The organism is Paenibacillus sp. CMM36 (genome assembly GCF_053570945.1).
Window position 1 is genome coordinate 633,416 of record NZ_JBSEDY010000001.1, and the last position, 196,241, is coordinate 829,656.

Annotated in this window: 183 protein-coding genes, 4 tRNA genes, 1 other RNA gene, 5 pseudogenes and 1 other annotated feature (1 of these 194 cut by a window edge); of the genes and pseudogenes, 138 read left to right on the top strand and 55 right to left on the bottom strand. The window is 44.7% G+C overall.

The window, feature by feature from the left end:
* The 3 genes in view from ACWA2B_RS03145 to ACWA2B_RS03155 are tightly spaced (at most 11 nt apart) and all read left to right on the top strand, a layout consistent with a single transcriptional unit that may run on beyond the window.
* Positions 1–783, top strand: partial view of an MntP/YtaF family protein gene (locus tag ACWA2B_RS03145; RefSeq protein ID WP_029516631.1) — the 3' portion only. Its footprint begins 9 nt before the window's first position; the window shows 783 of its 792 coding nt (coding positions 10–792); the start codon falls outside the window, past its left edge; its stop codon occupies positions 781–783.
* Between the two features lie 11 nt (positions 784–794).
* The gene (gene coaE / locus ACWA2B_RS03150) at positions 795–1,391 is read left to right on the top strand and encodes a dephospho-CoA kinase (protein WP_039269909.1); all 597 of its coding nucleotides are present in this window, start codon (positions 795–797) and stop codon (positions 1,389–1,391) included.
* Positions 1,388–1,951, top strand: a complete 564-nt coding sequence (locus ACWA2B_RS03155; protein ID WP_029516633.1) for a lytic transglycosylase domain-containing protein — start codon at positions 1,388–1,390, stop codon at positions 1,949–1,951. Before coaE ends, ACWA2B_RS03155 begins: the two co-directional genes overlap by 4 nt.
* 116 nt (positions 1,952–2,067) lie before the next feature.
* Here the strand turns inward: ACWA2B_RS03155 and ACWA2B_RS03160 are convergent, their stop codons facing one another.
* Positions 2,068–2,292 carry an alpha/beta-type small acid-soluble spore protein gene (locus tag ACWA2B_RS03160; RefSeq protein WP_025685069.1) on the bottom strand — a complete coding sequence of 75 codons (225 nt, stop codon included), beginning with the start codon at positions 2,290–2,292 and terminating at the stop codon, positions 2,068–2,070.
* 105 nt (positions 2,293–2,397) lie between these two features.
* Here ACWA2B_RS03160 and nrdR point away from each other — a divergent pair, with 105 nt between their 5' ends.
* The 3 genes from nrdR to ACWA2B_RS03175 all read left to right on the top strand — a co-directional run bounded on the left by nrdR (position 2,398) and on the right by ACWA2B_RS03175 (position 3,155).
* Positions 2,398–2,865 (top strand): transcriptional regulator NrdR, encoded by a 468-nt coding sequence (gene nrdR, locus ACWA2B_RS03165; RefSeq protein ID WP_013309614.1) that lies wholly within the window; start codon positions 2,398–2,400, stop codon positions 2,863–2,865.
* 129 nt (positions 2,866–2,994) lie between these two features.
* Positions 2,995–3,070, top strand: a tRNA-Ala gene (locus ACWA2B_RS03170).
* A 12-nt stretch (positions 3,071–3,082) separates the two neighbouring features.
* Positions 3,083–3,155 (top strand) — tRNA-Lys (locus ACWA2B_RS03175).
* Between the two features lie 157 nt (positions 3,156–3,312).
* Here the strand turns inward: ACWA2B_RS03175 and ACWA2B_RS03180 are convergent.
* From ACWA2B_RS03180 to ACWA2B_RS03190, 3 genes are read right to left on the bottom strand one after another with little or no spacing between them, the layout of a single operon-like run.
* Positions 3,313–4,317, bottom strand: coding sequence for an alpha/beta hydrolase family protein (locus ACWA2B_RS03180; protein ID WP_318626763.1), 1,005 nt, complete (start codon positions 4,315–4,317; stop codon positions 3,313–3,315).
* On the bottom strand, positions 4,314–4,964 hold the full coding sequence (locus ACWA2B_RS03185; RefSeq protein WP_449291685.1) for a GNAT family N-acetyltransferase: 651 nt from the start codon (positions 4,962–4,964) through the stop codon (positions 4,314–4,316). Before ACWA2B_RS03185 ends, ACWA2B_RS03180 begins: the two co-directional genes overlap by 4 nt.
* Before the next feature lie 16 nt (positions 4,965–4,980).
* Positions 4,981–5,736 (bottom strand): helix-turn-helix domain-containing protein, encoded by a 756-nt coding sequence (locus ACWA2B_RS03190; RefSeq protein ID WP_069011193.1) that lies wholly within the window; start codon positions 5,734–5,736, stop codon positions 4,981–4,983.
* Between the two features lie 228 nt (positions 5,737–5,964).
* Between ACWA2B_RS03190 and ACWA2B_RS03195 the strand changes: the two genes are divergently transcribed.
* The 4 genes from ACWA2B_RS03195 to ACWA2B_RS03210 all read left to right on the top strand — a co-directional run bounded on the left by ACWA2B_RS03195 (position 5,965) and on the right by ACWA2B_RS03210 (position 8,199).
* Complete coding sequence (locus tag ACWA2B_RS03195) at positions 5,965–6,843, top strand: radical SAM/SPASM domain-containing protein (protein WP_049816948.1); 879 nt, start codon at positions 5,965–5,967, stop codon at positions 6,841–6,843.
* A 234-nt stretch (positions 6,844–7,077) separates the two neighbouring features.
* The gene (locus ACWA2B_RS03200; RefSeq protein WP_449291686.1) at positions 7,078–7,257 is read left to right on the top strand and encodes a hypothetical protein; all 180 of its coding nucleotides are present in this window, start codon (positions 7,078–7,080) and stop codon (positions 7,255–7,257) included.
* Positions 7,258–7,289: 32 nt separating this feature from the next.
* Positions 7,290–7,628, top strand: a complete 339-nt coding sequence (locus tag ACWA2B_RS03205) for a hypothetical protein (protein WP_449291687.1) — start codon at positions 7,290–7,292, stop codon at positions 7,626–7,628.
* Positions 7,629–7,647: 19 nt separating this feature from the next.
* Positions 7,648–8,199, top strand: a complete 552-nt coding sequence (locus ACWA2B_RS03210) for an ABC transporter substrate-binding protein (protein WP_449291688.1) — start codon at positions 7,648–7,650, stop codon at positions 8,197–8,199.
* Positions 8,200–8,326: 127 nt separating this feature from the next.
* Here ACWA2B_RS03210 and ACWA2B_RS03215 read toward each other — a convergent pair whose 3' ends face one another.
* The 4 genes from ACWA2B_RS03215 to ACWA2B_RS03230 form a co-directional block, all read right to left on the bottom strand.
* Positions 8,327–9,463: a hypothetical protein gene (locus tag ACWA2B_RS03215; RefSeq protein WP_069012187.1), complete on the bottom strand. Its 1,137-nt coding sequence runs from the start codon at positions 9,461–9,463 to the stop codon at positions 8,327–8,329.
* Between the two features lie 111 nt (positions 9,464–9,574).
* Positions 9,575–9,964 carry a DUF4183 domain-containing protein gene (locus ACWA2B_RS03220; protein ID WP_238437662.1) on the bottom strand — a complete coding sequence of 130 codons (390 nt, stop codon included), beginning with the start codon at positions 9,962–9,964 and terminating at the stop codon, positions 9,575–9,577.
* An 88-nt stretch (positions 9,965–10,052) separates the two neighbouring features.
* Positions 10,053–10,865: a DNA alkylation repair protein gene (locus tag ACWA2B_RS03225; protein WP_449291689.1), complete on the bottom strand. Its 813-nt coding sequence runs from the start codon at positions 10,863–10,865 to the stop codon at positions 10,053–10,055.
* A 76-nt stretch (positions 10,866–10,941) separates the two neighbouring features.
* A complete protein-coding gene (locus tag ACWA2B_RS03230) occupies positions 10,942–11,616 on the bottom strand; it encodes a Crp/Fnr family transcriptional regulator (protein ID WP_029516642.1) in 675 nt (224 codons plus the stop codon).
* Between the two features lie 206 nt (positions 11,617–11,822).
* On the opposite strand from ACWA2B_RS03230, the gene ACWA2B_RS03235 reads away from it, so the two are divergent.
* From ACWA2B_RS03235 to ACWA2B_RS03250, 4 genes are all read left to right on the top strand, one after another.
* Complete coding sequence (locus tag ACWA2B_RS03235; protein WP_029516643.1) at positions 11,823–12,905, top strand: ankyrin repeat domain-containing protein; 1,083 nt, start codon at positions 11,823–11,825, stop codon at positions 12,903–12,905.
* Between the two features lie 407 nt (positions 12,906–13,312).
* Positions 13,313–14,059, top strand: coding sequence for a DeoR/GlpR family DNA-binding transcription regulator (locus ACWA2B_RS03240; RefSeq protein WP_029516644.1), 747 nt, complete (start codon positions 13,313–13,315; stop codon positions 14,057–14,059).
* Positions 14,060–14,061: 2 nt separating this feature from the next.
* A complete protein-coding gene (gene pfkB / locus ACWA2B_RS03245; RefSeq protein WP_029516645.1) occupies positions 14,062–14,973 on the top strand; it encodes a 1-phosphofructokinase in 912 nt (303 codons plus the stop codon).
* 67 nt (positions 14,974–15,040) lie between these two features.
* Positions 15,041–16,969: a PTS fructose transporter subunit IIABC gene (locus ACWA2B_RS03250; RefSeq protein ID WP_029516646.1), complete on the top strand. Its 1,929-nt coding sequence runs from the start codon at positions 15,041–15,043 to the stop codon at positions 16,967–16,969.
* Positions 16,970–17,122: 153 nt separating this feature from the next.
* On the opposite strand, the gene ACWA2B_RS03255 is transcribed toward ACWA2B_RS03250, so the two are convergent.
* Entirely contained in the window at positions 17,123–17,998 is an 876-nt protein-coding gene (locus tag ACWA2B_RS03255; RefSeq protein ID WP_069012183.1) for a LysR family transcriptional regulator, read from the bottom strand.
* Between the two features lie 111 nt (positions 17,999–18,109).
* Here ACWA2B_RS03255 and ACWA2B_RS03260 point away from each other — a divergent pair, with 111 nt between their 5' ends.
* From ACWA2B_RS03260 to ACWA2B_RS03295, 8 genes are all read left to right on the top strand, one after another.
* A complete protein-coding gene (locus ACWA2B_RS03260; RefSeq protein WP_165145314.1) occupies positions 18,110–18,496 on the top strand; it encodes a tautomerase family protein in 387 nt (128 codons plus the stop codon).
* Positions 18,493–18,828 (top strand): carboxymuconolactone decarboxylase family protein, encoded by a 336-nt coding sequence (locus tag ACWA2B_RS03265; RefSeq protein WP_069012182.1) that lies wholly within the window; start codon positions 18,493–18,495, stop codon positions 18,826–18,828. Before ACWA2B_RS03260 ends, ACWA2B_RS03265 begins: the two co-directional genes overlap by 4 nt.
* Positions 18,829–19,072: 244 nt before the next feature.
* Positions 19,073–19,930: a BglG family transcription antiterminator LicT gene (gene licT, locus ACWA2B_RS03270; RefSeq protein WP_307349353.1), complete on the top strand. Its 858-nt coding sequence runs from the start codon at positions 19,073–19,075 to the stop codon at positions 19,928–19,930.
* 184 nt (positions 19,931–20,114) lie between these two features.
* On the top strand, positions 20,115–21,995 hold the full coding sequence (locus ACWA2B_RS03275; protein ID WP_449291690.1) for a beta-glucoside-specific PTS transporter subunit IIABC: 1,881 nt from the start codon (positions 20,115–20,117) through the stop codon (positions 21,993–21,995).
* Positions 21,996–22,071: 76 nt separating this feature from the next.
* Complete coding sequence (locus ACWA2B_RS03280) at positions 22,072–23,481, top strand: glycoside hydrolase family 1 protein (RefSeq protein ID WP_342428609.1); 1,410 nt, start codon at positions 22,072–22,074, stop codon at positions 23,479–23,481.
* A gap of 148 nt (positions 23,482–23,629) precedes the next feature.
* Positions 23,630–24,532: a LysR family transcriptional regulator gene (locus tag ACWA2B_RS03285; protein WP_307349360.1), complete on the top strand. Its 903-nt coding sequence runs from the start codon at positions 23,630–23,632 to the stop codon at positions 24,530–24,532.
* A 123-nt stretch (positions 24,533–24,655) separates the two neighbouring features.
* Complete coding sequence (locus ACWA2B_RS03290) at positions 24,656–25,795, top strand: 5-methyltetrahydropteroyltriglutamate--homocysteine S-methyltransferase (RefSeq protein ID WP_029516654.1); 1,140 nt, start codon at positions 24,656–24,658, stop codon at positions 25,793–25,795.
* Between the two features lie 301 nt (positions 25,796–26,096).
* Positions 26,097–26,546, top strand: a complete 450-nt coding sequence (locus ACWA2B_RS03295) for a DUF1036 domain-containing protein (RefSeq protein ID WP_449291691.1) — start codon at positions 26,097–26,099, stop codon at positions 26,544–26,546.
* A gap of 241 nt (positions 26,547–26,787) precedes the next feature.
* On the opposite strand, the gene ACWA2B_RS03300 is transcribed toward ACWA2B_RS03295, so the two are convergent.
* Positions 26,788–27,126 (bottom strand): helix-turn-helix domain-containing protein, encoded by a 339-nt coding sequence (locus ACWA2B_RS03300; protein WP_449291692.1) that lies wholly within the window; start codon positions 27,124–27,126, stop codon positions 26,788–26,790.
* A gap of 716 nt (positions 27,127–27,842) precedes the next feature.
* On the opposite strand from ACWA2B_RS03300, the gene ACWA2B_RS03305 reads away from it, so the two are divergent.
* Positions 27,843–27,941: a hypothetical protein gene (locus ACWA2B_RS03305; protein ID WP_014599622.1), complete on the top strand. Its 99-nt coding sequence runs from the start codon at positions 27,843–27,845 to the stop codon at positions 27,939–27,941.
* A gap of 222 nt (positions 27,942–28,163) precedes the next feature.
* Entirely contained in the window at positions 28,164–28,610 is a 447-nt protein-coding gene (locus ACWA2B_RS03310) for a DUF6386 family protein (protein WP_430023921.1), read from the top strand.
* A gap of 138 nt (positions 28,611–28,748) precedes the next feature.
* Here ACWA2B_RS03310 and ACWA2B_RS03315 read toward each other — a convergent pair whose 3' ends face one another.
* Positions 28,749–29,879 (bottom strand): phosphodiester glycosidase family protein, encoded by a 1,131-nt coding sequence (locus ACWA2B_RS03315; protein ID WP_449291693.1) that lies wholly within the window; start codon positions 29,877–29,879, stop codon positions 28,749–28,751.
* 133 nt (positions 29,880–30,012) lie between these two features.
* Between ACWA2B_RS03315 and ACWA2B_RS03320 the strand changes: the two genes are divergently transcribed.
* The 7 genes from ACWA2B_RS03320 to nspC all read left to right on the top strand — a co-directional run bounded on the left by ACWA2B_RS03320 (position 30,013) and on the right by nspC (position 37,778).
* On the top strand, positions 30,013–30,486 hold the full coding sequence (locus ACWA2B_RS03320) for a DUF7716 domain-containing protein (protein WP_029516659.1): 474 nt from the start codon (positions 30,013–30,015) through the stop codon (positions 30,484–30,486).
* A 50-nt stretch (positions 30,487–30,536) separates the two neighbouring features.
* Positions 30,537–31,850, top strand: a complete 1,314-nt coding sequence (locus tag ACWA2B_RS03325) for a WD40 repeat domain-containing protein (protein ID WP_029516660.1) — start codon at positions 30,537–30,539, stop codon at positions 31,848–31,850.
* A 154-nt stretch (positions 31,851–32,004) separates the two neighbouring features.
* Positions 32,005–32,628 (top strand): SMI1/KNR4 family protein, encoded by a 624-nt coding sequence (locus ACWA2B_RS03330; protein WP_029516661.1) that lies wholly within the window; start codon positions 32,005–32,007, stop codon positions 32,626–32,628.
* Positions 32,629–32,808: 180 nt separating this feature from the next.
* Positions 32,809–34,689, top strand: coding sequence for a molecular chaperone HtpG (htpG, locus tag ACWA2B_RS03335; protein ID WP_029516662.1), 1,881 nt, complete (start codon positions 32,809–32,811; stop codon positions 34,687–34,689).
* Between the two features lie 157 nt (positions 34,690–34,846).
* Positions 34,847–35,116, top strand: a complete 270-nt coding sequence (locus tag ACWA2B_RS03340; protein WP_449291694.1) for a bacteriocin immunity protein — start codon at positions 34,847–34,849, stop codon at positions 35,114–35,116.
* A gap of 314 nt (positions 35,117–35,430) precedes the next feature.
* Positions 35,431–36,630: a saccharopine dehydrogenase C-terminal domain-containing protein gene (locus ACWA2B_RS03345; RefSeq protein ID WP_449291695.1), complete on the top strand. Its 1,200-nt coding sequence runs from the start codon at positions 35,431–35,433 to the stop codon at positions 36,628–36,630.
* Positions 36,631–36,638: 8 nt separating this feature from the next.
* A complete protein-coding gene (gene nspC, locus ACWA2B_RS03350; protein WP_029516665.1) occupies positions 36,639–37,778 on the top strand; it encodes a carboxynorspermidine decarboxylase in 1,140 nt (379 codons plus the stop codon).
* A 194-nt stretch (positions 37,779–37,972) separates the two neighbouring features.
* Here nspC and ACWA2B_RS03355 read toward each other — a convergent pair whose 3' ends face one another.
* Positions 37,973–38,476 carry a hypothetical protein gene (locus tag ACWA2B_RS03355; protein ID WP_341039181.1) on the bottom strand — a complete coding sequence of 168 codons (504 nt, stop codon included), beginning with the start codon at positions 38,474–38,476 and terminating at the stop codon, positions 37,973–37,975.
* Positions 38,477–38,787: 311 nt separating this feature from the next.
* Between ACWA2B_RS03355 and ACWA2B_RS03360 the strand changes: the two genes are divergently transcribed.
* Both ACWA2B_RS03360 and ACWA2B_RS03365 read left to right on the top strand, forming a co-directional pair.
* On the top strand, positions 38,788–39,303 hold the full coding sequence (locus ACWA2B_RS03360; protein ID WP_341039182.1) for a hypothetical protein: 516 nt from the start codon (positions 38,788–38,790) through the stop codon (positions 39,301–39,303).
* A gap of 70 nt (positions 39,304–39,373) precedes the next feature.
* On the top strand, positions 39,374–39,892 hold the full coding sequence (locus ACWA2B_RS03365) for a GNAT family N-acetyltransferase (protein ID WP_342446122.1): 519 nt from the start codon (positions 39,374–39,376) through the stop codon (positions 39,890–39,892).
* A 14-nt stretch (positions 39,893–39,906) separates the two neighbouring features.
* Here ACWA2B_RS03365 and ACWA2B_RS03370 read toward each other — a convergent pair whose 3' ends face one another.
* A complete protein-coding gene (locus ACWA2B_RS03370; protein WP_449291696.1) occupies positions 39,907–40,347 on the bottom strand; it encodes an N-acetyltransferase in 441 nt (146 codons plus the stop codon).
* Between the two features lie 376 nt (positions 40,348–40,723).
* Here ACWA2B_RS03370 and ACWA2B_RS03375 point away from each other — a divergent pair.
* Positions 40,724–40,808, top strand: a tRNA-Leu gene (locus ACWA2B_RS03375).
* Positions 40,809–40,901: 93 nt separating this feature from the next.
* Here ACWA2B_RS03375 and ACWA2B_RS03380 read toward each other — a convergent pair.
* Positions 40,902–41,432, bottom strand: a complete 531-nt coding sequence (locus ACWA2B_RS03380; RefSeq protein WP_029516670.1) for an NAD(P)H-dependent oxidoreductase — start codon at positions 41,430–41,432, stop codon at positions 40,902–40,904.
* Between the two features lie 197 nt (positions 41,433–41,629).
* Here ACWA2B_RS03380 and ACWA2B_RS03385 point away from each other — a divergent pair, with 197 nt between their 5' ends.
* Together ACWA2B_RS03385 and fabV are read left to right on the top strand one after the other, a co-directional pair.
* Positions 41,630–41,986: a winged helix-turn-helix transcriptional regulator gene (locus ACWA2B_RS03385; protein ID WP_029516671.1), complete on the top strand. Its 357-nt coding sequence runs from the start codon at positions 41,630–41,632 to the stop codon at positions 41,984–41,986.
* Between the two features lie 169 nt (positions 41,987–42,155).
* Positions 42,156–43,337, top strand: coding sequence for an enoyl-ACP reductase FabV (gene fabV / locus ACWA2B_RS03390; RefSeq protein ID WP_029516672.1), 1,182 nt, complete (start codon positions 42,156–42,158; stop codon positions 43,335–43,337).
* A gap of 114 nt (positions 43,338–43,451) precedes the next feature.
* On the opposite strand, the gene ACWA2B_RS03395 is transcribed toward fabV, so the two are convergent.
* Complete coding sequence (locus ACWA2B_RS03395) at positions 43,452–43,655, bottom strand: hypothetical protein (RefSeq protein WP_029516673.1); 204 nt, start codon at positions 43,653–43,655, stop codon at positions 43,452–43,454.
* Between the two features lie 167 nt (positions 43,656–43,822).
* Here ACWA2B_RS03395 and ACWA2B_RS03400 point away from each other — a divergent pair, with 167 nt between their 5' ends.
* The 3 genes and pseudogenes from ACWA2B_RS03400 to ACWA2B_RS03410 all read left to right on the top strand — a co-directional run.
* On the top strand, positions 43,823–44,974 hold the full coding sequence (locus ACWA2B_RS03400; protein WP_341039188.1) for a sn-glycerol-1-phosphate dehydrogenase: 1,152 nt from the start codon (positions 43,823–43,825) through the stop codon (positions 44,972–44,974).
* Positions 44,975–45,171: 197 nt separating this feature from the next.
* On the top strand, positions 45,172–46,278 hold the full coding sequence (locus ACWA2B_RS03405; RefSeq protein ID WP_029516675.1) for a GntR family transcriptional regulator: 1,107 nt from the start codon (positions 45,172–45,174) through the stop codon (positions 46,276–46,278).
* A gap of 267 nt (positions 46,279–46,545) precedes the next feature.
* Positions 46,546–46,928: pseudogene (locus tag ACWA2B_RS03410) on the top strand (ribulokinase); the annotation flags it as partial.
* Positions 46,929–47,134: 206 nt separating this feature from the next.
* Here ACWA2B_RS03410 and ACWA2B_RS03415 read toward each other — a convergent pair.
* Complete coding sequence (locus ACWA2B_RS03415) at positions 47,135–47,719, bottom strand: helix-turn-helix domain-containing protein (RefSeq protein WP_007429779.1); 585 nt, start codon at positions 47,717–47,719, stop codon at positions 47,135–47,137.
* Positions 47,720–48,014: 295 nt separating this feature from the next.
* Between ACWA2B_RS03415 and ACWA2B_RS03420 the strand changes: the two genes are divergently transcribed.
* The 17 genes from ACWA2B_RS03420 to ACWA2B_RS03500 all read left to right on the top strand — a co-directional run bounded on the left by ACWA2B_RS03420 (position 48,015) and on the right by ACWA2B_RS03500 (position 67,867).
* Positions 48,015–51,254 carry a hypothetical protein gene (locus ACWA2B_RS03420; RefSeq protein ID WP_449291697.1) on the top strand — a complete coding sequence of 1,080 codons (3,240 nt, stop codon included), beginning with the start codon at positions 48,015–48,017 and terminating at the stop codon, positions 51,252–51,254.
* A 71-nt stretch (positions 51,255–51,325) separates the two neighbouring features.
* Positions 51,326–56,347: an RHS repeat-associated core domain-containing protein gene (locus ACWA2B_RS03425; protein WP_449291698.1), complete on the top strand. Its 5,022-nt coding sequence runs from the start codon at positions 51,326–51,328 to the stop codon at positions 56,345–56,347.
* A gap of 14 nt (positions 56,348–56,361) precedes the next feature.
* Positions 56,362–57,018 (top strand): hypothetical protein, encoded by a 657-nt coding sequence (locus ACWA2B_RS03430; RefSeq protein ID WP_449291699.1) that lies wholly within the window; start codon positions 56,362–56,364, stop codon positions 57,016–57,018.
* A gap of 266 nt (positions 57,019–57,284) precedes the next feature.
* Positions 57,285–59,543, top strand: coding sequence for a polymorphic toxin-type HINT domain-containing protein (locus tag ACWA2B_RS03435; RefSeq protein ID WP_449291700.1), 2,259 nt, complete (start codon positions 57,285–57,287; stop codon positions 59,541–59,543).
* A gap of 28 nt (positions 59,544–59,571) precedes the next feature.
* Positions 59,572–59,901, top strand: a complete 330-nt coding sequence (locus ACWA2B_RS03440) for a hypothetical protein (protein ID WP_318626743.1) — start codon at positions 59,572–59,574, stop codon at positions 59,899–59,901.
* Positions 59,902–60,378: 477 nt separating this feature from the next.
* Positions 60,379–61,515 carry a polysaccharide deacetylase gene (locus ACWA2B_RS03445; protein ID WP_039269971.1) on the top strand — a complete coding sequence of 379 codons (1,137 nt, stop codon included), beginning with the start codon at positions 60,379–60,381 and terminating at the stop codon, positions 61,513–61,515.
* Positions 61,516–61,723: 208 nt separating this feature from the next.
* Positions 61,724–62,149: a phage holin family protein gene (locus ACWA2B_RS03450; protein WP_029516680.1), complete on the top strand. Its 426-nt coding sequence runs from the start codon at positions 61,724–61,726 to the stop codon at positions 62,147–62,149.
* A gap of 80 nt (positions 62,150–62,229) precedes the next feature.
* On the top strand, positions 62,230–62,517 hold the full coding sequence (locus ACWA2B_RS03455; protein WP_013309679.1) for a Dabb family protein: 288 nt from the start codon (positions 62,230–62,232) through the stop codon (positions 62,515–62,517).
* A gap of 23 nt (positions 62,518–62,540) precedes the next feature.
* Complete coding sequence (locus ACWA2B_RS03460; protein WP_069011066.1) at positions 62,541–62,981, top strand: DUF86 domain-containing protein; 441 nt, start codon at positions 62,541–62,543, stop codon at positions 62,979–62,981.
* Positions 62,982–62,989: 8 nt separating this feature from the next.
* Positions 62,990–63,637 carry a helix-turn-helix transcriptional regulator gene (locus tag ACWA2B_RS03465; RefSeq protein ID WP_029516682.1) on the top strand — a complete coding sequence of 216 codons (648 nt, stop codon included), beginning with the start codon at positions 62,990–62,992 and terminating at the stop codon, positions 63,635–63,637.
* Positions 63,638–63,733: 96 nt separating this feature from the next.
* The gene (locus ACWA2B_RS03470) at positions 63,734–64,057 is read left to right on the top strand and encodes a YtxH domain-containing protein (protein WP_069011067.1); all 324 of its coding nucleotides are present in this window, start codon (positions 63,734–63,736) and stop codon (positions 64,055–64,057) included.
* Positions 64,058–64,265: 208 nt separating this feature from the next.
* Complete coding sequence (gene racE / locus ACWA2B_RS03475; RefSeq protein ID WP_069011068.1) at positions 64,266–65,075, top strand: glutamate racemase; 810 nt, start codon at positions 64,266–64,268, stop codon at positions 65,073–65,075.
* 117 nt (positions 65,076–65,192) lie between these two features.
* Positions 65,193–66,413: a M14 family metallopeptidase gene (locus ACWA2B_RS03480; RefSeq protein ID WP_039269978.1), complete on the top strand. Its 1,221-nt coding sequence runs from the start codon at positions 65,193–65,195 to the stop codon at positions 66,411–66,413.
* A 136-nt stretch (positions 66,414–66,549) separates the two neighbouring features.
* Positions 66,550–66,816 (top strand): hypothetical protein, encoded by a 267-nt coding sequence (locus tag ACWA2B_RS03485; RefSeq protein ID WP_449291701.1) that lies wholly within the window; start codon positions 66,550–66,552, stop codon positions 66,814–66,816.
* 140 nt (positions 66,817–66,956) lie between these two features.
* Complete coding sequence (locus tag ACWA2B_RS03490) at positions 66,957–67,259, top strand: iron-sulfur cluster assembly accessory protein (protein ID WP_274484827.1); 303 nt, start codon at positions 66,957–66,959, stop codon at positions 67,257–67,259.
* A gap of 23 nt (positions 67,260–67,282) precedes the next feature.
* Positions 67,283–67,504, top strand: a complete 222-nt coding sequence (locus ACWA2B_RS03495) for a DUF1450 domain-containing protein (RefSeq protein WP_007429791.1) — start codon at positions 67,283–67,285, stop codon at positions 67,502–67,504.
* A 93-nt stretch (positions 67,505–67,597) separates the two neighbouring features.
* The gene (locus tag ACWA2B_RS03500; RefSeq protein ID WP_023987992.1) at positions 67,598–67,867 is read left to right on the top strand and encodes a hypothetical protein; all 270 of its coding nucleotides are present in this window, start codon (positions 67,598–67,600) and stop codon (positions 67,865–67,867) included.
* Between the two features lie 199 nt (positions 67,868–68,066).
* On the opposite strand, the gene ACWA2B_RS03505 is transcribed toward ACWA2B_RS03500, so the two are convergent.
* Positions 68,067–70,049, bottom strand: coding sequence for an LTA synthase family protein (locus ACWA2B_RS03505; protein WP_449291702.1), 1,983 nt, complete (start codon positions 70,047–70,049; stop codon positions 68,067–68,069).
* Between the two features lie 188 nt (positions 70,050–70,237).
* Positions 70,238–71,398, bottom strand: coding sequence for a THUMP domain-containing class I SAM-dependent RNA methyltransferase (locus ACWA2B_RS03510; protein WP_023987994.1), 1,161 nt, complete (start codon positions 71,396–71,398; stop codon positions 70,238–70,240).
* Between the two features lie 157 nt (positions 71,399–71,555).
* On the opposite strand from ACWA2B_RS03510, the gene ACWA2B_RS03515 reads away from it, so the two are divergent.
* Positions 71,556–72,200, top strand: a complete 645-nt coding sequence (locus ACWA2B_RS03515; protein ID WP_340884995.1) for an O-methyltransferase — start codon at positions 71,556–71,558, stop codon at positions 72,198–72,200.
* A gap of 112 nt (positions 72,201–72,312) precedes the next feature.
* On the opposite strand, the gene ACWA2B_RS03520 is transcribed toward ACWA2B_RS03515, so the two are convergent.
* The gene (locus ACWA2B_RS03520) at positions 72,313–73,533 is read right to left on the bottom strand and encodes an MFS transporter (RefSeq protein WP_029516688.1); all 1,221 of its coding nucleotides are present in this window, start codon (positions 73,531–73,533) and stop codon (positions 72,313–72,315) included.
* Positions 73,534–73,768: 235 nt separating this feature from the next.
* Here ACWA2B_RS03520 and hemE point away from each other — a divergent pair, with 235 nt between their 5' ends.
* From hemE to ACWA2B_RS03565, 9 genes are all read left to right on the top strand, one after another.
* A complete protein-coding gene (gene hemE / locus ACWA2B_RS03525; protein ID WP_029516689.1) occupies positions 73,769–74,815 on the top strand; it encodes a uroporphyrinogen decarboxylase in 1,047 nt (348 codons plus the stop codon).
* 31 nt (positions 74,816–74,846) lie between these two features.
* Entirely contained in the window at positions 74,847–75,788 is a 942-nt protein-coding gene (hemH, locus tag ACWA2B_RS03530) for a ferrochelatase (RefSeq protein WP_029516690.1), read from the top strand.
* A 7-nt stretch (positions 75,789–75,795) separates the two neighbouring features.
* Entirely contained in the window at positions 75,796–77,241 is a 1,446-nt protein-coding gene (gene hemG / locus ACWA2B_RS03535; RefSeq protein ID WP_449291703.1) for a protoporphyrinogen oxidase, read from the top strand.
* A 137-nt stretch (positions 77,242–77,378) separates the two neighbouring features.
* Entirely contained in the window at positions 77,379–78,860 is a 1,482-nt protein-coding gene (locus ACWA2B_RS03540) for a CapA family protein (RefSeq protein WP_029516692.1), read from the top strand.
* An 81-nt stretch (positions 78,861–78,941) separates the two neighbouring features.
* Positions 78,942–79,712: a glycerophosphodiester phosphodiesterase gene (locus ACWA2B_RS03545; RefSeq protein WP_029516693.1), complete on the top strand. Its 771-nt coding sequence runs from the start codon at positions 78,942–78,944 to the stop codon at positions 79,710–79,712.
* A 38-nt stretch (positions 79,713–79,750) separates the two neighbouring features.
* Positions 79,751–80,374, top strand: a complete 624-nt coding sequence (locus ACWA2B_RS03550) for a fumarylacetoacetate hydrolase family protein (protein WP_029516694.1) — start codon at positions 79,751–79,753, stop codon at positions 80,372–80,374.
* A gap of 168 nt (positions 80,375–80,542) precedes the next feature.
* Complete coding sequence (locus ACWA2B_RS03555) at positions 80,543–81,349, top strand: DUF92 domain-containing protein (RefSeq protein WP_069011076.1); 807 nt, start codon at positions 80,543–80,545, stop codon at positions 81,347–81,349.
* An 82-nt stretch (positions 81,350–81,431) separates the two neighbouring features.
* Complete coding sequence (locus ACWA2B_RS03560) at positions 81,432–82,010, top strand: TetR/AcrR family transcriptional regulator (protein ID WP_029516696.1); 579 nt, start codon at positions 81,432–81,434, stop codon at positions 82,008–82,010.
* Positions 82,011–82,131: 121 nt separating this feature from the next.
* Entirely contained in the window at positions 82,132–84,081 is a 1,950-nt protein-coding gene (locus tag ACWA2B_RS03565; protein WP_318626739.1) for an ABC-F family ATP-binding cassette domain-containing protein, read from the top strand.
* Between the two features lie 151 nt (positions 84,082–84,232).
* Here the strand turns inward: ACWA2B_RS03565 and ACWA2B_RS03570 are convergent, their stop codons facing one another.
* From ACWA2B_RS03570 to ACWA2B_RS03590, 5 genes are all read right to left on the bottom strand, one after another.
* Positions 84,233–85,270: a M42 family metallopeptidase gene (locus tag ACWA2B_RS03570; protein WP_342446142.1), complete on the bottom strand. Its 1,038-nt coding sequence runs from the start codon at positions 85,268–85,270 to the stop codon at positions 84,233–84,235.
* A 13-nt stretch (positions 85,271–85,283) separates the two neighbouring features.
* Positions 85,284–85,706, bottom strand: a complete 423-nt coding sequence (locus ACWA2B_RS03575; RefSeq protein ID WP_029516699.1) for a LapA family protein — start codon at positions 85,704–85,706, stop codon at positions 85,284–85,286.
* A gap of 56 nt (positions 85,707–85,762) precedes the next feature.
* Positions 85,763–87,559, bottom strand: coding sequence for an oligoendopeptidase F (gene pepF / locus ACWA2B_RS03580; protein WP_029516700.1), 1,797 nt, complete (start codon positions 87,557–87,559; stop codon positions 85,763–85,765).
* Positions 87,560–87,758: 199 nt separating this feature from the next.
* Complete coding sequence (locus ACWA2B_RS03585; RefSeq protein ID WP_029516701.1) at positions 87,759–87,947, bottom strand: hypothetical protein; 189 nt, start codon at positions 87,945–87,947, stop codon at positions 87,759–87,761.
* A gap of 7 nt (positions 87,948–87,954) precedes the next feature.
* Positions 87,955–88,188: a hypothetical protein gene (locus ACWA2B_RS03590; protein WP_013309704.1), complete on the bottom strand. Its 234-nt coding sequence runs from the start codon at positions 88,186–88,188 to the stop codon at positions 87,955–87,957.
* A 173-nt stretch (positions 88,189–88,361) separates the two neighbouring features.
* On the opposite strand from ACWA2B_RS03590, the gene ACWA2B_RS03595 reads away from it, so the two are divergent.
* The 5 genes from ACWA2B_RS03595 (at position 88,362) to ACWA2B_RS03615 (ending at position 92,777) form a co-directional block, all read left to right on the top strand.
* Complete coding sequence (locus ACWA2B_RS03595) at positions 88,362–88,559, top strand: cold shock domain-containing protein (RefSeq protein WP_013309706.1); 198 nt, start codon at positions 88,362–88,364, stop codon at positions 88,557–88,559.
* Positions 88,560–88,767: 208 nt separating this feature from the next.
* Complete coding sequence (locus ACWA2B_RS03600) at positions 88,768–90,186, top strand: MATE family efflux transporter (RefSeq protein ID WP_342425925.1); 1,419 nt, start codon at positions 88,768–88,770, stop codon at positions 90,184–90,186.
* Between the two features lie 189 nt (positions 90,187–90,375).
* Positions 90,376–91,455, top strand: coding sequence for a tetraprenyl-beta-curcumene synthase family protein (locus tag ACWA2B_RS03605; protein ID WP_039269998.1), 1,080 nt, complete (start codon positions 90,376–90,378; stop codon positions 91,453–91,455).
* 23 nt (positions 91,456–91,478) lie between these two features.
* Positions 91,479–92,450, top strand: coding sequence for a 6-phosphofructokinase (gene pfkA, locus ACWA2B_RS03610; protein ID WP_039269999.1), 972 nt, complete (start codon positions 91,479–91,481; stop codon positions 92,448–92,450).
* Positions 92,451–92,567: 117 nt separating this feature from the next.
* Positions 92,568–92,777 carry a DUF3906 family protein gene (locus tag ACWA2B_RS03615; RefSeq protein ID WP_013309710.1) on the top strand — a complete coding sequence of 70 codons (210 nt, stop codon included), beginning with the start codon at positions 92,568–92,570 and terminating at the stop codon, positions 92,775–92,777.
* Here ACWA2B_RS03615 and ACWA2B_RS03620 read toward each other — a convergent pair.
* From ACWA2B_RS03620 to ACWA2B_RS03635, 4 genes and pseudogenes are all read right to left on the bottom strand, one after another.
* Positions 92,774–94,143: pseudogene (locus ACWA2B_RS03620) on the bottom strand (MATE family efflux transporter). The gene ACWA2B_RS03615 and the pseudogene ACWA2B_RS03620 overlap by 4 nt on opposite strands.
* 197 nt (positions 94,144–94,340) lie before the next feature.
* The gene (locus tag ACWA2B_RS03625; protein ID WP_449291704.1) at positions 94,341–95,519 is read right to left on the bottom strand and encodes a putative glycoside hydrolase; all 1,179 of its coding nucleotides are present in this window, start codon (positions 95,517–95,519) and stop codon (positions 94,341–94,343) included.
* A gap of 216 nt (positions 95,520–95,735) precedes the next feature.
* A complete protein-coding gene (locus tag ACWA2B_RS03630; RefSeq protein WP_080658605.1) occupies positions 95,736–95,924 on the bottom strand; it encodes a hypothetical protein in 189 nt (62 codons plus the stop codon).
* A 172-nt stretch (positions 95,925–96,096) separates the two neighbouring features.
* Entirely contained in the window at positions 96,097–96,918 is an 822-nt protein-coding gene (locus ACWA2B_RS03635) for a YitT family protein (protein WP_029516708.1), read from the bottom strand.
* A gap of 325 nt (positions 96,919–97,243) precedes the next feature.
* Here ACWA2B_RS03635 and ACWA2B_RS03640 point away from each other — a divergent pair, with 325 nt between their 5' ends.
* From ACWA2B_RS03640 to ACWA2B_RS03655, 4 genes and pseudogenes are all read left to right on the top strand, one after another.
* Positions 97,244–98,833 carry a DEAD/DEAH box helicase gene (locus tag ACWA2B_RS03640; protein ID WP_029516709.1) on the top strand — a complete coding sequence of 530 codons (1,590 nt, stop codon included), beginning with the start codon at positions 97,244–97,246 and terminating at the stop codon, positions 98,831–98,833.
* A 223-nt stretch (positions 98,834–99,056) separates the two neighbouring features.
* Entirely contained in the window at positions 99,057–99,818 is a 762-nt protein-coding gene (locus ACWA2B_RS03645) for a YesL family protein (RefSeq protein ID WP_029516710.1), read from the top strand.
* 58 nt (positions 99,819–99,876) lie between these two features.
* Positions 99,877–100,071, top strand: a non-coding RNA gene (gene ssrS, locus ACWA2B_RS03650) — 6S RNA.
* 210 nt (positions 100,072–100,281) lie between these two features.
* Positions 100,282–100,675, top strand: a pseudogene (locus tag ACWA2B_RS03655) (DUF1499 domain-containing protein).
* Between the two features lie 92 nt (positions 100,676–100,767).
* On the opposite strand, the gene tpx reads toward ACWA2B_RS03655, so the two are convergent.
* A complete protein-coding gene (gene tpx, locus ACWA2B_RS03660; protein ID WP_029516711.1) occupies positions 100,768–101,286 on the bottom strand; it encodes a thiol peroxidase in 519 nt (172 codons plus the stop codon).
* 119 nt (positions 101,287–101,405) lie between these two features.
* On the opposite strand from tpx, the gene ACWA2B_RS03665 reads away from it, so the two are divergent.
* Together ACWA2B_RS03665 and ACWA2B_RS03670 are read left to right on the top strand one after the other, a co-directional pair.
* The gene (locus ACWA2B_RS03665) at positions 101,406–102,029 is read left to right on the top strand and encodes a rhomboid family intramembrane serine protease (protein WP_069011083.1); all 624 of its coding nucleotides are present in this window, start codon (positions 101,406–101,408) and stop codon (positions 102,027–102,029) included.
* A 97-nt stretch (positions 102,030–102,126) separates the two neighbouring features.
* Positions 102,127–103,065: a LysR family transcriptional regulator gene (locus ACWA2B_RS03670; protein WP_023988022.1), complete on the top strand. Its 939-nt coding sequence runs from the start codon at positions 102,127–102,129 to the stop codon at positions 103,063–103,065.
* Positions 103,066–103,153: 88 nt separating this feature from the next.
* Here the strand turns inward: ACWA2B_RS03670 and ACWA2B_RS03675 are convergent, their stop codons facing one another.
* Positions 103,154–103,825 (bottom strand): zinc metallopeptidase, encoded by a 672-nt coding sequence (locus ACWA2B_RS03675; RefSeq protein WP_023988023.1) that lies wholly within the window; start codon positions 103,823–103,825, stop codon positions 103,154–103,156.
* Between the two features lie 42 nt (positions 103,826–103,867).
* Positions 103,868–104,299, bottom strand: a complete 432-nt coding sequence (locus ACWA2B_RS03680; RefSeq protein WP_049816952.1) for a MerR family transcriptional regulator — start codon at positions 104,297–104,299, stop codon at positions 103,868–103,870.
* Between the two features lie 295 nt (positions 104,300–104,594).
* Between ACWA2B_RS03680 and ACWA2B_RS03685 the strand changes: the two genes are divergently transcribed.
* The 4 genes from ACWA2B_RS03685 to ACWA2B_RS03700 all read left to right on the top strand — a co-directional run bounded on the left by ACWA2B_RS03685 (position 104,595) and on the right by ACWA2B_RS03700 (position 108,684).
* Entirely contained in the window at positions 104,595–105,998 is a 1,404-nt protein-coding gene (locus tag ACWA2B_RS03685) for an ammonium transporter (RefSeq protein WP_029516714.1), read from the top strand.
* A gap of 48 nt (positions 105,999–106,046) precedes the next feature.
* Positions 106,047–107,129, top strand: a complete 1,083-nt coding sequence (locus ACWA2B_RS03690; RefSeq protein ID WP_029516715.1) for a DUF294 nucleotidyltransferase-like domain-containing protein — start codon at positions 106,047–106,049, stop codon at positions 107,127–107,129.
* Positions 107,126–107,863, top strand: coding sequence for an exonuclease domain-containing protein (locus ACWA2B_RS03695; protein WP_029516716.1), 738 nt, complete (start codon positions 107,126–107,128; stop codon positions 107,861–107,863). Before ACWA2B_RS03690 ends, ACWA2B_RS03695 begins: the two co-directional genes overlap by 4 nt.
* Positions 107,864–108,039: 176 nt before the next feature.
* Positions 108,040–108,684 (top strand): TlpA family protein disulfide reductase, encoded by a 645-nt coding sequence (locus ACWA2B_RS03700; RefSeq protein WP_165147794.1) that lies wholly within the window; start codon positions 108,040–108,042, stop codon positions 108,682–108,684.
* Between the two features lie 39 nt (positions 108,685–108,723).
* Here ACWA2B_RS03700 and cimA read toward each other — a convergent pair whose 3' ends face one another.
* A complete protein-coding gene (gene cimA / locus ACWA2B_RS03705; protein WP_340931888.1) occupies positions 108,724–110,340 on the bottom strand; it encodes a citramalate synthase in 1,617 nt (538 codons plus the stop codon).
* A gap of 292 nt (positions 110,341–110,632) precedes the next feature.
* Between cimA and ACWA2B_RS03710 the strand changes: the two genes are divergently transcribed.
* From ACWA2B_RS03710 to ACWA2B_RS03720, 3 genes are all read left to right on the top strand, one after another.
* Entirely contained in the window at positions 110,633–111,913 is a 1,281-nt protein-coding gene (locus tag ACWA2B_RS03710; RefSeq protein ID WP_449291705.1) for a DNA polymerase IV, read from the top strand.
* 161 nt (positions 111,914–112,074) lie between these two features.
* The gene (locus tag ACWA2B_RS03715; protein ID WP_013309730.1) at positions 112,075–112,317 is read left to right on the top strand and encodes a ferredoxin; all 243 of its coding nucleotides are present in this window, start codon (positions 112,075–112,077) and stop codon (positions 112,315–112,317) included.
* Positions 112,318–112,584: 267 nt separating this feature from the next.
* The gene (locus ACWA2B_RS03720) at positions 112,585–114,009 is read left to right on the top strand and encodes a L,D-transpeptidase (RefSeq protein WP_449291706.1); all 1,425 of its coding nucleotides are present in this window, start codon (positions 112,585–112,587) and stop codon (positions 114,007–114,009) included.
* A gap of 27 nt (positions 114,010–114,036) precedes the next feature.
* On the opposite strand, the gene ACWA2B_RS03725 is transcribed toward ACWA2B_RS03720, so the two are convergent.
* Positions 114,037–114,183 (bottom strand): hypothetical protein, encoded by a 147-nt coding sequence (locus ACWA2B_RS03725; RefSeq protein WP_023988033.1) that lies wholly within the window; start codon positions 114,181–114,183, stop codon positions 114,037–114,039.
* A gap of 217 nt (positions 114,184–114,400) precedes the next feature.
* On the opposite strand from ACWA2B_RS03725, the gene ACWA2B_RS03730 reads away from it, so the two are divergent.
* The 3 genes from ACWA2B_RS03730 to ACWA2B_RS03740 are packed head-to-tail and all read left to right on the top strand — an operon-like array spanning position 114,401 to position 116,912.
* A complete protein-coding gene (locus ACWA2B_RS03730) occupies positions 114,401–115,495 on the top strand; it encodes a quinone-dependent dihydroorotate dehydrogenase (RefSeq protein WP_029516721.1) in 1,095 nt (364 codons plus the stop codon).
* Positions 115,496–115,529: 34 nt separating this feature from the next.
* A complete protein-coding gene (locus ACWA2B_RS03735; RefSeq protein ID WP_023988035.1) occupies positions 115,530–116,342 on the top strand; it encodes a GTP pyrophosphokinase in 813 nt (270 codons plus the stop codon).
* Entirely contained in the window at positions 116,343–116,912 is a 570-nt protein-coding gene (locus ACWA2B_RS03740; protein WP_449291707.1) for a DUF309 domain-containing protein, read from the top strand. It abuts the gene before it with no gap.
* Positions 116,913–116,997: 85 nt separating this feature from the next.
* Here the strand turns inward: ACWA2B_RS03740 and ACWA2B_RS03745 are convergent, their stop codons facing one another.
* On the bottom strand, positions 116,998–117,525 hold the full coding sequence (locus ACWA2B_RS03745; protein ID WP_039270024.1) for a thioredoxin family protein: 528 nt from the start codon (positions 117,523–117,525) through the stop codon (positions 116,998–117,000).
* 163 nt (positions 117,526–117,688) lie between these two features.
* On the opposite strand from ACWA2B_RS03745, the gene ACWA2B_RS03750 reads away from it, so the two are divergent.
* Both ACWA2B_RS03750 and ACWA2B_RS03755 read left to right on the top strand, forming a co-directional pair.
* Positions 117,689–119,353: an RsmB/NOP family class I SAM-dependent RNA methyltransferase gene (locus tag ACWA2B_RS03750; protein ID WP_449291725.1), complete on the top strand. Its 1,665-nt coding sequence runs from the start codon at positions 117,689–117,691 to the stop codon at positions 119,351–119,353.
* Entirely contained in the window at positions 119,350–120,135 is a 786-nt protein-coding gene (locus ACWA2B_RS03755) for a pseudouridine synthase (RefSeq protein ID WP_341039202.1), read from the top strand. Before ACWA2B_RS03750 ends, ACWA2B_RS03755 begins: the two co-directional genes overlap by 4 nt.
* Positions 120,136–120,260: 125 nt before the next feature.
* On the opposite strand, the gene ACWA2B_RS03760 is transcribed toward ACWA2B_RS03755, so the two are convergent.
* Complete coding sequence (locus ACWA2B_RS03760; protein WP_165147782.1) at positions 120,261–121,442, bottom strand: GGDEF domain-containing protein; 1,182 nt, start codon at positions 121,440–121,442, stop codon at positions 120,261–120,263.
* A 205-nt stretch (positions 121,443–121,647) separates the two neighbouring features.
* On the opposite strand from ACWA2B_RS03760, the gene ACWA2B_RS03765 reads away from it, so the two are divergent.
* Complete coding sequence (locus ACWA2B_RS03765) at positions 121,648–122,772, top strand: glycosyltransferase family 4 protein (RefSeq protein ID WP_029516727.1); 1,125 nt, start codon at positions 121,648–121,650, stop codon at positions 122,770–122,772.
* On the opposite strand, the gene ACWA2B_RS03770 is transcribed toward ACWA2B_RS03765, so the two are convergent.
* Positions 122,769–123,875 (bottom strand): YkvI family membrane protein, encoded by a 1,107-nt coding sequence (locus tag ACWA2B_RS03770; RefSeq protein ID WP_165147779.1) that lies wholly within the window; start codon positions 123,873–123,875, stop codon positions 122,769–122,771. The genes ACWA2B_RS03765 and ACWA2B_RS03770 overlap by 4 nt on opposite strands.
* A gap of 140 nt (positions 123,876–124,015) precedes the next feature.
* Between ACWA2B_RS03770 and ACWA2B_RS03775 the strand changes: the two genes are divergently transcribed.
* From ACWA2B_RS03775 to ACWA2B_RS03795, 5 genes are all read left to right on the top strand, one after another.
* Positions 124,016–124,621, top strand: a complete 606-nt coding sequence (locus ACWA2B_RS03775) for a DedA family protein (protein ID WP_039270030.1) — start codon at positions 124,016–124,018, stop codon at positions 124,619–124,621.
* Positions 124,622–124,705: 84 nt separating this feature from the next.
* Positions 124,706–125,278: a xanthine phosphoribosyltransferase gene (locus ACWA2B_RS03780; protein WP_039270032.1), complete on the top strand. Its 573-nt coding sequence runs from the start codon at positions 124,706–124,708 to the stop codon at positions 125,276–125,278.
* 101 nt (positions 125,279–125,379) lie between these two features.
* Positions 125,380–125,724 (top strand): hypothetical protein, encoded by a 345-nt coding sequence (locus ACWA2B_RS03785; protein ID WP_007429850.1) that lies wholly within the window; start codon positions 125,380–125,382, stop codon positions 125,722–125,724.
* A gap of 141 nt (positions 125,725–125,865) precedes the next feature.
* A complete protein-coding gene (locus tag ACWA2B_RS03790; RefSeq protein WP_165147776.1) occupies positions 125,866–126,087 on the top strand; it encodes a hypothetical protein in 222 nt (73 codons plus the stop codon).
* Positions 126,088–126,204: 117 nt separating this feature from the next.
* Positions 126,205–126,534, top strand: a complete 330-nt coding sequence (locus tag ACWA2B_RS03795; RefSeq protein WP_013309744.1) for a carboxymuconolactone decarboxylase family protein — start codon at positions 126,205–126,207, stop codon at positions 126,532–126,534.
* 141 nt (positions 126,535–126,675) lie between these two features.
* Here ACWA2B_RS03795 and ACWA2B_RS03800 read toward each other — a convergent pair whose 3' ends face one another.
* Entirely contained in the window at positions 126,676–127,212 is a 537-nt protein-coding gene (locus ACWA2B_RS03800; protein ID WP_165147773.1) for a hypothetical protein, read from the bottom strand.
* Between the two features lie 222 nt (positions 127,213–127,434).
* Here ACWA2B_RS03800 and ACWA2B_RS03805 point away from each other — a divergent pair.
* The 3 genes from ACWA2B_RS03805 to ACWA2B_RS03815 all read left to right on the top strand — a co-directional run bounded on the left by ACWA2B_RS03805 (position 127,435) and on the right by ACWA2B_RS03815 (position 129,269).
* A tRNA-Leu gene (locus tag ACWA2B_RS03805) sits at positions 127,435–127,519 on the top strand.
* Between the two features lie 177 nt (positions 127,520–127,696).
* Positions 127,697–128,209, top strand: coding sequence for a peptide-methionine (S)-S-oxide reductase MsrA (msrA, locus tag ACWA2B_RS03810; RefSeq protein ID WP_039270036.1), 513 nt, complete (start codon positions 127,697–127,699; stop codon positions 128,207–128,209).
* Positions 128,210–128,333: 124 nt separating this feature from the next.
* Entirely contained in the window at positions 128,334–129,269 is a 936-nt protein-coding gene (locus ACWA2B_RS03815; RefSeq protein ID WP_340885017.1) for a divergent polysaccharide deacetylase family protein, read from the top strand.
* On the opposite strand, the gene ACWA2B_RS03820 is transcribed toward ACWA2B_RS03815, so the two are convergent.
* Complete coding sequence (locus ACWA2B_RS03820) at positions 129,244–130,005, bottom strand: N-acetylmuramoyl-L-alanine amidase (protein WP_069011345.1); 762 nt, start codon at positions 130,003–130,005, stop codon at positions 129,244–129,246. The genes ACWA2B_RS03815 and ACWA2B_RS03820 overlap by 26 nt on opposite strands.
* A 208-nt stretch (positions 130,006–130,213) precedes the next feature.
* Between ACWA2B_RS03820 and ACWA2B_RS03825 the strand changes: the two genes are divergently transcribed.
* Entirely contained in the window at positions 130,214–130,405 is a 192-nt protein-coding gene (locus ACWA2B_RS03825) for a YqzE family protein (protein ID WP_029516735.1), read from the top strand.
* 99 nt (positions 130,406–130,504) lie between these two features.
* On the opposite strand, the gene ACWA2B_RS03830 is transcribed toward ACWA2B_RS03825, so the two are convergent.
* From ACWA2B_RS03830 to ACWA2B_RS03845, 4 genes and pseudogenes are all read right to left on the bottom strand, one after another.
* Positions 130,505–131,761 carry a hypothetical protein gene (locus tag ACWA2B_RS03830; RefSeq protein WP_449291708.1) on the bottom strand — a complete coding sequence of 419 codons (1,257 nt, stop codon included), beginning with the start codon at positions 131,759–131,761 and terminating at the stop codon, positions 130,505–130,507.
* Between the two features lie 58 nt (positions 131,762–131,819).
* Positions 131,820–132,771 (bottom strand): annotated as a pseudogene (locus ACWA2B_RS03835) (YqhG family protein).
* A 1-nt stretch (position 132,772) separates the two neighbouring features.
* Positions 132,773–134,587 carry a DEAD/DEAH box helicase gene (locus ACWA2B_RS03840; protein ID WP_069011346.1) on the bottom strand — a complete coding sequence of 605 codons (1,815 nt, stop codon included), beginning with the start codon at positions 134,585–134,587 and terminating at the stop codon, positions 132,773–132,775.
* 136 nt (positions 134,588–134,723) lie between these two features.
* Positions 134,724–135,563, bottom strand: coding sequence for a helix-turn-helix transcriptional regulator (locus tag ACWA2B_RS03845; protein ID WP_023988057.1), 840 nt, complete (start codon positions 135,561–135,563; stop codon positions 134,724–134,726).
* A gap of 163 nt (positions 135,564–135,726) precedes the next feature.
* On the opposite strand from ACWA2B_RS03845, the gene fabF reads away from it, so the two are divergent.
* The 3 genes from fabF to ACWA2B_RS03860 all read left to right on the top strand — a co-directional run bounded on the left by fabF (position 135,727) and on the right by ACWA2B_RS03860 (position 139,060).
* Entirely contained in the window at positions 135,727–136,965 is a 1,239-nt protein-coding gene (gene fabF / locus ACWA2B_RS03850) for a beta-ketoacyl-ACP synthase II (protein WP_029516739.1), read from the top strand.
* 293 nt (positions 136,966–137,258) lie between these two features.
* Positions 137,259–138,212 carry a helix-turn-helix transcriptional regulator gene (locus tag ACWA2B_RS03855; RefSeq protein WP_029516740.1) on the top strand — a complete coding sequence of 318 codons (954 nt, stop codon included), beginning with the start codon at positions 137,259–137,261 and terminating at the stop codon, positions 138,210–138,212.
* A 107-nt stretch (positions 138,213–138,319) separates the two neighbouring features.
* Complete coding sequence (locus tag ACWA2B_RS03860; protein WP_029516741.1) at positions 138,320–139,060, top strand: zinc ribbon domain-containing protein; 741 nt, start codon at positions 138,320–138,322, stop codon at positions 139,058–139,060.
* Positions 139,061–139,146: 86 nt separating this feature from the next.
* On the opposite strand, the gene ACWA2B_RS03865 is transcribed toward ACWA2B_RS03860, so the two are convergent.
* Positions 139,147–140,382 carry an MFS transporter gene (locus tag ACWA2B_RS03865; protein ID WP_449291709.1) on the bottom strand — a complete coding sequence of 412 codons (1,236 nt, stop codon included), beginning with the start codon at positions 140,380–140,382 and terminating at the stop codon, positions 139,147–139,149.
* A gap of 195 nt (positions 140,383–140,577) precedes the next feature.
* Between ACWA2B_RS03865 and ACWA2B_RS03870 the strand changes: the two genes are divergently transcribed.
* Genes ACWA2B_RS03870 through ACWA2B_RS03885 form a run of 4 tightly spaced genes read left to right on the top strand, consistent with a single transcriptional unit; the run spans position 140,578 to position 142,784 of the window.
* The gene (locus tag ACWA2B_RS03870; RefSeq protein ID WP_318626711.1) at positions 140,578–141,165 is read left to right on the top strand and encodes a TetR/AcrR family transcriptional regulator; all 588 of its coding nucleotides are present in this window, start codon (positions 140,578–140,580) and stop codon (positions 141,163–141,165) included.
* 22 nt (positions 141,166–141,187) lie between these two features.
* On the top strand, positions 141,188–141,580 hold the full coding sequence (locus tag ACWA2B_RS03875; RefSeq protein WP_029516744.1) for a hypothetical protein: 393 nt from the start codon (positions 141,188–141,190) through the stop codon (positions 141,578–141,580).
* A gap of 32 nt (positions 141,581–141,612) precedes the next feature.
* Positions 141,613–142,203 carry an O-acetyl-ADP-ribose deacetylase gene (locus ACWA2B_RS03880; protein ID WP_449291710.1) on the top strand — a complete coding sequence of 197 codons (591 nt, stop codon included), beginning with the start codon at positions 141,613–141,615 and terminating at the stop codon, positions 142,201–142,203.
* Positions 142,204–142,223: 20 nt separating this feature from the next.
* A complete protein-coding gene (locus tag ACWA2B_RS03885) occupies positions 142,224–142,784 on the top strand; it encodes a GrpB family protein (protein ID WP_029516746.1) in 561 nt (186 codons plus the stop codon).
* Positions 142,785–142,961: 177 nt separating this feature from the next.
* Here the strand turns inward: ACWA2B_RS03885 and ACWA2B_RS03890 are convergent, their stop codons facing one another.
* Positions 142,962–144,146 carry an aminotransferase class I/II-fold pyridoxal phosphate-dependent enzyme gene (locus ACWA2B_RS03890; RefSeq protein WP_029516747.1) on the bottom strand — a complete coding sequence of 395 codons (1,185 nt, stop codon included), beginning with the start codon at positions 144,144–144,146 and terminating at the stop codon, positions 142,962–142,964.
* A gap of 43 nt (positions 144,147–144,189) precedes the next feature.
* Positions 144,190–144,428, bottom strand: a binding site (T-box leader).
* Between the two features lie 189 nt (positions 144,429–144,617).
* On the opposite strand from ACWA2B_RS03890, the gene ACWA2B_RS03895 reads away from it, so the two are divergent.
* Together ACWA2B_RS03895 and ACWA2B_RS03900 are read left to right on the top strand one after the other, a co-directional pair.
* Positions 144,618–145,226, top strand: coding sequence for a DUF1349 domain-containing protein (locus ACWA2B_RS03895; protein ID WP_029516748.1), 609 nt, complete (start codon positions 144,618–144,620; stop codon positions 145,224–145,226).
* Positions 145,227–145,321: 95 nt separating this feature from the next.
* Positions 145,322–146,032, top strand: coding sequence for a DUF1361 domain-containing protein (locus tag ACWA2B_RS03900; RefSeq protein WP_069011353.1), 711 nt, complete (start codon positions 145,322–145,324; stop codon positions 146,030–146,032).
* Between the two features lie 56 nt (positions 146,033–146,088).
* Here the strand turns inward: ACWA2B_RS03900 and ACWA2B_RS03905 are convergent, their stop codons facing one another.
* Positions 146,089–147,018, bottom strand: coding sequence for an ArsR/SmtB family transcription factor (locus ACWA2B_RS03905; protein ID WP_029516749.1), 930 nt, complete (start codon positions 147,016–147,018; stop codon positions 146,089–146,091).
* A 509-nt stretch (positions 147,019–147,527) separates the two neighbouring features.
* On the opposite strand from ACWA2B_RS03905, the gene ACWA2B_RS03910 reads away from it, so the two are divergent.
* The 11 genes from ACWA2B_RS03910 (at position 147,528) to ACWA2B_RS03960 (ending at position 159,637) form a co-directional block, all read left to right on the top strand.
* Positions 147,528–148,871 (top strand): ABC transporter substrate-binding protein, encoded by a 1,344-nt coding sequence (locus tag ACWA2B_RS03910; RefSeq protein ID WP_029516750.1) that lies wholly within the window; start codon positions 147,528–147,530, stop codon positions 148,869–148,871.
* A gap of 93 nt (positions 148,872–148,964) precedes the next feature.
* Positions 148,965–149,855 carry a carbohydrate ABC transporter permease gene (locus ACWA2B_RS03915; protein WP_013309768.1) on the top strand — a complete coding sequence of 297 codons (891 nt, stop codon included), beginning with the start codon at positions 148,965–148,967 and terminating at the stop codon, positions 149,853–149,855.
* Positions 149,856–149,882: 27 nt separating this feature from the next.
* Complete coding sequence (locus tag ACWA2B_RS03920) at positions 149,883–150,725, top strand: carbohydrate ABC transporter permease (protein ID WP_029516751.1); 843 nt, start codon at positions 149,883–149,885, stop codon at positions 150,723–150,725.
* An 80-nt stretch (positions 150,726–150,805) separates the two neighbouring features.
* Positions 150,806–152,191 (top strand): arabinan endo-1,5-alpha-L-arabinosidase, encoded by a 1,386-nt coding sequence (locus ACWA2B_RS03925; RefSeq protein WP_340957560.1) that lies wholly within the window; start codon positions 150,806–150,808, stop codon positions 152,189–152,191.
* Between the two features lie 40 nt (positions 152,192–152,231).
* Positions 152,232–153,203, top strand: a complete 972-nt coding sequence (locus tag ACWA2B_RS03930) for a glycoside hydrolase family 43 protein (RefSeq protein WP_029516753.1) — start codon at positions 152,232–152,234, stop codon at positions 153,201–153,203.
* A 235-nt stretch (positions 153,204–153,438) separates the two neighbouring features.
* A complete protein-coding gene (locus ACWA2B_RS03935; RefSeq protein ID WP_029516754.1) occupies positions 153,439–153,783 on the top strand; it encodes a DUF3024 domain-containing protein in 345 nt (114 codons plus the stop codon).
* Between the two features lie 328 nt (positions 153,784–154,111).
* The gene (locus tag ACWA2B_RS03940) at positions 154,112–156,220 is read left to right on the top strand and encodes a class I SAM-dependent methyltransferase (RefSeq protein WP_430023969.1); all 2,109 of its coding nucleotides are present in this window, start codon (positions 154,112–154,114) and stop codon (positions 156,218–156,220) included.
* A gap of 208 nt (positions 156,221–156,428) precedes the next feature.
* Positions 156,429–157,079, top strand: a complete 651-nt coding sequence (locus tag ACWA2B_RS03945) for a hypothetical protein (protein ID WP_430023971.1) — start codon at positions 156,429–156,431, stop codon at positions 157,077–157,079.
* 91 nt (positions 157,080–157,170) lie between these two features.
* The gene (locus ACWA2B_RS03950; protein ID WP_449291711.1) at positions 157,171–157,596 is read left to right on the top strand and encodes a VOC family protein; all 426 of its coding nucleotides are present in this window, start codon (positions 157,171–157,173) and stop codon (positions 157,594–157,596) included.
* Between the two features lie 162 nt (positions 157,597–157,758).
* A complete protein-coding gene (locus tag ACWA2B_RS03955) occupies positions 157,759–158,232 on the top strand; it encodes a MarR family transcriptional regulator (RefSeq protein ID WP_341071953.1) in 474 nt (157 codons plus the stop codon).
* Positions 158,233–158,386: 154 nt separating this feature from the next.
* Entirely contained in the window at positions 158,387–159,637 is a 1,251-nt protein-coding gene (locus ACWA2B_RS03960) for an MFS transporter (protein WP_069011356.1), read from the top strand.
* Positions 159,638–159,733: 96 nt separating this feature from the next.
* On the opposite strand, the gene nrdF is transcribed toward ACWA2B_RS03960, so the two are convergent.
* The 3 genes from nrdF to nrdI all read right to left on the bottom strand — a co-directional run bounded on the left by nrdF (position 159,734) and on the right by nrdI (position 163,348).
* Positions 159,734–160,699 (bottom strand): class 1b ribonucleoside-diphosphate reductase subunit beta, encoded by a 966-nt coding sequence (gene nrdF / locus ACWA2B_RS03965; RefSeq protein WP_029516760.1) that lies wholly within the window; start codon positions 160,697–160,699, stop codon positions 159,734–159,736.
* Between the two features lie 218 nt (positions 160,700–160,917).
* Positions 160,918–163,002 carry a class 1b ribonucleoside-diphosphate reductase subunit alpha gene (gene nrdE / locus ACWA2B_RS03970; protein WP_165147728.1) on the bottom strand — a complete coding sequence of 695 codons (2,085 nt, stop codon included), beginning with the start codon at positions 163,000–163,002 and terminating at the stop codon, positions 160,918–160,920.
* Positions 162,989–163,348 (bottom strand): class Ib ribonucleoside-diphosphate reductase assembly flavoprotein NrdI, encoded by a 360-nt coding sequence (gene nrdI / locus ACWA2B_RS03975; RefSeq protein WP_016819181.1) that lies wholly within the window; start codon positions 163,346–163,348, stop codon positions 162,989–162,991. Before nrdI ends, nrdE begins: the two co-directional genes overlap by 14 nt.
* 407 nt (positions 163,349–163,755) lie before the next feature.
* On the opposite strand from nrdI, the gene ACWA2B_RS03980 reads away from it, so the two are divergent.
* From ACWA2B_RS03980 to ACWA2B_RS03990, 3 genes are read left to right on the top strand one after another with little or no spacing between them, the layout of a single operon-like run.
* Positions 163,756–164,118 (top strand): DUF2500 domain-containing protein, encoded by a 363-nt coding sequence (locus ACWA2B_RS03980; protein ID WP_069011357.1) that lies wholly within the window; start codon positions 163,756–163,758, stop codon positions 164,116–164,118.
* 39 nt (positions 164,119–164,157) lie between these two features.
* The gene (locus ACWA2B_RS03985) at positions 164,158–164,718 is read left to right on the top strand and encodes a GNAT family N-acetyltransferase (RefSeq protein ID WP_029516763.1); all 561 of its coding nucleotides are present in this window, start codon (positions 164,158–164,160) and stop codon (positions 164,716–164,718) included.
* 2 nt (positions 164,719–164,720) lie between these two features.
* Entirely contained in the window at positions 164,721–165,914 is a 1,194-nt protein-coding gene (locus ACWA2B_RS03990; RefSeq protein ID WP_340885042.1) for an MFS transporter, read from the top strand.
* A 101-nt stretch (positions 165,915–166,015) separates the two neighbouring features.
* Here the strand turns inward: ACWA2B_RS03990 and ACWA2B_RS03995 are convergent, their stop codons facing one another.
* Positions 166,016–167,707 carry an ABC transporter substrate-binding protein gene (locus ACWA2B_RS03995; RefSeq protein ID WP_039270082.1) on the bottom strand — a complete coding sequence of 564 codons (1,692 nt, stop codon included), beginning with the start codon at positions 167,705–167,707 and terminating at the stop codon, positions 166,016–166,018.
* Positions 167,708–167,987: 280 nt separating this feature from the next.
* Here ACWA2B_RS03995 and ACWA2B_RS04000 point away from each other — a divergent pair, with 280 nt between their 5' ends.
* The 6 genes and pseudogenes from ACWA2B_RS04000 to ACWA2B_RS04025 all read left to right on the top strand — a co-directional run bounded on the left by ACWA2B_RS04000 (position 167,988) and on the right by ACWA2B_RS04025 (position 174,291).
* Positions 167,988–169,055, top strand: coding sequence for a LacI family DNA-binding transcriptional regulator (locus ACWA2B_RS04000; protein WP_039270191.1), 1,068 nt, complete (start codon positions 167,988–167,990; stop codon positions 169,053–169,055).
* Between the two features lie 206 nt (positions 169,056–169,261).
* Positions 169,262–171,814, top strand: coding sequence for a beta-mannosidase (locus ACWA2B_RS04005; RefSeq protein ID WP_449291712.1), 2,553 nt, complete (start codon positions 169,262–169,264; stop codon positions 171,812–171,814).
* A 200-nt stretch (positions 171,815–172,014) separates the two neighbouring features.
* Positions 172,015–172,312: pseudogene (locus tag ACWA2B_RS04010) on the top strand (sugar phosphate isomerase/epimerase); the annotation flags it as partial.
* 313 nt (positions 172,313–172,625) lie between these two features.
* Positions 172,626–173,366 (top strand): DUF1361 domain-containing protein, encoded by a 741-nt coding sequence (locus ACWA2B_RS04015; RefSeq protein WP_029516768.1) that lies wholly within the window; start codon positions 172,626–172,628, stop codon positions 173,364–173,366.
* A 63-nt stretch (positions 173,367–173,429) separates the two neighbouring features.
* The gene (locus tag ACWA2B_RS04020; protein ID WP_341071958.1) at positions 173,430–173,633 is read left to right on the top strand and encodes a YwbE family protein; all 204 of its coding nucleotides are present in this window, start codon (positions 173,430–173,432) and stop codon (positions 173,631–173,633) included.
* Between the two features lie 25 nt (positions 173,634–173,658).
* Positions 173,659–174,291, top strand: coding sequence for a DUF2238 domain-containing protein (locus tag ACWA2B_RS04025; protein ID WP_025721732.1), 633 nt, complete (start codon positions 173,659–173,661; stop codon positions 174,289–174,291).
* Between the two features lie 135 nt (positions 174,292–174,426).
* On the opposite strand, the gene ACWA2B_RS04030 is transcribed toward ACWA2B_RS04025, so the two are convergent.
* Both ACWA2B_RS04030 and ACWA2B_RS04035 read right to left on the bottom strand, forming a co-directional pair.
* On the bottom strand, positions 174,427–175,596 hold the full coding sequence (locus tag ACWA2B_RS04030; protein WP_069011362.1) for a glycosyltransferase family 4 protein: 1,170 nt from the start codon (positions 175,594–175,596) through the stop codon (positions 174,427–174,429).
* Positions 175,597–175,689: 93 nt separating this feature from the next.
* Positions 175,690–176,994, bottom strand: coding sequence for an MFS transporter (locus ACWA2B_RS04035; RefSeq protein ID WP_449291726.1), 1,305 nt, complete (start codon positions 176,992–176,994; stop codon positions 175,690–175,692).
* Positions 176,995–177,198: 204 nt separating this feature from the next.
* Between ACWA2B_RS04035 and ACWA2B_RS04040 the strand changes: the two genes are divergently transcribed.
* From ACWA2B_RS04040 to ACWA2B_RS04060, 5 genes are all read left to right on the top strand, one after another.
* A complete protein-coding gene (locus ACWA2B_RS04040) occupies positions 177,199–178,230 on the top strand; it encodes an FUSC family protein (protein ID WP_175405266.1) in 1,032 nt (343 codons plus the stop codon).
* Between the two features lie 357 nt (positions 178,231–178,587).
* Positions 178,588–180,966: an RNA polymerase recycling motor HelD gene (gene helD, locus ACWA2B_RS04045; RefSeq protein ID WP_449291713.1), complete on the top strand. Its 2,379-nt coding sequence runs from the start codon at positions 178,588–178,590 to the stop codon at positions 180,964–180,966.
* A 153-nt stretch (positions 180,967–181,119) separates the two neighbouring features.
* Entirely contained in the window at positions 181,120–182,961 is a 1,842-nt protein-coding gene (locus ACWA2B_RS04050) for an adenine deaminase (protein WP_209947989.1), read from the top strand.
* 126 nt (positions 182,962–183,087) lie between these two features.
* Complete coding sequence (locus ACWA2B_RS04055; RefSeq protein WP_029516774.1) at positions 183,088–183,669, top strand: Crp/Fnr family transcriptional regulator; 582 nt, start codon at positions 183,088–183,090, stop codon at positions 183,667–183,669.
* 83 nt (positions 183,670–183,752) lie between these two features.
* Positions 183,753–184,094, top strand: coding sequence for a darcynin family protein (locus ACWA2B_RS04060; RefSeq protein ID WP_029516775.1), 342 nt, complete (start codon positions 183,753–183,755; stop codon positions 184,092–184,094).
* Between the two features lie 141 nt (positions 184,095–184,235).
* Here ACWA2B_RS04060 and ACWA2B_RS04065 read toward each other — a convergent pair whose 3' ends face one another.
* Positions 184,236–185,084 carry a copper amine oxidase N-terminal domain-containing protein gene (locus tag ACWA2B_RS04065; protein WP_069011366.1) on the bottom strand — a complete coding sequence of 283 codons (849 nt, stop codon included), beginning with the start codon at positions 185,082–185,084 and terminating at the stop codon, positions 184,236–184,238.
* Positions 185,085–185,328: 244 nt separating this feature from the next.
* Here ACWA2B_RS04065 and ACWA2B_RS04070 point away from each other — a divergent pair, with 244 nt between their 5' ends.
* The 3 genes from ACWA2B_RS04070 to ACWA2B_RS04080 are packed head-to-tail and all read left to right on the top strand — an operon-like array spanning position 185,329 to position 188,341.
* Complete coding sequence (locus tag ACWA2B_RS04070; protein ID WP_449291714.1) at positions 185,329–185,799, top strand: ABC transporter substrate-binding protein; 471 nt, start codon at positions 185,329–185,331, stop codon at positions 185,797–185,799.
* A gap of 40 nt (positions 185,800–185,839) precedes the next feature.
* Entirely contained in the window at positions 185,840–186,604 is a 765-nt protein-coding gene (locus ACWA2B_RS04075) for an extracellular solute-binding protein (protein WP_449291715.1), read from the top strand.
* A 33-nt stretch (positions 186,605–186,637) separates the two neighbouring features.
* Positions 186,638–188,341 (top strand): methyl-accepting chemotaxis protein, encoded by a 1,704-nt coding sequence (locus tag ACWA2B_RS04080; RefSeq protein ID WP_029516778.1) that lies wholly within the window; start codon positions 186,638–186,640, stop codon positions 188,339–188,341.
* Between the two features lie 94 nt (positions 188,342–188,435).
* Here ACWA2B_RS04080 and ACWA2B_RS04085 read toward each other — a convergent pair whose 3' ends face one another.
* Entirely contained in the window at positions 188,436–189,710 is a 1,275-nt protein-coding gene (locus ACWA2B_RS04085; RefSeq protein WP_069011367.1) for an oligosaccharide MFS transporter, read from the bottom strand.
* Between the two features lie 517 nt (positions 189,711–190,227).
* Between ACWA2B_RS04085 and brnQ the strand changes: the two genes are divergently transcribed.
* Positions 190,228–191,586 carry a branched-chain amino acid transport system II carrier protein gene (brnQ, locus tag ACWA2B_RS04090; protein WP_069011368.1) on the top strand — a complete coding sequence of 453 codons (1,359 nt, stop codon included), beginning with the start codon at positions 190,228–190,230 and terminating at the stop codon, positions 191,584–191,586.
* Between the two features lie 15 nt (positions 191,587–191,601).
* Here brnQ and ACWA2B_RS04095 read toward each other — a convergent pair whose 3' ends face one another.
* Positions 191,602–192,522 (bottom strand): AraC family transcriptional regulator, encoded by a 921-nt coding sequence (locus ACWA2B_RS04095; RefSeq protein WP_029516781.1) that lies wholly within the window; start codon positions 192,520–192,522, stop codon positions 191,602–191,604.
* A 180-nt stretch (positions 192,523–192,702) separates the two neighbouring features.
* On the opposite strand from ACWA2B_RS04095, the gene yicI reads away from it, so the two are divergent.
* Positions 192,703–195,027, top strand: coding sequence for an alpha-xylosidase (gene yicI, locus ACWA2B_RS04100; protein WP_069011369.1), 2,325 nt, complete (start codon positions 192,703–192,705; stop codon positions 195,025–195,027).
* Between the two features lie 144 nt (positions 195,028–195,171).
* Here the strand turns inward: yicI and ACWA2B_RS04105 are convergent, their stop codons facing one another.
* Positions 195,172–196,125 carry a serine hydrolase domain-containing protein gene (locus ACWA2B_RS04105; protein ID WP_069011370.1) on the bottom strand — a complete coding sequence of 318 codons (954 nt, stop codon included), beginning with the start codon at positions 196,123–196,125 and terminating at the stop codon, positions 195,172–195,174.
* Positions 196,126–196,241 lie beyond the last annotated feature (116 nt).

The window sequence follows — 196,241 nt, forward strand, 5'->3', positions numbered from 1 at the left end:
CATTGGGGAGCCCTGCTGTTACTGGCATTTGCGCTAAGTTTGGACAGTTTCGGAGTCGGTGTTACATATGGTCTGCGCAAAATGAAAATTCCACTGTTGTCGATTGCTATCATCTCCGTATGTTCAGGTTTGGTGATCGGCATATCCATGCAATTGGGCGCATTACTATCTCGTGTCCTGTCTCCTGTATATACGACCGTTTTCGGTGCTGTCATCCTGATCTGTATTGGCTGTTACTCTTTGATTCAAGCTCTGCACCGCAAAGAGGATTTGCCAGAGGATTCAGTGGAGCCCTCTCGGGGTCTGCTTCTTACAAAACAGACTGATCCAGCGAGCAGATCTGTTCTTGGGGAGAAGGAGGGTATGGAGAATGCTGATACCGAGTCTTTCCCCAGCTCAAGAAAAGATCTGTCGGCAGAAGCTTCTGTGGAGCAGCAGGAACGAACAGTATTTTCTCTGGAGTTTCGCAAATGGGGGCTTGTTATTCGGATTCTTCGAAGCCCGTCTGCTGCGGATATGGACCGTTCCGGCAGTATATCTGCTACCGAAGCGGTTTGGCTGGGTATTGCATTATCGGTCGATGCGTTCGGAGCGGGACTCGGGGCAGCTATGCTTGGTTTTCAGCCACTGTCTACTGCGCTGGCTATTACGTTATTCAGTGGAACATTTTTGATTGCAGGGATGAAGGCAGGCTTTTTTCTATCAGCATTTCGATTTATGAAGGCGCTGGGTGTATTGCCGGCATTATTACTGATTATGATGGGCATATTGAAGCTGTTATGAGGTGAAAGAGCATGAATATCGGATTAACCGGAGGTATTGCTACCGGAAAAAGCACCGTGTCGGCTCTTTTGGTCGCCAAAGGTGCGCTGCTGATCGACGCAGATGCCATTGCCCGGGAAGTGATGCTTCCGGGGCATCCGGTGTTGGCGGCGGTCATACAGCATTTTGGACAAGCTATAGTGAACAGTGACGGAACTCTGCATCGCAAAAAGCTGGGAGAGATTGTATTCGGAGACCCTGCCCAGCGGCAGGCACTTAACGATATTACACATCCTGCTATTCGTGAGGAAATGCGTATGCGCATGGAAGCATTCGAACGGGAACAGCCGAACAAGCTTGTTTTGGCAGATATTCCGTTACTGTACGAGTCGGGGCTTGAGAGCTTGTACGAGGAAATTATGGTTGTGTACGTACCACGTGATATTCAGCTCCAGCGTCTGGTGCTCAGAGACGGTCTGACGGAGGAGCAAGCTGGACTTCGGCTGTCCGCACAAATGGATATTGAGCAAAAGAAAAGCTTAGCCGATATCGTTATTGATAATAGCGGAACACAGACTGAGACGAAGCGACAAATTGATCAATTTTGGCAGCGGAAGGGACTTGCATGAATATTTTGCGAAAGAAAAGAGTCCTGCTCATTTTGTTTGTCGGGTTTGTCCTGATTCTATTCCTTAATTCAAATTGGATGTCTTGGTTCTATCCAATTCAATATAAGGATGAGATTCGGCAGTATTCACAGACGTATGAAGTAGACCCATTTTTGGTGGCGTCTATTATCCGTGTAGAAACCAATTTTAAAACCAGTAAGCAGTCACATAAGGGGGCGCTAGGGCTGATGCAGATTATGCCGAATACGGCAAATTGGATTATGGACAGCGCCCAGATTCAAAAGGTTCCGCTGGACAGTGTCAAGCACGAGCCTGGCACCAATATTGAGCTGGGAACCTGGTATTTGCATAACCTATCCATAAAGTTTCAGGATAATCCTGTAGCAATCGTAGCTGCTTACAATGCAGGGCCGGGTAAAGTTCAAGAGTGGCTGGATAAGGGAGTGTGGGATGGAAAAGAAGAGTCCATCAAGCAAATCCCTTTTGGTGAAACACGACATTATGTACAGCGGGTCATTTATTACTACAGGCAATACACGAAAATTTATAATGATTTTTAAATCCAAGTTAATGACATGATGAGCTTTTCGCTTTAAAATGAAAAAAGCGTTGGACAGGCTGTTTTTACCAGCCCATCCAGACACTTTTTCTTGTTATTTTTGCATTATTACCGCGATTATTGGTATTGACCTGCCAATTGTTGTTCGGCGATCGTTACGAGGCGTTTTGTGATGTAGCCCCCGATCGAACCGTTCTCATAGGAAGTCATATTACCTTGGTATCCATCTTGAGGAATGCTGATACCCAACTCTTGAGCGATTTCAAATTTCATTTGCTCCAGAGCGCCGGAGGATCTGCTGACTACCAGATTGTTGGAGTTGCCATTGTTTCCTTGTGCCATTGTTGTTCACCTCCTCGCGATATGGTAAACATATTATGATCTGTTTTGACAAAATTATTACTAAAAGTCTTCGGGAATTTATTGGAAAAAGAAAGTGGTGAGATTATGAAATGTCCGTATTGTGCCTACAATGGCACGAAAGTGCTGGATTCGCGACCTGCGAATGATAACAAGTCCATCCGTCGCCGCCGTGAATGTGAGCAGTGTGCCAGGCGTTTTACCACCTTTGAAATGGTGGAGGAAACCCCTCTCATGGTCATCAAAAAAGACGGCAGCCGTGAAGAGTTTAGTCGTGATAAAATGCTGCGCGGTCTCATTCGAGCCTGCGAGAAGCGTCCAGTATCCGTCGAGCAACTGGATATGATCGTATCCCAGGTGGAGAATGCTATCCGCAACACAGCAGCCACAGAAGTGGATAGCCAGCAGATTGGTGAGCTGGTCATGGAACAGCTCTACCCAGTGGATGAAGTCGCCTACGTACGTTTTGCGTCCGTCTATCGTCAGTTTAAAGACATCAATATGTTTATGAAGGAACTGAAAACACTGTTATCTAAAGATACAGCCAGCGACTGATCGCTGACTGTATCTTTTCTGGGCCATGAAGGGAGAAAATTATATTTTTTTATAAAAGTATTGACACAGGGTTAAATATTTTATATGATATAGAAGTCGCTTGAAACGTTGATAAAACTTGCTTATGATGGGGCCTTAGCTCAGCTGGGAGAGCGCATCGCTGGCAGCGATGAGGTCAGGGGTTCGATCCCCCTAGGCTCCACCAAACTTTTATTATGGACTCTTAGCTCAGTTGGTAGAGCAGTTGACTCTTAATCAATTGGTCCAGGGTTCGAGTCCCTGAGAGTCCATCCTTTTAGAAAAACGGCAGAGATGCCGTTTTTTTGTTGTTTATAGATCTATTCCCAGTCTAACCGAGAACAGTTATGAGTTGAATGAGCGCGTAACTGAATGCACAGAAAACAGATCCTAGCATATTCAAAAGAAGTTTGGAAAAAACATCATTGTTTAACGCTCACTTACATAATTGGCAAGGATTTCGAGATACTCGTCATTCACCAATTTTCTTGGGGCGAATACGGCTGTTAAAAAAGTTAGAGATTTTGAACGCGCGATTTTTTCATCCATCATGGAGTGGTCGGCTTCAGGTAAATGAATCACGGACAGTAGCTCTGCGGGGATTTTCTGGTGATAGACTCGCTCGGTATCCTTTACATCAACATTAATATCTTTTCCAGCCAGAACCAAGAGTACAGGAGAATGGAAGTGACTTAATTCTTCGGTGGAATCAGACAGAAAATTTTTGCGTATAAAGCTCCATCTTTCTTTGGAAATCATATCGTCAGGATCGGCTATGCTTAGATATTCTTCATAAGAAGCCTGTCTTTTCAGTAACTGTAGAATCTCTTGATCGTAGTTCAATGTCTTTTGAATTTCTTGCGGAGTAACTCCTTCTCGCTCCAGTTCTTTTCTGGTATTAAATTGTCCTTGGGAAATCCAGTTCACGGCAGGCGATACAAGGATGCTGAATGCAATATCATGCTCCTCTTTAACGATCTTCGGAATGACCCATCCTGCTTGACTGGCTCCCCATAGGCCGATTTTTTGCTTATCAATCATAGGTAAGCTTCTTGCCCAGTCTATTGCATATCGGATCTCCTGTGCGCGGTCCTCCATGCTTTGGGCGAGCCAATTGCCAGGAGCGCTGTTAATACCGGGCTTATTCAGTGACAAGGAGGCATAACCCTTGGAAGCGAACTTTTCCCACAGTGGTTTGTATCCATCATCATAGGTGTCATTAATAGGACCATCCCCATGGACAAAAATAACCAATCCAATTTTTCCCGAGTAGTTTTTAGGCAAAGTTAATGTACCTGTTAACAGCCCTTTAGGTGTCGTGATTTGTATTTTTTCTTCTGTCATCTTGTAGGAATTTTGATATAGAACAATGAGTACCAAGGCAACAGCCAGAGCTGCCGCAATACCAAAAGTAAGCTTGAGTGTTTTTTTCAATGATGCTCTCTCCTCGAATGCAGGTTCTCTTGCCAACTCATCAGATGCCATACAGGCTCCTTGAACCAAAAATGCCGTAACCCATTATATTTGGATTGTTTTACTTCAAACGCCAGTTGGTGATACAAACGGATAGCCCCTTGGTTCTTATGCGCTACGTGAAGCGTCAATGCATGAAAACCAGATTCAACCGAAAATTGCTGTGCGAAAGCTACAAGATGGCGTCCTATTCCCTGATTACGATGACTTGAACGAATCGCCAAATGATCAATGTAACACTCATTTGCAGCAGGGGTATACTCTAGCGCATGCATACCTGCCAAAAATTTAAATACATTGAAACAACCAAACTGCTTTAGGAGCGGAGTCAAAGAAATGGGGTTTGTTTCAGGAAGTGAAGAGTAGGAGGGTTTCCATTTAAGGGAAAGAACACCGATAACTTCTTCGTTTTCTTTGGCTACAAATTGTTTCATAGATGTAGAATAAGGATTTTGAACCCAAACCTGCATTAACAACTGCTGTGTAGCTTGATCCTCTAGTGTAACAAGAGATTGGAATTGTGCTTTAAACGATTCGACTAAAAGACTGCAAACAGCTTCATGGTCTTGTTTCTGGTATGCAACAATGTCAAAAGATTTTGCACTCATGTAACACCTCCAAGATTTATTCTACTTTGACTTGAATTTCATATTGTAGCTTGTTGTTGTCGAACATCGAAAGATAAGATTTTTCTACTAGAATGATCTTGCTTTGGCAGTTATATTGGTGATGAGCTACATATCGTTCCATTTGTTTGATCTCATAATCAATCTCAGGTTCTTCAATGACGGAAAGATGCTTATAAAGATAGTTGCCTTCTTCCAGAATATAGTCAGCCACATCCGCCGTTTCATAACACAGCTTCAACTGTCCAGCATCAGGCAAGTAATGCATGTCATTTTCAAATAATCGAGGTGGGGCAGGGCGGTGTTCAAATAGGTTTCCGGCAGTGAACTCTTGACCATTCTCTAATGCAAACCATAGCTTTAAATGACGGGGACCTAATCGTTTGACTTGATACTCATCGCCCTGCTGGGTCCGATTATTATATTCTTCTAACACTTTGTGAATAAACTGTTCATGCATCTTTAAGTTAGCTATTTCAGCTTGTACTTTTTGCAACGAATGCTCTAAAAGCTGGTTATAATCATCGGCAGCATAGGAAGTCATACATTCTTGAATCTGACCGACAGGGACATTTAATTTACGTAGTAATAAAATATGCGATAGCTGATAAATCTCATGAAGCCCGTACATCCGATATTGATTTTCTTCAGTATGTGATGGATAGAGGATTCCCTTTTCTTCAAAATATCGCAGTTGATGTACAGATACATTCATAAGCTGAGCAAGCTGGCTGATCGTAATGTGTTCTTTCAATGAGAGGACTCCTTACTGATATTTGAATAACTCCACTATAAACCTTAGGTCAGACCTAGGGTCAATAGAAAATATCAAACAAATCTTGGATAGGCGTAGGTGTCGAGCATTTGATGCCCACACCAAGGGGGAGACTGGAGAGTTTACCTGTCGGTAATAACCCGTTATAATCATAAGATTAGTGAGCATAAACAAGATGCTCAGGATGAAGGTTAGAATGGGGAAATCATGTTGAAAACTTTTAAAAAGGTATACATTGAGATAACGAGCATTTGCAATCTCGCATGCAGCTTTTGTCCTCAAACACAGCGTGTCAAAAAATTTATTGATCCGGAAGTTTTTCGAAATGTGCTTGATCAGGTCAAACCACATACAGATTATATCTATTTGCATGTAAAAGGAGAGCCGTTGCTCCATCCGAAAATTGATCTTTTACTGGAAAGTGCTCATGAGAAAGGCTTAAAGGTCAATATTACCACTAATGGTACCTTGCTGCCGAAGACCGAACATAAGCTGCTTGGGCAACCAGCGCTGCGTCAGATGAACTTCTCTCTCCATAGTTTTGACGGACATGAAGGCTCCGTGGATCGAGAAGGATATTTGGGTAATATCTTCACGTTTGTAAGAGAAGCGGTGAAACACAATGTCATTATTTCGTTCCGTCTCTGGAACTTGACTGAAGATAATTTGACTAATGTGCAGCGTCAGCGCAACCGGGAAACACTTGAACGACTGGAGCAAGAGTTTGGACTGGACTATCGGATTGAGGAAAAGGTGATACCGGGTAGTGGGGTCAAAATTGCACCAAACGTTTATTTGAATCAGGACCACGAATTTGAATGGCCGAGCCTCAGTGCCCCGGAAGATGACGGAAAAGGCTTTTGCCATGCACTCCGTAGCCAAGCAGCGATATTGGTGGATGGAACGGTGGTCCCTTGCTGTCTGGATGGAGAAGGTGTCATTAATTTAGGTAACGTGCATGAGCAATCTTTTTCCGACATTGTGGAAGGGGAGCGTGCAAATCGTCTGTACTTCGGGTTCTCCAAAAGAGAAGCGGTAGAAGAGTTATGCCGAAAATGCGGGTACCGCAAACGATTTGGAACATAGTCATACAGGTAGAGCTTTAATCGACAGTAGAATGAATCGCAAGAAAGATAGCCCTTTTGCAGGGCTTTTTTACTTATATTTTGATATATACATAATTAATGGTTTTAAACTGTTCAGAGGAAGTTGGATATATTCGATTGCTTGTGAGAATGATTATCAATTATAATAAATTTAATTCTGATAGGACGGAATAAGAATTGAAGGAACGGTTTGGATGGGGGCTGAGCGGTAGTAATGAAGTTGAACGATCACATTTTGCTGTGGAATCATGTTTTTATACAGGTGGTGGATGTTCGTCATAGGAAGATCGAAAAAGGAGAGGAGCTTCGAGCCTATCGACTTCCTGCCAGTGCGTTCTTATATGCCGTGCGTGGAAGCGCACGGGTACGGTTGGATACAGTATTCACAGGATAGAGCGTTTCCATGTACTGCATGGCGGAAAAGGAATGTGCCTGAGTATCCTGGCGGAGGATGTGCTTGAATATTACATCATTTTGTACAGGGCGACGTTGGCCCTGCCTGATCGCAAAGAGATAGCACAATTGCTGGAAAAGGAAAATCCCTTTCAGAATCAGTATGCTTTCGCACCACATTACCCGCTGTCCCTGTACGAGAAAGTGAAGCTGTTGGAGCAAGAATGGCGTGGAGCTTCTGGACTTGGCAAACTGCATGTTAAAGCCTTGTTTCATCAATTTGTATACGAGTTGTTGCAGCAGTTGTATTGGCAGGGCATCGAACCTCTTAAGCCCGACCTTGTATCGCAGGCTCATGCACGGAAGAGTTAAAATAACGGCCATGATGATTATGCTGTGTTTATCATTGATGCTGGGAGCTTGCTCGGCTCCGACGAATACAAATGGAAGTTCGCAAACGAAGGCTAATCATACAGCGACAACATCCAACAGCGATGGACAAGCGGCAGTTCAAGCACTGGATAAATTCCGTAGAATCAGTGAAATCTTTGGCAAGCAGAAAGAAGCCGAGCAGTGGATTACTGAATACGAGAAGAAAGCTGCAGAGGCCAGAACGAAAATTCAAGGTATCGTTAAGGACGGAGAGACGGTTTCAATTGTACAAGTCGCCAATAAATCGATATATGTTTTGGCAGCGAAAGGCGGCAATTACGGAAGTCCGACCATTTATCAGATGCTAAAGCTGCCACCTACCAAGAAGGCATTGAATATGAAAGAAGGATTTGAAAATATTTCACTTGAGGTTTTACCCGAGTATATGGGAGATCACATCTTTGTATACGGTTCAGAAGATGAAGGGGCTAATCAGATTCTGCATAGTGAGCTATGGAAAGGCCTTCAGCTGGATACCATAGTTAATCTCTTATTAGCCCACAAAAAATAAAAGGATGTACAAGTAACATCTCCTATCTAAACAAGGGGAAGCTTTTAGAATTTCAAGCTGTGATAGTCATATAGACAAAATCCGCTTAACACAAAGATTCCTAAGTGTTTGGCGGATTTTATCATGTCTATATTTCTTCTTCTCTGTATGTTTTGGTGTATCTTTGAAATTCAGATTTTTGATTATCGTAATAATCAGCTCTCGTCCAAAAAATAATTTGAGAGAATGAGTCGGAATGTTCCAAATAAGTGATTAGATATACAATTTTTACTTTATCACTCTCTACCCATACTTCGTATTGCAAGCCTTGATTCCCGTTTATATTGACCTTTACTGGTCCTGTCGAAATAATCCCTTTTCCAGACCTTTTGAGTACTAATTGAGCTGAAAACTCAGCGTAATCTTTTAATGTGATCATTGAGGATTTCTCATACGGCAGTTCAGATTTCCAATCCTTGATGATCGTCATGTATGCATCGTTTTTTTCATACCAAGCTTGAATTAGCGCATCTGGATTAAGAATTAAACCAGTCTTCCATATATAAGGGAGACGAATTTGTTGCGTGGCATCTTCACTTTTAAATGTTTTCAAAATAGTTGTTGAGCGAAGGTCTGGCTTAACTTGTGAGTCGCTTAAGACTTTCAAGGAGCTGGCTATAGTTGCAAATTCGTGATGTTGTTCTACTGCAGAGCCTCCCCTTGAATAGATTAATACTTGAAGATAGTGCTGCTTACTCTCTAACATGGCACTGAAGTAATAGACCTGTTGGCCATTGTATTTCCCGCTATAATCGGCTGTTCTCGCGGTTGTGGAATCAATCTGGATTGGGGTAGTATCCACAGCCTTAAAGTTTTCTAGGCCCAATGCGGAGATTTCTTCACGTTGCTGTACGAATTCGTCGAGCGTCATATTATTTGCAAAAGCTGACTTGGGGACACGGAAAACCAGACCTACATTCTTTTTTTCTTTGTCACAAACACTAAGCACCGAATCCAGTTGTCCCTGTTTAAATTTACGCCAGCCAGCGGGAATGGTAAGAGCCACAAGATCCTTATCCGAGGTAACGGTATGAGGCAGCGACTCTGTGACGGGTAGAACAGGCTGACTTTCTTTGTCTACAACTGTTGTACTATGAGTCGCATTGTCTACATCAGAATTTGTTTGGACTGCAGTTGCAGCATTTTTTGAGGTGCAGCTGGTAAGCATGAGCACTGCGATCAGTGCAATAACATAAAATCGGAAATGCGCAAAATTGAATTTCATGGAAATAACTCCCTCTGTTTCATATTTACAAAGGAAATTTTACCCTTTTATAAAATTATAAAAAAGAGGCGTTTGTCCTGTTTTACGTAGCTCAGTCGCTTATGGTAGTCGTTACTGAACATTGTTGACAGAGGTTGAGGAGGCACTAGAGTTGAAATTAATAACTTCAACGACTACTGTCGCGCCAACAATCAGGCCTGTATTTATAATTAGGTTTGTAGCAGAAAGCGTTGTTAAGCCGCCTCGCTGCAACGTCCCATTTACAAATACATTGTAGTATCCGCTACTGGTCGGAACAACAAGACTGTTTGTCGCGACTGAAGTACCACTATCATTCATGAAATATTGTGCTGGGATAGTGGTCACTCCACCAAATATATTACCAAGCACGACAATAGCTGTGTAACGATTAACCACTGGAGTGACATTGATACTTGTTGTGATAGCAATGTTTCCAGATACGATACTGTCTGCTTCCAGATAGATTCGAATAATAGACATAGGAATTCCTCATTCCCAATACTCCAGATAAATATCATAGTTTATGTGAATATTCTAGATATGGATTGGATGGGGAGGAGTCTTATAATTATTTCTCTTTGTTCAAGCTTCTTTGGGCACGGGTTACTATTCGCTTCGTTTCTTTAGTATCCGAAGCCATCAGCCATGCATTACAAACTTGAAGAACCCATTCCGGGTTGGTTTTGCTGGCATCATTCAACCAATTGCCAACGGAGTCCTGGACATATTTGACCGGATCGGACTGAACAGCCTTCAAGAGAGGAAGAGCCAACTCGGGATGTTCTTTTAGTTCAGGGATGTGCTTGGCCCAAACGCCTTGTGGCCGGGTTAATTCAATGGCAAAACGACGTATGTTAGCATCCTCATCTCGCACCCAACTGTCTAACAGGGCAAGCCCTTCAAGCAGTTGCAAGGATATGGATTCTCTCACGGCCATCCAGGCTATTTCACGTACTCCGAAATGGGAATCCGCTGCAAAGGGGCGAATGCCAGCCAATTTTTCCTCTACACTTAAACAGGGATCAACCCCGATGATGTAGGCAGCCCAGCAGCGAATGCTGTCTGAAAGATGCGAGGCCATCGCATCAAAGATGCGAATACGTTCTTCTATCGCTTGTTGCTCAAACACATGAAGCCACGCTCGCGCGATTGCGGGTATCATTTTCATGATCTTCTTTTCCTTCAGCTCATTCAATTCGGTCAGGAAGACATCGAATGATTGCTGCAAGTCAAATTCATCAAGAGTATTTTGCAATAGTACAACATGATCGACAGCCAGCCATTCGGTGAGATTCGCCGTCTGAAGCCGCCCTTGCTGTAGCAGCTGAAGCACATCACTAGGAATATCTGCCCCTTTGCGAGCACCTTTTCGTTGTAACATTTCATCCACTCCATATCGTAAATTGTCTGATAGGTATACGATACTTTTTTGGGGTGGAGTATAGATGTAATGTAGTTTACAACTTCACTAACTTTTCGCGATGGATGTAAACCGTCTTAAAGCCGGTTTTAATGACCTTTTCTTTGACAAGCTCCTGAAGAGCAGCTGTTACAGCCTCACGGGTGGCCCCGACCAGATTCGCAATTTCTTGATGAGAGAGAGGGAAATTGATTTTGCAATACTCATCACGGCTTTGGAGGGCGAACTGATCGGACAATTTCAGAAGAATATACAAAATTTTATCCTGTAAATTTCCCAAAGCTAAATGCTGGGCCAGACTGCTCATTCCTGAAATTCGGTCACTTAACACCTTGATCATGTTCATCATGAACCTGGGATGTTCTATTAAAAAATGCTCGAATCGGTCTTTGTCCATACGGCAGATATCGCATTCTTCTATCGTTTCTATATACATCTCCCTTGTTCCTAGTGAAATCATATCCATTTCACCAAATACATTTCCCTCGCGGAGGATATCCAAAGTAAATTGCTTCCCGTCAGCATTTAGCTTATATAGACGTACTTTGCCCTTTTTCACAAAATAAAGTCCCTCGGAAAAGGTCTCTGGAGTTTGTATAAAGTTTTTTTTCGGTATAGTCGTAATGGAGGTCATTTGATCCATTTCAATTAAATCTTCTAATGAGAGACTATGAAGCAAATTAAATTGGGACAAATATTGAATGCTATTCATATGTTCTCCTTTTCGGTTGCACAGGGTATACAGAATCATAATACAATTATAGCTTCTATAAGGTATTTTGACCTCTATTACTCACTTGTTTGCGATAGAGTGAATAATGAATTTTGGGGAATCTGTTGGATTTATATAAAAGAGAGGTTGGTATAAAATAGATATACATGATTAATAGTAGATACATAAAGAGTGAGGTAATAACCATGATTAAATTAAAAGATGTAGGCAATTTCAAGGTTCTTCCTGAGATAGCGATGCATATCGTTCAAGGCAATATATCCGCTTTACGCCAGGCGCTGACCGAAGGCTGGGATATAGAACAAGGGATCGTACTCAGCAAATATACGACATTAAGTCCACTGGATATTACACTCATAACTGGGCAAATGGAAGTCTTGAAGCTACTGGTCGATGAGGGGGTTCAACTTAATGTAAAGGATAATCCCGCATTCCTGACGGCTGTTCGCTATGGTACCGAAGAGGTTGTCCGTTATGTGGTCGCCCATGGCGCCAAGCAGGACGGTAAAAATCATGTCAAATCTGGTGCTTATGAGCAAGCCTACTACGGTAACAAAAGTAATATGCTGCTTATCCATGAGCTGGGCCTCGATATGAAGCAGCATGCTGGAGCAACACTCCGCAACGCAGTTAGTGAGCATGACTTGAAAACAGTAGCTTTACTATTGGAACATGGCGTAGATATTAATTTCAATGCCCCTAATATGGTATATCCATATAAAGCCACGCCTTTGACAGTGGCGGCGCGCAACAACGATTTTTCGATGGTGAAGTATTTGGTTCAACTAGGCGCTGATGTGACGCTGGCAGAAAAAGATGGAGAACGGGCATATACAATTGCACTAAGTAATAAAAACGTAGAAATGGCTGAGTATTTAAAGTCTGTAGAGCCTCCGGCATTTCATAATCTGGAAAATAAACGACATGCTTTGAAAAGCTACAAGCTTCCGAAGGATTTAATAGCCTTTCTGACAGGGAATCAACTCCGTGTGAACCTGCCAGAAAATGATCTTGATATTCAATTTGTTGAGTTCTTTTCAATTATCGATACGGTTGAGATGAAGGTAGGTCGGCAAAAGCTGTTGCGTCTGTCTCTAAACGTAGATAATTACTCGGATATTATATTGGTGTGGAATCCAAAGCAGAAGTGCCTGGGTTATTATGACGAGGAGCATCAGGAATATGCGGATGTGTGCAGCTTTGCTGAGTTTCTTGCACAGCCGGAAGATTATCTGGAGAAGATTATTGAGGGTGAATATGTATCATAACAAGGTGAGCCATGAATGCGGTATGCACGCAGTCATGGCTCTTGTTATTTTAAAATACAGCGCTAGTGTACACAGGTGCCTAATGCTCATCAGGAATGGTTACGTATGAGCTGAATGAGGTTTCAGGGAAATTGGGACGAATTGTGCGCATAATGGTAAAATAGTACTGATGGAAGCTTTAGAACGTTTTTGAACGTTTACTGCTGAATTCCTATGTAAGAAGAATGAATTTACATAAAAGTAGATGAATTTTCTTTAAAATGTAAACGCAATCATGTCGATTAGAGCGGGAATTCACCATTTTGTAAAAAAATGAAGTTGGAATGAATTTTTTTGAATCTTTTTGGAGAAAAATGATTGTTTTTTATTAGGTTTGTGGTACGATATAAACAGTTGGGGGAATGAAGATGCTGACGGAAGAAAGATACAAGTTAATAATACAGCGCTTACAAGAACGTGGTGTTGTAAAGTTGCAGGAATTGGCTGATCTGTTGGGAGCTTCTGAATCAACAATTCGGCGCGATTTGATAGATCTTGAGGGCCGTCAGTTGCTAAAACGGATTCATGGTGGGGCAACCTTACTGAATCAGAAAAGTCAGGAACCTGGCATGGAAGAAAAAACATTCAAAAACGTTCAACAAAAAAACGCAGTCGCCCGCATGGCAGCCAAAGAAATTTTGGATGGCGAATGTATTTATCTGGATGCGGGAACAACAACGATGGCGATGATTCCTTACATTGAAGCTAAAGACGTGACGGTCGTGACGAATGGTCTATCCCACGTAGAAGCACTGGTAAGTAAAAGAATCAGAAGCTATCTACTGGGAGGGATGATGAAAATTCATACCAAAGCCGTAATTGGCAGTATTGCCCTACAAAATTTAGACAATTTTCGATTCGACAAGTGCTTTTTAGGAACGAACGGGGTGGATATGGAAATGGGGTATACAACTCCTGATCCTGAAGAGGCGCTAATCAAGCGGCGAGCCCATCAGTTGTCAGGCAAAACGTATGTGTTGGCCGATTCCAGCAAAATTGGAGAAGTAACCTTCGCCAAACTGTTCGAGCTCAAGGAAGCTATACTTATTACCGAATCGATGCCAGAACGCTCACGCCGATCCATCGCTCAGAAAACTAAGATAATCGAGGGATAACAATGATATATACAGTAACGCTGAACCCTTCCATTGATTATATCGTGGAAGTTGACGATTTGAAGCTTGGTGATTTGAACCGGATGAAACGTGATTTGAAATTGCCAGGTGGTAAAGGAATTAATGTATCACGTGTACTAAACCAGCTGGGAGCAGATAGCACGGCGATCGGCTTTCTAGGAGGATTCACAGGCAGGTTTATCGACGATACATTGCGGGAAGAATCCATTAAAACTGATTTTGTAATGATCGAAGATGACACACGGATTAACATTAAACTCAAGCATGGCGATGAAACGGAAATTAACGGTTTGGGACCTGTGATTCGTGAGCAAGAGGCCGATGCGTTGGTGCAAAAGCTGGCCGCACTCCAGAAAAATGACATTGTCGTCTTGTCGGGAAGTATCCCGCCGTCACTTGGAGGAGACTTCTATGATCGGCTGATTAGCGTATGCCAGCAAACTGGGGCTGAATTCGTCATCGACACCACAGGTGAGGCGCTGATGAAGGCACTGGTTCATAAACCGCTGCTCATCAAGCCAAATCACCACGAGTTGGCTGAGTTGTTTGGCGTAACTATTCACTCAAAGGAGGAGATCGTCACTTACGGTCGTAAGCTGCTGGAAGCAGGTGCAAAAAATGTACTGATTTCCATGGCAGGAGAAGGGGCTTTGTTCATTACGGCAGATGAAGTGTATCACGCAAATGTACCAGCAGGAACGGTTAAAAATTCTGTAGGCGCAGGTGATTCAATGATTGCTGGATTCGTGGGTACGCTGGCTCTTCATGGCGATCCGATCGAAGCATTCCGTGCAGGAGTGGCATCCGGAAGCGCAACTGCGTTTTCCGATGATCTGGCTACTAGAGAGAAAATTGAACAATTACGGCCGCAAGTCACGATTTCAAAACGGTAATCCGGCTGCATCATGAGCTTATTATGCGTGTATCGACACGCTGACCGAACTTAGGAGAGTGTGAAAAATGAGAATAACAGACCTGATGATTAAAGAAACGATGATCATGGACCTGCAGGCGACGACAAAGGACGAGGCGATTGAGGAGCTCATCGCTAGTCTCGAAGCAAGTGGACGTATTAATGACCGTGCCTTGTTTAAAGAAATGATTTACAAACGTGAAGCAGAGTCCAGCACTGGAATCGGCGGCGGCATTGCGATGCCGCATGCCAAGACCAAAGCTGTGAATGAAGCGACTGTCGTTTTCGCCAAAAGCAGTAAAGGCGTAGAATTCGAATCGTTGGACGGTGAGCCGGCAAAAGTGTTCTTTATGATTGCGGCTCCAGAGGGAGCAGCAAATACGCATCTTCGCACATTGGCAGCCCTTTCCCGGCTCTTAATTGATACCGATTTTATCGGGAACCTTATGAAAACGCAAACACCGGATGAAGTATCTGTGTTGTTTGATACCAAGCAGGCGGAAGAAGAAGCTGCCAAAAAAGCAAAAGAGGCTAAGAAAGAGGCAGCCAAAGCGCAGCAAACGCCAGACGTTATCGTTGGCAATCCGAATTCTGACGAGTTTGTGGTTGCAGTGACCGCTTGTCCTACAGGCATTGCACACACGTTTATGGCTGAAGATGCTCTTATTAAGAAAGCGAAAGAAATGGGTGTAAATATCCGTGTAGAGACGAATGGCTCGGAAGGCGCACAAAACGTACTGACAGCGGATGAAATTCGTCGTGCCAAAGGAGTAATCGTCGCAGCTGACAAGAAGGTTGAAATGGCCAGATTTGACGGTAAACCTGTATTACAAAGACCGGTAAGTGACGGTATTCGTAAATCTGAGGAACTGATCCGCAAAGCGCTGAACGGCGATGCGCCAATTTATCGTAGTGAAGGTAAAGGCAGCGCTGAAGAGTCGAAAGCGGAGAAGAGCAGCGTAGGCAGCAAAATCTACAAGGATTTAATGAACGGTATTTCTCATATGCTACCATTCGTTGTAGGCGGGGGGATCTTGCTAGCCATTTCCTTCTTGATTGAACAGGTAGCGGGAGAAGATAATGTATTCTTCCAACTGTTACAAACGATTGGCGGCGGAACAGGTGCGTTCCACTTCCTGATTCCGATACTGGCCGGATTTATCGCGATGAGTATTGGAGACCGCCCGGCACTGATGCCAGGTATGGTTGGGGGTCTGATGGCTGTAAACTCCAATGCAGGTTTCCTTGGCGGTCTGGCAGCAGGTTTTCTGGCTGGTTATGTGGTGATCTTCCTGCGTAAAGCTTTTGCAGGTCTACCAAAAACGCTGGATGGTTTAAAACCAATCTTGTTATACCCGGTATTCGGACTCCTAATTACAGGCGCGATTATGTTCTACCTGTTTGATCCAATTTTCGGTGGTATTAATACGTGGCTTGTCAACGTTCTGAACAATTTAGGAACAGGTAATGCAGTTATTTTGGGTCTGATCCTGGGCGGAATGATGTCGATTGACATGGGTGGACCTTTCAACAAGGCAGCTTACGCATTTTCGATCGGTGTCTTTACTTCCAGTGGTAACACGAACGGAGCTATGATGGCGGCTGTTATGGCGGGCGGCATGGTACCTCCGCTGGCAATCGCATTAGCTTCGACGTTCTTCAAAAATAAGTTTACTGAGCAAGAGCGCAAGTCTGGCTTGACGAACTATGTACTTGGATTGTCCTTCATTACGGAAGGAGCCATTCCATTCGCAGCTGCTGATCCTCTGCGTGTCTTAACCTCTTGTATTGTAGGTTCAGCGATTGCTGGTGGTCTGACGCAGTTCTGGCAAATCAATCTTCCAGCTCCACATGGCGGAATTTTTGTAGCAGCTCTTGCCAATCATGCTTTGCTGTTCTTGCTTGCAGTGGTGATTGGTTCCGTAATTTCCGCGCTCATTCTGGGACTGTGGAAAAAACCGCTTGAAGCGAAATAACAGGTATGACAACAAGAGTATAAAAATAAAGAGAGGGCCACATTTTCTTAGGCCTTCAAAATAGTAAAGCCGCTAAACACCAGGTTTCTGAGTGTTTAGCGGCTTTTTCTTTATGCAAAGATGATATAACTTATTAGTAGTCTTGCATAGATGCTATAGCCTGCAAAGCTCCTTAACCAGCTGTATAAATAGCTTTCGGGCCGAAGACATATACTGCTGGTGATGGTTGTTTTGTAATAGTCCAACGGCAATATTAGGGTCTGTTAACTGGAGGGGGACGGTGACCAGTTCCTCCGGCAAAGGCATTGACGATAGAACCACTCCAACTGAAGGAATCGTTTTTACGAACGTGGGGATCGACGAGATTTGACTGACAGTATAAAAAAACGGCATCGACGGGAAGTGTGAAAGCTCTTTCTCCAGTCGTATATGGTACAAGCAGTTCTTACCTCCAACGATAAGCGGATACGCGTACAGATCTTCGAGCTGAAGCTCACTTTTTGCCGCGAAGGGATGATTACGGGACACAATAAAGGCGATGTGTTCGTGATATATGGATTCAAAGTGTAAGGAAGGAATGGAGTGAGGTTCCCCAGAGATAGCAAAATCCAGCTTACCATCCACCAAAGCATGTGCGAGTGCATCCGTGTTTCCAACTGTAAAATGACACGTAATATTCGGTTTATGCTCTCGAAACTGCTGCAGAGCCAAGGGGAGTAAGGTAGCCGCTACCGTTTCAAGCACACCGATATGGAGCGTGCCGATCTCCTCCTTTTTCAGCGACTTCGCCTGGTCCATTACAAAATTCCAATGCTGAATAAGTCCGTCTATCTCCTCGGCATATAGTTTGCCCGGGGACGTTAACTCCGCATCCCAACCCCTTTTAAAAAGTTGAAATCCCAGCTCTTTTTCAAGCCTCTGGATTTGGTTCGTGACTGTAGACTGAGCGTAGTTTAATTTAACAGCAGCTTTTGAAAACGTTCCTTCTTCGATTATGGTACGAAATGTAGTTAATTCTTTCAGATCCACGCTTGCTCATCTCCATCGATGAAATTGAATATATTTATGATTATTTTCAATTATACAGATGAAGGGTAGAGGAGTACAATCATCTTATCCCAACGGATAGGAGAGATGAACATGCCATTTGTACGAGTTGGCTACATGGAGCAACAATACACAGAGCAAGAGCTGCCTGACATTAGCCGCTGTATCATGAATGCTTTGATCGAACATTTTCAGGTCCCGCCCAAGGATTACTTTCAGGTTTTTCATGCTCATAAGCAAAGCGAGTTTTATTATAGTCCCGATTATTTGAATGTATCCAGAACAGACAAGCTGCTGTACATCCAAATTACGATGGGATCGGGTAGAACTACGGAACAAAAAAAGGATTTTTACCAAAGATTAGCCGAACTCATCTCTATTGAATGTAAAGTCCGACCGGAGGATGTTTTTGTGACACTGGTAGAGACTGAATTAGAGGATTGGTCCTTTGGCAATGGACTTGCCCAGATGATTGTATGAAGCATAAATTAATCAAATCGAGTGTTCGGGAAACGATAGGTGATTTTGCACCCGCTTTTGTAACCTATACGGAGGATGTTCTTTTTGGAGATGTATGGAGAAGAAGTGAGTTGTCTCTTAGGGAACGGAGTTTTATTACAGTTGCCGCTCTGGTGGCGGGTGAGCATGTGAATCAACTTCCTTATCATCTGAACCTGGCCAAGGAAAACGGGATTTCGGAGGAAGAACTGGTTGAAGTCATTACACAGCTTGCCTTTTATGTAGGATGGCCCCGGGCAGCCTCAGCCATTCAGGTTGCCAAAGAGGTGTTTTGCAAAGAGCAAGAAAGTTAAGCATGAACCTAAAAAACTGCTAAGCACAAAGGATTCCGAGTGTTTGGCGGTTTTTTGGCATGATTGTATTGTTATTCTGCATTGAAAGCGGTATAGTAAGAGTAATTGAATGAGGGGTGAAGTGCCCTTCGGGATTGTTACTGGTGAGCAGGCGATACCCAAATAATGACTAATTGATTTAGTCGTTATTTGGTTTTTTTGTTATTACAAACTTTGTCATTACATCAATGAGGTGAGCAGATAAATGATCATCCGGCAAATTTTTAACAACAATGTTATCCGAGTCGAAAATCAGGTGGGTCATGAATTTGTTGTCATAGGGAATGGTCTAGGCTTTAAAAAGAAAAATGGCCAGAGGGTCGATGAAGACAAAATAGAAAAAACCTTTGTATTAAAGTCCGATAAAATTCCACAAAAATTAATAGATCTTATTGGGGAAACATCTGTAGAGTATTTAAAGGTGGCGGATGAAATTGTAGGCAGCGCAAAAAAGGAAATGGGAGATATTTTTAGTGACAATATCTATATTTCTCTGATTGACCATATTCAATTTGCCATCTCTCGATACAGAAAATCCGTAGGACTTAAAAATTCACTGTTATGGCAAATTAAAAAGTTTTACAAAAAAGAATTTATGATCGGCATGAATGCATTGGACATCATCCATGCTCAATTTGGCATCCAAATGGATGAGCATGAAGCAAGCTTTATTGCTATGCATTTTGTAAATGCAAGACAAGACGGTCAGGGAATGAAACAAACGGTTGAGATTACCGAGATTATTGATGACATATTCAACATTGTAACCGATTACTACGAGATTACACTGGATGAAACTTCGTTCAATTATTCCCGGTTTATTACTCATTTGCAGTACTTTGCCCAACGATTGCTGAGCAATGAACAAGAACAACTAGCTTCAGGGGATAATTTCTTGTATGACCAAGTCAAAGATAAATACGAGAGGGCTTTTCAATGCACCCAATTAATCAATCAATATTTGGAGTTAAAGCATGAAAGTGCTATGTCAATTGACGAAAAAGTGTATTTGACGATTCATATACAGCGTGTAACCTCCAGAAATGATATAGCTAGTTCTTAGAAAAAAAAGCTTGCAAACGATTTCTAAGTGATTTATAGTAGGCTCACAACTTAAATATAAGGATTGTTACTGGTTAAGCAGGCGATACCTAAATGAATGGCAGTGATCATTTTCTTTGATCATACAGGCCTTTCGTTTAGGTATTTTTTTGTTTTCAGGCAATCTGCCCAAGAGGAGAATGAACATGGACCATAAGAAAATGGGCGAAGACATCGTACGTCTCGTTGGAGGAGAAGAAAATATTAATGGGCTTGTCCATTGTGCTACACGACTCCGATTTGACCTGAAGGATTCACGAAAAGCCGAAAGAGAAGCGCTTGAGAAGCACGAGGGAATCATTACAGTTGTTGAAAGCGGAGGACAATTCCAAGTTGTTATTGGCAGCCATGTTGCCTATGTATATGCAGAGATCATGAAAAGCAGGGATTTTGGATCGAACTCCCCTGCGGCCAGTGAATCCAGTGGAAAAAAAACATCGGTCATAACTACAATCTTTGAAGTCATTTCCGGTAGTTTCTCCCCATTGATTCCAGCGATGGCGGGCTCGGGAATGATAAAAGCACTCCTAACGGTTTTGACCTTACTGGGATGGATGTCTGCAACAAGTGATACCTATCTGATCCTGTCTGCTGCTGGGAATGCTGTATTTTACTTTTTGCCGATTTTACTAGGGATTACGCTCGGTATAAAGCTGAAGGCGAATCCTTATGTAGCTGGTGTGATCGGTGCGGCTCTCATGGAACCCAACTTTACGGGGCTGATGGACAAGGGCTCTGATGTATCGTTTTTAGGAATACCGGTGGTCATGATGAACTACTCCGCCAGTGTTTTCCCGATTTTTATATCCATTAGCATCTATGCGTTGGTAGATAAGTTTTTGAAGAAGATCATTCTTAAGGATTTACAATTGTTTTTAGTTCCGATGTTGGCTTTAATGATTATGGTTCCGCTATCTGCGATGGCTTTCGGACCTTTCGGTACAGGGGTAGGAGATTGGATTTCTTCAGGTGTGACATGGTTAATCGGTGTAAGTGGCATTTTGTCAGGGATTGTTCTTGGCGGTTTTATGACCTTTATGGTCGTCTTCGGACTTCACTGGGGTTTTACACCCATCACGATTCAAAATATCGGTGTTGGCGGGGATCCGATTGAGGCGATGGCTGCAGCAGCAGTATTTGCTCAAATTGGGGTAGCATTTGGTATCTTCCTAAAGGCGAGAAAAGATAAAACACTTAGGACTCTTGCCGGTTCTACGAGTATTACAGGATTGCTGGCGGGTGTGACAGAGCCGATTGTGTATGGTCTGGTGCTTCGCTATAAACGTGTCATTCCGATTGTCATTATCGCAGGGGCTATAGGCGGTGCCATCAATGGACATTTTGGGGTAAAAATGACGGCTTATGTTTTTCACAACATTTTTGCGATTCCAGTGTATACGCCAACCTTGGTTTACGTGATTGCCATTGCCTGCTCATTCGCGGCAGCAACCGTACTAACCCTTATTTTTGGGTATGAAAGCAAGGTGAAGGAGGAGACCCCAGAAACAGTTGAATCCGTGAAAACAGCAGAACCAGAACCTGTTATTACAGCAACCAAGGCCATTGATATCAAGAAAGAAACGATATACAGCCCGATCACAGGTAAGACTACACCACTGAGCCAAGTGAATGATTCTGCATTTTCTACAGGGGCCATGGGAAAAGGATTAGCTATTGAACCGTCTGTCGGTGAGGTTGTAGCCCCAATAGATGGAGTCGTAACCTCGCTGTTCCCCACAGGACATGCCATAGGATTGACTTCCAGTGCAGGTACAGAGATATTAATTCATATCGGAATTAACACCGTTGCGCTGAAAGGGAAGCATTTTAATCCAGTGATTAAAGAGGGCGACAGCGTGAAACAGGGCGATTTGTTAATCCAATTTGACAGGGAGCAGATTATTGAAGCAGGATACGAAATCGTAACGCCTGTCATCGTCACACTCACGAAGCATAAAGTGGACGTATTTGAGACAAATCAGGAGCAGATTCAAAAGAATGAAGTATTGTTAACTTTGGTTGTGTAATACTGGCAAGCATCATCATCACATACATGAATTGCGAACATCAGAAGGATATAACTATAACTGGAGGGACTATATCATGAAACATAATCAATTGAAGGCATTTCCTGAAAATTTTTTCTGGGGAGGTTCCACTTCCGCTTATCAAGTAGAGGGTGCATGGGACGAAGATGGAAAAGGACCCTCTGTCATTGACATGGCTAATCACGTCGAAGGAGTCACTGATTTTAAGGTAACCAGTGATCATTACCATATGTTCAAAGAAGACGTAGCTCTGATGGCTGAAATGGGATTTAAAGCATATCGTTTCTCGATTGCTTGGACACGTATTTATCCCCTGGGCGCAGGTGAAGTGAATCAGAAGGGAATCGCGTTTTACAGCTCATTAATTGACGAACTAATTAAATACGGGATTGAACCGATTGTTACTATGTATCATTTTGATCTGCCTTATGCTCTTGAACAACAAGGCGGTTGGTCGAAGAGGGAGACGATTGATGCCTTCGAGCAGTATGCCAAAACATTGTTCGAAAACTTTGGGGACAGGGTTAAATACTGGCTAACCATTAATGAGCAGAACATGCTGATTCTCCATCCCGGTTCTATTGGCACATTGGATACAAGCCTGGAAAATCCGCAAAAGGTACTGTACCAACAAAATCATCATATGTTAGTCGCGCAGGCGAAAGCGATGGTATTGTGCCATGAAATGCTACCTGACGCGAAAATTGGACCAGCGCCGAATATCGGGGTTATCTATCCAGCCAGTTCCAAGCCGGAAGATACACTGGCGGCTGATAACTATGCAGCCATTCGCAACTGGCTCTATCTGGATATGGCTGTATTTGGCCGTTACAATCACATTGCCTGGAGCTATTTGATCGAGAAAGGCTATGAGCCTGTCATTGAAGAAGGAGATATGGACATTTTAGCGAAGGGGAACCCGGACTTTATCGCATTTAATTATTATACCTCTCAAACGGTAGGAGAAAGTTTAGATGACGGAAATGATTTTTCACATACAGGAGATCAGCATGAAATTGTGGGTGAACCCGGAGCGTACCGAGGTTCCGTCAACCCCAACCTGCAAACGACGGAGTTTGGTTGGGAGATTGATCCGGTTGGTTTTAGAACCACATTACGCCAAATTTATTCTCGCTACCACTTGCCTTTAATCGTGACGGAGAACGGCTTGGGCGCTTTTGACAAGCTTGAAGAAGGGGATGTAGTGAAAGATCCTTATCGTATTGACTTTTTCAAGAAACATATCGAGCAAATCCAATTGGCTATTACAGACGGTGTAGACGTATTCGGCTTCTGTCCGTGGTCTGCAATTGATCTTGTTAGTACCCATCAGGGCTCCAGCAAGCGTTACGGATTTATTTATGTGGATCGTGAGGAGTTTGATCTCAAGGATCTGCGTCGTATTCGTAAACAAAGCTTCTATTGGTATCAAAAGCTAATCGCCACAAACGGTGAAACTCGTTAATTTAAGCAGCAGTGCAAAGCACCTCCTTGAAATGGATGTTACCATTTTGAGGGGGTGTTTATTCATGTGAGCAACAACTATCCCTTTTCCAGAAGTGTGGTTATGTATTATATAATAGAAGAAACACAAACGGAAAGGACATAATGCATTGACCTTACAACAATTAAAATATGTCATTGAGGTTGCCAATCGTGGCTCCATGAATGAGGCGGCGAAGCGGTTGTTCATTTCCCAGCCCAGTCTGTCGAACGCGATTCGTGATCTGGAGGAAGAAATTCATATCACCATTTTTGAGCGTACCAATAAAGGGATTTCTTTGTCCAAGGAAGGCGTGGAATTCCTCGGTTATGCACGTCAGGTCGTTGAGCAGGCGGAGCTACTGGAAAGTCGCTATCTGGATGCCAAGCCTTCACCACAGCATTTTGCTGTGTCCACACAGCATTACGCTTTTGCTGTAAATGCATTCGTGAATCTGGTGAATCAATATGGCCAAGAAGAATATGAATTGGCTTTGCGAGAGACCAAAACCCATGAAATCATACAGGATGTCAAAAGCTTGCGCAGTGAGATCGGAATTCTGTATCTTAACGAATTTAACGCCAAGGTCATTAACAAGCTGCTAAAAGATGCAAATCTGCAATTTAACAGCCTGTTTACGGCCAAGCCGCATATTTTTATCAGTGCCAATAATCCACTATCCCGACAGTCTATCGTGACTATTGACCAGCTTTATCCGTATCCGTATCTGTCCTTTGAGCAAGGGGAGTATAATTCCTTTCACTTTTCCGAGGAGATTCTCAGTACGTTATCGCATCCCAAAAGCATTCGCGTCCATGACCGGGCGACCCTTTTTAATCTGCTCATTGGCTTGAACGGCTATACCATTTCTACCGGAGTGATCAGTGCGGATCTGAACGGTAACGACATTATTTCCGTCCCTCTGGAATGTGATGAGTCTATTAATGTGGGATGGATTTGCCATAAAAACGCTGCGCTCTCCAAGCTGGCCACTGTCTATGTAGAAGCACTGCATGAGGCGATAGGGGAATAAAAGGTTGGGTATAGCCTTAGGCTATAACTAGCTATAGTTTATTGGAGTTACCTTATAACTGAAAATGTATGTTATCTTTCTTACAAGAACTTCACTATAGAAGCGAAAAAGGAGATAACCCTAATGAGCAGCATCCTTGATAATGCATCCCAACGTAAAGTGACCCCTTTTAGACATGATATGGTTGGCAGCTTTTTGCGCCCGCAAGCGATTAAAGACGCCAGAATTCAATTTCAAAATAATGAAATCTCTGCGGACGAGCTGAGAAAGATTGAAGATAACGAAATTATCAAGCTAGTGGAAAAGCAAAAATCCGTAGGACTTCAAGCCGTGACGGACGGTGAATTCAGACGCTCCTGGTGGCATCTTGATTTTATGTGGGGTCTGGACGGTGTGGAAAAGGTACAGCTTTTGAACGGCTACCAATTCCAAGGTGTGGAAACAAGAGCGGAAACTGCACGCTTGTCCGGTAAAATCGGACATTCCCGTCATCCTTTCATTGAAGATTTCAAATTCCTGAAGCAAGTAGCAGGTGAGGATGCGATCGCACGCCAAACGATCCCGGCACCTGCACAGTTCCTGGCCGAGCTATTGCGCGGAGAGAATAAAGAAACAACCGATACGTATTACAGCAATCTGGATGAACTGGTGACGGATATCGCCAAAGCCTACAAATCCGTGATTCAAGCGTTGTACAATGAGGGTTGCCGCAGCTTGCAACTGGATGATTGCACATGGGGTATGCTCTGTGATAAAAACTATTGGGAAGCTAGACAGCATGCGGGTGAAAATGTGGAAGATACCAAAAAGCTGTTCGCCCGTGTGAATCAGGAAACGGTGAAGGATCTTCCAGCCGATTTGGTCGTTACGACCCATGTATGCCGTGGTAACTACCATTCCACCTGGGCATCTTCTGGCGGCTATGAGCCTGTAGCCGAAACCCTGTTCGGCATCGACAACATCGACGGCTACTATCTCGAATTCGATACCGACCGTGCAGGCGATTTCACACCGCTTAAGCATTTGAAAGATCAAAAGCAGGTCGTACTGGGTCTCGTTTCCTCCAAAACGGGTGAACTGGAAGACAAGCAGACGGTCATTAATCGCATTAAGGAAGCGACTCAATTCGTCGACATCAACCACATCTGCCTCAGCCCACAATGCGGCTTTGCTTCGACAGAAGAGGGCAATATTCTGACAGAAGAGCAGCAGTGGAAAAAGCTTGCTTTCATTAAAGAGATTGCGGACGAGATTTGGAAGTAAGGTTTGGTTTAGGATATTTAAAAGGTTCTATTAGTTAAAGATATTTTATTGAAAAACACGTCATATATGGACGTGTTTTTTGATCTTTACAAGATTAGGTGGGGGTTTTCTTTTGATTGAATTCTATAACATTAACAACATGGTCATATGGTTTCGCCAAACTGATGGCGGGAAACTCTAAAAAGCATAATCTCTGAGTATCCTAAAAAAGGCTAAGACTCTTTTATGTTTGTCCACTTCCTATTTACAACTCTTGCATACAATGGATTGTAGAATGGTATTAAGAGGGAGTGACAAAAAAATGAGTCTTTATTTTCGAAACAGCACCAATTCTACCGTACAGGTAGCCATTTTCTATCACGCGAGTAGGTGTGGGTTTGTCTTTGTGGGACAAACTGGTATATTGTCTACCTGGTACCGTTTGGCGCCTGGTCAAACGAGGGAAGTTGTTACTGGCAACGTAGGGGATAGAACAATATATTATTACGCTGAGAGCGTATCAAGAAATCTTGTGTGGTCAGGTAGTTTCCCCATACATGTTCCTAATTATAACTTCAGTGGATGTTGGATCTGGAATATTAATGGTAATCTATGCAATAATTGCAGAAGAGTTGGTTTTAAAACACTTAACATCCAACGCGGTTTCGTGAACTTCACAGTCAACCTTATTACAAATAGTGCTCAAAGAAAAGCGAAGCTAAAAAATGTTCGTATGGTATTGCCCACAAAAAAGGGTAAAAAGAAAATTTAAATTGAATGACCGCAAGAAACTACCTAGAAGCCAATAATTTCATAATGGCGGGAAATCCTTTGCAATTTCGTATTCGATTCGGTTCGCGCTTTTATATAAGAAACTTGAAATTAAGATAATACTGGATATATATATGTTATTTTAATGTTCGATAGGGTATTGAACTTACGTAAAACAATAGTGCAATAGGAACTGCCTTGTTAACTAAAGGTGGCTCCTTTATTTTTGCTAAAAAATCCTTTTATTTTGTAATCTCCCGTATCACATTCCTCGCCAAGCGTACTTTCTCTGGACTCGATTTTTGGAGTATTTTTACGATTTCTTGTATATCAGTTTCATGTTTTGTAACCTTAATATCCTCATTTACATAAGCAAAAAGCTGAATCAAATTAACATCCAGTGCATTAGCAATTTTAGCTATATTTATTAAAGATACGTTTTTTTCTCCACGCTCAATCTGCTCTATGTATGAAAAATGGAATCCACCTTTTTCCCCAAGCGACTCCTGAGACAATCCTTTTTCTTTTCGCAAAGCACGTATTCTGGCACCCACTAATTTAAGAACTTCTTTATCTTCCATCGTCTACACCTCACTATTCTAAAAGTGTAGACAAGATATCCAAACGAAAACATTGAATAATGAATATAATAAATAATAATAATATCTATAAGTATTATTTTGGAGTATAATAAGACTAATATTGAAATTCTCTGGAGGAATAGATATGAAAGAAGCCCTTCTACCTTTATTCCAAGTCCCCCTCAACCGTCCAGACCCTCACAACACCTACATAATTCAATAACCGATTTCCACACTCTATCTCAATACCACATGAAACTAGCCCAAATCCTGTACAAGCACAATCAAGTCCAATGCTGCATTATCCTATGTGACTGGGCGTTAACTTCCATGTTAAAAGCTCTATATATGAAAGAAAACAACAGCCTTTTTCCTCCCGGATTCCTGTCTATGACTGACCTGCTGCACTTATTACATACCGAAACCACCCTGGATTAGATGTTGTCGTATTTATAGGTACCACTCAATTTCTTTCATCCCAGTTAGAAACCCCGCTCCTTCAAATGATGAGGCACAAGGATGTGAGCAGGCTGTTGCGCAGAACTAACGATATTCTCTGCCAGTTGTCATCCAGAGTCATTAGCGATCTATCTCAAATGTATCAGTCCATTTTTTGAGTAGCCCTTCTATGGCAATAAACTTGCCGATTCGCCCTGTCGTTATCCACTTTTCTACATACGATAATAGTAAGCTTTAATGCAAGGAGGGATTCAGACATGGGTGAAGTAGGTTACGGTGGAGCATGGACATCCACAGGAGCGATTTTGGTATTGTTCATTTTGTTGGTAATTATTACTAAGTCTTTTCTGATCTAACAGCAGGTTAGCATCGCTTAAATCACAAATCGGCCTTCTTTCACGACATCGTGAGGGAGGGCTTTTTATGCAGAATGGGTGTTAGTCCAACATGTTGTCTGGCCCTGCAAGCATTGTTATACTTTACATACAGGGAGATTTTCCCTCAAGTATATGGCAATACGGATAGCGTATGACGTGGAAAAACAGAAATTAGCTGACCAAAATCAGGAGGATCACATGATGAATACGGCAAGCAGTCCATTTCAATTTACAACAGATACGGCGACTCTTTGCCTATTTGATACGCAAGCTCTTAAGCATCGTTTGGACGATGATCCGGATTGGTGGTCCATTGAAGAGGACGAGCTGGGCGAGTTGAACAAAGGAAATGTAGCTTTTTTGAATCTGGGAGCGGACGGGACCTATGAGGTTGTGATGACAGATCATATTGACAAGCCTACTGTGCGGCTGTTTTTGAAGGTTCCCTCAGGCAACCTGTTTATTGGAGCAGGGGAGGAAGCCACAAGTGGTGGACTGGAGCCTGAGTGTGCATGGGGAGGGACGTTCCTATCTGTGCAACCGGGACTTTATGAATGCATGGCAAGCAGAGAAGACAACCGTATTTACCTTTCTATAAAAAAAGGAAGCGAAGGCAGCAATAGCTTTACAGGTCTGATTCGACTGTAGATTGCAGAATCAATACGTGACGGCCATACATGCCGCCTGAACAGGTGGAAGCAGGAACAACCGAAGCCAGGGGAAATGGAAAAAGGCTATCCCCACAGCTTACAGATCCGTGAAGACAGCCCTTTATCATTCTATTGGCTATTGATACTTTACAATAATGGCATTGCTGATTTGGCGGCCGGGTGTGGTGAGGTAGGAGCCGTTGTAATACAGCCCGCTGGAAGCACCGCCATCCAGATTCATGGCCTGATAAGCGCCGGCCTGCTTCATCATTTGGGCGAGCTGCGGTATAGTCGCTCCGTTGGTGGTCAGGAGGATCAGCTTATGATCCCGACTCATTCCGAGTGCGCTGCGGGCGCCGCCGCCTGTTAATATTTTAGGGTCCTTGAAGCCTTCGGCTTTGACATTTAGGGAAACCTGACCGTTCGTAACCAGACGAGGTCCAGCTTGAAGAGCACCTTCGACGCTGCCTTGACTTAAGCGTTGTTCAAAGGCAGAACCTGACACCAGCTCGGATAAATGGTTAGCATCGTAGGTGAAGACCGTCCGTTGGTCGCCGGAGCTCTTTTTCAACATCTTTCCATGGCTGACCAGGTAGCCGTAAGACGTTTTGTAGGAGCTTTTGGTATAGGCGTCAAAGAATGTACCGTTTATGGCTACAACCGCTTGATTACGTTTGGCGAGACTGCTTAAGTCTTCCACTTTACCAATGGTATCGCCTGCTAGAGCCACGTCTAGGCTTACCTTGGGATGGAGCATAGAGACGGTGACCACCTTAGCGGAAAAGGTACGAGACCCGACCTTGAAGCTTTTATGAGCCGTTGTAATGGGGGGAGTATTTCCGGGTAGCTTACCAGTAAGTATCGGAAGCGTGACGGACGTTGTACCCTGCTTAATGCTTACAGCTGAGGTTTCCTTTTGCCATGAGACTTGCAGGTTTAGATATTGGCTGATGAACTGCAAGGGTACATAGGTCGAACCATTATCGGTAAAAGGAGCATTTTGCAAACGGACCGTCTGATCATTCACTTTGGCGGTAGATTGTCCGGTGAATAATGTGATCCGGGTATTGCCTTGCGCGATTTCTATTTTTTTGTCCGCGGCAGTCATGTTGAGTGTGATCCCTTCATAGCTGTTCAGGAGACGGAGCGGGATGAAGGAGTGGTTACTTTGATCCACATAGACCAGCATAGGTGCTGGGGCAGCAGCGTAGATCGGGGTTACAAGTAATAGCAAGGACAGGATAACAAGTGCGGTGATTCTTTTCATGAATAGATCAATCTCCTTATGTAGTCTTGACACTTTACGAGGTGCTTGTAGTTATATCGGATTTTGTGAGTTGTAAATGTATGTTATACGAATGTTGAGTGTTTAACTGATATAGGAAGCGGGGTGGCTGGGGATGAGCAGGTATGAGACGAGACTTGAGGATTACCGTCGCAGAGAGCGCCCGTCTTATCGTGTGTTTGAAGGATTGCAGGAATTGGTGCATAGCGTGGGGCAACTGCATAATAACTGGTTATATGTGAATGTAGATCAATGGGATCAGGACCCTGTTCACACACCGATTTATTATTGGGATGAGCATTGGCTAGAGGAATGTGCAGAGGAGGGTACAGCCGTAACCAACGAACATGACGAGTCTATTCCCAAGTGGGTGCCAGATCGTCAGGTTCAAACCTGGTTTGAGTTGGCGACCTTCGAAAGTATTGTGGAAGTCCTTAAGGCTGCTGGACAGCCAGTGACGCTTCAGATGGTGATTATAGCGGTAAAATACTATGACAAGCACGATGCCTATCTGGACTATGAAGAGGTGAAGGCAGTGACAGACCTGTGGTCTGTGCTGACAAAGGTGAGAAACCACCTAGCAGAATGAACAAGCCTGTAGATCAAACGGGGCATACATACACTGGATGGGGGAAGCGAATGAGTTGGTTGGATCATGAAATGGCAGCAAAGTGGCGACAGGAAGGAAAAAGGTATGCTGCAGATGTGAATGAATTTGTCAGAATCGGTATGGAAAGCCAGTGGCAGCAGGAGCAGCCAGAGCCAAAGCAAGACGAACGCTCCAAACTGGCTGAAGATATTTTTCGTATGATTCAGGACGCAAATCAGGCAGAGGAAACAGAGCAGTTACGTCGGGAAATTCCGGCTGCATCCTGGCCGCTTACAGCAGCGTTTGAGGAGGCTTTGCAAGCCGTTAGGCCGATAGCTTTTATGAATGGAGGCAATGAAGTCATTCTACATGCGGGCAATCCTCGGGAATGTGGAATGATCTATGTGGCGGGAAAAGATAGAATCTTGCAAATCCCCGGACTGCATCGAGTAGGCTGTTCGCCAGACGGGACTTATTTTGCGTTGGTGGATGGACAGGGGATTCGTATTGTTCGTCAACCGGACTTAAATCTGCAAGGAGAAGAGACAGCACATTTTCAGTGGAAGGATATACAAGGACGCTTAAAAGCATCCATTCCTGATTTGGAGTGCTTGGGAGATGAAGAGCATCCAGAGGATATATTAGATGAAGTGATTCCGTTTGGCGATGGACAGCGAGTTCTGCTGGTATGCGGTTACGGCGTTTATTTGTTGGCTGGTGATCAGGTGGATTTGATCCATCCCAAGACGTCTGAACGAAGAGAACTAGAGCTGGAAGACACGATTGTGGATATGGCCCATGGAGCTGTGTCGAGGGATGGACGCTGGATCGCTTACGGTAGCCAGATGAGTGAGCATATGCTTATGGATCTGTCCGATAAGACGGTGCATACATTGGAGCCAAATTCTAGTTATCCGCATTATGCTGTATTTTCCAAAGATGATTTGAATGTCTGGTACAATGCCTGTCATTTCTACAACGGCGCCACCATTCAAGTGTCGATTGCTGAGGTGGATCAGGGTCTTGCTCAGAATAAGGAAGAGTGGCCGATGATAAATGAAGAAATGCGAGTATACGCTGCAACAGCACTGACGCAAGGATCTATTTTGGGTGATGCCTACGGTTATCTCCGTCTGATTGACAGGGAGGGGCGTGAACTTTGGCGCTATTTTGTCGGCAGTACGATATCCGGGCTGGCAGTTACACCCGATGAAGGCATGTTGGCGGTTGGAACGTATGGTGGTATGCTTCATTTGATTGATTTGCAGAGCAGCACGAAGGACGAATATAGCATTGGCACCGCTCTAATTCACGAGACAGAACGTTGGATGATCTGGCGTAACTATGAGCCGTTGCGCTGGTAATACTAATATTCCGCAAATGGTGATAAAAGCAAGTTCTGATAAGCTGAACTTAAAAGTGCAGTAACACATGAATACAATGCTATTTTCATATAGAGAGCATTTGGCATAAACCCATGATGCAAAATGCGAATAGAGAGGAAAGAGGTGTGAGGACATGGACAAGAAAGCGGATATTCGTACATCTATGAAGGAACTATTTGCACAGATGGATGAAGCCTTTTTTATGGATGTGGAAGAAAATGTACCGATTGAAATGCGTGATGGGAATGTCGACGAGGAGGGATGGATCAAGTGGAAGCCTCTCCCTTCACAGATTACTGAACAGGAAATTCGGGAGATGGAGGAAAAATACCATTTTGAGCTGCCGCCCCTGCTAAGGAGTTTTATCATGTCCTACCATTATGTATCTTTACAATTCGATAATGAGTCCATTCCGGGAGTGTACTGGAGCGATTGTACGTTTGTTGAGTTCCCGCGTCTGCCTGTAGGTCAAGGCTTAAAGGCATTTTATGATTTGCTCGATCAATGGTCACCTCTGCTGTCAGCAGGCTACATTCCTTTTGCAATAGCAGAGGACGACCAAGGTCCCGTTTGTTTAAATGTAGGCAGCAGACATAAGGACGGCGATTATCCTATTGTTTGGTTCTTTCATGAGGACCTACAGCATTTGGATGAGGATGAGCTGCGGATCAGGAGTAATCTGCTTCCCCATGTACAAGGGCTGTTTCCCTCCTCTGTCGAAATGTTTAACGTGATGTTTAAACACATTAGACACTAGCGATTTCCTAAAATGTAATTTTACTGCTCAGCCAACCGAGATATTGACATAAAAAATGAGGAATGTTATAAAAAAGGTAGGCTAGCACTCGAAAGATGGGAGTGCTAACAAAGTAGAATCGTTTGCATAGCTCATATCTGCTGGCCTTACATAGGTTTACATCTGAAAGGAGATATCCGAATGGAGAAAAAACAGTTTCAGGCTGAGTCCAAGCGTCTGCTCGAAATGATGATTAACTCGATTTACACGCAAAAGGAAATTTTTCTAAGAGAGCTGATCTCCAATGCAAGTGATGCGATTGACAAAATTTATTATAAAGCATTGACGGATGATCAACTGGTCTTTGACAAAGAAAATTATTATATCAAAGTAACTGCCAATAAGGATAATAGAACGCTAACCCTGCGTGATACCGGGATTGGTATGACTAAGGAAGAACTAGAAAATAACCTGGGTGTTATTGCTAAAAGCGGCTCACTGGCATTCAAAAATGAAAATGAATCCAAGGATGGTCATGACATCATCGGTCAATTCGGCGTCGGCTTCTATTCAGCTTTCATGGTAGCAGATGTGGTTACAGTGACTACCAAGGCTTTGGGAAGCGATACTGCATATAAATGGGAATCCACAGGTGCGGACGGGTATACCATTGAGGCAGCTGAGAAGGACGAGGTCGGAACCGAGATTGTTCTGAAAATCAAAGCAAACACCGAAGATGAGTCCTACGACGAATATTTGGACGAGTATCGTTTAAAAGCACTGATTAAAAAATACTCCGACTTTATCCGCTATCCGATTAAAATGGATATTACAGGCAAGCGGTTGAAAGAGGGAAGCGACAACGAGTTTGAGGATTACGAGGAAGAACAGCGTATCAACAGCATGGTTCCGATCTGGAGAAAAAACAAAAGCGAGCTGACCGACGAGGATTATCAAAATTTCTATGCGGAAAAACGCTATGGCTACGACAAGCCGCTCCAGCATATCCATGTCAGCGCGGACGGCGCGGTAGTGTACCAAGCTATTCTGTTTATTCCTGAGAATATCCCGTTTGATTTCTACTCCAAGGAATATGAAAAAGGGCTGGAGTTGTATGCCAACGGTGTGCTGATTATGGAAAAATCCCCTGATCTGCTGCCGGATTATTTTAGCTTTGTCAAAGGTATGGTTGACTCCGAAAGCCTGTCACTCAACATTTCCAGAGAAATGCTGCAGCATGACCGTCAGCTGAAGCTGATTGCCAAAAATATCGAAAGCAAAATCAAAGGCCAATTGCTGACCTTGCTCAAAAATGATCGGGAGAAATATGATCAATTCTACAAATCATTTGGCAGACAATTGAAATTTGGTGTCTACAACGATTACGGCAGACATAAAGAAACTCTGCAGGATCTGCTCATGTTCTACTCTTCTACAGAGAAAAAGCAGGTTACTTTGGACGAATACGTATCACGTATGCCAGAAGATCAAAAGTATATCTATTATGCTTCCGGCGAGTCCAACGAGCGTATTGAAAAACTGCCGCAAACCGAAATGGTGGCCGACAAAGGCTACGAAATTCTGTACTTCACTGATGATATTGATGAGTTCGCTATTAAAATGCTCTTAAGCTACAAAGAGAAAGAATTCAAATCTGTATCAAGCGGTGATCTGGGCATTGAGCCTGACGAAACCGAGAAAGAAACAGAAGCAGAACAAAACGACAACAAAGAGCTGTTCGAGTACATGAAGGGCTTGCTGGAAGGCAAGGTATCCAGTGTTAAAGCCTCTAAGCGCTTGAAGACACATCCGGTATGTCTATCCGCAGACGGCGAAGTGACGATTGAGATGGAAAAAATCTTGAACGCCATGCCTAATAACGCTGATGTCAAAGCGAATAAAGTGCTGGAAATTAACGTAAACCATGCGGTGTTCAACTCTTTGAAAGAAGCTTTTGCCGAGGATAAGGAGAAAGTAAACCTCTATACGGCATTACTGTATAATCAGGCTTTGCTGATCGAAGGCTTGCCGCTGCAAGATCCGGTTGAATTCACGAACGATATTTGCAAAATCATGGTTTAACAAGCTTTATTACTATATAGAGCCGTTCCCGTACTGGGAGCGGCTTTATTTATCATAAACGTTTCCTAAAGCTTCATGATAGACCATATAGCGCTTACAGAAGAAGGGATGGGCCCACACATTGCCGATCATACTCAATACAAAGGAGGGCAATTATATGAGTCTGGATCAAGCCAACCAGGAACTCCAAAATTTAGACCGTTTAGAACGAAGTGAGCTTATACAGTTAGTAGAAAAAATCATCAGAGATGAGGGAACAGAAGAGGAAATCGACAGTATGTTGACCATAGTGATGCAAAATACGCCTCATCCGGGGATCAGTAATTTGATCTACTGGGATGATCGTGATTTGAGTGCGGCAGAGATCGTAGATGAGGCATTACGCTATCAGCCCATCATTTTACCACCCCATGAATCTTCTCCATAGGATGTGGAGGGGTGGTCTTTTGTTTAGAAATAAGATAGTATTAATTCTTTAGGGCTATGAGCATTATATTCAAAAAAACTTCCGTTAAACGTGTGCTGACTTCCCTGGGGTGTATGGGGTAATAGTTGTTTTCTGTTCACTTTACGGAGTTTTATGCCTAATTTTGGGTTTTGTAAAGTTTTTGTGACATGCTCCTGTGAATTTTGACACAGCAAATTATCGTTTTTCTTGATTATTTGGTGGGATGTCTTTATAATCATTTTGTTTGCAAGAATGATTAGCGATTAGCGTATGGAATAAGGAGGTTATTTATTTTGGGAAAAGCATTGATTATTGGCGCCGGTGGCGTGGCCAGCGTTGTGGTGCATAAATGTTGCCAAAACCCAGATGTATTTGAAGAAATTTGTATCGCAAGCAGAACTGTTGAGAAATGCGATGCGCTTAAAGAGAAGCTGGGTGGAGGTCGTACGAAGATTCAAACGGCTCAGCTTGATGCTGACAACACCGACATGGTCATTGACTTGATTCGAAGCTTTCAACCGGATGTAGTTATCAATGTGGCTCTCCCTTATCAGGATTTGACGATAATGGATGCTTGCCTTGAGACAGGTGTTCATTACGTTGATACGGCGAACTATGAACCGCCGGATACGCCGAAGTTTGAATACAGCTGGCAATGGGCCTACAAAGAAAGATTCGAAAAAGCAGGAATTACAGCTCTGCTGGGCAGCGGTTTTGATCCAGGCGTGACTGGAGTATTTACGGCTTATGCTCAAAAGCACTACTTTGATGAAATTCATACGATTGATATTGTGGATGCGAATGCAGGGGACCACGGATATCCTTTTGCAACTAATTTTAATCCGGAAATCAATATTCGTGAAATTACGGCGAAGGGCCGTTACTTTGAAAACGGAGAATGGATTGAAACTGAGCCACTTTCTGAGAAAAAGGTATACGACCTTCCTGAAATTGGACCGAAAAATATATATCTTTTGTACCATGAAGAACTGGAATCTCTTGCAGTGAATATTAAAGGCGTGAAAAAAATCCGCTTCTGGATGACGTTCTCGGACAATTATCTGAATCATTTGAATGTACTTCAAAACGTAGGCTTGACTTCGATCGAGCCTATTGATTACGAAGGACAACAAATCATTCCACTGCAATTCCTGAAGGCTATTTTGCCAGATCCGGCTTCTCTGGGTCCAAGAACAAAAGGCAAAACAAACATTGGTTGCATCATCCAAGGTGTGAAAGATGGAAAACCAAAAACGTATTATGTTTACAATGTTTGTGATCATGAGGAATGTTATGCAGAGGTTGGCTCCCAAGCCATTTCTTACACCACTGGTGTTCCTGCCATGATCGGCGCCATGCTTATCATCAAAGGTCTCTGGAAAAAACCAGGCGTTTACAACGTTGAGGAATTTGATCCAGATCCATTTATGGAAGCCCTAAATAAACACGGATTGCCATGGCAAGAGAACTTTACGCCAACGTTGCTTGATTGAGGTCTGCGATGAATATTGATATTACAGGACTTCCATCACCTTGTTATCTTGTTGACGAAAGACTTCTTGTCAAAAACCTTGAGGTTTTAAATTCCGTTCAAGAACGGACAGGCTGCAGTATTTTGCTCGCTCTTAAGGGATTTTCGATGTTTTCGACCTTTCCTCTGGTTGGCAAATACCTAAAAGGGGTAACCTCCAGTTCGTTGTTCGAGGCTAGACTTGGTCGCGAAAAAATGGACAAGGAAGTTCACGTATACGCACCTGCTTATGTTGACAGTGAATTTGATGAGCTATTGGAGTATGTTGACCATATTGTTTTCAACTCCTTTGATCAACTGAAACGCTACAAAAGCAGAGTGCAAGGCGTAACTTCCAAAAAAATCGACATCGGCATTCGGGTGAATCCGGAATATTCGGAAATCGAAACGCCGTTGTATGATCCTTGCTACAACAACTCCAGAATGGGTGTGACTCTGGCTAACTTTAGACCTGAGGATCTGGATGGCGTGGACGGTATTCATTTTCATACGATGTGTGAACAGAATTCAGATACGCTAGAGCGCACCATTAAAGTCGTGGATGAGAAATTCGGGCCATACATTAAGAACATGAAATGGCTCAATTTCGGCGGCGGTCACCATATTACCAGAGAAGACTATGATCTGGACACGCTGGTACGCTGTATTCAATATTTTCAGGATAAATATGGTGTGCAGGTTTATCTGGAGCCGGGCGAAGCTATTGCTTTGAATACTGGATATCTGGTGGCTACTGTATTGGATACGATGAAGAACGGAATGGATATTGCCATTCTGGATACTTCGGCTGAATGTCATATGCCTGATGTGCTGGCTATGCCTTACCGCCCGAATATCATTGATGCAGGCAAACCTGGTGAGTATGCACATACTTATAGACTTGGTGGGCTTACGTGCTTGGCCGGAGATGTAATTGGTGACTATTCCTTTAAAGAGCCATTGAAGCCGGGAGACAAGCTTGTATTCTGCGACATGGCCCATTACACCATGGTCAAAAACCACATGTTCAACGGAGTCAACCTGCCAGCCATCGCCAGCTACAACGACGAAGAAGGCATTAAGGTAATCCGTCAGTTTTCCTACGAGGACTTTAGTTCTCGTTTGTCGTAAGAAATAGATGTGATCTAAATGACTGTACCGAAGAATGAATGAACTACAAAAGCTCGCCCCTTGAGAAAGGGGTGAGGCTTTTTGGTGTAGTTAGGATTTTTTAGTTTTTATATGTGCCTGTTGCATGTATCCAATACGACAACGGGCATTAAATAATGATTCACTACTTGAAAAGTTACATAAATTTAATTAGTCTACCTTACAGCTTCAGAAGAGACTTTATAGTCAAATATATGTCCTCCAGGTTGAAGTCCTGGAAAAACCTCGACGGCTAGGTAGTATTCTTTACCTTTTTCAAGTTCTACATCTAAAGAATATTGACCATCTCTTGAACGTTTCATTTTACTACCAGTATTATCGTAAACAGTCATCTGCAACCAGGAATCTGAATATCTGTCTCCCTGAATTGTAAAATGAGCTTTTTGTGATTCAAAAGCCTTGATTTTATATACATCGTAGGCTTCCCAGACTCCAGGCACTCCCTCTGCACCAAGTCTTCCGATAACAGCATCACCTATAAAATAGTAGTTAGCCTGTTCAAAACTATCATTTGGTTCCTGTTCATGATATTCAAGTGCAGAGGTGAGAGTTGATTCCTTTGCGGCTGGTACGGAATTTGTTTCTTCCGCTAATGCGACACCAGCAGAAGTACTTAGCATAAGTGCAAAACCTAATGAAGCCAACAACGCTTTTTTCATGAATAAGAGCCCTCTCTTTTTTGGGATTTATATTCATTTATATGAATATATTAGTAACTGTTTCTGAGTTAATTGTATATCAATCACCAGGAAATTGGAATAATAAAAAGGAATATTTATCAATAAAATAAATATAATAGAATATTTTGTTACAGAATTTCATTTTGCATGTTCACAAGTTTGTCCCAGGAGTTCCGTTTAAAGGTCACATTTCTTGGAGGAAAATATATATGGTATACTCTTTAGATTAGGAACAAACTTGGACATGACTTGGGAAATAAATTGTAACGATAGGCAGAGGTGAATTGCACATGTTCGACCCGACCGTTTTTGATAATTTAAAAGTGGCTATAGAAAATGCTGTTTACGATCTGGATAATTTGGATTCACGTATTGACATTACACAGCGGATCGACAGATTGGAAATGTCTGTGATGTCACGTGAATTTGCTGTCCAATTCAGACTGAGAGAACACCCGAGTGTGACAGCAGAGGTTCAACTAAAGGCGGATTTAAACAACTTGGCTGCGGAAATTTTGGAAATCAAAGATCAAATTCCGGGATGTGTCTTGTTGTTGAGTTTTTACATGGAAATTCGTGATATTGAGTCACAATGCAGCCGGATTGAAAATATACTGACCGAAATTTGGAAGCCCGATCTTCGACCGGTACAAACGCTTAGTCAGATTTACGGAGAGAGGACATCTACATACCAAAACAGGATTGAACTCCGATTTTCCAGACAAATTAACGAAGATCAGATGGAAGACATTCCAGAGCTGTTGGAACACATATTGCTGACGCTTATGGAATTAAACAAGGTCTAAAGGGTTAGGACCGTAATGTAAATAACATTAGTAGACCAACAAGTTAACGTTAGAGGAGTTGAAAGTATAAATGAATGAACTTGAATTCTCTCAAGTATATGCGATTATGGAGGCTTCTTTTCCTGAAACGGAATGCAGGACATTCGAGTCACAGAGGGCTCTTCTTCATCATCCGTGTTATCGTTTACTTACCAAAAAAGACGAACAAGGGCAAACAATAGCTTTTTTGGCGGGCTGGGAGTTTACAGATTTTCGGTTTGTAGAGCATATTGCCGTAGATTCGGCTATACGGGGTGGCGGGTTAGGTAAAGAGCTTATGAGCAAGTTTATTTTACAGTCCGGTAAACCGGTAGTGCTGGAAGTTGAGCCACCAGTGGATGAATGGACTCAGAGAAGAATTGGTTTTTATGAACGTTTGGGGTTTCATCTGAACCATTTTGACTATGTACAGCCCCCTTTAAGAAAAGGACAGGCTGATCTGCGGCTTCAAATTATGAGCTATCCAGGTGCGTTGGCTGAACAGGATTTTGCTCCGTGTAAAGAGATTTTATATACCGAGGTCTATGGGTTAAATAAGAAGACTATATAGCTAAAGGTACTTCATTATCGTTCATGTTTTGTCCATACCATTACCAATTCTTTCTCGTCAGTTTCGGCATCCACAGATTCTGCTTGAACGGTAAATCCATTTTTAGTATAAAAGTTAAATGCTTTCGTGTTTGACTGATACACCTTTAATTGAATTTCGTCATGCTGCTTTTTCACCCAATCTAATAGTAGCTTGCCATAGCCCTTTCTTTGAGAATCAACACGTATAAATAGAGCCGCCAAGTATCCATCCAACATGGAAACGAAGCCGCCAATGCTATGATCATCTTGTATGATAACGTAGTTTTGAGCGAGAGGAAGGTACCTGTTTTCCATCTCGGTAACTTGGGATGTCCAATACTGCGGAGCAATAAAATGATGGGCTTCTATGGAAGCATCTAGCCAGATGGCTGCCAACTCGTTGAGCTCTTCCACATTTGCGGGTCTAATCGACATCGTGTCACCTCTTCACAGTACAGTATGTAATCTTATAGATGATGTTGAAATAAAAAAGACCGTCCGAGGACGGTCTTTTTACCCGTGGCGCTTAATTAAAGCTTTGATCCGTATCCCGCGCCTCCGTCAACTCTGTAAATTAGAGAATAACGGACCGGGTAAGGGATACGCTCAACATGTGATTATTGATGTTGACGCACCTCCTTTCCTGATGAATTCATTTTACCATATTTGGTTTGTGATATCCAGTGATTTTCTTATATTTACGGGAATGATTCATAGAAAATATAAGATAAAAATAGCTTGATTTTATGTTCTATGGAAGATATAATCTAAATTACCGTGATTGAAAAACATCGGTGTGAATACATAATATGCGGTCGTGGCGGAATTGGCAGACGCGCACGGTTCAGGTCCGTGTGGGCTAACCCCCCGTGGAGGTTCGAGTCCTCTCGACCGCATCATTGCCTAACATTTACAGGTTCTTGGATTGGCTGGATGCCACCAAGAGCCTGTTTTTATATGGTTAAGATGCGTGTACTATTATAACTATTTTATTTATACTGAAATATATATTTAATATAATCCTTTGCACTCTGATTAATGTCTTCGTCACTTGCTTGAAACGAGGCTCCAAAGACAGCGAAATAGGGTAATGTTATGGCGCCAACATGTACTGCGCTTGCTTTAAAAGGTGCTATAACTTCATCAACAGTGAAAGAAACGGAACCAGTAGGTAAGTAATTTTCTTTTTTATCGCCAATGGACATGGCTATCCCTAGCTTCTTTCCTTTTAACTTATCACCTTGTGAACCATAAGCCCATCCGTGAGTAAAAACATCATCGAACCACTTTTTTAATAAAGGTGGGTAACTATACCAATATAAAGGGAATTGAAATATGATATTACTATGTGTTTCAAGTAACTTTTGCTCTCTCAAAACATCAATGCTCCAGTTTGGATACTCTTTATAAATCTCATGAATAGTAATTTCATTGGTATACTGAAGTAATTCTTGTTTCCATCTTTGATTTACTCTGGAATCTTCAATATTCGGATGTGCTAAAATCACGAGAGTTTTCATCATAAATCACCTTTCTTACATAGCATCATTTGTTTTTTGTTGGTACGTCTTATTATTCTGTACGCTATAAAAAAAGTAAATACACACAATAAAGTAATATAGTTACTAGAAAGTGTGCATGGTACTTAGAGTAAATATATGGGATTATAGAATTAATCAGATCAACTTAGTTATTTTAGCGTTGAAGAGGTGGTCGTATGAAACAATATAATTTAGGCATAGAAGCAACACTTGAGATCATCGGAGGTAAGTGGAAATCCTTAATCATATGCTTACTAATGTCTGGTAGAAAGAGGACAAGTGAATTACAGCGCAGTATTCCAGGCGTTTCTCAAAAGGTTCTTATACAGCAGCTCCGTGAACTTGAGAAGGATGGCATCATTGGCAGACATGTGTATAATCAGATGCCTCCAAAAGTGGAGTATTATATAACGGAATATGGTATAACAGCAAATGAAATAATTGATTTAATGTGTTCTTGGGGAAGAGCTAATATCAAAATAAGACAACAGCAAGGAGAAGATGTGATGTTGTTAGAATATGATTCAAAATGAATAGTGGAGTAAAAAAGCGTTATAGACTACGATGTTTGCGGCGGTTTTCTTCGGCTGCCTTCAAGTGCTATGTTATATGTTGAGCCACAAGCTGATTTGCTATATAGTAATGACTGGACAACCATTCCATCCATATTAAATGAATGCCAAAGTAGGGGGACCATTTACAATGATTATTAAACCGAAAATTCGTGGTTTCATATGTACGACTGCACATCCTGCAGGATGTGCGGCTCATGTTAATCGTCAGATCAACTACATCAAAGACAGTACATCAATACAAGGAGCTAAAAAGGTACTTGTGATCGGAGCATCTACTGGATATGGGCTGGCTTCTCGTATTGCTGCGAGCTTTGGGCTGGGAGCGGATACCGTAGGGGTATCCTATGAACGTCCCGCATCAGAGGGGCGCACGGCTTCAGCAGGCTGGTATAATACAGTAGCCTTTGAAAGAGCGGCCAGAGCAGCTGGCTACATAGCAGAAAGCATTAATGGAGATGCTTTTTCTCATGAAATTAAGCAGGAGACATTGAAGCTGGTAAAGGAAAAGCTGGGCAAGGTAGACCTGATTGTGTATAGTGTCGCTTCACCGCGACGGACACATCCCGATACGGGTGAAACTTTTAATTCCGTTCTCAAGCCTATCGGACAGTCTTTTTCTAATAAAACAGTGAATACGAATACAGGTGTCGTATCAGAAATTACGCTGGAACCGGCTACGCAGGAGGAAATTGAGAACACCATCACGGTAATGGGTGGCGAAGATTGGTCCTTGTGGCTAAAAGCGTTGGAAGAAGCTGATCTGCTGGCTGAAGGGGTAACCACACTGGCTTACTCGTATATTGGTCCCGAAATTACGGAGGCTATCTATCGTAAAGGAACCATTGGCCAAGCTAAAAATGATTTGGAAGCTACAGCACATACTCTAACAAAGCAACTGGAACGTTATCATGGAAAAGCCTACGTTTCTGTGAATAAAGCTTTGGTTACACAATCCAGTTCGGCTATTCCAGTCGTACCATTGTATATTTCTTTGCTGTTTAAGGTCATGAAGGAAAAGGGACTGCACGAGGGATGTATTGAGCAGGCACAACGTCTGTTCGAGACGCTATACAGTGGGTCCACGGTGGAAACGGATGAAGAAGGACGCATCCGTCTGGATAACTGGGAAATGAGAGACGATGTACAGCAGGCTGTCAAAGCAGCTTGGTCCGAAATTACTACAGAAAATGTATCTGAATTGGGCGATCTCGAACAATACCGTCTGGATTTCCTCCAATTATTTGGATTCGGGTTTGATGAAATTGATTATGAATTAGATGTTAACCCAGAGGTAGACACGACTTCATAAGTGAATATGTGTAAAATAAAAACGGGTACTCTCAAGCGATGCAATTGGCTTAAGAGGCCCGTTTTTTTATGTATTCTAGCAAAATACAAGTTGCACTCGTTTCACTAACAGCATTTATCGAGAATTAGACGTGGAAAGCGACTTACGGTGCAGCAAGCGAAAAACGGCAATGGTAATGATAATCCCCGCAATGCCAAAGATTGCAACAGAAGTCAGGGCCCGGTAAGCTTGCCAGCCGAACAAAAATGTAATACCACTGCCAAACGTTGTACCTGCCAGTAACCCAAGTGCGCAGGCAATATCCGTTCCAAATTTCATAAACATGTTCCTTTCAAATGTATAAATTAAAAAATAACTTGTACTTTTTCTCTGGACTTAGACACACACTTGTGCGTACAATTAAATAGTAATCGTTTTCAAACGGAATCTATTAATCATTATGTATCATTCTTGTGCAAATTATTCCTTTTCAGGAGGCTGATGAAATGAATATGAATGAACAGATCAAGCTGTGGAATGAAGAGGCGCAGGCTAGTAACGCTGATCATCCTCACCGAAAGGTTGAATTGTTTATCGAGGTACGAGATGGAGCATTGGAGGCTGTTGTTCCTTATTTGAACCAACAGGATTATCGTCATGTAACTCTGGTAGAAGATGAGCATACTTCGGTTGCGGCAGGAAAAAGAGTGGCTGAGCTGATCCGTGAGGCAGGTTTGACAGTTGATGTAGTCCGTTTACCTCCGAATGCTGTAGGGGATGTCATCGCTGATGAAACCTACATTATGAAGGTGCTGCTGGGTGTGGCGGATAAGAGTCAGGCTGTACTTGCTGTAGGTTCTGGCACGATTCATGATCTGGTTCGCTTCGTATGTTATAAAATGAATCGTCCCTTCTTGTCAGTACCGACGGCTGCTTCGGTGGATGGTTTTACCTCCGCAGGCGCACCACTGATTGTGGACGGTAGCAAGCAGACATTCCAAGCAGTTCCGCCAGAGGCGATCTTTGCTGATTTGTCCGTGCTGGCAAATGCGCCACAGACGATGACTGCCGCAGGTTTTGGCGATATGCTTGGTAAGTTCACCTCACTAGCGGACTGGCATGTTTCCAGAGATTTGGGAAACGAGCCGTATTCGCCTGTGGCTAATCGCATTACCGAGGAGGCTTTGCGTGCCTGTGTAGAGCATGTCGATGAGATTGCGGCAGGCAGCAAGGCTGGTGTCGAGGTATTGATGAATGCGCTGATTGCATCCGGTATTTCGATGCTGATGATAGATCATTCCCGTCCAGCGTCAGGGGGAGAGCACCATATTTCCCATCGAATTGAAATGGATTTTATTGCAGAGGGACGCAAGCAAGTTTTGCATGGTGCTAAAGTAGGCGTAGCATCCGCATTGCTGTCTGACCTGTACAGGGATTTAGCATCCAGTCAAGATGTAGAGGCTTTTAAGGTGTATCAGGCTTTGCCTACGTCGGAGCAGATGCGTGCATGGCTGGCTCAGGTCGGAGGCCCATCTACCATTGCCGAGCTAGGAGTTACGGAGGAACAGCTCGCTCGTGCATTGCGCACGGCTCATACCTTGCGTGATCGCTATACTGGGCTCAAGTATATGAACGAACATCAATTGCTTCGTTCGTAATGTGCAACATCTACGTAAATTGTCCTTAGATATTCAGCCAATCTTGTGTGGCAAGGAAGGGATAAGCGAATGGGTTTACACCTCCGGCAGCAATACGAGGATATCCTGCTCCTGTGACATTTGTATGTACAAATGAACGGTATGCTATAATCGTGGAATATAAACAGGTACACGATATTGCGAGTACGGAGGAAATTATGGCGCCAAAATATATACAAGTTAAACAGGAAATTTTGTCCTGGATTCATTCATCCAGACTTGAGCCGCAAAGTCAGCTTCCATCTGAGCATGAAATGTCTGAACGTTTTGCCGTTAGTCGGCAAACGGTGCGTCAGGCGCTGGGTGAACTGGTGCAGGAAGGATGGCTGTTTCGAATGCAGGGCAAGGGAACCTTTGTCGCGACACGTGACAGTAAACAGCCCGAAGATCCAAAGATTATTGGAGTCATTACAACCTATATTTCGGATTATATTTTCCCATCCATTGTACAGGGAATTGAATCCAAATTGAGTCGCCAGGGCTACAAGATGCTGCTGTCAAGTACAGGTAATGACCCTGAGCAAGAAAGTCAGTGCCTGGAAATGCTGTTAAGTCAACCGCTGAGCGGAATTATTATTGAACCGACCAAAAGTGGAGAGCGTAACCCCAATCTGAACTATTATTTAACCGTGGAAAATCGCCAAATCCCTTATTTGATGATCAATGCGCGTTATGAGGAAATGGATGCGCCATGTCTGCGAGTAGATGATGAAAAGGGTGGTTTTTTGGCGGCCGAGCATCTGATTAAGCTGGGACATCGACGCTTGGCTGGATTTTTCAAAACCGATGATATGCAGGGGATTCTTCGTATGAAGGGATTTGTGGCCGCTCACCGCAAATACGGAGTGACATTACACCCGAACGCAGTAACAACTTACCGGACAGAAGAAAAAAATGAGATTCCGCTACAACGTGCGTCGAGGCTGCTGGCGATGGAGGCGGGAGAGCGTCCTACTGGATGGGTGACCTATAATGATGAGTTGGCTGTTCGACTCCTGGACATTGTACGTTCGGCGGGTCTGAATATACCCAATGATCTATCGCTGGTTGGGTTTGATGATTCGTTTTTGGCGACAGCAACAGAAATCAAGCTAACGACAATTCGGCATCCAAAGGAAGAATTGGGGCTACGTGCTGCCGATACCATGCTGTCGATGATTGAAGAGAAGGGGTACCATGAAGAAGATCGTCAGTTAATTCTACCGCCTGAGCTCATCGTTCGTGAATCTACAGGGCCTGTCCAGGTCATGCCTGGAGAACACTAGGCTGGGAGATCAGTCACTTTTATTACTTAACATGTAAGGACAGGTTAGTAAGTATACAGCTGTAACGCTTCATATTTGATGGGCATGGTTCTCGCCATACCGAACAGTCTGTTTTCTGGATTGCAGAAATAGACTGTTATTGTTATATCTTTTCTGAAAATAAGTACATAAATCTATCGAAAAAACATAAAAAGGTTAGCTAAGTTGTACGTACAAGTATATAATGAAAGCAGAACCAAGAATAAAGGGTCAATGCAATCGGTCTGTAACCGTTCTCTGTTGGTCGACACTAACCTGACAGGGCTTATTGTCGGGTATACGTTGCTGACGTAACCGGACGGGAATTTATTTAAGGTTGCAGCTTCCACCCAAACTCCTGCGCTGGGTGCGGCCATGTTCGCAGCAGTGGCTGCGGGAGCTTAAACTGGAGGTTACAATGATATCGTCGAAGCAGCGCGTCATATGGCCGTGTACGGGACGAGAACTTCAAACCGATCCCTGAGAACGCGGCCGTGTATGATAAGCTGTACGAGGAATACTGCCGTCTTCACGACTACTTTGGACGTGGAGGCAACCCGGTGATGAAAAAGCTAAAGTCCATTAAGGAAGAAGCTGGACGTTCAACTGAAGCGGTAAGCATTCATTCTTAAGATACTGATAAAATATAAGCAAGAAATATTTAAATGCTCTGTTATCTAAAAAGCACAGTACACCGAGGAATCGGTAGACTGTGCTTTTTGCATTTTATATTCTGTGAAATTACATGATGTGAAAGTCTCAGCGAATGAAAGATGGTAATGCGTTCCTTTCAAAGACTTTCATGAAAATTACAATCATTTCTCTTTTACGGACATTTTTACTTTTTCAGCATGGCATCAGCAAACAAAATGGATTTTGGAATACGGAAAAACTGTTCCGCCTGATCCTGGAAAGTTTGCGAAGGAACGGTACCCTGATGCAACCATTTCCGAAATGTACCGGGGTGAACTCCAATCCAATGACTCACATCGGTCACCGAAATATCATGTACCATGCATAGACCCGCCAAAATCCGATTTTTAACCGGAGAACGAGTCACAGTCCGTTTCATAAAACGGGACGGCGCTGGTTGACAGATGAGTGGTGAACGCCGGACAACCTCTTCATTAAATAGGATATGGTGCGGATAACCAAGTGTATTACATGTCTTTTCCAGATTAGTGTTGCCGGGAATGCGACCTTCATATACCCACGCACTGACACTACGGGAGGAAATGGAAAGCTCCTCGGCAAGTTGGGACAGTTTAATGTCATTAGCCATCAAAACGGCAAGCAAAACGCGATTGCGTACTTGACAGCGTGTTGGTTTACGAAAACGTTTGACACGCACGCCTTTTCCCAAATATTTGCGATTGATCAGAGACCACGCCTGAATGGAATGTTTATCTTGTTGTTTAGGCATATACCCTCCGATTTTTTTAAACACATACTACTATACCCGAAGGGGGGTTTGCAAGTGGCTCCTCTCCTGATTTTCTTTTAATCCCATGGGCTTAACCGGTTTATGGAAAATAAGGTCCATTTGGCCTATAAAAATGGAAGTTTAAGGTGCCGACATATTAAAATGTGACATTTTTAATGGAAATGGAGGTAACATGTTCTTCTCTTACAATTATAAGGATGTACAGAGATAAAAGTGGGTCCTTGCAGCCCGACATGGATTTTTTTGACGAGAAAAAAGGAGGTTATACAGCTAGATGATTTGTAAAAAGGTAATGGTATGGTTTCTGACGGCACTTTTAGCAACAAACACTTTGCTGTGCTTGCCTAGTGTGGCAGGAGCGGAAAAACAAGATTTAAGGGACGGAGTACAACTGGATCAGGCAGGTTTGGTACAGGAGGAGCAGGAGCTTTCTGATGAAACAGTTTCTTTCAATCCGCCTACCTCTGCAACAAACAGCGTTTATAACGCACTCATGATGAGTTTGGCAGCGGTGGAGTATACGTCAATTGTTATCGAACCTGGGGAAACCTATGAATTCGAGAATACAGATACGATCAGTAAGTCCATATATAGCAACGCTTCTCAATCAAAAGGCATTTTGTACGATAGTGTAAGTTACAAAGAGGACGGAGACATCAGCACTGTCCATATGGACTATGGCATAAGCCCCATTGGTGTTCCTGGGGGAGGCACAGCGTTTATTACGAATACAGGAACAGCAGCATTAACCGTAAAAGTAACGGACGTCTTCACCTACAGTACATCGGAGGACCCGGCACTAGAGCGAGTTACGGTCTCTAAAAATGAAAGCTATCGGATTGTGAATGAAGGATGGACTGCCCGTTCGATTCAGCATGATGGGTCAAATGCAGACAATCGCCGTTTTGATTACGCAAAATACAAGGCAGACGGAACTTTATCCGCATCTGATCTTAATAGCATTGCTCATCCCTCTTTGGGTGATGGCGAGGAACTGATTATTACAGGTTCCACTGCCAATGCGGTTACCTTCGGATTTCCATACGGTAAATACAGTATAGAAAGCACCGGCGAGCCGGCTTATGCGCGGGTTACCCTAAATCAGGGAGAAAGCTACCAATTTATCAATGTGGGAACCCGATTGGATACGGTGGAAAGTGACGGTACATCTAAAGATAAACTTGACTATGTTGTTTATCTGGCAAACGGAACAGAGGCTTCACGCGGCAGTGGCACTACGGCGAAGCCGCAGATTGCTGTGGACAGATACGCGGTAATTACCCAGGTCACTGCAAACCCGGTGACATATGGGGCTCCATATCGCAATTTTATTGCCCGTCCAGTGGGTGGAGATGCAATCAGCCGTGTGGAGCTTGAGGTAGGCAAGAGCTACATTTTCCACAACAATGGTACGCTGGTGAATCCGATCTACAATAACTCCAAAAAGGTAGGAAGCTTGTTCGACTATGCTATTTACAAGCCGGATGGAACGGTAAATTCCTCTGGTTTTAACAGCCAGTCTGGTCCCATGATCCCGCCTTCGGGATATGCCATTGTGACTGTGATCGGTCCGAATCCTATTATCTTTGATTATACAGATGATTTTTCCTGGGAAACGAGTAGCCATCCTGCTTTCTTGCGGGTAACACTTTCGAAAGGTGAAAGTTATGCTTTTACCAATATTAGTGATCATTTGAGGAATCTGCACAGCACAGCCAAAACTGTTAAAGGAAAATTTGATGTGGTCCTGTATAAAGCAGATGATACAGAGCAATCCAGGCGCAATACCGGGAACTCAACCTTTTTGGTTGGTGCAGGTAAAAAGGCTAGTGTGACGGTAACCAGTGACACGCCAATCACGTTTGGGGGTATCTATCGGAGCTTTAAGGCCAGCGAAGATGATAATGGTATCGGGCAAACGACGCTGGAGCCGGGAGATTCGTATGAGTTTCGTAATCATGATAGTCAATCGAATTCATTGCGGCATGACAAAAGCAGTGGCAATGCACACTTTGATGCTGCAAGTTATAAAGTGCTTCGATTACTGACATCAGATCATTTCAACAATACAGTGGACCCAGAGATTGTCGCTGGCGGTAAAGCCATTGTCACCAATGTATCCGATCGGCCAATTACCTTTACCTATAGCAATAAGGTGGAGGCTTTGCTTAGCGGGCAGGCTGCCTTCCATCGAATTACACTAAAACGCGGTGAAGGCCGGAAATTTATAAATGTAAGCACTTTGGACAAGGCCCTAGACGTCATTTCAGTCAGCGGTATGAAGTGGAATTACATGAATTACAAGGCAGACGGGACGGTATACAGTCAGGCCAGTGATACGACTCAATTGCCGTTGGTACAGGCTGGAGGTTATGCCATTGTAACGACGGTCTCGGATGTACCCGTGACTTATGGAGCTGTGTTAGGAATATTCGACGTTGAGGATGCTCAGGTGCCGACAGGCAATCAGGTTACCATCAAGCAGGGAGAAAGCTATGTATTCCATAATGTTGGCTCACAGGCTTCCTCATTAACCACAGATGCTTCAAACGAAAGCCGTCTCTATGACTATGCCATGTATGGAGAAGGTAGCGGTGTGAATTCCAAGGTGGATAGGGCAGGTATGGATGCTTCTCTACCTGAAATCTCACTTGGAGCAGGAGGTACGCTTGTTGTAACCGTCACTTCGCCGCAAGCTGTAACCATTCATTTCAACAATGACATTAAAGCAGATCCAAGCACAGAACCAGCATTATTAAAAACGTCTTTGTCTGGCGGCAAGCAGGAAGTATGGATCAATCGCGGGAGCCAGGAAGCACCTGTTTTGACGAATGCGAAAGCAACGGGTGGAACATATCAGTTCACTGTTGCAGATCGTGCTGGAAAAGTGATTAGAGAACATAAAGAGGCGACAGATACTCAACAGCAAGTGCCAGCTAACGCAAATATTCATCTTTCCGTAGCTGCAACTACTCCTGCTGTTAACTTTGGAGCGCCTTATCGTGTGTTTGCTGTAAAAAATAACGATGACAGCAAGCTGGACGAGCTAATTGAGCTTATAGATAAGGAAGCTGACTTTACGGTAGGCCAACAAGGGAAATATCGGTTTACACCCAAAGAAGACGGGATTTACCGTTTTGCGGTGAAGGAGAAATCCAACTTTGCTGCGCAGCAGCCAATTCTAGCCTTGTTTACGGACCCTGATTTTAGTAGTCAGCTTGTCTCCTCAACTGAGCAAGCACAAATATATGGTTGGGATTACACGGTCTTAGAGTATGAGATGAAGGCAGGTCAAACGGTTTATGTGAAGCTGTCAGAAATTAATAGCGGTGCATTACAAACTGTAATTAAGGCAGCCCATATGGCGCTTGGCAAAGATACTTCATACGAATACGGCAAAGGAAACCGACTGAATAAAGTTATTTTATTCACCGGTGATCAAATTCAATTGGATTATGATTTAAACGGAAACGTCATTAAACGGACAAAAAAGGTATTTCCTTTTACAGATTAAAAGGATGTCTTGGCTTCGGAAAAATATAACAGATCATTAGATGTATAGGCATTATTAATAGGGGTGAGCGAGTGTTTAAACGTTATATTTGTAGTCTACTATGTGTGCTGATGTTGCTGGGTCCATGGAGCACATGGGCATATGGAGAAGAAGGACACGGAGAGGCAGCAGCTTCTCAATCTTCTTCGTCTTCTACTCCGCAGATTATTACCAGAGCATGGCTTGCACAGCAAACAGGTAAGGATCAGGCTTGGGTCAATGCACAGTTATCCAAAGGCTATACCTTATATGATATTTATAAAGCATGGCAAAAAGATGGTGGAGAAAATTCATTACCAGAACAAAGTCCAAGCTTGTGGGTACAGCAGAATGAACTGACATTGGGCATAAATGCAAAGGTGGAGCCTTCCGATGAGTCGGCTGCGCTGAAGGAGGGTGAAAAGCCCGCTCAGGCTACCCAGGATGAAAAGGCAACTCAACATCCACTTGATAAGGAAGAGGGTAAAGAGCCGGCTCCAGACACGACTGAGATGGTTATCCCATCTATACCCCGAGTAAATGATTCCGTATATGCTCCGACTCCAGGAGAAAGCGGACTGATCGGGCAGGATTTATTTAAACAAAGTTTGTTGCAGGTATCAGCTACAACAGATGTGTATGCTCCTTTTGATCAGGCGGCGCTTGCACAAAGCAGGTTGAGTGATGATACGTCTCGTTATGGAATGGACTATGGTGACAACAGTGTGTCCACCGCTTCAGGACAGCTCGTTGTTCAAAATACGGATTTGGTACTGCCCGGGTCATTGCCCTTTGCATTGACTCGTGTGTATAACAGTTCATTGGCAAATAATCAGATTGGTGTGCAGCAAAATGAAGGGTTGTATACAAACACAAGTGCCATCCGCGAGGAAGAAGCAGCTTCTGGTCTGGGGAGAGGCTGGAAATGGGATCTTCCTCATATGCAGAAACAGGATGGTAAACGGTATTTGTATATTCCGGGAACAGGCTCCTATGAACTGAGAGATGATTTGCAGCTAGAAGGATATGCGTACAAAGATCTGAAGATCAGTACAGATCAAAGCGCAAGTGTGCAGGGAGTAAGCAGTGCATACAAAATAGCAGTGCTGAATGGAAATGACTATTATATCGATCAGGACGGTTATTTGATTTTAATCCAGGATGCGTATAAGAATCGGGTGGAGTTTGATTATACAAGTTCTGGTGGAGTAAAGCTTATTCGATCGATTCGAAACAGTGATGGCAAAGAGCTTGACTTCACTTACAATGCCGGGCAAATTGTTGTTAAAGAGCAGGGCACGGACCATCAGTACACCTATCGCCAAAGTGGCGAGGGAAGCAGCAAGGTGCTGTCAGAAGTATTGGATTCTCTTTCCCGAAGCACAAGCTATGCGTACACATTTATGGATGCTCCTTTTAATGTAGTCGTAAATGGTGAAGGAAAGACTGGAGCTCTACAATCCAATGAAACCGCGCTCCTTACACGAATTGTACGACCTACTTCATCGATTACAGACATTCGGTATGAAGCCTATAACAAGCAGATAGGCGTATACGGTACACAAGGCGTGTTTAAGGTGGCTTCACGCGCTGATATGTACAGTACAACTGCCGGCGATCGTTTTTTAAATAAACTTGATTTCGCGTATTCCGGAGAAGATCTAGCAAGTTATGGCAAAAATGCTGAGTGGACGGTGGTTGCTAAAGGGACGCGTACAACAGAAACCTTCCATTTTGGTAAAGTCTTTAGAGGTGATAATACACCAGACAAGCTTGTTCTTAACCGCTATGATCAAGAGGGTGATTCTACCGGCTATCATATAAACTACATATATAATGATGCCATGGACTGGAATTTGCCTGTGCAAATGCAAGAGTCGTATACGGAGGGAGGTTCTTCGTCAGAACCTGTAACCACCTCCTATGACTACAATGAATATGGTCTTCCACTAAAAGTATCCCAAAGTACTGGATTGGAGACTGTTCATACGTATAAAACCTCTAGTGAGCCTTTTTTCTGGATTCAACCTACCCAGACGGTTACTAAAATAAGTGAAGGAAAAACTGGAACGACAGTTCGAACTTATAAAGCAGAGGGTACATTGTATGAACTGAAAAACTATGAAGGTACAGAGCAAGGGAAGCTTTTATCAGATACCTATACTTTTTACAATGCAAAAGGGAATGTAAGTGGTCAGAAAGTTCTTATTGATGACAGAAACTATACGGATGTTTCGATTGATTATAAATCTCCCTATGGTTCTCAGCTCCCAACAAGACAGCTTTTGCCTAAAGGTGTTGAGTATACGTATGATTATTATCCGACTGGGGAAATCAAGTCCCAAACAGATGCCAAGCGCAAAACAGAGTCCTACGTATATGACGCTTTGGGACGTGTAACGAAGGTTACTTATCCGGATGGAACTCAGACGGTTGTGGTGTATAAGGATGATACGAACGATGTCACCGTCACCGGACCAGATGGAGTAAGTGCTGAAAGAATGTATAATCCATTCGGACAGATGCTCCAGCAGCAGGTGGGTGATGCGATTTACGGATATGGTTATGATGATCATGGAGATATGGTAGAAAGCACGGATGCTGAACAAGCAACCACTCGCTATGCCTATGATGCCTTTGGACGACCTGTGAAGACGACCTATGCGGATGGAACCACAGATACCGTGACTTATAACGCAGTGGATCGTACTGTTACTCAGACGGATGCGTCCGGTTATCGTGTGCGTGAAGTATCAGATGCTTTAGGTCGTGTGACTTCCACACAAGAAGCTAAAAATGGATCATTTCAGCCGCTGGAATCGTTAGCTTATAATTATGCGGGTATGGTCACTAGCCGTACAGACGGTAATGGTCAACGCACGCTCTATGATTACGATGCTTTGGGACAAATGACCTCGGTCACTGATCCATCCGGACAGCAGGTCAGCTATGTGTATGATCTAGCCGGAAATTTGAAGACCGTTCAGTTTCCTGATGGGCAAAAGAATGTGTATTCATACGATGAGCTGGGTAGACGTACGTTACTTGAGAAATCAAGCGGAGGAACTACGTTAAATATTTACGATACAGATGGAAACATCACCCGTATGTTGACAGGAAAATCGGAGGCCATTACCTTTCAATATAACGCTGACGGATTAGTTACCGAAGCGGCGGGTCCCGATTTTAAAACCAATTACACCTATGACAGCGCAGGACGAAGAAAAAGCATGACTGATGGTCAGGGAACGACCTCCTATGCCTATGATCCATCAGATGGAGCCTTGACTGGGCTGAAGTACCCTGATGGTACGCACATCAGCTATGAATACAACAAGCAGTCTCGTACAGGCTATGTGCTAACAGATGCTGCTGGCACGTCTATGCACGTTCAATCCAAGCTGGACAGTGTGGGCCGAGTTACTCAAATGGACATTAGCGCTGGGGCCGGTGCGGCAAATGTACAGAGTTTGGGAGAAGCGAGTGCTGCTGCGGGCGGATCATTGGATCGAATGACGTTCGATTATGCTCCTAATGGTTTGCTGAAAAGCCAGTCTTCGAGCAGAGGGCTGAGTACGCGATTCAGCTACAACGGACTGGATTTATCCGGGGTTACGGTGGAGCACGGTGGTACGTCGCTACATCAATTTGGGTATGAACGGGATGGGAATAAAAACATCATCGGACGTACACAAAACGGAACAACAGACCAGTTTGGATATGACCCGTCAAACCGTATTGCCAGCGAAGCCGCTGGTGAAAAGAATAAGACCTATGTCTACGATCCGAATGGAAACCGAAGTGCTGAAGGCAGTGGCAAAGTGTTCGGCATGAAAAATGCTGAATATACGTATGATTCTGCCAGCCGTCTGACAAAGGTGACCGGTGAAGGCAAAGAGGTAGGGTACAGCTATAACGGAGACGGTCTACTGTACGAGCGTACAGAGGGCGGCAAAACGACTCGGTATTACTATGACGAAGAAGCGAAGCTGATTGCAGAAGCCGAGGTCCAAGGTGAAACAGCCAAGATCACTTACGCTTACGTGTATGACTTGTCCGGTCAACTGTGGGCCAGACAGGACAAGGCAAGCGGGCAGTTGCAATATTATCAGCTCAACGGTCACGGTGATGTGGTAGGTCTAAGTGATAGTTCGGGCAAGGAACTGAATAGCTACAGCTACGATATTTGGGGTGGACCGGAGAAGGTCAAAGAGACCGTTCCGAACGTGTTGCGTTATGCTGGTGAGTATTGGGACGATACGACCGGGCTACAGTACCTGCGGGCTCGCTGGTATGATCCAGGCACAGCCCGTTTTATGGGCGAGGATACGTATCAGGGAGAGATCAGCAATCCGCAAAGCTTGAACTGGTATGCGTATGCAGCTAATAATCCGCTATTCTATGTGGATCCGAGTGGACATTTTTTTGAAACCAGAGATTATCAAGAGCTTAGAATATTACTAAATGAAGCCAGACTTAAATCGAGTTCCAGCAAGAAGAATCAGAATTATCAGGTATACAAGGATTTCATACGAAAACGCTACGATTTTGTGTCCATTTATGGAGGAGCAAACCAGTACAATTACTTATACGATCTGTTAACGGGAACCAGTGCATATAAGAATAGTTCTGGCAAATCTGATTGGGCTAAAGATCAGTTGTTAAGTGCATACCAAAAGTGGACAGATGCCGAAGTCCTTGGTATGGCCGCGATGGGTATGATTGGTAATTCTGGCGGAAAGTCTGCTGGCCGAGTAAGAACGGTAGGCTTTACAAAAATCAGCTTTAAGACAGATTTGTTTAAGCGATATGAGAGCCATGTATTCTCAGCCGATCATATTAAAGATGGGATAATGAAATTAGGGAAAGATAGACAATCAATATTCAGCAGTATAACTGAAAAAATTGGTTCAGTAGATTCCTCTAAGTTTAAACAAGGTTCGAACCAAATGCATACTAAAATTAACGGATATGATGTAACGATAAGGTTTTACGTTAATGAAAATGGTACAGTAATTAACGTGAATACCTTTACGGGAACTGCTGATAGGGTAATCGGGAACCTCATTAAATAAATTGGAGTGACAAAATGAAAGATATAAAATTGCAAGATACTATATCTAAATTAGTTGCTAATCGTGATTTTCTTGAGGAAGCAGAAAGGTTGATGCTAGATTATTTGAAAGTACATCCGGATGATGTTGATGGCTGGGCTAGATTGGTCATTTTGGAGACACTTTCTCCGATTGAAGATTATGAACGAGCTACTAGGTATCTCAACGATGCTTTATCCTTTCACAAAGATAATTTGTTGTTTTTTGTTTTAATATTGTTCTTTTCCGAGTGGTATTTAGGTGGCTTAGATGAAAAGCTGATAGGGAAAGCACTTGAACTAAAAAGTACAGTGAATTGTGAAGTCTCCTCCATGTTGTCCTATATTCTTGCTTGGCATTATAAGAGTATGGACATTTGTAAATTTGATTCATTTTTAAATGAGTCTATACAAGAGTGTCCGAAACATGTTACTAACTTTACAAATTTGGGGATGCATTATCTAGGAAAGGGAGATAAAAAATTAGGGGAAGAATTGATTCGTAAGGGGTTATCAAACGTTGAATTAATTTATATAGATTCGAATGTTGATTATGATCCACTCGATATAGTTCGCTTTGTTAATGAAAGGATAACTGGAGTATTTATGACTGAAGATACGTATCACTCTCTTAATAAATTGATACAAACCTAAATGTGAAAGGCCTAAAAAGGGAAAGGGTAAATTCCTAAGAGTGTCGCCTGCAAGTTCTTTCCTTCTCTATACAAGATTTAAACATTTAGCCACAATGCGATATAGTTTTGTATTGTGGCTTTTATTGTAACTCATCTATAATTTTGAAATAAATCAGAACGATCACTCTTTCAGCATATTGTAGACGGGTTGGTTACCAAAGCAGCGGAACCAGTTTTAAAAACAAACAAATTATACCTAATGACAGCGCAGGACGAAGAAAAAGCATGACTGATGGTCAGGGAACGACCTCCTATGCCTATGATCCATCAGATGGAGCCTTGACTGGGCTGAAGTACCCTGATGGTACGCACATCAGCTATGAATACAACAAGCAGTCTCGTACAGGCTATGTGCTAACAGATGCTGCTGGCACGTCTATGCACGTTCAATCCAAGCTGGACAGTGTGGGCCGAGTTACTCAAATGGACATTAGCGCTGGGGCCGGTGCGGCAAATGTACAGAGTTTGGGAGAAGCGAGTGCTGCTGCGGGCGGATCATTGGATCGAATGACGTTCGATTATGCTCCTAATGGTTTGCTGAAAAGCCAGTCTTCGAGCAGAGGGCTGAGTACGCGATTCAGCTACAACGGACTGGATTTATCCGGGGTTACGGTGGAGCACGGTGGTACGTCGCTACATCAATTTGGGTATGAACGGGATGGGAATAAAAACATCATCGGACGTACACAAAACGGAACAACAGACCAGTTTGGATATGACCCGTCAAACCGTATTGCCAGCGAAGCCGCTGGTGAAAAGAATAAGACCTATGTCTACGATCCGAATGGAAACCGAAGTGCTGAAGGCAGTGGCAAAGTGTTCGGCATGAAAAATGCTGAATATACGTATGATTCTGCCAGCCGTCTGACAAAGGTGACCGGTGAAGGCAAAGAGGTAGGGTACAGCTATAACGGAGACGGTCTACTGTACGAGCGTACAGAGGGCGGCAAAACGACTCGGTATTACTATGACGAAGAAGCGAAGCTGATTGCAGAAGCCGAGGTCCAAGGTGAAACAGCCAAGATCACTTACGCTTACGTGTATGACTTGTCCGGTCAACTGTGGGCCAGACAGGACAAGGCAAGCGGGCAGTTGCAATATTATCAGCTCAACGGTCACGGTGATGTGGTAGGTCTAAGTGATAGTTCGGGCAAGGAACTGAATAGCTACAGCTACGATATTTGGGGTGGACCGGAGAAGGTCAAAGAGACCGTTCCGAACGTGTTGCGTTATGCTGGTGAGTATTGGGACGATACGACCGGGCTACAGTACCTGCGGGCTCGCTGGTACGATCCAGGCACAGCCCGTTTTATGGGCGAGGATACGTATCAGGGAGAGATCAGCAATCCTCAAAGCTTGAACTGGTATACGTATGTAGCCAATAATCCACTAATCTATGTGGACCCAAGCGGACATTATTTTGAGACCATTGATTATCAAGAGCTTAGAATATTACTAAATGAAGCTAGGCTTAAATCGAGTTCCAGCAAAAATCGGGATTATCAGGTATACAAGGATTTCATACGAAAAAGATATGATTTTGTGTCCATTTTTGGAGGAGCAAACCAGTACAATTACTTATACGATCTATTAACGGGAACCAGTGATTATAAGAATAGTTCTGGCAAGTCTGATTGGGCTAAAGATCAGTTGTTAAGTGCATACCAAAAGTGGACAGATGCCGAAGTCCTTGGCATAGCTGCGATGGGGATGATCGGTGATTTTGGCGGAAAGTCTGTTGGTAGAGGGAAGTATAGCGGTAAAATAAAATCAGGGAAATGTAATTGTTTTACAGCGGGTACGAAGGTTCAAACAGACGAAGGGGAGAAGAATATCGAAGACATTGAGGTCGGAGATAAGGTTCTCGCCAAAGATGAGAATAATCCTGATGGGGAGTTGGCTTACAAGGAAGTAACAGCTTTATTCCGCAACCAACGTGATGATATTATTAAATTGAATGTTGGAGAGCAAGTCATTGAGACGACCAATAATCATCCATTCTATGTTGAAGGAAAAGGTTGGGTACTTGCAGATGAACTTCGAGTGGGCGATAAACTCCAAAAAGCTGACGGAAGCAATCTAACGATTGACAAGGTAGAGTTTGTCGAACAAGATGAACTTGTTACAGTTTATAATTTTGCCGTTGCTGACTACCATACGTATTATGTAACCGATTTAGGAATTTGGGTACACAATACTAATACGGGTGATTGTATTATTAAAACAGGTGACAAGACACCTGGAGGTCATTCATTTAGTGAACATGGTGCAGAACGTGCAAATGAGAGAGGGTTTTCATCTCAAACGATTGACAACATAATAAACAACAATAAAAAGAATAGGAAAAGTAAGGTTGATGACCTAGGGCGGAAAACATGGGAATATACAGATGCTCGGGGCAATAAGGTTGTAACCAACGAAAGTGGAGGAATTATTTCTGTCCATTCTCCTGCTTCGGGGGGCGTTTATATTCCTAAACCTTAATAATTATAGTTGGAGTTGATAAGAAGAGATGAATAAGGATGTATTATTAGAATTATCAAAGAATCTAAATACTGAATATGAGATAGGGATTTGGTCAGAGACAACGGACTTCTTTGAAAGACAGGATAATATCGCAGATTTTTCTGTTAAATATGATGATGGTCAGTATAATATTGTGATTAAACTAAAAGAGTTTAACTTAAATGCGGCAAAAACCATATTCGCCTCATTAGTACGATTTATAGAGTATAAATCGACATTCTATGTGAGGGAAGATAAAAAAGATTCATTCGTATACTACCTGCTCTCTTCAACTGATAGCAAAAAAGCTTTCTTGTTTTATGTAGTTATTCAATAAGTTTGAGACCTTGAGGGCGGCAATCCTCAGGGTCTTTCTTTATATCTATCAATACCTAGTACCTTGTAAACGGGTTAAATGATACTCCTCTATGACATTCCATAGTTTATTAGATACCTAGAATATTTAGTCAGATACCAGAGTTCTATCCCCAAGTACCTTACCTTCATATTTCTTCAGGTAGTCTCTAGTTCTATCAAAATTTATTCACAACTTTGTAACTTATTTGGTAAGATGGATTGCGAGATTGTTTTCAAATTGTTTTACTATATTTACCTACTATAGTCTGGTAATCTATTAGTATATATAGGGGGAACGAAAAGACGTCCGGTTCAGTCGGTTTATATGCGTTTATGTTCTATATGTTGAGTGAATGTCTATATTGCCATGTCTATATCGTCATGTCTGTATAACTTCATAGACAAGCTAGAGATAGCTCCCGCACATTATAAAATACAGCACAGGATGGTGTAATGAATGAAGCTTTTAAAAGTAAAATGGATGGCTGTATGCTTGATGGCAATCTGTTGTTTGGGTTTGCTGGGTATACATACGAATACAGCGAGTGCACAAGCGAAGGCGCCTTTGCTTGGGGTCAATGATGTGTTGCTAGATTCGAATACGGTTAAGCCCGTAATGGAAAATGATAAGTTGTATGTACCCATCGTTACATTAGGGCAAAAGATGGGTATTTCTACTTCTGCCAATGGAAATGCATTGGTGCTGACTGGACATAATCGCAGCTTTACGCTGGATTTGAACAAGGGGGATGTGTTCGAGCGTGGAGGACGCACGATGGTGCCAATTCGCACTTTGACCGATGCATTCGGCTTCACTATTACGGTTCCTACAAGTAATCTGTATCGAATTCAGAATGCAAACGCTAGTTTGTCTGATGCTCAGTTTTTGAATACATTCGCGGCAGAAATTAAACAGTATGCAGCTGTCGAACCGGGCAAAGCCAGCAATACAGGCAACAAGGGAACTGCCTCATCATCCAGCCGTACGATTTATTTGAGCTTCGATGATGGTCCTACAGCGCATACGTCGCAGCTGCTGGATATTTTAGATAAATATAATGCGAAGGCTACGTTCTTCATGCTGGGACCTGAAATTCGCCAACATAGCGCAGTGATGAAGAGAATGGTAGACGCAGGGCATGGTTTGGGCCTCCATGGGATGACACACCAGGTGAAAAAGATCTATGCATCCCCGGCAGCAGCATTGGCAGAGATGAATCAGGATAACGACATTTTATTTAAGGCCACAGGGAAACGCACTTCTTTGATTCGTACACCTTATGGCAGCAAACCGTATTTGAAGAAAGCATATCGTGATCAATTGACGGGTGCAGGCTATCATATTTGGGACTGGAACATCGATTCGAATGATTGGCGTTATACTAAAAATCCGCAGCATTTTGTACAGACAGTCCTCAGTGATATTAAGAGACTGAAAAAGCAAGGCAGAACACCAGTCGTTCTTATGCATGATAAGCCATCTACGATCAAGGTGCTTCCACAAATCATGGCGGCCTTGCAGAAAGAAGGATATTCGTTCGAGCCGTTGAATGATAACCTGACTCCGCTTAATTTTTGGAATGATCATCGTTAATTGAATAGCATGAAAGAAAAGGCACCTTTTCAACCATTTGTATAGTGGTTTGGAAGGTGTCTTTTTGTTGTATTTGCTCGAAAATGTGAAGTTTGCAGCATGGTTTATATGAATCTATGAATTCATGTCTATGCACAGGTCATATGACTTTACGGGTTATCATGTCGCTGCATATATTACAGTAACCGCCTCGAGAGGAGGAGCAGGTATGAATATTAATCCGAGTATGTTTAGTATGATTTGCGCTACCGCAGGAGCCTTTATTACGTTTGCATTTGGCGGCTGGAATCAGCTAATGGTGCTATTCACGGTTGCAATGGCTGTCGATTATGTGACTGGAGTCGCCGCAGCAATTAAGACTGGGCAAGGTTTAAGCAGTAAAGCCGGCTTTTGGGGGTTGGCGAGAAAGGCTTTAATGCTAATGGTAATTTCTTTGGCGCATCATGTGGACCTCCTGATGGGTACCGAAATCATGAAAGGGGCGGCAACGTATTTTTATTTATCCAATGAATTGATCTCTATTACGGAAAACTGTTCACGAATGGGTCTACCGCTCCCACCGAAGCTCAAGAATTTTTTTGCCCTATTAAAGGACAAGGAGTCTGATGGTAAAAATGGTGGAAAAGATCGCTAGAATTACAAAGTTTCTTTCCGTATGTGGGGCGTTATGATAAAATTTTCAAGAGAACATTTTAAGATAAGGAGCCTATACGCATGATTAAACATATTGTTTTGTTCAAATTGAAAGACCGCTCCCCCGAAAGCATTGAGCACACAGCATCCATTTTGCGCAGCATGAACGGCAAAATCAAAGAGCTGCTGTCACTCGAAGTAGGTACGGATGTGATTCGTTCGGAACGTTCTTATGATATTTCCCTTACCGCTGTTGTCGAAACACTGGAGGATTTGCAAACGTATCAGGTACACCCTGTGCACCAGGAAATTATTGTACACATGAATGAAGTGAAGGATGTATCTATCGCAGTTGATTATGAAATCTAAAGCGGTACTGGAGGTGCAGGACCTTGTATTATGTCAACCGGGAACAAATTGAGCTTCGACTAGGGGCTGTTCCCGACATTGTCGCCGGACTTCGCCAGACTTCTGCTTCCTGGAACGGCGATCTGTTGCAGGGGCTAGTGCAGGAGCGCTGTCTTCATCTGGCCATTGAGACGGTAACGGACGTAGGAAGCTATATCATCGACGGATTTATTATGCGTGACGCCAGTAGCTATGAGGATATTATCGGTATCATTCATGAGGAAGGTGTACTGGATGATACCGTATTTCATTCGCTAGTAGAGCTGGTAGGCTTACGTAAACCCTTAGTGCAGGAGTATTTCCATTGGGACCGGACAAGCCTTCACCCGCTTACAACAAAGCTGCCTGGGTTGCTGGAGCTTTTTGCATCTAACGTGCATGATTATTTAAATAAGGAATTGGGTCCCCAGCCCGAGGGAGTGTAAAGGCAAAAGTGACGGATAAGTATATCGTACCCGAAATGCCCACTAGGCGCATGATCATGACACTATTGAAAACCCAGGGACCTGTGGGCGTCGGAAGCTTGGCAGCTCAATTAGGCATTACCGAAATGGGAGTGCGTAGGCATCTCAAATTGATGGAGCAGGATGGCCTGATCGTGGCTACAATCGTGAGACAGGCTATGGGACGCCCGACGTTTTTGTACAGCCTGAGCGAGCAGGGAAGCGAGCAGTTTCCACGTAATTATGATCATTTGTTACTGGAACTGTTAGAGGAACTCGATGAAGAACAGGGAATGGAAGCTGTTTACTCGCTGTTTGATGGTAGAAAACGTAAAATGATGAAGCGATACGCCCCTCATATAGAGGGGGAGACTACACTGGCTTCACGTGTGGAAAAGCTTTCGGGCATCCAGAATGCTTCCGGATATATGGCAGAGTGGCGCGAGGAAGAGGATGGTAGCTACTCTATTGTGGAATACAATTGTCCTATCTCTCAAATTGCAGGCCGTTACCGCAAGGCTTGTGAATGCGAGCAGCAAATGTTTGAGGAGCTACTTGATGCCGAGGTTGTTCGTGAGGATTGTTTGGCAGATGGGGGCCGTTGTTGCCTGTATCGTATCCGCTCTAAAAAAAAGTGAAACTTTTCAGGCTTGTTTTCTGTGTCATGACAAGCTCCCCATGCTTATAATGCACTAACAGATGGGCATTCGCCCGGGCACAAGGGAGAGATGATGATGAAGGAGAACTGCAAAAGTTTTATCCGAGGCGCGTTGGCAGGCAGCATTGTTGGTTCGGTTGCTGCTTTATTATTTGCCCCTAAGTCAGGTCGTGAGCTGCGTCAGAATATTACAGATCAGGCGCGCAACGTAAGTGATAAGGGACAGGAGCTAGCGGGGAAAATTTCAGACACTTCAATTGAGTATACTGACAAAATTAAGGAGACAGCCTCAGCCGTCATTCATGAAATTGGGCAATGGCGTAAAAAGAGTGAAATGATTCCTGAGGTTAGTATTTCATCAGCGACTGCTCAAGAAGATACGGAAAAAGATGCGCTGTAACGGTCTGTAAAAAATAGGTGAAACACTGAATACAGTTTGAATTCGTGGCTTCTCCCGTTGGGATGGAGCCTTTTTATTGATCACTTCCTCGTTTTAGGGTAATCTTTTGGGGTACCTTTTACACTGATACGACATAAGGTATGTAGCAACGGATAGCTTTCCGAGATGAAATAACTCATATTTGAACAAAAAAGGAAGCGGTGTGTACGTGCAGCAAGCGATTGCAATATTGGATTCCGGTGTAGGAGGTTTGACGGTTGTTAAAGAAGTCATGCGTCAGCTTCCACGGGAAAAAATCATTTATTTTGGAGACACTGCGCGCACTCCGTATGGCCCCCGACCATCGGAAGAGGTTAAAAAATTTACAGAGCAAATGGTTGACTTTCTGATTCAATTTGATCCGAAAGTCATTATTATTGCTTGTAACACGGCTACTGCCGCGGCATTGGACTATATAAGCCAAAAGGTATCCATTCCGGTGATCGGAGTTATTCACCCCGGGGCTCGTGCTGCGATTAGCGCGACTGCTACCGGGCATGTCGGGGTGATTGGGACTGTCGGTACGATTCGAAGCGGAGCGTATACAGCTGCGCTCAAGCAATTGTCTCCTTACGTAGACGTGGTGAGCCATGCGTGTCCTGCGCTTGTTCCATTGGTGGAGCAAGGGTTATTTCGCTCTAAGACGACATCGCAGGTTGTGGAGGAGACATTGAGACCTATTCAAACGTATCCGATTGATTGTCTGATTCTTGGTTGTACGCATTATCCTTTTTTGAAGGAAACGATTCAAGAAGTCATGGGGCCTGCAGTAAAGCTCATTAGCTCGGCAGATGAAACGGCGCGTGAGACGAGTACCATTTTGTATAACAAAGACAAGTTGGAAGCTGGGGACGAAACGCCGGTACATCAGCTTTTTTGTTCCGGCGATCCTGAATTGTTCCAGCGCATTGCCGCACAGTGGCTCGGGGAGCAAATTCGCCAAACGCCTGTCGTCTGGCAAGTCACCAATTTGGATTAACGAGACAGCCGACTTTTTGTCATTGGACAAAAGAAGTCGGCTGTTTTGCTTTTCGCTACATCAAGACACGCCGCGTTTGCATAACATGCAGTAAGGCAGATGGAAGGGGCGTAGAAGATGAGGGAATATATCGTTCAAAAAGGAGATACATTGCACCGGGTCGCCTCGGCTTTTAAACTATCGGCGGATACTTTAATCGTAGATAATCCGTGGGCCGCCACGCAACCCTATCTGATTAGTGGTCAAGTGTTATATATTCGTCCGTCTACGGATCGTAAATACGTTATTCAGCCTGGTGAGTATGCAAGACAGATTGCCAAGCAGTTTGGTGTGGAGCTTAATGAGTTACGGCTAGCCAACCCCGGACTTGCGGAGCATGATTTTATGGAAGGAAAAACTATTGTTATTCCTGAAGACCATCAGGATCAGATTGTACGATTACGTGGAGAGTATGGATATGAAGATTTAAAGGAAGACCTAGCGGCCTTGGCCCGCAGATATCCGTTTATTGAAGTTGGCAGCATTGGAACCAGTGTCATGGGGAAGGATATTCCTTATGTACGTATTGGGCAGGGAACGCGTAAAATTCACGCCAATGCTTCAGTTCATGCTAATGAATGGCTGACGACGCCTTGTTTGCTGCGTTTTATAGAGCAATATGCACAAGGGATCGGTGGGACTGAAGAACATGTAGGGGCCACTCAATGGGTGTATGGAGGTTCTCCGCGGGATTTGCTGGAGCATACATCCTTATGGGTGGTTCCGATGGTCAACCCGGATGGGGTAGAGCTGGTGCAACAAGGTATACTCCCAACTCATCCGTTGTATCATGACCTCAAAAAGTGGAATGAAGGACGTGCTGATTATCGCGGTTGGAAGGCGAATATTCGTGGTGTCGACCTCAACGATCAATTTCCGGCATATTGGGAAGAAGAGGTGCGCAGACGCGGTAAAACAGGTCCGTCTCGACGAGACTATGCAGGGCCTGCACCTTTGTCTGAACCGGAGTCTAAGGCGCTTGCCGATCTAACGGAGCGCGAACAGTTCGACATGGTGTTATCCATACACAGTCAGGGACAGGAGATCTATTGGAATTATCGGGATCTAGAGCCTAAGGAGAGCCGAGATTGGGCCTTACGGCTAGCTGCCGCAACAGGTTACCGGGCGGTAAAGCTGGGTGGTAGCGATGCAGGGTACAAGGATTGGTTTATACAGCGGTTTGGTAAACCAGGGTTTACCGTTGAAGTCGGTCTAGGTGTAAATCCGCTGCCCATGCGTGATTACGATGATATTGCAGCAGAAGTGGGCATGTTAATGGCAACAGTGCTGTCATGGTAAAAAATTCGGCCTACTGAAACGTATCGAACCATTTGCGCGTATTAGGAGGAACACGTTTTTTATAAGTGTTCCTCTTTACATGTCCCTTCAATGGGGTATATATACTTAGGAGCATTGGAAATGGAGTGAACAACCTATGAAGTGGAAAAGATTACTATCTCTCCGTCAATGGTCACATGTATTTCGTCGTATGCCCCGATTTATTACTTCATCAAGGGTTCCGCTGGGGGAAAAATTACTCTTTGCGGTGCCTGTGTTGCTCTATTGGGTATTACCTGATGTCATGCCATTTATGCCCATCGACGATATTGGTGTGACGCTATTGCTTATGAATTGGTTTGTCACCCGTGCCGAACGAAAATATCCAGATGTGCTTGAAAAGCAGCATGTACGTGTTCGGTAGATAAGCTTATGAATTTCGTGATTGCGATTTTTCACGATTTTCTTTACAATAGGAATATTGCCTTTTGCTATGCTGAACATAATTGTGATTTATCCAATAAACCACATTTCATTTAATGAATATGAAGGAGATGAAGTTTGATGAACTGCAAAATTACTCGTAACGCAGCTAAAGTATTGAAACTTGAACTGGATAAGGAAGAGAACCAAGGGAAGAGCCTGCGCGTTGTTATTACTCATGCTCATGGAGATCATGCTCATTACGGGCTGGATTTGGACACGCCTAAAGAAACAGATACTGTCGTATCTACAGATAAAGGCATTGACGTAATTTTGGAAAACGACCAGCCGCTGCTGGATGGTGTAAAAATTGATTACTTGTACTTCCCCGAAGAAGGATTTGTCATTACTAACCCTTCCCAAGGTAATCACGGCGACCACTAAGCCGGAGCTCGGAGGGATGACAGATGGCCAATGATATTCGCGTATGTGATGAATGCAATCATATCCGCTTGAAAACGATCTTGCCCAAGTTGCAAAAGATGGCACCAGATGCCGAGATCAAAATCGGCTGCAAATCGTATTGCGGTCCTTGTGGGAAACGGGCGTTTGTGTATGTGAACGGACGTTATGTGAGTGCGGCCACAGAGGATGAAGTATTGGAGAAGGCTGCGCGCTTTATCAAATAGTTCCAGACGCAGCATTCGCAATTTTTGAATAGTTCCCCTTCTTCTGATCCATGCTAATGGATGTAGACCACTGCCCAGAAGGAGGAGTGACTCATGGCCCAATATGATTCCAATCTCGACAATCACAGTGTTGAGGCTCAAACACAAAACTCGGTGGACAGGCTCCACAATGCCGTCTCTCAGGCATTGTCACATCCAGCTGAGCAACTGATTGAACAGGCGGAGCAGTCTCGCACTCATGCTGAACATGCCATACAGCAGGCGAAGGATAGCCTTGGTGACGACTCAGTAGAAGTTGCGGAGGATATGCTTGGTGAAGAGGTACAACGGCTTGAACAGGCCAAAAAAACGTTGCGTTCCTAAGCATTTGTGACTGGTAACAACGAGCGCAGTCGAGTGACAATCCATAAAAAAGCACGATCCACAGCACTTACAAGCCGATGGATCGTGCTTTTTTGTTATATACAGAGTAGTTATGCGGCGACATCGTTAAAGGGGTTTGGGAAGATGCTATATCAGCAACCTCCCACATAAAGTCTATTAGATACAGATACAGAAGGAGTTACTTCTTTGTTTGTGGTTCCCATTCGCGAATAAGATCGTATGTGATAACCTGATTGGATATGTTCAACCGATTGAGAGCTTCGGTATATCCCGGTCCGCAGGCGTTTACGTCTGTAGGCTGGCCTGTACTCAGGTTGTAACAGGTCCCTTTGGAGAATGTACCGTCCTCAGATGGAATGTAGTACACTCGTCCATCCGTGAAAGCACCAGTACGTAGCACAACCATACGAGGCTTCCCGCTAAACAGATCGTTTCCCATAAAATGATATGGTTTTGTAGAAATCCCAAGTAGGTGCATTACGGAAGGAGTCAGATCCAACTGACCTGCCGGTTCTGTATACGTGCCCGCCTGACTTCCGTCAGGAAGATGCACAAGCAATGGCACCTGATTCATGATTTTCTGCATGTCCAGATCCGTAAGTGGCTTGCCTAAAAATTTCTCATACAGTGCTTTGTCTTTAATAGAATTATCATGATCCCCATAAAACATCAGGATCGTATCATCCCACAGTCCGTCTTTCTTCATCTGATCTACCAATTCGCCTAGTGCTTCATCTACATAATGGACAGATTTTAGATAGTCTCCGAACATGGTACCTTCAAACTCGCCAACGTCTAAATCTACCGCGTCAGGTGACAGGTTGTACGGATGATGGCTCGAGATACCGACCATATAGGCATAGAACGGCTGCTTAACTTCGGTAGTGAGATCATTGAGCGTTTGACGGAAAAAGGATTTGTCTCCCAGGGACCAGCCCAATGGCTCATCAATTTTAAAATCTTTTTTACTGTAGAACTTGTCATAGTTCATTGCCTTATACATAGTGTAGCGGTTCCAGAAGCTGCTGTCATACACGTGAAACGCATTGGGACTATATCCAGTATCCTTCAAAATGGAAGGTAGCGTATCGAATTTATGGTCCGCATAACGGATAAATACAGAGCCTGTAGGGAGCGGATGCAGCGAAGCATGTGTAGAGAAGTCCGCGTCCGAAGTACGGCCCTGCGCAGTCTGGTGAAAATAATTGTTGAAATACATGCTTTCCTTCGTCAGTTTGTCAAAGTTAGGCGTAATCGCTGCACCGTTGATCTGTTTGCCGATAAAAAAGTTCATGAACGCTTCAGCTTGAATGACCATCACGTTTTTGCCCTTATACTTGCCAGATAGATCATTTTTTACCTGAAGCAACTTTTGGTGCTGATTAAACCATTCCTTATCCTTATCGGATTCCGCTTGAGCCAATGTAGGCTGAGGACCAAGGTGATCCTGACCATAGCGGTAGATGTCATATCCATGAAATCCGATCAACCCTGTTACATTGTACAAGGCCATCGACCACCAGTTGCCGACAAATATGCCAGTTGCCCACGTGGAGGTATAATATTTGATCGGCCCAAATGTTAATACATAGCCAATCAGGAAGGCCAATGCTCCTTTAGAGAAGCGAAGCAGGAACCTCTTTGTGTAGGAGCTTCGGGATGCTTTTAAATAAGTATCATTCGTGGTAAATCGACGTCGTAAGGAAGCCACAAATATGACATACGGAATGAATAGAATCCAGTCTGCAAAAAAGAGAATGTCCCCCCAGTACATAAGGGATGCGATACTTCCGCCCAGAGAATCAACTTGTCCAGCTTGAAGTAAGACGGGAATCGTAATGAAATCCTGGAAATACCGATAATAAACCATGTCGGAATAAATGAGCGCGGTGAGCAACATATCGAGCACCACAAGAGCAATCAAACGTCCGCGACGTGGCAGCCATAAGGTCCAGAAGCTCACAAGTAAAAGCGAACCAATAGCGATGACATAATCCAGCGGATTCATGTCAATATTTTGGGCATGCAAGTTATAGTGAATCAGTACGAGCTTGCCGATCATAAGCACAAAAAACAGACCTAGTCCAAAATATCGAGACAGCAGCATTCTGCTGAACGTGTTACCAGTGCGACTTGCACTGGACGTGCGAATAACCAACACTTTACCCCCTCTGGCAGAAATGTTCGGCTAGTATAAATTACATATTAACGTAATGTTAAAACCGAAATGCCTTTAATTATTATAGCGCTCATCTCGCGCATTTCAATGATTAAGTAAAGAAAATACAGCACAAATCAGGCCAGAACAACGAACGGAGAGTTCGTTTCCTGGCCTAGGCTTCATCTTATTTAAGGCTGCAACGGCGAAGTATCTTTGCGGCGCGGAGGCAGAGGGCCTAGATACTGATAGTATTGGCATTCGATCCGGCCGTTAAACAACTTCCGGCGCTTGTCTGCTTTACGGCCCCAATAATGCTCAAATTGCTTGGTGGAGCTGATGGCAAAGAAGGACCAAGTCTTCATTTCGGCTGCCGTGCGTGCGAGTGAACGGATCAGCTTTTCCACCTCGGATTGCTCGCTCAGTCTCTCGCCATAAGGTGGGTTTGTAATCATCACACCATACTGTCCTTCGAGTCTGACTTTGGTTACAGGCATCACCTTAAGAGGGATGTCTTTAGCAAAACCTGCTGCTTTTACAGCTGCCTCAGCAACTTGTATGGCATTTGGGTCGATATCGCTACCTGCAATCTCAAAAGGAATGTCGTCGCGGGTCAAATCCATCGCCTCGTCGCGAGCCTGATCCCATAATTCTCTGCCAATGACAGGCCAGTCTTCCGAGTTAAAGGTACGTCTCAGGCCTGGCGCAATGTTCCAGGCTTGCATAGCAGCTTCGACCAACAAAGTACCGGAACCGCAGCATGGGTCATAGAATGGTCGGTCAGGGCTCCAGCGACTAAGCTGAATAAGAGCAGAAGCCATCGTTTCTTTGAGAGGCGCCTCTGTAACGAGCTTACGGTAGCCGCGTTTGTGCAGTCCTGGACCGGTCGTATCAAGTGTCAGCAACGCACGATCATTCAATAGAATGACCTCAATGACGTAACGAGGGCCATCTTCAGCAAACCAATCTGTGTGGTAGGTTTCCTTGAGCTTCTCTACAATCGCCTTTTTGACGATTCCCTGACTGGCTGGTACGCTACTAAGCTGTGATTTATGCGAACGTCCCTCTACGGGAAATTCACCATCTACAGGAATCCAATCCTGCCAAGGCAATGCTTTGGTACCCTCGAACAGCTCATCGAAGGTTGTTGCAGCAAATTCACCCATTTTAATAAGTACGCGGTCTGATGTGCGAAGCCACAGGTTACACCGGCATATATCCATATAATCTCCGGTAAAAACGACGCGGCCGTTTTCGACGGTTAGATCTTCGTACCCGAGTTCTCTGAGTTCTCGGGCCACGACGGCCTCAAGTCCCATTGGCGCAGTCGCAATTAGTTGCAGTTGAGTCATTAAACGTATTCACTCCGTCCCCATAATCATGTAAGCTTGGTTCAATCCCTATAGTATAGGTCATTGTACTCGAAGAGACAAATCATTAAGGTAAAAAATTTACGAAGGACACCACGTCCTACCTGCGTTATGATTAAGTAATAAGGAGAGATGAACCGTGGAAATTACACCCAATATGACGCCTGAACAATATGTAGACCAGCTGGTACAAGAGGATGAAGCACTTCGCAGTATTAGGGAGGCTATCGTTAAAGAAGGTATGCCGGAAGTATCCGTTGCCCATCCTTATGGAAAACTGTTGACCTTTCTAATTGAAGTATCTGGCGCACAGCATGTACTGGAAATCGGCGTATTAGGCGGCTACAGTGGATTATGTCTGGCCCGTGGGCTGGGAGAAAAGGGCCGTATTGTGTCACTGGAGCTGAAAGAAGCGTACGCAGCGCTGGCACATCGACATATGGAAAACAATGGATACGGTGACCGTGTCGAATATCGTATTGGACCCGCAGCGGACAGCTTGAAAGAACTTCAGGAAGAGGGAAGAACTTTCGATTTTTTCTTCATTGATGCAGATAAGGAAAATTACCCAGTATATCTGGAATATGCGATTGCTCTGGCGAATCCAGGTGCCATTATTGCGGGAGACAACTGTTTCCTTCGCGGACGGACGCTGAATACGGATAAGAACGGCCCTGCCGTTCAGGCCGTGAGACGTTTTAACGAAACGATAGCAACAGATCCGCGGCTGGTCAGCACGCTTTTGCCAGCTTACGATGGATTGGCGCTAGCTCGAGTTAAATAGCGTTCATTCCCCATGTATAGCTATCTATACAAAAAAGAACCTCCTTGTCCACTATAGCGTGGGCAAGGAGGTTCTTGTCTGTTAAGGTGGGCTTGTCTTACCTGAAGGTTTCTTACCTGAAATCAGGCGTAGCCTTACGATCAAAAAGCTTCATGCGTACCCAGAATATGTTGACGATTAACAGGACACCTGACATGATAAACAGTCCTTCGATGCCGATAAACCCGGATAGCACCCCGCCAATGACAGCACCCAGCATATTCCCAAGCGCGAGCGAGCTGGTATTGAAGCCGAAAGAACGACTTTCCATTCCTTCCGGTGTATACGTGCGAATCAGCGCATTTACGCTTGGTAGCAGACCGCCCATAAATACACCCATGAAAAAACGGATAATGACAAGTTGCCACACTTCATTGACAAAAGCCTGCGGAATGAGCATAACCGCCGTTCCGAGCAGTGCAATGGTCAAGATCTTGTGCGCTCCTATCTTGTCACTCAATCTTCCAAGGAGCGGTGCAGCAATCATATTGGATACGCCTGTTATAGCTGTAACGAACCCGGCAATCAGCGCAATTCCTTCTGCCGACCCATACAGTTTTTGCACATATAACGGCAGCAGAGATACCGTACTGATCATGGCAAATTGGAGCAGAAACGTTACGGTGAACAAAGCCGGAAGCTGGGGCGTATGGCTTAGCTCCTTTAATCCGGCAAGAACCGAAATTTGCGGTGTGCGTGCGGCTTCCGCTTTACTGAAATTTTCTTTAACCAGAAACATTGCAATGAGTGAGGCTATAAAAATCAGAGCGCCTGTAATATAAAAAATCGGTCTGAATCCGACCCAATCAGCCAAAAATCCGCCTAGCAGAGGACCGAGAATCGTGCCGGCCATCTGACCGGATTGCATAATCCCCATAGCGAATCCGGTTCGCTCTTTGGGAGTGGTACCCGATACTAGGGAAATCGATGCCGGATTGAAACCCGAAATCGTACCGTTCAGCAGGCGAAGCGCCAGCAGTTGCCACGGATGGGTGACCAAACCCATACATCCGATGACCAAAGCCATACCAAAGCCTGAGCGAAGCAGCATGACTTTACGTCCATATCGGTCAGCCAGCTTGCCCCACAAAGGCTGGAACATAAATGAGGTCAAAAAGTTAGCGGCAAAAATAACTCCAGCCCATAGACCAATATCGTGCTCTCCCTTCACATGAAGGTCCTGAGCCAGATACAGGGCGAGGAACGGAGTAATCATCGTAATACCCGCATTGACCAGAAACTGACCGAACCAAAGCACAATGAGATTGATTTTCCACGTCTCCCACGTTTTCAATGTGCTTTCACTTCCTTTCTGCCCATTCTCATCCTGTTGTAAATCCTACGTATCAACGCATAACTTCTCCGGAGCTTTAAAAAAAGCCATTTCTCTAGTATAGCACACTTCATTGAAACTTTATCCAAATGTCATGGGTTTGTCATGGTTTGTTCGAGAGCTACGGTTGTTACGACTCTTGAAAAAGGGCATAATTAAAATATAGTATTTATGATTCGAACTGGAGGCTGAAGTCATGACCTACAATGATACTTTTATCCGCGCTTGCCGCAAGCAAGCTGTGGATCATATTCCCGTATGGTACATGCGGCAGGCCGGAAGGTATGACCCTGAGTATCGCAAAATTAAAGAAAAATACACGTTGCTTGAGATATGCCGCCAGCCCGAGTTGGCCGCAGAAGTGACTTTAATGCCCGTGCGCAAGCTCGGGGTGGACGCTGCAATTTTATATTCTGATATTATGAATCCGGTGGCCTCGCTAGGGGTTGATTTTGATATTGTCAAAAATATTGGACCGGTTATTGATAATCCGATCCGGTCAGCTGCAGACGTAGACAAGTTGCGTCCAATTGATGTGGAACGCGATTTGGGTCATATTTTGGAAACGATCCGCATTTTGGACCGTGAACTGAACGTGCCATTGATTACGTTCGCTGGAGCGCCTTTTACCATTGCAAGCTATTTAATAGAAGGAAGACCCTCCAAAGGATATATTCGCACCAAAGCGATGATGTATGGAGAGCCTGAGTTGTGGCATCGCCTGATGGATAAGCTAGGGGACATGGTTATTACATACGTGCGAGCTCATATCGCTAATGGCGGTAAGGCTTTTCAATTGTTTGATAGTTGGGTAGGTGCGCTCTCGCCCTATGATTTTCAAACTTTTGTGCTGCCGACTATCACACGTATTTTTCATGAATTATCTGATCTGGATGTACCTAAAATTTATTTTCCGGGCGTAAGCTCTGGTGAATTGCTCCCACACTTGAATGGGTTAAAAGCCGATGTGATTGGACTGGACTGGCGGGTAAGTATACCTGAAGGACGTCGTCGCTTGGGCAACGGTTTTGGTGTACAGGGAAATCTGGATCCTTATGTGCTTACTGCGCCAATCGATGTTATCAAGCAGTATGCGAAAACCATTGTAGATGAAGGTATCTTGGAGCCGGGTTACATTTTCAATCTCGGTCACGGTTTATTTCCTGAAGCCTCGCTAGATAAGCTAAGAGAGCTTACTGATTATGTACATGAGTATTCCCACTCGATTTTGTCAAAGAATTAAACCATTAGAAATGTTAAGAGGTGATCTGCTAATGAAAACCAAAGTGGGTGTACTGGTTATGTCCTACGGGACGCCAGAAAGTCTGGATCAGGTGGAAGCCTACTATACACATATCCGTCGCGGTAATGCTCCCTCGCCGGAGCAGCTAAAGGAATTAAAGGATCGTTATGAAGCTATTGTGGGCGGTGTGTTTCCGCTGCGTCAGAATACGGATCGGCAGGTTCAAAACCTGCAGGAAACCCTAAATCGGGAAAATCGCAACCCGGACATTGAATTTGCCTGTTATCAGGGACTCAAACATGCGAAACCGTTTATTGAGGACGGTGTGGAAGCCATGGTGCAAGATGGCATTCGTGCTGCGGTGGGTGTCGTGCTGGCTCCGCATTATTCCGTTATGAGTGTAGGCACTTATATTAAGCGCGCACAGGCTAAGGCACAGGAACTGGATCTGGCCATATCATTTGTGGAGAGCTATTATCTTCATCCAAAGTTGATTAAGACGCTAACTGAGCGTGTGAACGCCAAGCTGGCGCTTTTTGAAGAAGCTGGAGCCAAGCGGGATGAGGTTCGTGTTCTATTTAGTGCGCACAGCTTGCCTGAGCGGATTTTGGCTATGGGTGATCCTTATGTAGAGCAATTAATGGCTACTTCGCAGGCTGTTGCGGACAAGGCGGGGATTACCAACTGGCAGTTTACGTGGCAAAGCGCCGGTCGTACAGCAGAACCATGGCTGGGGCCAGACATTTTGGATACCATGCACAGTCTTAAAGAGGAGCAAGTGGAGTATGTGCTGGCTGCACCAGTTGGCTTTGTTTCTGATCACTTAGAGGTGTTATACGATCTGGATATTGAAGCACAGGCTTTGGCGAAGGAATTGGATATGCGTTTTCAGCGTATTGATTCACTCAACAGTGATCCACTGTATATGGAGACGCTTAGTGATGTCATCATAGACCAATGGAAAAAGGGATGAGGACATAATGGAGCAAAGGTTACGTAATATTGTAATTGTAGGCGGAGGCTTGACCGGGCTTAGCACTGCTTTTTATACACGAAAAATGTACAAAGAAGCTGGCTACACACCTCGAATTACGCTGGTGGAGAAAGCATCCGTGCTGGGCGGAAAAATTGAAACACTGCATAAAGATGGTTTTGTGATTGAAAAGGGGCCAGATTCCTTTCTGGCCCGTAAAACGGCCATGATAGACCTGGCAAAAGAGCTGGAGTTGGATCATGAACTGGTGAGCACGAATCCTGAGGCTAAAAAGACATACATTTTGCATGAAGGACAGCTTTATCCGATGCCCCCTGGACTGGTGCTGGGGATTCCAACGGAGCTGAAACCCTTTTTGCGCAGCGGCTTGATCTCTTTAGGCGGGAAAATGCGGGCTATGATGGATTTTGTCATTCCGCCTCGCCGTGTACCGGGAGATGAGGCGTTGGGTGATTTTATTGAACGCCGACTTGGCAAAGAAGTGCTAGAAAATGTAACCGAACCACTACTGGCAGGGATTTATGCTGCCAACATGAAGACACTAAGTTTGCAAGCGACCTTCCCACAATTTGCTGAGGTAGAGAAGCAATACGGAAGTCTCATTCACGGAATGATGACAGGTCGAAAACCAGCTGAAACACATACGGGTACGAAAAAAAGCGCCTTTTTGACCTTCCGTCAAGGCTTGCAAAGTTTGGTGCATGCGTTACTGAATGATTTGTATGACTGTGATTTACGCACCGGTATTGCTGTTACAAAATTCACAAAGACACCGCCAAGTGAAGGCAGCCCATATCGCGTTATGCTGGACAATGGAGAGATGCTGGAGGCGGATGATATTTTTGTAACGACTCCCAACTTTGCTGCTGCGCCGCTATTGCGAGATCATGTCAATGTGGCTGCACTGGAAGCTGTTAATTACGTCTCCGTAGCAAACGTGGTCCTAGCCTTCGATAAAACAGATATTGAGAACGTCTTTGACGGTTCTGGTTTTCTGGTTCCTCGTAAAGAAGGACGCAGCGTGACCGCTTGTACATGGACGTCTGCCAAGTGGCTTCATACCAGCCCAGATGATAAGGTGCTGTTGCGCTGTTATGTAGGGCGAGCAGGAGCTGAAGACACTGTAGAGTTACCGGATGATGAGTTGATTGGACTGGTACGTAAGGATCTGAAAGAGATGATGGGAGTTACAGCGACTCCGTTGTTCACGGAAATTACACGTCTTCGCAATTCCATGCCGCAATATCCGGTAGGGCACCCGCAGGCTATAGCTGATTTGCGTGAAGAGTTACGCACTGAGATGCCGGGAGTGTATGTGTTGGGCGCTGGCTATGATGCAATTGGCTTACCGGATTGCATCCGTCAGGCTAAGGAATGGGCCTCCAATGCCGTCCAAACGACACAACAGGAAGCAGTCAAGGTACAGGTGTAAATGTTCGATAATGAACCCTTCGCGATCCAGGCGAGGGGTTCTATTTATATTGAAATTTGATATATAATGGAGAAGGTGTAAAGTTTGCCAGCTAATAAAGAAGTTATGCAAATGCAATAGCATAGAAGGAGTGAAGAATGTACCCTCCCAGATCACAGCGAAATGAAGGTCGCAAAAAAGCAAGAAAACCAAAAATAGGCAAGGCTTGGATCATTACAAATCTGGTCCTACTGCTTATGATTGTAGGTCTTTTCGGTTATTATTACATATTTGAACACGACAACAGTGGCTCTCTTGCGGAAAATGCCGGGTATTCGCAAACGGAGAAGAAAATCCAAACAGGATCTGCTAGTGCAGATCGGTCTACTTCCTCGGTCAGTGAAAATGTTACAGCCTTGTCAAATAAACAGCTGGATGAAGGCCCCCATGCAGAAAATAAATTTGTCGACGATGAAACAAAGCAATCTGCTGCTTCAGACACAAGCAATCGTCCCGCGACAACGTCTGAAACAAATGCTCCCGAAGGCAGTTCCACAGGAGCAAAATTGTCCTCGGGGAAAGACGGGCAAGCACAGAACGATACGTCCAATAAGGATATATACGACGGTAATCCATCCACCGATAAGGGAGGAACGGAGGATATAAAGAAATCCAAAACAGACGGTGCAGACTCTCCGACAGTCACGCTTCACTTTGTAGGGGATGTGCAGTTTTCCGGTAAAGTTGAGCAGCGTTTGGAGCAGAATGGGTTTGATTTTCCGTATCAATATCTCGGAAACTTGTTTCATAAAGACGATTTGACGATTGCCAATCTGGAAACGCCCGTGACAACGAATGGTGTGGGTGCGTTAAATAAAACGTATGTGTATAAATCTTCGCCCAAAGCGTTAACTGCGTTGGCTGCGGCAGGGATAGACGCTGTCAATTTGGCCAACAATCACATTTTGGATCAGGGCACAGGCGGATTACTGGATACACTGAAATACCTGGATGAAAAGGGTATAGCCCATGCTGGAGCCGGACGTAATGCAAAAGAAGCATATGCACCGCATTATTTTGAACGTAAAGGGATCAAAATTGCCTTGTTGGGGACTACACGTGTTATGCCTGAAGCCAACTGGAATGCGGGCGCCAAACAGCCCGGTGTAGCAGGAGCCTATGATTCGACCGCTATCGTAAAGTCTATCCGTGAGGCACGAATGCAGGCCGATCTGGTGATTGTCATTACCCATTGGGGGAAGGAGCGCGCAACTGCACTTGAGCCCCATCAAACCGAGTTATCGCACGCTTTTATTGATGCTGGAGCTGATCTTGTCATTGGCGGTCATCCACATGTGCTTCAAGGGATGGAGCAATATAAAGGTAAATGGATTGCATACAGCACAGGCAATTTTATTTTTTCTAAATCAACGGTGCCAGCCACTTGGGATACAGCGATATTTCAGGCAACCTGTACCCGTAAAGGGGCTTGCGAGATGAAGCTGACTCCTTATCGGGCGGAGCTGGGTCAGCCGATCCCATTGAAGGATACGGAGGCCAGCAAAATTTTGCAGAGAGTGGCGGCACTGTCACCGGGAAATGTCTCGATTGGGACGGATGGTACAGTAAGTGCTCAATAGAATTTCGAAAGAAATTGTTAATATAGGAATTGACGGAATGAGCGTATGAGGGACTCCTTTGTGGATGGAGGTCATAACAAGATGAATAATTTGTGTGTGGCTCACCGCGGTTTTTCGGGGATTGCTCCTGAGAACACGATGGCAGCCTTTCAGCTTGCGTTGGAGCAACCATTTGTACACTGGATTGAGCTGGATGTACAGCTGTCAAAGGACGGTGTTCCGGTGGTAATTCATGATTTTACACTGGAGCGAACGACGAATGGTACAGGGAGAGTAAAGGATTCGGACTGGAAAGCATTGCAACAACTTGATGCTGGTAGCTGGAAAAGTGCAGAATACCGTGGAGAAATAATCCCCTCCCTCGCACAGGTGCTGGATTTATGTCGTGGCCGCGTATCGCTCAATATTGAGCTTAAAACAGCGGGAGATATGTATCCAGGACTGGAGAAAGCCGTACTCCGTGAAATTGCGATGAGAGGGATGGAGGGAGAGGTGGTATTAACCTCTTTTGAGCGTGCTGCATTACGCCGGGCTAAGGAGCTGTGTCCTGAGATCCGTACCGGATTGATTATTGACGCGCGTCCAGATGACTTGGCAAAGCAACTGGAACAGCTACAATGCACTTTTTTATCTATAGGCTATCCGCGTTTGGATCGAAACTTGATGAAAGATCTCACTGGACGCGGTATTACTGTCATGGCGTGGACGGTGGATGACCGCCGTATAATGCGGAAATTGGCCTCATTGCATCCTGAATTGATGATTTGCACCAATTGGCCGGATCGCTGGGAACGGGTTTTTTTGCTTTCCAAGCATCGGATGTGGCACTATATACGTAAACTTATACGTTAATAATTGGACTACATACGCGGGAAGGGTGAAGGGTCGTAATGAACGTGGAAATTCGTAATGTTTATTGTGTTGGGCGCAATTATAAACTGCATGCGGAGGAGCTGGGTAATGAGGTTCCCGCAGAACCAATGATTTTTTTGAAGCCGTCTCATGCGGTTGTGCCGCTGGATGGCGCCACGCTGGAGCTTCCGCAGGGGCAGGGAGATATTCATTTTGAGACTGAGCTGGTTGTAGCTGTAGGACGTAAATACGAACCGGGCATGTCCGCAGATACGTGTCTGAACGCATTTGCATTCGGCATCGATTTTACCCTGCGTGATGTACAAAGTGTTCTCAAGAAAAAAGGCCATCCATGGACCGCCGCCAAAGGCTTTAAATCGTCTGCTCCCGTGACACCATTCCTGCCTTTAGAACAATTGGACATGCTGGAGCTGCAGGATTTTTCCTTGCTCAAAAATGGACAGGAAGTGCAGCGTGGACATGTCAAAAATATGATTTTTTCTATCCAGCACATCGTTGAATATATAGCTACTCATTATGGACTGGGCGAGGGAGATATTATTTTTACAGGTACTCCAGCAGGAGTAGGGCCTACAGCAAGCGGGGATCGCTTTGAGCTTTTCTGGGGGAGTGAGCGTCAGGGAAGCTTCACCATCGCATAAATTTGTGAACGGAATCCACAGAAGAGGATTAAAAAAGGGAATGTTTTGAAGGCCGTGTCCTGTGCCAAAGCATGGGACACGGCTTTTATATAAGCGTGGAGCGTTGTACAATAATATACAGAACGAATAAAGAAAAACGGAGATTCATTTCAAAAGCGGGGGTATATCATGGACTGGATCATCGGATTGCTTTGTGCTGCTGTGGTGGCGGGAGCTGCATTTTATAAAAAATCCTTAACCTTATCTGGCTTTGCTGCGGCTGTACTGATGGGAACCGTATATTATGGGGCGGGTAACCTGTTCTGGTTCGGCACATTGCTCTTGTTCTTTATCACGTCAACCCTCCTGTCGAGGTTCAAAAAGGAGCGCAAGGCTGAGCTGGAAAAGTCGTATGCCAAAACCGGCAACCGGGATGCAGGCCAAGTATGGGCTAATGGGGGATTAGGTATGCTGTTATGCCTGGGTTATGCGATATGGCCCCATGTTACGTGGCAGCTGGCTTTTGTTGGTGTCATGGCTACGGTCACTTCCGATACGTGGGCAACGGAATTTGGCAGTCTGAGTCGTAAGCCACCCCGTTCAGTGCTTAACGGGAAGGTGCTGGCACCTGGAACCTCAGGAGGAGTATCTGTATTGGGAACGGCTGCGGCCTTGGCTGGGGGTCTACTGATTGGCATAGGTGCATGGGGCTTTGGACACGCCATAGGAACGCAGAGTTTGCCGTTATGGCTGTGGGCACTGGTTGGAGGTATATCCGGTAGTGCTGGAGCCTTTGCTGATTCCTATCTTGGTGCTACGGTGCAAATGATGCGTTCCTGCACGGTTTGTGGACGGGAAGTAGAAGTAGACTCACATTGTGGACAAACGACGGTCTATGTACGAGGCTGGCGTTGGATGAGTAATGATCGGGTGAATAGCATTAGTTCTATTTTCGGAGGATTGGTCGCTCTTGCAGGTATTTTTCTTATACTCTGAACACGGAGCTGGGGATCGTTACAAGGGAATAATTATTATAAGAATTGACGGTGTTTCGATCCTTGTATAAGGAGGTGCTAAGATGGGCGATATACACGGAGATAAATATGAAGCCATTTTGGACGCCGCTTACACAGTCTTTGGCACCAAAGGCTTTTATGAAAGCAAAATTTCCGAGATTGCAGAACAAGCGGGAGTTGCCAAAGGCACAGTATACTTGTACTTTAAAAGCAAAGAGCAGCTATTTACAGCAGTCACACGTAGAGATTGCGAGCAATACCTAGCCGAAATGCAAGGCGCATTAATCAATCGTACTTTGGGAGAAGGTCTGCTGCGGATGGCAAATTTGCATCTGCACTACTATTTCAAGCGCAAGCAGCATACGAAATTATTTTTTATGACCCCCAACAGTGACCCCGATCTAATGGAGTTTATGCGGGGATTTATTCAGGACTATACTGATTTGGTCAAAAATAAACTGGCGTCAGAGGGTGTACAGCAGTCCGAGTTTCATGCGAAGGCATTCATTGGGATGTTGGAGCGCCTAAAAATGGATATTTTATTAAATAAAGATTTCCGAGAATGTGACGTAGATCAGACGGCTGAACTAGCAGCGAACTTATTTATGCATGGCTGTAAAGCCGGAATACAAAAATCCTGACATCTTATTGCTAAGAAACCGTACTGAATTCATTCAGATAACGGTTTTTTTAATCATTGGCTGTGTCTGTGTTAAAATAAACAGGATGCATCACAAAATTGGGGAAGAGTAGGGAATCCGTATGAATATTATGACCGTTGAACATATAACGAAAAGCTATGGCGAGAAAATGTTGTTTGAGGATGCTTCCTTTGGTATGGATGAACGTGACAAAATAGGAGTCGTTGGTGTAAATGGCACCGGTAAATCAACATTTTTACGCGTGATTTCCGGCTTAGAGCCGCCGGATGATGGCAATATTGCAGTGAACAACGATGTGCGAATTCAGTATCTAGCACAAAATCCGGAGTTTGATCCTGAAATGAAGGTACTCCAGCATATTTTTCATGGCAGTCAGCCTGAGATGAAAGCGGTCCGTGAATACACAGAAACCATGGAGTTGTTGGAATTAAATCCGGGTAGCGAGGAGCTTCAAAAACGTCTATTGCGAGCAAGTCAGCAAATGGATACGTTCCAGGCATGGCAGCTGGAGAGTGAGGCCAAAAATATACTTACCCGACTGGGGATCACCCAGTTTGAGTCTCGTATGGGCGTTCTATCCGGTGGGCAACGTAAGCGGGTGGCTTTGGCGGCGGCTTTGATCCAACCCTGCGAGCTGCTCATTCTGGACGAGCCCACAAACCATATTGATAATGAGTCCGTTGAATGGTTGGAGCAGTATTTGCAAAAAAGACGTGGTGCGTTGTTAATGATCACGCATGATCGCTATTTTCTGGATAGAGTTGCAAATGTCATGCTGGAGCTCGATCATGGTCGCCTTTTCCGTTATGAGGCTAACTATACCCGTTTTCTGGAGCTGAAGGCAGAACGCGAGGAGCGGGAAGCGTCTACGGAACAAAAAAGGAAGAACCTGCTGCGTAATGAGCTGGCTTGGATCCGCCGTGGAGCAAAGGCTCGTTCCACCAAGCAGAAAGCGCGTATTGACCGATATGAGCAGCTTAGGGATCAGCAACCGGAAGCTCGTTCTGGATCTGTAGATATGTCCGTCGCCTCCACACGTCTGGGTAAAAAAATATTGGAGATCGAGCATCTTTCCAAATCGGTAGATTCTCGTAAGCTAATACAGGATTTGAGCTACATTGCGGTTCCTGGTGATCGTGTTGGTATCCTAGGTCCTAACGGTAGTGGGAAATCCACTTTGCTCCAAATGATTGCCCAGCATATAGAACCGGACTCCGGCAACGTTGTGCTGGGACCGACGGTGAAGCTTGGCTATTTTACTCAGGAACATCAGGAAATGAACGAATCTTTACGTGTTATTGAATATATTAAGGAAGAAGCCGAAGTGATTCGTACAGCAGACGGTTCGACGATTACAGCTGCACAAATGCTGGAGCGTTTCCTGTTCGCACCAAGCGCGCAATGGACGGTTATTTCCAGGCTGTCCGGGGGTGAAAAACGGCGCTTGTATCTGCTTCGTGTTCTGATGTCGGCACCGAATGTGCTATTGCTGGATGAACCAACAAATGATCTGGATATTCAAACCCTTTCCGTTTTGGAAGACTATCTGGATGAATTCCCGGGCGTGGTGTTTATTGTTTCTCATGATCGCTATTTCCTGGATCGAACAGTGGACAAAATACTGGCGTTTGAAGGGGATGGACAGGTACGTGTACATGTGGGCGACTATAGCGAGTATGCAGAATGGATTAGTAAAAATGCTCAATCTTCTGTGAATACGTCTGTCTCGACGAGTACGGATTCCTCGAATCGCTCTTCCACGCCTAAGTCTGCGGGTCCTTCCGAGTCAGTCAAGGAGACAAGTAAAACCAAGCTTAAATTCACCTTTAAGGAACAGCGGGAATATGAGCAAATTGATGAGCTGATTGAACAAGCCGAACAGAAGTTGGCCGACATTCAGCGGCAGATGGAAGAGTCTTTTAGTGATTCAGCACGACTACAGGAGCTCATGGCTGAGCAAGCGAAGGCAGAACAGCATTTGGAGCACCAAATGGAACGCTGGACCTACCTTAATGAGCTGGCCGAGCAGATTGAACAAAGTAAATCTTAAGCAATGATAAAGCCACATTAATAGCATTCTGCCAGAGCTATTTCTTCATGTTGCTCAGACTAAAAAAGCAAGTATCCGAAAAACCGGAAGACTTGCTTTTTTATTTACTGATCTATTCGACGATGTAACAGGCTGATTGTCGTTATTCGAATTAAACTGTCACATAAGCTGCAAGCAGATGGGCAGTGTTCACCACGGCCTGCTTGTGCGTGCGCTCCATTGCATGGGAGGCGTGTACACCAGGGCCGATCAACGCAGCACGGATGTTGTTACCTGCTCTTAGTGCAGCCGAAGCGTCCGAACCGTAGTGTGGATAAATATCTACCGCATACGGAATATTCAGCTCTTTGGCCAGCTCAATTAGACGGGTTGTCATAGTATAGTCGTAAGGCCCGGAGGAATCTTTGGCACAGATAGAAACATCCGTTTCCTTGCAGCTCAGATCTTCACCCATACAGCCCATATCGACAGCTATCATCTCACTGATTCCTTCAGGTATGTAAGCCGCTCCGTGCCCCACTTCCTCGTAGTTAGAAATGAGCAATTTAACGGTATGTCGAGGCTTCCAGTTTCCATGTACAGCAGATTCCAGTAAACCAAACAGTGCAGCTACACTAGCTTTATCATCCAGATGGCGTGACTTGATAAATCCACTGGGTGTTACGACTGGACGCGCATCGAACGAAATAAAATCGCCCACTGCAATACCGAGCTGAAGCACGTCTTCTTTTGACTCGACAAGCTCGTCAATCCGTACCTCCATATGGCTCTCCTTGCGCTCAAAGCTCCGTGCATCATCATAGACGTGCACAGATGGATGGCTGGACAGAATAGTGCCTGTATACGTTTGTCCGCTTCTGGTATGAATAAGGCAGTATTCATTCTCAATACTGTTCATCATGAAGCCGCCGACGGATGTCAGACGTAGGGTGCCTTGTGCTGTAATGGAACGCACCATTGCGCCCAATGTATCCACATGTGCGCTCAGCGCCACCGTATGGTCCGTTTCCTGACCTTCCAGAGTCAAGATGGCACCGCCTTTTGCATTCCATTCGATTTGTACCCCGAGGCTTTCCGCTTCTTGACGAATCAGCTCCATCACATGGTGTGTATATCCACTGGGACTGGGTGTGTTCAGTAGCTGATTTAAAAAGTTCATCATATAATTCTCATTTAATTGAATCGTCATTTGTTGCTCCTCCTCATTTGGACAACCGATCAGAGTTAGAGGACGGTTGCTCTATATCTTGGTCGGATGTAGACCCTGTGCTGGAAGAACCAGTCGTGTCATAGATCACATCCGCGTTTGCTTCTACCGTGGATGTGTGCTCTTCTTGTAGTGTATGAAGCTGAGTCGTCAGACGTTTAATCTCCCTCTGAAGCCTATATTGGCGGAAAATACCGAAAGAACCGACAATAAGTCCACCTAGAAGAGTGCAACCGAGAATAAGCAGAATCAAAGGAATGCTGACCATACTGAATAGAAGGTTCACTTGAACCGAATTCACATTAATAACAGCAAATACAGCTGTTAACAAAGCAATAACAAGAGCTGCGATCAAAGACCATTGTGTTTTCAAAATGCCACCTCCTCCCGTTACATTATAAAATCCCTTGCCCGCCATGGACAAGGGATTTATCCGTGCATCATTTCAATGCTGGATTTTAAGTGCGCACGGTTTTACTTTCCTTCAGTTAGCTTTTCCATTTCTGTGATGACTTCTTCGAATACGCTCATCGCTTCGCGAATCGGCTGCGGAGAGGACATGTCAACGCCAGCTTTTTTCAAAATATTGATTGAATAATCACTGCCACCGCTCTTCAAGAAGCCCAAGTAACGGTCAACGGCTGGCTGGCCTTCTTCCAGAATCTGTTTCGAGAAACTGGTTGCTGCCGAGAAGCCAGTAGCATATTTGTAGACATAAAAACTGTTATAAAAATGGGGGATTCGTGCCCATTCCATTTCAATGTCTTTATCTACCTTCATGCCTGGTCCGTGGTATTTCACATTCAGATCATAGTAAATCTCTGATAAAAGCTGCGGTGTGAGGGATTCCCCCTGTTCAGCGCGTTCATGTACAATTTTCTCAAATTCCGCAAACATGGTTTGACGGAATACCGTTGTGCGGAATTGATCTGCATAATAGGTGAGAAGGTACATTTTCTCTTTTGGATCGGTTGATTTGTTCAGCAGGTAGTCCATTAGCAACGCTTCATTGGTTGTGGATGCCACTTCAGCCAGGAAAATGGTGTACTGTGCATCTCTATACTTCAATGCGTTGTCTGAATAGTACGAATGCAACGCATGCCCCATTTCATGAGCAAGTGTGAACATGCTGTTCAGGTTATTTTTATGATTCAGCAACACATAGGGGTGGGTACCATAAGCTCCCCAACTGTATGCACCCGTACGTTTGTTTTCATTCTCGTATACGTCGATCCAGCGCTCATCATAGCCTTTTTGCAACGAAGCCAGATAGTCCGCGCCCAGTGGCTTAAGGCCTTCCTTTGTTTGCTTTTTGGCGTCTTCATACGTAATGTCCATCTTGTATTCGTCCACAAGTGGAGCGAACAAATCATACATATGGAGCTCATCCACACCTAACAACTTCTTACGCAACTTCATGTAACGATGGAGCAGGGGCAAGCTTTCATGAATGGTGTCAATGAGATTCGTATACACTTCCTTCGGAATATTGTCACCGTATAGTGACATTTCCAGTACAGAAGGGTATTTGCGAACACGAGAATAAAAAATATTTTTGTTCACATTGGCACTTAGTGTAGAAGCAATTGTATTTTTATTTTTGGCATACGTGTCATACACCGCTTTAAAAGCACGTTCGCGTACTTCGCGGTGTGGACTTTCGAGGAATTGAATGTAGCTGCCATGAGTCAGCTCAACCTCTTTGCCGTTCTCATCCTTAATTTTTGGAAACTTCAGATCAGCATTGTTGAGCATGCCGAAAATCGTTTGCGGGGCTTGAGCCAGATTGCCAACCTGAGCGAGCAGCGCTTCTTCTGTCTTGCCCAAAATATGTGCTTTTTCCCGCTTCATTTCTTGAAGGGTGAACCGATAATCTGCAAGCTTCGGATCTTCAATGAAGGCATCGAGCTGATGATCTGGCAGTGCCAAAATTTCAGGTGTCACAAAAGAAAGAGACTCGCTAACCTCAACGCCTAATTTTTTGGCTTTTTGCGAAAGACCCTGGTATGTAGGTTCAGCTGTATCCTCATCATGATGCAGATGTGCGTACACATATACACGCTCGGTTTTCAGCGACAATTCATCTTCCAATTTAAAGCAGTTGCCAATCGATTCTGCTGAATTGAGCTTGCCTTGGAATTGTTCAGCCTTTTTGGCTAGTTGTTTGACTTCTTCGTATTCTTGATCCCATGCTTTGCGGTTGGGAAACAGATCTTCCAATTTCCATGTATTTTCCACTGGCGCATCAGCGCGTTTTACAATTTCACTCATGGAGAGCCTCCTCTGATCGAACGTAATGTGGGGTAGGGCTGCGGCAGTAAGGGACGGATGCCAAAACGAAGAAACCGCCACGCTTACCGTAAGCAGCAGGGCAAGAGGTTTTACAGGATGCATGTAACGGCAGATCCTCCTTATACCATGGCTTGTTATACCATAGTATGACCTCTTACGCCCGAAAGTATAATTTTCCTTACTGTGGGTTGGAACCTATATTTAATAAGCTGTATACAATGAGATAAAAGGCAAAGCAAACCATGATTACAGCAGTGAGGGCCATCCACTTTTTGAGAGGAGTCGGTATCGTATCACGCTTCATGATCAGCACTCCGCCCAGCGTGAAGGCCAGAATAATGAAGATGAGATAGCTGTTGGACACCATGAATAGGCTAGACCTGTTTGAAAGCGTTCATGATCCGCTGCCATTCTTCCTCATTATCTTGAAAGGACTGCTTGGGAAACCGATTTTGAGCCCAATGCATCAGCGCCGGGCGGCTTAAAAACGTGTGGGCTTCCTCGCCCCAATCATCGGATATTTCCCGTAGAACGATGTAACGGCCCTGCACCTCGACAGTCATCATGTTCCAATTGTCTTTTTTGTATATTTCGTGTTTTTTCATCATATGCATGTCTCCGATTTTATAGATGTTTTGGTTCATGATACCGCAGTTTCCGCCGCAAAAGCAAATCATTCCAGCCCAAAAAACCCGGAAAAACATCAATTGCATTGTGAAAAAGCATGAAGTATAATATGGATATTCGCCATAGATGGCGGTATTTTTAGGAGGTTGTTCACTTGAAAGGTACAGTTAAATGGTTTAACGCAGAAAAAGGTTATGGCTTCATTCAAATGGATGGTGGCGAGGACGTATTCGTACATTTCTCCGCAATCCAAGGCGACGGCTTTAAAACTTTGGAAGAAGGTCAAGCGGTTGAATTCGAAATTACTGAAGGTAACCGTGGACCCCAAGCAGCTAACGTAATCAAACTGTAAGTGTAACTGAATTGTAAGAATGGTTCCGTTTCTACGGATGTCTTATATATTACGGTTAAACTATGAATTGAGAGCGCAGTTCCTTTATTTTAAGGGACTGCGCTTTTTTGCGTAAATACGTTTATGATATGAGAAGATTGAGCAGGAATAGGGTATTATACGTAATAAAACTAGGCAGAAGACATTATAGATTGAAGGAGCTGAGAAAATGAGTGCAGCAGAGGCTAGTCGTAAGCCTTCCCTGATTGAAGGTCCTATTGCCAAAACGCTGTTTATGTTCTCTTTGCCGATGCTGTTCGGCAACATTCTGCAATCCCTGAATGGAACGATTAATTCGATCTGGGTTGGGAAATTTCTGGGAGAGGCCGCCTTGACTGCCGCTTCCAACGGAAATATTATAATGTTTTTTCTTATCAGTTCCATTTTTGGTGTCACTATGGCTGCCACTATTATGATTGGACAAAATATCGGAGCAGGAGACGTAGCTGAAACCAAGCGTGTAGTAGGTACAAGTGCAGTCTTTTTTCTGGTGCTCGCTTTTGCTATAGGTATTATCGGATTTTTGAGTGCGCCTTGGATACTTCATGTACTCAATACCCCTGCTGAATCGGTAGATATGGCGATCACGTATACGCGTATTATTTTCGCAGGCATGCCCTTTTTGTACGGCTATAATTACATCATGACTGTAATGAGAGGGGCTGGAGATTCCAAAACACCATTTTATTTTCTGATCGTTTCCGTCGTACTGGATGTACTACTCAACCCGCTGTTCATATTCGGATGGGGACCGATTCCTGCTATGGGCATTGGAGGTTCCGCTACTGCTACCCTGATTGCTCAAGGGATCAGCTTTGTGTTGATTCTCATTTATCTATATCGTGTAAAATATTTTTTGCGCATTACATCTTCAGAGCTTCACTTACTTAGATTTGATTGGAAGATTATTTGGACCCTAATCCGTAAGGGAGTGCCGATGGGGTTGCAAATGATTGCTGTCTCTACCAGCGCGATTGCTTTAATGAATCTGATTAACGGCTACGGGACAGTTGCAGCTGCAGCTTATACAGCAGCCAATAATTTGTCCAGCTATGTACAGATGCCGGCAATGGCGTTAGGTGCAGCTGTATCTTCCTTTGCCGCTCAAAATATCGGAGCCGGACGTTGGGATCGAGTGCGCACGACAACCTGGATTGGGATTGTGTATAATTTTGTATTGACTGGTGGAGCTGTGGTATTAATTTACGTGTTTAACCGTCAGGCCTTGCTCATGTTTCTTCCTTCTACAGGGGGTGCATTGGAATTGGGAATGCGGATTAATATGATCACCTTGTGGTCTTTTGTTATATTCGGTGTTACCAATGTCATTACAGGGGTTGTTCGATCAACGGGTTCCGTAATGATACCGCTTTTAATTACCATTATTTCATTATGGGGCATTCGTATACCTTTGGCCTATGCATTTGTTGATGAGTATGGTCTAGATGCTGTATGGTGGAGCTTTCCTGTTGGTTTTGCTATCTCTGCCGTAGCAGTCATTTTCTATTATGCTTTCGGGAAATGGAAGCAGGCAAGTATGGAAGAGGGAATCCAAGGCGTGAAGCCAGCAGAGGACAAGGATAGGTAGGCCCTTTATACTATTTTCGACTAATAAAACATTACAGGTATAAAGTCTTTTAATGAGAATAGCTCATTTTTCTTGAATTTTAAAGAAAAAAGTGAGGTTGTTCATTTGTGCTAAAAGGACGATCATATTATAATGGATATGGTTTGGATAGGTATAATTACGTAGACAACAATGTGGAGGCACCGTCATTTGAGTTATGTTGAGCAAGGACGTTATCAAGTACCGAGAGGCCCCATAGGTCTAATGAGCCGAATGTACAAGCACATTCTCCCTGAAACGAAACAAGAATTGAGTAACTGGAAGAGCAAGGCCGAACAAATTCCGGACCCTGAACTGCGAAGCCAGGCGCTTGCGAGCATAGCGGATAAGACATTTCACTGCGTGGGTGGAGCGGTTTATGCCGCAGCTAATATGTCTGCCCGGCAGACGTTAATTCCGCTGATCGTAGCGTATCAGACCATTAGTGATTATCTGGACAACCTGTGTGATCGCAGTACATCCATGGACCCGGATGATTTTAGGCTGTTGCATCAGGCTATGCTGGATGCGATTAATCCGACGGCTAGGCCAGTGAATTATTATGAGTTGCGTCGTGAGCAGGAGGATGGCGGTTATTTGACTGGGCTGGTGACAACCTGTCAGTCTTGTGTAAGCAGGCTTCCGGGCTATGAGGCGGCAATGCCTTACGTTCAGGATTTGGCGCGATTATACACGGATTTGCAAGTATACAAGCATATTAAACCCGAGCTGCGGGAACAAGCGCTTTTGGACTGGTGGTCGCTTCATAAAGACCGTACACCAGAGTTGCGCTGGAATGAGTTTGCTGCGGCTACCGGTTCAACTCTGGGGGTCTTTATGCTGTTTCTTGCTGCCAGCGACCAGCATCTGACAGATGCGGGGGCTGCCTCAATACATGCATCGTATTTTCCACATGTGTGCAGTCTTCATATTTTGCTGGATTATCTAATCGATCAAGACGAAGACCGGAAGGGCGGAGATCTTAACTTTTGCAATTATTATGAAGATACCGACATGATGCTAAACCGGATCGCCTACGTTGTGAATCGGGCGCGGGCTGATATTGCAGATGTCCCTGCCAGCTCCTTTCACCGGATGATTATCGAGGGATTGCTGGCTTTATATTTATCCGACCCTAAAGTTAGCGAGCAGCAAGACGTTCGCGCTGTTTCGAGACGTTTAATGAAAAATAGTCCGCTCATGCGTTTGTTTTTCTTATTAAACAGTCGATGGATAAGAAGGCTTATATGATTATTTTGAGGAGGTCATAAACCATGACAGCAGTTAAGAAAATTGCAGTATTAACAAGTGGTGGAGATTCACAAGGGATGAACGCGGCAGTTCGCGCCGTCGTACGTAGCGGATTGTATTTCGGACTGGAAGTATTCGGGATTCAACGTGGTTATCAAGGCCTTTTGAACGACGATATTTTTCCAATGGATCTGAGAAGCGTCGGAGATATTATCCAACGTGGGGGTACTGTACTTCAATCTGCAAGATGCCTGGAATTTACGACTGAAGAAGGGCAGAAAAAAGGCGCGCAAATTTTGCGTGACCGTGGGATTGACGGCGTAGTCGTGATTGGTGGAGACGGTTCCTACCAAGGAGCTAACAAACTGACCAAGCAAGGCATTAAAACCATGTGTCTTCCGGGTACGATTGACAATGACATTTCCTTCACGGACTACACGATTGGTTTTGATACAGCGGTTAGTATCGTAGTGGACGCAATCAACAAGCTGCGTGATACAATGTCATCTCATGAACGTTCTTCCATTGTTGAAGTTATGGGACGTCATTGTGGTGATATTGCTTTGCATGCGGGTCTGGCTTCTGGCGCAGAAACAATTTTGGTGCCTGAGGTAGAATTTGACCTGAACGAAGTATCTGATCGTATGAAACAAAATTTCAAGCATGGCAAGCGCCACAGTATTATTATCGTTGCGGAAGGCGTAGGCAAAGGTGAAGATGTAGCAAAGGTAATCCAAGAAAACTGTCCGGATTATGAGCCTCGTGTTACAGTGCTTGGACACATCCAACGTGGAGGCACACCAACCGCGTTTGACCGCAACCTGGCGAGCCGTTTGGGTGACTTTGCTGTTCGCCAATTGATCGAGGGCATATCTGATAAGGCTTGCGGAACGATCGACGGTAAGTTGGTAGCCACAGATATTGACAAGGTTGTAAATACTAAAAAAGATTTCAACATGGAGCTTTATGAGCTTGCTTTGCGTTTGTCGCAATAATAAGAGCCTTCTACGTACAGTAGATCGGTTCTGATATTGGAAAAGATCAAAATTATGCGGATGACCCGAGTCATCCGCTATTTTTTAGCTTTGAGTCCTATCAGGAGGTAGTCATACATGTACCTATTCAAAATCGAAGTGGATAGTTCGGAAGGAGCGCTGACTGTCATTCTCGCTGCTGAAAATGAAGAACAGGCATTTGAAGAGATTGAACAACATGTGGAGAGACACTTTCTATATCCTCCCAAGCTGAACGAAGTGGCTATTGTGGAGAAAAAACGAATAACATTAGGCGCAGCATATGTAATCGAGACACGCAAAGGCTAAATAACCTCTGCGTGTTGTTTTTTTTCGGAGAAACGACGTTGTACTTTCACCAGACGCCAGAGAAGTAAAATAGCACCTACTGCCAACCCTGTAATCAAACCGATCCAGTAGCCGTAGGGCCCCAATGAAGTCCAGCGTGCCAGTATATATCCTACAGGAAGCCCAATGACCCAATAGGAGAGGAATGTGAGCAAAAAGGCTGGATTGACGTCTTTATACCCGCGTAGCGCTCCTTGTGTAGGTGTAGCGACAGCATCAGATATCTGAAAGAAAATCGCATAGATTAGAAAATGCTGTGCCAATTGAATGACCTGCAGATCGGTGGAGTAAAGTCGAGCAACCTGTTCACCCCAGATAAGCAGTACAATAGCTGTAATCAGTGATAGACCTACTGCGCTGCTGATGCCCATTACACTATAAGCTTTGGCATCCCGCGGCCGAGTAGCTCCTGTTTCATAGCCAACCAGAATCGTAAGTGCCATGCAAATGCTGAGTGGAATCATATATAACGTAGATGCAAAGTTCATCGCGGCCTGATGTGCGGCTATGGTAGCTGTATTATAGCTACTCATGAAGAGAGTGACGGCTGAAAGACGGCAGTCTCAAAAAATATTGCAAATCCAATCGGTACTCCAATCTTGATGAGCTCTTTCAAAGCACTAGCAGCAATCCCGTATATTTTGCTGAAGATTCGGTATTTTGCAAATATTTTTCCCCGATGCGCAGTGATACCAGCGACCAGCATAATGATCCAGTAGGTGGTTGCCGTTGCCACCCCGGAGCCTACACCTCCCAGACGCGGAAAACCCCAGTTCCCATAAATAAGTAGATAGTTCAACAAGACATTGATGGGTAACGACATGAGCGTGATTAACATCGTAAAGCGGGTTTGTCCCAATGCATCCATAAAGCTTCGGAGCACCGTGTAGGCAAATAGAGGAACAATACCGAAGGCCATCGCACAAAGATAGTACAGGGCCACATTATGAACTCTCCATTCCAGATTCATACCATTTAGAATAGGCTTGACCAAAATGATGCCAGCAATCAAAACGACCATGGATAGGGCAAGAGAGAGCCAAAGTGCTTGAATGACATAGTAGGAGACTTTATCTTTGCGCTGTGCTCCCACTAATTGAGATACAATAGGTGTGATAGCCATAAGTATTCCGTTAAGGCCTGTTTGTACAGGAATCCACAGACTTACTCCGATGGCTACTCCAGCCAGATCGGCAGGGGAAAAGTGTCCCGACATATTCGTATCGAAAAAAGTCATGGCAGATAGTGCAAGCTGGGTAATCAGGATAGGGAGCAAAATGTATAAAAGCTGCTTCCATTTCTGCCCCGTTGTTGAAGTCAATTGCATTTTTGTTTTCCTCATTTACTAGGGATTGAATATTCGTATGTATCATAACATGTAAGTATTTATTGTAAGGGATACCGCCACATTTGAACAGTAATAAAAAAGACTGCACCCGTTCGCCAAACAACGGGACAGCCTTCGAAAAAATTATATAATTTCTAAATTTCGTATTAGATAACGAGAAGTCCGGAGGAATAAAACTATTTGTAAGTTACTCCGCTTGAATAGCGGTTTGTGGCATTCCAGAGTAAATATTCATCCACTTTCATATCCTTAAGCGCTCGAATTTGGTCCTCTACTTGAGTTTTTCCATACTTAGCATAATGTCCGCTTCCTAACCAACTTGCAGTAAAATCCTGGATCCAAGGACGAATAATTGGCTTTAGCTTGCCCGTCGGATCTAGCTTTTTGTGTGTATCGGCCATGGAGCCTTTAATCGTCTGGTAGGGATTCTTATCAGGGTCTTTTACACCGAACCAGCCTGTGGTGTAGTGGCTTGGATAAACCATGGGTGAAATGACATCCACATTTTCAGAAATTTTAGTGAAATCCTGTCCGATTCCCTCCGCAGCAGGGACAGATGCAGCATATCCGAAAATATCTACGGATACTCGTACACCTAATGGAGCAAGCTCTCTGCGGGCATATTGTACGAATTCAGCGACTGCATCCGAGCGGGATTGATCTGATTTGGTATATTTCAGCTTGTCTGCTCTTTTCTCAAAGCCTTCGGGGAAACGTACATAGTCAAATTGAATTTCCTTAAAACCAAGTTTGGCTGCTTCCTTAGCGATGGCTATATTATAATCCCATACTTCTTTATTATAGGGATTGACGAACCCGTCTCCCTTACCGTTTTTCCAGACAGAGCCGTCAGGATTACGGAAAGACATCTCGGGATTTTTGTTGGCCAGTACCGTATCTTTAAATACGACAATACGAGCAATCGGGTAAACATTATGCTTTTTCAATCGGTCCATCAAACCGGAAATATCCCGAATGAATTTTTGCGGCTTGCCCAATTTGAGCAGCTCGGGATTGGACGTTGGATAAGTGATATAGCCTGCATCGTCTTTAATATCAATAACCATGGAATTGAGCTCTGTCTTATCAAGCAGTTCAAGCAGCTGGGTCATACGCGAACCGCCTGCGCTATAAGCTGTGACATAGATGCCCTTGATAGCAGGAGTCGTCGGTTGTGGGTCAATTTTAACCGGAGGATTGGAGGCATCCAACTTCATCTTATTGTGCTGAGCCGTAATCATGGCGCTGCTAATTGTTGTTGCCACGGTATCTTTTACATTTGGAGCGATGGCTGACGGGTCCCCGTTTCCGCCTATCCCCATCGCCAATAGCATAATTGCCCAAATCATATTCATTTCCTAACTCTCTCCCTTATGGATGTCGCTTACCTGATTATACGTAAAGTTATGTATCGAAAAACAACACGCTTGTAACCAATACTGGAATCATCAGGCACAGTCTTACATGATTAACCCAACTTATGTTCATTGAATCCATAAAAATGCATAAATAATGCCGCTCTCTTCGCAGTTGTAGATGCAACCGGAAGAAGCGGCACTTGGTAAAGAAATTTATTGAAGATAATTATTGTCTTGATGCTCGCAAATACTGTACTGAATAATTTCTAGCGCATCCGTTGGCTTGAGTATGGACATCCCGTCCCGAAGCACAATCATCGAGTTCAGCTCATCCTTTTTGAGAGAAGGGAGCATTTCCGGATACCATCTTAAGACAATGTCGGACAGTTTTACCGTTTCCATTTCCACAAAAATCACCCTTTCCTGCTCGGAATCATTCCAAAAGAATCATTCAATACGATTCGGAAAAGCAAAGTGCCTGTGAAATAGCAGGTAAAGCTGGTCTTTATATACTATGGGAACAGCGCACATATAGTGTACCACAGAAACTGTATTTTGACACTTGGGTTTGTGCTTATCTTCGGCGAAATGAACCCATCACCCCAACCGTTTCCACAATATTGACAAAAGCAGAAGGGTCCACTTCTTTAATGATCCGTTTTAATTCAACTAGCTCGTAGCGTGTCGTGACAGTCATCAGCATGTCTTTTTCAGTATGTGAAAATGCGCCTTCAATTTTTATTTTGCTAACACCGCGTGGTGTGGTTAACATCCGCTCCAGTAGCTTGTCGGTGTGTTCTGTAATAATGTAGACGGTAATCTTCGTGTGACTGACATAGATTTGATCTAACACTTTGCCAGTCACAAAAATAGATAGCATCGACGCAAGTGCAATATTCCAATCATCGTTCAAATATCCTGCTGCAAGAATGACCAGTCCATTCATGCCAACAAGTACAGTTCCTACGGGGAAGTCACGATAACGAGTGACGATGGAACCGATAATGTCAAAACCGCCCGTAGACCCCCCTACCCGAAAGGAAATTCCTGCTCCAACGCCGATCATCACTCCTCCAAAAACGGAGGCTAGCAGGGGGTCCGACACGACAGATCGCACCGGCACCAAGGCCAAAATCCATGTTGTAACGACAACGGATAAAATGCTCAGGCTAATAAAACGCTTGCCTAAAATAAACCAGCCTGTAATAAGCATCGGGATATTGATAATAAAATACATCGCGCTGATATCAAATTTTGTGAAGTAGCCGATTAACATGGAAAGCCCAGCTACTCCTCCGCTCAGCAAGTGGTGTGGCACGAGAAACAGATTAAAACCGCATGCAATGGCAGCGGCTCCAAGAATGACAGTTAAGCAGTTTAACACCATTTTTAACAACTTATTTTCACCTCATTTAAATTATACGGGAAGCAACTTGCTGGTATTCATGAATTGTTCTGTGCTATAATGCGATGTGGATATTCTTGAGTAGGGACCTATGTCCAGAGAAACACTTAAAATTTAAACTGTTTTAAAAAGGATAAATTCGTTTAAGATGTATCGGATAGGTTCCCCAAATTCATTACAGAAAGTTGCAGTTATAGGTCTAAATAAACTGTCACTGTATTGGGGAAAACTTATACAATAATATCGCTACTTAAGAATACAGACAACATTGTGGATTGTCCACCACATCCACCATTAAGAAGGAGTTTGAATAAATTTGACGACATTTGCAGAATTTGATCTTGAACCGAAAGTAATTCAGGCGATTACAGAACTGGGTTTTGAAGAAGCAACACCAATTCAATCGCAATCCATCCCGATTGCACTACAAGGCAGAGACATGATTGGCCAAGCCCAAACAGGTACTGGTAAAACTGCTGCGTTTGGTATTCCGCTGATCAACAAAATTTCTAGAAGCGACGAAAAAATCAGAGCTCTGATCATGGCACCAACACGTGAGCTTGCTATCCAGGTAGCTGAAGAAATCGAAAAACTCTCCCGTTTCAAAGGTCTTCGTACTTTGCCAATCTATGGTGGACAAGATATCGTACGCCAGATTCGCGCTTTGAAAAAGAAACCTCAAATTATTATTGGTACGCCAGGACGCTTGCTTGACCATATTAATCGTAAAACCATCAAGCTGGAAGATGTAAACACAGTTGTTTTGGATGAAGCAGATGAAATGTTGGATATGGGTTTTATGGAAGATATTCAATCCATTCTGAAGCAAGTTCCAGACGAGCGTCAAACGATGCTTTTCTCGGCTACAATGCCTCCTAATATTAAAAGATTGGCTGAACAATTCCTCAAAAATCCTGAGCATGTTTCAGTTATTCCTAAACAAGTTAGTGCTCCACTGATTGATCAGGCCTATATCGAAGTTCCTGAGCGTCAAAAATTCGAAGCATTGAGCCGTTTGATCGACATGGAATCCCCAGAACTTGCTATCGTATTTGGTCGTACCAAGCGTCGGGTAGACGAGCTGGCTGAAGCTCTGCAAAAACGCGGATATTCTGCAGACGGTTTGCATGGTGACTTGTCTCAAAACCAACGTGATGCTGTAATGCGTAAATTCCGTGACGGAAGCATCGATGTGCTCGTAGCGACTGATGTAGCTGCCCGTGGCTTGGACGTTTCCGGTGTAACTCACGTTGTGAACTTTGACCTTCCGCAAGATCCAGAAAGCTATGTTCACCGTATTGGACGTACTGGACGTGCAGGTAAAGAAGGGGAAGCTTGGTCTTTCGTAACGCCTCGTGAAATTGACCATTTGCACTTTATCGAACGTGTAACTCGTCACCGCATTCCACGCAAGCCGCTTCCAACGTTGGCTGAAGCTCTGGAAGGCAAACAACGTATCATTGCTGAACGTCTCCTAGAGGCTGTAGAAAGCGGCGAGCTGAACGAGTACAAAGGTTTGGCTATTCAAATGCTGGAGCAATATGATTCTGTGCAACTTCTCTCCGCAGCTCTGAAACTAATGACTGGTGAGAAGAGAGAAGCATCGATTGAGCTGACTCCAGAAGATCCGATCCGTGCAAAACGTCGTAAACCAGACGTGCGTTCTGGCGGTCGCAAGCCTTCCAACTACAGCGGTCGCAGCAACGGTGGTTACAATTCCAACCGTTCCGGTGGTAGCGGCGGTAGTGGCAGCAAAGGTGGATATGGCGGTTACAACCGTGGCAAAGAAGGCGGTGGCTACAACCGTGATTCCGGAAGCCGGTACAGTGGAGATCGCAAACCACGCCCGAGCAGCAATGGGGAAACTCGTCGTCCTGCAAGACGTGAAGATTCCTCTTCCGAATAAGAAATGAAATAATGAAAAGTCGAAGCAGATGAAGCTTCGGCTTTTTTGTTATGATTGAATCAGTATGTATGAACCTTTTAGCAATCTGCTTTAATGAGGCACTTATTGATTTCACTGGCGCATTAGGGCTGAAATACGGTATGATATAGCCAAGAGCCGGAATTTATAGGCATAGCAACATGAGTCTTGGAACTGCCAAGGCTTGCGGAGGGAGAGACTGACATTGGAGTTTAAAGGAGCTATGGGTGGTATTTACCGCCTGACCGAGTGGATTACCCGACTGGCGGCTACAAATTTGTTATGGGTGTTATGTTCGTCGCCTTTTGTGTTCTGCCTCATACTGAAACTACTTGTAATGAATCAGAATTTGGCTAATGAATCTTTACAAATGAATTGGGCGATGGCTGTTTTGGCACCGCTTACTTTATTTCCAGCCACATCGGCTATGTTCACAGTGGTTCGCAAATGGGTAATGGGGGATACCGATACAGGCGTGTTTCGTACCTTTTTTAAAGGGTACAAAGAGAACTATAAGCAGAGTCTAATCGGGGGTATCTTTTACACGTTACTGTTTGTCATCATGTATGTGGATTATACCGTATATATGACACAACTCAGCAACTTGCAAATCGTGGGCGTAATTATGCTCATTCTTATCATTATTTTGCTTGTGTCTATGTTTAACTTCTTTTCGATGGTGGCTCATTATCATATGTCTACCGGACAAATTATCAAAAATGCGGTTTTACTGACGCTGATTCGACCATTCCGTGTATTTTCTACCATGCTCGGTAGCGCCGTTGTTATATTTATCGGAGTCAAATATCCTGTGCTTTTCTTATTCTTCATCGGTAGTGTAGTTGCCTGGTTCGCTTTCTTTAATTTTTATGGAACATTCCTTAAAATGCAGGATCAAATGGAAAAGATGAAGCAGAAAGATGAAGATACGGCAAGCATTGAAGACAAGAAAAGTGATAACCTCTAAAAATAAAACATATTTCTCCTAGCATTTACTTTCTGAGTGAGAAGCGCTATAATAAGGTCATATCCTGCGATGCACGTTACGGTCATTTGTTGTTTTGAACCAATGACAATGTCTAGGGAGATCTATACGGATGAATAGCTGAAAAGCCCTGTCAATTCCTGACAAGGGGACTTCAAAAGTTTATTCTGCGGTCACCCACCTGCTAAAGCAGGTTCAGAAGACGCTATGGTCGGACGGCATCGGCGGGTACTCCAAAGATAATGAATACACTCTGTTTATGCTTCTTGCAGAAACAGGGTGTTTTTTGTATGCAACAATGTTAAACTAAGACATGAGGTACTAAGGTCGCATACCACAGGTATGGTCGGTTAACTTTTTGTTGTTTAACGTTTTATAAAGCGCTTGCAGCAAAAAAACCGATGTGCTGCATTATGGCAACGATTATCGTGAAGGAGGAAATGTCTTGTCGTTGAAGAGGACTCTGGTAGGGATTGTGCGCAGCCAAGAAGGTACAAGCGACCGGGTCAAGGACCCCCAAATGAAGACACGCTATTATAACTTATCGAGAGACAAGGCTTGGGAAGAAGTATCATCTATTCTAAAAAAAAATTCCTGGCTACAAGGTTCTTCATGAGGTAGCATCCGTAGGTGAAATTACGTTAGAGAAGCGAACGGCGTTCGGTAGAACCGTCGACATTACCGTTTCCATATTGTCTGTCTCACCAGTTCGGAGTGCGGTGGATATTTATTCTGCTTCACGCGGATCGCTAGGGGACTTGGGCGCGAATTACCGCATCATTTTGCAACTGTTCGCTGTGATTGACAAGAAGCTGTCTGCTCATAAGGTTGTGCAGTGATTGTAGATGTGTGAGCAGTGATGTGGCAGACAAACGTCAAAAAAAGCGAGGAAGGCAACCCTTCACTCGCTTTTTTAATATGCAGTCTTGATTTAGACGAGTTTTTTCACTGCTGCAATCGCTTGGTCATAGTCAGGGTGTTCGGACATTTCGCTCAAGTATTCTACGTAAGCAATTTTGTCATTTTGATCAATCACAAAAATAGCTCTATGATCCAAATGGAATTCCTTGATGAACACACCATAAGCTTCGCCAAAGGAATGATCCTTATAGTCGGACAGTGTCAATACGCGGTCAATACCGGCAGCACCGCACCAACGAGCTTGAGCGAAAGGCAGATCGACGCTGACAGTCAGCACCACGACTTGATCCCCAAGGGAATCAGCTTCCTGGTTAAAACGTCGAGTCTGTGCGTCACACACACCTGTATCCAAAGAAGGAACAACACTGATCAGTTTGACTTTGCCTGCAAAGTCTTGGAGCGTAGCTGCTTCTAACAGGTTTTTCTGTAATTTGAAATCAGGTGCCTGATCTCCAACCTTCAGTTCAGGACCTAAGAGTGTCAAAGCATTGCCTTTAAAAGTAGCAGCTCCTGTACGTTCTTGTGCCATATGTAATAGCCTCCTTGGTTTTTAGCATTGGTTATCGTTGCCGAAATCTATTATAATCTTTTATAAAAGACATTGTCCAATTTGAATAAGGTGGAGACACCCATGAAGGAAGGATTGCCTTGATTTTTTTACGTTATGAGAACTGGAAAAGTTATTTGCGGTTTTACCCAGTAACCTGTCTGATTTTGCTCATCAATATTGTGATGTTTGTTGTACTCACCGTACAGGGTGGATCGGAAAATAGTTTGACGCTGATCCGATATGGAGCTTTGATTAATGAGGCGCCATTCACCGATCAACTGTGGCGATATGTATCAGCCATGTTTTTACATGCAGGGTTTGATCATCTTCTGTTCAATTCCTTTGCCATACTCGTCTTCGCTCCTCCGCTGGAGCGTTTGCTGGGGTCCTTCCGCTATGTGCTATTGTATCTGGTCACGGGTATTGTAGGGAACATACTGTCCATTGCCCATTACAACATGGTGGCGGAAACGACAGTCTCTGTAGGAGCCTCAGGAGCGATTTATGGCATCTATGGGGCGTTTCTGTACGTTGCCTTGTTCCAACGTTCCTTGATGGATGATGCTTCGCGCAAAACGCTGTACACGCTGCTTGGGTTTGGTATTCTGTTTTCTTTTGCTGTAGCGAACATTAATTGGACCGCTCACTTTGGGGGATTACTCAGTGGATTTTTCATGTATGGATTATTGATTAGATTGACTGGCCAGCGCAAACGCCACTAAAGACAGTTTTACCGTAAGTTAGCAGGGAAGAAAGAGGATGATGTTCGATTGACGTCTTCTTCCGGATGTTGAAAAACAGATTGGAGCGAATATCGGAGTGGAATTACGACAGTTACAATACTTCATGAAGGTAGCGCAAAAAGAACATGTCACTCAGGCAGCCGAGGAGCTACATGTGGCGCAATCTGCGGTAAGTCGGCAAATTCATCAGCTTGAAGAGGAGCTGGGAGTTAATCTTTTTATGCAAAAGGGTCGCAATTTGCAGCTTACGCCAGTGGGACAGCTATTTTGCAAACGGGTTGAGACGATAATAAAAGATCTAGAGCGAGCTGTTTTGGAGGTTCATGAGTTTTTGGATCCTGAGGGGGGCGAAATCCGCATCGGTTTTCCGCACAGTTTGGGGATTCATCTTATTCCTACGGTAGTGGCTGAATTCCGAAAGCGGTATCCCAATGTTAAATTTAGATTTAAACAGGGGATGTATCCGAGTTTAATTCGTGATGTGTTAGCGGGTGAGGTGGACTTGGCTTTTGTATCTCCTTTTCCCGATCGTCATGATCATGTGGAGGGGGATGTGGTGCTGACCGAGGAGTTGTTTGCTGTTCTCCCGCCCAATCATCCTTTAGCCACGGCCAAACATATCACGCTGAGTCAGCTTAAGGGAGAAAAATTTATTCTGTTCAGAGATGGATATTCGTTACGTCCGATTGTCTGGCAGGCTTGTCTGGAGGCAGGATTTACGCCGGATATCGCTTTTGAAGGTGAAGAGACAGATACGATACGCGGATTAGTTGCGGCTGGCATGGGAGTCAGTCTTTTGCCTGAAATGGCGTTGTTTCAGACCAACCCGCTTCAACCTGCAAGAGTGTCAATTGTTGATCCAGAGGTCACGAGAACTATAGGCTTGATTCATCGTAGAGATGATAAACTGCCATTAGTTGCAAAGTCATTCCGAACTTTCTTGTTGCAATATTTTGGTCTTAAAGGTAGTGCAGCTACTCCGAACGGAAGTGCAAAAGCGGATTTAGGACAGTGAGTATAGCTGATTGGTTTTAGATAAAGAAAAAAGGTTGTTCTCTACCGTTAACTTGGTAGAGGAACAACCTTTTTTGCAACACAAGCAATTAATCCCGGCTGTTGAAGATACCGATTAAGCGGATTAGTTCCAGCAAGGAAACAAGAGCTGCAGCCACATAAGTTAATGCAGCAGCATTTAATACTTTGGCTATACCCCGTTCTTCATCACTACGGATAAACCCTTCCGAAACCATAATTTCTCGGGCCCGGTTGGAAGCATTAAATTCAACCGGTAATGTAATTAATTGAAAAGCAACAGTAGCCGAGAAAAAGATAATACCCAAGCCAATCAGGTTCGTGTAGCTGAATAAGAAACCGGCAATCAGCAGAAACGGTGCAATCCCAGAAGCGAAGTTTACGATCGGAAAGATCCGGTGACGGAGTGCCAGCATGGGATAATGCTCTTTATGCTGAATGGCATGACCAACCTCGTGACAAGCTACGGCAACTGCTGAAATGGATTTTTCATAATAAACGGGCTCGGACAGCCGTACGACTCTTTGCATTGGATCATAATGGTCAGATAACGCACCAGGTACTGGTTCAATAGGCACATCATGCAAACCATTGCGATCTAGCATATGCCGAGCTGCATCATAACCGGTCAACCCATTTTCATTTGGGACATCAGACCATTTATTAAAAGTACCTTTTACACGGAATTGCGCCCATAAGGATAATCCGAACGCAAGAATAATCAATATATACATACCCATCATAAAGCAACCCTCCAATATTGTTCATCATACTAGCCAGGGTATCTACATCATAGAACTATGCTCCAGCAGATACTTCAGAGCTTCGATACAAGCGGCGCTTTGTGGTAGTAGACCAGTAAGCAACTTGCGCGCTTGAACGGGCTTGAGCTGCCCCAAGAGAGGCTGTAGTTCATTGACTTCGCGTTCTAGACGCTGCATGTGCATCTCCAGACTCGTTAGTTTGTCAGTGACGTGCTCTTCCCCCGCAACCGAGTTCCATTTAATCAGTGTCTGTCTGATTTCCTCTAGGCTATACTTCTCTTGTTTCATTTGGTTAATACGTTCAAGCCTGTTTAAGGTTTCATCATTATAGAGCCGATAATTTTTCAATGATCGTTCTTCAGGTGTGATCAAACCAAGCTTTGTGTAATAATCAATAGTTCGTTCGCTGACACCAGCCGTCTTGGCTAGCTCACCAATTCGATACAGCTTCATATCCCCATCTGTCTTCACCTCGCGCTCTTCGTTCAACCTTCAATATTAGCATTTGCAAACGGAGTGTTTATAAAGAATATTTTACATGATTCCCAACCATACAGTCAAACGTTATGCTTTTTTTGAACAGAAACAAGCTACTTTTATAGTTAGTAAATATGACATGTAGTGTTTGGAACCATATTTTTTTAACATAATAAAAAAAAATCTTGTCAACTTTCATGTATTCTGATTATAATGACAATAAGAATTTCACGAAATGTAAAGAAACTTAACATTCGAGGGAGTGGGCTTCATGAGAAAAAAGTGGTTAGTTGTATTATTGGCCATGCTGACAGTATTAGCTTTTCCGGTAGGTGCGTTTGCTGCTGACGGTCCGACAAATATTCAACTTCAAGCCGGGCTAAACACGGCCTTTACGTTCTTGGCATTTATACTTGTATTTTTTATGCAAGCGGGATTTGCATTGCTGGAGGCAGGCTCGACTCGAATGAAGAATGCGGGTCATGTCGCTGGTAAAACGATTCTCACCACGGGTGTTGCGGCTTTGTCCTTCTGGGCACTTGGATTTGGATTCGGCTTTGGTAATGATGGCGGAAACGGATTTATGGGACTGACGGGTTTCTTCATGAGTGGTACGGATGCGGCTGCATCGTTTGATGCTCTCTCAGGTCTGGATGTTCCGATTACAATTATGTTTTTGTTCCACTTTGCTTTCGCTGCGGTATCACTTTCTATCGCATGTGGGGGGATGGCAGAGCGTGCAAAATTAAGTGTATACATTATTTTCGGTATTTTGTTCTCCATCGTGATTTATCCGGTTGTAGCTCACTGGGTGTGGGGCGGTGGATGGCTTGGTAAGTTGGGGATGCAGGATTATGCCGGTTCGACGGTAGTCCATTTGACAGGCGCTACGGCAGCACTCGTCGCTACCCTGCTGCTCAAACCGCGTCTGGGCAAGTTTAATAAAGATGGCAAGCCGAACATTATCCCTGGTCATAACCAGGTGTACTCTATCTTGGGTGTTATTATTCTCTGGTTTGGTTGGTTTGGGTTTAACCCGGGTAGTGCTGTATCAGCTATGAACGACGGATTCTTTGGATATGTGGCCTTGACTACCAATATTGCTGCTGCGGCAGGTGGGGTTTTCGCTTTGCTCGTATCCTGGATGGTATATGGAAAAGCAGATATTCCTGCTATGCTAAACGGTGTGCTGGCGGCTTTGGTTGCTATTACTGGTTCTTGTGCCTTTGTAGCACCTTGGGCGGCATTGGTCATTGGTGCAGTTGCAGGGATCGTTACTTTCTTCACAGCGCAATGGTTCGAGCGTGCAAGAGTAGACGACCCGGTATATGCTTTCTCCGTGCACGGTGTTGCAGGGATGTGGGGCGCAGTGTCCACAGGGTTCTTCGCTACTCCTGAGCTTGTAAAAATAACTGGTGTAGGTCAAGCGGGTCTGTTCTATGGTGGTGGATTTACCCAATTAGGAGTACAGCTGCTTGGACTGATTGGCACTTTGGCTTTCGTGTTTGTCATTTCCTTCATTATTCTGGGTGCGATGAAAGCGATTATGGGTATTCGCGTTACAGAAGAGGAAGAAACAATGGGATTGGATATCAGTGAACACGGTACGTACGGCTATCCTGAGCAAATGAAGTTGGTTGCTGAGGCTGAAAAGCGTTCTGGAATTGTGAACTAATATGTAAAATATAAAGAACCAGTATGGATGAGCGGAGGAGATGGAAGTATGGAACTGCAAAATATGGCCCCTTGGGTGAGTTCCGCCGAAGCGATTGATCATGCAGATACACCTGAATCGCTAAGGCGGGCCAGGGTCGACTCTCAAAAATGGTTGCTGGCTTCTCAAGCCTCCGCTCCGTTATCAGACTGGTTACAAACGGCGAATGAAATGCATGACCGCATCGCGGCCAGAGCTGTACAAATGTGCGAAAAAGGGATGGTTGAGGATGGCTTCGGCCCTCCTCCCGTCCCTTACGCATTTATAGCCTTCGGAAGCATGGGGCGCTCGGAATCAACGCTGTGGAGTGACCAGGATAACGGTATGATTATCAGTGACACGATATCTGCCGACAAAGAATTATATTTTAGAGAGTTTGGTCGCAAAGTGTCTGCGATGTTAGAGTATTTGGGATATCCCAAATGTGAGGGGAAAGTAATGTGCTCGGAGCCGTTGTGGCGTCAAACATTATCTGAATGGCAAAAACAGCTAACAAAATGGTCGGACGATTTTGCTTGGGAGCCGATCCGTTATCTGATTATCTCGTCTGATATGAGGCATATCGCTGGAGATGAACGACTATCTGCAAACTGGAAACGAAGTTTTTATGAGTTGTTCCGAATACATCCTGATTTACCCTCGGCGGTACTTAGGAACACGGTGAGGCATAAAGCGACACTTAACATTTTAGGTCAGGTTGTTACCGAGCGCTTCGGTGAGCATGCGGGCGATTTTGATGTGAAATACGGGTTGTACATTCCGCTGGTGAACGCAGTCCGTTTTTTGGCGTTGCAACATGGTGTAGAGGAAACCTCCACCTTCAAAAGGCTCAGTCGTCTCGCATCACTGGAAGCGGCACCGTTGCCTTTACTCGATGCTTGCGAGCGTGCCTTTCGGATTGCGCTTCAGCTACGAATGGCTACACCAGTGAAGGAGAATGATGGATTGCTGGTCAGCAATGGCTACCTGGCTGTAAAGCCGCTGAAACAAGGTAAAGGCTGGCATGAGTTGCGCGAGGCGCTTTCGACGGTACGACGGTTGCATCGTGCGTTGCAAAGGCAGTTGCGATTTATGGAAGGGAGAAGGTCATGAAGGAACCAGCGCAGGGAAGTGGCTTCTGGAGCGCTCTCCGCAGAGGAGGAGTGCCGTCTGCGATCGCATCTGTAATGGGGGCTCCTACGGCTCAACAGATGGCGTTTATTCGCTCCTTAACCCGGGAACAACGGCGCTCTGAAGTATTGCGGACCCCGCTGGATCGTTTGGAGACGGTAGTTTTTGATCTGGAGACAACGGGATTTTCAGCACAGCATGGAGATGAGATTTTATCGTTCGGGGCGATTCGGGTTGTCGGGGACATGATTATGGAAAAAGAGCAGTTTTATACGCTTGTTAATCCACGGACTGTGATTCCTGAGTACATTACTGAACTAACTGGGATTACCCGGGAAATGACGGATGAAGCTCCACCACTTATGAATGGACTGCACGACTTTATGTCCTTTGTAGGTGGGCGAGTACTTGTAGCACATGCTAGCGCTCATGATAAGGCCTTTTTGAATGCTGCGTTATGGAAAACATCTAAAGTTCAATTGACTCATCGTGTTCTGGATACGATGATGCTTGCCAAATGGCTTGAGCCACAGCAACATCAAACCTACAGTTTGGATGAATTGTTGACCTATCAATCCATTCCGATTGAAGGGCGGCACCATGCGTTAGAGGATGCGAAAATGACGGCTAAGCTGTGGGTTGCTTATGTTCAGGAAATGTTGAAGCGTAATGTGACCAATTTGGCAGATGTCTACGCGCATTTAAGTCATGCCTGATTCAGTACAAGGCATAGCATTCATATACACATCAAAACAGCAAGTTCGCGATTTCGTCGTTTTGCTGTTTTTTTTTTTTGCGTCTTGTTCAGATTTAGAAGGTTAGAGCTGGGAACAGTATGGGCATCCTATGGAGAAGGTAAGGGCCATTCAGATGAAAGACAGGTGATAAGACTGTGAAAAAAATTCTTTTCATCAGAGCGATGATTATACTGGTTGTGGTTGGGGCTTCATGGGGAGTTATTGCAAACACAACTTATGCAGCAAACCTGTCCATGGAAAATGCACTATTAAAAGAGGAATACGGTAGAGAAAGACTTGAAGCTGAGAAAGAGGTAGAGGCTGAAACAGATGCGGTAGAGGTAATGAAAAAGATAAAGCCTGGTCAACGGCTTCCTTCTATGATTTTAAAGGGGTTAAACGGCAAGACCTACGATGTAGGGGCCCCGCGCAATAAGGCTTTGGTTATTAGCTTTTGGGCTTCATGGTGCGATCCGTGCCGATTAGAAGCGCCTATGCTGAATGAGTTGTATAGTAAGTACAAAGATGATGTAGATGTGTATGGTATCAATGTAACTCGTTATGATCGATTGGAGGATGTACAGAAGTTTTCCCGCTCTTTGGATCTCCAGTTTCCCATTTTACTTGATGAGCAAGGAGTATTGTTTGAACGAGTTGGAGGGGTGGCTTTTCCGACTCATGTAATGGTTGATCCTTATGGACAGGTCAGCGAAATCATCATCGGCATGCTCAGTGAGCAGGAGTTGGAACGCAAAATTGAAACTCTTCAAAAAAAGAAGGTGTCTTTGGGATCCGAGTAGACCGCCAAAGGCACCTTATAAGCTCATGCGAGCAACTGATTAATGATTAACTAATCCATGATGAGTAAGCTCTGACTGATCGTTTGTTGGAGTTGGTGCTTCCAACAATGCGTAACGGAAGCTGTCCAAGAGAGCTTCCCAGCTGGCTTCAATTACATTTTCGGATACGCCTACGTTACTCCAGACGTCCTCGTAATTTTTAGACTCAATGAGCACACGTACCTTGGCGGCGGTGGCATCCTTTTCGTCAAGCACACGTACCTTGTAGTCGGCCAAATGCATGTCCCGCAAAGCAGGGAAATATTGAGAAAGAGCCTTGCGGAGTGCGTTATCGAGCGCGTTGACAGGACCGTTGCCTTCAGCTGCAGTATAGACACTCGTCCCTGCGACATTCAGTTTCAAGAATGCCTCGGATACGACCGGGCGACCGGCTGTTTTCTCTACCAGCACTTTGAAGGACTCAAAAGAGAACATTTCCTTCACTTCACCACCTGCTTCACGAATGAGCAGTTCCAGCGAAGCATCCGCGCCTTCAAATTGGTATCCCTGATGCTCCAGTTCCTTGATGCGGCTAATTACGCCACGTGCCTCATCACTGGATGGGTCAAGGGTGATGCCCAGCTCTTGCGCTTTGGATACCACGTTGCTTTGCCCGGCCAGTTCGGAGACCAAGACCCGCTGCTTGTTCCCCACAAGTTCAGGAGCGATGTGCTCATAAGTTCGTGAGTCGCGCAGAATGGCTGACACATGAATGCCCCCCTTATGGGCAAAAGCTGCATTGCCAACATAAGGCTGGTTCACAGGCATATTGACGTTGGCGACTTCACTCACAAAGCGGGCTGTATTGTGGAGTTGACTTAACTTCTCAGTATCTAGACAGTCATAACCCAGCTTGAGCTGCAAATTAGGAATGACGGAGCACAGGTTAGCGTTACCGCACCGTTCACCGTATCCGTTGATAGTACCCTGGACCTGCCTTGCGCCTGCTTGTACAGCACTTAGAGAGTTCGCTACTGCCAATTCGCAGTCATTGTGTGTATGAATACCCAACTGTGACCTCGTTATCTGGCTTTGCAGCATAGTAACAATATCCTGAATCTCATGCGGCAGGGTACCGCCGTTTGTATCGCACATCACGAGCCAATCCGCGCCTGCTTCTTCAGCTTTTTTCATAACGGCCATTGCATACTCGGGATTGTTTTTATATCCGTCAAAAAAATGTTCGGCATCAAAAATAACCTCCATGCCCCCTTGCTTTAAAAAGGCGATGGAGTCATAAATCATAGACAGATTTTCCTCCAGTGTCGTCTGTAAGGCAGTGTGTACATGAAAATCCCATGATTTACCCACAAGTGTAGCAGCCTGAGCGCCGGATTCCAGAATTCGTTGCAGATTGACATCCTGTGCTGCGATGCTATCTTTGCGGCGCGTGCTGCCGAAGGCGACAATCTTTGCCTGAAGGCCCAGTTCTTGTACCCGTTTGAAAAATTCGATATCCTTGCTGTTGCTTCCGGGAATCCCGCCTTCAATATAATGAACACCGAGATCATCGAGTTTTTTGGCGATTTTCAATTTGTCATCAGCAGACAAGCTAATTCCTTCTCCTTGAGTGCCGTCTCGCAGCGTTGTGTCAAAGATAGAAATAGCGGTGGACATGAGGGACTCCTCCTTTGCGGATTGCTCAGATTGGTGATATTCTGCTTTTTTAAGCACATTAATTTAGTTGTTTAACGCTTAAAAACAGGAAAGCGTTAGTTTGTCGTGTTCGTATGTTAGTCGATTATATCAACTTATGACTTCAATTGTAATATATAATTATCATTTTTAGCCGCAAAACCTTTATTTTTTATGTAAAATAGAAATGGTACTTAAGGGTATCTCAAGTGTAAAATCAAAACACATATTCCCGCGATGACGGGTGAATTTACAGTTAAAAGAAGGGTTGAGCATGAAAGATGTCAGTGCTTATTATCCGGTTGGCGGGCGAGTTATTCTGCATGTGGATATGAACGCATTTTATTGTTCCGTTCATGCCGCGGAGGAGCCGGAGAAATATGAGGGACTACCTACCGCGGTGGCAGGCAGTAGTGAGTTGCGCAAAGGTGTAATTGTAACCTGCTCTTATGAAGCCCGACGATGGGGCATTTCAACAGGAATGGTCGTTCAGCAGGCTCGTCGGATCTGTCCACAGCTCATCGTAATACAGCCTGATTTTCACTTGTATCGTCGTTATTCCAAAGCATTTATGAGCATTGCATATTCGTATACGCCTATGCTGGAAGCAACTTCAATTGATGAGTGTTATCTGGATATTTCTGGATCCAAACAGTTTGGAACACCTATGGAAATTGCTGAGGAAATCCAGCGCAGAGTAGAAGACGAACTAGGCCTGCCCTGTTCCATTGGAGTTGCTCCCAACAAGTTGCTGGCCAAAATGGCCTCTGATCTGAAAAAACCGCGCGGGATTTCTGTTCTACGTTTGCGTGATGTACCCAACATTTTGTGGAACCTACCTTGTGGTCAATTGTTTGGTGTGGGCCGCAAAACGGCAGATAAGCTTCTACAAATGAACATTCGCACCATTGGGCAACTGGCTAAGGCTGATGAACATATGCTGGTTGGGGTATTTGGTGTGACGGGTTCGTGGTTAAAATTGGCTGCTAACGGGATTAATCATTCTCCAGTCAGCACTGAGCGGGAGCCAAACAAGTCTATCGGCCACACGACCACCTTACCTATGGATGTGGTCAAACTGGAAGAAGCCCAACGGGTACTTCTTAACATTAGTGATCAGGTAGCCCGGCGGCTTCGACGACACGGTATGCTGGCAGGAGGTATACAATTGACGATTCGGACGCCGGATATGAAGACCTTTACGCGTTCTCAAGTCAGGAGCACTCCTACGGAAAGTGCAGAGGACATATATAAGGAAGCTTGTGCGTTATATCGTCGCCATTGGGGAGAAGATAAGCCTGTGCGCTTGCTGGGGATTACGCTACAGCAGCTTATTCCAAAGGAGGAAGCGGCCGTTCAAATGGATCTATTTGAATACCAGGATCAGCCCAAGAAAGAAAGCTTATTGAAGACGATGGATGCGCTGCGCGACAAGTTTGGTGAAAATGCAATTTTGACCGCTGGGATGCTGGGAGATGATCCTTCGGTACTTCTTCGCAACTCCAAGTTGCGCGGAACTTCGCTGCAAAAAGACAATCTACCAACTCCGGAGTGAACTATTGGATAGATTATTGCAAGCCTCACAAGCTTACGTTATAAGCATTTTTTGCATGAAGGATAAAGGAAAATAATTTGTAATAATATTGGGTTTGTATTAATATGTGAATAGAATGCAAAAGCTGGTTTGTTTGATTGTATAGGAGGAAGAGAAAAGTTATGGCTAAATACACTTGGGTAGAAAAAGATACATGCATTGCATGCGGAGCCTGTGGCGCTACAGCACCAGACATTTATGATTATGATGATGAAGGTTTGGCTGAAGTGATCTTTGAAGGGGATGCCAACCAAGGCATCAAGGCGATCTCAGAAGACCTGTTTGATGATATGCAGGATGCTTGTGACGGTTGCCCTACGGATTCCATTAAAGTAGCAGACGAGCCGTTCAATAAAGAAGGTTAAGCGTAGGCTTCTTTGATAGGCACAGCACCGACAGTTCCCTTCGCCGTATAACGGTGAAAGTAAGCTGTTGGTGCTGTTTTTTAGGTTATAGAATGGTTCAGCGAAGGCTGAACCATTCTATAACCGCAAGAAAAACTTCTGCCAAGCGCGGTCTGGCTTCTGTGAAAGTACGTCGATAGACGTTTTTCTTATGTGCTGTCCATCAAGTCTATTTTTACCGATATACATAATAGGAAGTATGCAAGATTACACGATCAGGAGGATCCGATGAACCATTCGCCTCATCTTAAATCGTATGTGAAAAAACACCCTGATAATAAAATGGCCTGGTATTTACTCGGCAAAGAGTATGAGAGCAGCGGTCAGGAGGGCAAAGCAAATTATTGCTTTAATCGCGCAGGAGAAGTGTTCGAAGCCTTCGAGCATAAACAGATTCCGGCAGACGTATGGATGGAATATCAGGATAAACTGGTTCAGATGTCCAAGGAGAAGGAGCGAAGAACGGCTCGAACACGTCACCTGTTAACTGCGTTAATGGTACTACTGCTCATATGGGTTCCTTCAGCTAATTCACCGAGACCTTCAAATGAGAATACATTTGATCCATCCGGAACTGAGCAGGCAGCAATTGATAATATTGAAGTTACGAAAGTGGCCACTGCTGACCCGAAGGAGATGGCCCAGATCGGTGTGGTTGGTGGTGTGTTTACGGCCCAAGCTCGAAAAGGGAGTGGTGCTGGAACGGGGCTTACTGATATGTTGGCTAAGACTAGCCGACTGCCGTCCAAGACTACGGTGTTGGGCATGGAGCAAGGGGGCTCGTGGCTGCTCTGGAGAGAGGGCATGAAACCATTACTTAGTGTACAGAACAAAGGAAACGGTGGATTAGCTGTTCAGTCTTACGACGCAGCTGCCTGTGCTTGTAAGCCGTCAGACAGTGAAAATCTTCGCAAAGCAGGTCTAAAATGGGCTGCTGGACAGGAGGAATTAGCTGTGCTGAATAGCTCCATGCGTGCTTTTCGCTCACAGCATCAACGTCTTCCCCAGAGTCTTGATGAACTGACTCGAGACTTTCCTGCTAACACGATGTATGGTACGACAGACGGGATGAAGAAGGCTTTTACACCTATGCGTAATTTACTTGCTTCACCAGGAAAGGGAACAGGGAAGGCAGTAGATTTAGACGCAGACTTGTCGGCCGAAAGCAGTCCATTACTGGCATCGTCATTGCACGGAAGGCCTTTTCTGGGGCAACCGCTGCGAATTGTGGTGGACAAATCCAAGCATAGGCTTGCCCTGGTAAGTGGCAATGTACTTATTCGAAATTATCCTATCGGTTTGGGTGGAGAAAGAACACCAGAAGGGAAATTTGTGATTACCGATAAAGTAGTAAATCCGAACGGCAAATCCAACGGTGAGTTTGGCAGCCGTGGAATGCAACTGTCTGCAACGAATTATGCCATTCATGGCACGAACGAGCCGGACAGCATTGGCAAAAATGAGTCTTTGGGTTGCGTCCGAATGGGTAAAGAGGATGTGGAGGAATTGTTTGCACTCGTACCTTCGGGTACGGAGGTAGTCATTGGTAACGGCGGATTGCCTGATCAAGTGCTTGTGCCTGGTTCTCGATTTACAAGTGAGCCGCAGCATGACCAGACGAATCCCCGCAAAACCTATCACTGGCTAAATTAAAATTTTGATGCTATTGCTACTTGGTGTTTAACGATTTCCTGCTTGTGCTAAAACAATGACCAGAATAATTACAATGATGAGGAGAACAAAGCTGACGGCGGTCCATACAATCGCTTTCTTGTTCACCTCATCCTTTTTCTTTTGCAGACTGGGCGGCTTGCGCTTGGTCTTCATATCAGCAATCCCTCTTTTCTAACGAGCTAAGGTCTTGTCTTACTATGTCCATTGTAAATGGTTTGATTATACATTTTCAATGACATCTCCATGACAACTGAATTGTTCTGATGTTGCACCTCGCAAATTACTTTCTTTTTGGTATGGAAAAAGCTAAACTATTTTGTAGAGATGTTTTTTAGGATTGTGCAAGGGCATAGAACGGAGTGGATGAATCGTGTTGTATCGAAGGATTGCGAAACCTGTTTTTTTTAAAATGAGTCCAGAGACGGCCCATCATGTAGTCATTGACGGTTTAAAACATGCGGGCTCACTTCCTGGTGGAGCAGCGACACTGCGAGGAATGTACGGAGTCAAGGAGACGGAGGATCTTGCCGTTGATCTGTTTGGCATTCATTTTCCCAACCCGATTGGACTGGCTGCAGGACTGGATAAAAATGCAGAAGCGGTTACTGGTTTTTCTTCCATCGGGTTTGGATTTATGGAAGTAGGAACGGTGACACCTGTGGGACAGCCCGGTAACGATCGGCCACGTTTGTTCCGACTGCCTCCCGATGAGGCATTAGTCAATCGGATGGGCTTTAACAATCTGGGTGCTGAGAGCATGGCCAAGCGTCTGGCTGCACTCAAACATCGACCTGTTCCGGTCGCAGTTAATATCGGCAAAAATAAAATCACGCCCAATGAGGATGCTCATAAGGACTATGAAAAGTGTATTTCCGCACTGTATCCGTATGCGGACTTCTTTGTAGTGAATATTAGCTCGCCGAATACGCCGGATTTACGAAAGCTCCAGCATGGTGATGAACTGAAGTCGTTATTGGAAGCGGTTCGGGCAGAGATGGGAGTCCAGGCGAAAAAGTATGGCAATGCCAAGTCTGTACTGGTTAAAATTGCGCCAGATGTATCGGATGAGGAATTGGAATATATGACAGATGCGATTGCTGCCAGTGGAGTAGACGGCATTATTGCGACCAATACAACGATATCCAGAGCTGGTTTAACGCACCGAAATGCGAGTGAAACAGGAGGGCTGAGTGGTAAGCCGCTGCGTGACCGTTCCACAGAGGTCATCGGACGGGTGTATCGCCAGACGGAAGGTAAGCTTCCTATTATCGGATCAGGCGGTATATTCACGAGCCGTGATGCCTATGACAAAATTAAAGCAGGCGCAAGTCTGATTGAAATTTATACAGCATTGATCTACGAAGGGCCGGAAGTAAATAGAGCTATACATGCTGGCCTGCGTGAGCTGCTTCGAAAGGACGGCTTTAGACACATTACCGAGGCAGTTGGTGCAGATCACAGATAAAAAAGTGTTGTCGGAAGAGACAGGAGGTACGGGGATGGACGGAAGAGACTGGGGAACATTTTTACTGCCATATGATCAGGCGGTGGAAGAGCTTAAGGTCAAGTTCAAAACAATGCGTGCGGAGCTGAAAAAGCGCGAGGAATACGCTCCTATCGAATTCGTAACCGGACGGGTTAAAAAAATATCAAGCATCCTCGATAAGGCGAAGAGATTACAGGTTCCTTCTGATCAGCTGGAGACGGGAATCGAGGATATTGCAGGTATTCGCATTATGTGTCAATTTGTAGAGGATATTCGGCGGGTGGCCGAATATATCAGAAGACGTAAGGATTTGACCGTACTGTATGAAAAGGACTATATCACCAATTATAAAGACAGTGGCTATCGCAGCTTTCATATGATTGTGGAGTATCCGGTTCAGACAGCAGTCGGGCTGAAAATCGTGCTGGCAGAAATTCAAATCCGTACTTTGGCTATGAATTTTTGGGCAACCATAGAGCATTCTCTTAGCTATAAGTATCGTGAAAGCTTGCCTGATAATATGCGTACACGGTTGAAAAAGGCAGCTGAGGCAGCCTTTGTATTGGATAATGAGATGTCTTCCATGCGTCTTGAAATATTGGAAGCGCAGAAAAAATTCGAGGATGAAGCCAATATCGTTTCCAAAGTGCTAACAGGCATGCATCGGCTGTATTTCTACCATAAGATCAGTGAAACGATTGATGCGCAGCGCAGATTCAATGAACTGTGGGAACGGCACGACATGGAAGGAATCAAGCTGCTTCACGATGAGGTCAAGGAGATGCTAGAAGCCTCTACCAAGGAAGAAGACAGGGATGAGTATTAAATGGCACACCTTTCCTACGAACCGCTATACGTGACTTATTTGGTATACTTCAATCGTGATCGGGATTACTTTGAATGTCATGAGGTACTGGAAGAGCTGTGGCTTAAGCTGGACCGTGACCCTGTATATAAAGGTTTGCTGCAAGTTGCTGTAGGGCTGTATCATTTTCGGAATGGTAACTATCGTGGTGGACATATGATGCTGGATAGTGCGGTCCACCGGTTGGAGCATGCTCCTTCGCAGGCGCTGGGCATTAATATGGTGAAGCTGGTGGAAGAGGCGCGCATTTGCGCTCGTCAGCTTGCTGAAGCTGTTATGACCGGCACGGAAGAGCTTCAGCAAGAACCGCCGGTTTATCGGGATATGACGATTGAAATCGTCGAGCCCGAGTTGCGCCGGGCCGTGGAGAAGGCATCGTCGTCTATTCCGGTCAACATTCCGCAGCAAAGAGGTCCTCGGCGTGGGGAAAAGCATGAGCAGCGTCAGCAGGCGCTGGAAGCTTCTATTAGGCGAAGACAGGCCGCTGGCGGCTCAGGTTCTGTCTCAGCGGAAACGAAGGATGCACCTTGAGTTTGAAGCGCATGATAAGCAAGCAGCCCGATCCGTTTCATGAGGATCGGGCTGCTTTATCGTTTTCAGGTGTGTGAAGGTTTGCCTAGGAGGTTACGTTCTTTTTATATTTCTCAAAGAAGGCTTTGAAATCGTCGAGTGTGTATCCATTGTCCGAAGGATTTTCCTTCAACCCGCCTACCATACGTTCCTTTTCCACGCCTTTTTCGTAATAAATGAGCGTAGGGGTATACTCAATCTTATACTTGTCCCAGCCATCCTCATACTCACGCAGGTTAAATTCGTGCATCGTGATGTTCTCCTGCTTGCTCAAAGGCAAGAGCTTGGGAGTAGTGGCGCGGCAATGCACACAGTCGGAGGCGAAATGATAGACGAAAAAGTTTTCCTTTTTGTCAATTTTGCTCTGTAAATCTTCCGGCTTAATAATTTGCTGATAGTTTGGGTCATTCAGCAGCTCTTGAGTAGCAGGATTTAACGAGGCTGTGGAAACGCCATACAGCTTGTTTTTAGTGCCTGAATTTAAAGCGAGCAGCACACCAATCAAAATGACCAGCACAACAAAAAAGCCGATGACAGGTATAAGCTTTTTTTTGTTGGATTTTTGTGCGTTCAATGCAATCTCTCCTATCAAAATTCAAAATATGCAGCTATGAATCTTATTATTATACAACATTACATCTTGTAGTGAAAGTTTGTAAATCACACGGATATTGCGGGATAACAGGTTGAATATGGTACAATAAAAATTATTTTAAAAGGACAGGATGATTACGATTATGGGTGTACAGCTCCCCACAGCATTTGTAAAGCGCATGGAACAATTGCTCGGCGAAGAATTTGAAGCATTTATGACTGCCTATGACCACACGCCCCATGCCGGGATTCGCGTCAATACATTAAAAATTCCGGTAGAGAACTTTAAGAAACGTTCTCCGTTCGAACTGCGGCCGATTCCGTGGTGTGCCACGGGTTTTTATATTCCGCACGGTACAAAGCCGGGATTACACCCTTACTACCATGCGGGGCTGTACTATGTACAGGAACCGAGTGCAATGTCTCCGGTTGAGCTGCTCAATGTAGCTCAGGACGAAGCTGTATTGGACTTATGTGCTGCACCGGGCGGGAAATCGACCCAAATAGCTGCCAAACTACAAGGAAGCGGCGTATTGGTGACAAATGATATTAGCGCGGACCGAACCAAAGCGTTGGCTAAAAATGTGGAATTGTACGGTGTGCGTAATGCCGTGGTACTGAATGAAAGCCCGGATCGAATCGCCGATGCCTTTCCACATTTTTTTGACAAGATACTAATTGATGCACCTTGCTCGGGAGAAGGTATGTTCCGCAAGGATGAGGACATGGCAAAACAATGGGAAACGCATTCGGTAGATAAATGTATAGTCATGCAACGGGACATTTTGCGTGTAGCGGCCTCAATGCTGAGCGCAGGAGGGAGAATTGTCTATTCGACCTGCACCTTTGCGCCAGAAGAAAATGAAGGAATGATCGCAGAATTTCTGGAGGCTCACTCCGATTTTGACGTAGTCCCTGTTTCATCAGAAGCAGGCTTTGCACCAGGCCACCCGGAATGGATGAGTGAAGAGGTCGCGTCAGCATACCCCGAGCTGCGGGGAACAGCACGCCTTTGGCCGCATCTCGTAGAGGGAGAAGGCCATTTTATCGCTGTATTGCAGCATCAGGGGGGGCATGCCGCTGCGATAGAAGATCACACTGAATCGGAGGATTTGACTCCATTTGAGGACAAAGATGATAGGGCATTGAACATAGATGAAGCGTATCCACGGAAGAAGCCGTTTTTGTCCGTCAGGGGAGCGCAGACGCCAAGCCGTCAAGGAAGACATGGAACTGGTGAGCCTAAACGAAGTGGAAGAGGAATGGACGGGAAATCCCGTGAAGGAAGGTCCGCGCGCGGCTTGGGTGGCATTAAGTCCCGATCTGGCAAAGAGAATGTAAAATCCGCTGTACGCTCCCCACAGGATGTGCTGGAATCCTATCACCAATTTGTGAAGGAGCAGCTGGAAGTGTCTTTTACAGGCTATACGGTGGTTTATGGAGATCGCATTTATCAGTCGCCACTGGCATCACATCGTTTGGACGGCCTTAAAGTGGTGCGACCAGGCTGGTTTATGGGTACTGACAAGAATGGTCGCTTTGTGCCTTCACACCCGCTGGCGGTGGCATTATGCTCTTCAGAGGCGGTTAGAAGCATCAATCTCTCCAGTTCAGATGCTGAGGCCATCCGGTATTTAAAAGGGGAGACCTTGTCCATCCCCGTTGAGAGAATGGCACTGCGGAACGAAGTCCAGCCCAAAGGCCATACTCTCGTGTGCATTGATGGTTATTCGGCTGGGTGGGGCAAATGGCAGGATGGCATGCTCAAAAATGAATACCCTACAGGCTGGAGGTGGACATCGGTATGAGTGGAAAAGGGAGACAAACGCAACGTTTGGATAAAGTTTTAACCCATATGGGATATGGCACCCGTAGTGATATCAAGCGACAGGTGAAGCAAGGGATAATCACGGTAAACGGGAAGACCACCAAGGATAGCGGCTTACAGGTTCATCCATACCAGGATCAGATTGAAGTGAACGGGGAACGTGTTATTTTTCGGGAGTATATTTATATCATGCTGCACAAGCCACCGGGTGTCATCTCTGCAACTGAAGATACAAGGGAGCGGACGGTACTGGATTTACTGAGTGCGGAGGAACGACATTTTGAGCCTTTTCCAGTAGGACGTTTAGATAAAGATACAGAAGGACTATTGTTATTGACCAACGACGGTAAGCTAGCGCACGAACTACTTTCTCCACGGCGGCATGTCCCTAAAACGTATGAAGCTACCGTGTCGGGTCATGTCACGGAGGAGGATATTCATCAATTTACAGCAGGAGTGGAACTGGATGATGGGTATGTTACCCTTCCCGCGCAGTTGACCATTCTTCGCCACGAACATCCGTACCAGGCAGATGATGAAGAAGTCATTTCCTATATTTCGCTTGTCATCCATGAGGGTAAATTTCATCAAGTGAAGCGTATGTTCGAGGCGGTTGGTAAAAAGGTGACCTATTTGAAAAGAACGGCCATGGGACCATTGAAGCTGGATGAACAGCTTCCACTGGGCAGCTATCGAGAGCTGACTAGTGAAGAACTGGCATGGATCGGCCGGGATATAGCATCTACAACGTCAGAAGTTTGATGGGCAGATTAAATATAAATGACGCACAGGCTCTTATAAGATTCCTGTGCGTCATTTTAAGGTATAGACAACCAGACAGAGAATTATTCAAACTCAACTTTTAACAACGAATCGCAGTTTACAATTTATTGTGCGCGTGCTGCCCGACTTTTTTTCACTTCGGCTGCTTTATAAGCTGTAACCTTGTTTTTACCTGTAGTTTTGGATATGTACATCGCTTGATCGGCCTGTTTGACCAGTTCATCCGGGTTCATTTCCTTCTTCACTGTACTGTGTCCGACACTGATTGTGACAATGCTTTCCTCCGCGACCCGCTCGCGGATACGTTCTGCGACATGTCCAACCTTGGCCCGTCGATCCACAACCATTGCGACCAGTTCCTCGCCACCGTATCGTCCGGTCAGTCCGATTTCATCCAGTTCATCCTCCATAATCTGTGCCACCTGTTTGAGTACTTCATCCGCACGAGCATGGCCCTGCGTATCATTCAACTTTTTGAAATTGTCAATATCGCAAAAAATGACCGACACGCGGATTCCTTGATCCATATATCGCCGTAGTCGTCCTGAAAAATATTTACGGTTATATAGCCCGGTCAGACCATCGGTGATGGAAGAACGGTAAATCCTTTGGAGCAGCTCCACAATCCGTTCAAACAGGATGAGGAATAACGTAGTGTAGTACAGCAATGGTAAAAATGACATATATAGGACTGTGTTTGACCTGCCAGCTTCTTCAGGGATGTCATTTCCCAGCCACAAATAGCCGAGCCAGAGCAAATACATGAATAAGCCCGCTACATACTTCTTTGGCTGTCCGATTCGTGGGGTGATAAACACAAGGCTTAGTATAAGTACCAGTACTCGATAAAATAGAGTGAACCCAACCAGTTTCGCTGCGCTGATCCAAGCGGGCAACAAACCTGCTGTCCAGGCAGTAACCGGCAATATCAATAACGCACCCAGCAGTAGCAAGGTCCATGTCTGCACACGTTTTAGCTTCCGGTATAGTTGAAATACGGCGGCATTGATGAGTACGAAGGCAGACGCCTCCAGTACATTTTTCCACACGATTCCTTGGAGTTGCATCTTGCCTCCGCCTGCTGAATAGAGATTCATGGCTTCATATGTCATAATAATAATAGCGGCAACTGAAAAAAGGATATAGGCTTTTTTTCGTTGTCTGCTATATATGATCACGCACATCAGTGCCATCATGAGTATAATATACAAACCGCAGGCTGCACTTACGGCCTCGGCCAGAGATGGGAAACCCAAGGTTCCCGATAAGGACAACAACGTCAACATCACCGACTCCATTTGCAAAAATAGTCAATCTATTGAACGGATGATATCGTTCCGATACAATAGACAGGATTTATCCCATTTAAAATGTTATAATTTTCTTTTGTGACTAACATTTATTCTCAATATATCATCTTTCAGAAAATCCGGAAACCTATACATACATCTGTGATCCGGGCAGTTTAATGCTTGAAAGGGGAAGCACGTCATGAAATTGCTACAGGCTCTCTTTTTCCCACCCGAGCAACCGGGAGGTGTTTCATCCATGATTCCATATCTGCAAGAGCGATTTACATCCCCCCGTTGGGAAATGGAGCTATTTTCAATCCCTAAACGGATTCGTAACAAGGGTAGGGACGAAGTAATTTTTGATACCTTTGACTGGACGAGATATGAACAATATCCAATCGTTCAAAAATATATTCAGACGTACCGTGACTATTTGTGGTGGACCCGGCTTCGTATTCAGAAGCCCTATGACCTCATTCATGCTCATCACCCCATTGCCGGGATTGCTATGAAAACTGTTTTTCCTGACATCCCGCTTGTACAGACGATTCACTCTTCCTATGAGAAGGAGTTAATCCTAAACGGGAAAATAGAGGAGAACGGGCCTGAACACCAATTCTTGGTATCACTGTACGGGGAAATGGAGCAGAAGGCGGATCGCCTGATAGCGGTATCTCATTCTTTTCAGCATTATTTAACTCCTTACGTTCAGAATCCGCAAGACATTGCAGTCATTCCGAATGGATATGATGAGAAGCGCTTCAAGCCCATTCCACACGAAAATGAAGTGACACAGCTCATAACCGTTTGCCGCCTTGTTCCGGCGAAAGGATTGGATATTTTATTGCGGGCCTGTGCTGAACTTAAAAAAAGAAATATGGAATTTGTGCTTCATATTATTGGAGATGGCCCGGTTCGCCCTGAGCTGGAAGAGATGGCGCGAGAGCTTGATATATACCATGAGACGATTTTTTATGGATATACCCTTCATCCAGAAGAGTTTATGCCTTTCTTTGATGTATTTGTTTTGCCTTCTCGAGCGGAGGCCTTTGGTTCGGTATTTGCGGAAGCAGCGTTGAGTTGTCTGGCATTGGTAGGCACAGAAGTGGGAGGAATACCGGAGCAGATTGAGGATGGGGTCAATGGTCTGCTCGTGCCACCCGACCATCCGAAGGCACTAGCAGACGCATTAGAAAAGGTCATCGCTGATCCTGCCTATCGTTATGAGTTGGCTAGATCTGCCTGCGATAAGGCTAAATCAAGCTATTCTTTGAGTCGAGCGGTTAACGAGTTGAAGAAAATGTATTTGAAATTTCCACACTAACCATGACGAGTATCACCTGATTTGGGATCAGAATGCCGAAGGCTGGAGTGAGGACGTGAGGAACGGAAAGGTCTCCCGCGTCCTGCCATGATCAGTTTACTAACCCACATCAGACTGAGCATCCCGAAAATAGGATAAAGAACAGATAACAGTGAGCTAAAGCCGAACTGACTGATTAAAAAACAGGTGAGCATAATGAATAGTGTGATGAGCTTGGGCGAAATTTGGACATGTTGACGAATTTGCAGACTGACTCCGTAAATGTCGGCCACAAAGGTACTGAAGATTTCCATGAAAATGAGTAGAATGTATATGATTTCGACGAAGGCACCCAGACGATAAGCAATGCTTCCCATAGGGATTTCAAATTGCTGAATACCCGGCATATGTGCTGACATGGCAAAGTGTGCAGCCATCAGCATAAACCCGACACCAACTCCGCCCAAAACTCCGCCCCAGCGGATGGTTCTTCGGGAAAAGGTTTGGCTGCCAAGTGGTACAAGCACGGCTTGGGCCATAGTTAGGTTGAAGGACGTGTACAGCAGTGGAGAGAGCAAGGTTCGAAATGTACTGTGATCTGTCGTATTCGTAATAAAACTCTGAGGATTGGGCATAGAGAGCGTGCTGTGAACGAGCAGAAGAGACATGATGATCATCAGTGGGACAACCACGGTGTTCATGTGCAAGATGGCTTTAATGCCTTTACTTAGCAGCAAATAAGTACCAATCAGTGTAATAAGCAGTCCGGTTTGGTAATGCAGGTGAAGGTGCTCTACAAAAACAGAGCCGGCTCCTGCCAACATGACGCTGTTTACGCCGATCAGCACGATGAGCGTGAACCAGCTAATCCATTTCCCGGCATTGGCGCCAAAAAGATGTTTGTTCAGGTCCTCGTAGGATTTGGCTGAAATATCATGAGCGATCAGCATCATTTTCGTACCCAACCATACAAATATGATTGTGGATAGCATAATAGTGAGTGTAGCCCAACGACCATACTGCGTAAAAAATTGCAGAATTTCTTGTCCGGTAGCAAATCCGGCACCGACGATTGTACCGATGTATGTAAAAGCAATCTGAAAAACATGAATATTACGTTTCATCCCCAGTCCCTCCTTGCCTGCTTGAATAACGCTGCAGCGAGCATATAATACAAACTATGTTCAACTGAAATAGGACATGACTGGATGAGACTGAAAATAATTAAAGTGAATTAATGAATAGCTTGACGGGAGCGTAATTTATGGGTCAAATCCTTGCATGGATACTGGAATACGGATATTTGGCAATGTTCGGCTTGCTTGCACTTGGAGTAGCGGGTATGCCGATACCCGACGAAGTGCTAATGATTGCCTTCGGCGGGCTCGTGTCTCAAGGGCACTACAACTTCATTGCTGCACTGGCAGTCACATTTTTCGGTAGTATGACGGGTATGATGCTTAGCTACACACTGGGGCGTCTGCTGGGCAAACCACTATTGCATCGATACGGAAAATGGGTGAGGCTTACGCCTTCCAGGATTGCCTCTTCTGAAAATTGGTTTGGGCGCTATGGTACCTGGGGAATTCTGTTCGGATATTTTGTCCCCGGCTTGAGACATGTATCCTCATATCTGGCAGGCACAACCCGTCTAGGCGTTTTTCGCTATATCTGTTATGCATCAGCAGGAGCTTTGCTGTGGTGCGGTACATTTTTGGGGATTGGACATGCGGTGGGCATGCATTGGGAGCAGGTGGCGAAGCTAATGGAGAAGGTGACGCATCGGGTAGGGCTGGTCGTTATTCTTTTAATCGTTGTGGGAGGAATCACCGTATGGTTCTGGAATAAGCGTAAAAAAAATGTCACATGACCTGAAGGAAAGTAGCTATAGCTTGAAAGCGGCGGGTGAAGTATGGTACTTTTACCGCATAGGAATGCCGTGGGAGGTCATGTAATGGAAGTATTAAAGGAACGAATTATAAATGAAGGCGTGATTGCATCAGATCAGGTACTGAAGCTGGATGGTTTGCTTAATCACCAAGTTGATCCAGAATTGACAATGGCAATGGGACGAGAGTTCGCAGCACGTTTCCGGGAAGAGAAGATTACCAGAGTAGTGACCGTGGAATCCTCAGGTATTGCCATCGGGTTTGCGACAGCTTTGGAATTGGGTGTCCCGTTGGTATTCGCTCGTCGTAAAAAGACCCTACTAGCTGATCCAGACGCGCTGTGTGAACGCGTACCTTCGTTTACTAAAGGTATTGTTACGGATATTATGCTGTCTCGTCAATTTATTCACGAAGATGATCGTGTTCTTTTCATTGATGATATTATCGCTAATGGTGATGCGGCGCGAGGCATGGTTAAAATCATTCAACGCTCCGGAGCTGAGTTGGTTGGATTCGGTGTCGCGGTGGAAAAAAGCTTTCAGGCCGGAGCGAGAACCATCCGTGAGCAGGGTATTCGTGTAGAGTCATTGGTCAAAATTTCGTCGTTAGCGGACGGTAAGATTGAGTTTGCTGAATAGTAACAATTCAAAACTCCTGTTCCTGATTTCTAATAATAACCTTTGCATGAGCTTCAATTTCGCTTATAATATAGTTAAGGTTTTGGAGAGGAGGCAGCAACATGGGGAAAGAACAATTGACCGAACAGTTTTTTCTGGAAAAACTGGCAGCGGCTAAAGTACACTTTGAGCGTGCCTTGGATTGTAAGCATACGGAATTTGATGATTTGTATCCCTATATGATTGAACATCCTCAGTTTTTTTGGTATAAACGCTATGTGGCCTGGTCTGAGTTGTTGACGTTGGTTAACCTATGCGAAGAATTGTCCTTCTCTTGGAAAGAAGAATTTACTGCTCACCAAGTGGAGTATGTAGATCAGCGAGTGTTGTCTGCACAAGTGCTGGACTTCTGGTACGAGAAGAACGATACAAAAGAACATGATCACAGTGTAAATCAGTCGGGATAATTTGTCGCTCTGTTGGCAATCCATATAAGTAGTAAGTGAGAAGAGACCTAAATGATTCATTTAGGTCTCTTTTCAAACTTTTTCATGCATAGAATCATGGTCGCTGTGTTATTAAAAAAAGTGTATAAGGAGGGGACAAGGATGATTATGGACGAAGAATTGGATGCTTATCGACTCTCCGGTGAAAAGGTGCGTGTCGTACGCGATGGATTGGAGACCAACGATGTTGTTGGCATTGTACTGGCATGGGATGATGAACAGGTGCTTATTCGGCGCCAGAATCGACGTGTGGTCAAATTGGATCGCAGCTATACATATCAGCCGTTCAGCGAGCCACGTCACAATCCGATAGATCTGAATTAGGAATGGGTTCCAAATGGGTGTTGGATAAAAATAACTGGGTGATTCATTAGGCATACAGAAACTCTAAATCGGACACAGTAATGAAGGGAAATCCAACAGAGAGGACGTGCTGTGTCAATGACGGTTATGGACGAAAAAGTACATGCATATAAGGATCAAATCAGCCATTTGGAAGATCAGTTGCCCGAGGTAGTTCATGCATATCATCGCTTTACCGGAGAGTGCTTTCAAGCCGGCAGCTTAGATGAGAAAACCAAGCAACTGATTGCACTAGGCATTGGCTTATTTGCCAACAATGAAGTATGCACGTTTTATCACGTAGACGAGGCGCGGTCCAAAGGAGCTAGTGATCAGGAAATTATGGAGACCATTGCTGTAGCCGCAGCGGTAGGTGGAGGACATGCTCTAAGTCAAGGGGTTACGCGTGTACAGAAGGCGTTGCAATAAAGCGAATCATTAATAGATATGCTTATGCTTCATCTTAGCGGTTATAGATCGATTTGGAGATATGATGGATATGGAAAGGAGCTTCCGAGCACAGTTGGTGTCTGCGGAAGCTTTTTTTTTTGCGTGTTTATTGTGCGGGGATTATGCTCTTCTGCTTGCGGCAACAGCAGCAGGGCGAGACGTTTTACGCTTATAAGCCAAAGAGGATGTAACCAAACTTCGATCAACGATGCGTAGGGGGTTGGAAGTTGAATTGTTTGGTAATTCGGGGCGATGTTTCTCTAGTAAAGGAAGGGCAGCTGTATGGGGCATAGAGGTTGAGAGCCCCAGATATGCTCGCATCCGCTCATACATTTCTTTGCGGAATGCTGGCATTGCCATACTGAACTGCTCTTTATTGCCTTTACTTATATAGGTGGCGTGAACGCCGGAGTGGTTTTGTTGTATGTCCAGAACATGAATGTGATATTTATTAAATTCATGTTTTACTTCAGACAGTAGGATTCCGGTACGATCTACACCTGCGTTAACCATTTCGACATAAAGATCAGGGGTTTTCAGCATACCGCTTTCTTCAAGAATTAGGCTGTCCCGCTCAAATACTTTTTGAATAAAGGTAAGGAGCAGATAACTTTTCACAAGAGACCATTCATGCTGAGTAGTATCTAAAGGGGTCATTACCATTCACCGCCTTAGGAAAATGTGATGATAATTCATAAACGATTGAAGAAAAGGAACATTCATTCCCGAGAACCTATGTTCTTATTTTAGTTTATTATTCCTTTTTTATCAAGAGGAAATTAACGAACATAAAAGGTTTGACATCTTGATATATGCATGGTATGATCTATCTTGTCGCTAAGAAAGATTGATCTTTCGAGGATAAACGATAATTTATATGCGGTCGTGGCGGAATTGGCAGACGCGCACGGTTCAGGTCCGTGTGGGCTAACCCCCCGTGGAGGTTCGAGTCCTCTCGACCGCATCCATTAGAAAAGGTCTATAGAATTGCTCTCGTAGCAGTTTTAGAGACCTTTTTCTTATATTTCTGGGGATTTGCTCATAGTTTAAGCTGAACACGTTTCTTGTCTTCACGCAAACTATGGATTTCCAGATATGATAGAAAATTTTATGATGAAGTTATTGAAAGGTTGGATGTAAGATGGAGAAAGCAACTTTTGCAGGTGGGTGCTTCTGGTGTATGGTGACTCCGTTTGAAGAGCAGCCGGGCATTCATGGCATTGTGTCAGGATACACTGGAGGAACGATTCCCAATCCCACCTATGAGCAGGTTAAAACAGGAACTACAGGTCACTACGAGGTGGTGCAGATTACGTTTGAGCCTGAGCTGTTTCCTTATGAAAAGCTGCTCGAATTATATTGGCCACAAACAGACCCTACCGACGGGGAAGGTCAATTTCAGGACCGGGGCACACAGTATAAACCCGCAATTTTTTATCATACAGAGCAGCAACGTGAGCTTGCGCAACAGTCCAAGGAGCAGTTGGCACAAAGTGGACGCTTTGATAAGCCAATTGCAACGGAGATCCTTCCGGCTTCGATTTTTTATCCAGCAGAGGATTATCATCAGGATTACCACAAGAAAAACGTGAAGCACTATAAGGAAGATCGGGCTCAATCGGGCCGTGATGAATTTATTGATAAGAACTGGTAAGCGGCTTTAACATACGTTTTTACGCACGATAAGGCAGATTAGGGAGTATTCCATGGTCTGCCTTATACATATTTAGACGAGGTTACTCACACAATGAAGGGACAGAGAAGGAGGCTGACCCGCAATGAGTACACGACGGAAGCTGCACATGAGAAATATAATAAAAAAGGCTTTAAAGGCATCTCGCGGTCGGAAAGAGCCAGCTTATGTACCTGTATTCCATTCAAGCTCCAAAATGCGAAGAACCGTAGTACTCTGTATTTCGGTATGCATGTTATTCATGGTCTGTAGTACTGGTGTTGCAGAAGCAATAGACAAACAGGACGAGTCGCAAAGGATGGTTGCTGTCATTATTGACGATCTGGGAAACAATATGAAAGGGACTGAGCGAATTTTAAATTTACCCGTTAAGATTACCGTTGCTGTGATGCCTTTCCTGCCTACAACCAAACAGGACGCTATGGAAGCGCACAAGCGTGGTCATGACGTCATTGTTCATCTTCCAATGGAGCCAAGACAGGGAAAGCCCGAATGGCTCGGACCCGGAGCAATTAAGGCTAATATGACGGATGATGAAGTACGCGCTAAGGTGACAGCAGCAATTAAGGATGTTCCTTATGCGATAGGGATGAACAACCACATGGGTTCCAAGATTACTTCAGATAAGCGCATTATGTCCATAGTTCTTGATGTTTGTAAGGAGCATGGACTATTTTTTGTCGATAGCCGTACTAATTATTGGTCAGTGGTGCCTGAGCTTGCCGCTAAAAAGGGAATGCCTCCGGTACGCAATAATGTTTTTCTGGATGATGTTCATACCCTCGCCCATGTGAATCGGCAACTTACAAAAGTGGTTGAATGGCTGGATGAGCACAACACCTGCGTAACAATTGGGCATGTCGGCGTGTCGGGCATGTACACGTCCTCCGCTCTTCATTCGTCGGTTCCCAAGCTAAAGGAGCAGGCCAAATTTGTGGGTATTAGCGATTTGGTGCGAGCTGTATGGGGATGGACGGGAGACCCAGCCACCAACACTACCAGGCCGTCAGATGCGCAATAATGCCTTCGGCAATAGCTCCTGCAATGCTTTTTTGACCACGATCCTCGGAAAGCATAGCTCTGTCCTGTTCGTTACTTATAAATCCGGTTTCCACAATGACAGCAGGGTGCTGGATTTTATTCAAAAGATAAAAGGGTTTTCCGTACACTGTTTTTCTATTCATGCAAAATAAGCGGTTTAATGAATGCTGAATTCGTTCAGCTAACAGATAGCTGCTGCCTTCATCCTGATACAGCACAATGGGTCCCCGTTTTTCGGCACGTTTGGTCCAATTGACATGCAGGCTTACAACCAAAGCGGTGGGCAGTTGTTCTGTTAGGCTTTTACGTTGGGCGAGGTCTTTAAGATGCCGGGATTTGGACTGTAGCCAACGGTTGTCGTCACTCAGTGCGTAATCCTTGTCCCGATTCAGAACAGCAGGATATCCCTGGGATCGTAAAATCAAGTACAGCTTTTGAGCAATGGCGAGATTGATGTCTTTTTCCAAAATTCCTTTGTGACTTGTTCCACCATCCACACCACCATGGCCTACATCAATCAGGACAACGGGCTTGGCAAAAGCGTGATAGGACGAATGTACGTTGGGCGGAACATCTGTATACTTGTTCGGTTCGTTACTTTTATCGTCGGGCTGAGCAGCTATATAGGTAAATGGGGCAAATACAGCACTGCAAAGGATGCATAGACTCAATCCCAGCCTTGTCAGCCCTATCTTGTTTAACTTTTTATTCCGCACGTTCTATTCCTCCAGTGGACGAATTAATTATTTACTGATTGAAGATAGTATGTTCCATTTAAGGGAAACCATGCATAGTTATTCCCACAGGGGTTAGACCTTTTGGAAAATGAGCAAGCTAGTTGTATCTGCACCTAACGTGTAAATCCGATATTTCCAAGCAACGTAAATGGAAAGGATGGGCGCAGATTGAAGGAGGTCATGGAGGATGGCGAAGAGTGACGAACTGGTGACGTATATTACGCAGCGGATTGTTCGCTATATGGAAACGCCGCGTGATGTTCGGCGCAGTCAAAAACAAGCCAGAGAGCCGTGGGGGAGCAAATGGTTTGGCATGTTGCCTCTCGCTCTGAAAATGTGGATGAAATCCACACGCAGAGGGCGAAGGGAGCGACATTAAGCTCGCCAAAGAGACCACAAGAGGCATAGGGTATGCCATTTTGAGGTCTCTTTTTATGTTGTAGAGATCATTCCGAATCATTATCATGTTTCTTTATAACTAGGAGTCCAAACGATAAAATTCGCCAGCTGACAATAACTGTTTTAGTGGTACAAATCGGGAAAGTCCTTGATGGTAGGTTAACGCATATAAATTGGATTGGGACGGATGATCTGGGGATATCCAGGACTGATACCCACTAATGGATAAGGGACCCCCAAAGGCAAAATTGATACCTGTGGCAGAAAATATAATACGCGGCGAAATACTCAGTGTATCCATAAATTGGCCTGTGTTACGGACGGAAAGCATTTGCTTGGGTTGAAGCCACCCCAGGTCGTCATAGGGATCGAAAGGAGCAGACGAGACCGTAACCGCCTGCGCCTGTGTTTTCAAAAAGGGAACAGATGAAGAGAATGCGCTGTTCTGAAGCTTATGTTTCCAACTCCCATCTGCCACTTCTACAGGTAACGGATCGCCAGTCACAGCATCAATACATATTTCGCTGCCTGTAGAGGAACGGACCAGCCAGTAGGCTAGTAGCGGTTCCTCATACATAGGTGTGATTTGCAGCTTGTCGATAGATGAAAGATCAGTATCTGTGAACGACACTAGGGATTGACGAAGTACATCCATACTATAAGGCCCACCTGGCCCATTCCCGTATTCGTTGAGTTGATATAAGCCTTTTGAGTCTGATCCGATAATCAGATAGCCGATATATTCTCCCGCACGGTTTACTTGAACAAGCCAACTATGGGTTCCAGGTCCGAGCGGATGATAGCTAAGCTCAGCATCTTTCCACGAGGCAAAAGGGGGCTGCGACGATAGGGATTGCACTGTGTTGTTCGCAGCCTCTTTTACGTCTGCGGGCACGCCTTGCTCCTCAGTAGGAAAACTTGCAGAAACGTCACCCGGGGAAGAGGTAACCGGACTCGTGGAGTTCAATGGAGGAACCCACAAGCTTTCGTTGTAGAGAGACACCGAGTTTAAATTGTTGCTTTGTGCGACTGAGGGAGCCGCATGAATGGAAGCGAACGGACAGACTGCGGACAGGCCGATCAGAACTGCTGCGATCATACCTATGCTATAGTGCCCGGAATGACTTTTATTCAATGGTATCCACCTTTCTGTCGGCTTGATTGCCCGACGGAGGCATTCTTTTCTATCCAGCATACAGCCTGTCCCATAAAAAGACTGCTGCACCTTGTCGGCATAAATGTCATATCCAGGTTCGCTTTTTGCTGTCGATACATAGGAGACATGTTTAACCAAACTTGTGGTTACAGCAGCGGAAACTGATGTAGGCTGAAGCAAGATGTTACAAGCTGACGATATCTCTGCAACTTTCCTGCGAAGGAGCGAGAGATATCGGTTACCGCAGATGAAATATCCCGCAGTTAATGGCGGATACGAGTACCTTTGGCTCATATTGCCATACCATTTCTTTACGGCGGGCTTGATGCTGCTCGGATATGGCTTCTTTTTTTTTCCTCTTCCTCTTTCTGCTCCTTGATTAGATCTTCGTAATAGTGGTCAATGACCTCCAATTCCTCGCGCAATCGTTCCTTCGCCTGCTCAGCCCAACCATAATCTTGCTGACGGAGTTGTTCAGTGAGGTAGCTTTCAAGCGAGGTGGAAGCTTCCGGGACAGATAGCTTGGCAGGCTGTACATGCATATTGCCCGCCAGCAGCGGGCTGAGCTGCCGGGTTTCGAGCATGGCGCCAAAATCGGTTACAATGGTGCCGCTTTTGAGCGAAATACCTAGCCAATGAAGTTCCTCACGCTTCAAATCGCAAGCGAATTCAATTTTATAGCAGATGCTGAGCCAAGCTTCATAGACTACGGGAGAGCGGGCAGACAACTGACGGGCATCAGGCTGCTCAAACAAATAAACATATTTTCCTCCATCCCGTGCGGCTTCAAAAATTTGGTGCAGCCGACGGCTTCCATATCGAAGCTCCTCCTGCAAAATACGTCCAGGTCCCAATTGTGGTAACGTCGGTACATGACCGAAGTAACGCCCCATGACCTGATCTTGTGCTGCGTTGCCTGATGCTGGAGTTGGGGGTGTATGGTCCGCTAAACGTTCCTGTTCTGTGCGATAGGCTTCCCCATCAAAGATGAAGGTGAAGGACATCGTCTGCGCTGGAACGCCAGTACGCTCCACGTATCCCCAATAGTAGGGCCGGTTTGTTAAGGCTTTATCCGCTTCTGGAGAAAGCTTGACGGTTACATGGTGGGGTGACCTCTCAATGACACTGCATCCGGTAGCTTCCAGATAGGTGTGGACAAAACGCTGGACTTGCTGTGCATCCATGGTCAAACTAGCGACCTCCCTTCACACTGCGTCGAGCTTTACCCGGAGGAACCGTATTGCCTGCTAAGCCTAATAAGTTCTCGGTGTTTGGCTGGTCTGTGCGCAGTTGTTCCATTTCCTGTTTGATGGAATCCAGCGAGTGGCCCAGTTTTTGCATTTTTTTGCGAATTTCATCATCGCTACTGGATTCAAGCATGATTTTATACAAACTTTTTTCAATGGATTCTTTCTTCTCAAACTTCTCCAGAATAACGTCCAATCCGCCAATGACCATCTCAAACATATTTATTTTTTCATGCAGCAGATGTAGGATATGCTCCTCAATCGTTCCGGTTGTGGACAAGTTGAAAATATTAACATCATGCGTCTGTCCAAGTCGATGCACCCGTCCGATCCGCTGCTCCACGCGCATGGGGTTCCACGGTAAATCGAAGTTAATCATATGGTGACAAAATTGCAGGTTAATGCCTTCACCACCCGCTTCGGTGGCAATCATGACCTGAATGCGCCCACGGAACAGATCCATCATCCAATCCTTGCGTCCACGGTTCATACCGCCTCGGTAAGGAACAGCAGATAGGCCACGGTCACGGAAATAGTTCAGCAAATACTCCTGTGTGGCTCTGTATTCTGTAAAAATGATCACCTTTTCGTTCATCTGACGGATAAGCTCGAGCGCCTTTTCTGCTTTGGAATTGGCCTTGATCGCTTTAATGTGTGCAACCAAATCCCAGACACGATCGCGTAGGGGAGAGTCTGGAGCCATTTTTTTAGACAAATTGACCAGCGTCACGAACACAGCGTCCCGGCTGCTGCACACTTCCCGTTGAAGGGTAACGAGAGACAGCATGCTACTTAAATTTCCGCCATTCGCCTGGTATTGCTCTTTGACAAAAGAGGTTACCCCATCGTACAGCGCTTGCTCTTCCGGCGAAAGTTCCAAGTGAATATTGGAAACATTTCGTTTGGTGAATTGAACTGGGCCTTCTCCGCGACGATTGCGGATCATGACTTTAGACAGCTCATCCTTGAGCTGATCTTCATTTTTGGGCAGACGTTTATCTACAACAAAGTTGGCTGAAAAATCGCCATGTCTTCCCAATTGACCGGGCTTGAGCAGTGTAATCAGGTTAAACAGCTCAGACAGATCGTTTTGTACAGGTGTCGCTGTCAGGAGCAAACAATATTTTTTACGCAGCTTCATAATGAACTGGTAGTTGGATGTCTTTTTATTTTTCAGCTTATGGGCCTCGTCTATAATGAGCAGGTCATAATCGGTATCTAGCAGGATGTTACTATGGGGCTCTCGCTTGGCAGTATCCATAGAGGCCACGACAACCTCGGAAGACCAAGAATACGCTTTTTTCTGGGCGACAGCGGGAATACCGAATTTGCTGTTCAGCTCACGCACCCATTGTAGGACCAGGGATGCGGGTACAAGAATAAGCACTTTGGAAGCCAGCCCGCGAACCAGATATTCCTTTAGGATCATTCCAGCTTCGATCGTTTTGCCCAGGCCGACTTCATCGGCAAGAATGGCACGTCCGGACATTTGAAACAGTACCTTCCGAGCGGTATCCAGCTGATGGGGTAGTGGAGTGAGGTCTTGCAAATGCTGTAGACATTGAAGCTCATCGAAGTTCGGCACCAGTTTGACTTTTTCTGCCTCAATGGCCAGCTGATACAGATTCCAATCTCCCCAAGGGCCACCTTTGCGTAGGCGTTGGTCCAGCTCATCCTGCCAGCTTCGATCAAATTGCACCGGAACAGGCAGTGGCGCTTGATTGTGTATGTGCGGGGAACTTGTCGATTTGGCTTTCATGATGATTCCCTCCCTCCTGGTAGTAGCACAGTTGAAGCTCTTGGTTCTGTCACATACGTGGCATCTATTTTTGCACAGATCGTAGATGTAGTATGGACGGAAAATGATATCTTCATAACAGGAGGGATGAAATCCTTTAGCTGCCTTCCATTAACTTTTGGAGTTTGCTTTCCGTTGAGGTTTGCGCATTGGGGGTGTAGATACTGCAACGGAGATCAACACTGCCTTGTACCTGAAGAGAAGTTAGGTCAAATAGCATTTTGCCAGCCTTCGCATGACGAAATTCAATGAGCACCTCCGGTGCAGAGCTTACTTCGCTCTGATTCCAAAGCTCGTTAAACTCCGGGTAGGCCTGGCTCATATTTTGTATAAATTGTGCATACCAGGGATCTGTCACGTATTGCCCGTAATAAGCGCGGAAAATAGCAAGGAACCCCTTTACAAAGTGTTCCCAATTCACAGCTAGACTTTTAAACTCCTTTTTGGTGAATAGCAGTTCAATCATATTGCGTTGCTCATGTGGTAGCTCGGCAAAATCCATAAAAACATGAGCAGCAGCGGCGTTCCAGCCGACAATATGACAGCGCCGATCTGAAATAATAGCAGGGCAGTAGTGTAGCTCTTGTACGATCTTTTGCAGAGAGGGGGAAATGACGGCTTGCTCTGCAGGAGCAGGAAGGCTGTGAGACCCAGCCTCGATCGCCAAATCATACAAATATTTGCGCTCGTCTGTGTTCAACTGCAATGCGGCAGCAATAGCATCCAACACAGAGGCGGACACCTTAATATCTCGTCCTTGCTCCAGCCAGGTATACCAGGTCGTACTGACACCAGCCAGCTGAGCGACTTCTTCTCTGCGCAAGCCTGGTGTTCTGCGACGTGATCCTTGGGGGAGACCGACCATATGTGGGTGTAGGCGGGCTCTTTTTGTTTTTAGAAAAACAGATAGTGCTTCCAGACGTGCTTCCGTTTTCATAGGTATTTTCTCTCCATTCAATGGGTATATCCGAAGTGAGCCAATAAGGCGTGTACTATAGTAGTGTTCATTATACCAGGATAAACAAACACTTGTAATAGGATAAGACGAGGGTAAAATGAGGATTATAAGTAAGTCACCGAGCAGGAGGAATGAATAGCTTATGCAAAGAGTAGTGATAACAGGTATGGGTGTCGTTTCCCCACTGGGTAATGAAGTGGACACGTTGTGGAAGAATTTGCTGGAAGGCAATTCAGGTATACGTAAAATTGATACATTCGATGTGTCCGATTTGAAAGCACAAATTGCTGGACTGGTACAGGATTTTGATGCAGAAAAGCAATGGGGACGTAAAGATGCTAGACGAATGGATCGGTTTACTCAGTTTGCATTATATGCGGCAGAGCAAGCGCTCAAGGATTCCGGTCTGGAACTGGATCACACCGATTTGGAGCGTGTCGGTGTTTATGTGGGATCGGGAGTCGGCGGTTTGGATACGTTGGTGGACAATGTAGATGTACTGCTACAGCGTGGACCGGGCAGAGTTAGCCCGACGCTGGTACCCATGATGATCTCAAATATGGCTGCTGCTCAAATTAGTATCGCGTTTGGAGCGATGGGACCTACGCTTTCCCCCGTGACGGCTTGCTCTATTGGGAATACAGCAATTGGAGAGGCGTTTCGGACGATTCGTACAGGAGATGCGGATGTCATTTTTGCCGGTGGAGCTGAAGCAGCGGTGTCCCGATTGGCCTTGGCAAGTTTCGCTAATGCAACAGCCTTGTCCACACGTAACGAGGAGCCTTCGATAGCAAGCCGGCCGTTTGATCAAGATCGTGACGGTTTTGTCATGAGCGAAGGAGCAGGCATCCTAGTACTGGAGTCGCTGGAGCACGCTACCCGGAGGGGAGCGGAAATCTATGGTGAGGTCATCGGTTATGGAGCGAGTTCGGATGCTTATCACATGGTTGCACCGCATCCCGAAGGAACCGGAGCTTACTTGGCGATGAAAGCGGCCCTTCGTTCGGCTCACATCTCCCCGGAAGAAGTGGACGTGATCAGTGCCCACGCAACGAGTACAGCTGTAGGGGATACCGCTGAAACTTTGGCAATCCACAAACTGTTTGGCGACTATGCCTATCAGATTCCGGTTACTGCGAATAAGTCCATGCTGGGTCATATGCTGGGAGCTGCGGGCGGGGTCGAAGCGATTGCGCTTGTGCAAAGCCTACGGGAGGGCATCATTCCACCAACGATGCACCTGGACAATCCGGACCCGGCTTGCGATCTGGATTATGTGCCTCACGAAGCGCGCAAGGCTCTACTAAATATTGGGCTATCTAATTCTTTCGGCTTCGGTGGTCATAATGCGGTCATTGTGCTGAAGCGCTACGAATCATAATTTGTAAGGAGTTATTGAAACCTCAGGCATTCTATTCGGCTGGATAGAGTACCTGAGGTTATTTTAATTGAAGAATAACAGAGTCATTTTAGATCCGGATTTTGCAAAATTCGATACTAGTGGCTCTGAAGTGCAAGATATAGACGAACTAAACCATTTCGATCTATATCTTGTTTATTGAAAGTCGCTCAATGGATTTTTGCTAAATCCCAAGATAAGAGATAGAGTAAGATGAAGGAATACGATGAGGAGTTCATGGCTTATTTTTATTAATGGTGAAAGGTTTTGAAAAAATGAAAATTGACCGATTGCTTTCTATCGTCATTTTGCTACTAAAGAAAAATAGAATACAAGCGAAGGAACTGGCTGATTTATATGAGGTTTCGATCCGGACGATCTATAGAGATATTGAAGCGATTAGTATGGCAGGTATTCCGGTGGTGACTTATCAGGGAGCCAATGGGGGGATCGGCTTGATGGAAGGATACCGCCTGGATCGCAGTATGTTGACGGATCATGATGTCAAGGACATTGTAATGGGGCTGCAGAGTTTGTCCTCGTCGTTGGGCGGCCCGAATGTGTCGCGGTTACTTCATAAATTTGAAAGTATTATACCAGAGTCTGGGAAAGAGCAATTTAGTGTCCATACCACACAGTTTATCGTCGATCATTCGGGATGGGGAAATCGGGCTGCGCAGGAAGGCAAATTGATAAAGGTAAAAGAAGCAATGAGCCAAGCGCGCACTGTCGCCTTTACCTATCGAAATGCGGGGGGAGCCATTACAGAACGGAATGTTGAACCGCATACGCTCGTTCTGAAAGGACAACAATGGTTTGTATATGCATATTGTCCCGATAGGGAGCAGTTTCGTCTATTCAAGCTTTCCCGCATGAGTGACCTTGTGGTTACAGAGACCGTTTTTGCTCGCAGGGATCTTTCTTATGAAGTGTTGCCGTGGAATGAGGGGCGGATGGAGGTATCCAGGGCCGTACAACCATTTACGCTACAATTTAACCGTAACTCAAGGCATCTGGCGGAGGACTGGTTTGGCGTAGAAGCATTGACCGAGCAGGAGGAAGGGATCTATACGGTCTCGGTCCCGTTTCCTGAGGATGCATGGGCGTACGGATTTATTTTAAGCCTGGGACCGGATGTGGTTGTCAAAGAACCAGCCCATTTGCGGGATAAGATTCATAAGATGGCGCTGCGTATTGCGTCTAATTACGAAGAAGTTCGGGAATCATAAAGGAATTCTTAGATTAAAGTAAAACAAACCTGACCCATAGTTGTCAGGTTTGTTTCGTTATACTGGTGGCATACCTGATATCAGATAGCGAAAGGGGATTTACGAGGATGGATAAAGCTTGTCAAAGTTGTGGGATGCCGCTGGAGCATGAGGACCAATATGGAACGGATGCACAACATCATAAAACGGATGAGTATTGCAAGTATTGTTACAAGGAAGGCGAATTTGTACAGCCTGAATTGACTATGGAGGGGATGATTCAGCAGTGTGTGCCTATCCTGGTAGAAGAGGGGATGCAGGCAGAAGAAGCGACTTCGATGCTGCGTAATTACCTACCGCATTTGAAAAGGTGGAGGTCTTTAGAGGATACAGAGCTTCAACTTGATGGACCCATTCGGGAGGAATACCGAGGTGAAATCCATTTAATTGGACTAAAAGCACGTACAAATAATCAGAAGGAACAAACATCTCACGGGATCATTCCAAACATGTGGGAACGTTTTTGGAGCGAGGGTGTGCCAGGTCGGATCAGGGGGCATGAAGGATCTGCTTCCGTCTATGGTTGCTATACTGACTATGAAAATGGAGCTTTGGGCGAGTATACATTCTTTATCGGGAAGGAAGCGGCTGTTGATTTCCAAACTCCTGACGATCTTGAAGAACTTGTTATTCCGGCTGCACGCTACGCCATTTTTCAGACAACTCAGGAACCCTCTTCTATCTTCCGTGTATGGCAGACGATCTGGGAGTGGGCTGCCACGGGACAAGGGGAGCGGACATACACAGGTGATTTTGAAGTGTATGGCAGTCCTGATGAACCTGTTTTGATTTATATCGCAATCAAGTGATGATTTTGTCGTGACAGAAGAGAACCACCCGGTCATTGTCGTGGACCCGGCGGTTTTTTCTGATTCAATCCATAGCATTCTCCCCATCAAGTTGAACGTCGGGTCACAGCCCAAAAGATGAGAGCCAGAGCACTGACACCAGCTCCTAATAGACACACCCCGTTCCATCCGGCATAGATGTACATATGAGTGGAAGCAATAGCCCCGGTGGCGCTACCGATGGAATAAAATATCATGTAGCCTGCGGTAAGTCGGCTCCGTGCCTCAGGGCGAACATTGAAAATCAAGCTTTGGTTGGTGACATGTACAGCCTGTACGGCCAAATCCAAAAGTATTACGCCAAGAACTAAAGCGAACAAAGAATGCTCGGTGTAGCGGATAGGTAACCAGGACAGCAGCAATACAACGAGTGCGATACCTGTCGTCCGTTGTCCCAAGCCTTGATCAGCAAGACGCCCTGCTCGTGCTGCTGCTAATGCTCCGGCGACTCCAGCCAGGCCAAAGGCTCCGATGGCTGTATGTGAAAGAGATAGAGGCGGGGCACTGAGAGGTAACACAAGCGAAGTCCACAATATGCTGAATGCCATAAAAATGAGCAATGCAAGGACAGCGCGAATGCGTAGAATTCGTTCTTGCACGAACAACAAGATAACCGATCGGAGCAGCTGCGGATAGGAAAGTGTCGCACTCGTGGGTTCGTTCTTTGGCAACACCCGCAACAGAGCTACAGCCATAAACAGCGTAAGTATAGCAGAAACAAGGTAAACTGAACGCCAGCCTGCCAGATCAGTTAATACACCGGCCACGGTTCGTGCAAGCAGAATGCCAATAACGACTCCACTGGTCACCAGACCTACGACCTTACCCCGTTCAGTCGGATTAGCCAAGGTAGAGGCGAAAGCCACGAGTGTTTGAGTAACTACAGCCAGCAGTCCAACCATTGCCATTCCCATAAGCAGTATTGTACGAGTAGGAGCAAAGCTAACCACGCTTAATGCCAGCACGGACAGTAGCATTTGCCCAGCGATCAGCCGCCGTCGATTCAAAAGATCGCCAAGCGGAACGAGCAGCAATAAACCCAATGCATAACAAATTTGCGTGACGGTAATGACCATGCCTACCGATGAGTGCGTAATGCCAAATTCATTTGCCAGCGCATCCAGCAGTGGCTGTGCATAGTAAATGTTAGCGACAGCCAGCCCGCAGGCTATGGCAAATAGGAGTGCCACAGATCGGGACAGGGAGGGAATGGGGGCTGTTTCGGTAGCATTTGCTACCGTTTGATGAGGGAAGAGTACCGCTTTTTCTTCTGACGTCTTCATTTTCACATACCACATCGCTTTCTGTAAGTTACATACCGTTAAGTATAATATACCGATTGGTATGTAATTAATTTAGGTCAATATAACTCGTGCATATATGTTATGTCAAGAGTTTATCCTGTACATATTTGACAGTTCCTTTTCGTAATCATACAATCTTAATATACTGAACGATACGAAAAGAAGGAGCTGCTTATGGTTCGACCACGGGAATTTGATGAAGATCAAGCGTTGGATGCAGCGATGCAAATTTTTTGGGAAAAAGGATTCGAGGCTACCTCTTTAAGCGATTTAACCTTCAAAATGGGAATTCAGCGTCCTAGCATTTACGCTGCTTTTGGAGACAAGAAGCAATTATTCGAAGCCGCGCTGCGCAAATATACGCAATCTCATGCAGCTTGTGTAAGGGCTAAGCTGCAAAATAGTTCATCTGTAAAAGAAGCATTTTACAATTTTTTTGGAGGAGTGGTGGCAGAAGAGTACGAGGAGGGACCCAATAAGGGATGCTTTTGCATCAACACGATGGTAGAATTAGCCCCTCATGATGAAAAATTCGAAATTTTAACTAGAGAACATCAAATGTATCTTTCTGCTGTCTTTCAGGAGACCCTCGAACGTGGTGTTCAATCTGGGGAGCTTGAGGCGACTATGGATGCACGGGCTTTGGCGCATATGTTGGTCTCTTTGTTAATCGGGATTACCGTGATGATGAAATCACGCCCAGAGCGTTCTTTTGTGGATCATGCGGTTGCGACCGCACTTATGTTGCTGGATGGTAAATAGAGATGAAGGGAGGGTAGCGTGGATGCCACAGATAAAGGCCGTTCAAACCCCGATTGGAGTATTGTATGGACGAGATGCGATCTATTTGGACCATGTGCATATGAATTATTCGAAGAAGGAGCTGATTTTAAAGGGAGAGATTAATGGGGGGCTGGCAACGGAAGCAGCAGATGATTTTGTGCCCTATGAACTGATATTTACAGAAGTCTACTACTTCAACATGATTGAATTGGACGTCGCTTTGCACATGTCTGAACGGGAATATACGCAGGGCAGCAGCTTTGATGAGCTTATAGATACGCCGTTATTAGCTACAGTAGCAAGCGCACGGGGGAAAAATCTAAAGCACTATATGTTGAAAACCTATGACGATATAGTAGAAATTGCCTGTAGAGACTATAAGATGACTATATAAACGAGTTGATTTTTAGAAGAGGGAGAGGATCAATGGATACCCAAATTGAACTATTAAACGTGACAATACGTGTGATGCAAGGGGATATTACCCGTTGTAAGGCGGATATTATTGTCAATGCAGCCAATACAAGCTTGCTGGGTGGCGGTGGCGTAGACGGCGCGATTCATAGGGCTGGCGGTCCGGCTATCTTAGAAGATTGTGTAAGTATCAGAAACAAGCAGGGTGGATGTCCCGTAGGAGAGGCAGTTTATACCACAGCTGGCAAGCTGGATGCCCAATATGTTATTCATACCGTCGGCCCTGTGTGGAATGGTGGCGACCATCGGGAAGAGGAGCTATTGGCGAAATGCTACCATAATGCACTCCAATTAGCTTTAGAACTGAATGCACGAAGCATTGCCTTTCCGAATATCAGCACAGGCATCTACCGTTTCCCGAAAGAAAAGGCGGCGGATATTGCTATACAGGAAGTGACACGTTTTGTACGTGAACATTCGGCTTTGAATGAGATTATTTTTGTTTGTTTTGATGCGGAAAATGCTCAGTTATACAGCCGTAAGTTACAAGATGGTGTTAAGGATATTCAAAAAGATACAGTTGAAGAGAGAATACATGAATAGAAATTAGGGGGGGATCATGAATGCATGAGGAGCAAAACCAGGAACATTGGCCGGTGTGGGCTACGGAGCCTGTAAAAATAGTGAATCCTGATCCTGCCTGGTCAGAGCAGGGCCTAAAGATCATTCACCAGTTGCGGGAGTTATTACTGCCGTTTAAGGTGACGGAAATCGAACATATAGGAAGCACGGCAATTCCCAATCTTTCCGCTAAGCCCATTATTGACATAATGGCAAAATTAGAATCTTGGGATCAACTGGAACAGATCGTGTCTACTTTACAACCAGCAGGCTGGAACTATGTTCCGCCTGAATTGGACGGTCGGGAATGGAGAAGATTTTTGGTTAAAGTGGAACAGGATCAAAGAAAGGGACATCTGCATCTCATACTGAAATCTGATGAGCATTGGGATCGGCAGCTATTGTTTCGGAACCGACTTCGTGAACAGCCTGAGCTGATTCAGCAATATGATGTATTAAAAAGGCGGCTGGCGATGGAAAATCAGCATGATCGTGAAGCGTACACGGATGCCAAGACTGATTTTGTGCAAAACGTTCTGAATATCGGACATCCTAAAGACTAGGACGACCGGACATTCCGGGTACTTTCCGACCAAGCGCTGAAGTCTCCGACATTTGTTATTGCCGTGTAGGGGAATGGCCGGAAGGCTTGCCAGCACACCAGAAAAAGCTTATTCAGAAGCTGTTACAGTAGGGTTCATCCAGTACTCATGTTCATTTCAAGATAGGAAAAATCGCATTTACAGGCGCTTCAAAAATGCGCTAATGCGCTCCAAAGCCATTTCCAACTGATCTCGCGATGATGCATACGAGCAGCGGATAAAGCCCTCGCCGCCTGAGCCAAATGCGGAACCGGGTACAGTAATGACTCCTTCTTCTTCCAGCAACCGCTTGGCAAACTGCTCTGAGTTTAACCCTGTGTGCATAATGGAGGGAAAAGCATAGAAGGCACCGTTTGGTTCGTGACATGGCAGTCCTGTCTGACATAGGCCTTCAACGAACCATTTTCTACGCAGATTGTAGGACTCCATCATACGATCTTTTTCCTCCAGCCCGTTACGCAGGGATTCAATAGCGGCAATTTGCCCGATAATAGGAGCGCACATGGCGGTATATTGATGAATCTTCAGCATAGCTGAAATCAACTCTCTGGGGCCACACACATAGCCGACCCTCCAGCCTGTCATCGCAAATGCTTTGGAAAAGCCGCTGATGAGCAGGGTGCGCTCTTTCATTCCTGGCAGAGCAGCGAAGCTTACATGCTTCTGTCCATAGGTCAGTTCAGCATAAATTTCGTCTGATATGACGACAAGATTATGCTCCTCAACCAGGCGGGCAATCGGTAGCCAATCCTCATAGGTCATCACCCCACCCGTTGGATTATTCGGGTAACAGAGAATAAGCACTTTGGATCGTGGAGTCAGCTTGGCTTGAAGTGCCTCAGCTGTCAGCTTGAACTGCTGATTCGCAGAGGTTTCAACCGTTACGGTATGTCCTCCGTTCAGAAACGTGATGGGCGAATACGAAATATAACATGGAGCCGGAATGAGTATTTCATCGTGTGTTGAGATGAGGGCGCGTAGTGCCAAATCTAGGGCTTCACTGCTGCCAATGGTAACCATGATTTCATCTGTCGGGTTGTAGGATGTGTTGAAGTTGCTCTCCAGATACCCGGCAATCTCCTCACGAAGCTCAGGAAGACCGGCATTTGGTGTGTATGATGTTTTGCCATTTTCCAGTGCTGTGATACAGGCCTTTCTGACATGTTGAGGGGTTACAAAGTCGGGTTCACCGACACCAAGCGATACAATATCTTTTCTGCCTGTACTATATTCGAAAAACTTACGGATGCCTGAAGGCGGCATTTCCCGTACAGCTGGAGTCAAAAAATCGGTTATAGATACTACTGTCGATACATTTGTCATGATGATTTCCTCCTTTTTGAAAAACAAAAAAACCCGCCCCTGTAAAAGGGACGAGTTTATACCCGTGTTACCACCCTAGTTTCATTCCATAGGAAATGACACTCTGTTCACGTATCCATCAATACGTGTTCCGGTTAACGCTGGAAAGGCGGCAGAGCTTACTTCAGGTTCAGCCCGCTTCTCAGAGATGGCGTTCGGCTACCCTCGGAATGTTGGCTTTCACCTGCCCCAACTCTCTGCAAATCCGCTGTATAGCTTACTCGTTCTCGTCATTGAAATTTGTTACCGTATCAAGTTAGGTGTAATTATAAGCACAACATTTCAGGATGGCAAGTCTTTTTTTCATAAACTCTAAAGACATATCATCATTATTGACGACTGGAAAATAACGTATATAGTGGTATCAAGGGGATTGTGCCCCAGATTTCAATGTGTTATATGACTATATTGCCAGAGAGGAATGGTATCCATATGAACGTATTTGAACGCTTTAGCGGTGAAGTTTTGCCGGCGGATTGGAGCTGGATCAATGAGCCGACAGAATGGAGATTTGATGATACCAAGTCTTTGCAAATTTTTGCACCTTCACAGGCAGATTTCTTTAGGGATCCGTCCGGCGCAGCGACTAAATCGTCCGCACCTTTTTTGCATACAACGCTTCAAGGTGATTTTACAATATGGACGAGGGTTCGTGTTGATATGAAGCAGCCTTATGATTCAGGATGTTTGATGATAATGGCGGATGATACCCGCTGGGCTAAGCTGTGTTTTGAATATTTCGAAAGCATTCCATCTATTCTTAGTGTGGTCACTCGGGATACATCTGATGATTGTATCTCTGGGGCGATGGACGTGTCCAATCCGTATTTACGAGTGGCACGAGCTGGAAATTGCTTTGCATTTCATTATTCATCAGATGGTCAGCATTGGAAGCTGGCGAGATATTTTGGGATGAATGTTCCTAACCAGCTAAAAGTCGGAGTTGTTGCTCAATCTCCCGTGGGGGAGGGCTGTGCTGTTACCTTTGATGCCTTGACGATAACAAACCATGTATCTGAGGACATACGAAACGTGGAGTAAACAGACAAAGACCCTCTTTCTTAATATGAAAGCGTTATAAAATTAGGATTAGAAAAGACGTATATACGCAACTCAGGCAGGAGGTAGATGGAAACTTGCTGTTAAGAAGGAAGGGTTACAAGCTGCCCAGTTTGTTGGGAGTGCTGCTTGTAGCTACGTTGGGCTGTTTCGGGCTCATTATGTATTTACAGTCCACAAGCGGAACGAGGATGTATCAATTTCTGTACTGGGATATATTCCTGGCCTGGGTTCCGGTCTTTATCACTCTCGGCATGATGGCTTTATCCAGACTGCGAAGTACAAAAGTGAGGAGTATTCTTTTATTTTTCTCTTTAATTGTATGGTTGTTTTTTCTGCCGAATGCTCTCTATTTGGTGACTGAGTTACTTCATGCGTTTCGTTTTTACGATGTGAATCCTGATACACGTTTTTGGTTGAACACCCAATTTTGGTTAATCTTATTTACGTCTTTTTCAGCAGCAGGGCTTGGCCTTTTTCTTACATCCCTTTGTGTGTTGGTGATCCATCATATGCTGAGGAGGATTTGTTCAAAGGGGCTCGCATGGGCTGTAGTTTTGGTGTTGTTGTGGCTGGACAGCATAGGCGTATATATAGGCAGATTTGCTCGCTGGAATAGCTGGGATGTGTTGTTGCAGCCACTGGTGCTCCTTACGGATATTTGGAGCTGGGGAGTATATGCTGGACCTAGGCTTCATTTGCTGTCCTTTTGCTGGCTGGTGTTTGGGATAGCAGTCATTTTTTATTTATTGATCTATATCTCTTTAAGTGAGGATCAGGATGTTTAGGCCGAGGACATGTATTCCATGAATACAGGCTTCGGCCTATTTTTACATGTGGCGAGTCAGGAGTTGGCGTTGTCCTCCCCATGCACATCGTAAAGCACGCGCACAAGCAGATCCTGACTGAAATTCCCGAATCTTTTGCCAAAAATAGTGAGTCCTCCTTTGTTTTCTGATTCATCGGTTACAGATAAACGGAGTGTAATGTCGCTTTTATAATTAAGGTTAATATCATCTATTGTGACCTCGGAAATGCGGCACCCATCAATGAAGCTGCCTTGTTGATTGATGCGAATTAATTTGAGCATACCATATTGATTCAGATGCGGTGGCCACCAATCTGGATTGAGAACCCCCGGCACTTCTCCAAAATCTCCGGCGCTGGTCCAGTGCCCAATAGGGATACCGTTAATGTGAAAACAAATATCGGAGGGATATTCCTCACAATAGCAGGGTGCTTCTGAGCCCAGTTCTGCGGAGAATTGAATTTCTTTAAAGGATTGATTCGCTTTCAGATAGTTGGGGATACGGTATTCCAAAAAGCCCTCAGCCATCCAGATCATTTCCGACTCCAGCCGCCCGGGATCTGCAAAATAGCGTGGATCATCAAAATCGCCGATAATGCTGTCTCGGGTCACCAATCCACAAGTGGGGGACGCTTGATAGTTACTATAATGACCTACGCGAATCTCAACCTCATACACATTTTTTTGTTCTCTACTGCGCAAATCTACCATCAGTTTATCCTTGTTCAAATAGCACATTTTTCGGGTGCCGTGCTTGCCGCTCACGGTATTGATCTCCACAAGGCCGCATTCTTCCAATTTTCGAATATGCATTGTAATGGTACCGTTGCTCAAATTAAGTTTGTTAGCAATGTCATTCATACTTTGTCCCTGGTAGGCAAGTAACTCGAGAATTTGAATGCGGATTTCTGAACCCAGTGCTTTAAAAATATCTAATCCTGACATTAAGTCCTTAATATAAATCATAGCTATAGACCATCCTTATCTATAAAAATTGTGATGTAAGCGCTTATATATTTACTTTGATTTATGTTAAAATAAAATCAAAAAGAAGTAAACTGCTTTTTTGTAAATTTTTTTTTACTAAATAAAGAGGGGAGCAAATTAAACTCCGAATTAAGAATTACTTCAAAAATAAATCGTATTTAAGCTTTATCACTGATTATTTCGATAAAAGTTAACTTAAATACGATTTAATTTTGCTTTCCATGTTACTCTAATCTATGTTTTATAATTATTTAAAAAGATTGAAAAATACATTGACGAACCGAGGAAAGGCATGCTATATTTTGTTTGTAAACGAATTCATTATTGATAAAGTAAAATGTTAATTATATGGTACATGAGAGGGATGATAATCACAGCGGCAATCAACAACGGGTTGTGTACCGCACAGTTAAAGATTAGGCCGAGTGGTATAAAGTTATTTTAACACTAAATGTATGCGGTTTCATTTAAATTTAGGAGGGGTCGCGTTGATAAAGAAAAAAGGTTTTGCAATAACAATGGTTGTTCTGTTGTTAATGGTGGCTGCACTGGCTGGTTGTAGTGGGGGAAGTTCCAGTAGTGATGGAAGTAAGGAACTGACATTCATGTTCCGTGGTGGCACAGATGAACAAAAGGCTTATAAGGAAGTAATCAAGAAATTTGAAGAGGAACATCCTGGCGTAAAAGTTAAAATGGTCGTGACGGCAGCGGATCAATATGCTACAAAGCTAAGAGCTGCGATCACAGGAAATAATCTTCCAGATATCTTTTACTTTGCCCCTGGAGATGTGAAAGCTTATGTAAACAGTGGGGTATTGAAGAATCTCACTCCTTACATTGAGAAGAACAAGGATATTAAACTGGATAACATCTGGAAATACGGTATAGATTTGTATCGCTATGACGGTAAAATGGCCGGTCAAGGAGATATTTACGGTATGCCGAAGGACTTAGGTCCATTCGCACTTGGCTACAACAAAACGATGTTCGAAAAAGCGGGCGTTCCATTGCCTGACAAAGACAAACCGTATACATGGGATGAATTTATCAAGGTTAGCCAAGAGTTGACCAAAGATACCAATGGTGACGGCAAGCCAGATCAATACGGTACAGGTTTTAACGTTCAGTGGGCATTGCAAGCCTTTGTATGGAGTAATGGGGCTGATTGGCTGGATGAGAGCAAAACGAAAGTAACGATTGATGATCCGAAATTTGCGGAAGCTCTTCAGTACTTTGCTGACATGCAAAACAAATATAAAATCACACCTGGTATTGAACAATCACAAACATTGGACACATACCAACGTTGGATGAAGGGCGAAATGGCATTCTTCCCGGTTGGTCCTTGGGATATGAGTACATTTGAAAAACTGCCATTCGAATATGATTTACTGCCGTTCCCAGCCGGATCGACTGGCAAATCAGCAACATGGATCGGTTCTCTGGGTATCGGCGTTTCCTCTAAAACAAAATACCCGGATGAAGCTGTTGAACTGGTTAACTATCTGACGACTTCTAAAGAAGGAATGAAGCAGCTCGTAGATGCCAAGGTACAAATTCCGAATCTGCTGGACATGGCTGATGAATGGTCCAAAGATACGAAAACCAAGCCTAACAATAAACAAGAATTTATTGATATCGTAAATGACTATGGACGCTCATTACCAGGCAACTATACGTATAATGCAGAATGGTACGATATTTTCTTCACAGATATTCAACCTGTGCTGGATGGTAAAATTACGGCGGCAGATTATGTGAAACAAGAACAACCGAAGATGCAGAAACTGCTGGATAAAGCGGTGGAGCAAGAGAAAAAATCACAGAAATAATGCGTAAATAGAGGAAAAAAGGATGATGTTAGTGGCTGAATATCATGCTGCTAACATCATCTTCATTCCAAATTAGAAACAGAGGTGAGCCCTGTGATAACCAAATCTAATCTCTACCGCAAAGAGAAGGTATATGGATACTTATTTATTCTTCCACCTATTCTCGGTCTGCTAATCTTTACGTTATTCCCGTTTGTCTATTCATTATACGGCTCTTTTACAGACTGGGACGGATTGGGACAAATGAACTTTATTGGTCTCGACAATTTTAAAGATTTATTTAGCGATGAGCTCTTTTATAAATCGATGTACAATACTCTTTTCTTAATGCTAGGTATTCCAATCGGTCTTGTACTAGCTTTACTGCTGGCACTAGGTTTGAATCGCAAGATTCCAGGTACGACAACATTTCGTGTGATTTACTATATCCCGGTTATTTCTTCGTTGGCTGCCGTTTCTATTATGTGGAACTGGGCATACAACGGGGACTATGGTTTGGTGAACCAATTCCTCGAAATATTCGGTATTAAGGGTCCTAACTGGCTAATGGATAAGGATACGGTCAAACCGGCCTTGATCCTCATGACCGTCTGGAAGGGTCTCGGATATACGATGCTGCTATATTTGGCAGCCCTGCAAAGCGTATCTCGCTCTTATTATGAAGCAGCAGAGCTAGATGGAGCTAGCGGATTCCAAATGTTCCGCAATATTACATGGCCAATGGTGAAACCAGTAACTTTTTTCCTGGTCGTAACTAATATCATTGGTGGTTCGCAAATCTTTACTGAAATGAACATTATGACACCTACAGGGGGTCCGGAATACTCATCCGCCTCAATCGTCTTTTATATTTGGGATAAGGCATTTAAAAACCTGCAAATGGGATATGCCTCCGCGATGGCTATGATTCTCGGCATCTTCATTTTTATCGTAACTTTGATTCAATTCAAAATGAATGAAAAATCGTCCTTTGATGGGGATTGATTTTCGCGGAAAGGAGTGAGTCTGATTATGTCCCATAGTCAAAAAACGAAAGTTACCAATATCATTATCTTTATTGCACTAGCGATTGGAGCGATTGTGATGATCGCGCCGCTGCTTTGGATGCTGTCCACTTCAGTGAAAGAAAAGCAGGATGTCTTTGCTCTTCCACCAGTATGGATACCAGAGGTGTTCCAGTTTGGCAAGTATAAGGAAATTTGGGAAGCAGGGCCTTTGTTAAGCGGAATCAAGAACAGCGTGATTGTAGCTGTAAGTGTTACCGTTGTAGGTACCTTTACATCCAGTGTGGCGGCTTTTGCATTTGCTAAGCTGAGATTTCCCCATAAAAACAAACTGTTTTTGGCACTCATCGCATCTATGATGATTCCATACCCAACGGTTATGATTCCACAGTTTATGATGTTTTCCAAACTTGGCTGGGTTGATACACTTTTGCCTCTGATCGTTCCGGGTTTGTTCGGAAATGTAGTTATGATCTTTTTCCTGCGGCAGTACTTGCTTAGTGTACCGGATGCCATTATCGAAGCTGCGAAAATTGACGGAAGTTCTTATTTCCGACTCTATTCGTCGATAACGTTCCCGCTCATTAAGCCAGCAGTTGCGGCACAGCTTATTTTATGGTTCATGGGGATTTGGAACGATTATTTGGCACCGATTATTTACTTGAACTCACCAGAAACGCAGACACTGCAACTGGTTATCGCGAATTTTAATGCGACTTACGCCATTCAGACGGACTATCCGCTTATAATGGCAGCATCAATAATAGCCTTGTTACCTGTACTGATTATATTCTTGATCTTCCAGAAACAAATTATTGAATCGGTTGCTATTTCGGGTGTCAAAGGTTAATTGACACTTGGAGGGTACGCATGAATGATGTAAGGCAGTTACAATATGTAATGGGTAAAGGAAGGAGGAGAATAACAGTTATGGTTATGCTGCTCATGCTGGGTCTATCTGGCTGTGGGGATAACACTCCGGACCCTGTGTATCCGCAGGCTCCGCCTCCCGATCACTTGTATGATCAAAGTACGATTAACGATGAACAGCGCTGGACCATTAACAATGCACATGACCCGGCGATTATCAAAACGGATCAAGGCTATTATGTCTACTCAACGGATGTAAAGACAGGTGGAGAATTGAGACCTGGTGTTATGGTACGCAAATCGACTGATCTGATTCATTGGAATTGGGTGCAGTATGCACTCCCCGGCATTCCAAAGGAAGCAGAATCGTGGTCATCGGCAACCAATCTGTGGGCACCGGACATCATCAAGATGGGTGATACCTATCGGATGTATTACTCTGCTTCTACCTTTGGCAGCACACGGTCTGCGATCGGATTGCAGACATCCAGCTCCCCGGAAGGCCCTTGGAAGGATGAGGGGCTGGTCGTTAAAACGGAAGAGCATGACAAGCTGAATGCGATTGATGCCAATCCGGTGCTGGATGCAGAGGGTAATCCATGGATGGTATACGGCTCTTTTTTCGGCGGTATTTATATTACACCGCTTGATCCCCAGACTGGAAAGCTCAAAGAATCTGGCTATGGTAAAAATATCGCTGCCAGAGATCGGGCAACTGAGGACGGTGCTGTAGAAGGACCATACATTGTGTACAATCCAATGTTCCGTAAATACTACTTGTTCGTCTCGTATGATTCTTTGTTTGAGGACTACAATGTTCGCGTTGCCCGTTCAGATTCTATCACAGGCCCTTATGTGGACATGAATGGACATGATATGGCAGATACCAGCTATTTGCCTCAATACGAGATTGGAAACAAGGTATTGGGCGGTTATCGGTTCAGCGAAGGAGAAGGCTGGGTTGCGCCAGGTCACAATTCTGTCCTGAAGGACGGTGCGGATTATTATATTGTACATCATGCGCGAGGAGAAACGGACAAGAGCTGGCCGTACCTGCATGTACGCAGAATATTGTGGACGGCAGAGGGCTGGCCGGTCGTCTCTCCAGAGCGCTATGCCGGCGAAAAGGAGCAGGATATACCCAAAAGGCTATTATCCGGCAACTGGGAGCGCATCGTGATAAAGCAGGAAGTAGACGGCCAAGTGGAAGCTGAACCGCTCCGTCTGAAAGATGGAGGGCGGGCAACCAGCGGTTCTCTTGAAGGTCACTGGAGCTTTGATGGCAAGCGTACTCTAACAATAGATTGGAGCAATACATCCGAAGGAACTAAGGAAGAATTGTTATTGCTTCCTTCATGGGACTGGGAGCTTGGTCGCCATACTTTAATTTTCACGGGTATGAATGAAAAGGGAATTTCCATTTGGGGAAAGCGTATCAGCGATTAATTGTATGAACTACATACTACACATAGAGGAGAGAATAACCATGAATCAAACTGTACCCTTTAATAATCCGGTCATTGAGCAACGGGCAGACCCTTGGATTTACAAGCATAGTGACGGATACTATTATTTCACCGGATCTGTACCAGAGTATGACCGCATTGAGGTTCGACGAGCAAGTACTATTCAAGGCTTGAGTACAGCAGAGCCTGTCGCAGTGTGGCACAAATATGAAACGGGCCCGTTAAGTGCGAACATTTGGGCACCGGAAATTCACTATATAAACGACAAATGGTACATTTATTTTGCAGCAGCTCGTACAACAGAAACGAAGGAAGGCCTGTTCGACCACCGGATGTTCGTGCTTGAAAATGATTCAGCTAATCCTCTGGAAGGGGAATGGGTGGAAAAAGGACAGATCAAAACCCGTTGGGAGACGTTCGCTCTCGATGCGACAACCTTCCAGCATAATGGAGTTTTGTATTATGTGTGGGCTCAGAAGGACCCTGACATCGTCGGTAATTCCAATCTGTATATTTCCGAAATGAGCAATCCATGGACGTTGCGGGGTGAGCAGGTGATGATCTCCACTCCTGAATATGATTGGGAAATCATCGGTTTTAAGGTGAATGAAGGAGCAGCGGTTCTGAAACGGAACGGGCGGATCTTTATCAGTTATTCAGCTAGCGCCACAGACCACAATTATTGCATGGGTCTGTTGACGGCAGATGAGAATGCGGATTTACTTGATCCGAAATCATGGACGAAATCACCTCAGCCGGTATTCTGCACCCATGAGGAAACAGGACAATTCGGGCCAGGTCATAACAGTTTTACGGTTGCTGCTGATGGTAGCGATGTAATCGTATATCACGCCCGGAATTACAAGGAAATTACAGGCGACCCGCTGTATGATCCGAATCGTCATACACGTGTGCAGCCGTTCTACTGGAAAGAAGATGGAACACCTGATTTTGGTATTCCAGTACCAGATGGCGTTTCTGTTGATAAATAAGCGAAATTTATTATAGATGGTTGACGTGTTGCACAGTGGCACTTTAACTTTCTAGAAATCATAGGGGATTATGATTCGGCTGCGTATAACAAGAGTAATGAGATATCTTCTGAGCCTTCAGGCTGGAGGATATCTTTTTGATTTTGGGACGGCATGAAGGACTCTTTTCAAAAACTTCGATTTCTGCTATATTTAAATCGTAATATTTACGAATTGATCAAGGAGTGGAAATCTCGTGAACGAACGGATTGATCCGTTTACCGTTAAAAAGGTTGAATACCTGCTGAATGGCTATATTGCGCTAAAGGTGCCAGGCTACGTGCGTTCTGACGTGCGGCTCATTTATCAAATAGAGGATAACTGTTTGATCTTGACGGAGGAAAGGCCTTCTAATGAAACTGAGTTGTGGGATCGCACGGACATTGTCCAATTTCGCTGGGAAGAAAATCATTGGCATGTATATGCCCGGCAAGAGGCTGAAAGCTGGCAGCGTGTAAAAGAGATTGCACCTAATCCGTGCTTTGAAGAACAGCTCGAACAGGTAGAAATAGATCATGCAGGTATTTTTTGGACAGGTTAACGAAGTACAGAATGATAAGTTCGGAAGATGGAGGTAGTGGGAGTCGTGTCGTTAAACTGTATATGGAAATAAACAGGCTGACCGTAATTCCTTATATGGAAGTTACGGTCATTTGTTTTGTCTGAAGTGGCACTGTCTAGTGCACTTGAGGGTTATGTGTGCGTTTGGAAAGTATGTCAAGCGGTTGATTGATACAAATGTTTAATATTTTCCACGAGGTGGAAGTTACAAATGTATGGTAAAGTGTAGTATATACAAGGTTTTAATCCAAATGTCTTATTCAAAGTCTCCTGTGCATACCGAATCCGAATCACACGAGGTGAGAAAAATGTTGCAATCGTTAAAAGCCATTGCTAATTACAGGAAAGAAAATGATCTGGCCTGGGATACACCGACTTGGTTAAAGCTGCTTGTTTCGGCTGAGGAGCGTATTGTAAATTTGGAACGCATTCGATCTATAGGTGAGTTAAAGGATGCCAATCCTGTACTGGATTACGTGGAGCGTACGTTGCTTATTTTGGACGGACTTCCATTGTCATTCTGGGTTAAAGAGCTACTGGAGGATGTATTGGTATGGTCTGAGACAGCCAAAGGAGGCACAGTCCGCGAACGGCTACGCTGGCAGCATGAGGGTATTAATTTATTTGTACATAATATCGGATCCTCCCAACTGTATGTCAGACAGGCCCAAGCGGAGTCCCCTGCTTACCCGCGCAATAGCATGACCCGAATTCTGATTGAGACGCATGGATTGATCGGGCAATATATACGGGGGGAAATTCCTTTTGCTGAAAATCGACTGCTGCTTGAAATTACTCGTAAGGGCTGGCTAAGCCCTGAGGAACTGGAGCTTGTTTTACGGGCCCTGAACGAGTGTATTATCGCCGGGGTGGAACCTGCATTATGGGATCAAGTACGCAGTGAAGTGGAGCAGCTGATCGGCTGGATTGCATGGGATAACGCACCTGTAGTCTGGAGTGTAAAGGAGCGACTGGAAAGATTACGGTCGGTTTCCATTCATGAAGGGGAGCCGTTCGAGCAGGCTTACACAGAACTAGAGCGGGAGTTGAATGTAGAGAAGGCGCTGGCTCCGTTGGAGAATCGGACACTTTGGTATGTAGAATCAGCTTTGCAGGATTTTTCACTTCAAGAACTGGTAAAGGTATTTTTACTCACATTAAGGGATGGCACAGGGCAGGAACAGCCTGCGACCGTTCGCCATATCAGTTTCGAATCGCTCATGAATACGATGTATTATGACTATCGTGGTGTCAAGAAAATTAACGTATATAAAAAACGAATGATAGAAAAATATTTAAGTGCACTGTCTTGGCAGGACATTTCAAAAGGAAAACGGAAGCATAATCCTCATTTGAGTGTGATCGTGGAGCATAAAGAGGAGCTGCCGAGTACTGTATTTTTTAATTTTGTATTTTCATCTGCGGCTGAGAAACTGATTGACTTTTGTATTGAGGCAGAAAAAACGCCTCTGTATGACAAAGCAGTCCTGCTGCTGTTCGATCTGTTCGGATTACGGCGCGATGCGTATGATCGCTTTCACAATGAGGAAACGTACCTTACAGATATGAACCAGACCGTAGATTACAAAAGGGTCATTTTAGATTATGTGACTGGAACCCGCATACTGGATATTGGACCCGGCGGGGGCGTACTGCTGGATCTGATCGAACAGGAAAGACCAGATGCGAAGCCATTAGGTCTTGATATTTCTGTAAATGTCATTGAGGCACTTAAACGTAAAAAGCAATTGGAGCGCCATCGTTGGGATGTCATCAAAGGGGATGCGCTTCAGTTAGAGGAATATGTGGAAACGGGGAGTATGGACACGGTCATCTTCTCTTCGATTCTTCACGAGCTCTATTCCTACATTGAACGAGATGGGATTCGGTTCAATCCACAAACAGTGGAGGCAGCTCTGCAGAGCGCCTATCGTGTGCTTGCACCCGGCGGGCGTATCATCATTCGTGACGGGATTATGACCGAACCAGTAGAGCAGCGCAGACGAATTCGATTCTTGGAGCCGGATGGAATGGAATGGCTGATACGGTATGCGCAAGATTTTGCAGGTCGCCACATTGAAATAGAGCGTGTGGGGGAGCATGAGGCTGTTTTACCAGTGAACGATGCGATGGAATTTCTCTATACCTATACATGGGGAGCGGAAGCCTATGTGCATGAAGTGCAGGAGCAGTTTGGTTATTTTACCCCGTCACAGTATGAAGAGTGTATTCGTAGCACACTTGGATCACAAGCGATTATCCGCGTGAGCCGTCATTATTTACAGGAGGGCTATGCCGAGGCGCTGTCCAGACGTGTTGAGTTCATGGATGAGCAGGGCCAGCAGGTTTCTTTGCCAGACAGCACCTGTCTGATCGTGATTGAGAAGCCGAATAATAGGGTTGGAGTTGCTGAATGATTTTTAAATTGAACAAGAGAATGCCTTCTGATTTGTGCCAAGCACGATTAGAAGGCATTTTTTAGAAAGCTATGCATTCAAATATGACCGTGCAGCGTATACAGAAGCCAAAGGACCATTCATTCGGCAGGTGGTTGAGCGGGCGAAGCTTGAAAGATATAGGTAGGGACAGATGAATTCTTAGTCGCATGAACAAAGTGGGGGAATGATGAAGAATATGATGCTTGATGCACAGCTAACGCCGAATGGTTTAAAAGACAGAATGCTACTACTGTCAGCGCTGGACATTATATTGTCTCCAGAAGATTGGTTACGCACGTATCGTATGCAGTCTGAATGGTCTGGTGATGTGTGCCTGGGTGAGGTAAACAATGGCGCTGGAGATACGATTCATATGCTATGGACGGGTGAAGGTGTGCTGCTGAAGGGGTTTGACCATGAATCCCCTGTAAGTCCTCATGCGAGAGACGAATATGAAGTCTGGCCGGGCATATATGACGGTGTGCCTGATGATATGATGGAGCTTTTGGAAGATGAAGCACTGGAGAAAGAGGACGTTACCTTTTGTATGTGGAGGGAAGCGGGAGATAAAGAGTGGCGTATGGGCAACGCGAACTTTCCTGAGGGATATGACGATGGCTCATCCTTTTTGTTGGGGAAAATTATAGTTACACCGGAGGAATATCAGGATTGGGCTGAGAGTTACTATGAGTTGCCGATTTCTCTAGGGGTGGTAAGCCAGATTTTCAACGGCGTTCCGATCACTGCACAGATGATCTCTGCGCTTCATCCACAGCGTAACGTTACGGAAGCGATAAAGGAGCTAAAGCAGCTTGGCGTTCAAGTGCATGAAAGCTAAGAATACAGATTTGTTTTTCTTGACAAGTTTTGTATATAATACAGGAGAAATGCTGGGTTAACCACCTCGAATTAAAGGAGCTGTGTTGAAGATGTCCAAACGTTTGATTCCTTACATCACGATGGATGGAAATGCAAAAGAAGCAATCGAATTTTATAAAGAGGCATTGGATGCTCAACTGCTTTTTATTCAAACCTTTGGGGAAATGCCGGAAAACCCCAATTTTCCCATTCCCGCAGAGGTCAAGGAACGTGTGGGACATGCTACCCTTAAAGTGGGTGAGACAGAGCTCATGTTTTCTGATACCTTTCCCGGGTCACCGTTTAGCCGCGGGAATCAGGTGAGCATCTGTATTACAACCGATAGTGTGGAGCAAGCTCAAAAAATGTTTAATGCTCTACAGCAGGGAGGACAGGTGGGAATGCCTTTGCAGGAAACCCATTTTAGTCCAGCTTATGGGAATGTAACAGACAAGTTTGGTGTCACTTTTCAAATGTTCACTGAGGCTCGGTCTTAAGAAATGTAAAACGGCTCGATTCCGCTACTTTAGCGATCTGGCCGTTTTTTTTTTCGTGTATGCCCTCGTGCTCAATTCAATAATTATTTTAATATTGTTGAAATAGAAACAAAAATATACTATATTGTATTGTTAATGCACCAACTGGTGGGAGGACAGGCCATGAACAAAGAAGAACAGGTCATAGTGGGTTTCAGGGACTTATTTAACAAGATGGTTTGGCTTAATAAAGATAAGATGGAAAACAGCCTTAAGGGTTATAAGCCTTCTGAAGTACATTGCATCGAATACATTGAAAGAAATGCAGATTCCAACGTGACAAAACTTGCGGAGTCCCTTTATATGACTACCGGTGCCATAAGTAAAATAACTAAGAAGCTTATAAAAAAAGGCATTATCGAAAGCTACCAGAAGCTGGATAACAAGAAAGAAGTCTATTTTAGGCTTACTGAGGAAGGGAAAGTAATCTATAACATCCATGAGGAACTGCACAAAGAGTTTCAAGAGCGGGATAAAGCCGTATTTGAGCAGGTAACCGAAGAACAATTTAACAGTATGATTAGCTTCTTGGAAAAGTATAGTAGGCATTTGGATGCAGAAATAAAAAAACAGGGTATAGATATTAAGACGGAATAAATTTGAATAATGAAAATCAAACCATAGGCAGCCGGGCTCTATTGAGAACGGGCTGCATTTTTTTGTTATTATTTTGTTGCCGAGGAAGCAAAATTGTGATACGATATTTTTGCTTCCGAGGAAGTGAAAATTAACCTTTAAGGGGAGAAATGAAGTGTTCAAATGTAGATCACACAATGAACAGAACACAGAACAAACCGTAGATAAACACGCTTTAATATTCGGCCTTATCTCTGTATTTCTTTGCGGAATAGGCTTCAGTATCATAATACCTGTCGTCCCATTCTTAGTGCAGCCTTATACAAGCAGTCCGGGAGAACAAGCTATAGTTGTTACGCTGCTGACCTCTGTTTATGCATTCTGCGTGTTTTTTGCGGCTCCCGTACTTGGAGCTTTGAGCGACAAATATGGCCGTCGTCCATTGCTCTTAGTATGCCTTTTGGGTTCCGCAATTGGGTACTTGGTTTTTGGCATAGGAGGAGCTCTATGGGTACTATTTGCTGGGCGCATCATAGAAGGGTTAACAGGCGGGAGCATAAGCACGATCTTCGCCTATTTTGCAGACATCATTCCTCCAGAAGAGAGAACCAAATACTTTGGATGGGTGAGTGCGGTTGTAGGTGTAGGCACTGTCATTGGGCCAACTCTAGGCGGATTACTTGCCAAGTTTGGTTATTCTGTACCCATGTATTTTGGAGCAATCATAACTTTATTGAACGTTGTTTATGGATTCTTTTTTATGCCTGAGAGCCTTGACAAGAAACATAGACTGAAAGAGATTACCTTTGTAAGACTGAATCCATTTACACAGCTTGCAAATCTGCTTTCCATGAAAAACTTAAATAGGTTACTTGTCTCTGCGTTCTTACTTTGGATACCCAACGGATCTTTACAGGCCGTTTTTTCACAATTTACAATGGATACTTTCAGTTGGAGGCCTGCACTAATCGGACTTATGTTTTCAATTATGGGTTTCCAAGACATCATTTCACAAGGTTTCATCATGCCCAAGCTTTTGATAAAACTTAATGATAAACAGATAGCCATTCTTGGAATGGTTTCGGAGATTATAGGTTACAGTCTTATTGCGCTATCTACTTTGTTCTCATTCTATCCTCTTTTTATCGCTGGAATGTTTATATTTGGTTTCGGTGATTCGATCTTTGGACCTTCATTCAACGGGATGCTCTCCAAGTCTGTCGATTCTAGTGAACAAGGAAGGATTCAAGGAGGTAGTCAATCTATTCAGGCTTTAGCAAGAATGATTGGGCCTATTATTGGGGGTCAAATCTATGTATCACTTGGTCATGCCGCACCCGCTTTTATGGGTATAATCCTTATAACAGCGGCAATACCAGTTTTATATAAGCGAACGCATGTAAATGAGGATTTTGCAAAATCCTGAAATATGTAAACTATCTACTTTCTTTAGGCAATAGGGTTTCAGAACTCAGGGACAAGTTCTGAAACCCTATTTGTTTACAGTTTTACGTAATTGTACTTATACGCCAAAATTAAAATCATCATCTGTCAGCGGCTCTACATTCATCGCCCGCACATAGCCGTTTCCTTTTTTAGAAAAGAAATCATGCTGCTTAGTATGGGTGCTGATGCCGTTGAATACAATGGGATTAACTTCTTCTTCTTCAAACAGTGGATCAAAGCCCAAGTTCATCATGGCCTTGTTGGCATTATAGCGCAAAAAGACTTTCACATCGTCTACGAGTCCAATAGGGGTGTAAATTTGCTCGGTGTATTGTTCCTCGTTATTATGCAAGTAGCGCAGCAAGCCTACCAGCGTCTGGTAAAGATCACGTTGTTCTTCCTCGTCCAATTCTGCATAAATCTCCTGTGCCAGTACACCTACGTACACACCGTGAATACTTTCGTCCCGTAAGATCAAATCGATAATTTCTCCACTACATGTCAGCTTGCCCTGGCCCGCCAGATAAAGAGGATAGAAGAAGCCGCTATAAAACAAATAGCTTTCTAACAGCACCGACGCAGCCATCGCGAGATAGAGGTCTTTCGGTGTGTGGATATTCATATAATATTGACGAATGGTTTCTGCTTTGGTTTGGAGATGTGGATTTTCTTCCACCCAGCGGAATACACCGTCAATTTCTTCCGTGGAAGCTAGCGTTGTAAAGATGCTACTGTACGACTTGGCATGGATTTGTTCCATCATCGCCATAAAGCTTAGTACGGCTTTGCGTTGCAGTCCGTCCACATGCTCCATAATTTGCGGCATACCTACACCGCCTTGAATGGTATCCAGCAGTGTTAATCCGCCCAGCACCTTCATGTAGGCTTCTTTTTCGATATCACTGAGGGTTACCCAGGACATTTTATCGTCAGACAACGGGATTTCATCATCCGTCCAAAATTGCATGATGTTCTGGTTCCAGAACATCAGTGTAAAATCATCGTCCGAGCGATTCCAGTTTACGGCTTGTATACCTGTCATTGTTAGCATTCTCCCTTCAGCTTGCGAGATTCCCTAGAAACACACATTGAAATAGTGCAGGCGAATCATCGTATGCTTGACATACGGAAGCTGTATCCGCGAGGGTCTTGTCCAGCCCCGTAAAGGTCTGAACCACACGCTGGATACAGCTTCTAATGCAAAGCATCCATATCTATTTAAAATCTAATTTTTATACTACAGCTTGTTACCATTTATGCTTAGATGGAGCAGGTGAGGCACTCTTCCACAGACAGCTTTTTGGTGCGTGTGTAGTATAACGATTTAAGTCCTTTGTGTGCGGCGTACAGATAGCAACGTGCTAACTGACGCGTAGTCACGTCACTGTTCACATGAAGAACGGTCGAAATTCCTTGGTCCACATGCGGCTGGATTTCTGCAATCAGATCCAGCACTTTGAATTGGTCCATTTGATAAGCGGATTTATAGAAGAACACGTTATCCTTTTGCAAATAAGGCATTGGATAGTAGGTCGTCGAATTGGCATAGGTACGGGTTTCAATCTGCTCAACAATCGGCATAACACTGGATGTTGCATTTTGAATGTACGAAATGCTGGCAGTCGGCGCAATTGCCATACGATAGGCGTGGTACAGGCCATTTTTCATCACATCTGCTTTTAATTTGTCCCAGTCCGCTGTAGTCGGAACATAGATGCCCTTGAATAACTCTTGCACACGTGCAGTTGTTGGACGATAATCTGTGTTCAGGTATCGGTCAAAATATACGCCTGTCGCATAATCCGATTCCTCAAATCCATAAAAGCTTTGTCCAGCCGCTTTCGCGATTTCCATACTCTTTTCGATGGAATGATAGTTCATCGTCATGAAGAAGGTACGGACAAAATCTTTTGCTTCATTGCTTTCATACGCAATTTTGTTCTTGGCAAGGTAGCCGTGCAGATTCATGACACCCAAACCGACGGAATGCATTTCACGGTTCGCTTTCGCAACACCTGGCGCATTAGCTACTTGGGTCATATCGCTGACCGAGGTGAGCGCAATCATACCCTCGTGAACGGATTCGCGGATTTTGCCATGCTCCATCACATTTACAATGTTCAGAGAAGCCAGATTACAGCTCACGTCCCGGCGGATGGTATCCTGTTGGCCGTAATCTGTAATTTCGGAAGTTTCCTGCAACTGGAAGATTTCCGTGCATAGGTTCGACATCTTGACTTGACCCACGTTTTTAAGAGCATGTGCCTGGTTCGCGTTACTTTTGTTCATGATATATGGATAACCAGACTCCAACTGAATCATGGCAATTTTCGTCAGCATGTCACGTGCGCTCATCGCTATTTTTTTCTTCACCCGATCGTCGGCGAGCAGCGTGTCGTACATTTCATCCAAATCCATGTCGTCCAGATGTGTTCCATAGGCTTTGAACACACTGTAAGGAGCAAATACATGCAGCGGTTCATTATCTTGAGCCAGCTTGTAAAAACGGTTTGGCACCAGCAATCCAATCGAAAGTGTCTTAAGACGTACTCTTTCGTCAGCATTGATTTTTTTGCTATCCAGAAACTCCAGCACATCCCATCCGAAAATGTTGTAATAGGCTGCCCCAGAGCCTTTACGTTGCCCCATTTGATCCGCATAAGAGAAGCCGTCTTCCATCAGCTTCAGCACAGGCATAATGCCTTTTGCTGCGCCTTCTACGCCTTTAATCGCTTCGCCGCGTGCCCGCAGCTTCGACAGGTTAACGGCAACACCGCCGCCGATTTTGGACAACTGCATGCAAGTGTTTAGCACATAGTTGATCGAGTTCAGGGAGTCGTCCATTTCGAGCAAGAAGCAGGATACCAATTCCCCACGGCGGCTTTTGCCTGCATTCAGGAACGTTGGTGTCGCTGGCTGGAGACGTTGCTCCATCATCGAGCGGGACAACAGGCGTGCCGTATCCGCGTTACCGCGTCCCAAATGCAGGGCAACCGCGGCAACCCGATCAGGGTAATGTTCCAGATAGACTTTACGGTCATTACTCTTCATTGCATAATCGGTATAAAACTTGGATGCTGCCATATAGGAAGGGAATTTAAAATTATAGCTATGAGTGATATGGAAAATATCATTAATTTCGTCAGCCGTATAGCTGTTGTAGAAATTCTCATAATAATCATTCTCAATCATATACAGCACTTGAGCGGCTGTGTCAGCAAACTTCAAACTCCGTTCCTGAACTTCCTTCATAAATTCTGCTACAGCCTCTTGGTCCTTTTCCAATTGGAAAAAGCCGTCTGTATCGCGTTTCATCAACATGTTGTTCAATTCAATATGCCGCAACTCGGCTCACCTCCTGTTTAAAACGCTCTACATCTCCGAACGTTCCAGATAATTCAAATTTACTAATCACGGGGACATTATAATGATCGGCAATCAAATCCGCACTTTTGGCAAATTTCTCACCCCAGTTACGGTTGCCGCTTGCAGCTACACCAACAAGGTTTTGAGCATTCTTTTTCAAAAAGGAAGATACCCTCTCAGGTATCTGCCCAAACCCAGTTGTATATGTAATAAGTACGTAAGGTTCTTCTATAGTCATTTGCTCCTCGATCTGAACCGCTGGAAGCTTGAGCTTGTTTATAAATCTTTTTACATTGCCGGTCTTGGAATCATATGCAATCAGCATGGTATGCAACCCCCTTAAACATTTAACGAAAAAAGAAAACGGCATTGCCTGGGATCTATTATAGATGGAATCCCTTGCTGGCTGCGCCATTTAAGATTTTTGACTCTATATTTACATGTATTTTCATACCTGTATCTTCAAGATATCGGGCATAAATACGTTTTTTACACTATATTTAGAGTACATTCTCTATTTTATATCTATATATAGTTTTGTCAATCGGTCTAGAGGGGATCAGAGGACCCAGATCGGGTAGAAGTCCAAGCGGGGTGCGGAAAAGAGCGAAAGAACTTTTTTTTCGTAAGTATGTTAAAAAAGTATTGGAGTTTTTGAGGGTGAAGATGTACGATTTGTCAATGGGCAATTGAATGGAAAATTTACATTTTACTGTAGAAAGGATGAAGTGAATGGGAAGTGATTCTATGGAAGTTCAATCGTTTAATACGATCTTTTTTATCGTATTTGGACTCATTGCTTTTGTAATGATTATGGGAATTGTCAAAACGATCGGAGCGGGCCTGTCCAATCAAGCAGCCGAACGGGTACAACGTTCATGTAAGGTTGTGGATAAACGGACGAGAGTGCGTGGGGGATCAGGCGATTTTTCAGCTTCGACCTATTATTATATCACCTTTGAGTTTGACGGGGGTGAGCGTAAGGAGCTGGAGGTGAAGGATAGGGACTTTGGTATGATTGTGATCGGGGATCGTGGGGAGCTTCATTATAAAGGTACACGTTTTCTGGAGTTTGTGAGAGTAATGGAAGCATAAAGGTGCTTAAACAAATACATAATCGGAGGGAAGATTACGATGCCGCATATCATTGGAAAACGAGTTGTATTGAGAGAATACCGTCAAGAGGATATACCAGATATCCGAAAATGGGTCAATGACCCGGAAATCACACGTGGTTTAAGCGACGTGTTTATCTATCCGCATTCACAGGTGAATAGTGAATCTTTTGTACAGATGATGATTGACGGCAACCCCGAGATCAAAGGTTTTGTCATTGCGCATAAAGACACCCTGGATTATATCGGACAATTGGACTTATTTAAAATCAACTGGGTGAATCGGCATGCCACCCTTGGAATTGTGATCGGGCGTGACGGTGATCTGGGCAAAGGTTATGGACGGGAAGCGATCCGGCTGTTACAAAAATTTGCATTTCATACGCTGAACCTACATCGACTGGAGCTGGAGGTCTATGCGTTCAATGAACGTGCACACCGTTGCTATTTGGCCAGCGGCTTCAAGGAGGAAGGGCGGCTGCGGGAAAAGCTATTCAGGGAAGGGCGATACTATGACATTATTCAGATGGGGATTTTGCGAAGTGAATATGAGGCTGCACAGCAATCGACGGAATCCTGAGAGTGCAACCTCATAAGCTATATTACTCCGTCAGCTTTCTTCAATTTTTTATGAGTGAAATCACGGGGACTACGCTCATCCTTTTTTTATTAGCTAAAGGACTTTCTTTGCAGAGTGCGAACTTCTTACTGGTTGTATTCTTTATAAGTATTTTTCTGTTTGAGATACCTACTGGGGCTATTGCAGACAAGTATGGAAGAAAAATCTCTGTTATTTTGGGACTTTGTTGTTTTCTAGCCTATAGTGTATTGTTCGTTTCGACAGATCATATCGGGGTGCTTGTGTTTGCACAAGTCTTTGGAGGTCTGGCTATATGTTTACAATCAGGTTCGTTGGAATCATGGGTTGTGGAAAATAGTGATAAGCCCATGGAAGTTCTTTTTACAACCTCTAACAGTATACAGTACATTTCGGGATTTATTTGTGGTCTGTTGGGGGCCTTCCTCGCAACTTTTAACTATTCACTTCCATGGGCGGCTAGTATTTTATCTATTATTGTATGCATTTTTCTATGTTTCTTTTATATGGATGAGGAGAATGTTGCACATCGAAAGACGTCTACTACTCGTATTAAAACGATTATCAGAGAAAGTGTCCGTATCGGTTTTGAAAATAAGTTTATCTGGATTGTGTTTATGATTGGCTTATTTATCAGCTTTTCGAACTCGGCGGGGAATACATTCCAACAGCCACGTCTGGTTGGCCTTTCTGAACAAGGGATTTGGATTATGGGGTTTATCAAGGCAGGGTATTCACTATGTATGACTTTGGGAAGTTACCTGGTTCGAAAGCTAGGCGCACGATTCAGTGATGTACATATACTCATGTATGCCTGCGGCATGATTGGGATATGGCTCATTTTAGCCGGTGCATTCAACACATTTTATCCTGTACTGCTTACCTTTTTGATCTATGAAATTGGGCGCGGCATGTACCCGGTTGCGAAACAAATTTTTCTGAACAAAAGAATCTCTAATGAGTATCGTTCTACACTACTATCTCTGGATTCTGCGATTTCACAATTAGGCATGTGCATAGGTTTAATCGTGACAGGGACCATCAGTCGTAATTTTACGGATTTGTCTTCCGATCAAACACCTATTCAAATATCTTGGGTGATGTGTGGCGGGATTGCGTTGATTCCTATCATTTTATTGTTTTACGTCAATCGTGTATCAGGGAAAAGTAATTCTTGAAAAGAAAAAGAAACCAAACAGAATATGTAATAATAGTTAATGTAGAAGGGCTGAACAGCATGGTCTGTCAGCCCTGTAATATTTCATTAAAAAGGCAAACCCTATTTTTCGCCGTACCACAGTTTCAGCCGATTTTGAATTAGGCCAGTGTAGATTTCTTCAGCCTTTGGCACACCCGCCTGATCCAGCTCTTGGAGCATGCGGTCATACACAGCGTCGAACTGATCTGGCTTGGCGAGTACGGCCTCAGGAATGCGTTTGCGTACAATGTCCTGCGACTTTTGATAAATAACATTGTAATTCGTATTGGTCGGAACAGGCATGTTGTAGGCAGCCCCCCACTCTTTTACCGGAAAATCTTTTTCGTTCGGGAACAGGTCTTTCCACGTATGGGCTTTGTATGCCTGAAGGGACTCTTTTTCGGCTTGACTATAATTTTCGGTAATCATCTCCGGATAATTGGTTGTGTAATAGTTGCCAGAGGGGTCTTTCACGCTATCGCCATAATGTGGCCCCCATATCCAGTACAAACCGATACCTGACTCTCTGCTAAAAGAAGCGTTATCGGTGTTCTTACGTTGTTGCACATCCGCTGGAATGACTCGTTTGCCGTTCTCTTTGTTGTAATGCTGGCCTTCAATTCCCCAATTGCGTAAAATTTGTCCTTCGTCGGAGGCCAGAAAATCCAGAAACTTGATAGCCCGCACCGGATTTTCACATGAGGTTGTAATTCCGATCCCGGATGCGGTATCGAAGCCAATGGGCTGAAGGGAATGATCCTCGTATTTCTCATTTAAAGTGACTGGAAAATGGGCGTAAGTGAATTCATCCTTACCTGCTGCCTTGAGCGCATTTTCGGCATCTTGATAGTTCCATTCCTGATCAATGAGTCCGATGACACGGCCTGCGGCAATTTTGGACTTGTACTGATCACTTTTTTGCACAAAAGTATCCTTATCCAACAGTCCTTCATTGTACATATGGTTCAACCAACGGAAATATTCACGTTCTTCTGGGCGCTTGTAGTGAAGAATGGCTTTGTGTGTTTTAGGATCAATATAATATTCGCCATCGTCGGGTCCACCTGTAGCAGTAACAGCCGGGTTTGTCACTGTAATTTGAATTTTCCAGTCCTCGGCATCGAGTGATAGGGGGATGGTTCGCTGTCCATTGGTGGTTGGATATTTGGCGACATAATCTTTAAGTGCTTTTTCAAAATCTTGAACGGTGCGGATTTTAGGGTATCCGAGCTTCTTAAGTGCCTGGTGCTGGATTTCGAAGCCGGCTTGTGCATCAAACGCAATGTGATCCACACCCAGATTGGTCGGGATCGTGTAGATGGCTGGATCTTCACTACTATATTTAATACGATTAAAATAGTCTCCATACACTTTCTTAATGTTAGGGCCGTATTTGTCAATGAGGTCGGTTAAGTCAATGAGTGCCCCGGCATCGACTAACTTGCCAATGTCTGATTTAGGGTACACGAGATCTGGATATTCTCCGCTCGCTGCCATTAAAGCAAACTTTTCCTCGCCTCGACCATTGACAGCATGTTCGGCATTTAGCGTAACGCCCGTTTTCTTGATAATTTCCTGTCCGACAGCATCCTTCATGTTGTTCCAGTTAGAGCTGGAATCACCGCCAAAGAAAGTAAATGTAATGGGACTGGTGTCATTAGGATCTTCCTTTTCTGCCTTACCGTCTGTTCCATTCGCACAGCCCGTTGTAACGAGCAGCAGCAAAGACAGGAGTAGAATAGAGCTCTGTCGTACCGACCTGTTCATGAACATTTGCAAATCCCCCTTAATAAGTATGATTTACACAATGTAAGTGCTTTCAATAGTAAATTGTAGGAAATAAAGAACCTCACGTCAAGTCATTTATAATTGTTTGTTATGCAGTTTGTTTTTTTATTAAGCAAACATATTTTAATGAAAAGTGTGGATTTGTGTAAATCCATCGTTTGATGATCTAAAACAAAGTATGCTACGATGGTACCAGTTTATAGGCATACCTGTATATTTAGAAGACTAAGGTAGAAAAAGATTTCGAATAGGGTTGGGTGAGGAGATGCGTGGAAAAGTAACATTACAGGAAATTGCGGATGCGGCGGGTGTTTCAAAGTTTGCTGTTTCGCGTGCACTGTCAGGCAAACCCGGTGTAAGTGAAGAGACGAGGGCGCTGCTGGTTAAGCTTGCTGCCCAGATGGGCTATTTTCGCAGTCATCCCAAAATGACTGGGATAGAGCCTCGGGACACAGATGCCAGAGAATGGTCGGGTACGGTGCTGGTGTTATTTCCAAATATTCGGCACCAGAACAGGGAATCCAGGTACTGGGGACCTGTATTTGAAGGGATTTCCGAGCGTCTGAACCGTAAGGGGATGGATATGATCACGTTAACGGAGCCCTCGACTGAGGATATGTTTTCTCTACTGAACCCGGAGGCGATTAAAGGGATTATCACAGTAGGGACAATTTCAACTTCGTTGTTGCTAAACATTTATCGGATGGGTATTCCGGTCGTCATGGTAGATCATTGGGATTCTGCATTTTTAAGTGATACGGTGTTTACAGATAATCGCACATGCATGAGTGAATTAATGAAGGATTTGCTGTGTAGGGGCTATACCCGCTTTCAGTTTGTGGGTCATATTGATGACGCTCACAGTTTCTACGAACGCTGGGAAGCTTGTCGTTCTACACTGGAAATGAGCGGAGTAGAATTGCGACAAAATAAAGCCCTTCTTCACGGAGGAGCGCAGGCGCTTGCTGAGGAAATGGACAAGTTGTCTGAGGACAAACTGCCTGAGGTTTTTGTATGTGCTAATGATGTGACTGCTGCGCAGGTCGTGGATGTGCTGAAAGAAAAGGGGATTGACGTTCCGAGGCGTTGCGGAGTGACCGGGTTTGACGATACGAATGAACAAATGCCAATTTATGCCACGGTGAGAGTGGATAAGGAATTGCTGGGAATGCGTGCAGTGGACCAATTGTTGTGGCGCATAACGAACCCGAACTCGCCTGTCGAGAAAAAGTTGCTACATGCTGAGCTATTCATACGGGAAGTTCATGCACCCCGGATCAGTCGGGAAAATGATGACCGTGAGCGTCCCATCAGCACAATCACATATAGTTAATGTCCAGATACGTGTGTGACACCATACATCGTGAAGACAAAGGAGGTCGCTTTTAGCCTGTTTGGGGCAGAGGGCGACTTTCATTTTGTATTTTGTCACTTGTTCCAAAAAAAACAATTGACTACTTTGTTAGCTTAATGTTATTTTTGTTATGTTACTGACGAATCCAGATGTTCCCAATCATGCTTATAGGGAGGCTTGTGACGATGGTTAATGTGATAGGGTTGGATGGCTGGAGGTTTAGAGAAGCACAAAGTGATGAGTGGCTCAGCGCGAAAGTGCCGGGTTGTGTGCATACCGATCTTTTACGACATGGCAAAATTCCTGATCCGTTTATGGGTATGAACGAGATGGAGGTACAGTGGATTGATAAGCAGGATTGGATATATGAAGCCCATTTTGAGATAAATGCAGATCAGCTTCAATGTCAATGTGTAGAGTTGGTGTTGGAAGGTCTGGACACATACGCGGATGTAAAAGTGAATGATCAATCTGTCTTGTCAGCCAATAATATGTTTCGAGTATGGAGACGGGATGTGAAGGCATTGGTTCAGCAAGGGGAAAATCGGCTAGAAATCAGTTTTCGTTCTCCGATTGCTGAAGATGTACCCAAGCTGGAAAGCTTAGGTTATGGACTCCCTGCACCCAATGATCAGTCCGAAATAGGTGGTTTGTCCGATAAAAAGGTAAGCGTTTTCGCACGTAAAGCTCCTTACCACTATGGTTGGGATTGGGGACCGAGGCTGGTGACGAGCGGTATCTGGAGAGAGGTTCGGATCGAGGCTTGGTCCGGTCTGATCGTGAGAGACTTGTTTATTCGACAGGACGAAGTGAGTTCGGCAGGGGCTAAACTCATGGCAGTGGTAGAGATCGAAAATGCAGATGAGATTAGAGATGCCGAGTTGCGTATTTCTGCTGACGGCAAAGTGTGGTCCAAGCCAGTTCGGCTGCTGAAGGGGAAGCAGACAGTGGAGCTGGAGCTGGAGATGAAGAAGCCGAAGCTGTGGTGGTGCCGTGGACTGGGGGAGCCGCATCTATATACGTTTGTGGCCGAATTAGTGGAACAAGAACAAGGAGCTGTAATCGCGGAAAAATCAGTAAAAACGGGACTGCGTTCCATCCGTCTTGTACGGGAACGGGATGCAGCAGGAGAGAGCTTTTATTTTGAGCTGAACGGAATTCCGGTGTTTGCAAAAGGGGCTAACCATATTCCGAATGACAGCTTTGTCACTGAAGTTACGATGGAACGATATCGGTATGAAATTGCCAGCGCAGCCGCCTCGAATATGAATATGTTGCGAGTGTGGGGTGGCGGTATATATGAGCAAGACGTATTTTATGAGCTTTGTGATGAATACGGTTTGCTCGTGTGGCAAGATTTTATGTTCGCTTGCAGTATGTACCCAGGCGATGAAGATTTTATAGACAATGTGGCACAGGAAGCCGAGGACAATATCAAGCGGCTGCGTAATCATCCCTGTATTTCCTTATGGTGCGGCAACAATGAGATCGATTCTGCGTGGGCGCATTATGAAGAGAATGGAGGCTGGGGCTGGAAAAAGAACTACACACCTGAGCAACGGGAACGCCTGTGGAATGATTATGAAATGCTCTTTCATCGGATTCTACCGGAGGCGGTACGCACCTGGTCAGCGCAGACAGCATATTGGCCCTCCTCCCCGCTAATTGACCTGACGAGAGATCGGAATCAGCATGCCCATCGGTCTTCAACTGCAGGTGATGTTCATTATTGGGGTGTATGGCACGCGTCTGAGCCGTTTGAGAATTATCATGTACATGTGGGCCGTTTTATGAGTGAATATGGTTTTCAGTCTTTTCCTGAATACAAGTCCGTTCGTACTTATGCGGAAGAGAAGGATTTGGAACTGGAATCTGCGGTGATGCTGGCACATCAGAAGAACGGTGCGGGCAATCGTCTGATTAAAGAATATATGGAGCGGTACATGCGAGAACCAAAGGATTTTACAAGTTTTCTTCCCATGAGCCAAATTTTACAGGCAGAAGCAATGAAAGCAGCTATAGAGGCGCATCGTCGTCACAAGCCTTATTGCATGGGAACATTATACTGGCAAATGAATGATTGCTGGCCCGTTGCCTCCTGGTCGAGTATGGACTATTTTGGTCGTTGGAAAGCGCTCCAATATACGGCTAAGCGTAGCTTTGCCGATGTGTTGTTGAGTGCAACAGATACAGAACAGGGGAATAAGGCACTACATCTGGTCAACGATACACTAGAGCCGATATCAGGTACGCTGCGGCTGACGCTTTTGCATATCCGAAGCAGCCAGGCTGTTCGTGAAGAGAATGTTAAGGTAAAGCAACCAGCAGGTGGTGCAGGAATTGTACATATACTGCCTATCGACAAATGGCTGAGTGGCCTGAACCGTGCGGAGCATATGCTGGTCGCGCGTCTGACGCAGAATGGTGAACAGGTGATCTCCAGTGAAATTTATTTTGCAGACACGAAAGAGATGGATTTACCGCAGGCAAAAATTGAAGTGACAGAGATTCAGGGAAGCGAGGCTAGCAGATTCATGCTGTGTTCGGATGTACTTGCCCGACACGTGTGGCTATCGGCAGAGCAGGAAGGTATTTTCAGCGACAACCATCTGGATCTGGCTCCCGGTATTCCAAAAACAGTGGAATTTTTGGCTTTGCACAACGGTTCATCGGCATTTGTGGCAGCTGCGCCGGGTACATTGACAGTACATTCATTAGTCAATTGGATACAAGGTTAGACAACAGTAAAAGCTTATCCGTCTTTAAGTAGATGATGGATAGGCTTTTTTTTATAATATAAATTTATTTTTGTGATATGTGGAGCGATTTCATAATGTTCATATACATAACAAAAGAAGGCTTGGGAGCTGAGTGATAACAGATCATTTGTAAGAAATTTATCTATTCAGCATCTAACTGTTGGAATATAAAAAAACATATGGGCGGCCGAGAACTTGTAGAGGAAATCCGTCAGTTGGACTTTAGCAGGGTGGAGCTGAATTATAACATTACCCGGGAAATGCTAACGACGATTGAGCCTATGATTGAGCGGGGGAAAATCGGCATATCGAGTGTGTACAATACATTTCCTCATACACCAGATCCGAATTAGCACGAATTCCGTTCTGCTCGGGTTTGACGATGAGACCAAGCGACAACGTGCGATAGAACTGCTGGTGCAATCTGTGGAATATGCGCATCAGTACGGAGCAAAAGCGGGAATTGTGCATCCCGGACGACAGATGGCGAATGGACAGAGCGCAGCAACGGAATTTATAATGCCGTTAGCGGTATTATGCTAATTCATGCTGCCCGAATATTAAAACTACCGGAGCTACGCCTTTACCTGTGAGTGAAGTCTAAAACACAGTAAGCATCTATTTTTCGGGATGGGGTCGATTCCCAAAGAATAGATGTCTTTTTATGTTCATTTATGCAGAGGTGGAGCGCTTCCATTGAGCTTGAAGCCATTGTGGTGTACACTGTCCAGAACAGGTGTAAATTGGAACGTCAGGAAGGCAGGACGGTTACAAGGAGGGAAAGACACGTATGTATGCCCGTTTAAGATCGTTAAATTATCCAGTAAAACTTTATGTTTTTTTAACACTGGCCTTATGCTCCGTAATCAGTACATTGTGGATCATTAACGTGCGACTGCCCTCAGGGGGCCGCCCTTATCTTTTTATTTGGTGGAATATGATGCTGGCCTGGATTCCTATGCTGTTGACGCTGCTGCTTGATGTAGTGTATAGCTCGTGGAGGCGAGGAACGAGGACTTTTTTACTCTGGGTCACGGGGGCGGCATGGCTTTTCTTTTATCCCAATACACCCTATTTGATCACAGATTTGCTGCATGTATTCGCCAGATATCCGTTTCTCGGGGAGCAACGTTTCTGGGGAAATCCGTACTTTTGGAATCATGTATTGGGGATGCTGCTGGTAGCCATACTTGGTCTGACAATGGGATTTGTATCACTTGAATCCGTACGACAGTTGGTACAACGTGCACGTGGTGGGCTTGTTAGTTGGCTGTTTATGATGGCGGTACTCTTGTTGAGCAGCCTGGGTATTTATATTGGCCGTTTCTTTCGAGGGAACACATGGGATATTGTTTCTGCGCCTTCTCAACTGTATGCACAGGTATCTTCCATATGGGCAGACTCCTTGCAACGTACTCATTTTGTGGAGTTTAGCGGGATGGTATTCGTTATTTTGCTCGTCAGCTATGTATCCACGATGTGCGTAGTCTGGATGGGGAACAGCCGCCAGGACGAATGGCGTCGTTGGTGATTTTGTTGTAACTGAGTGGCTGAATATCATCATAAATATAAAAACAAAGGAGGAATAGCTACAATGAACGGACAGAATCGATCCGACATCTGCGCTGGTCTTCAGGTAGATATTGTACTTAAAAAGGATCAGCCTACCGGTAAGTTGACGCGAGGAACGGTGAAAGATATTTTGACCAATTCCCCACGTCATCCGCATGGAATCAAAGTGCGTCTGACAGACGGACAGGTTGGGCGTGTCAAACATATCGTAACGAACGAAGGCTAGAGCTTTGGGCTGAGGAGGAATGACGATGAACCAGGCAACGGCATGGTCTAAAAATGATCGCTACCCGCTTGTTTTACTTGTATTGCTGGCGCTTGCCCTAATTTGGTCTTTGATTCGCCCGGCGGATTATTTTACATGGGTACTGGAAGTTCTCCCAGCAGTTTTAGGAGCTGTACTGCTGGCGGCTCTGTACCGAAGATTTCGGTTTACCAATCTGGTATATACCCTAATCTGGCTGCACGCATTGATCCTGATTGTGGGCGGACATTATACCTATGCCGAAATGCCACTGTTCAACTGGATTCGGGACACGTTCGGACTGGAGCGCAATTATTATGATCGACTTGGGCACTTTGTACAAGGTTTTGTACCCGCACTCATTGTCAGGGAAGTGCTGTTGCGTAAAACGGCCTTGGGAAGCGGGAGCTGGCTCACTTTCCTCACGGTTAGTGTGTGTCTTGCGATCAGCGCTGTATACGAGTTGATTGAGTTTGCTGTAGCCAAGGCAACGGGAACAGCAGCAGAAGCTTTTCTGGGCACACAGGGGGATGTATGGGACACCCAATGGGATATGCTTCTTGCGTTCATCGGCGCTTTGACCGCAGTGATTTTGTTGAGTGGGGTACATAACAAGCTGCTGAAACAATTAAGGTATTAGCAAAGGTTTTTCTTCTTTTATCTGCAATTGTAGTTAGACGGGGAAATAGTTAAGCTGATGAAGGGTGGTTACAGAATGCGTGAAGGAGCATTTTCTAACCACCCTTTAGCATCTGTAGCTATGAAGTCCTCAGAGTTACATTCGCGTCATGGGATGGCTGTCAAGATGGAGGGTCGCTGCGTCCATGTAGCTGTCCAGTAGCCGTTCAAAAATACGGTCCCATGTCTGCTCCAGACTGTAGGCTCTACCAGTTCTGGATATAGCATCGCGAAGTGAGGCATCCTTATACAACAGGTGTACAGCTTTGGCAAAGGCAGAGGCGTCCCCAGCAGGACACAATAGCCCCGTTTTTCCATGGATTAGATTATCTTTTACCCCGCCTTCATTGGCACCGACCACAGGTGTACCGCTCGCCATAGCCTCCAGTACTACGTTGCCGAAGGTTTCCGTGGTTGAAGGGAAGAGAAATACGTCGGCTGCGGCGTAGAGTTCAGCTAATTCCGGCCCTTTCACAAAACCAAGCCAGTGGAGTGCATGCTCCGGCACCCCTATATCCGCTGCAGTTTTGACCTTATATAATGGACCATCTCCTGCAATGACCAGCACAGAGGCTGCGCGGACGTCGTCAGGTAACTGGAGGTAGGAATCCAGTAACGTGTCTACCCCCTTTTCTGGTGCAAGCCTGCCCACATACAAAATAACAAATGCATCTGCATGAACGTCCCATTTCTTCCATACTGCATGACGGTCCACCTTTGGTTGAAATCGGTCGGTATCAATGCCTCTGCTCCAGATTTCGAGCTGCCCCATTCCTTTATTGCGCAACAATTCCATGGTTGATTGAGAGGGGACATATACCCTTTCGCAATGTCTATGAAACCAGAGCATGTATTTCCATAACGCAGGTTCAAGCCAGCGAAGCTTGTAATATTCAAGGTATTTATCAAAGTGGGTGTGATATGAGGCAACGAGTGGAATATGGTGTTTGGCTGCGTAGCTTGTTCCATACAGGCCAAGGTTAAACGGAGTAGCGACATGAATCAAATGCGGGGAAAAGGCTGACAGACGCTCGTTGATCTGTTTGGCGTTGGGGATCGCAAGTCTGCATTCCCGGTACAACAAAAAGGGAATACTTCGAAATCGCTCTACACCCGGCCCAGAGGGCAGATGATGGTCTGCCTCCGGTGCGAAGACGAGCGTAGATACTCCATGTGTCTCCAGATAGCCAATCCATCGTTCCAGGGTCAGAGCAGCGCCATTCACGTCAGGCGTATACGTGTCCGTAAATAATGCAACTCGAAGCATGCCTTCATTCCTCCTCCGCCATTCTCATTTATCCTATGACGTTCCAGGGGAGTCCGCTTGGAGGCTCCGGCTTTTATTGTGTCATGATTTTGTTTACGGGCTTGCCGGGTTTTGTAAAAGCTGGCCCGCGGACGGGCGCTTACCTCGAAACATCCTGTAATAGGCGAGGGAGGATAAAATATAGAAAACACCTGTCATGCTAAATGTGATGGCATAGCCCCAGTAGTTGCCATAAGTTGTAACTAGATAGGCTTGTACAGGTCCCATACCTGCGGTGCCTAGCATCCAGGTCGTCTGGAGAATGGAGTTGGCAATGCCACGATTTTTATCTGACACACGTTCGACGAGAACGGCGGTTTGCAGCGGATTGGCTGCATTCATTAACGCTTGCCTGAATAGAAAGCTGATCGAAGCGATCCATAGCACGCTCGTAAAGCCTGTAATGAGAAGGAACGGTAGCGAAAGCAGTTGGAAACCAACTATAGCTCTGACTAGACCAATTCGGTTGCCGAGGGTAGGTCCGATCAACATGGAGAGGATGGTCATGAGCTGGCCGAGTGCAATCAGTAAACTCATTGCGCTGAGCGATACGGAGAAGCGGTTCGTAAAATACAAATTAAGATACGGGATGACCAGACCTGAACCCAGTCCAAGAAAAAACTGGGCCAGAACAAATTGTCCAATAACCCGGCGATCAGAAGAAGCAGTAGGTGTCTCCGAGGCAGGTATATCGGATGTACTGTACGGCGTCTGTACTTGTTCTGTTTGAGGTGAAGATTCGGCAGGAACTGGTGCTTCTAAGTTAGCCATAGTTTTTGTGATGAACAATAGAGGAATAAAAGCAGTCAATGTTGCCATTCCTCCAAGGAACAGAGCAACCCGCAGACTGGATAGCGGTGTGATTCCCCACGTCTGCAGCCCATCTGCCAGTACGCCACCCCCGAAGCTGCCCAGGACTTGGGCTGCCAGTACAAGAGCTGAGTAATAGCTGAATATTTTTAAACGTTGGGCTTTGCTTATGCTTTCTGCTAAAAAAGGCACGGCCAGCACCTGAATAAAGGCGGCGAATATACCTGAGATTACGGCAAATACCAACATGCTTCCGCTGGTATCTGTAAAGGTACGGGCGAGAAAGGCCAGGCCGCTGAATAACGCGCCGATGACCAGCATATTTTTGCGGCTCGTCCGATCCCCCAAAAATCCGACCGGAATGAACAGCAACGCCGTCGCCAGCGCCTGCATGCTGACCACTTGGCCGTTCATATCATCGTCAAAGCCAAGCTTTTGGATATACAGATTGTACAGCACAGAAAACATTCCTGTACCCATCTGGTACAACAGATTGGCCATAAAAAACAATCGGATATTACGCGGCCACTTTCGGGGCTCTTCTAACATTTTGCTAGTCCATGACACGATGAGTTCCTCCTGTGACGTGTTGCAAATAAGTTAATACTGTTGATATGTATTCTATCAGGAACTGTACATTTCATAAATATTCCTGATCTTCGCTTGTTTTGGGTAATAATAAAGCATGGACTTTACATTGAATTTTCATTATAGTAATTCGGTATGAATAAATTTGAAAGGTAAGCAGGAGGGATGGCTTTGGCTTTTGGAGCACGGGTGTTGAAAACGGGAATTGCAGTGACGCTCGCCCTTTTTCTGAGCACGCTTTTGAACACCCATTCGCCTGTGGGGGCAGCGATAGCCGCTATTTTTGCCATGCAACCGTCGATATATAGGTCGTGGCGTTATTTTCTGGATCAACTCCAAACAAGCACACTAGGTGCAATCATGGCATTGCTGGGCGGAATGGTATTTTCGAATGAGCCGATTGCAGTCGGACTCGTATGTGTATTGGTACTTATGATATGTCTGAAAATAAATATGGCTGATACGGTTGGATTGACACTCGTGACCGTTGTTTCTGTAATGGAAGCCTCAGGGGACTGGAAATTTGCGGTGACCCGCTTTGCGCTCACTTTGATTGGGATTGTGTCTGCTTTTGTCATCAATGTTAGCGTTTTTCCCCCGAAACCGAAAAGGCAGTTTATTAATCAGATTCAAAATGTATTTAACAGCATGTCCTTGCTGCTGCGTACTGCCATTTCCGATGAGATTAAGGAGTCTGTCTTTAAAGAGGAAAAAGGAAATCTAGAGGGAGCCATTAAATCGCTGTCGGACAAATATCATTTGTTCGAGGAAGAGCAGAAGAAGCTCAAGCGCTCCAAGTTTAGTCAAACGAGACAAATGGTAGTATACAAACAAATGCTCGGAAGTTTACACAAAGGATATGAGGTACTGGATGCGGTGGAAAGGCACTACTTCCAGTCTTTACGGCCAAAGGGAACGGATGCTTTTTTTGACAGTCACCTGGAGTTGCTGATTCGTTTTCACGAGCACGCTCTACTGAAATTCGAAAATAAGCTAAAACCGAACGAGGACGAAAGTGAATTGTTCCAGCAGGCGAACGGCGAATTTATGAAGCATGCGATTACACGTTTTGACCATTGTCAGGAAGGAATGCTGCGGCTTTCTATTGTGGCTGCGGCGATGTACGACTATGGTCACCAGCTGGAGAGGTTGAGCAGATTGGCCGATCATATTCATCCTGTGGAAGAGAGCAGATAGGCGAATTTCCAAAAAGAAAAGCGACCGCATTCATCAATCAGATGAAACGGTCGCTTTTTTATGTAATGAATTCAAGTATGTCAGAACAGGTTAATAGAAGGTTGCCAGAACGCACAAAAAAAGCCCGCTGGTTGCGAACAGGGACTGAACTTGCTACAATAGAGAATGCTCTGTTTTATGGTAAAACCATATGCATGAATTGTGAGTTACACTTCTTTTTACATTATAGCATGCTTCAAAGGATTAGTCAATTTTCCCGGATCAGGGGGATGCCGCGGGTATGTCCGGGTCCATAATAGAGCATAGTTTGTACGCAAGGGAGCCCTGCGTGGAGCAGGAGGAAACGGAACAGGAGCGATGCCAGTGACTACTGAACAGCAATGGAATGAAGAACAACGAAGAGTAGAAGATGTGACCGCAGTAATTAGCGGGCGTATTCGGAAGCTAGAGACAGAGGTTGGTTCTGTGCGCGGAGATGTCGTCGATATGCGTAAAGACTTCTGGGATGAGGTAACGATCAATTTCAGTGAGGCGGATGATGTGGGCGAGACGTCCACCAGTTTGCGTCAGCAGTCTGAGATTTTGTCTGAGCGGGAACGAAGACACAAGCATTCCACAGAGGCGTTAGGTCGTTTGAAAAAGTTGCTTGATTCACCGTATTTTGCACGCATTGATTTTGCTGAGGAAGGGCAGACTGCGGAACGTGTTTATCTGGGGATTGCCTCCCTGCTTGATAATCAAGATGAGGAATTTCTGATCTATGACTGGCGCGCGCCTATTTCCAATCTTTATTACGATAACATGCCGGGTCCCGCTTCTTATAAAACTCCGGCAGGGGAGATGGATGGAGAGCTCACGCTTAAGCGTCAATTCTCGATCCGTGATGGACAGATCCGTTTTATGTTCGATACAGGGGTGACGATTGGAGACGAACTTCTTCAAGCCGTATTGAGTCGCAGCTCGGATGCTCAAATGAAAAGTATTGTCGCTACCATCCAAAGGGAGCAGAATCGCATTATCCGTGATGATCGAAGCCGGATGCTCATTGTTCAGGGGGCGGCAGGAAGTGGCAAAACCTCTGCAGCGCTTCAGAGAGTAGCGTATTTGCTGTATAAGTATCGGGATCGCTTGCGAGCGGATCAGGTCGTGTTATTTTCGCCAAACCCGATGTTTAACAGTTATGTTTCGACGGTATTGCCTGAATTGGGTGAGGAAAATATGCTTCAGGCCACGTTTCAGGAATATTTGGAGCGGCGTTTGGGCCGGGAGTTTCAGTTAGAAGATCCCTTTGAACAGCTGGAATATGTGCTTTCAGCGTCGTTACTGCCTGGGTATGAAGCCAGGATGGAAGGTATCCGTTTTAAATCGTCTAAGACGTTCTTACATGTGATTACAGGCTACAAGGCGTATTTGGAGCAGGAGGGCATGCGTTTTAAACCCATCCGCTTTCAGGGACGTGAGGTGGTTTCAGTAGAGCAGATGGCACGCAAGTTTTATGAATTCGACTCTACGGTGCGACTGGCGAATCGATTGGAACTGCTGCGGGATTGGATGCTTAAAGAGCTGGCCCGCTTTGGTAAGGAAGAATGCTCCGCCCCATGGGTGGATCAACAGATGGATCTGATGGAGCCGGAGGATTATCAGCGTGCCTATAACCGTATGCGCCGTAAATCCAAGAATAAGGGCGATACTTTCGACGATTTTGCACGTGAAAGAGAAATATTGGCGCGTATGGTGGTCAGTGACCGCTTAAAGCCTCTGCGCAAATGGATTAAGTCGCTTCGCTTCGTAGATACGACCCGGCTCTACAGCGAGCTGTTTATGAATGAGGCATTGTTGAGCCAACTGGCGAATCATGCAGAGCTGCCCGTCAGCTGGGGTGAAATTAGTCGGCAAACCCTGCAACGAATTCAGGCTGGGGAGTTAGCGTATGAGGATGTAACCCCCTTTTTATATTTGCGTGAGCTGATGCTGGGCTTCCGTTCCAATAGCAACATCCGTCACGTGTTTATTGATGAGGCACAGGACTATTCCCCATTCCAACTGGCGTTCTTCAAGCGTTTGTTTCCACAGGCTAAAATGACGGCACTGGGTGATTTTAATCAGGCCATCTATGCCCATGCCTCGGTGCTTCAGGATGCAGAGCCATTGTATGACTTGTATGGTGCAGATCAGACCGAGATGATTTCCCTGACACGCAGCTATCGCTCGACACAGGAGATTGTGGAATTTACCCGGGGGATGGTCGCTGGGGGAGAGCACATTGTACCGTTTAACCGTAAGGGTGAGAAGCCTCTGGTAACCGAGGTGCGTTCACGTGAAAAGTTGCATCAACGGATAGCTGGGAATGTCACTGAATTGTTGGCAGAAGGCTATGAGTCCATCGCGGTGATCTGTAAAAATGCTGACGAAAGCGCGGCAGCCTACGAAGCGCTGGAAGGGCAGCTGTCAGTGAAGCCAAAATTAATTAAGAAAACAACCCCCGCTTTTGAAAAGGGGATTCATATCATTCCAGCCTACTTGGCAAAAGGCGTGGAATTCGATGCGGTCCTGATTTATGACGGATCAGCGAAACAATACCATCGTGAGAGTGAGCGCAAGCTGTTCTATACCGCATGTACGCGAGCGATGCATCTGCTGCATATTTATAGCATAGGGGAGATTACGCCATTCGTGAGTTTACGGGATTCGGATACGTATACCCGCAATGTGGAAGAAAGTGATCGTGTTCTGTAGAGAGGATATTGGCAATCAGCTGGGGACAAATGCCACAGGAACCTTTGCGATGTTTGAATAGATATAGAGTTGGCTGGCATTATGGAGCGTATTCCAGTAACATAAGCAAATAAGCAAAACAGGTAAGAAGCATAAACGGAGGTTACAAACGTAATGGACATGAAGAGTGTATTTCAACGCCCGCCACTGGCGGAGTGTGTACCCGAGTTAGTAGCTACAGCTAGAGGGGAGCGCAAGGCATCACTGGTGATCCGCGGAGGAACACTGGTCAATGTGGTATCGGGCGAGTTGCTGCCGGGCATGTCTATTGCTGTGCAAGGTTCTCGTATCGCTTACGTCGGTAGGGACGTCAGTCATACGATTGGTGAAGACACCATAATCATTGAAGCGGATGGCCGCTATATGGCACCGGGGTTACTGGACGGACATTGTCACATCGAAAGCACGCAGCTTACGGTAACTGAGTTTGCTAAGGCTGTACTGCCGCTGGGAGTGACGGGTGGTTTTTTTGACCCGCATGAAATTTCTAATGTACTGGGTCTAAAAGGGCTTCGTCTGATGTTGGACGAAGCCCGTACGACACCGCTGGCAGCTTACATGCAGGTGGCTTCCTGCGTGCCGTCCACAGGCCCGGAGCTGGAAACGACGGGTGCCTCCTTCGGCCCGGTGGAAGTCGCAGAAGCGTTAAGCTGGGGCCCGGATATGATCGGGCTGGGCGAAGTCATGAATTTCCCTGGTGTCGTCTATGGAGACGATGTGATGATCGGGGAAATTCAGGCCACGCTGCGCGCGGGCAAGGTGGCGGATGGCCATTTTACATGGGCCTCCGATGATTGGCGACTGCCGGTCTATGCAGCCGCGGGAATTTCGGGCGACCACGAGTGTGTCACGCCCGAGGATGTAGCTGAGCGTATCCGGCTCGGCATGTATGCCAAGATGCGGCAAGGTTCCGCATGGCATGATGTGGCCGAGACGATCCGCGCCAGCACGGAAATGGGTCTCGACACGCGCCGCATGATGCTGGTAACGGATGACCGCAGCGCAGAATCCTTGCTCCATGAAGGGCAGATGGACTTCGTTGTGCGTCATGCCATTGCACAGGGCGTCAAGCCCGTAACCGCGTTTCAGATGGCTACGCTGAATACGGCAGAGCGCTTCGGCGTGGCACGGGACATCGGCTCGATCATTCCGGGTGCGATTGCCGACATTATTTTGCTTGATGGCCGATTGGCCGAAGTGAATGTGACGGCTACCATCGCAGCGGGCCAGCTGGTGGCCGAGCACGGTCAAATGGTCGCCGATTGGGACGGATTCGTTTATCCTGCGGAAGTAATGGACACGGTCCATCTGGGACGAGAGCTGAGTGCAGCAGATTTCCGCATTGCGGCTCCAGTACAGGAGGGGAACGTACCCGTACGGGTGATTCGTGTTACGGAAAATCACGTGGACACGAAGGAAGTGCGGATGACCGTTCCGGTGCGTGATGGTGAAGTTGCATCAGATCCTGCGCAGGATTTGTGCAAAATCGCCGTTTTCGAGCGACATCATGCCAGTGGCAGTCACGCGGTCGCACTTGTGACAGGTGTCGGCTTCACTGAGCCGGCTGCGATTGCCATGACCGTCGCGCATGATAGTCACAACCTGCTCGTCATTGGTAATGATGACGAGCTCATGACCCAGGCGGCGAAGCAGGCTGTTGGTCTGCGTGGTGGCGTGGTGGTTGTATCCGCCTCGGGTGAGACACGCTTCCCGCTGCCTATTGCCGGGCTGATGTCCCCAGCTCCGTTTGCAGAGGTGGCAGCGCAGTCCGAAAGTATCAGCCGCGCGCTTCAGCAAGCCGGCTGCATGCTGAACAACGCGCTGATGACACTGTCACTGCTCGCACTGGTCGTTATCCCTGAAATCCGTCTGTCGGATCAGGGGCTTGTCGTCATCGGAGCGGATGGCATCCGCAAGGTATCTCTTTTCGTGGAAGAGGATGCTGCGGAAGTCTGATAGAACACGTCGCTGGGGGTTGTCCTGCAGGTCTGTCCAGACCTAAGGGATAACCCCTGTTTTTCATATACGAAGCCATAAAAGTTATCTTCGATTCCTTTATAAAAGTCAAGAAGAGGTGGGCAGATGCATCCCTATTATCGTTCACTAGAAAAAATGGCTCATCATGCCTCGATTATAGAGCAGGATTGGAACCGGTTTGTAGAGCAAACCCGTGTGAAGCATGTTCAGCAGGGAACGGTTCTCATTGAAGCAGGTGAGCTTGTGAAACATGCCTATTTTTGTTCAGAGGGATTATTCCGTTTATTTTATACATTAGCAGATGGCAGAGAATATAATGTCGGTTTTTCGCCAGAAGATGATTACGTAACCTCTTATGGGGCTATGATCCAAGAAGAAGCCTCCACTTTTTCGATTGAGGCAATGGAAGATTCGGTTGTCATTGAAATTCCATATCACGTATTGAAGGAGCTTATGGATACAAGCCATATGTGGGAAAGATTCGTGCGCAAGAGTGTAGAGAGACTTTACATTCGAAAAGAGGAGCGGGAACGCGAATTATTGTACCTCTCCGCTAAGGAACGTTATCACGCTTTTCTCCTAAAATACCCCGGATTGGACAAGCGAGTTGCCCAATATCATATAGCTTCTTACATAGGCGTCTCCCCTGTGTCACTTAGTCGTTTGCTGCGTAGTGATCCGCATTAACCTATGTTAATGCGAATTTGTAGACAAGCAGCGTACAATAACGATACATCATTCAAGCTTCACCAAAAAAAGGAGATAGGCATATGCGTTATATGATGATTGTATTATTGGAATTCTACCCTTCCTGGTTGGCTCTTCCTCGGGAGGAACGTCGAAAACATGCGGGGACCTTGCAGGCTACCATTCAAAAGTATAACGAACAGGTTCAGGTTCGGTTTTTTGATGCAGAAGCATTGCCTGGAAAGGACTACACCGATTTCGTCGTATGCGAAACAGAGGATATGAAGCAATATCACTATATGTGGGAAGAAATTCGCGATTCGGAACCGTATACCAAAGGATACATGAAGATTAAAGATGTAGTGATGGGTATGGAAAATGCATTTCAGTCCTATGAGTCAGAAATGTTACAGATGGAAAAATAACCTTCATTCCGCTTTCTATGTAAAATGAAGAGTTCATCTTATATACGGTTAATAAAGGCGAATTCCTGTGCTGCTTATGTTCAGCTGGGAATTTGCCTTTTATCTTTTGGAGACGAAAAAAGTGTAATAAGAAAAACCACATTATACAGTTGTGTTACTTATAATCTTCAGAAAACCGTTCTTCCCAGCGGTAAACATTAACTGATTAATGGATTTTCTTGCGGTATCATTAAACAAATACCACTCATCTTTCGATACGTCATGAACTAAAATCTCTGGATATTCTGTTGAAAGTTCAGATGGAACAGGACTAATTAAAGAATAAATATCAAAACGGACTAAGCTTTTCCCTTTTTTGTCTAAAAAATCATATTGTGCATTTTTATAATAAGACCCAAGTGTGTCAATAGTGAAGCTCCAAGAGTAGTTTGCAGGTGCTTCAACCTTTTCACCTATGTTGTTTGCAAAAATACTATAGATGGTTTCATTAAATGCATTTCCATTAATTTGCTGAACTACGCCGCCCATAAACATATGGTATTCATATTGCAATGCTTTTACTTGTACACCGTCTATGAACAGTGGTTTAGTATCAACAATCACTGCAAGGTTGCTGTAATTGACATTGCAGCCAAACGTCTCTGCAATAAAACGAAGTGGAACATATATGCGATTGTTTTTCGTGTATGGTTTTACATCAAGCAGTATCTTTTCGCCGTTTTTCTCCGCTGTACTTCTATTTATTGCTAATTTCACTTTCATATCGCTTTTAGCGAGAATAACCTCGGAATTGGACCATTCGACGCTAGCCCCCAAACTTTCACTAACAACACGTAGAGGTACCATTAAACGGTTGTTCTTCATTTCGGGCTTCACATCGGATGTAGCAGTCACACCGTCAACTTTGATTTGATTTTCTGCTGCATAAGTAGTGGATGATGAAATAAATAAAAAGATTGCAAGAAAAACCCAGCAGAATGCTTTGTTCATAAATGATTGCCCCTTTTTTGATTAAATTTGTTGTGAAGTAACTTTTCCCCATATTAAGACGCGATTGGATAAAATTTGTTGTGCTATCTTGTCTGTTAACTTAACGTAACAACCTGTTTGTACTATTATTTAACTTCCGATATTTACCAACGAAAAACTTCTAACCTTCGCGAAGGATTATGTCGATAACATTGAATATTGTTCATAAATTTTATGAAAGCAAATCCTTAGGGGGGGGAAGTTAATGAGAAAACAGCTAAAAGTTGCGATTTCTCTAGCATGTTTAATTATGTTTATAGGTTGTTCAGCTTCACCATTATCACAGCAGACGACCAAGATTACACTTTTGAATTCTAAATCTGAAATAAAAACCCAGTTAGAGGAAGTAGCAAAACAATACAATCAAGAGCACCCTGAAGTATCTTTAGAGATTATAACCGCTCCTGAGGGGACGTCTGCATATCAAAAGCTGATGTCGATGTATGGCTCAGGGAGTCCAGCTACCATGTCGATGCTTGATCCAGGCGACACGCAGACATTCTTGGATAAAGCTATTGATTTAAGTAAAGAGAAGTGGGTAGCCGATACGATAGAAAATGGACTTGACACCGTCAAGAAAAATGATGCTGTGCTGGGGTTTCCATTTGCAGTAGAAGGCTACGGATTAATTTACAATAAGAAAGTACTGGACAAAGCAACAGGGGGGGGCTTTTGATGTTTCCTCGGTAAAAAGTAGAAGTAGCCTGAATTCATTAATGGCTAAAATTCAGAAGTCGGGAGTAGCACCGGACATGCTTTCACCAATGGACTGGTCTCTCGGCTCTCATCTTTTAGCTCTGTCTTATTCTGTTCAACCTGGGGGCTTTCCGGAGTTTGTTAAAGGTATGCAGAATAACTCCATTGATATGTCCCAGAACAATGTAATGTCTGGATGGGTACAAACTTTAGATCTGCTCAAGGATAACAACATTAATAAGCACTTGCCTTTGGACAGTACGTATGAAGATGGAGCCAAAGCTTTGGGAGAGGGCAAGGTAGGGCTTTGGTTTATGGGCAACTGGGCTTGGAATGGAATAAAGAGCAATGATACGGCAAATGAGGAATACGGTTTCTTGCCTCTTCCGCTAAACGATAATACGGATGATCCTAACAATGCTAAGATCACTGTCGGTGTGACAAAGTATATATTCATCGACTCCACAACTACCACACCTCAGCAGCAAGAGGAAGCAAAGAAGTTTTTGAACTGGCTGGTATATGAAAAATCCGGACAAGAACTTTTGGTTAACAAGGCCAATGTTATACCGGCGTTCAAGAATATTGACATGGTGCCTTCAGATCCTTTGAGTAAATCGATCAAGTCATATATGTCGAGCGGAAAGACGCTGCCGTTCATGGCAACCCTTCCACCTGATCATGGGGGCATCACAGGAGCATCTATCCAAAGCTACATCAGTGGAAAGATAGATAAGGCAGAGCTGTTGCGCCAAATACGTATATATTGGAAAGCTCAGCAGTGATGATACGAGACCAGTCACGGGAGGAAGATAAGGGTGTTTAAATTAACGTTAAAGAAAAAGATAATTAGTGCAGCGCTCATACTGGTGATCGTGCTGTCCCTTTCAAGTGTTATAGGCGTTATTAAGATGTCGGAAATGGGGGAGGCTTCTGATAAGGTAAATAACAGGTCTTTACCTGCAGTCATTCTTCTTCAAGGTATGGATAAGCAGATTACAGAAATCGATAGGCTCACCGTTCGAATGATACTCGAAGAGGATGCAGCCGTCCGCAGCACTTATCAAGAAGAACTAACCAAAGCTACAGCGTCAATGGATAAGAGTGTAAATAAATATCAAAGTTTAGCCTCCACGGCAGAGGAAAAAGAACTATTCACCGACTTTTATGGTCAGTGGGCAATGTATCTCCGCCATCTAAAGGTGGTTTCCGCGGCCATGGAAGAAAACGACAAGGTGATGGCCTACATGATCATCCATGGGAATTCTTCTATTTATAAGGCAGCCTTGGACGATGTGAATAAACTGAAGCTGCTTAATGAGCAGTACGCTACTGATGCCGCTAATCAATCGAGTCAATCTTACCATTCAGGTAGACTTTTGATGATTTCTCTGACTATCATATGTACGATCCTTGGAATTATCGGTTCTTTTTTACTGGCTCAATCGTTCACTAAGCCCATATTAAAGATAGCGGAACAGATAAAGCTGGTAACGAGAGGGGACCTGCAAGTGGAACCCCTTAGTATCCGATCCAAAGATGAGGTCGGGGAGCTGGCATCCGATTTTAATGAAATGTGCGATTCACTTCGCAATCTTTTAAAGGAAGTTGTGGATAATTCCTTACTGGTTGCCTCTACGGCTGAACAGTTAACGGCTAGTGCGGAACAGACAAGCATTGCTACCGAGCAGATAGCTATAAGTGCCACTCAGGTTGCGGAGGGATCTCAGACACAGCTTGTAGACATAGCTGAAACGCTGAATTACACGGTAGACGTTTCTAAAAGTGTAGAGAACATAACCAATCGCTTTGTGAATGTGGCAAATCTCACAACCCAAGCACAAGAAAAAGCAAACAACGGAAAAACCCAAATGTCTTCGACTGTTTCTCAAATAAGAGATGTGCATACCAAGGTAACTCAATCCGCTGAAGTAGTAAATATTCTAGGAGAAAAGTCTGCGGAGATCAGACAGATCACAGCTATGATCCGTGATATAGCAGCTCGAACCAATTTGCTTTCACTAAATGCGAGTATAGAAGCTGCGAGGGCGGGAGAGCAGGGAAAAGGGTTTGCGGTTGTTGCTTTTGAAGTACGCAATCTGTCGGCACAAGCAAGTGAAGCAACAGGCAAGATCTCTTCTCTGGTTAACGAAATTGCCTTAAGAACAGATGAAGTTGTGATTTCAATGAATGAAGGTGTTCAATCTCTAAATGAAGGCATGATGCTTGTCGAAGGCGTAGGTAACGTTTTTTCTGAGATTGTAGGTGCCGTTGAAGAAGTGAGCGGTGAGGTGGACACTGCGGCTGTAGAAGCAAGATCCGTAAATGAAGGGACCGTTTCTATGGTGGAATCGATGAAGAAAATTGCTGAAATCTCCGAACGTGCAGCAGATTCTACTCAAACAGTCGCAAGCGTAGTCGAGGAAACTACTGCATCCATGCAGGAAGTGTCTGCGGGTGCTAACATGCTTGCCAAGAGGGCGGAAGAGATGAATCAGACGGTGTCGGTATTCAAGATTTAAAATAAGCTTCAAATCAACTGGAGTTAAGAGCGGCAGCCTTGGACGAGAAAAAAGTCCTAGACTGCCGCTGTTTTGTTAAGCTTAAACCATTAGATTACGAATGAACTGCTTCAGCTTTTTTGGTTGCTCTTTTCAGATCCTGTTTACGGCGTTCTTCCAGATACCGCTCTCCATTCTTCTTGTCTGCTGTCAGTGTAAAACAGGATAGGATGGTGAATAGACCTGCAATGGAACCCAGAATTACATAAGTAATCGGGAAATTTAATACTTCATACATATGCCCGACAATGGGTGAGAAAATGGAAACCACCAGGGAGCCCATAAACAAATACAGCAGGTACATGGTGGAGGACAAGCGCTGGTCAAAGTTAACGGTAATGTACTTGAAGATGGCTACCAGAATAAGTGGTTTCTCCAGGGAGTGAATCATCTTCATCGCAGCCACCCATATAGAACCGAATGGCAGCGAAGAGCCGATAATACGCAAAGACATAATCGACCCGGCAATAATTAATGCCCATTTGGCGGTCGTTTTGTTCACAAACCAAGGGGTAACGAAAAGGAACACAAATTCCAGAAAAACCTGCACAGCGCTCAAATCGCCAAGGAATTGATTTCCTTCCGCTTTGGAACTGAACTGCGATACGAAGTATGTGGCAAACTGTTGGTCATATACCTCATAAATTTGGGTCACGCCAACCATGAATAGCATAAGAAACCAGAACTTTGTGGTACGTACGAGATGCAGCACATCAATGAGCTTCAACGATTCTGTTTTCTGCTGCTCCTGTCCAGAAATTTCGACTTTGGTCAGGAAGATGCAGATCATGGCAACAATGGCAGATACGGAGGCAATCCAGAAGGTCAGATTTACATTGATATTGATGACCCGTCCCGCAACAAAAGTAGCCGCCGCCCACCCGAGTGAACCCCACATACGAACCCGTCCGTATTCAAAGCCATATTTACGCGAAACTTTGTCCATATACGAATCGACGACACCGTTACCTGCATTAAATACCAGGCCGATAAATAGCGCACCAACAATGGCACCAATGACGAACTGCGTTTGAAGCAATGGACCGTATACATAGATAAAAAAGGGCCCGACGAGCAAAAGGATTGTAAAGAGTATGTACAGCAGGTGTTTTCTCAAGCCCAGCTTGTCAGATAAGTAACCGAACAAAGGCTGCATGATCAAGGCGACGATTGAATTAGCCGCGTATAAAAATCCCGTGTAGGTTTCTGAAATTTCCAGGCTTTGTCCCAGCCAAATGACAAAAAAAGACATGGCGGCAGACCATGTAAATAGATAAGCGAAGTTAAAAATACTCAGAGACCAATAGTTGCGTTTTGCCAAATTCGTCATGTTTAAGCACCCCTTCAATTGTAGCCGCTCAAATTGTATTCAACGTTAATATGCATTGTTGTACTATTAATTGTAAGGATTATTCGCTTGCTTCCATAGGGCATTTTCCCAAGATTTCCTGTGCTTATTACAATCAGTTGATGATTCGATTAAACCGCAGATTATGTAGTAATTTAAAACTTTTACGAGACCTACCGGGTGTGTGTAACTACATCTATGTCTTGTAAGAAATAAGTCCTACGTGTAAAATTCTCTTATAGTTCATTAAGCTCACTAAGTAGGAGGAGAAATATAGGGTAGCCTCATAAGTGCAAAAGCAAGGGGATGAAATGATTCATTTTTGCAAGTACAAAGTTACTTGAAACGATGATCGTATATAGAGTAACATACTCTAGGCAATCAGATGCCGTTCTTTGAATGCAACAATTGGCTACGTTCCTATTAACATACAGTATACAAAATTAAAAGAAAACGAATAAAAACAAAATGTTGTGAGTTCGTGGTTGGAGGATTTATTATGTCTAAAAGTGTTTCTACGTCCTTTATTATCATTATAGGATCAATGCTATTTGCCTTATTTTTTGGTGCAGGGAATCTAATCTTTCCACCTATGCTTGGGCAAATGGCCGGAAAGAATGTATGGATAGCCAATGCGGGTTTCTTGGTTACCGGTGTCGGCTTACCATTACTAGCCGTCACAGCCTTTGTTTTTTCGGGCAAAAGCAATTTGCAAACTTTAGCGAGTCGTGTACATCCAGTATTCGGTCTTGTCTTTACAACAATCCTTTATCTAGCCATCGGGCCTTTGTATGCAATTCCTAGAACCGGTAGTGTGTCATTTGAAATTGGAGTAAAGCCTTTTTTTTCAGACAATGCAGATCATCCTGTCGCACTTTTTGTATTTACTATCCTTTTTTTTGCAGTTGCATGTTTGTTGTCACTTAATCCTACAAAAATTATTGATGTCATCGGAAAGTTCCTAACACCCATTAAATTGACATTCATTGGATTACTTGTGATTGTAGCTATTATTCACCCAATAGGAAAATTCCAAGAACCTGCGGAGGGTTATACATCCAATGTCTTTTTTAAAGGCTTTCAAGAGGGTTATTTAACATTGGACGCTCTTGTAGCCTTTATTTTTGGAATTATCATTGTGAATGCGATTAAGGATAGAGGGGTTAATACAAAAAAAGAGCTGATGATCATTTGTGGCAAAGCGATAGCAATTGCGGTTATACTCTTAGCTTTTATCTATACGTCTCTTTCATACATGGGAGCTTCTAGTGTTGAAAAACTGGGCATTTTAGGAAATGGTGCTGAGGTGTTAGCTAAGGTTTCCTCCTATTATTTTGGATCTTATGGATCTATTCTATTAGGCTTAATGATTACAGTAGCGTGTTTAACGACAAGTGTGGGGCTTATCACTTCCTGCTCTTCCTTTTTTCATGGATTATTTCCAAAAGTCTCTTACAAAAGAGTCGCTCTCATGTTATCTATATTTAGTATCCTTGTAGCCAACATAGGTTTAACACAGCTCATTAAGGTTTCAACGCCAGTATTAATGGCAATATATCCTATTGCTATTTCTCTAATATTTTTAACTTTTTTACATCCCGTATTTAAAGGAAAGTCAGAAGTATATCAAGGCAGTTTGATATTAACCTTTATCATTAGTTTATTTGATGGCTTGAATGCTGCTGGAATAAAAATTAATGTAATTAATGATTTTTTCACCCATTTTCTCCCATTATATAATGTAGGGTTAGGGTGGTTAATTCCCTCTGTTTTAGGAGGTGTAGCTGGCTATATATTTACTAAATTAAGAGGAAGAAAAATAATTTTAGTACTTATGAAGCCCAAAAAAAACAAATAATTTATCCTATGCATATCAGTCTGTTATATAAGGGACAGCAAGCGCCTGATCTGCTTCGTGCTGCTTACGGTACTGCGAAGGGGTCAGGCCTTTCCATTTTTTAAAGGTCGCAATAAAGTAGCTTAGATTGTCAAATCCAACATCCAGCGCAATATCAACCACTTTTCGATCACTTTGCTCCAACAACCTGCAAGCCTTTTGAATCCGATGATAGTTGATATATTCTACCGGGCTTTTCTGAACCATCTGCTTAAAAAAACGGCAGAAATGTCCCTCGCTCATTCCAATCTCATCTGCGATTTCCCGTAAACGTATAGGCTCATGAGCATGACTGTTGATATACGCCAACGCTTTTTTGATCCGTTCAACTTTGTTGCGCTGACCCGCCATAATCACATCCTCTCCGTTAGCGGGAGTCATGTGTGGGTACAGGCAGGCGATCATGCTATAGAGCTGTGCCTTGGTCGCCAGTTCACGGGCAGGCGCATTCTTTTCATGGCTGGTGATAATGTATCGCAATGCAGCCAGCACCTCTTGCTCCCAGAGCTGCACGCCGCGAATGTGGGGGGGAGGGACAAGCTTTTTACTGATAAATGGGTCAATAAACTGCGTCTGCACCGTATCCTGCGTGCGGCTGTGCAGTATGTCGGGGTGAAACACCACCGCAGAAAATACACAGCGAGGACTTTTTTGTAAATAACCGGCGTGAAGCTCGCCACTGTTTACAAAAAGGGCTTCACCTTCGCTAACCTCCGTATAGACCATATCCGTCTGAAATACAGCGGTCCCTTGTTCCACTACGATAAACTCCATTTCCTCATGCCAATGGGACTCCAATATACTATTTCCGTTCAATTGCTCTACGCTCGGATATACGCTGACTGGATACATGGGATTGCCGTGAATGCGGTTTTCTCGTAACATTTCCCTTTGCATTTCAATGATTCCTTTCGGCAAACTGATTTATATAGAAAACATCAAAATATTGATACAATACGTCAAAATAAAAGAAGTAAACCCTTACATAAATCAATATTATTATAGTGAGGATTTCGAAAAAATCCAACAAGCGATTTGGAATCAAGAATATAAAGATTGAGACGGAGGAAGGAACAGATGAAATTTACAGATGGCTATTGGTTGGTTCGCAAGGGCTATGAAATACAAAATCCTGCTGAAATCCGTGATATCGTGACGGACGATGCTTCCATGACGGTATATGCAGCAACCCACCGGATCGAGCATAAAGGAGATACACTGAACGGAGCGTTGCTGAAAGCGACCTACAGCTCGCCTATGCCGAATGTCATTCGGGTACGTCTAAACCACCATAAGGGACGGGTGCATCAGGGACCGGATTTTGAAATTCACACCTTGCCAACAGAGGTAGGCATTACGGTGGATGAGGACGCAGCGGTACTGAAAAGCGGCGATCTGAGTGTGCGAGTCGGTCGTGGAAAGAGCTGGGACGTAGGCTTTTATGTCGAGGATCGCAGAGTCACAGGTAGCGGACATCGGGGACCAGGCTATATTACAGACCCGCAGGATCAGCCTTTTTTTCGGGAACAGCTGGAGCTGGGCATCGGTGAGTACGTATACGGACTCGGAGAGCGTTTCACTCCGTTCGTAAAAAATGGCCAAGTGGTCGATATCTGGAATGAAGATGGCGGGACCAGCAGTGAGCAGGCCTATAAAAACATTCCATTTTATCTATCTAATAAAGGGTATGGTGTGTTCGTCAACCATCCGGAAAAGGTATCCTATGAGATTGCATCGGAAAATGTATCAAAGGTTCAGTTTAGCGTCTCCGGCGAATCGTTAGAGTATTTTATTATTGGAGGAGCTAACCCTAAAGAGGTACTGGACAATTACACCAAGCTGACGGGTAAGCCTGCATTACCACCAGCCTGGACTTTTGGTTTGTGGCTGACCACTTCGTTCACAACAGATTACGATGAAGCCACAGTGAATCATTTTGTGGACGGGATGGCTGAGCGAGATCTGCCACTCTCGGTATTCCATTTTGACTGCTTCTGGATGAAGGAATACCAATGGTGCGATTTCCAGTGGGATCAAGACATGTTCCCAGACCCGGAAGGCATGCTGCAAAGATTGAAGGCAAAGGGGCTCAAAATTTGTGCATGGATCAATCCGTATATTGCTGAGAAATCCATTTTGTTTGATGAAGGCATGGAGAATGGTTATCTGGTCAAAACCGCCGATGGTGGCGTGTGGCAATGGGATATGTGGCAGGCGGGGATGGGGCTGGTTGACTTCACGAATCCGGCTGCAGTCGCCTGGTACCAGGATAAGCTGAAGGTGTTAGTAGATCAGGGGGTAGATTGCTTCAAAACTGATTTTGGCGAGCGCATCCCTACCCATGTGGTATATCATGACGGATCTGATCCGATGAAAATGCATAACTATTATACGCATTTGTACAACAAGGCTGTATTTGATGTGCTGGAGGAAAAGCTGGGTAAAAATGAAGCCGCGTTATTTGCACGTTCCGCTACAGCCGGGGGGCAACAGTTCCCGGTTCACTGGGGAGGAGACTGCTCGTCGACGTATGAGTCGATGGCGGAATCCTTACGAGGCGGTTTGTCGCTTGGTTTGAGCGGCTTCGGCTTCTGGAGCCATGATATTAGCGGCTTTGAGTTAACGGCTGCGCCGGACGTATACAAACGGTGGGTACAATTTGGACTTCTGTCCTCCCATAGCCGTCTGCACGGAAACGAATCCTATCGCGTGCCTTGGCTATTTGACGAAGAATCAGTGGATGTGGTGCGTAGCTTTACAAAACTCAAATGCTCGCTAATGCCATACCTGTATCCTTCTGCTGTGGAATCCTCGGTAAAGGGACTGCCGATGATGCGGGCTATGGTATTGGAATTCCCGCAGGACCCAACCTGTGCAACACTGGATCTGCAATACATGCTGGGGGATTCCATTTTGGTAGCCCCAATCTTTAATAAAGAAGGCAATGTACAGTATTATGTACCAGAAGGTCAGTGGACAAATTTACTTACGAATGAGAGAGTGTCAGGTGGTCGTTGGGTCAACGAGCATCATGATTTTACAACTTTGCCTGTGCTCGTGAAGCCGAACACACTGTTGGCAATCGGTCATGAGGACAGTCGTCCGGATTATGATTATGCTGATCAAGTGGCGCTTCATTTGTTTGAGCTTGGTGAGGGGCAACAGGCTCGAACGGTTATCGTGAATACGTCAGGTGAAGAAGAGTTAACGGTTATTGCCAGCCGCAAGGATTCTGTCATTACAGTGAAGGCAGAAGGTGCTGTTAAACCATGGTCGATCGTCCTGCGCGGTATCCACGAGGTTGTTCAAGTGGAGCAAGGCAGCAGCCAGTCGGGAGAACAGGGTGTAATTATTACACCAGCTTCCAGTGGACAGCAAGAGCTTACGATTCACTTGGGCTAGGTAAGGCGCTAGAAAGTGGATGAAGTATGTCACAATGTAGCGATTATATGTAAAGAAAGGGCTTGCTTGATCCAACAGGCAAGCCCTTTTTGATGCAGATTTTTGATAGAATCAGTTGCAACTTTTAGCATTGGTTATCTACTCCTATCCATTCTGCTGGAGTAGGAGCGGTACAATATACTGCCGGAAAATATCCACAGGAGTCCGTTTCTTTTTGAATTTATCGGCGGTAACGACAACAACCATGTCATACGACGGGACGACAACAATATATTGCCCACCAAAGCCGAGAGCGTAAAAATAGTCCGTTTCACTTCCTGTATCTGTTCCATCTGAAAAGGAAGAAGTCCACCAGTGCCATCCGTAAAATGCTTTTTGTGGTTTGGCAGCAGGGAGAAACGGACGGGTTGAATATCGAACCGTCTCTGCTTGGATGATCTGCCGTCCTTCCCAGCCTCCTTCATTCAGGTAAAGCTGCCCGAATTTGAGCATGTCCATTGGCCTGAGATGCAGTCCGAAGCCTCCCGTATGAGTGCCCTGAGGATCGGTTTCCCAATGGTAGCTTTCGATACCGAGCGGTTGGAATAATTGCTGTTCGGCAAATTCAGCAACTGTTTGTCCAGAAACATGACGTAGTATGGTGGCCAAAAGTTGAGAACAGCCAGAACTGTACTCCATTCGCGTGCCTGGCACATCCGATAATGGCTGTGAAAGTACAAATTGCACCCAGTCTGACGTTTTGCTCATGGTAGGAAAAGAGTTTTGTCCGCCAAACTCCGTCCAGTTAAAGCCTGCGGACATCGTCAGCAGATGTTCAATCGTAATATCATGTTTTCGAGAATCACTATCTGTGGCCAACTGGGGAAAGAATTCGAGGATCGGCGTCTCCGGTTTCGGTCCCTGTTGCTGGTTCATAGCGATACTAACTAATGCAGAAATCACGCTTTTGGTGCAGGAATTTATTTTATAGAGTTCGTTAGCAATTTGAGGTTCACGATAGTAATTCAAGATCATGTTACCCTGCTGCTCAATAAGGCAGCTGCGGGTTTCCAACTCGTTAAGCACGTGAATAAGCGGTTTGAGCTCCAGACTGTTCATGCAGATCCTCCTTGAGGCTTATGCTATACCAATACATAGTATATCATTTAAATAGTCTGAAATTCGAAGAGTACAAACTGAAAACAGTTCATTTACCTAATTTTGAATTTTTTTTG

What these genes read in the sequence shown, in the direction of transcription:
- coaE (WP_039269909.1), top strand. Translation starts at nt 795, where the DNA reads ATGAATATCGGATTAACCGGAGGTATTGCTACCGGAAAAAGCACCGTG.
- ACWA2B_RS03155 (WP_029516633.1), top strand. Translation starts at nt 1,388, where the DNA reads ATGAATATTTTGCGAAAGAAAAGAGTCCTGCTCATTTTGTTTGTCGGG.
- ACWA2B_RS03160 (WP_025685069.1), bottom strand. Translation starts at nt 2,292, where the DNA reads ATGGCACAAGGAAACAATGGCAACTCCAACAATCTGGTAGTCAGCAGA.
- nrdR (WP_013309614.1), top strand. Translation starts at nt 2,398, where the DNA reads ATGAAATGTCCGTATTGTGCCTACAATGGCACGAAAGTGCTGGATTCG.
- ACWA2B_RS03185 (WP_449291685.1), bottom strand. Translation starts at nt 4,964, where the DNA reads ATGAGTGCAAAATCTTTTGACATTGTTGCATACCAGAAACAAGACCAT.
- ACWA2B_RS03195 (WP_049816948.1), top strand. Translation starts at nt 5,965, where the DNA reads ATGTTGAAAACTTTTAAAAAGGTATACATTGAGATAACGAGCATTTGC.
- ACWA2B_RS03200 (WP_449291686.1), top strand. Translation starts at nt 7,078, where the DNA reads ATGAAGTTGAACGATCACATTTTGCTGTGGAATCATGTTTTTATACAG.
- ACWA2B_RS03205 (WP_449291687.1), top strand. Translation starts at nt 7,290, where the DNA reads ATGTGCCTGAGTATCCTGGCGGAGGATGTGCTTGAATATTACATCATT.
- ACWA2B_RS03210 (WP_449291688.1), top strand. Translation starts at nt 7,648, where the DNA reads ATGCTGTGTTTATCATTGATGCTGGGAGCTTGCTCGGCTCCGACGAAT.
- ACWA2B_RS03215 (WP_069012187.1), bottom strand. Translation starts at nt 9,463, where the DNA reads ATGAAATTCAATTTTGCGCATTTCCGATTTTATGTTATTGCACTGATC.
- ACWA2B_RS03220 (WP_238437662.1), bottom strand. Translation starts at nt 9,964, where the DNA reads ATGTCTATTATTCGAATCTATCTGGAAGCAGACAGTATCGTATCTGGA.
- ACWA2B_RS03225 (WP_449291689.1), bottom strand. Translation starts at nt 10,865, where the DNA reads ATGTTACAACGAAAAGGTGCTCGCAAAGGGGCAGATATTCCTAGTGAT.
- ACWA2B_RS03230 (WP_029516642.1), bottom strand. Translation starts at nt 11,616, where the DNA reads ATGAATAGCATTCAATATTTGTCCCAATTTAATTTGCTTCATAGTCTC.
- ACWA2B_RS03235 (WP_029516643.1), top strand. Translation starts at nt 11,823, where the DNA reads ATGATTAAATTAAAAGATGTAGGCAATTTCAAGGTTCTTCCTGAGATA.
- ACWA2B_RS03240 (WP_029516644.1), top strand. Translation starts at nt 13,313, where the DNA reads ATGCTGACGGAAGAAAGATACAAGTTAATAATACAGCGCTTACAAGAA.
- pfkB (WP_029516645.1), top strand. Translation starts at nt 14,062, where the DNA reads ATGATATATACAGTAACGCTGAACCCTTCCATTGATTATATCGTGGAA.
- ACWA2B_RS03250 (WP_029516646.1), top strand. Translation starts at nt 15,041, where the DNA reads ATGAGAATAACAGACCTGATGATTAAAGAAACGATGATCATGGACCTG.
- ACWA2B_RS03260 (WP_165145314.1), top strand. Translation starts at nt 18,110, where the DNA reads ATGCCATTTGTACGAGTTGGCTACATGGAGCAACAATACACAGAGCAA.
- ACWA2B_RS03265 (WP_069012182.1), top strand. Translation starts at nt 18,493, where the DNA reads ATGAAGCATAAATTAATCAAATCGAGTGTTCGGGAAACGATAGGTGAT.
- licT (WP_307349353.1), top strand. Translation starts at nt 19,073, where the DNA reads ATGATCATCCGGCAAATTTTTAACAACAATGTTATCCGAGTCGAAAAT.
- ACWA2B_RS03275 (WP_449291690.1), top strand. Translation starts at nt 20,115, where the DNA reads ATGGACCATAAGAAAATGGGCGAAGACATCGTACGTCTCGTTGGAGGA.
- ACWA2B_RS03280 (WP_342428609.1), top strand. Translation starts at nt 22,072, where the DNA reads ATGAAACATAATCAATTGAAGGCATTTCCTGAAAATTTTTTCTGGGGA.
- ACWA2B_RS03290 (WP_029516654.1), top strand. Translation starts at nt 24,656, where the DNA reads ATGAGCAGCATCCTTGATAATGCATCCCAACGTAAAGTGACCCCTTTT.
- ACWA2B_RS03295 (WP_449291691.1), top strand. Translation starts at nt 26,097, where the DNA reads ATGAGTCTTTATTTTCGAAACAGCACCAATTCTACCGTACAGGTAGCC.
- ACWA2B_RS03300 (WP_449291692.1), bottom strand. Translation starts at nt 27,126, where the DNA reads ATGGAAGATAAAGAAGTTCTTAAATTAGTGGGTGCCAGAATACGTGCT.
- ACWA2B_RS03305 (WP_014599622.1), top strand. Translation starts at nt 27,843, where the DNA reads ATGGGTGAAGTAGGTTACGGTGGAGCATGGACATCCACAGGAGCGATT.
- ACWA2B_RS03310 (WP_430023921.1), top strand. Translation starts at nt 28,164, where the DNA reads ATGAATACGGCAAGCAGTCCATTTCAATTTACAACAGATACGGCGACT.
- ACWA2B_RS03315 (WP_449291693.1), bottom strand. Translation starts at nt 29,879, where the DNA reads ATGAAAAGAATCACCGCACTTGTTATCCTGTCCTTGCTATTACTTGTA.
- ACWA2B_RS03320 (WP_029516659.1), top strand. Translation starts at nt 30,013, where the DNA reads ATGAGCAGGTATGAGACGAGACTTGAGGATTACCGTCGCAGAGAGCGC.
- ACWA2B_RS03325 (WP_029516660.1), top strand. Translation starts at nt 30,537, where the DNA reads ATGAGTTGGTTGGATCATGAAATGGCAGCAAAGTGGCGACAGGAAGGA.
- ACWA2B_RS03330 (WP_029516661.1), top strand. Translation starts at nt 32,005, where the DNA reads ATGGACAAGAAAGCGGATATTCGTACATCTATGAAGGAACTATTTGCA.
- htpG (WP_029516662.1), top strand. Translation starts at nt 32,809, where the DNA reads ATGGAGAAAAAACAGTTTCAGGCTGAGTCCAAGCGTCTGCTCGAAATG.
- ACWA2B_RS03340 (WP_449291694.1), top strand. Translation starts at nt 34,847, where the DNA reads ATGAGTCTGGATCAAGCCAACCAGGAACTCCAAAATTTAGACCGTTTA.
- nspC (WP_029516665.1), top strand. Translation starts at nt 36,639, where the DNA reads ATGAATATTGATATTACAGGACTTCCATCACCTTGTTATCTTGTTGAC.
- ACWA2B_RS03355 (WP_341039181.1), bottom strand. Translation starts at nt 38,476, where the DNA reads ATGAAAAAAGCGTTGTTGGCTTCATTAGGTTTTGCACTTATGCTAAGT.
- ACWA2B_RS03360 (WP_341039182.1), top strand. Translation starts at nt 38,788, where the DNA reads ATGTTCGACCCGACCGTTTTTGATAATTTAAAAGTGGCTATAGAAAAT.
- ACWA2B_RS03365 (WP_342446122.1), top strand. Translation starts at nt 39,374, where the DNA reads ATGAATGAACTTGAATTCTCTCAAGTATATGCGATTATGGAGGCTTCT.
- ACWA2B_RS03370 (WP_449291696.1), bottom strand. Translation starts at nt 40,347, where the DNA reads ATGTCGATTAGACCCGCAAATGTGGAAGAGCTCAACGAGTTGGCAGCC.
- ACWA2B_RS03380 (WP_029516670.1), bottom strand. Translation starts at nt 41,432, where the DNA reads ATGAAAACTCTCGTGATTTTAGCACATCCGAATATTGAAGATTCCAGA.
- ACWA2B_RS03385 (WP_029516671.1), top strand. Translation starts at nt 41,630, where the DNA reads ATGAAACAATATAATTTAGGCATAGAAGCAACACTTGAGATCATCGGA.
- fabV (WP_029516672.1), top strand. Translation starts at nt 42,156, where the DNA reads ATGATTATTAAACCGAAAATTCGTGGTTTCATATGTACGACTGCACAT.
- ACWA2B_RS03395 (WP_029516673.1), bottom strand. Translation starts at nt 43,655, where the DNA reads ATGAAATTTGGAACGGATATTGCCTGCGCACTTGGGTTACTGGCAGGT.
- ACWA2B_RS03400 (WP_341039188.1), top strand. Translation starts at nt 43,823, where the DNA reads ATGAATATGAATGAACAGATCAAGCTGTGGAATGAAGAGGCGCAGGCT.
- ACWA2B_RS03405 (WP_029516675.1), top strand. Translation starts at nt 45,172, where the DNA reads ATGGCGCCAAAATATATACAAGTTAAACAGGAAATTTTGTCCTGGATT.
- ACWA2B_RS03415 (WP_007429779.1), bottom strand. Translation starts at nt 47,719, where the DNA reads ATGCCTAAACAACAAGATAAACATTCCATTCAGGCGTGGTCTCTGATC.
- ACWA2B_RS03420 (WP_449291697.1), top strand. Translation starts at nt 48,015, where the DNA reads ATGATTTGTAAAAAGGTAATGGTATGGTTTCTGACGGCACTTTTAGCA.
- ACWA2B_RS03430 (WP_449291699.1), top strand. Translation starts at nt 56,362, where the DNA reads ATGAAAGATATAAAATTGCAAGATACTATATCTAAATTAGTTGCTAAT.
- ACWA2B_RS03435 (WP_449291700.1), top strand. Translation starts at nt 57,285, where the DNA reads ATGACTGATGGTCAGGGAACGACCTCCTATGCCTATGATCCATCAGAT.
- ACWA2B_RS03440 (WP_318626743.1), top strand. Translation starts at nt 59,572, where the DNA reads ATGAATAAGGATGTATTATTAGAATTATCAAAGAATCTAAATACTGAA.
- ACWA2B_RS03445 (WP_039269971.1), top strand. Translation starts at nt 60,379, where the DNA reads ATGAAGCTTTTAAAAGTAAAATGGATGGCTGTATGCTTGATGGCAATC.
- ACWA2B_RS03450 (WP_029516680.1), top strand. Translation starts at nt 61,724, where the DNA reads ATGAATATTAATCCGAGTATGTTTAGTATGATTTGCGCTACCGCAGGA.
- ACWA2B_RS03455 (WP_013309679.1), top strand. Translation starts at nt 62,230, where the DNA reads ATGATTAAACATATTGTTTTGTTCAAATTGAAAGACCGCTCCCCCGAA.
- ACWA2B_RS03470 (WP_069011067.1), top strand. Translation starts at nt 63,734, where the DNA reads ATGAAGGAGAACTGCAAAAGTTTTATCCGAGGCGCGTTGGCAGGCAGC.
- ACWA2B_RS03480 (WP_039269978.1), top strand. Translation starts at nt 65,193, where the DNA reads ATGAGGGAATATATCGTTCAAAAAGGAGATACATTGCACCGGGTCGCC.
- ACWA2B_RS03485 (WP_449291701.1), top strand. Translation starts at nt 66,550, where the DNA reads ATGAAGTGGAAAAGATTACTATCTCTCCGTCAATGGTCACATGTATTT.
- ACWA2B_RS03490 (WP_274484827.1), top strand. Translation starts at nt 66,957, where the DNA reads ATGAACTGCAAAATTACTCGTAACGCAGCTAAAGTATTGAAACTTGAA.
- ACWA2B_RS03495 (WP_007429791.1), top strand. Translation starts at nt 67,283, where the DNA reads ATGGCCAATGATATTCGCGTATGTGATGAATGCAATCATATCCGCTTG.
- ACWA2B_RS03500 (WP_023987992.1), top strand. Translation starts at nt 67,598, where the DNA reads ATGGCCCAATATGATTCCAATCTCGACAATCACAGTGTTGAGGCTCAA.
- ACWA2B_RS03510 (WP_023987994.1), bottom strand. Translation starts at nt 71,398, where the DNA reads ATGACTCAACTGCAACTAATTGCGACTGCGCCAATGGGACTTGAGGCC.
- hemE (WP_029516689.1), top strand. Translation starts at nt 73,769, where the DNA reads ATGACCTACAATGATACTTTTATCCGCGCTTGCCGCAAGCAAGCTGTG.
- hemH (WP_029516690.1), top strand. Translation starts at nt 74,847, where the DNA reads ATGAAAACCAAAGTGGGTGTACTGGTTATGTCCTACGGGACGCCAGAA.
- hemG (WP_449291703.1), top strand. Translation starts at nt 75,796, where the DNA reads ATGGAGCAAAGGTTACGTAATATTGTAATTGTAGGCGGAGGCTTGACC.
- ACWA2B_RS03540 (WP_029516692.1), top strand. Translation starts at nt 77,379, where the DNA reads ATGTACCCTCCCAGATCACAGCGAAATGAAGGTCGCAAAAAAGCAAGA.
- ACWA2B_RS03545 (WP_029516693.1), top strand. Translation starts at nt 78,942, where the DNA reads ATGAATAATTTGTGTGTGGCTCACCGCGGTTTTTCGGGGATTGCTCCT.
- ACWA2B_RS03550 (WP_029516694.1), top strand. Translation starts at nt 79,751, where the DNA reads ATGAACGTGGAAATTCGTAATGTTTATTGTGTTGGGCGCAATTATAAA.
- ACWA2B_RS03555 (WP_069011076.1), top strand. Translation starts at nt 80,543, where the DNA reads ATGGACTGGATCATCGGATTGCTTTGTGCTGCTGTGGTGGCGGGAGCT.
- ACWA2B_RS03560 (WP_029516696.1), top strand. Translation starts at nt 81,432, where the DNA reads ATGGGCGATATACACGGAGATAAATATGAAGCCATTTTGGACGCCGCT.
- ACWA2B_RS03565 (WP_318626739.1), top strand. Translation starts at nt 82,132, where the DNA reads ATGAATATTATGACCGTTGAACATATAACGAAAAGCTATGGCGAGAAA.
- ACWA2B_RS03570 (WP_342446142.1), bottom strand. Translation starts at nt 85,270, where the DNA reads ATGACGATTCAATTAAATGAGAATTATATGATGAACTTTTTAAATCAG.
- ACWA2B_RS03575 (WP_029516699.1), bottom strand. Translation starts at nt 85,706, where the DNA reads ATGGCGGGCAAGGGATTTTATAATGTAACGGGAGGAGGTGGCATTTTG.
- pepF (WP_029516700.1), bottom strand. Translation starts at nt 87,559, where the DNA reads ATGAGTGAAATTGTAAAACGCGCTGATGCGCCAGTGGAAAATACATGG.
- ACWA2B_RS03585 (WP_029516701.1), bottom strand. Translation starts at nt 87,947, where the DNA reads ATGGTGTCCAACAGCTATCTCATCTTCATTATTCTGGCCTTCACGCTG.
- ACWA2B_RS03590 (WP_013309704.1), bottom strand. Translation starts at nt 88,188, where the DNA reads ATGATGAAAAAACACGAAATATACAAAAAAGACAATTGGAACATGATG.
- ACWA2B_RS03600 (WP_342425925.1), top strand. Translation starts at nt 88,768, where the DNA reads ATGAGTGCAGCAGAGGCTAGTCGTAAGCCTTCCCTGATTGAAGGTCCT.
- pfkA (WP_039269999.1), top strand. Translation starts at nt 91,479, where the DNA reads ATGACAGCAGTTAAGAAAATTGCAGTATTAACAAGTGGTGGAGATTCA.
- ACWA2B_RS03615 (WP_013309710.1), top strand. Translation starts at nt 92,568, where the DNA reads ATGTACCTATTCAAAATCGAAGTGGATAGTTCGGAAGGAGCGCTGACT.
- ACWA2B_RS03625 (WP_449291704.1), bottom strand. Translation starts at nt 95,519, where the DNA reads ATGAATATGATTTGGGCAATTATGCTATTGGCGATGGGGATAGGCGGA.
- ACWA2B_RS03630 (WP_080658605.1), bottom strand. Translation starts at nt 95,924, where the DNA reads ATGGAAACGGTAAAACTGTCCGACATTGTCTTAAGATGGTATCCGGAA.
- tpx (WP_029516711.1), bottom strand. Translation starts at nt 101,286, where the DNA reads ATGGCACAAGAACGTACAGGAGCTGCTACTTTTAAAGGCAATGCTTTG.
- ACWA2B_RS03675 (WP_023988023.1), bottom strand. Translation starts at nt 103,825, where the DNA reads ATGATGGGTATGTATATATTGATTATTCTTGCGTTCGGATTATCCTTA.
- ACWA2B_RS03680 (WP_049816952.1), bottom strand. Translation starts at nt 104,299, where the DNA reads ATGAAGCTGTATCGAATTGGTGAGCTAGCCAAGACGGCTGGTGTCAGC.
- ACWA2B_RS03685 (WP_029516714.1), top strand. Translation starts at nt 104,595, where the DNA reads ATGAGAAAAAAGTGGTTAGTTGTATTATTGGCCATGCTGACAGTATTA.
- ACWA2B_RS03690 (WP_029516715.1), top strand. Translation starts at nt 106,047, where the DNA reads ATGGAACTGCAAAATATGGCCCCTTGGGTGAGTTCCGCCGAAGCGATT.
- ACWA2B_RS03695 (WP_029516716.1), top strand. Translation starts at nt 107,126, where the DNA reads ATGAAGGAACCAGCGCAGGGAAGTGGCTTCTGGAGCGCTCTCCGCAGA.
- cimA (WP_340931888.1), bottom strand. Translation starts at nt 110,340, where the DNA reads ATGTCCACCGCTATTTCTATCTTTGACACAACGCTGCGAGACGGCACT.
- ACWA2B_RS03710 (WP_449291705.1), top strand. Translation starts at nt 110,633, where the DNA reads ATGAAAGATGTCAGTGCTTATTATCCGGTTGGCGGGCGAGTTATTCTG.
- ACWA2B_RS03715 (WP_013309730.1), top strand. Translation starts at nt 112,075, where the DNA reads ATGGCTAAATACACTTGGGTAGAAAAAGATACATGCATTGCATGCGGA.
- ACWA2B_RS03720 (WP_449291706.1), top strand. Translation starts at nt 112,585, where the DNA reads ATGAACCATTCGCCTCATCTTAAATCGTATGTGAAAAAACACCCTGAT.
- ACWA2B_RS03725 (WP_023988033.1), bottom strand. Translation starts at nt 114,183, where the DNA reads ATGAAGACCAAGCGCAAGCCGCCCAGTCTGCAAAAGAAAAAGGATGAG.
- ACWA2B_RS03735 (WP_023988035.1), top strand. Translation starts at nt 115,530, where the DNA reads ATGGACGGAAGAGACTGGGGAACATTTTTACTGCCATATGATCAGGCG.
- ACWA2B_RS03740 (WP_449291707.1), top strand. Translation starts at nt 116,343, where the DNA reads ATGGCACACCTTTCCTACGAACCGCTATACGTGACTTATTTGGTATAC.
- ACWA2B_RS03750 (WP_449291725.1), top strand. Translation starts at nt 117,689, where the DNA reads ATGGGTGTACAGCTCCCCACAGCATTTGTAAAGCGCATGGAACAATTG.
- ACWA2B_RS03755 (WP_341039202.1), top strand. Translation starts at nt 119,350, where the DNA reads ATGAGTGGAAAAGGGAGACAAACGCAACGTTTGGATAAAGTTTTAACC.
- ACWA2B_RS03760 (WP_165147782.1), bottom strand. Translation starts at nt 121,442, where the DNA reads ATGTTGACGTTGTTGTCCTTATCGGGAACCTTGGGTTTCCCATCTCTG.
- ACWA2B_RS03765 (WP_029516727.1), top strand. Translation starts at nt 121,648, where the DNA reads ATGAAATTGCTACAGGCTCTCTTTTTCCCACCCGAGCAACCGGGAGGT.
- ACWA2B_RS03770 (WP_165147779.1), bottom strand. Translation starts at nt 123,875, where the DNA reads ATGAAACGTAATATTCATGTTTTTCAGATTGCTTTTACATACATCGGT.
- ACWA2B_RS03775 (WP_039270030.1), top strand. Translation starts at nt 124,016, where the DNA reads ATGGGTCAAATCCTTGCATGGATACTGGAATACGGATATTTGGCAATG.
- ACWA2B_RS03780 (WP_039270032.1), top strand. Translation starts at nt 124,706, where the DNA reads ATGGAAGTATTAAAGGAACGAATTATAAATGAAGGCGTGATTGCATCA.
- ACWA2B_RS03785 (WP_007429850.1), top strand. Translation starts at nt 125,380, where the DNA reads ATGGGGAAAGAACAATTGACCGAACAGTTTTTTCTGGAAAAACTGGCA.
- ACWA2B_RS03790 (WP_165147776.1), top strand. Translation starts at nt 125,866, where the DNA reads ATGATTATGGACGAAGAATTGGATGCTTATCGACTCTCCGGTGAAAAG.
- ACWA2B_RS03795 (WP_013309744.1), top strand. Translation starts at nt 126,205, where the DNA reads ATGACGGTTATGGACGAAAAAGTACATGCATATAAGGATCAAATCAGC.
- ACWA2B_RS03800 (WP_165147773.1), bottom strand. Translation starts at nt 127,212, where the DNA reads ATGACCCCTTTAGATACTACTCAGCATGAATGGTCTCTTGTGAAAAGT.
- msrA (WP_039270036.1), top strand. Translation starts at nt 127,697, where the DNA reads ATGGAGAAAGCAACTTTTGCAGGTGGGTGCTTCTGGTGTATGGTGACT.
- ACWA2B_RS03815 (WP_340885017.1), top strand. Translation starts at nt 128,334, where the DNA reads ATGAGTACACGACGGAAGCTGCACATGAGAAATATAATAAAAAAGGCT.
- ACWA2B_RS03825 (WP_029516735.1), top strand. Translation starts at nt 130,214, where the DNA reads ATGGCGAAGAGTGACGAACTGGTGACGTATATTACGCAGCGGATTGTT.
- ACWA2B_RS03840 (WP_069011346.1), bottom strand. Translation starts at nt 134,587, where the DNA reads ATGAAAGCCAAATCGACAAGTTCCCCGCACATACACAATCAAGCGCCA.
- ACWA2B_RS03845 (WP_023988057.1), bottom strand. Translation starts at nt 135,563, where the DNA reads ATGAAAACGGAAGCACGTCTGGAAGCACTATCTGTTTTTCTAAAAACA.
- fabF (WP_029516739.1), top strand. Translation starts at nt 135,727, where the DNA reads ATGCAAAGAGTAGTGATAACAGGTATGGGTGTCGTTTCCCCACTGGGT.
- ACWA2B_RS03855 (WP_029516740.1), top strand. Translation starts at nt 137,259, where the DNA reads ATGAAAATTGACCGATTGCTTTCTATCGTCATTTTGCTACTAAAGAAA.
- ACWA2B_RS03860 (WP_029516741.1), top strand. Translation starts at nt 138,320, where the DNA reads ATGGATAAAGCTTGTCAAAGTTGTGGGATGCCGCTGGAGCATGAGGAC.
- ACWA2B_RS03865 (WP_449291709.1), bottom strand. Translation starts at nt 140,382, where the DNA reads ATGAAGACGTCAGAAGAAAAAGCGGTACTCTTCCCTCATCAAACGGTA.
- ACWA2B_RS03870 (WP_318626711.1), top strand. Translation starts at nt 140,578, where the DNA reads ATGGTTCGACCACGGGAATTTGATGAAGATCAAGCGTTGGATGCAGCG.
- ACWA2B_RS03875 (WP_029516744.1), top strand. Translation starts at nt 141,188, where the DNA reads ATGCCACAGATAAAGGCCGTTCAAACCCCGATTGGAGTATTGTATGGA.
- ACWA2B_RS03880 (WP_449291710.1), top strand. Translation starts at nt 141,613, where the DNA reads ATGGATACCCAAATTGAACTATTAAACGTGACAATACGTGTGATGCAA.
- ACWA2B_RS03885 (WP_029516746.1), top strand. Translation starts at nt 142,224, where the DNA reads ATGCATGAGGAGCAAAACCAGGAACATTGGCCGGTGTGGGCTACGGAG.
- ACWA2B_RS03890 (WP_029516747.1), bottom strand. Translation starts at nt 144,146, where the DNA reads ATGACAAATGTATCGACAGTAGTATCTATAACCGATTTTTTGACTCCA.
- ACWA2B_RS03895 (WP_029516748.1), top strand. Translation starts at nt 144,618, where the DNA reads ATGAACGTATTTGAACGCTTTAGCGGTGAAGTTTTGCCGGCGGATTGG.
- ACWA2B_RS03905 (WP_029516749.1), bottom strand. Translation starts at nt 147,018, where the DNA reads ATGATTTATATTAAGGACTTAATGTCAGGATTAGATATTTTTAAAGCA.
- ACWA2B_RS03920 (WP_029516751.1), top strand. Translation starts at nt 149,883, where the DNA reads ATGTCCCATAGTCAAAAAACGAAAGTTACCAATATCATTATCTTTATT.
- ACWA2B_RS03925 (WP_340957560.1), top strand. Translation starts at nt 150,806, where the DNA reads ATGGTTATGCTGCTCATGCTGGGTCTATCTGGCTGTGGGGATAACACT.
- ACWA2B_RS03930 (WP_029516753.1), top strand. Translation starts at nt 152,232, where the DNA reads ATGAATCAAACTGTACCCTTTAATAATCCGGTCATTGAGCAACGGGCA.
- ACWA2B_RS03940 (WP_430023969.1), top strand. Translation starts at nt 154,112, where the DNA reads ATGTTGCAATCGTTAAAAGCCATTGCTAATTACAGGAAAGAAAATGAT.
- ACWA2B_RS03945 (WP_430023971.1), top strand. Translation starts at nt 156,429, where the DNA reads ATGAAGAATATGATGCTTGATGCACAGCTAACGCCGAATGGTTTAAAA.
- ACWA2B_RS03950 (WP_449291711.1), top strand. Translation starts at nt 157,171, where the DNA reads ATGTCCAAACGTTTGATTCCTTACATCACGATGGATGGAAATGCAAAA.
- ACWA2B_RS03955 (WP_341071953.1), top strand. Translation starts at nt 157,759, where the DNA reads ATGAACAAAGAAGAACAGGTCATAGTGGGTTTCAGGGACTTATTTAAC.
- nrdF (WP_029516760.1), bottom strand. Translation starts at nt 160,699, where the DNA reads ATGACAGGTATACAAGCCGTAAACTGGAATCGCTCGGACGATGATTTT.
- nrdI (WP_016819181.1), bottom strand. Translation starts at nt 163,348, where the DNA reads ATGCTGATTGCATATGATTCCAAGACCGGCAATGTAAAAAGATTTATA.
- ACWA2B_RS03980 (WP_069011357.1), top strand. Translation starts at nt 163,756, where the DNA reads ATGGGAAGTGATTCTATGGAAGTTCAATCGTTTAATACGATCTTTTTT.
- ACWA2B_RS03985 (WP_029516763.1), top strand. Translation starts at nt 164,158, where the DNA reads ATGCCGCATATCATTGGAAAACGAGTTGTATTGAGAGAATACCGTCAA.
- ACWA2B_RS03995 (WP_039270082.1), bottom strand. Translation starts at nt 167,707, where the DNA reads ATGTTCATGAACAGGTCGGTACGACAGAGCTCTATTCTACTCCTGTCT.
- ACWA2B_RS04000 (WP_039270191.1), top strand. Translation starts at nt 167,988, where the DNA reads ATGCGTGGAAAAGTAACATTACAGGAAATTGCGGATGCGGCGGGTGTT.
- ACWA2B_RS04005 (WP_449291712.1), top strand. Translation starts at nt 169,262, where the DNA reads ATGGTTAATGTGATAGGGTTGGATGGCTGGAGGTTTAGAGAAGCACAA.
- ACWA2B_RS04015 (WP_029516768.1), top strand. Translation starts at nt 172,626, where the DNA reads ATGTATGCCCGTTTAAGATCGTTAAATTATCCAGTAAAACTTTATGTT.
- ACWA2B_RS04020 (WP_341071958.1), top strand. Translation starts at nt 173,430, where the DNA reads ATGAACGGACAGAATCGATCCGACATCTGCGCTGGTCTTCAGGTAGAT.
- ACWA2B_RS04025 (WP_025721732.1), top strand. Translation starts at nt 173,659, where the DNA reads ATGAACCAGGCAACGGCATGGTCTAAAAATGATCGCTACCCGCTTGTT.
- ACWA2B_RS04030 (WP_069011362.1), bottom strand. Translation starts at nt 175,596, where the DNA reads ATGCTTCGAGTTGCATTATTTACGGACACGTATACGCCTGACGTGAAT.
- ACWA2B_RS04035 (WP_449291726.1), bottom strand. Translation starts at nt 176,994, where the DNA reads ATGTTAGAAGAGCCCCGAAAGTGGCCGCGTAATATCCGATTGTTTTTT.
- ACWA2B_RS04040 (WP_175405266.1), top strand. Translation starts at nt 177,199, where the DNA reads ATGGCTTTGGCTTTTGGAGCACGGGTGTTGAAAACGGGAATTGCAGTG.
- helD (WP_449291713.1), top strand. Translation starts at nt 178,588, where the DNA reads ATGCCAGTGACTACTGAACAGCAATGGAATGAAGAACAACGAAGAGTA.
- ACWA2B_RS04050 (WP_209947989.1), top strand. Translation starts at nt 181,120, where the DNA reads ATGGACATGAAGAGTGTATTTCAACGCCCGCCACTGGCGGAGTGTGTA.
- ACWA2B_RS04055 (WP_029516774.1), top strand. Translation starts at nt 183,088, where the DNA reads ATGCATCCCTATTATCGTTCACTAGAAAAAATGGCTCATCATGCCTCG.
- ACWA2B_RS04060 (WP_029516775.1), top strand. Translation starts at nt 183,753, where the DNA reads ATGCGTTATATGATGATTGTATTATTGGAATTCTACCCTTCCTGGTTG.
- ACWA2B_RS04065 (WP_069011366.1), bottom strand. Translation starts at nt 185,084, where the DNA reads ATGAACAAAGCATTCTGCTGGGTTTTTCTTGCAATCTTTTTATTTATT.
- ACWA2B_RS04070 (WP_449291714.1), top strand. Translation starts at nt 185,329, where the DNA reads ATGAGAAAACAGCTAAAAGTTGCGATTTCTCTAGCATGTTTAATTATG.
- ACWA2B_RS04075 (WP_449291715.1), top strand. Translation starts at nt 185,840, where the DNA reads ATGGCTAAAATTCAGAAGTCGGGAGTAGCACCGGACATGCTTTCACCA.
- ACWA2B_RS04085 (WP_069011367.1), bottom strand. Translation starts at nt 189,710, where the DNA reads ATGACGAATTTGGCAAAACGCAACTATTGGTCTCTGAGTATTTTTAAC.
- brnQ (WP_069011368.1), top strand. Translation starts at nt 190,228, where the DNA reads ATGTCTAAAAGTGTTTCTACGTCCTTTATTATCATTATAGGATCAATG.
- ACWA2B_RS04095 (WP_029516781.1), bottom strand. Translation starts at nt 192,522, where the DNA reads ATGCAAAGGGAAATGTTACGAGAAAACCGCATTCACGGCAATCCCATG.
- yicI (WP_069011369.1), top strand. Translation starts at nt 192,703, where the DNA reads ATGAAATTTACAGATGGCTATTGGTTGGTTCGCAAGGGCTATGAAATA.
- ACWA2B_RS04105 (WP_069011370.1), bottom strand. Translation starts at nt 196,125, where the DNA reads ATGAACAGTCTGGAGCTCAAACCGCTTATTCACGTGCTTAACGAGTTG.